Source organism: Caballeronia sp. Lep1P3, assembly GCF_022879595.1.
GTDB lineage: Bacteria > Pseudomonadota > Gammaproteobacteria > Burkholderiales > Burkholderiaceae > Caballeronia.
This window is the reverse complement of record NZ_CP084267.1, coordinates 286,559-514,455: the sequence shown is the minus strand read 5'-3', so window position 1 is coordinate 514,455 and position 227,897 is coordinate 286,559. Positions and strand designations below refer to the sequence as shown.

Genomic DNA, 227,897 nt, shown 5'->3' with positions numbered 1-227,897 from the left:
ACGCATGCCGCCAGACAATTGCGCCGGATAAGCCCGCGCAAACGATTTAAGTCCCATGAACGACAACGCATGGTCCACGCGCGCGCGCACTTCATTCTCCGGCACGCCCGCACGCCGCGCCGCAAACGCTGCATTGTCGAAGACATTCAGCCAGGGGAAGCTGGCGTCTTCCTGAAAGACGACGGCAACACCATCGGGCACTTCGCGCCCGACGCGCTGGCCCTCGAATTCAACCGTGCCCCCGCTAGCCGGATTCAGGCCGGCCAGAACGTCGAGCAAAGTGGATTTGCCGCATCCGGAAGGACCGACTACCGAAAAGAACTCGCCTGCACGAAGGTCGAGGCTAACAGGCCCTAGTGCGTGAAACGGCGGCTTGCCGGCGCTGCCGGGATAAATGCGCGTCACGTCGGTCAAGCGTGCCTGCACGCGATCCGCGCCTTGCGATGCATCGTCGCGGGATACGACGGATATCTTGGTGCGACGTGGCAAGACGCTCATCGCGGCCTCACTTCCTGGTTTGCAAATCGGCGGGCAGCAGTGACTCATCGATTATCTTCGACCACTCGAACGGTCCGTCCGGAATGGCCTTCACGAGAATCAAGCCCTTCAGCACCTCGTCCATGCCTTTGCGGTCGAAGCTTCCTTCGCTCCAGTATTTCGGGTCCGCATCGAGCACGTTGTTGATCGCGGACGCAGTGACTGCCGGGTCCAGCTTGTACTGCTTCGCAAGTATTTGGGCGGACTCCTCGCGATGCGCCGCGATGTACTGGACCGCCTTGCGTCGCGCATTGATGATGCCGCGAATCACTTCACGATGTGCTTTGAGATAGTCGGTGCGCACGATACCGACAGTCTGCGTTTCGTTCGGAACGATATCGAGCGAGCGGAACGCAATGCGCAATTGGTCTTTCTTCGTGCTATAGGCGGGCTCGTTCATGTAGGCGACATCCACTGCGCCTTGTTGCAGCGATGTCAGCATGCCGCTCGAACTGCCCACTGGCTTGCGCTGCACCTGACCTGCCAGACCCGCGCGATCGAGCGCAATGGTGACGATGGTGTCGGTCGTCGACTTCGGACTGCTGTAGCCGATCGTCTTGCCCTTCATTTGTTGAATGTTCGTGATCGTGCCGTTTTTCAGTTCGACCCAGACTAAGTCGGCAAGGCTTTGTACCCCGCCATGCACGATCGTCAGATCCACGCCTTGCTTCACCGCCGATATTGCGGCGGGAAGCGCCACTTCGCCGTAGGGAATTTCGGAAGCCATCGCGTTGCGCACGGTCGTGCCCCCGCCTTCCGACGTGATGAAACCCGTCACGTTCACACCCGCTTCCTTGAAGAAGCCCTTTTCCTGAGCCACCGCGAAAGGTACGCCATACATGCCGTCGCCCCAATGGGTGACGGTCAGCGGCGCCGCACGCGCGACCGTGCCGCAAGCGAATGCCGCGATCAACGACATTGCACCGATTCCGCGTGCCACGCTCCTCAGGCTTCGTTCACTAAACATGTAGGCGTCTCCATCCATGATCGGCGGTCTCGCACGGTGCCGAGGCGTATGCGGCCGCACTTGATTGTGTGCCTGTCTCTAGCTAGACGCCGGTAATCGCACGCTGCAGCGACACGCTGTAGTTCGAATAACTGTGCGAGTTAATGTATGCATTAAATTCGTTAAAGACAAGGCTTGCTTGGGGCGGGCATACCCGCGTATGCGCTGGCCCGGGTTTTGTCGCGGCCTTCTTATTGCGCTTCTCAGGCCTGTTGTATGCCGAATTGCTCGAGCACTTTGGTCTGATCGCGCCAGCCGCGTTCACGGTGCGCGCGGTACAACGCGCTTGCCTTCGAAGCGTCGCCGCGGCGAATGGCATCGATGATTGCGTAATGCTCCTGAATGGATGCACGCGGCTGAGGATGCGCCTTCACCATCTGCGTAAAGCGCCTGACGCGATGCACCTGGTCACGGCAATTCATCACCACGCTCTTGAGTCGCGCGTTTGCGCTTAGGGCAATGAGCGTCTCGTGGAAGACTTCGTCGGCCGCGGTCCAGGCAAGCAAGTCTGCGCGCTCCAGCGCAGCAGTCATCGTCTCGCATGCTTCGACGAGCGGAGTCAGATCGACGTCCTTGCGAGAAGCGACAAGCCCCGCCGCCGTCGATTCCAGACTGATCAGCACTTGATAGATGTTCTCGATGTCCGAAAGAGACGTCGGCACGATGCGTATGCCGTGACGGGGCACGATCTGCACGAGGCCCTCGCCCTGGAGGCGAATCGCAGCCTCGCGAATCGGCGTGCGGCTAAAGCCGAGCATGAGGGCGACTTCCTGTTCGAGCAGATAAGAGCCCGGCGTCAATTCGCTTTCGATGATGCGGCGGCGCAGTTCCGCATAGGCCAGCTCGGCGGTGTGCCGTTTTGCCGGCCTCGCCGCATGCTTTTCAAGGGGCGATGCCGCGTTCGGTACGATCTTTACGCGAGGGCCTTTCACGGCGATCTGCTTGCGGCTCATGATCGGAAGTCTCCATGCGTGCCTCTTGCGGCGATGTTAGCACCGTGCCTATGCCGGAGGCACGCTAGCGAGATGCTCGACAAGTCTCTTGCACGCTTCGGGAAGCGCAGCAAGCGAACGCACGCCGATGAGCAACTCGCGCGCAGCCCAGGCATCGGTCAATGCAACGATGCCCAGTCGCGACGACCGCGCATGTTGTTGCGCAACCGCTTGCGGCATGACGCCCACGCCTAACCCCGCTTCGATCATCAGACATTGCGCGTCATAGCCCGACACCTGAATTCGCACGCGCACTGCCCGCGCGAGCTCATTCGCGGCGCGCGTGAGGCACTGGCTAATCGCCGTGCTGGTGGGCAAGGCGACGAATTCATCATTGAGTGCGTCGGCAAGTGAAATGGATTGCCGCTGCGCGAGTGCATGGCCTTCAGGCGTAACCAGAACGAGATTATCGGTGCGATACGGCATGGTCTGGATCGAATAGCCATGCGGTATCGACGTGAATACGCCAATGTCCGCCGCGTTGTCCGCGACAGCGCGCACGACCTGGGCGCTAGGCCGCTCGTTCAGTTCTATACGTACGAGTGGATGAGCTTTGGCGAACGCCTGAATGTCTCGCGGCAGAAATTGAACGATGGACGAGATGTTCGCGGCAATGCGAACCATGCCGCTCGTTCCACTCCCGAAGTCGCGCATTTGCACGGCGATGTCATCGAGTTCATGCAAGGCTCTCAGCCCGAGCGCTGCAAGACGCTGCCCCGCTTCCGTCGGCGCGACGCCTTTGTTGGTGCGATGCAAGAGCGGCACGCCGAAAAGCGCCTCCATTTCGCTGACGCGTCGGCTAACGGCTGCTGCGGCAATGTGTTCGCGCTCCGCGGCGGCCGCGATGGTGCCTGCGTCGGCAACCGCAATAAAGAGTCTCAGAGACAAAGGATCGAGTGGCGGCATAGCGTGCTTTGTAAGAGGCTTCGACTCGAGTGTACTTAAACTCGCGCAGCCATCGTGCTTTGCGATGACGGCATGACAAGGCATTTCTTTGCACTCGCTGGCAGTTGACTCACTATCTGCTCAAACGCGCCGCCGCCAGAGAGGAAAGACGATGAATGCACCGATTGCCAATGAAGCGAGTCCTGCCGCGCGCATTCGCGTGTTCTGGCAGCCGGGTTGTTCGTCATGCTTGCGCACGAAAGAGTTCTTGACGCGCCAAGGCATAGAGTTCGAATCCATTGATGTACATAACGACCCCGAAGGCCGCGCTGCGCTTGCAGCGCTAGGCGCGCGAAGCGTTCCCGTTGTCGCTCTGGGAAAGAATTACACGCTCTGCCAGTCGATAAACGATGTCATTCGCTTTCTCGACTTAAAGACCGCACCCACGCCGCCGCTGCCGCCCGCTATGCTCGTGGCAAAGCTCGCGCATGTGCTGGAGGCGAACGCGCGCTACACCCGGCAATTCGGCGAGCAGCACTTTCGGGAGCCATTTCGGAACCGCAACCGCACGCCTGCGGGCCTGACTTTCCACGTATTTCGCGTCGCGGAAATGGGCGTGCAGGCGGCTCATCAAACGGAACTCCGTTTCGAGGGATTCGATGACGTGCCTCCTGACGAGTGGCAGGCCGAAGACATTGCGCGCTGGGGCGAAAGCGTGCGCGAGAAGCTCCTCGCGTGGTGGGAGCACGAAACCGACAGAACGCTGCTTTACGATGTACCGACCTACTACGGGCGCCGCGCGATGCACGAAGTCCTCGAACGCACCGCGTGGCACAGCGCGCAACACACACGCCAAGTCATGCTGATGCTCGAAAGCGAAGGCGTGAGCGTGGATCGGCCGCTTACCGCCGACGATCTCGCAGGCCTGCCGTTGCCGGAAGAAGTCTGGGATAAGTAAGACATTGAAGCCGGCGCTAACGTATACGCTGAGAAATGCGCTGGCGCTCTACTCTCATATAATCGAGGCATTCCATCCGCCAGACGACTGGCGGACATGCGTCCGTGCACCGACGCTAACGTTTCGGAATGCCCGCCATGGCAGATGCCAGAAATGCCGAAGCGCTCGGCAAGCCGCGCGAAAAATCGACCAACGCGGTCTACCAGAAGATTCGCGGCAAGATCCTGTGTAACGAATTCAGGCCGGGCATGCAGTTACTTGAACAGGACCTCGTCGCAATGTTCGGCGTCAGTCGCACGCCCATTCGCGAGGCGCTCATCCGCCTGCAGAATGAGCACCTCGTTCAGATCGTCCCTCGTCACGGCATGCGCGTGCGTAATGTGTCGATGGCGGACCTTCAGGAAGTGTTCGCAATTCAGACAAGCCTCGAAGCGACGGCTGCCGAAGCGCTCGCGGACCGCAAGCCGGGCGCAAGGGAGCTAAAAGCTCTGGACAAGGACTGCGATGAAATCGAACGTGCATTCGCTAAAGGCGATCGCGACGCTTGGGGGATCGCGTGCGAAGGCTTCTATCAGCGTCTTGTCGAGATGAGTGGGAATGCCCGGCTATTGCAAATCGTCAATGAGTGCAACGAGCAACTGCGCCGAGTACGGGAACTCACGTTAAGACTCATCGACCTCGACGCTTCTCATGCGCAATTGCTGCGGGCCGTCGTCGACGCTTTGAAGCGCGCCGATGGTGCGGCTGCCGAAGCACTCTGCCGCGAACATCGAGGCCTCATTCTTAAAAGCCGGATCGAGGCTTTGCAACGGTACAAGATTCTCGATGTCTGATGCGGCGGCTTGAGGGAGTGGGACAGAAAATCCCGCAGACGCCACTCGCAATTGGGGCTGCCGATAAATTAAACTGATGGCGCCTCTACCTCGCCACACATGGACAACCGCGAACTCCTCAATCTCGCCTATCTGCGCGCATTCCGGCTCGTCGCGCAAACCGGCAGCGCCACGCGCGCGGCTGCCGCGCTTTTCCGTGCCCAATCTGCCGTCACGCGGTCGCTTCAGGAGCTCGAGGCCGCGGTCGGCGAGACGCTGCTCGAGCGCCGTCCGTCCGGCATGCTGCCGACGCCATCCGGGCGAGCCGTGCTACTGCGCTGCGAACGCATCTTCGCCGAACTGGAAGCACTGGCGCAGTGGTGCGCGGCGCGGCAGTCGCGGCGCCGCTCGGCAAGCGGCAACGCATTGCCGGCGTTTTTGCTCAACACGCGGCGGCTGCAGTTGTTTTCCGCCTTGGCACGTCACCGCCATATGCCAAGCGCCGCGCAAACGCTCGGCTTGAGCCAGCCTGCGGTAAGCAGCGCAATTCGCATCATGGAAACAGGCGCGGGCATGCAGTTGTTTTATCGCAGTCCGCGCGGCTTATTGCTTACGAGCGAAGGTGAAACGTTCGTCCTTCATGTGCGCCGCGCACTCAATGAACTCCGCCATATTCCCGACGACATCGCCGCGTTGCGCGGCACCATTCAAGGCTATGTGACAGTCGGCGCATTGCCGCTTGGCAGAACCTTGATTCTTCCCGGCGCGATCGCACGCGTAGCGGCGAGATATCCCGGCGTGCGCGTTGCAACGGACGAAAGCGCGTATGAGCCGCTTGTAGCCGGATTGCGCGCTGGCGATATCGACTTCGTTCTCGGCGCGCTGAGGCCTAACGACGCATCGAGCGGATTGACGAACGAACGCCTGATGTCGGAGGACCTCGTCGTCATCGCGCGCAGCGATCATCCGTTAGCGCGGGCAAGCGGGCTGACGCTCAAGGAATTGCTCGCGGCTCAATGGATCTTGCCACGCAGCCATGCGCCCGCGCGGGGCATGTTCGAAGCCCAATTCAAGCGCGCGAAACTGAGACCGCCCATGCCGACGGTCGAAACGGCCGACCTTGCAGTGATTCGCGGCCTGCTGACGCACACCGATATGCTCGCGGCCGTATCGGCGCAGCAATTGCATTACGAGTGCGAGTCGGGTCAACTGGCGGTGCTTGACATCGCGATGCAAAACGCGCGGCGCGACATCGGACTGACTTTGCGCGCGGGCAGTACGCCGTCGCCCGCAGCTCGCGCCCTCATCGACGCGATTCGCCTGACGGTCGACGAACTCGGGCATGCATTGGGTGCCGCCAGACTGACGACGCACGTTGCATGATGTCCCAGTCATTGCCACTAACACGTCATTGCAAGGAGTTCGCATGGATCAGCAGAAATGGGATGCAATGGACGAGTACCTTTGCGCCAAGACGCACGCGGCCGACGACGCTCTCGATGCCGCTCTAAGCGCGAGCGCACACGCGGGCTTGCCTTCGATCAACGTCGCGCCGAATCAGGGCAAGCTGCTGCAGTTGCTCGCGCGCCTGCACGGTGCGCAACGCATTCTGGAGATCGGCACGCTGGGCGGATATAGCTCCATATGGCTCGCACGCGCATTGCCCGCCAACGGCAAGCTCGTCTCGCTCGAAGCCAACGCGGACTATGCCGAAGTCGCGCGAAGGAATGTCGAGCGCGCGGGGCTCTCGCGCGTGGTATCGATCGCAGTCGGGCAAGCCGCGCAAACGCTAGAGCATTTCATTCGCGACAACGAGCCGCCGTTCGACTTCGTCTTCATCGATGCGGACAAGAAGAGCTATCCGGATTACTTGCGGCTTTCGCTTCGCTTGAGCCGGCCCGGTACCCTCCTTGTCGCTGACAACGTGATTCGGGGTGGACGTCTCGCCGATGCGCACAGCAAAGATCCCGACGTCATCGGGCTCCACAGGTTCTTCGACATGCTTGCCTCGGAAAAGCAGCTATCGTCGACTGCCATTCAAACGGTCGGAAGCAAAGGCTGGGACGGATTTTCGCTAAGCATCGTATCCGAGTGAGCCAGAGACGAGCGCACATGCCAAGGCCGTCTTCGAGCGGTCTTGAGTGCGCCGTCTGTTACGCTTGAGCGCAGTGAATGCAATACGTCAATCTCATGAACGACCTCGTAACGCGCCTCGAGCCTTTGCAACACGCCCAGCTCGATTGCGGGCCTTATCCGCTAAGCATCGAATATCAATGGATCAACGCGGAGCTTAGAGACGCTCCTATTGCTGTCTTTCTTCACGAAGGCCTGGGCTCCATTGCGCTATGGAAAGACTGGCCCCGATCTTTGTGCATGCGTTTGAACTGCCGTGGACTTCTTTATTCGCGCCCCGGTTACGGGCGCTCCACGCCGCGCCGTGCAGGAGAGAAGTGGCCCGTAGACTTCCTGCATCGGCAAGCGCAGGAAGTGCTTCCCGCGCTTCTCGATGCAATCGGCGTCGATAGCGTGGAGCGCTCGCGCATGTGGGTGGTCGGACATAGCGACGGCGGCTCTATCGCCCTGCTGTATGCGAGCGCGTTCCCCGAAGCGCTCGCCGGTGTGGTGGTGCTTGCACCGCACGTGTTCGTCGAGCCGATGACGGTCGACGCTATCCGACAAGCGCGAATCGCCTACGAAAGCGGAGATTTGAAGTCGAGGTTGTCTCCGTATCACGCCAATGTCGATTCCGCGTTTTATGGATGGAACGACGTATGGCTCGATCCCGCGTTCCGCCATTGGAATATCACGGCGACGCTCGAGGCAATTCGTCGGCCGCTCATCGCAATTCAGGGCGTTGACGACGAATATGCGTCCATGCAGCAGATCGATGAGATCAAAGCGTCGGTTCGGCACGCCGAACTGGTCAAACTGCCTCATTGCCGCCATTCGCCACACCGCGATGCGGCTAATGCAGTCAACGAAGCCATTGCGAGTTTCGTCAAAACACACTGCGCTTCGTAGGTCATTTTTTCCTGTCGGTGTGCCATGCAATCGTTCGTCTACCGGGCAAGCAATTGGCTAATGAGCTAACGCTCGATCGATCCGTGTTTGAACGTCTTCAGGAGAATTGCCATGCTGCTTACCGATGAAGAACTGGCCCGCCTTCAAACCGTTGCGCCGTTTTTGCAAAGCGAGGCGCGCACGTCGCTCGAGGCAGAGGCGGATTATGAAATCGTGATGGAACTGGCGGAGCATCTTCAGCCTGGACTGCGCGTGCGTGCGCCCGAATCCGCCACGACGACGGCCAGTCCCGACGACCCGCCCTACGCGCTCAACCTGTTCGTCGGCTTGCCTCTGGCGGAACTCCGTGCTCTCGCTCATGCCGACGAAAGAGAACGCAATGCGGCGATCGCGCTATTCGGTGCGACGTTCTCGCCGCGCTTGTTGCGCGCAATCGCAACGATGACGCCCAACGAAATCGACCTCGACGCCGGCGTGCAAAGCCAGGCCGGCACCCTTTCGGTCATGCTCGAAGAGATCGGCAAAAGCGAGACTTAAAGCGCTCCGTATTTACCCGCGACGCGCAGACATGTCGTATTCGCGCGCGCCTTGCATTGTTATAATCCTTTCACTCCACGACTAAAAACTAACACTCCGGCGACGCGTTGCCAGCAGTGCAAAACGATGGCCAAGACCGACCGCCTTCGCACGCTTTCCAGCGCGCTCGGGAAACAAAACGTCATGCGTCTGCGCGATGCCGCCGCACTGCTTGGCGTTTCCGAAATGACTGTTCGCCGCGATATTGCGGCGAGTCCGGGGCAGTTCACTTATCTCGGCGGCTACATCGTCAATGCGGCGGATTTGCCCAATGTCGCGGGCTACACGATCGAAGAGGAAAAGGATCACTTCGCGCAAGCCAAAGCGATTGCGTCAGGCCATGCCGCGCGCTTGCTCGCGGACAGCGAAACGATCTTCATCGACTGCGGAACGACTTTGACCACGCTCGCGCGTCAGATCCCCGATGCAATGCATTTGACTGTCGTGTGCTATTCCCTCAACGTCGCGGAGATTCTCAAGCACAAGCCGAACGTGCGCCTGATTCTGCTAGGCGGCGTTTATGTGCCTTCGTCCGAATCCTTCGCCAGCGATGACAGCGTTGAGACGCTGCGGCGCATGGGAATCAACAAGGCGTTCATGTCGGCAGGCGGAGTGGACGAAGCGCGCGGCGTGACGTGCTGGAATTTTCATGAAGTCGCCATCAAGCAGGCGGCCATGGCAAGCGCCGTGGAGCGGCATCTGGTCGTCGATGCGAGCAAATTCGGCAAGGTCAAGGCGGTGCGATTCTCGCAGCTTTGCGAGTTCGATTCGATCATTACCGAAGAAGGGCAAAGGCAGCAGAAACGCGCATGATTCAAAGACCCGCGGTTAAGCGAGCGGGCCTTCGACGCATCTAAGCGGAATTCGGCTCGCGCTTGTTCACTGCCGGCGTCCCAATGCGAAAAGCGTTCCGGCAACCAGAATGAACGCGCCTATGATGACCTTTTGCCAGGTGCTCGGCACGCCGACCAGAATCAGCACGCTATTAATGAGCGTCACAAGCACGACTCCGAGCAGTGTGCCGATCACCGTTCCCGTACCACCTGTGATGCGCGCGCCTCCGAGGATCACGGCGGCGATCACATCGAGTTCCGTGCCGACGAGATCGAACGGATTAGCAAGGCGGTTGGTGGAAACGTGCAATATGCCGGCGACGCCCGCGAGCAGCCCCGTATAACCGAACACGAAAAGGTGAATCGTGCGGAGGTTATAGCCGAGACGTTCCGCAATCGCGAGACTGCCGCCCATCGCATAGACGCCGCGTCCCATCATCGTGCGATTGAGAAGCCACCAGGTGACGATTGCCGCTATTACGAGCGCCAGTACCGATACCGGCAATACCGCGCGCAGACCGTCTGCGGTGTGATAGAAAAACAGCGGCAAGCGGCCGAAGTCATCCATGCTGTGCGGAATGTTCATGAAGAACTGCGTGCCGACGAACGTCAGCAGCAAGCCGCGAAAAAGGTATTGCGTGCCGATGGTGACGATCAGCGAAGGCGCCTTGAGACGATGCACCAGCATGCCGTTGATTACGCCCAGGACCACGCCGCCTAGCGCGCCCGCAAGCAGGATCAGCGCAAAGGGACACTCGGGCCACCACGCAAAGACGGCCTTGGTGATGGAGTACATCGTCAAGGCGGCAATGGCCGTGAATGAAACGTCGATGCCGCCTGAAGCCAGCACGACGAGCGTACCGAGCGCAAAGAGCGATACGGTTGTCGCCGAATGCAGCATGTCGAACAGCGTCGCGAACTGAAAGAAGCGCGGGTTGAGACTCCCCACGATCAGACACGTCACGACGATGAGTCCGACCGTGAACCATTCCGGATTGCGCATCAATTGCGCGTACAGAGTGCCTTTGCGCACGCGCGGCGCGACTTCGGTTACGGCTTGCGGCATCGTCCCGCTTCGGCGAATGGATTCGCTCATGGTCATGCTGCCTCTGAAAGTAGCGCGTGATAGAGATCGGCCTCGCTCAGGCCATCCGCGCGATACTCGCTCGCCACGCGGCCTTTCTTCATCATGAGAATGCGGTCGCAGTTTTGCAGCAGTTCCGGCAAGTCGTCGCTGATGAGAATGATGCCGATACCCTCCTTCGAGAGCCGCTGCATGATGCGGTAAATGATGTCCTTCGATCCCACGTCGACGCCCACCGTAGGCCCATGCAGGATCAACACGCGTGGATTGATCGCAAGCCAGCGACCGATCAACACGCGTTGTTGATTACCGCCCGAGAGAGACTGTACGGGTTTGTCGATATCGGGCGTCGCGATCTGAAGGTCCTTGACGGTGCGCTCGGCGAGTTCCTGGGCGCGCTTGCGATCGATCTGACCAAAGCGGTCGCGCAGACTCGCGATCATCGCCGTAACGACGTTATCGCGAATAGGCTTGTCGAGGAATAGCCCTTCGTTAAGGCGATCTTCGGGCACATAGCCGATGCGCTGCGCTTTCGCATCCGCGGGCGATTGAAGGCGCACGCGCATGCCGTCGAGCGTGACCGAGCCGGTATCCGCAGGCGCCACGCCCGCGAGCGCGCGCGCGAGTTCATTTCGACCGGAATCGAGCAGCCCGGTGACGCCCAGTATCTCGCCTTCATGCAAGGCAAAACTCACGTCGGTGAACTGGCCTTTACGTCCTAATTCCTTAACGTCCAGCACGATTTTCGATGCATTCGCCTCGTCCTCTGCGCGATAGCGTTCCGTCGAAAGATGCTTGCCCGTCATGAGTTCGCTGATCTGTGCCTTCGTATAATTTTCGATCGGACCTTGCGCCATCTTCTGGCCATCGCGCAGCACGATGACTTCCCCGCCAATCGCATAGCACTCGTCCAACTTATGACTGACGAACAGCACCGCGACGCCTTCCGCGCGCAGCTTGCCGAGCACCGCGATGAGGTTATCCACTTCCTTCTGCGTCAGCGAAGTCGTGGGCTCATCCATGATGACGAATTTCGCCTCGCTTGCGATGGCGCGTGCAATGGCAACGAGTTGACGCGTCGCAAGCGGCAATTGCTCGACCAGGGTCTTCTGAAAATCCGCGTCGCCCGGCAAGCCAACGGCTTCTAGCGCACGCGCGGCGGTTTGCGCAAGCGCGCGCCGGTCGAAGGTGCGAGCGAGCTTGCCCGCGTGTTCCGCGAGCTCGGACGTGAGCGCCACGTTCTCTGCCACGCTCATGTTGGGCAGCAACGACAAGTCCTGATAGACCGTTTCGATGCCCGCCGAAAGCGCTTCCAGCGGCGAGAGCCGCGCATGCCGCGCGCCTTCGATCACGAGTTCGCCCTGGTCGGGCGGCTGCGCGCCCGAGATGATCTTGATGAGCGTGCTCTTGCCGCAGCCGTTCTCGCCAAGCAGGTGATAAATCTGCCCGCGCTCGAACGCGAGGCTCACGCCGCGCAGCGCATAGACGCCGGTAAAGCGCTTATGAATATCGACGACTTCCAGAAGCGGTGTGTCTTGGGTCATGGCGTATGGATCCGGGCGGCGCGCGCCTCGTGCCGCGCGCACCGCTAACGTCGCATCAGAACGGATATTGCTTGTAATTCGTCTTGTCGACATCGACCCAGCCGGTGCCGCGCACGATCACGCCCTTGCCCGGCCCTTTGCTCACCGTCACCTTGTTATAGCCGGTAATGCCGAGGTCGGCGCCATTCTGCACGGTCTTGCCATCGATAAGCATCTGCGCAACCTTGTTCATGGCGATACCCGCGAGTTTGGGATCCCAGAAAGCGATGCCATTGATGGCGCCGCTCTCGAGGAACTTACCGGCCTCTGTCGGCAAGCCCGTGCCGTACACACAAATCTTGCCGACCTTGCCAGCCTCTTCCACCGCGCGGCCAATGCCGATCACGTCGAGCGACGACGAACCCTGAAAGCCCGTCAGATCCGGATGCTTGCGCAGCACTTCCTTGGCGACCTGATAGGCGCGCTCGCCATCGTTATTCGTTTCGAGCTTGGGCTCCACGAGGTCCATCTTCGGATACTTGGCTTTTGCATTGCCAATGCCGCCATCGGCCCATTGCACCTGCGAGCGGCTGCCTAAAGAGCCGACGAGAACCGCCCACTTGCCCTGCTGCCCCATGCACTTTGCAAGGCGTTCGTTGAGACCGGCGCCATACGCCGTGTTGTCGAACGCCTCGATATCGACCATCGTGTTCTTGGCGTTGTCCGCTTCATGCGTGACCACTTTGATGCCGCGATCCATCGCTTTCTTGAGCGCGGGTTCGAGCGTCGGCGGATCGTAGGGCACGACCGCAATCGCCGTCACTTTCTTGGCGATCAGGTCCTCGATAATCTTGAGTTGCTGCGCGGCGTCGGCGCGGCCAGGGCCGGTCTGATAGACGGTGATGTTCGGGTTTTCCTTGCCGAACTCTTTCACGCCATCGTCCATGCGATTGAACCAGTTGATGCCCGTTACCTTGACGACGGTAACGATCGTCTCGTTGGTCGCGGCCTGAGCCGCTGCGATTGCGCCTGCGGCGAGCGCGATCGCCGTCAGTGCGGTGCCGAGTTTTCTGACCTTCATTGCGCTGTCTCCTTTATGTTTCGAATGTAATGCGATGGGTCTTTCTTGAGAATCACACGGCAGAAATCAACGTCCCGTCGATGCGGGCGGCGGGGGAATCTTCGTGGTCGGCCGGGCTCCGCCGATGCCGAAGATGGCGCGCACGCGCTCGCCACCCGCGAATGCGAGCGATGCAAGCAGCAAAAAGCCCCACGCGCAATCGCCGAAGAACTGAGACACGCCAAGCAGATTGAAAAGGCTCGACAGAAATTGCAGTACGGTCGCGGCAAGAAACACACACACGATGCGGCCATAGCCCCCCGCCGGATTCACGCCGCCCATCACCGCAATCAGAATTGCGATAAGCAGATAGGAATTGCCATAGTCCCATTTGGCGCTGGACGTATGCGTCGCGCTAATGAGACCGGCCAGCGATGCGAGCACGCCGCACATGCCATATGTCACAACGAGCATGCGCGCGCGCGGAATGCCCGCATAAAAGGCGGCCTTCGGATTCGTGCCCATGAGATAAAGCCGCAAGCCGAACGGCGTGCGCTTGAGTACCCAGCCAAGAACCAACACGGCTGCGATAAAAATCCAGAGCGAAATGGGGACTTGAAGGAAGGTGCCGTTGCCGATGTTCGACAACGGATCGACATATTCCACGCGCACCGACGCGCCGTTGCTCAAGACCACCGCAATGCCCGTGAAGAGCAACTGCGTGCCGAGCGTGCAAAGAATCGGCGTAAGCCTGAGCTTTGCAATGACAACGCCGTTGAGCAGCCCGCCGATCAGGCCCATTGCCACGACGATGCAAATGAACACCGCGGTATAGAGCGCGGGGGAATCGTCGCCGGATACGAGATGCGGCAGAACCATTGCCGCGACCATTCCGGAAAGGTTCGCAAGGCCAACGCCCGAAAGGTCGATGCCGCCATTGCCGGAGACCATCGAAAGCATGATGCCGAGCGCAAGCAAACCCAGTTCGGGCAATTGCCCGCCCATCGACTGAAGGTTGTCGATATCGAGGAACTGGCCGTGCGATAGCCACGTTGCCACGATGACCACGAGCAAGTTCACGCCGACTAGAAAATTGAATTGCCTGTCAGCGAGCCACTTGGACGCTCTCATTGCATCACGCTCCGTTCGCTTAGCAGCGCATTGATTTCATCGAGGCGTGGCATCGACGGCGCAGTGCCGGGCCGCGTGACCGAAATGCTCGCGAGCGCACAGCCGAAGCGCACGGCATCGAGCGGGCCTTCACCACGCGCGAGCGCCGCCGCAAAGCCGCCCGTGAAGCCATCGCCGGCGCCGGCCGTCTCGACCACGCGACCGCATTGGAACGCGGGCACGAGAATGGATTCATCCTTCGTATGCAGCAACGCGCCCGCTTCGCCCAGCGTGATGATCGCGGCGCGCGCACCTTTATTCAGGAGCGCGTCGGCGGCGCGGCGCGCATCATCGACGGATGCGACCGCGATGCCGGTCAATGCGGTCGCTTCCGTTTCATTCGGCGTGATGTAATCGCACAGCGGATAGATGTCATCGTCTAGCGGCAAGGCTGGCGCGGGATTGAGCACCGTCGTCACGCCATGCTTCCTCGCGAGTTCGAGGCCGCGCCTGGCTGCAGGCACAGGCTGCTCCAGTTGCGTGACGAATACGGCTGCACGCGCGATGTCCGCTTCGATTGCATCGACGTCCTGCGGTCCAAGCGTGCCTGCCGCGCCCGATGCAACGATGATCGCGTTGCCGCCCGTGTTCTCGTCGACATAGATATGCGCGGCGCCCGTCGCCACGTTATCCATGATGCTCGCGCGCGATGTGATCCCTTCAGCGGCCCACGTCGCTTGCGCGATATTGCCGAACGCATCGTTGCCGATGCGCGTGCAAAGGATCACGTCCGCGCCGGCGCGCGCCGCGGCCACCGCCTGATTCGAGCCCTTGCCGCCCGGCCCCATTGCGAATGCCGATCCTGCGACAGTCTCGCCAAGCAGCGGCATGCGTTGCGCACGAAACGCGAGGTCGGTCACATAGATGCCGAGAATGACGACGCTGCCCTTCATCATGCGTCCCCTTGCGGTGCATCGGGCGCGAGCTGCACGCCCTTCTTGAAGATGAAGCAGCCATAGCCGCGCGCTTCGCCTGTGCGGATGACGCAATACGCTTTCTTGGCGCGCTCATAGAATTCAAAGCGCTCGATGGGTGCAAAGGGCAACGTGCGGCCTTCTGCGCGATCCACTTCGCTTTGCGCTTCGCGTTGCACCGCGGGCAAGGCGGCAGCATCGCCGACCACTTCCATGCGGCCGGCGGGATCGTCGACGAAGCTATCGAGCGGCATCACCGAAAGCACGGCGCGCACGACGCGCGGCGCGCTTGCGCCATCGATGCGCAACAGTTTGCCTAGCACCGTCTGGCGCGCGACGGAATCGCCAGGGAAATTGGCATCGCAAATCACCACTTCGTCGCCGTGACCCATTGCGGCAAGCGCGTAAAGGATATCGGCGTTCAACAGCGGATCGATGTTCTTGAGCACAGCGTCTCCTCCATGCATAGGCGCGTTTCATTCGAAATCTGCGCCTTGAACTTTATTTAAGCGAGCGTTGCCGATCAGTCTCCATACGGCACCCAGATATTCTTGACTTGCACCGCTTGCCGCAAGAACGGCACGCCTTCGCTCGATGCATCGTGCCAGTCGAACGCGCGGCCCTGATCGACGAACGTGCGCTTGAGATTGCCGATCGACTCGCGCTCCGCCATGGCCGACAGCGCCGCGCCATGAAAGCACCAGAGCGCGTCGACGTCGTCGTGTCGTGCAAGCGTCTGAGCGAGCGCGCGTGCATCGCCCGTCACGATATTCAATGCGCCGCCCGGCACATCCGAGGTTTCCGCGACCTGATAGAAATCCGTCGCCATCAGCGGACAAGTTTCGCTCGGCACGGCCACCACGCGATTGCCAAGCGCAAGCGCAGGTGCGATCAAGGACACGAAGCCAAGCAACGGCGCTTCGTCAGGACACACGATACCGATCACGCCAAGCGGCTCATGCATCGCGAGCGCAACGCCGTGCAGCGGCGGCGCATGCACCGCGCCATCGAACTTGTCGGCCCACGCAGCATAGGTGAAGAAGCGCGCAATCGACGCATCGACTTCGCGCTTTGCATCGCGCTCGTTCGAACCCGCCCTAGCCACGAGATGCCGCGCGAATTCATCGGCGCGGGCACTCAAATTCTCTGCAAGGTAATACAACACCTGTGCGCGATTGTGTGCGCTCGCCGCAGCCCATTTCGTCATGCCGCGCGCAGCGGCCACAGCGTTTCGAATGTCCTTGCGGTTGCCCTCGGCCACTTCGCCGACAATTTCGCCCGATGGCGTGCGCACGAGCCGCGAATAGCCGCTATCCGGACGCGCCTGCTTGCCGCCGATAAAGAGTTTGGCGGTTCGGTCGATGGCGCTGACATTGCCAACATCGACGAGCGTATCCGGCTCGGGCGGCTGCGCTCTTGCTTGCGCAAGCACCGGAAGCTTGGCCCAAGCACGCGGCTTCAGATATTCGTAAATGCCCTCGCGTCCGCCTTCGCGTCCAAAGCCGGATTCGCGATAGCCGCCAAAGCCCACGGCCGCATCGAAGAGATTGGTCGCATTGATCCATACGACTCCGCATTGCAGGCGCGGCGCGACATCGAGCGCGCGGCTGATGTTCTCGCTCCACACACTCGCCGCGAGGCCGTAACGCGTATTGTTGGCAAGCGCGACGGCCTCCTCTGGCGTGCGAAAGCTCATTGCAACCAGCACGGGACCGAAGATTTCCTCTTGCGCGAGCGTAGATGCCGGCGCGACGTTCGTCACCAGCGTGGGCGCGAAGAACGCGCCGCCTTCGGGCAAGGAAACACGCGAAGGCTGATGAATCGCGCAGCCCTCGCTTTCGCCTTTGGCGACGAGCGCACGGATGCGTTCGAGCTGGACGTCATCGACGATTGCGCTCATATCGACGCCCTTGTCCAGCGACGGCCCAATGCGCAGTGTCTCCATGCGCCGCTTGAGCTTCTCGATGAAACGCGCCTCGATGCCTTCCTGCACGAGCAGACGGGAGCCCGCGCAGCACACTTGACCTTGATTGAACCAGATAGCATCGACCACGCCTTCGACCGCGGAATCGATATCGGCGTCGTCGAATACGATGAACGGCGACTTGCCGCCCAGTTCGAGCGTTAGCGATTTGCCAGAGCCGGCAGTCGTCGCGCGAATCTGGCGGCCCACTTCAGTCGAACCAGTGAAAGCAATCTTGGCAACGCGCGGATGCTCGACGATCGCCGCGCCCGTGCGTCCGTCGCCGGTAACGACATTCAGAACGCCCTTTGGCAGGCCTGCGCGATGCGCAAGTTCCGCAAAGAGCAGCGCCGTGAGCGACGTATATTCGGCGGGCTTGAGCACGACGCAATTGCCAAGCGCAAGCGCGGGCGCGATTTTCCACGCGAGCATCAATAGCGGAAAATTCCACGGAACGATTTGCCCAATGACGCCGAGCGGCGCCCATTCCGCGAACTCTCGGTCCTGCAGTTGCGCCCAACCGGCATGATGCAGAAAGTGCCTTGAAACAAGGGGGATATCGATATCGCGCGACTCGCGAATCGGCTTGCCGTTATCCAGCGATTCGAGCACCGCAAAGAGACGGCTATGCCTTTGAACCGTGCGGGACAGCGCATAGAGATGCCGCGCGCGCCCCGCGCCGCCGATGCCTTGCCAGGATTCGAGCGCGTCGTGCGCGGCTTGCACGGCGGCATCGACATCGGCTCCGGAACCTTGTGCGATCGATGCAAGCACGCGGCCGCTCGCGGGCTCGCGGGAATCGAAGCGTTCTTCTTGCGCGCTATCCCGCCAGGCACCGTTGATGAAGTGACCGAAGCGGCCAGCGTGCTGTTCGAGCCACGCACGCACGGCGCGATCGTCTTCCGGTGCGGGTCCGTATTCCATCGAAGAAAAGTATTCGGCTACGCTCATGAGGCTTTATGTGCGAATGCTGGGTTATGCGACCGGATGACGATTGAACGCCGAATAACGTCCGCTTACGTGGTGTTCGAGCTGCCGCTCGATATCGGCGAGCAGACTCGAGGCGCCGATGCGAAACAGGTCCGCTTCGAGCCATTCGCGTCCCAGTTCTTCCTTCATGAGAATCTGATATTGCAGCACCGACTTGGCGGTCGATACGCCGCCCGCCGGCTTGAAGCCGATTGCGACGCCCGTATGCGCGAGGTATTCGCGGATCATGCGGACCATCACGAGCGAAACATCCAGCGTCGCGTTCACGCCTTCCTTGCCCGTCGATGTCTTGATGAAATCGGCGCCGGCCATCATGCAAATCATCGATGCCTTGGCGACGTTCGAGAGCGTGCGTATGTCGCCCGTAGCGAGAATGGCCTTGACGTGCGCGTCGCCGCAAGCCGCGCGGAAGTCGCGCATTTCGTTGTAAAGCGCTTGCCAGTTTCCCGTCAGCACATGCTCGCGCGTCACGACGATATCGATTTCCTTAGCGCCGTCCTTGACCGACGCTTCGATCTCGCGCAGCTTGAGGGCATGCGGATTGAGGCCCGCCGGAAAACCGGTCGACACGGCCGCGACGGGAATGCCGCTGCCCGCGAGCGCATCGACGGCAGTCTTGACGAAGCGGTGATACACGCACACCGCGCCCGTTGTGACAGGGATATGAGACATGCCGAGTGCGTCGACCAGGTCCTCGCGCAGCGGACGGCGCGCCTTGGCGCAAAGACGCTGCACGCGCGCAGTGGTGTCGTCGCCACTAAGCGTCGTCAGGTCGATGCACGTAATAGCCTTAAGAAGCCACGCTGCCTGGGCGTCTTTCTTGACGGAACGGCGCGTTCCGAGCGTAGAGGCGCGTCGCGCGACAGCCGATTGATTGACGCGCAGTCCCTCTAGCCATGCAAGATCGAAAGGCACGCCCGGATTGCGCGCAACTGTGGCGGCGGCCGCTTTTCCCGGCCACGCGACGATTGAATTCGATGCGGTTTCCAGCATGAGATCGTTTGGCTGTGCCCTTGCGCGGCGCACAACAGCTCTTGATAGATTGATCTCAGTTTATAGCAGTGCTGTTAGGATCGTAACATAGGGAAAGTGCGGAGAAGAATGGTCGTTACGCTGTAAGCGGCTGGGCTAGAGATTCTTGCCAAGAGCGACAAAACGTTCTAGAGCGGCTCGGCTTCAATCGTCGCGTCGGGCGGTATTGGACGATGCGATTTCTTCGAAGGCATGCCCTCGCCCAGCTTTGTGCCGTTTGACTTGCGACGCGTCGCGTGTCGTTCGATGACGCGTTGAAGCAGGCAGAACGCGCAGAGCAGCGCGCCGATCACGATGCGCGTCCACCAGGAACTGAGTGTGCCGTCAAAAGTGATCAACGTCTGTATCGTGCCGAGAATGCCCACGCCGAAAACCGAACCGACGACATAACCCACGCCGCCCGTGAGAAGCGTACCGCCGATCACTGTTGCAGCGATTGCGTCGAGTTCCATGCCCTGCCCTTGCAGTCCATAGCCGGACAGCACATACAGCGTGAACACGACGCCGCCTAGCGCGGAACACAATCCGCTCAGCGCATAGACGCCGACTTTCGTGCGCGCAACGGGCAAGCCCATGAGAAGCGCGGACCGCTCGTTTCCGCCGACCGCATACACGTTGCGTCCGAAACGCGTGAAGTGCGCGACGAAGATCGCTACGAGCAGTGTGACGATGGCGAGAAGCGCGCCCGTCGTGATCGACGCCCCACCGACGTCGAGATGAAAGCCGGATAGCGCACGAAACGTCGGATCGGTGATGGTGATGGATTGCGTCGTAATGAGAAAGCACGCCCCGCGCGCGAGAAACATTCCGGCAAGCGTGACAATGAAAGGCTGAAGCCGAAAGTAATGAATGAGCGCGCCCATTGCGGCGCCATAGCATGCGCCTAAAGCCAGCACGAGCGGCAGGATGATCCATACGGGCCAATGCAGGCGTTCGGCGAATACGGCACAGAGAATCGTCGTAAGCGCGACAACCGATCCGACAGACAAATCGATTCCGCCCGACACGATAACGAACGTCATGCCGATGGCGACGATCAGTAGGAACGCGTTGTCGATGAGCAAGCCGAAGAGCACTTGCATCGAAAAGAAGCCGGTATACATGATCGAGCCGAAGCCGAACAGCGCCATAAACAAAGCGACTGTGACGACAATGGGCAGCACCCTCGGATCGGTTGCGCGGTCGATAAGGCTTTTCATTTGGATGCCTCCGCGAGCGGCTCTTTTGAAGCAAGCGGAACCATGCGCTTGAATGGGCGCAGCAATACAGTGCGCGCCGTCGACGATTGAATCACGCTCACGACCAGCACGACCGCCGCCTTCACGACGAGCGTCGCTTCGGGCGGCACACCAATGGAATACGTCGTGTAAGTGAGCGTCTGAATGATGAGTGCGCCAAGCACGGTGCCCGCGAGACTAAAGCGTCCACCGAGAAGTGACGTGCCGCCCAGCGTGACGGCAAGGATCGCGTCGAGTTCGAGCAGCAGGCCTGCATTGTTGCCGTCTGCGCTGCGCACGTTCGAGCTGGCGAGAATGCCGGCCATCGCCGCAGTGAGTCCGGAGAATGCATACACGCCGAACACAATCAGGCTCGAGCGCAGACCGACGAGCCGCGTCGCAACCGGATTGACGCCGATCGCGCGAATGAACAAACCAAGCGACGTCCGATTCACGAGCAACGCCGTAAGCAATAGCGCGCCAAGCGCCACCCACACCGAACACGGCACGCTCGCCAGATAACCGCCGCCGACGATCACGTACCCGCGCGCGCTGATCGGAATGATTTGTCCGCCTGTGAGCAACTGCGCGACGCCTCGTCCCGCGACCATCAGAATGAGCGTCGCGATGATCGGCTGCATGCCGACGAACGCCACGAGCAAGCCGTTCCACATGCCCGCAAGCAGGCCGACCGCCAATGCCGCCATGATCGCAAGTATGACGCGCGAAGAATCGTCGGCAAGAATGGTGGCGGCCGTTGCGCCGGCGATCGCGACAATCGCGCCGACAGAGATATCGATGCCGCGCGTTGCGATAACGAGCGTCATGCCCAAAGACACAAGGATGAGCGGCGTAACGCGATTCAGAATGTCGATGGGCGCACCGAATAGATGGCCATCGAGCATTCGGATGGAAAGGAAGTTCGGGTTGTGCGCGACATCAAGCAGACACAGCGCAACGAGCGTCAAGCAGGGCCACATGAGCGGATGCCGGGCCACTGTCTTCAGTCTATTCATTCCGATCCTCCGGCGATGAGGCGGTACACGTCATCCTCCGATGCCGTATGGCCCGCGACCTCGGCAACCTTGCGGCGATCGCGCAACACCGCGATGCGGTGACTCACGCGCACGACTTCACTCACTTCAGATGAAATGAAGAGAATCCCAAGCCCTTTTGCGCAGAGCGCAAGCACGCGGTCCATGATTTCGAACTTGGCCGCCACGTCGATGCCGCGCGTGGGTTCGTCGAGAACGAGCATGCTCGGCTCCGTCGCTAGCCAGCGGGCAAGCAGCACCTTCTGCTGATTGCCGCCCGATAGGAGGCCGATAGGCTGCTCGGCATCGCGCGCCTTGATGCCGAGATGCTGAATGTACTCGTCCGCCATCTCGCGCTGTTTCGCCTTGCCGATGCAACGCCAAACGCCTAGCCGCGCCTGAATGGCGAGAATGATGTTCTCGCGAATCGATAAGTCCGCGACGATGCCTTCCTTCTTGCGGTCCTCGGGGCAATAGGCGATGCCAAGACGCACCGCATCGCGCGGGGAATGCAGTTTCACCGGTTTTCCGCGCACCGTGATCGCGCCTGCATCCGGACGCTCCGCGCCGCACAGCAGGCGCGCGGTCTCGGTGCGGCCCGATCCGAGAAGACCGGCAAGCCCGAGTATCTGGCCGGGCCGCAACGCTATATCGACAGGATTCATCAAGCCTCGCCGTCCAACGCCGCGCATTTCGAGGAGCGGCGGCGCCGTGGCATGTTGCGTGAGCGGCTCGTTAGCCGCGCGCTTGAGACGTTCGGTCATGCGCTCGTGGCCGACCATCTTCGAGACGAGCACTTCGACCGGCAGATCCTTCGCAAGGTACTCGCCTTCGCGCTCGCCATTGCGCATGACCGTAATGCGGTCCGATATCGCGTAAGTCTGCTCCAGAAAATGCGTGACGAAGAGAATCGCCAAACCCGATTGACGCAGCTTGCGCAGCACGTCGAAGAGTCGCGACACTTCGCCGTCGTCGAGACTGGAAGTCGGTTCGTCCAGAATCAACACGCGCGCATCCACCGACAACGCACGCGCAATGGCGACCATTTGCTGCACTGCGATTGGATACGCATCGAGCGATTTGCTCACGTCCACCGAGACGTTGAGTTTCGCGAGCGCGGCTTGTGCGCGCGCATTGATCGTCTTCCAGTCGATGGCACCGCGTCGCTTGGGTTGACGCCCCGCGAACACGTTTTCCGCGACCGAAAGATTCGGACACAGATTCACTTCCTGATACAACGTCCGGATTCCCGCTGCCTCGGCTTCGAGCGGCGACGAGAATTTCACGGGACTGCCGCCAAGCCGTATTTCTCCGGCGTCGTGTTCGTGCACGCCGGTCAGCACATTGATGAGCGTCGATTTACCCGCGCCGTTCTGTCCCATCAGTGTATGAATCTCGCCGGGAAACAGGCGGAAATCGACGTTATGCAGCGCACGAACGCCAGGGAAAGACTTGCACAAGCCAATCGTTTCGACCACAGGAGTGTCGATCATGAGAGTCGCCGGGAAGAGGTCGCCCGTCCATCGCAATGGAGCGATGGACGCGATGATCGAGCACGACAGGCTCGACGCTTCAGTATTTGCGCTGCGGCAATGTCTGTGCGGCGACGCTCATCGGGAAGATGGTCTCTTCGGTCACGATGCGTTTCGGCAATGGCTTGCCTGCAACGACTTCCTTTACCGCCGTCATCAACTGAGGCCCGAGTAAAGGACTGCATTCCACGTCGACGTTTATCTTGCCGGCAGCCATCGCCTCGAAGCCACCTTTGGTCGCGTCGAACGAGACCACAGTGACGTCCTTGCCCGGCTTCATGCCGGCTTCTTCCATCGCCTGAATTGCGCCGAGCGCCATGTCGTCGTTATGCGCATACACGACGTTGATTTGCTTGCCATAGGTCTTGGCAAAAGCCTCCATGACCTGCTTGCCGCCAGCAAGCGTGAAGTCGCCGCTTTGCGATGCGATGACTTTGAACTTCGGATCGTTCTTTATGACTTCGAGCAAGCCCGCGCGCCGGTCGTTCGCGGGCGCCGATCCCACCGTGCCTTGCAATTCGACGATGTTGATCGGCCCCTTGTCGTTCTTATAGTGCTCTTCCAGCCACTTGCCGCCTCGACGCCCTTCCTCGAGAAAGTCCGATCCAATCATCGTCACATAGAGCGACTTGTCTTTCACATCGATGTTGCGGTCCGTGAGAATCACCGGAATCTTTGCATTTTTTGCTTCGGTGAGAATGGGTTCCCAACCGGACTCGACCACCGGAGAAAACGCAATGACATCGACGCGCTGCGCAATGTAGGAGCGAATGGCCTTGATCTGGTTTTCCTGTTTCTGCTGGGCATCGGAAAACTTCAGGTTGATGCCCGCGTCCTTTGCAGCGGATTTCACCGAAACGGTATTCGCGGTACGCCATGCGCTTTCCGCGCCGACTTGCGCAAAACCGAGCGTGATCTGCTTGTCGTCGGCGCGCGCATTCACGCCTGCAGCGATTAATACAACCGAACCAAGGATTGCACCAAGTACCGCACGACGGGTCTGTGTCATTGCTGTCTCCTGATGGATCGTGTCTGCCGCGGCTCGAGGTCCGAGGTCATGGGGTCCGGGTCGAACCCTCAGCAAGATTAGACGCGTCTCTCCATGCAGGTCCAATAACTTATTCGGCGACCGCGATAGCAAGCTTGATATACGGGAAAACGCGCGGATTCTTTTATTCTGGCGCGTGAAGGACGTTTAGACGCCGTGCGGAACATCGGGGAGCCGGCCGCGCCGGTCTTTACGGTGGCGCTCAGGCGCGGTCGGCTGGAATGGCGTGGCGAGATCCGAATTACTTTCCGGTCGGGCCTTCGCTTTCCTCGGAGATGCGTTCGCGCTCGCTGCGCGCTGCATCGGAAGTGCCGTTCGCATCCGCTTGCTGACTTCCCGTTCCTTGCGACGATTCCGTGTCCAGCGACTCGATCGCCCTTTGCCAGAACTCTTCGGCGCGTCCGTCCGGACTGCCCTCGCGCTCCCACAGTTCGTAGGCCCGGCGACGAATACGGTCTTGCTCTTTCTGGTCTTCCATGACTTCCTCCGAGGCGCAAAGGGTGACGTGAATGCGAGCGGGTTCGCGCTCGCCATCGCAGCAACCTTCGTACCCTCGGCGGATAGCGGCGCGTTTAATGCATTGCCCGGAAAGTGCGCAAAGCCCTTTAAGCTCAGACGAAATAAAATTGCCGAGTGCATTCCACAACGCTGGCGGGCGCGAAACTTGCGGACGTCTCGCATCTCCCACGATAAAGGATCGACATGAAACTGTGGAATTGCCTGACTCTTGCAACCGCTCTGGGACTCGCGAGCGTTGGCGCGCACGCGCAGGTCGCGGGCACGCAGCCGCTGAGCGTCACCGTTCAGCAATCGCAGGCATTGCTCGAAGGCTGGAGCGCGAAGAAAAGCATCATTGGAAAGGCGGTCTATAACGATCGCAACGAGAAGATCGGCTCCATCAAAGATCTGGTGATTTCTCCCGATACCACGGTTTCCGCCGCCATCATTTCGACCGGTGGTTTCCTGGGCGTCGCGACGCATGATGTCGCCGTACCGATCGCGTCGCTCGATATCCGCAACGGCAATTTCTATCTGGCCGGGGCCACGAAGCAAGCGTTGAAAGACACGCCTGAATTCCAATACAACAAGGTACAGGCCCCGCCCAAGCCGCGAAAGCTCAAGGCCGAATAAGACTGCGAGGCGCTCCATTTCATGCGGAGCGCCGTTTCTTTCGCAATCAGGAGCGCGACGGGCCGCTGAAATCGCTTAAGGCATCAACCAGTTCCATTAACGGAACGGGCTTGACGAAGTGACGCTCGAAGCCTGCATCCGATGACCGCCTGCGGTCATCCGCCTGCCCGTAACCGGTCAGCGCAAAAAGGCGCACTGGATTTTCAGACTGCTGCCGACGCAGTGCCTCGGCCAACTGATAACCGTCCATGTCCGGCAAGCCGATGTCGAGCACCGCGAATGCGGGCGAGAACTCCGCAGCCACCTTGAGCGCCGCCGCTGCATTGCTCGCCGCCGCAACGTCGAATCCGACTTCCAGCAGAAAAGCCTCCATAGAAAGCAGGCCGTCCTCGTTGTCGTCGACGAGCAGAACCCGCACGCCATGCCCTTCCGGAAGTAAGGGAGCCGGCGGCGGCAGCGTGGGCATCGCACTCGTCTGAGGCGCGATCGGAAGCGTGACCGTAAAGGTCGAACCTTTGCCCGAACCGCCGCTAGTCGCCGAGACCTTGCCGCCGTGCAATTCCACGAGATTCTTGACGAGCGCAAGACCGATCCCGAGCCCACCCCCGGCGCGATCTATGGTGGTGCGTCCCTGCTCAAAAATCTTGAAGAGGCGCGGCAATAATTCGGCGCTGATGCCCGCGCCGTTATCCGATACCCCGACCGATATGTGCGTGCCGCTTGCCGCCGCTTCGACATGAATGCGTCCGCCGACGTCGGTGTACTTGGCGGCGTTATTGAGCAGGTTCCCGAACACTTGCGTGAGACGCGTCAAATCCCCTGAAATAAGGGCTCCGTCGTCCGCGACGTTCATCGAGAGGCTCTGCTTGCGTTGCTCGACCAATGGACTGGCGGCTTCCATTGCGCGCGCGAGAACAGACCCGATACGCAGCGGCTCCACGGCGAGTTCGATAGAACCGCGTGTAATCCGGCTCACATCGAGAAGATCTTCTACGAGGCGCGAAAGGTGTGTGACTTGCCGCTCGATGATGTCGTGGTACGGGTCCGACGCCCCTCCGCGATGCTTGCGAATCAGCCCAAGCGCCGTGGTAATGGGCGCAAGCGGATTACGAAGCTCATGTCCAAGCATGGCGAGAAATTCGTCCTTGGCGCGGCTCGCCTCCTCTCGCTCGTGCATGGCCCTCGCTGCCTGCAAACCCGTGGCCGCAAGCGAGGTCGCCGCCCGAAGAAACGCCAGATCGGTCACCGATGGAAACTCCGCATCCGCCGCACCGAACCAGACGCTGCCCTGGCCCGCGCTATAACCAAGGCTAAGCCGAACCATTCTGTGCGGTCCCTTCGGCGTCTTGTGAACGACCGGGCGCATGCCAATTGCCATCGTCCGCCACGATGCAATCGCCGGTTCCCATTCGCGACGCAGATTCGGGGACGCTTCGACTTCGCGCAGCCGCAAGCTGTCGACGGGAAGCGTATCCGCAAGCACAGGCACATGCGCATAGCAAATGTCGAGGCGCACCACGCGTTCGACGGCTTGCAGCATGAGCTCGATGATGGTTCGGCCGTCGCGCCCCGCCCATAGTGCCGGCAAGGCGAGCAGGCCCATGAGGTCTCTCAGGCTTTGCTCCGCGACTTCCCGCGACGGCCGCTTTGGGCGTGACTCAGTGTCCATGCCTTGGCTGATGTTTCTTTATGCGTTGCTTTCGGAATGCGGGTTGAGAGGCGCATCGGGTGACTGGCGGCGCTTGAGTTCGCGCACCATTTCCGACGGTGCCGTGAAGAAGGGATTTTCCTGCACGACACCGTTGACGAGCGTAAGCGGGTGCGTTCGCAACAAGTCCATCAGCATGGCGCCGGAGAGCTTCGCCATGTCGTACACGCATATGGCTGGCTGCCGATTGCGCTCGAGCACCTCGTTCACTTCGGCTTCGTATTCAATGAGTCTTGGAACGGCATCGGAATCATCGAAAACCCAATCCATGTTGCCCATGATGCGGATGCGCGAGAAGCCCGCATCCCGGCCTGTGCCGGTCAGCCGGTCGACGACGGCCAACATGCGGTCCTTGTCGAATTCGCCTTTATCGTCGAGATAGGCTTCGCGCCAGGTGACGACTTCCAGTTGCCCGCATATCTCGCACTGCGGGGCGTCGATTCCCGAGGCGACCAGGCGGGCGCGATGGTCATCCACCAGTGCCGGGTTCACTATATGCATGTTCTTCTCGCCGTTGTCGATCGCCTCTTTGAAAAAGGGACTCAACGTCTCGTACTCTTCCTCGCGGCTATTGAAGAACGCGCAAACGTGAAACGCGTCTAGCGGCGTGCCTGCCAGGGTCGGCTGGTCCATGCGATGGTCTCCTTGGGGGATATTCAATGGCGGCCATCATACGCTAGGGTGGTAGTGCAGCGCTAAAAACGCAGAAAATACGCGTGCGTGAAGGCGTGCATGAGCATTGAATCCTTCCACGCATTGCTTTCTTAAGGAATGGATTGTCTTGGCAGACGAATAAGTCGGTTCCAAGCGTCGGGGCGATGCTCGAGTCGAGCTCCCACGCAAATACCCTTGAACCGCGCGACACCGCTTTCCGCACTGATCTCTCTGATGGAAGTCCGCAGACGCGAGCTCGCTCGCATTATTGCCGACTCAGTGCCATTTTCTGACTGCAGCGGGCCGCCGTGAATGCGTCATTACAGCGTCCCGCCTGCGGACTGCACCTGTGCAAAGGAAGGCTCGAGATCTAGCACGATGCTTCGTCCGCGAGCGCGCTTCCTTGTCGCGATTCTTACGCGCTCGCTTCGCTCGTCGAACGTTTCCTGGCCACCGTCTTCTTCGCCTTCGCCTGCTTGGCGCCGGGCTGCTTTCCTTCGGACGACGCGTCGAAGCCGTCGATCAGAAATGCCGTTCTATCTTTCGCACTCGCGAGCCACCCCGGTGCCTTGCCCCGGCCGCTCCATGTCGCGCCAGAGTCGGGATCACGATATTTGGCCGGCTGCGGGCCTCTCACGTAATTGCCGACAGCTTTACCTGTCTTCCTGGTAACCGCAGCGCTCTTCGCATTCTTGTCGATGAGAAAGCGATCGCGATTCTTGGCGCTCGCAATCCAGCCAGGCGCGCGGCCATGACCGCTCCATTCGGCTCCGGTTTTCGGATCGCGATACTTCGCCGCCGATTTGTGCGCTTTGCCGGAACCAGCCGAAAAGTCCGCTTTGCTTTTTCGTCTTCCGGTTTCATTGCCACCCGCCAGGTCGCCGATGCTCAAGCCGTGGTCATCCATTAACTGATGTATCTGCGCGATAACAGCGACAGATTGTTTCTTCTTCAGCGCTTCGGCTTGGGCTTGCAGCTTCGCGATCTTTGCGTTCAGAGTATCGATTGTTGCCATTACGGGTCTCCCGTTTAATGAAGATGTCGGGACTATGCCACAGGCTTAGCAAGCTGCGCGAATCTCTCGCGTCGTGCAAAGTGAATTAGCGCCCATTTGACGATGCAAATACGCCCGCTTGCCGCGATATTCGACAGATGCCCCGGCACGATCTCTGCGACAGAGTATGCCGGACAATGCTTTCACGTCACGCTGTTGTGCGCAATCGGCCAAACGGACTGAGTTTTTCTCTAGCCGTTAAGAAATTACATTGCCGCCGAGCAACCGTCATGACGCGCTATTCCGTCCTTTGTCCTATGCCGTCGACTGCCGGCAGATTTGACAGAAATTTTCAACGTTAAAGGAGTCTTAACATGATGAACCGGGACAATTCCGTCTGGCTGATCACCGGCTGTTCGACCGGCTTCGGCCGTGAGTTGGCAAAAGCGGTACTCGAGCGCGGCTGGCGCGCGGTCGTGACAGCCCGCGATGCGTCGAAGGTGGAGGACATCATTAAGGGACATGAAGAGCGCGCAATCGTATTGCCGCTCGATGTACAGAATCCCGCTCAGATTGCGGAAGCCGTGGAACGCACGACGCAGCGTTTCGGCCGCATCGACGCGCTCGTCAATAACGCGGGCTACGGCTACCTCGCCGCAATCGAGGAAGGCGAGGACGATGCCGTGCGCGACATGTTCGAGACGAACGTATTCGGCCTCGTCGATATGACCAAGGCCGTTCTGCCGATCATGCGTGCGCAGAAAAGCGGCATCGTCATTAATGTCTCGTCGATTGGCGGGCTGACCAGCTTTGCCGCTACCGGCTACTATCACGGCACGAAATACGCGGTGGAAGGCATATCGGAATCGCTCGCCGCCGAGGTCAAGCCGCTCGGCATCGACGTACTGCTCGTCGAGCCGGGGCCGTTTCGAACCAACTGGGCGGGGCCATCGATCAAACAATCGGCGACCGAGATCGCCGACTATGCGGCAACGGCCGGCGAGCGGCGCAAGCAAACCGCTGCGCGCAGCGGCAATCAGATCGGCGACCCAGTGCGGGCCGCGCACGCCATCATCGAAGCAGCGACTGCCGAAACCCCGCCGTTGCGTCTGCTGCTAGGCAAAGCCGCGCTGGAGCTTGCGCGCAAGAAACTCGATTCCCTCAAAGGTGATTTCGACGCATGGGAGAAGACGACAGTGGGAGCGGATTTCCCTGAAAACGAGGCGTGATTCCGCGCCGTCACGATTATTCGGTTAGCACGCGCCTAGAATCGCGCCGTGCTAACCGGCGCGGTTCGACAAAGAGACGGCATACGCCGTCGAAAAGCCTGCACTCAGTGTCTAAGGCTTGACGAACCTGAGCGTCATGCGATCCGATTCTCCGATTGCGGCGAAGCGTGCCCGGTCGATGTCCCCGCCTTTGTATGTCGGCGGCAGCGACCATACGCCGTTCGGATAATCCTTCGTGTCTTTCGAATTGGCATTGATCTCACTGCTCGCGCTCAACACGAATCCGGCCGCTCGTGCGTGCTCGATGACGAACGCTTCCGTGACATAGCCCGAATCGATCATTCGCTGCAAGCTCGTTCCCGGCCGTGCCCGATGCTCTTCGACCCCGAGTTCGCCGCCGTGCTTCAGCGCACCGAAGAAGGCGTGCATGTTCGCATCCAGTTGCCCGTCCTTGACCCAGTTATGAATGTTTCTGAACGTCAATACGCGATCGAATTTCCCGTTCGCGTCGAAGCCCTGAAATTCGCCCCGATGCAATGTGCCGACCACGACCTTGCCATAAACGGCCGGAGCGTTAGCGAGCTTTTGCCGATACTCCGAGTCGGTCGCGTTGTCCTCTCTGGCTAGATCGGGTGACGTGCTGATGTATTGCGCCTCGTACAACTGCCCTGAATCGCGCAGATAAGGCGCAAGGATGTCCGCGTACCAACCGCCTCCCGGTGCGATTTTCAGCACTGCCTGTGCCGGATTCAATTCGAAGAACTGCAAGGTTTCTCTTGGATGCCGATAGACATCGCGCGCACGCGCCCGACTTGCGCGCTGCGGCCCGTTGATGGCGGCATCCAGTGACGCAGCGCTATTGCTTTGCAAATCGCGTTCATGCGACGGCGATGCGCAGCCCGTTATTGCAAGCGTCAGCACAGTAGCGGCAATTGCGATTGCGCGTGCTGGGTCAAAGCGGTAAGCGTTCATGAGCCGATGCAGGAGTCGAGGTAGACGACACGATACTGGTTTCCTGCGCGATCTGCTTGGCGCAGATCACGGACATCACGCGCGCGCCTCGAGTGTGATGGGCATGCGGCTAGGCACCATCGTAAAGGCCGACACTTCTTTTATCGACTCGGAATCGACTGCAAGCCTTAACTTGAACCGCCTTGTCATCATCGATATGACCAGGCGCATTTCCACCGCGGCGAGATAACGCCCCGGACAGACTCGCGGCCCCGCGCCAAACGAAAGATACGCTTTCTGCTCATGCGGGCCGTTGTCTGCTTGCCGCGCATGCAGCCATCTGTCGGGAATGAACGCTTCAGGGCGAACGAAATTATTCGGATCCAGCATGCCAGGACGCGTCAAGTAGAACATGCGTGTGCCTGGCGGCAGAACCACGCCGCCGACGCTCACTTCCGTTAGCGGCTCGAACGTCTGTATCGCGGCGACTGGGCGCAAGCGAAGCGCCTCACTGCATACCGCTTCGCACAATTCGAGTTTCTTTAGCGCATCGAAGTCCGGGCATACGCTTCGATCGCCAAGCGTCTTTAGAGACTCCTCGAACAAACGAGACTGCAAACCCGCGTCGGCTGCGATATACATGAGCGCCCACGCGATAGCGTTCGCCGTCGTATCCTCGCCCGCGACCAGCAGCGTCAGGACGTTCGCCGCGACCTGCTCATCGGTGATCTTGGAGTCCGGCGCATTGCGCGCGAACAGCATCGCCTCCAGCAAATTGCCGGGAGCCGAGTCCGGGCATTCGGACATTCGGTTGCGCGCGCGCTCGATCATGCTGTCGATATAGCGATGCACTTCTTTCATTGCGCGCATGAGCCGTCTGTCGCGAGGAAGACTGACATAGCGCCAGTACGGAATCAAGGCAGAGACTCGCCTCATGAGTGCGGGAGGAATGAGCGCAAGCTGTTCCTGAATGATGCCCCGCTCGCGATCAAGCGTATGCGGGTCTTCACCGAACGCGAGCGTGCTCGTCACATCGACCGTGTACCGTTTCAGTTCGTCGGTCATTTCAAGCGTCTTGTGACGCTTCGCCGCCTCGCTGAGTCGCACCAGAAAGCGCTCGGTGATAGCCGCGAGCGTCGGAAAGAACGACCTGATGTTCGACGAGGACAACGCATGCATGACAAGCCGACGCTGCGGCTCCCATGCCGCGCCCTCCGCCGAGAAAACGCCGTTACCGCCAAGCTCCTTCAAGACGGCTTCCATTGGCGCGATGCGCCGATACGCGTGCGGGCGCTCGCGCATCACGGTCTGCATCAAGTCTGCCTGCGTCCACACCGTGATGGGAATCGGGCCTAACTGCACCCGATAAGGCGAGCCGAAGCGTCTCGCCCACGCCTCGAGTGTCAGATGGAGGCTCGCTGGTTGTAGCCGCAGCAGATTGCCGCAGAGCGGCAGCGCGGGCGGGCACGGAAGATCGGCAACCGTGCGCGGCGTTTCGCTCGTGGCAGTTCGAACGTAGGCCATCGCTCCCTCCGCTATCGAACGCGAATGACACTCGCGCGCAGCGAATGTCAATCACAGGATAGAGCATAGCTTTGAGGCGTGGAGCGCGGAAACGCTTGAGGCTGATGAAACAAAAGCTGAAAAACTCGGCTAAGTGAGCGGACGATCCGAGCTAGCCGCAGCTTTCTGGCTATAGAAGTCGCGGCTTTCCGCGCCAGGCGAAGCGCCGCAGCCAAGCATTCCGACAAGAAGTTGTTCCAGGTCTTCGTCGAGCTTCTGGCTGTTGAAATCGGCCTCGACCTTGCGGCGCGCATTGACTCGCATCGCTTCGATATCCGCCCTGTTTTCGACGATCGCGCAAAGCGCCTCGACAATGTCGCCCGACGACCGTTCTTCGACCAGAATGCCCGTCACGCCGTCCGTCACGAGTTCCGGAATGCCGCTATGCCGCGTCGCGACGACGACGACGCCGAGCGCCATCGCCTCCATGATCGACACCGGAATGCCTTCCATGTCGCCATTCGTCGCAACGACCGAGGGCAGCAAGAAAACGTCCGCATTCTGAAGTTCGTCGAAAACTTGCTCGTGCGTGCGCTTGCCGAGAAAGTTGATCTTGTTGGTGCTCGAAGAAGCGATTTGCCGCAAGTCGCTTTCGAGCGGTCCGTAGCCGATGATATTGAATTCGATAGGGTGCTCGCAGTCGCGCACGGCAGCGATGGCATAGGCGAGTCCCTTCTTCTCGGTGAATCGCGCGACGCTGAGCACCTTGAGCGGCCGGTGCACCGGGAGATTGCACGACTTGGCCGTCAACTGGTCGAGATCGACTCCGATATGGTGAACCTTCGTTCGCGAAGCAGGCGCTCCCCATTGAATCAGCCGCTCTCTCCAGAGATCGCTGATCGGCAGCAGAAGCGGGCTCACCTGAAAAAGCCGTCGATAATGCGGCAACCAATGATCGACGATCGCCTGTTCGCTCATGTCCGCGCCATGAAATACGGTGGCTATCGGTCCGGTCAGCAGGCCCGCTTCCTGCAGATACATCGCGCGCACGCCGATCGGCCCGAAATGAGCGATGACGACGTCGAAATCGACACCCGACGTTTCGGAACCCGACGCGATGTCTAGCAGTGCGGAGCGACAGCCGCGCACTGCCGCACGCAGCGCAACGAACAGGCGCTTGCGCCCCTGATCGTCCACTGCGGCAAGGGCGCCGAGTCTCACGAGCCTCATTAGGGTCCGCACAAGTCCGACGTCTTGCCGGAAGATCCGCAACTCGACGCGCCCTCGCAAAGGATCAGCCGCGGAATAGTCGTAGTTGGCTGCAAGAGCAAAGACTTGATGCCCACGCTCGGAGAACCCTTGCATCTGACGCAAGACGAATGTCTCCGAGGCTACGGGCAATTTGTCGACAATGAATGCGATTCGCATCGGCTACCTTTCAGTAATGTGGTCGGTGCAGTGATTTCCGTCTTGGTTCTCAAAAGCGCGCCAACGTCGAATCTATTCGTTCGTTCCTTAGTCTTCCTTTGCCTTTCGTTATTCCAGCTGCCGAAACCGCACGCACGATCGTCTTTACGCGCGTGCACCACTTTGAGGAAACGCCCTGATTCGGCAGTTTCGACCCGCATTAATCAGACGGAACGGATGCGTTGCTTATTGCAAACCGTGCGTTGTCATGATGCTATGGCTTTCCCGACGAGTGCTGCCATTATGATGCAGTGTGACGCATCCGCAGTCGAGAGGAGTGCCATTCGTCGATGCAAATCCGCAAGAAACAATCGGCTTTAGGGATCGATGTAGGTTGTTCGCAAGCCAAGTTCGGCTTTAGAACGGCAGATCGTCTTTGATAGAACGAATGAGACACTGAGTAAACGAGCCGCTTCGCGGTTTATTCAAATTTAGGTCTCTTCAACATTTCTTCGGATGTTAGCGCGTCGATACCGAGCTATTCGAAGGCAGCGCCATGTCAGGCTCGTGAAGAAACGAAATGGAGGGTGCAGCGCCCGCACGCGTTACGCACATGGCGGCAGCCGACTGCGCGGACGAAACAGCCGTGGCGTGTTCCGCGCCGGCAACGCGCGCCCCCGCGAATGCGTCCGTAAAGGTGTCTCCCGCGCGCGCCGAGCGTCACTAGCAGGTTGCGCGGCGCGGCTCGGACGTTACGACCGCCCAGCGATCGCCCGGCAGATCGCGCAACAGGCGCGCGGCGTCAGGCGCTTCCACGATGCCCTCGGCGTCCTCGTGTTCGCGACGCATGACCAACTGCGCATCCGCTTCGGCGTCCGCGCCTGCGGGCGCAAGCTGACGCAAGGTGTCGATGGTGCGGTGTCCCTGCGCTTCGCGTATGACGTGCGACGGGCCGAGCCGATAACGCGTGGCGCATTCGCCTTGAGCGAGATGCATCCGCGCGCGGGAGTCCAGCAGCGTCCCGTCCACGTCGAAGAGAACGCACTGGGAGCGCAGAGAATTGATTCGTGATGGCATCTGGAGAAAGGAAGAATCGGCCCTGGAGCGCAGAAGAACGAGCGCTGCCCGCGATGGCGGCGCGCGCTCGGGCGGCCGCATCGCGTGCCGATGCGGCCCGATTGCAAGGGCATTCCACGCGCCATTAGGATCACGAATTACTTTCTTATTTCTTCCGTTACACCTGGTCCGAACGCCCTTTCTTTCCGATACAAGCGCCAAACTCAAATTAAATTCACGACTAAAACGTTTGCTTTTCACGTCGATGTTTCGTTCATCTTCAGCCATCCGACTACGTGCCGTAGACGTGCCATCGGCGTCTATCGGGTGCGTGCCGGCGTCGACAACCCAACTCCGAACGACAAGGAAGAAGAACAATGAAAAGCAAACGGATGTCTGTCAGGACGAAGCTCGCCATCGGCTTCGGATTGCTCACCGGCGCGGTGCTGCTGGTAGCCGCGCTATCCATCGAATCGCTCGCTGACGCCAACGCGCGCTTCGTCACCTTCGTCTCGCAGATCAACGCGCGGGCGACGCTTGCCCAACGGGTTCGCACGGCGGTCGATCGGCGTGCGATTGCCGCGCGCAATCTCGTGCTCGTCACGAAGCAGTCGGACCTCGACCTGGAAAATGCAGCCGTCGTTCAGGCACACGAAGACGTGAAACGCGACCTCGCGAGACTCAACGAGATGACTGCGGCCGCGCCGGACGTCACCGCCGAGGCGCGCGCGAAGGTAGCGGAAATCGATCGCGTGGAGGCGCTGTACGGCCCGGTCGCGCTCGGCATCGTCGATCTCGCGCTCAAGGGTCAGCACGAAGCGGCCATCGTGAAGATGAACGACGAATGCCGGCCCCTGCTCGCCGCGCTCGTCAAGGCGACGCAAGACTTCGCCGACATGACCGACGCAAACGGCTTGCAACTCGTCTCCGAATCGGCCGAGCGTTATGCGGCGCGGCGCGCGTGGCTGATCGCACTGTGCGCGGCGGCGATCATCGCGGCGGCGGCAGCGGGCATCGTCATTACGCGCAGCCTCTTGCATGCGCTAGGCGCGGAGCCGGGCGAACTGAGCGACGTGGCCGAGCGCGTGGCAAGCGGCGATCTCGCGTCCGTCGCGCGCGTGCGCAATGCGCGCAGCGGCAGCGTGCTCGCATCGATGAATACGATGCAGACGAACCTCGTCGAACTCATCGCCAACGTGCGCGCGTGCGCGGACGGCATCGCGACGGGATCGAGCCAGATCGCGACCGGCAACGTCGACTTGTCGACGCGCACGGAACAGCAGGCGGCATCGCTCGAAGAAACGGCGTCGAGCGTCGAGGAACTGACGAGCACGGTGCGTCAGAACGCGGAGCACGCGCAGCAGGCCAATGCGCTCTCGGCCGATGCGTCCGCTGTCGCGCGGCAAGGCAATGCAGCGGTGGTGCGCATGGTCGAAACGATGTCCGAGATCAGCGCGCGCTCCGCCAAGATCGCGGACATCACCGGCATCATCGAAGGCATCGCGTTTCAGACGAACATACTCGCGCTGAACGCCGCCGTCGAAGCGGCGCGCGCGGGCGAGGAAGGACGCGGCTTTGCGGTGGTCGCATCGGAAGTGCGCAGCCTCGCACAACGCTCGTCGACGGCGGCGAAAGAAATCAAGGAGCTAATCGGCGCATCGGTCGAACGCGTGGCCGAAGGTTCGTCGCTCGCGCAGGAAGCCGGCTCGACGATGGCCGATGTGCTCGGCGCGGTGTCGAAGGTGAGCGGCATCATGAGTGAGATCGCAACGGCCTCGGGCGAGCAGAGCCGCGGCATAGAACAGTTGAGCCAGGCGATCGCGCAGATGGATCAGGTCACGCAGCAGAACGCGGCGCTCGTCGAGGAAGCGGCGGCAGCTTCGCAATCGCTCGATGAACAGGGACGTCAGTTGACGCAGGCGGTTTCGTTCTTCCGGCTAACGGCCGTGTGACCGATGCAGCGAGGCGCCGCCGCCCGTCGCACGACAGCGGCGCCCGTTACATCGGATGCGCCGCGATGAAGCTCTTCACCGCGCCATATGCGGGCTTTTGCGTGACGCCGTCGTTCATCAAAAGCCCGTAATTGCCTTCGCCGCCGATAGGGTCGTCATACAGCTCGTAGGCCTGAATCGATTGCAGGTTGTACCTCGATGCAACCGACACGAACTGCGCCATCATGCTGTCGCCGACCATGTAAGCGGCAATCTGCTGGTCGTTGCCAAGCCACGGACGCACGCCGAATTCAGTCAGCCAGATGGGTTTGCCGAAGGCTTGCAGCGCGCCGAGAACATCGTGGCAACCGGTGCCGCCGCACGCGTGCGTGATATCGCCCTGCTCCGAGTACCAGTGCCATGCGGTGATGTCCCACGTGAGCCTCGGGTGGCCGCTCGTGCCGTCCGGCTGCGTGCCGTCGAACAACATCTGATCGAAGCCGTAATGCAGCCGCGTATCGCCGCCCATGACGATCTTGCCGTTCGTATCGACCGACTTGATGCCATCGATCAGCCCGCGGATCGCGCCGCGCGCGAGCTGGAACTTGGCATTGACGAACTGTTGAGGATAGACGCCGTCGACGTTGCCCGTCAGCGCGCCGGAAGCGAGTTCGTTCGACACCTCGTAATACGGATACGGATAGGAAGTCGCGGTCTGTTGCCCGAGCGCATACGCCGCGTTGTACGCATCGGTTTCGTTCGCGAAGCTGCTCGCGTCGACGAGCAGTACCGGATAGACCGTCACGCCGCCGAGCGCCATCGTTGCTGCAATGCGAGCGAGCTTCGTCGCCGATGCCTGGCTGTACACCTCGTTGCGATAGAGCTTCATGCCGAGGTCCTGCAATTGCGCCAGTTGCAGTGCGGTGCTCGAGATATCGTAGGCGCCGCCTTCGTTGTTGTGACCGTTGACGCCATAGAAGAGGGAAGACGCCGGCAAGCCGGTGCCGACAGGCTTCGATGCTCCGTCCGAGCTTGCCGTCGTCGTGTTAGCCGGCGGCGATGCATCGCTCGCGTCCTGCGTCGGCTGCGTCGGCTGCGCCGTTGTCGCCGCGCTTGCCGATGCCGGAGCGGCCGCGCTTTTCATCGCACCGGATGCCGCGTCCGCGCCGCCGCCTCCGCCCCCGCCGCATGCCGCAAGCAACGCGCTTGCCGCCAGCACGGCGGCGCCTATCGCGGACTTTCGTGCCGTCAAAAATCGAGCGGGCGCGCCAAGCGCACCGACGAGGAAGTGGGTCATGTTCGTCATGCCGGTTGAGAGTGCCGATGGCGAGGGCTATCGACGATTCCGATGTGCGCGAGGCTCGATGTCCGGGAGACGGACGCAGTGGTATCCGCACGACGCCAAGGCGCGTGACTTCGTTAGGTATTCGAAATACCTGTCATGAAACGCTGAAGTCGTCGAGAAGATCACGCTCGTACTCTATTACGGCCTAGGGAGACGAAACTTTAGGGAGGCGTTGAAGCGGTGGGAGCTTTCTCGTTCGCGCGAGCGCGCGCAGCGGGGCCGCTGCGCGACTTCACTCAGGCGATTGCGGCGTTCAGTGATTGGCCGCAGCGGGGCGTTGTCGAAATACCGACATGCATACGATGATGAACAGCACGAGTGCAGTCGAAGCCCCATAGCGGCTCATGGCAAGACCGCCATCGACCACAGGCTTGTCGAGGAAGTCGCCCACTACCGCCCCGAGCGGGCGCGTCACGATGAACGCGGCCCAGAAGAGCACCGTCTTGGGAATGCGCGTGTAAAAGTGCGCGATGGCGAGCGCCAGCAGCACGCCGCCGAAGATGAGCGCTGCACCCGAATAGCCGAGGCCGGCGGTATCGGCGGTCCAGTCTCCGAGCGCTGTGCCCAGCGTCTGCGAGAACATGATCGTGAGCCAGTAAAACATCTCTGCTCTCGTCGATGAAACCGTTCGGACCGACACCGATCCCGTAGTGAGATACCAGGTGATCAGCGATGCAAGCAGCAGGAACAACAGAATCGCACTGCCGCCGGCATACCCTACGCCGAGTGACCGGTCGGTGAAATCGGCGAGTGTCGTGCCGACCGTGGTGGTCGCGATGATGGTGACCCAGTAAAGCACGGGATTGAAGCGCTCCGCGCGTATCTGCGCCGCGACCGCCACCAAAAATATCGCCGCGAAAATGATCGTGCTGAACAGATAGCCGAGATTCATCGACATCGACACGGCATCGCCGCCCGTTTCGCCGAGCGTCGTCGCCGCAATCTTGATGATCCAGAATGCAAGCGTGATCTCGGGGACCTTGGTTACGGTTGCGCTTAGTTTCTGCATCGCTCTTGGAGTGAAATCTGCTACGAAGGGTGAATGGGCCGCGCCTTCCCGGAGACGAGAATATCCGGCGATGCTCGAAGCCAAAGGCAAAAGGCTATCGCCAGTTTGCTTAAGGCCCGCTTAGCCAAGCGGCTGAAAAGTAGTCAGCCGCTCCCAAACATTCCAAACCGGTGCCAAGCCACCATACATCGAGGAGACAAAAGAATGTCCGTCACCCATCGTCGCCAATTTCTGAAAGCAAGCGCTGCGGGTGCGCTCGCGTCCGCGACCGCTTCGTCCAGCGCATTCGCTCAGTCATCGGGAGCGGCCAAAGCGGTGCCCGCGTCCGCGAATGCAAGCGCAGACGCACCGAAAGCGCGTCCGCCGAAAGTGACGCGCATCCTTGCCGAATTCATCGGCAAGACGCGTTATGAAGACTTGCCCGCGCCGGTTCGCAAGGAAGGCATTCGCACGCTCATGAACTGGGTCGGCGTTGCGGTGGGAGGCTCGCACGACGAGACGGTGGATCGCGCGGTCGCCGCATTGACGCCGTTTTCAGGGCCGCCGCAAGCGAATCTGCTTGGCCGCACGGAGCGCTTCGACATCATGAACGCGGCATTCGTCAATGGCGTCAGCAGCCATATCTTCGATTACGACGACACGCATCTGAAAACGATCATTCATCCGGCAGGTCCCGTGGTCTCCGCGATTCTCGCGTTCTCGCAATATCGGCCGATGTCGGGCAAGGACTTTCTCAATGCGCTCGTGCTTGGCGTCGAGACGGAGTTGCGCATTGGAAACGCGGTCTATCCCAATCATTACGATGTCGGCTGGCACATTACGGGTACGTGCGGCGTGTTCGGATCGGCGGCGGCGACGGGCAAGCTCATGGGACTCAGCGTTCAGCAGATGGTCTGGGCGCTCGGACTCGCCGCGTCGCAGCCGGTCGGCCTGCGCGAATCATTCGGCTCGATGAACAAGAGCTTCAATCCGGGACGCGCCGCCGCGAACGGCATCTTTGCGGCGCTTCTGGCGAGCAAGGATTACACGAGTTCGGACGGCATGATCGAGGCGAAGCGCGGCTGGGCCAACACGATCAGCACCAAGCAGGATTATCGCGAGATCACCGAAGGTCTCGGCACGCATTACGAATCGACGCTCAATACGTACAAGCCGTTCGCGTGCGGCATCGTCATTCATCCGGCCATCGATGCCGCGATCCAGCTTCGCAATGAAAATAATCTCAAGGCCGATCAGATCGAGCGGATCGACCTTCGCGTGCATCCGTTAGTCATCGAACTGACCGGGAAGAAGACGCCGCAGATCGGGCTGGAAGGAAAGTTCAGCATTTATCATGCGGTAGCCATTGCGATCATCGACGGCGCCGCAGGCGAGAAGCAGTTCAGCGACGCCAAAGTGCGCGACCCGAATACCGTTGCGTTGCGCGACAAGGTGAACGCCATTGTCGATCCCGCCATCAAGCCGGAACAGGTCGACATGACTATCACGCTAAAGGACGGCCGCAAGCTGCACAAATTTATTCAGCACGCGATAGGCAGCGTGGAAGTGCCGATGACCGATGCGCAACTGGAAAAGAAATTCTCCGATCTCGCCGACGGCATCTTGCCGCCCGGTCAGACGCGTGCGTTGATGGACAAGTGCTGGCATGTGGAGCAACTGGATAACGCGGGCGACATCGCACTGGCCGCCATCCCACGCTAGCGCACGCTTGCGTTCACGCGAACGTGACGCTCGCAACGGCCTCGCCCGCGACCACCAGCCGGTTGCCTCCCGCAGACTTGGCCGCATACAACGCGCGGTCGGCCGAGGCGAGCAACTCGGGAAGCGCTGCGCCATCGGCGTCCGAGAGCGCGAGGCCGATGCTCACCGTCGCGCGGATCTGCGCGGCGTCCGCATCGAACGACACCGCGTGCGCGAACCGCCCGACGATGGCGTCGCCGAGCGCGCGCGCACGCTGACCGTCGCGGTGCAAAAGCACCGCAGCGAACTCTTCGCCGCCGATCCGCGCAAGCACGGCGTCGCGCCCGAGCACGCTGCGCGCGACCCGCGCGAACGACTTCAACACCTCGTCGCCCGCGTGATGGCCGTGCCGGTCGTTGATCGTCTTGAACTGGTCGAGATCGATCGCAAGGACGCATGCCGCGCCCTCGCGAATCGCGCGCGCGCCTTCCTCGAAGAACCATCGGCGGTTGCCGAGTCCCGTCAGGTAATCCGTCGTCGATTCCCGCAGCAGTTCGGCATGCGCTTCGTCGCGCACGAGCCGCAGCAGCGTCATCGGCAAAATGACCGAATAAAGCACGCCTTCGTACATCGTGATCTTGCCGACGACCGGCAGCAGATGCGGCCCGAACGACGCCGCGACCCACGGCAGCACGCACGCCCGCGCCGCATAAAAAACGCCGTGAACGCCCGAGACGATCACGGCGATGCGCCGCGCCTGCCCCCAGTGGTTGCCGTCGCTTTTGGCGAGTTCGCGCGCGGTCATGCCCGAGGCGATGGCAATCGGAAGCGCGCTCGCGAAATTCCAAATTGCGTCCTGCCAGCGCGCGCCGCCGACGATCCAGACGAGCGCCAGCACGCCGCCCAGCCCGATGGAGAACCCGCGATAATGCCGCCCGCTCAGCGCCGCGACGCCGTGCAGGACGAGCAGATACCCCGCCTCGATGACGACATTGCTCAGCGCCGAGCCGAGCGCGCCGGGCAAATCGTGCCGAAAGGACGCCGCCGTGCAGCCGACGGCGAGCGTCAGATAACCCGCCGCCAGTATCTTGAGTTCGCGGCTGCGCCTTTGCTGCGTCCGATGCTCCCAGTACGTCAGGCCGCAACTGGCGAGCAACGTGCCTATCGCAAGGAAGTAAAAGGTAATGAGGTCCACATGAATGCTCTCGCTTGGTCGCCGCGGGCTCGCGGCCTCGCCGGCGCCCGGCTGGAATCGGCGACTCCATACGGGAGTTAACGACCACGGCGCCGATCTCTTGAGGGGCGGCGCGCGGTACTATCCTCGTCGGTCCCGTCCGGTTCACGCCTGTCACATGGAACTCAAGCAGATCCAGTATTTCATCGCGCTCTTCGAGGAAGGCACGGTCACGCGCGCCGCGAAGCGCCTCAACATCGCGCAGCCCGCGCTCAGCATGCAGGTCGCGAAGCTGGAGAGCGAAGTGCGTCAGACGCTTTTCGAGCGCGGGCCGCACGGCATGGCGCCGACGGAAGCGGCGCGCCTCATGTACCGGCTCTACACGCCGATCATGCGCGACATCGACAACGCGCGCGAGCATCTGTCCCGGCGCGATGTGATCGTGACCGGGCGCGTGTCGCTCGGCATGGTGTCGTCGGAGGCGCAAAGCGTGCTGCCCGAATCGCTCGCGCGCTTCGATGCGCTCTTTCCGCAAGTGGAAGTGTCGGTGGCCGACGGTTTCAGCGCGCAGCTCATCGACGCCGTCGAATCCGGCCGGCTCGACGCCGCGATCATCAACAAGCCGCGCGGACGGCTCACGCTCGACGTGGAGCCGCTGCTCGTCGAGGAAATGGTGCTCGTGACCAGCGCGACGCACGGCCCGGCGCTACCGGACGAAATCGATCTCGTCGGGCGGACGGACCTCGAACTCGTCTTGCCGACGCGCCGCAACGGTTTGCGCGGCGCGCTCGACGCCGCGCTCATGGCCGCCGACATCGTCATCAAGCCGAAGTTCGAGATCGATCTGCTCAGCACCATCGTGCAGTTCGTCGAGCAGAGCGCCACGGCGACGATTCTCCCGCGCGTCGTCGTGCAGGCGGAAGTGGACGATGGCCGTCTGCGCGCCCGCACCATCGTCTCGCCGCCGATCGTGCGTCACATCATCCAGGTCACGCATCCGAAGCGGCCGATCGGTCCCGCCGCGCAGGCGCTCATCGGCATCATCACCGAGGAAATCCGGCGCGTGACCAAGCGCGCGCCGGAAGCCTGATGTTCAGCCTGATGTTCAGCCGGCGCGCCGCGCGCCGTTTTCCAGCTTGCCGAGCGTCTCGGGCACGATAAACGCGCCGACCAGAAAGATCACGCTGATCGCGCCGACGAAGATCGCGAGCGTCGAGGGCAACTGGCTCGCATCCTTCGCGATGAGCGAGACGAAGGTCGGCATCATCCCGCCGATGGCAAAGCCGATGTTCCATGAAAGGCCGGTGCCGGTTGCGCGGATCGCGGTCGGGAAGCGTTCGTTCAGGAAGATGAGGATCGGCGCATAGCCCGCGCTTCCGAGCGCGGAGAGCAGCACCGCGTAGACGCCGATCATCGTGATGCTGTGCGCGGTCGGCAGCAGCAGGAAAAGCCCCGGCAGCGCGACGAGCCGGATCAGGCCGATCCACACGAACGCGCTCTTGCGCCCGATGAACGTGCTCAAGTGCCCCGCCGCAACCGACGCGGCGAGCACCGCCACGCTCGAGATCATCAGGATCGCGGCGGCGGCGCCGTTGGGCGCATGGCTCACGACCTTGAGGAACGTCGGCAGATAGCCGGACGTGAGGTAGTAGCCGCTGCCGCCCCCGATGGTCAGCAGCAGGTTCACGAACAGCACGCCGCGATAGTCGCGCGAAAAGAGCGTGCGCACCGGCGAGCGCACCACTTCGGCCGGCGCGGTCTGAACCTGCGCGGCGGCGGCCTTGGCTTTCGCGGCCTTCTCCGCGGCGAGCTTTTTCCAGAGCGGCGATTCCTCGAGACTGTTGAACACGAAGAGGCCGAGCACCGAACTCAGGATGCCGGTGAAGAACATGCAGCGCCAGCCCCACGTGTCGAAGAGATCGCCGGGAAAGATCGACGACATCGCGAGATACGTGAGCGATGCGAGCAGCGCGCCCAGCCCCGCGCCGCCGCCGCCGATCAGCCCCGACACCGCGCCGCGATACTTCGGCGCGACCGATTCCGTGCCGATCGTATGCGTCGATGCCACCACGCCGCCGACGAACACGCCCTGCACGAGCCGCAGCAGCAGAAAGAGAATCGGCGCGACGAGCCCCGCCTGCGCGACGGTCGGCAACACGCCGAAGGCCGCCGTCGAGACACCGACGCCGACCACCGCGATGATCATCGCGCCCTTGCGGCCGTGGCGGTCCGCGTAGGAGCCGAAGAGCGCGGAGCCGAGCGGACGCATGAGCAGCGTCACCGCGAAGGACGCATAGACCGCGGCGAGCGAGAGCATCGCGTGTTCGGACGGGAAGAAGAGACGCCCGACCACCGGCGCCACGTACAACAACACGAACAGATCGAACAGATCGAGCGCCCAGCCCATGCAGGAGGCGAGCACCGCTCCCATGATCTGCCGCTGGTTCACCGGAAGCGCGGCGGCCCCGTCTTGTGCAGCTACGGACATTTGCATCTCCTAGTTTGTCACCGGGCCGTCTTTCGATCGCCCCCGTGTCGCGGCACGTTTTGTTATATGCGTGCTCTTGTTGAGGTTGAAAAAATCAGTGCGCGGCGGCGAGCGGGGGCGTTCCCAACACGTTGGTAGCTTCGCTCGCGCGTCGTTGCGCGATCATCGCGTCGGCGATCTTCTCGGCGATCATGATGGTCGGTATGTTCGTATTGGCCGATGGCAGTCTCGGCATCAGCGATGCATCGACCACGCGCAAGCCCCGCGCGCCATGCACGCGGCCTTCGGTATCCGTGACGGCGTCGCGGTCGTGCGCGCCGCCCATTCGGCATGTTCCGCTCGCGTGCCACACGCCGAACACGTTCGCGCGGATGAAATCGGCGAGTGCGCGCTCGTCGGCGAGGAGCGCGGCCATATTCAGCCCGCGCGTGAAGAAGCGGTCGATCAGGAAGCGGCGCATCGGCGCGGGCGTATCGAGCAGCGCGCCGAGCGCCTTCGTGAGCAGCGCGTTGCCTTCGCCGACCTGGCTCATCGCCTTGACGCGCGGCGAGAACGCGGCGGGAAAGAAGTCGCGCCCATCGTCAGCATCGTGTCCGAGACCCGACGCCTGAACCACGCGCGCAAGCATCCGCACGCCGGCGGCAAGGCGCTGCACGTCGCGCTCGTCGTCGAGCAGGTTGAGATCGACGCGCGGCGCGGCGGCCGCATCGGACGATGCGAGCTGCACGCGGCCCCGCGAATACGGCCGGTTGCACCACAGAAAGAACAGGCCGAGCCGGTTGCCGAGTTCGTGCCACGCCGCGCGCGTCGCGCTCGACAAGTACAAATCGGACTCGTCGCAGCCCGCGACGCCGGAACTGAGGCGCGCGGCCATCATGCTGGCGCGGCGCCGCGCGAGCGGCATCCGGAAACGCGGTTCGAGAAAATGGCAGAACGTGAGCGACGGATGATCCTGGAGATTGCGCCCGACGCCCGGTAAATCGACCGCGCACGCGATGCCGAGCGCCGCGAGTTCGCGCGCATCGCCGATGCCCGCGCGCAAGAGCAGCGCCGGCGATTGCAACGCGCCCGCGCTCAGCACGACCTCGCCGGCATCGAAGCGCACGCGCTCGCCGCTCGCCGCCACCGCGATCACGCCACGCGCCGCCGCGCCTTCCATCACGATGCGCTCGACGCGCAGATTCGAAAACACCGCGAGAGTCGGACGCTTGCGCGTGGCTTCGTCCAGATAGGCGATGGCCGTGGACACGCGCTTGTCGTCGATATTCGAGAACGCGCCGGGAAAGAAGCCGTCGCCGAACTCGCCGTTCTGGTCCTGCAACTCGGCGACGCCGTTCGCGCGCAAGCCCTTCGCGAACGCATGGCAGAACGCGGGCCAGTCCTTCGGCATGATGCGGCGGATCGGCACAGGGCCGTCGCTGCCGTGCAACTCGCCGCCCGGAAAGTTCACGTCGCGCTCCAGCTTGCGGAAGTACGGCAGCACGTCGCGCCACGCCCAGCCGTGCGCGCCCGTCGCGGCCCATTCGTCGTAGTCGCGCGGCAGGCCGCGATTGGCCGACTGCACGTTGATGCTGGAGCCGCCGCCCATCACGCGGCCCTGCTCGTACACGCGCGGCGCGGCGTCCTTCGTGGCTTTCGCCTTCAGTTCGGGCCAGATGTAGGTGTCGCCGCAGAACACCGGCATCGGATAGCTGTCGAGAATGGCCGCGGGCACCGCGCCGGGCGGCGTGTCGGCGCCGGCTTCGATCAGCGCGACGCGCAGCGACGGCACCGCCGACAGCCGGTGCGCGAGCACGCATCCCGCCGAACCGCCGCCCACGATCACGTAATCGAAGCGTTCCATCGCGTGTCTCCTGTTCTTGTATGCGGCGCCGCCGATCAGCTTCCGCGGAACGCCGGCTTCCTCTTGCCGTGAAACGCTTCGACGCCCTCGCGGAAATCGTCGGACGAGCGCAGGCGGCTATAGCAATGGCCTTCCAGTTCGATCGCGATGGAAAGCGGCGCGTCCTCCGAATCGTTCAGGAGCTTCTTCGCGGTGCGCTGCGCGAGCGGCGAGAACGCGCGCAGTTCGTCGACGAGCGCATCGGTGGCGGCTTCCAGTTCGGTGTCCGGCACGCAGTCCACCGCGATGCCCCATTCGTAAGCCTGCTTGCCGGGAATGCGGCGCGAGCGCATCACGATGTCCTTCGTGCGGCCGATGCCGACCATCGCCTGAAGGCGCGCCGAGCCGCCCGAGCCGGGAATCTGGCCGAGCTTCTGCTCCGGCAGCGCGTAGAACGTCGTTTCGGTGACGATGCGGAAATCGCATGCGAGCGACAACTCGAAACCCACGCCGAAGCAGAAGCCGCGATTGGCCGCGATAACCGGCTTCGAGCAGCGCGCGGGCGCGGCGATGTTCCATGCGAGCTTCGACACATGCTCCGGCGACGCTTCGAGAAAGCCCTTGATGTCGCCGCCGCTCGAAAAGTGCTCGCCCTTCGCGCGCACGACGATCACGCGCACGCGCTCGTCGTCGTCCAGTGCTTCGAACACCGTGCGAAGCTGGTCGCGCGCGTGCATCGAAATGACGTTGAGCGGCGGACGATGCAGGATGATGTCGGCGCGCTCCCGGGCGGCGTCGATTTCGACCGAAAAGCCGTCGAGGTCTTGCAGCAGCGTCTGGCCGCGATGGTTCAAATCGCTCATGTGGAATTACTCCTTCGTAGTCTGTGTGGGTCGAGCGTTGGCGTCGCTCGCGTATTCGCCCGCCTGCAGCTTGCGGCGCAGTATCTTGCCGACCGGCGACTTCGGAATGTCGTCGACGAACACGTAGTCGCGCGGCCGCTTGAAATTGACGAGATCGGACTGGCGGCACCAGCCGTCGAGCGTTTCGGCGTCCACGTACTCGCGGCGCTTGATGAACGCGACGACGCGCTGGCCCCAGCGCTCGTCCTTCACGCCCGCGACCGCGACTTCATCGACAGCCGGATGCAGCGACAACACCGATTCGATGTCCACCGGCGAGATGTTCTCGCCGCCGCTGATGATCATGTCGTCGACGCGGCCCGTCACGTAGAGATCGCCGTCACGGTCGAAGTAGCCGGTGTCGCCGGTGAAGTACCAGCCGTCGCGCAGCGACTTCGCGTTCGCGTCCGGGCGGTTCCAGTAGCCTTCGAACGCTTCGTCGCCGAGCAGGTCCGCGATGATCTGGCCTTCCTCGCCCGTCGCGGCGATGTCGTCGGGCGAAACGGCGTCGAGCTTCGCCACGCGCAGCCGCGTATTGATGCCCGCGCGCCCCGCGCTGCCGGGCTTTTTCGTGGCGTCCTGATCGATGCTGAACGTGTAGACCTCGGACGAGCCGTAGTGATTCACGAAAAGGTCCGGCTCGAAGGCGGCCGAGAGGCGCTTGAGCAGGCCGTCGTTCATCGGCGCGCCCGCGAAGCCGAGCTTTCTGACCGACGACGTATCCGTGCTCGCGAATGCGCTGTCGGCGAGCAGATCGTGATAAAGCGTCGGCACGAGATAGAGGCACGTCAGCGCGTGGCCCGCGATGGAGTCGAGCGCGAGCTTCGCGTTCCAGCGCCGCACGCAGACGAACACGCCATCGACGAGCGCCATCGAAAGCAGCGAGCGCACGCCCATCGTGTGATAGAGCGGCATCACACCGAGCGTTCTTTCGCCGCGCCGATACAGGTTTTGCGCGACGTGCGCGAGCGCGCCCGCGCGTTCGTGCCGATGACGGCGCGGCACGCCCTTCGCCTTGCCGGTCGTGCCGGATGTATAGAGGATGAGCGAGATGTCGTCGGCGGTGGCGTGCACCGTCTCGCCGGTGCGTTCGCGCTCGCGTTCCGCCATGAGTGCGTCGAAGGTCATCGTACGGCCCGCGACATCGTCGAGACCGATGCGCGGCACGTTCTGCGCCGATGCGCTTTGCGCCACCGCATCGGCGCAAACGGGTTCGTAGACGATCGCCTTCACGCCCGCGTCCGTCACGCAGTATTCGAGTTCGTCGGGCTTCGCGCGCCAGTTGAGCGGCACGATCACGATGCCCGCGAACTGGCCGGCCCAGTGCAGCGTCGCCATTTCCCAGCGGTTCTGCAGCACGACGAGCAGCCGGTCGCCGCGTTGCAGGCCGAGTTCGCGCAGGCCATCGGCGACATTCAGAATCACGCGATGCCACGCGGCATATGTCAGTTGCACGTCGCCATCGACGAGCGCGAGCGCGTCCGGGCTGCGCTCGACGCTTTGCAGGAAGGTGCGGCCGAGATCAAGCATGTTCGGCCTCCTTCGCCTCGTTCCCCTCGCCCGCCTCGCCCGACTGACGGCGCGCGGCCGCGTCCAGCACGGCCGCGACGATCGGCGTGTAACCGGTGCAGCGGCAGATGTGCCCGGACAGCATCTCGCGCACTTGCTCCTCGGTGGGATTCGGTACGCGCTTCAGATAGTCCGCGCACGACATCAGAATGCCCGCCGTGCAGAAGCCGCACTGCAGCGCGTGATGCCGCTGGAACGCCTGCTGCAGATCGCCGAGCGTTTGCCCGGGCGCGAGGCCTTCGACCGTGTCGATGCGCCGTCCGTCGGCCTGCACGGCCAGCATCAGGCACGAGCGCGCCGCGATGCCATCCACGTGCACCGTGCATGCGCCACACACGCCATGCTCGCAGCCGACGTGCGTGCCGGTCGCGCCGAGTTCGTGCCGGATGAAATCCGACAGCAGTTCGCGCGGCTCGCAATGACCGCTTCTTTCGCGGCCGTTGAGCGTCAGCGTGATGCGCTGCTGCTCGCCGTGCCGCATGATGTTGTCCGCCGTGTTGCTCACTTCGCCTCCTCGATCACGCGCCATCCGAGTTGCCGGACCAGGTGCCGGCGATACTTCGCGCTGATGTGCGCGTCGTCCTGCGCGTTCAGTTTCCAACTCAAATCGTTCAGCGCGCCGCGCAGATCGTCGCCCGAGAGACGCGGCCACGTTTCCGCAACCGGCCTGTCCGCGACGCCGCCCACCGCGATGCGAATCGAATCGTCCGTGACGGCCGCCGCGCACGCGACCACCGCGAAATCGCCGTGGCGCGCGGAAAATTCGGTGAATGCGTAGCGCTCGCCCGGTCTTTTCAGCGGAAAGCGCACGGCTTCCACGAGTTCGTCCGGCTCGCGCGCGGTCATCAGCATTCCCTGAAAGAAGTCCTTCGCCGCGAGCGTGCGGCGCTTCTTCTTCGAGCGCAGCAGCACGTCGCCGCCGAGCGCGCTCAGCACGAGCGGCAGTTCGGCGCTCGGATCGGCATGCGCGATGGAACCGCACACCGTCCCGCGATTGCGGATCTGAAAATGCGAGATATTCGGGAACGCCATCGCGAGCATCGGCACTTCGTCTTGCAGCGTGCCGCGCCATTCGACGCTGCCTTGCGTCGCCGCCGCGCTCACGACGAGATGCCCCGCTCGGTCGTCGACGCGCACGGCATCGAGTTCGGCGGTGCGCGAGACATCGACGAGCACGCGCGGCTGGGCGAGCCGCATGTTGAGCACCGCCATCAGCGATTGCCCGCCCGCCAGAATGCGCGCGTCCTCGCCGTATTGCGCGAGCGCATCGAGCGCGTCCTGCGTCGTCTTGGCGCGCAGATAGTCGAACGATGCGGGCTTCATGCGTGCCTCCTGAAACGTGCAAGAAGTCTTGCGATCCACGAGCCGCGCGTCTGCACCGGCTTGCCCGCCGCCTGCCGCCCGAGGGATTCGAACAACTGCCGGAGCACGACCTTCGCCGCGCCTTCGAGCATGCGGCCGCCGACCGCCGCGACCTTGCCGGACACTTGCGCCTCGTAGTCATACGTGAGCCGCGTGCCGCCCGCGTGCGGCGTCAGTTCGACGAGACCGTTGCCGCGCGCGCTGCCGAGCGGCGACATGCCCGCGCCCGCGAGACGCAGGCGGCGCGGCGCGTCGATTTCCGACAAGCCGATGCGCGCCTCGAAACGCGCCTTGATCATGCCCACGCCCACCGTCACATCCGCGCGATACTGGTTCGGGGCGGTTTCTTCCAGCGCGTGACAGCCGGGAATGACATTGGCGAGCGCCTTCGGGTCGAGCAGCACGGCGAACACCGCTTCGGGCGTCGCGGGCAGATCGACCGTGCCTTGCGCCGTGAGCGCGCGGCCGCCGCCGGGCGCCGCGGGCTTCGTCGCGGGCGCTTCGCGATATTCGGGGCGCGACGGTTCGGGATCGTCGATGCCGATCATCGCCATCACCTTTTGCGGCGTGAGCGGAAGGCGAATGTCCGCGACGCCGAGCGCATCGGCCACCGCATTCGCGATGCACGGCGGCGTGCTCATGTTGTTGCCTTCGCCGAGTCCTTTCGCGCCGAGCGGCGTGAACGGCGACGGCGTTTCGAGATGCACGATCACCGGATCGGGGACTTCGCAGGTCGTCGGCATCAGATAGTCGGCGAGCGTGCCGGACTGGAAGCTGCCGTCCGCGCCATAGCGGAACTCTTCCATCAGCGCCGCGCCGAGCCCTTGCGCGAACGCGCCGCGAATCTGGCCGTCCGCGAGCGCGGGATTGAGGATCGTGCCCGCGTCGTGCACCGTCACGTACCGGTCGATACGCACGCGCCCCGTCGCGCGGTCCACTTCGACGCCGCACATGTCGAACGCGAAGCCATACGCCGCCGACGTGTTGATGCGGTCCGCTTCGTCGGGCGCGTCCATGTGCGGCGGCGACCAGAACACGGTTTCGCGCAGGCCCGGCTCGTCGCCCTCGGGCAGCAACGCCGGCGCCCAGTGCGGCGCGTTGCTCGCGGCGCGCGCGAACGGCAGCGCGCGGTCCCGCGCGTCCTTCGGATAAATGCGCGCGCCTTCGAAATGCACGTCGCCGGGCGCGCAGCCGAACTGCTTCGCGAGAATGCGGGCGAGCTTGTCGCGCACGCGCGTCGCCGCGAGATGCACCGTGCCGGCCACCGCGCCCGCGAAACGGCTCGAATAGTTGCCCGCCGCGACGGACCACGCGTCCTTGTGCGTGTCGAACTCGACGTTCACGACGATGTCCTTCGGGTCCAGCCCGAGCACGTCCGCGACGACTTGCGCGCACACCGTCATGTGGCCCTGTCCGGCCGGCGTCGATGCGATCGTGACGACGACGCCGCCCAGCAGATCGACGCTCACCGTCGCGCTCGCGATCGCGCCGTTCTTCGGCCCGGCCTTCTTGCGCGCCTCGGGCGGCATCACGGTCGTGATGTAGCCCATGTTCGACACCGACGGCTCCACGATCGCCGCGAAGCCGATGCCATAGAGACGCCCTTCCTTGCGGGCCGCATCGCGCCGCGCGGCGAGTTCGCCGTAGCCGCCTTCGCTGACCGAGCGCCGCAGCGCTTCCTGATAGTTGCCGGAATCGAGCAGCGCGCCGGCTGCCGCGCGATACGGAAACGCATCGGCGGGCACGAAGTTGCGGCGATAGACATCGAGCACGTCGAGCTTCAATTCGACGGCGATGCGCTGAACCAGCCGCTCCAGCGCGAAATAGACCTGCGGTCCGCCGAAGCCGCGCACGAGGCCGCTCGGCGTCTTGTTGGTGAGCACCACGCGATTGCGCACGATGAGATTGTCGATCGCATACGCGCCCGTCAGACAGCCGTGCATCCGGTAGAACGTCGCGGGCTCGGGTGCGCGCACGTAGCCGCCCACGTCTTCGAGTTGATCGTAGGAAAGCGCGACGATGCGCCCGTCGTCTTGCACCGCCGCTTCGATGGTCGAAAGGCGCGCAGTCGCCGAGGTCGCCGCGCTCAGGTGCTCGAGCCGGTCCTCGACCCACTTCACCGGCGCGCCCGCCTTGCGCGAAGCGAGGCACATCAGCACGACATACGGAAACACGGCCTGCTTCACGCCGAAGCTGCCGCCGGAATCGCGCGGCGCCTTGTGACGCAGACGGTTGGCGGACACGTTGAGCGCCATCGCCATGACGGCGTGCAGCGAGAACGGCCCCATGAAATTCGAGGTGACGTCGTAGCCTTCGTCGCCTGACAGATACTCCGCGATAACGACGCCGCATTCGATCGGCGCGCACGTGTTGCGCGGATAGTGCGTCGTGAGCTTCACGCGATGCGGCGCGCTCGCGAACGCCGCTTCGGGGTCGCCATAGCGGAAATGCCTGTCGCTGATGACGTTCGTTCCCACGCGCTCGTGCAGAACGGGCGCGTCGTCCTGCAAGCACTGCTCGATGGATGTAACCGGATCGCGCAGCGCGTATTCGACGCGAATGAGATCGAGCGCGTCTTCCGCGATCGCGCGCGATTCCGCCATGACGACGGCAACCGGCTCGCCGACATAACGCACGCGGTCCATCGCGAGCGCCCATTGCTCCATCGGCGACTTCACGCCGACGACGAAGGGCCGCGACCACGGCCGGAGATCGTCGCGCGTGAGAATCGCGCGCACGCCATGCAGCTTCGATGCCGCTTGCGTGTCGATGGCCACGATATCCGCGTGCGCGTGCGGCGAGCGCAGGATCGCGGCCTGCAACGTGCCGGGCTTGACCGCGAGATCGTCGCCGTAGCGCCCGCGCCCGGTGAGAATCGCGGGGTCTTCGAGACGCTGCATCGGCCGGCCGACGTGACGCGCGGGCTGGACTGCATCGCTGTCGGCGACGCGCGCGTTGATGTCGGCGAATCCGGTATCGCGCTGGTTCATGGCTTCACTCCTTGCCTTCGCCGCGGCTGCCGAATTCGTCGGCGAGACCGCTCCAGCGGCGCGCGATCTCGCCGTGCTCGATGCCGAACAGATCCAGGATGCGCCCGACCGTGTGATCGACGACATCGTCGATAGTCTTCGGATGCGCGTAGAACGCGGGCACGGGCGGCATGACGATGGCGCCCATTTCGGTCGCGAGCGTCATGTTGCGCAAGTGCGCGAGATTGAGCGGCGTTTCGCGCGCGACGAGCACGAGGCGGCGGCGCTCTTTGAGCATGACGTCGGCGGCGCGCGTGAGCAGGTTGTCCGCGAAGCCGTTCGCGACGCCCGCGAGCGTTTTCATGGAACACGGCGCAATCACCATGCCGTCGCTCAGGAACGAACCGCTTGCCACGGCCGCGCCGATATCGCGCACGTTATGCACGACGTCCGCGAGCGCGTCGATGTCGCCGCGCGTGAGGCCGAGTTCCTGCGCCGCCGTGACCGCGCCCGACTGCGACACGATCAGGTGCGTCTCGTGCGTGCCGAGCCGGCGCAGCGCGGCGAGCAGCCGCACGCCGATGACCGCGCCGCTCGCGCCCGAGATGCCGACGACGATGCGCTTTCCGCGTTCAGCCATGATCGGTTGCGAGATAGTCGTTCAGGGCGCTGCTGTCCGCCGCGACGAGCGCGTTCAGGTCGACCGTGTCCTGCCCCGGAATCCGCACGCGCGTGAAGACATGCGCGGGATACACGACGGGCCGCGTCGCGTCGAGCCCCATCTTCGCGCTCACGCCTTGCAGATGCGCGGGCGCGTCCTCGGGCTGGCCGACCGTCGTCGATGGATCGAGCGGCGAGCCTTGCGCGCCCGCCACCACGACGAGATCGCGGTCGGCCTGGAAGCGCGTCGCAATCGCCCATTCGATTTCGGCGGGATCGTGCACGTTCACGTCCGGATCGACGACGACCACTTGCTTGATGTCGTAATGCGCGCCGAACGCACAGAGAATCACGTTCTTGGCTTCGCCTTCGCGCTTCTTGTCGAACTGCACCCACAGGTGATAGCGGCAGACGCCGCCCACAGACAAATGCACGTCCTTCACGCTCGGATGGCTGCGCTGAAGATGCGCGAGCAGCGTCGCTTCGCGCGGGATCGCGCCGAGCAGCAGATGCTCCATTTCTGCGGGCACGATCGTATGAAAAATCGGGTTGCGCCGATGCGTGACCGCCGTGACTTCGATGACTTCGCGCGATTCCTTCGCGCTGTAGTACTTGGGGAATTCCCCGAACGGGCCTTCCGGCTCGCGCACGTTCGGCAGAATGCGCCCTTCGATCACGATCTCCGCGAGCGCGGGCACATGCACGCCGTTGGTCACGCATTGCGCGACCGGCAGCGGTGCGCCGTGCAGCGCGCCGGCGATTTCGAGTTCATCGTGATCGATCGGCGTGATGGCTTGCGATGCGAGCATCGTCAGCGGATCGACGCCGATGGCAACGGCCACGTCGAGCGCATCGCCCGCTTCTTCGGCGGCGCGCTGAAATGCGTACAGATGGCGCGGCAGCAGCAGGATCGCCATGCGATCGCGGCCATGCACCTGAATGCGGTTGATGGAGACGTTCTGCACGCCCGTGCGCGGATTGCGCGCGATCACGAGGCCCGCCGTGATGTACGGGCCGTTGTCATGCTCGCTGTGCGTGGGAATCGGCAAGAGCTTATGCAGGTCGATGTCTTGCGCATGCACGACTTGCTGGCACGGCGCGTTCTCGCGGGCAACGAGCTTCGACGGAAGCGGCGCCGATGCGGCAGCGGAAAAGCGCGCGAGCAGCCCGGCTTCCTCGACGCCCATCGCTTCCGCGATCCACGCGCGCTTCGCCATGAAGCCGCTGACGACAGGCATCGCGTGGCCGCCGGGATGCGTGAAGAACGCGGCCTGCGTCCCGTCGAGACGCTTCGCGATGGCGGCGAGTTCGTGCTTTAGCGAAACCGGCTTGTCGATGGTCGCGACGCGGCCGGTTTTCGCGAGATGCGCGAGCCAGTCGCGCAGCGACAGCGAAGCGGCATCGGCGCTGCTTTTATTCTGGGTGGCCCACGAAAAAGAGGGAACGCCGTTCGTTGCGGCATCGCGTGTATTCATCTGCGTCTCCATCTGATGCCTGCCCTGTCGGCGAAGAATGCCGCAGCAAGCGCATGGTTGAAGCGTAGCGAGATCACGCCATAACTTCTAATACTGTTTTCTGATGCGGCAAATCATTGGCTCTTATATCCGTATTAGCCCCGATGACAGGCGTCTTACAGTTCCGTATCAATAGATGCCTTCCTGAGCGCGCTGCGGCGTACCCGGGCACCGGCAACGCTTTCGCGGTACGAGGAATGCGGCAGTGATAACAAAGGCACAGGGTATTAGCAGCGCTGATGCCGAGGGACATGAATGGACCTGAAGCAAATCCAGTACTTCATCGCACTGTTCGAGGACGGCTCGGTGACGCGCGCGGCCAAGCGCCTGAACATCGTGCAGCCCGCGCTCAGCATGCAGATTGCGAAACTGGAGGACGAGCTGCATCAGCAGCTTTTCGAGCGCGGCGCGCACGGCATGGCGCCGACCGCTGCGGGACGTCTCATGTACCGGCTCTTTCTGCCGATCATGCGCGACCTCGCGCACGCGCGGCAGCAGCTCGTTCAGCGCGACGAAGTCGTGACCGGGCACGTCGGCATCGGGCTGATTGCATCGGTGACGGAAAGCGTGCTCGCCGATTCGCTCTCGCGCTTTCATGCGCGCTATCCCGATGTCGAAGTCACCGTCGCCGATGGCTACAGCGCGACGTTCATCGACTGGGTGGCGGGCGGCCAGCTCGATGCCGCGATCATCAACAAGCCGCGCGCGCGTCTTTCGCTCGATGCGCGCGCGTTGCTCGACGAAGAAATGGTCCTGGCAACGAGCGCCACGCATGGCCCGGACCTGCCGCACGCAATCGAGCTTGCGCAATTGCCGGAACTGGAACTCGTGCTGCCGACCAAGCGCCACGGTCTGCGCGGCGTGCTCGACAGCGCCGCGCAGCACGAAGACGTGCTGCTCGCGCCGCGCTTCGAGATCGACGTGCTTTCGACCATCCTCAAGCTCGTCGAGAGCACGCGTTTCGCGACGATCCTGCCGCGCATCGTCGTCGAGCGCGCGGCGCGGCATGGAACGTTGCGCGCCTGTCCGATACTCGCGCCGCGCATCGTGCGTCACATCGTCTGCGTGAGCCATCCGCGCCGTCCGTTGAGCGCGGCAGCCGAGGCGCTCATCGAGATCATCCGCGACGAACTGCATCGGGCATCGAATAGTTCGGTTTCCGAAATATCGTCCACATTGAAGGAACGCTCCGCATGAATGCACCACACCGCGCACCCCACCCCGCACCACACTGGATCGCCGGCGAATGGACCGGCACGCCCACGCTCGACAGCATCGACCCCGCGACGGGCGAAGCCATCGGCCAGTATGCCGACGGCGGCGCACGCGACGCGGACGCGGCAATTGCCGCCGCCCGCCATGTGTTCGACCGCACGACGTGGGCGCAGGACGCGCGTCTGCGCCAGGACGTGCTGCTCGCGTGGGCCGCGGCGCTGGAGGCGCAACGCGAAGCGCTCGCGACGCTGCTCACGCGCGAGAACGGCAAGACGATTGCGCAATCGCGCGGCGAGATTGCGGGCGCCATCTCCGAAGTGCGCTATTACGCGGGACTCGCGCGCCATATCGCCGGGCATGTGCTGGAACCGGAACCGGGCACCCTCTCGACGATGCTGCGCGAAGCCGCTGGCGTCGCCGCGATCATCGTGCCGTGGAATGCGCCTGCGGTGCTGCTCGTGCGCTCGCTTGCGCCGGCGCTCGCGGCGGGCTGCACGGCTGTCGTCAAGCCCGCCGCGCAGACGTCGCTTCTCACCGCCGCCATGCTGCGCTGCTTCGACGCAACGGCGCTGCCGAAGGGCGCGGTGAATCTCGTCAACGAGCAAGGCCACGCGGCGAGCGCGCGGCTTGCGGATTCGCATGATGTCGATGTCGTGAGCTTCACCGGTTCGACCGCGACCGGAAAGAAAATCATGGCCGCCGCCGCCGACAGCATGAAGAAGCTGTCGCTCGAACTCGGCGGCAAGTCGTGCTGCCTCGTATTCGACGATGCCGACATCGCGGCCATCGCGCCACGCCTTGCCCGCGCCGCGACGATCATCTCGGGTCAGCAATGCACGGCGGCGCGGCGCGTGCTGGTGCATGCGTCGCGCGCGGCGCAGATGCGCGAGCATCTTGCTGCGGCGCTTGCGTCGTTGAAAGTGGGACCGGGCATCGATCCGGCGACGGATATCGGCGCGCTCATCGATGCGCCGACGCGCGACAACGTGGACCGCACCATCGAGCGTGCATGCGATATGGCCGACCGCGTGCTTCTGCGCGGCGCGCGCTCGGGCCACGCGTTTCTCTCGCCGACGCTCGTCGAGCATGCCGATCCGAAGGCGTTCTTCTGTCAGGACGAAATCTTCGGGCCGTTCGTCACGCTCGAAGTTTTCGATAGCGAACAGGAAGCGCTCGCGAAGGCCAACGATACGGTCTTCGGGCTGTCAGCGAGCGTGTGGACGCACGACGGTCCGCGCGCCTTTCGCGTTGCACGCGCGCTGCGCAACGGGACCGTGTGGATCAACGATCACAACAAGCTCTTTGCTGAAGCCGAGACCGGCGGCTATCGGCAAAGCGGGCTCGGGCGTCTGCATGGCTACGACGCGCTCGCGGATTTCACCGAGATCAAGCACATCTGCATGCCGGCAGGCGTCGCCGAAGGCATCGCTCCGCTTCGCTGATCCGCGCTTTGCAACGGCGATCACGCCCGCCTGCCGACATGGGGCGCGAGCGCCGCAAGCCACACCGCGACGGCGACCGCGCCCGCATCCGATGAACCGACGGCGCGCGCGCCGAGATAGCTTGCGCGTCCGACGCGAGGCGTCATGCGCGCGGTATCGTCGGCACCTTGCTGCGCCGCCGATACCGCGCTCGCCCATGCATCGCCCGGCGGCGTGCCCGCGTTCAACGCCGCTTCGAACGTGGACGCTGCGGGCAGCAGCGCATCGAGCATCGTGCGATCGCCGGCCTTCGCGCCGCCGAGTTCGCCGATAGCCTGCACCGCTTCGTTGAAGGCCGTGGCCCAGTCTCTTGCCGCGCTTTCATTCGTGCGCGACAGCACGCGCGATGCGCGCATCAGCGCGGTTGCATAGAACGGACCGGAACTGCCGGCGATCGCTTTCTGCAAGGCTGCGCCGAGCGCCGCGAGCGCGCGGGACGGCGTGCCGAGCGCCGCTTGCGGCACGGCGCACAACGCGTGAGCCGCGCGCTTCATGCTTGCGCCGAGGTCGCCATCGCCCGCGAGGGAATCGAGTTCCGTGAGCCTCGCCTCGCTTGCGATGAGCGCATCGGCAACCGACTGCAACGCCGCCTCGATGCGCTCTGCGCAGGCGCGCTCCGACTCGCTCGCAAGCGCGGGCTGCGCTTCTTCCTCGACCGGCACGTCGATGCGAATGTCGCGATTGACCGCGCCGCCGCCTGGCCATGCGCGCGCTTCGGTGGGTGCATCGAGCAGATCGAGCATGGCGTCGTCGACACGCATGAGCGACACCGAGCAGCCCGGCATGTTCAGCGCCGAAAGCAGCGTGCCCGCCCACGCGCGCTCGACGTGCACGCCGCGTTGCGCGAGCGCGTCGTAGGCCGCGCGCAGCACGATATCCAGTTCCATCTGCGGCGTCGCGCCCAGTCCGTTGACGAGCAGCGCCACGCGCTCGCCGCGCTCGATGCCCATGTGCTCGACGATGTTCGCGACGAGCGTCTCGGTGAGCGGCGTGGCGGCTTGCGGCAACGTGCGCTCGACGCCCTTCTCGCCGTGAATGCCGAGGCCGAGTTCGATCTCGTCGTCGGCGAGCGTGAAGCTCGATGCAGCGACGCCCGGCAGCGTGCAGCCATCGAGCGCGACGCCCATCGTTCCGAGCTTCTCTGCCGCATTGCGCGCGATGGCCGCGACCTGCGCAAGCGCAAGCCCGCGCGCGGCGGCCGCGCCCGTGATCTTGTGAACCAGCACCGTGCCCGCGATGCCTCGCCGATGACCGCGGCCGGCGAGCTTGCGCAAGGCCACATCGTCCGCGACGACGACGACTTCCACCGGAATGCCTTCGGCGCGCGCGAGTTCGGCGGCAAGCCCGAAATTGAGGCGATCGCCCGTGTAGTTCTTCACGATGAGCACGGCGCCGCGCGCGCCGGCCGTTGCGCGGATCGCCGCGAGAACGGCATCGGTCGGCGGGGACGTGAACACCTCGCCGCATACCGCCGCGCTCAACATGCCCGCGCCGACATAGCCGCCGTGCGCGGGTTCGTGCCCGCTGCCGCCGCCCGAGATGACCGCGACCGCGCGATCATCGCTTGCCGCCTGCGCGCGTCGAACCAGTACGTTTTCGTCGCCGAGCAAGGCGACGTGCGGCGCCTGCCGCGCGAGTCCTTCGAGCATTTCGCGCACCACGCTGGCCGGATCGTTGATGAGTTTCTTCATGGCACTGTGCCTCCATCGCGTGTCGAAAGAGTAATCGATTTCGCCGCCTAGGAGCGCATGGCGCTTGCTACGCATCAGGGGAGACAACCGCGATGCGTGCGCGCGAGACCGCGCACGTCGAACCATAAGGAGCGAACGCGATGCTGACACAGCGAACGAAGGACATCGTCAAGGCCACGGCGCCCGTGCTTGCACAGCACGGTTATTCGATCATTCAGCGCTTCTATTCCCGGCTATTCGAGGCGCATCCGGAACTGAAGAACGTCTTCAACATGGCGCATCAGGAACAGGGCCAGCAGCAGCAGGCGCTCGCGCGCGCCGTGTATGCCTATGCCGAAAATATCGAAGACCCGGGCAGTCTCGCGGCCGTGCTCGCGAACATCGCGCACAAGCATGCGAGCCTCGATGTGCGGCCCGAGCACTATCCGATCGTCGGCGAACATCTGCTCGGCGCGATCAAGGACGTACTGGGCGATGCGGCCACCGACGACATCATCGCGGCATGGGCGCAGGCCTACGGCAATCTCGCCGATGCGTTGATGGGCATGGAGAGCGAACTGCGCGAGAAGTCGGCCGGGCAAGTGGGCGGCTGGACCGGCTGGCGCAGCTTCGTTGTCAAGGACAAACGCGCGGAAAGCAGCGTCATCACATCGTTCATTCTCGAACCGGCCGATGGCGAGCCGGTGATGAACTTCGAGCCGGGACAGTACATCGGCATCGCGGTGAACGTGCCTTCGCTGAACCTGCAGCAGATACGGCAGTACAGCCTGTCCGACATGCCGAACGGCCACAGCTATCGCATCTCGGTCAAGCGTGAGGAAGGCGACACCACGCGGCCGCCGGGCTACGTCTCGTCGCTCCTGCACGATCACGTTAATGTGGGCGACGAAGTGAAGCTCGCCGCGCCTTACGGCACGTTCCATATCGATGTCGATGCAACGACGCCTATCGTGCTCATCAGCGGCGGCGTGGGACTCACGCCGATGGTCAGCATGCTCAAGCGCGCGATTCAGAACCCGCAGCGGCAAGTGGTGTTCGTGCACGGCGCGCGCAACAGCGCGGTTCACGCGATGCGCGACCGGCTCAGGCAAACGGTCGCCACGCATGCGAACTTCAAGGCCATCGTCTACTACGATGCCCCGCTGCCCGGCGATATCGAAGGGAAAGACTACGACAGACGCGGGTTCATCGATCTGCGCGAACTCGGTCAGGCCGTGCTGCTTCCCGATGCCGACTACTACATCTGCGGGCCGATTCCGTTCATGCGCGCCCAGCACGATGCATTGAAAGCGCTCGATATTCAGGAATCGCGCATTCACTACGAAGTGTTCGGCCCCGACCTTTTTGCGGAATGACTACGAAAGTCATCTTGGCTTGCGATAGTGCGATGCAGGCATCGAAGCGCGGGCCGCAACCCGCGCCTACACCCCCCTTATGCGCTCACAGATACTCGACGTTGCCATCGACGCTGATGGCTTGCCCCGTGATGTTGCCGGCCGCAGGCGACGTCAGAAACAGCGTCATCGCGGCGATGTCCTCGACCGTCACCATGCGGCGCAGCGATATCTTCTCGAGATACTCGTCGCGCATGGTCTCGAAGCTCACGCCGACCGCCTCCGCGCGCGCCGCGATCACGCGATCCATGCGCTCGCCCTGAACCACGCCCGGAAGCACCGCGTTCACGCGAATATTGCTCGGCCCGAGTTCGATGGCAAGCGACTTCATGAGGCCGATAAGCGCCCACTTCGTCGCCGCATAGGGCGTGCGAAACGCATAACCGAGACGGCCCGCCACCGACGACATCGTGATGATGCTCGCGCGTTCCGAAGTCTCTTTCATGAGCGGCACGGCCTTGCGCAGAAAGTAGAACTGGCTCGTCAGATTGGTCGTGACGGTGCGCTCCCATTGCGCGGGATCGAGCGCTTCCACGGCACCGGTCGGTCCCGCGATGCCCGCGTTATTGATGAGCACGTCGAGGCCGCCCAACGCCGCGCGCGCTTCGTCGATCACGCGGTCCACTTGCTGTGCATCGCCTACATCGGCCACGCAGCCATGCAGCGACGCGTGACTCGCCGTGAAGCGCTCGACGGCGGAGGCATCGACATCGCAGATAAAGACGTTTGCCTGCACCTGCGAGAAGGCTTGCGCGATGCTCGCGCCGATGCCGGAAGCGGCGCCCGTTATCAGCACGCGCAATCCCGGCTGCGGTTTCAGTAATTCGAAAGTATCCATGTGTCGTCGTATCGAATGTTCAGTGGCGCGCGGCGCGTCAAAGCGTCATGCCGCCGGATGCTTCGATGACCGCGCCGTTGATATAGCTCGCCTCGTCGCTTGCAAGAAACGCATACACGTTGGCGATTTCCTCGGGCTTGCCGAGGCGTCCGAGCGGCACCTGTGCGCGCATCTTCCCGAGCACGTCGTCGGGAATCGTCGAAAGAATCGGCGTTTCCACGAAGCCGGGCGCCACCGCGTTCACGCGAATGCCCTTCGGCCCGAGTTCGCGGCTCCATGTCTTCGTGAAGCCGATCACGCCGAACCTCGATGCGGCGTAATTCGTCTGCCCAAAGTTGCCGTAGATGCCGACCACCGAGCTTGCGTTCAGGATCACGCCCGAGCCTTGCGCGATCATGCCGTCGACGACCGCCTGGCTCGCGTGAAAGACCGCGCGCAGATTCACGTCGATGACCGCGTCGAACTGTTCGATCGTCATCTTCTGCAGGCGCGCATCGCGCGTGATGCCCGCGTTGTTCACGAGCACGTCGATGCGTCCATGACGCTCGCGCACCGCGGCCACCATGTCGTCGACGCTGCGCCGATCCGCCATGTCGACCGCGAACGCGCTGCCTTGCGCGCCCGCTTCGTGACACTGCGCGATGACGTGCTTCACCGATGACTCGTTGATATCGCACGCGACGACGACCGCGCCTTCGCGCGCGAACTTCAATGCAGTGGCGGCTCCGATGCCCTGTCCCGCACCGGTGATGATCGCGACCTTTCCTTTGAGTCTCATGGTTCTTTCAGCCTTGTTATGTTCGATTTACGAGTGCATGCCGGCCGCCTTGCCATTGCCCGCGGTTCGTGCGCCGCCCGCTTCGCGCCGGATCGCTTTTGCAAACACCGGCACGAGCGCAAGCCCGAGCACCGACGCCACGACGATCACGAGAAAGCCCGAATCGCTGCGGCCCGTCACAGTCTCCGTCACGCCGAACAGATACGGTCCGACGAATCCGCCGATAAGCCCGATCGTGTTGATGAACGCCAGCCCCGCCGCTGCCTGGATGCCTTGCAGACGCTTCATCGCAATGGCCCAGTACGAGGGCAGCACCCCGCCGCCGAAGAATGCCGTGACTGCGAGCAATGTCATGCGCGCCGCCGGATTGGCCGTCGCGACGAACGCACAGGCGCCCGCGACGAGTCCAGCCGTCAGTATGCCCAGATACACGCAGTCGTTCCCATAACGTCGATGAATGCGCGGCAGAATCAGCACGCCGAGCAGAAAGCCCACACCGACGCTCGCCGACAACACGCCGACGATGAACGGCGTCCTGACGTGCATCTGCTGAATCATCGCGGGCGTGAAGAAGTAGAGCCCGACGAACGCCACCTGGTTCAGAAAGTAGATGAGGCCGATCAGCACGGTCGTCGGACGCTTGATCGCAGCGAGCCAGTCCGCCGAAGTGAGTTCGGGATGGCCATGCGTGTCGATGAGGGCACGCGCTTCGAGCGCCTGCGCTTCTTCGGCCGAGAGCCAGCGTGCATCGTGCGGACGCTCGGGCAGCTTGAAGAAGAGCACGATACCCGCGATCACGCTCGGGATGCCTTCGATCATGAACATCCACTGCCAGCCATGCAGGCCGCCTACGCCGCCCAGTTGCATCAACGCGCCTCCGATGGGATTGCCGAGCACGAGCGCAAGGGCGGGCGCCGTGTAGATCCAGCCGACGGCGATCGGACGGTCCGCGGGCGCGAACCACAACGTCACCATGTACATGAGCGCGGGAAAGAGCCCGGCTTCCGCGATGCCGAGCAGCACGCGCAGCACATAGAAAGACCACTCGCCGTGCACGAACATCATCGCCGTCGAGAGAATGCCCCAGCTCACCGCGATGCGCGCGATCCAGCGGCGTGGCCCCACGCGATGCGCCGCGAGATTGCTGGGCACTTCGAGCAGTGCATAGCCGATGAAGAAGATGCCCGAGCCGAGCCCGTAGGCGGCCGCGCTAATGCCGACATCGGCCGCGAGCTGAACCTTCGCGAGCGCGACGTTCGTGCGGTCGAGAAAGGACATGAAGTAGATTGCGCACATGAGCGGGATGAGCCGCAACATGGCTTTCCTCGTCGCGGCGCGATGCATCGCGTCGAGGCTGTCTTTGACGGCGCTGGTGTCCATCTTGTCTCCTGATGGGTGCGCTGCACGGGTCTAGCTTTTATGCAGCGTGGATCGAATGAATGAGCCGCGTCAGAGCGTGACGTGATCGCGTCCCTTGAGACCGAGCATCGCGCGCGCATCGGCGGGCGTGGCGATCTCGAACGAAAGCTCTTCCAGAATGCGGCGAATCTTGGTCACCTGCTGCGCGTTCGATTCGGCCTTCTTGCCCTTGGCGATATACACGCTGTCTTCCAGGCCCACGCGCACGTTGCCGCCGAGAATCGCGCTCATCGTGACGAGCGGCATTTGATGCCGGCCCGCGCCGAGTACGGAGAAGTGATAGTTCTCGCGTCCGAACAGGCGATCCGCCGTCGAGCGCATGACGGTCATGTTTTCGGGGTCCGCGCCCATGCCGCCCAGAATGCCGAACACGGACTGAATGAAGAACGGCGGCTTGACGAGCCCCTGATCCACGAAATGCGCGAGATTGTAGAGATGGCCGAGGTCGTAGCACTCGAACTCGAAGCGCGTGCCCATGCCGCCCAGTTCCAGAAGAATGTGCTTGATGTCCTTGAACGTGTTTCGAAAGATCATGTCTTCCATGCCTTCCACGTAGTCCTTCTCCCAGCCGTAACGCCACGACGAAATCTTCGCGGCGAGCGGATGAATGGAAAAGTTCATCGAGCCCATGTTGAGCGAGCACATCTCGGGCGCGGCGGCGAGCGGATAGGCAAGCCGCTCTTCGAGCGTCATGCGCGTGCTGCCGCCCGTCGTGATGTTGATGACCGCATCGGTGGCATCGGCAATCGCCGGCACGAATTGCCTGAAGACGTCCGGGCTCGGCGTGGGGCGTCCGTCGATCGGATCGCGCGCGTGCAGATGAATGATGGCGGCCCCTGCGCGCGCGGCGTCGATGGCCTGATCGCGGATATCGGCCGGCGTGAGCGGCAGATGTTCCGACATCGAAGGGACGTGCGTTGCGCCCGTGACGGCGCACGAAATGATGACCTTGCGGCCCGGCTGACTCATGTTGCGTTCCTCGTCTCCATGTCTTCGCCAATGCCGCCGCACTCTCGAACGGCGGCTTGTGACACGAATCTTATTGAGTTAGCATGCCGCCGAAAAGGTCATTTCCGGACACGCGGGAGTCCTGCGAGGACATCCCTCGAACTCGATGACGAAGCCATGCCGACGACCCGTCCCCCGCTGAACGAGCGCATGTATGCGCCTTACAAGATTGCCGCGCTCGTCGAGGTGCTCGCCGAACAGGGCATTGCGCCGGCGGACAGCTTGCGGGGCACCGAGCTGACGGTGGAAGCGCTCGACGATGCCTCGGTCCTCACTTCCATCGGACAATATGCGACCGTATGCAAGAACGCGATCTCGCTATCGCGCGATCCCGCGACGCCGTTCAAGGCTGGCCGCAGACTGCATCTGTCCGCTTATGGCATGTACGGCTACGCGCTGATGTCGTGCCTTTCCTTGCGCGACTACTTCAAGCTCGGCGTGAAATATCATCGGCTCGCGACGCCCACGGTCGCGATCGAATGGACCGAATATCCCGACAGAATGGTGTGGACGTTTCCGGATGCCTTCGTATCGAGTCCGTCGCGCGAATTGCGTGAGTTCGTCATCGAGCAGCAATACATGCAGCACGTCACGCATCTTCAGGATGTGGCGGGCAGTCTGTGTCCGCCGGTGAAGGCATGCTTCGCGTATCACGCGCCCGCGCACGCTGACATTTATTCCGAGTATCTCGGCTGTCCGTGCCACTTCGACGCGCCGCAGTGCGAACTCGTCTACGACAGCGCCATACTCGATCGCAAGCCGCAACTTGCGCATCAACTCACTGCATCGCTGTTGCAGGAAACGTGCGACAGGCTCATCGGTCAGGCGAAGACATCGAGCGGCGTATCGGGCGAGGTCTATCAGATACTCATGAGCACGCCGGGCGTGTTTCCCGGCATGGAAGCGACAGCCGAATCGATGCATATGACGACGCGCACGCTCAGGCGGCGTCTCGAGGCGGAAGGAACGTCGTTTCTCGGTATCGTCGACGATGTGCGGCGTTCGCTCGCGCTCGAATATCTGAAGACGACGAAGATGAGCACCGACGATGTCGCGATGCTGCTCGGCTTCAGCGACACCGCGAATTTCAGGCGCGCGCTCAAGCGCTGGACGGGCAAGGGACCGGGCGAGTTGCGACGATAACGTTCGCCATCCTGACTATTTTTCACGTCGCCATTTCAGTGGGAAAAGCCCGCGACCGTAGAGGTCGCGGTGATCCTTGCAATGGTGCGGCGATTGAAGATTAAACCGCCCGACGCACCAGCATTTCCCTGATCTTGCCAATCGCCTTCGTCGGGTTCAGCCCCTTCGGGCACACGTCGACGCAGTTCATGATCGTGTGGCAGCGGAACAGGCGATACGGGTCTTCGAGGTTATCCAGGCGCTCGCCAGTGGCCTGATCGCGGCTATCGGCGATAAAGCGATACGCCTGCAGCAAGCCGGCCGGCCCCACGAACTTGTCCGGATTCCACCAGAAGCTCGGGCACGATGTCGAGCAGCTCGCGCACAGAATGCACTCGTAAAGGCCGTCGAGTTCATCGCGCTCCACCGGCGACTGCAAACGCTCCTTCTCGGGCGGCGGCGTGTCGTTGATCAGATACGGCTTGATCGAGTGATACTGGTTGAAGAACTGCGTGAAGTCGCAGATGAGATCGCGCACCACCGGCAGCCCCGGCAGCGGACGCAGCACGATGCGCTGCGGCAACTCATTCAGATTCGTCAGGCACGCAAGCCCGTTCTTGCCGTTGATGTTCATCGCGTCCGAGCCGCACACGCCTTCGCGGCACGAGCGACGGAACGACAGCGTCTCATCCAGCGCCTTCAACTTCACCAGCGCGTCGAGCAGCATGCGTTCGTGCTGAATCTCCAGCTCATACGTCTGCATGCGCGGCGCGGCGTCCTTGTCCGGATCGTAGCGATAGACCTCAAAAATTCTCTTTGCCATTTCGATTCCCTTGCTTTGTGCCTTAGAAGGTACGCGCCTTCGGCGGCACCGATTCGACCGTCAGCGGCTTCATCTGCACCGGCTTGTAGTCGAGGCGATTGCCTTCGCTGAACCACAGCGTATGACGCATCCAGTTCTCGTCGTCGCGATGTTCGTAGTCGCTGTGCGCATGCGCGCCGCGGCTTTCCTTGCGCGCTTCGGCCGACACCATCGTCGCGCGCGCCACGTCGATCAGGTTCGCCAGTTCCAGCGCTTCGACCTTCGCCGTGTTGAACACCTTCGACTTGTCCTTCAGATGCACATGCTTCACGCGCTCGGCCAGTTCAGCGATCTTGCCGACGCCTTCTTCCAGCAGCTTCGCGGTGCGGAACACGCCCGCATGCGCCTGCATCGTCGCGCGGATGTCGTTGGCGATGTCCTGCGTGTATTCGCCCGACGTCGATTTCTCCAGCACCGCGAGACGTTCGAGCGCGAAGTCGGCGGCATCGGCCGGCAGCGGCTTGTGCTCCTTCATCTCGCTTGCATGCTTGACGATGTGATTGCCCGCCGCGCGCCCAAATACGACGAGATCGAGCAGCGAGTTCGTGCCCAGACGATTCGCGCCGTGCACCGAGACGCACGAGCATTCGCCCACTGCATAGAAGCCGTTGACCGGATCGTTGTAGCCGTTGGCGGTGCCGACCACTTGTCCGTGCATGTTGGTCGGAATACCGCCCATCTGATAGTGGATGGTCGGCACGACAGGGATCGGCTCCTTGATGCAGTCGACGTTGGCGAACTTCAGCGCGATCTCGCGAATCGACGGCAGACGCTTCATGATCGTCTCGGCGCCGATGTGCGACAAATCCAGCAGCACGTGATCCTTGTTCGGACCCACGCCGCGGCCTTCCTTGATCTCCTGGTCCATCGAGCGCGAAACGAAGTCGCGCGGCGCGAGGTCCTTGAGCGTCGGCGCATAACGTTCCATGAAGCGGTCGCCGTTGGCGTTGCGCAAAATGCCGCCTTCGCCGCGCACGCCTTCGGTGATCAGCACGCCCGCGCCCGCCACGCCCGTCGGATGAAACTGCCAGAACTCCATGTCCTGCAGCGCGATGCCGGAACGCGCGGCCATGCCGAGGCCATCGCCGGTATTGATGAACGCATTGGTCGAGGCCGCGAAGATGCGCCCCGCGCCGCCTGTTGCGAACAGCGTGGTCTTGCCTTCGAGGATGTACACGTCGCCCGTTTCCATCTCGAGCGCGGTCACGCCGAGCACGTCCCCATCGGCGTCGCGAATGAGATCGAGCGCCATCCATTCGACGAAGAAGTGCGTTTTAGCCGCGACGTTCTGCTGATACAGCGTATGTAGCAATGCGTGGCCGGTGCGGTCCGCTGCGGCGCATGCGCGTTGAACGGGCTTCTCGCCATAGTTCGCGGTATGGCCGCCGAACGGACGCTGATAGATGGTGCCGTCCGCATTGCGGTCGAACGGCATGCCCATGTGTTCGAGTTCATACACGGCATTGGGCGCTTCGCGGCACATGAACTCGATCGCGTCCTGGTCGCCGAGCCAGTCGGAGCCCTTGATCGTGTCGTAGAAGTGGTAGTGCCAGTTGTCCTCGCTCATGTTGCCAAGCGATGCGCCGATGCCGCCTTGCGCGGCCACCGTGTGCGAGCGCGTCGGAAACACCTTCGACAGCACCGCGACGGAGAGGCCCGCGCGCGCCAGTTGCAGCGATGCGCGCATGCCCGATCCGCCCGCGCCGACGATGACCACGTCAAAGCGACGACGCGGCAGGGAAGTCTTGATTGCAGCCATGTTCTTTAAACTCTCCAGAGAATCTGTGCAGCGTAGCCGGCGCATCCGATGAGCCACAGCACGGTCAGCACTTGCAGACCGAGGCGCAAGCCGACGGGCTTCACGTAGTCCATCCAGATGTCGCGCATGCCGACCCACGCGTGATAGAAGAGCGAGAGCAAGGCGACGAACGTGGCGAGCTTCATCCACTGCATCGCGAAGATGGAGGCCCAGCCTTCGTAGGAGAAGTTATGCGCGCCGAAGAAAAGCACGAGCAAGACGAGCGTATACACCGCGACGACGATAGCCGTCACGCGTTGCGCGAGCCATTCGCGCAGGCCGTAATGCGCGCCGACGACAAGACGCTTCGGACCGACTCTGTTCTGAGTTGCCATGTTAGAAGGCTCCGAAAAGTTTGAGCGCGACGGCGAGCGTCAGCACGAGCGAGACGACGAGCACCGCGATGGCGGTCTGACGCCCGCCTTCCTTGTTCACGGCGACGTGTGCATCGAGCGCGAGAAAGCGGATGCCCGCGCAGAAGTGATGCAGATACGCCCACGACAGCACGAGCGTGATGATCTTGACGACGGGGTGCGCGAGAAAGCCCTTGAAGGCGTCGAAGCTGATTTCCGAGGTGAGGCTCTGATCGAGCAGATACAGCAGGAATGGCAGCGCGATGAACAGCAGCAGGCCGCTGATGCGGTGCAGGATCGACACCTTCCCCGCCCACGGCAAGCGATACTTCGCGATCTGTCCAAGCCCGATGTTCCGGTACTCGGGCCTTGGTTTTTTTACGGCTTCAGCCATGCTAGACCCCTTCCTTTGTCTCTCTAAACGAATTCGACGAACGCAGTCCCGGCGCGACGCGTCGCGCGGGAAGCCAGGTCTGCGGGGAACGTTATAAGCGTCGTTGGTGTTTTGAATACGCCGACTGCGCGCGGACTTCGCGCGATAGCGCTATTTTGTCGCGGTATTGATATACTGTCCAATATCTATCTCGTCTTTCTGAAATAGCTTTTACAGATATCGCATGGAGCTGCGTCACATCCGTTATTTTCTGGCCGTGGCCGAAGAGCAAAACGTGACGCGCGCGGCGGAACGGCTCGGCATCGGCCAGCCGCCGCTTAGCCAGCAAATTCATGCACTCGAAGACGAACTCGGCGTGCGCCTCTTTCGGCGCACCGGGCACGGTGTCGTTTTGACGGAAGCGGGCGAAGCCTTCGCCGTCGACGCGAAACGCATGCTCGACGACGCGCGCGCCGCCGTCGAAAACGCGCAGAGCGCGGGGCGCGGCGAGATGGGGCAGCTCAACATCGGCTTCACGGGATCGGCGGCGTTCAATCCGGTCGTGTCGAAGCTGATACGCGCATATCGGCAGTCGTATCCGAACGTCGTGCTGACGCTCGCCGAAGGCAACACGGCGCAACTGCTCGCGTGGCTCGATGCGGGCAGCGTGGACGTCGCGTTCGTCAGAATCGGCAGTCAGTCGCCGGCGGGCGTCGAGTTTCATCACATCGCTATCGAACCGATGCGCGCCGTGCTGCCAACGACACATCCGCTCGCCAGAAGAAAGAAGATCGCGCTGTCCGCACTCGCGCAGGACCCGTTCGTCATGCTGCCGCGCGTGGCGAGCCCCACGTTGCACGATGTCATCGTCGGTGCGTGCCGCGAGGCGGGATTCGAGCCGATCGCGGGGCAACAGGCGCCGCAGTTATCGTCGGTGGTGAATCTGGTCGCGGCGGGGTTCGGCGTATCGCTCGTGCCCGCGTCGGTGTGTCAGATACAGGTCGAAGGCGTCGCGTATCGCGAGGTGGCCGGCAAGACCATATCGATACGGCTCGCGCTCGCGTCGCGCGTGGAGACGGGCAGCGCCAAGACCGCGAACTTCATCGAAACGGCGCGCGCGTTCGCATCGTCGATCGATTCGATGTGACGCGCCGCTTCGTCATGGCGCGCGTCATCGCACGAACTCCAGCACGAAATGCGCGACGATCGTGGCGGCGGTTGCAAGCGTCGCAAGCCAGCTCAACGCGCGCAGCGTCCAGTGCGCGACGAGATCGCCCACGACTTCACGCTTGGAACTGAGCAGCACGAGAAGCGCAAGCACGGGCGTCACCGTCATGCCGTTGACCACTGCGCTCCAGTAAAGCGCTTTCACCGGCTCGACATGGCGCATGGCGAGCACCACTGCGCCGACGATGCCCGCCACCATCACCGCAAGCAGCAGCCACGCGATGCGCCTGTCGCGCCGCTCGCCACGCGGCCAGTCGAACGAACTCGCGAGCGCCTGCGCAGCAGAGCCCGCGAGCGGCGGCAGCGCCAGCAATGCCGAGCCGATGAGCGCGACACCAAGCAGGCGGCCCGCGTAGCCGTGCGCGATGGGTTCGAGCACGCGCGCCATCTGCACCGTCTCGCCTGTGGGTGTGGCCTGCATCAGATGCAAGGTTGCAGCCGCCGCGATCATCATGCACAGCGCGCCTGCATTCGAGAGCGCGGTGCGCAGCAGTGTGTCGCGGCGAATCCTGCGCATATGGCGGTCGAACGGCTGCGCATGCGATGCAGTATCGCGTCCGCCCGCTGCGTTCTTTTCCTGCACTTCCTGCTCGGCTTGCGCAAACATCAGATAAGGGCTGACGGTGGTGCCGAGCACGGCAATGAGCATCGTCACGTACTCTTCGGACCACACGACGTGCGGCACGAACGCGCGCATCGCCACCGTCTGCCACGGTATCGCGACGACCATGATGACGCCCACGTAAGCAAACATGGCGAGCGTCGCCCACTTGAGCACCTGCGCATAGCGCGCATAGGGAACGAACCATTGCAGCGCGATGGACACGCCGCCTCCCATCAAGGCCCACCACATCAGCGAGCCGCCGAAAAAGGCGCGCAACGCCACGCCGATGGCGAGCACATCGACGGCGATGTTGCACGTATTGGCGATGAGAAAGCGCCCGACCGCGAAGTAGTAGAAGAGCGACGAGTAATGCGAGCGCATGTTCGCCGTCAGCCCGCGCCCGGTGATGGCCGCGACGCGCGCTGCGATGAGTTGCAGCGCGACGGTCGACGGATACGTGAGCACGCAGACCCACAACAGGTCGAAGCCGTACCATGCGCCCGCGAGCGTGTATGTCGCGATGCCGCCTGGATCGTTGTCGGATGCGATGCTCGCGAGGCCCGGCCCGACATCGGCGGCCCACGAACGCGCGGGCCGTGCGCTCGCGCGCGAGTCTTCGTCCGCCATCTGCTTGTTGACGCGTTCGCTCATTCGACGGTCCGCCGGCATGATGCGCAGGCAGACGCACGAAACGTTCCTCTTTCATCGACGATACGATGCTGCGGCGCAATGACTCCATGCCGCGAGGCATGCGTATTGCGCAAGACGGTGAGCTGCCGCATGCAGCGCGTTCAAAGGGAGAAGCAACATGAGTAAGTTATCCGGCGCACTCGTCACGGCGGCAATACTGTCGCTATCGAGCGGCGCGTTCGCAGCAGGCAGCGCAGGCGTTGGCGGTCTCGGCGATGCGAAGAAGACGGGCGGCGTGAGCGCCGGCGAGTCGACGGGCGGCAATGGCGGCACCTCGGCTGCCGCTACGGGCGCTACAGGCGGCCCCGGCGGAACGACGGGCGGCGCGGGCGGAACGGGCAACTCGGGCGGGACCGGCGGCGGCAGAACAGCGGCGACGCCGGGCAGCGGCAACGGCGGCACGCAGACGCATCGGGAAACATCCACCGGGTCCGCGCGAAACGGAAGCGCGGGGCAATGAGCGAAGTCGCACGCAGGAAAGGGCCGGCGCCCTCTCCTGCATTGCGTGAACCGAACGCGCCTAATCAGTCATACAGCACGGCCGAAATCTTCGGATCGTTCATGTTGCCCTTGTCGTACCAGTAGAAACCGGTATCGACCTTCTTCGGGAGCTTCTCGCCCTTCAGCGCCTTGACCGCCGAATCGACGACACACTTGCCGATCCCGATCGGGTTCTGCGTAATCGCGCCAAACATCAGCCCCGAATTGATGTCTTCCTTTTGCTCCTTGCCCGAGTCGTAGCCGATCAGCACGAGCTTCTTGCCCGACTCCTTCACGCCAATGGCCGCGCCTTCCGCCGAGCCTTCGTTCGCGCCGAATATGCCCTTGATGTTGGGGTTCGCCTGGATCATCGCCTTCGCGATTTCCGCGGACTTCAGGTGATCGCCGCCGCCGTACTGCACCGACACGATCTTGACGTTCGGATGCTTCGACTTCATTTCATTCAGAAAGCCATCGCGACGATCGATGCCCGTGCGGCTCGTCTGATCGTGCACGATCACGCCGACTTCGCCCGCATTGCCGATGGCACCGGCCATCTTGTCGGCGGCAAGCGCGGCGGCCGCCAGGTTGTCGGTTGCGCATGTCGTGAGCGGTATGTCGCTATCGACGCCCGAGTCGAATGCAATGATCGGAATCTTGTTGTTCTGCGCGCGCTTGAGAAGCGGAATGGCGGCCTTGCTGTCGAGCGCGGCGATGCCGATGGCCTGCGGCTTCTTCGCAAGCGCGGCGGACAGCATGTCGATCTGCTTGTCGACCATCGCTTCCGTTTCCGGTCCCTCGAACGTCATTCTGACCTTCTGCTCCTTCGCCGCCTGCTCGGCGCCCGACTTCACGGCTTGCCAGAATTGGTGCTGAAAGCCCTTGGAAATGAGCGGCACGTAAGGCTCGTCCGCGAAGGCCGCGCCCGATGCCACACCAAGCGCCGCGAAACTGATCAGGATACCGATGGTTCTTCTTTTGAACATGATGGTTCTCCTCCTAAGGTAGGCTATCCGTTTTTGATGTGCTATCTGGTCTTCCAGTGTTCCCCTCTCTCGATCAGCGCTTTCTGCGGCGCAAGATGTCCGCGTACACGGCGAGAATGATGATGAGGCCCGTCACGACGATCTGCCATTCCTGCGCAACGGACATGATGCGCAGCCCGTTCGTCAGCACGCTCATGATGAACGCGCCGATGATGGTGCCGAGAATCGTGCCCGAGCCGCCGCTCAACGAAGTGCCGCCGATCACGACGGCCGCGATCGCATCGAGTTCGTAGCCTTGCCCGAGCGCAGGCTGCGCGGAATTCAGACGCGAGGCAATGAGAAGGCCCGCGATGCCGCAGATCGCGCCGCCAAGCCCATAAATAGCGATCTTCCAGCGGTCCACGTTCACGCCCGAGAGCCGCACCGCTTCCTCGTTGCTGCCAAGCGCGAACGTATAGCGGCCAAGCGCCGTGCGATTCAGCGTGATGGAACTCGCGATGGCGAGGAAGAAGAGAATCAGAACGGCATTCGGGATCGGCACGCTTGGCAGGAAATAGCCGATGAGCGAATCCTGCGAGATCATGTAGAAGTTCTCGGTGTCGGTGAAATAGATCGGCTTATCCGCGGACACGACCAGCGAAAGCCCCTTCAACAGCATCATCATGCCGAGCGTGGCGATGAAAGGCGGAATCTTCATCTTTGCAGTGAGGGTGCCCGAAATGGTGCCGCAGAGCGCGCCCGCAGCGATGGCCGCGACGATGCCGAGCCACATCGGCAGATGCCAGTACGTGAGGAACACGCCGCAAATAACGGCTGTAAAGGTCATCAGCGTGCCGACCGACAAGTCGATGCCGCCCGTGATGATGACGAACGTCGAGGCGATGGCGAGCACGCCGTTGACCGCTGTCGCCTGCAGGATGCCGAGGATGTTGTCCATCTGCATGAATGCGGGCGACGCGAAACTAAAGAAAACCAGCAACAAAATGAGGCTTGCGAACGCGAGCAGCTTTTGCAGGGCGGTCGGTGAAAAGACGCGTGCGCGCAATCCGTTCGTGCGTTTTTCGCTTGCGAGCGCTGCAGTATCCGTTGGCTGTGTCATGGGCTAGGTCCTTCGCGGCTTCAGGCCGCTTGCAGAGTCGGGCGCCGCGTCGCGAGCTGCATGATGCGCTCTTGCGTCGCTTCGCTTGCGGAAAGTTCTCCCGTGATGCGCCCTTCGCACATCACGACGATGCGATCGCTCATGCGCAAGATCTCCGGCAACTCCGAAGAGATCATCACGATCGCCTTGCCTTGCTCGGCGAGCGAGCGCAGCAGCCTGTAGATTTCGCTCTTCGCGCCGACATCGATGCCGCGCGTCGGCTCGTCGAAGAAGAGCACGTCGCAGTCGCGCTCGAGCCACTTCGCGATCACGATCTTCTGCTGATTGCCACCCGAGAGCAGGCGCACCGGCTGCGTGGCGGAAGGCGTGCGTATGCCGAGGAGCCGGATGAAATGCGTCGCGGTCTTGCGTATCTTCGCGCGGCGCAGGAACACGCGCCCCGAGAGGAACTTGCCGAGATTGGACATGACGATGTTCGACTCCACATCCATACCCGTCGCAAGCCCGAAGCGCTTGCGGTCTTCGGACAGATAGCCGATGCCGCGCGCCACCGCATCGCTCGGCTTTTTGATGGACGCCTTCGCGCCCTTCACGATGATCTCCCCGGATTCCACCGGGTCCGCGCCGAACACCGCGCGCGCCACTTCGGTGCGGCCCGCGCCCATCAGTCCGGCGAATCCGAGTATCTCGCCTTTGCGCAGCGTGAAGCACACATCGCGCACGAGCGGACCCGCGTTGAGATGCTTCACTTCGAGCGCGACGTCTCCCTGATTCGCGCCGCCCAGGAACGAGGTCAGGTCAGTGAGCGTGCGCCCGACCATCATGCCGATGATCGTCTCGACACTCGTGTCGTGCACCGACACGGTTCCCACATATTCGCCGTCGCGCAGCACCGTGACGCGATCCGCAATCTGCTTCAATTCGTCCATCTTGTGCGAGATATAGACGATGCCCACGCCGCGATCCCTCAACTGCCGGATGATGCGAAAGAGCTCGGCAATCTCGGCATCGTTGAGCGCGGAAGTCGGCTCGTCCATGATGAGCACCCGCGACTCGAATGACAGCGCCTTCGCGATCTCGACCATCTGCTGGCTTGCCACTGTGAGCGCTTCCACCACCGCGCGCGGATCGAGCTTCACATGCATGTGCGCCAGGATGTCTTGCGCCTGCGCGTTCAGCTTTTCTTCGTCGAGCAGGAGGCCGAGCAGTTTGCGCGGCTCGCGCCCGATGAACATGTTCTGCGCAACGGTCAGATGATTCATCAGCTGCAACTCCTGATGAATGATGCCGATGCCCAGTTCTTGCGCTTCGCGCGGGCTCGTGAATTCGACGGGCTTGCCGTCGACTTGCATCTCGCCCGAGTCGCGGCTATAGACGCCCGCAAGAATCTTCATGAGCGTGGACTTGCCCGCGCCGTTCTCGCCCATCAGCGCGTGGACTTCGCCGGGCATGAGCTCGAACTGCACTTCATGCAGCGCACGCACACCGGGAAATCGCTTGCTTAGCTTGTCGACGGATATGAGCGGAGTCATGAGGTCTTTGAAGGTTGACGTTCGATACTGCGCTTGAGTGCGTATGACGTATCGCCTCCGCGTGTCACGGTTCGAAGAGATCGGGCCTATCCTGCGCCGAGCGATGCAGTTCCGCGACGACCTGATCGAGATGATCGTGCATCGCTTTGGCGGCGGCATCGCCGCGGCCCTTGCGAAGCGCCTCGAAGATGCGCTCGTGCTCGTCGAGCGTATGCACGAGGCGTTCTGGGCTTGCGAGCAGTTGCCTCGCGCGATCGAGCGCATTGCGCGACACCGCGACGATCTCCTTGACGCGGGGCAGCGCAATGGCATCGAGCAGGATTTCATGAAACGCGAGATCGAGCGCATGAAACGCGAGACGCTCGCCGTTTGCCACTGCGTCACGCTGTTGTGCGAGATTGGCGGCGAGCGCATCGAGCGTGGCGCTGCCGCGCGAGGACGCGACGCCGCGCGCGGTTTCGACTTCGAGCGCACTTCGGATGAACATATGCTGACGGATATCGCGCAACGCAATGGGCTTCACGCGCGTGCCGCGCTGCGGCAAAACTTCGACGAGCCCCGCGTGTTCCAGCCTTGCCAACGCGGCTGAAACGGGAAAGCGCGACACGCCCATTCGCTCGCAGACCGCTATCTTGTCGATCATGAGTCCCGGCTCCAGCGCGAGCGTGACGATGGCTTCGCGCAGCGCATGCTCGACGGCGTCCGTGAGGCTGCCGCGCTGAGCGCCACCGCCGCCGACCTTGTGCAGCGCATCATACGGACTACTCACGATGACCGCATCGGATGGAGGGCTCACGGCGTGCTTGATTTCCGTTGAAGATGCTAGCATGCTAGAAAGCAGATTCGATGTTGTCAACGCGTGCAAACGCTAAGGCAATTGAAGAACGGCTCAAGCGCCAAGCCGCATCGAAGCTCATCAGTGTTTTCCCGCAGACCGTAGTTGATCGACATTGCCCCGGAGGGCACACCAATGACCACGATCACCAAGCTGTCCGTTCGGGACATCCGCTTTCCTACTTCGCGTTCACTCGATGGCTCCGACGCCATGAACGCCGCCCCGGACTACTCCGCCACCTACGTCACGCTCGAAACCGATTCGCAAGCCTCGCTCACGGGCCACGGTCTCACGTTCACCATCGGACGCGGCAATGAGATCGTCGTCAGCGCGGTGCAAGCGCTCAGTCATCTCGTCGTCGGCAAGACGCTCGAAGACATTACCGCGAACATGGGCGCGTTCTGGCGCGCGGTTACGTCGGATAGCCAGCTGCGCTGGATCGGTCCGGACAAGGGCGCCATTCATCTCGCGACGGCCGCGGTTGTGAATGCGGTGTGGGACTTGTGGGCGAAAGCGCAAGGCAAGCCAGTCTGGAAGCTGCTCGTCGACATGACGCCCGAGGAACTCGTGCGCTGTCTCGACTTTCGCTATGTGACCGACGCCATCACGCCGCAAGAGGCGCTCGCGCTGCTGCATCGTCATGCGAAGACGCGAGGCGAGCGCGAGAAGGAAATGCACGCGCACGGCTATCCCGCTTATACGACGTCGGCTGGGTGGCTCGGTTACGACGACGACAAGATTCGCCGCCTCGCGCGCGAAGGCGTCGCGCAGGGTTGGACGCACTTCAAGCAAAAGGTCGGCGGCAGTCTTGAGGAAGACGTACGTCGCGCCCGCATTTTGCGCGAGGAAATCGGCGCGGACGCAAAACTGATGATGGACGCGAATCAGGTATGGGATGTCGATGAAGCCATCGCGAACATGCGGCGTCTCGCCGAGTTCGATCCGTGGTGGATCGAAGAGCCGACGAGTCCCGACGATATCCTCGGGCACGCCGCCATTCGGCGCAGGCTCGGTTCGATCGGCGTGGCGACGGGCGAACACTGCCAGAACCGCGTGATGTTCAAGCAGCTCTTGCAGGCGCAGGCCATCGACTTCTGTCAGATCGACAGTTGCCGGCTCGGCGGGCTGAACGAAGTGATCATCGTGTTGCTGATGGCGGCGAAGTTCGGCGTGCCGGTGTGTCCGCATGCGGGCGGTGTCGGTTTATGCGAATACGTGCAGCATATTTCGCTCTTCGATTACATCTGCGTGTCGGCGTCGCTGGACAATCGCGTGCTCGAATACGTCGATCATCTGCACGAGCATTTCGTCGATCCGGTGGTCATACGCAATGGACGCTATATGCCGCCCAAGTTGCCGGGCTATAGCATCGAAATGAAAGCCGAGTCGCTGCAAAAGCACGGCTTTCCGAACGGGGAAGCGTGGCGCACGTGATGCGTTGCATCGCGGCCGCTGGAACGGAATCTGCGGCGTTGCGTGAATCGCCAACTCACGGACATCTGCAATGAACACGCCCTCCAATTCCATTCGCTTCGCGTCGAAAGTCGTCATCGTGACAGGCGCGGGTTCGGGCATCGGCGAGGGTGCTGCGCGCCGCTTCGCAGCCGAAGGCGCATCGGTCGTGCTGGCCGGGCGCACGCAGGACAAGCTCGAACGCGTGGCGCGCGATCTCGATGCATCGCGCACGCTGGTCCACGCTTGCGACGTGTCGCGCCATGAAGACGCCGAGAAGCTGATCGATGCAGCCGTCGCGCGCTTCGGGCGCATCGATGTGCTCGTGAACAACGCGGGCGTCGCGCCGACGGGCCGCATCGACGAAGCATCGCTCGATGACTGGCGCGCGATCATGTCGACCGATCTCGATGGCGTCTTCTATTGCAGCCGCGCCGCGATACGTCATCTCATCGCGGCGAAGGGCTCGATCGTGAACGTGTCGTCCGTGTCGGGTCTCGGAGGCGACTGGGGCATGAGCTTCTATAACGCCGCCAAAGGCGCAGTGACGAACTTCACGCGTGCGCTCGCAATGGATCACGGACGCGACGGCGTGCGCGTGAACGCGGTCTGTCCGAGCCTCACCGCAACGGACCTGACCGAAGACATGCTGGGCGACGAAGCGCTCATGGCGAAGTTCCGCGAGCGCATTCCGCTTGGCCGTCCCGCGCAGCCCGACGACATCGCCGCAGTCATCGCGTTTCTCGCAAGCGATGATGCGCGCTTCGTCACCGGCGTGAATCTTCCGGTCGATGGCGGCCTCAGCGCGTCCAACGGACAGCCGCCGCAAGCGTGATCCGTCAGAAAGTCCTTTGAAACACCCGGATACTGCCCGGTATCCGCCGCATGCCGCACGATACGACGTGCGGCATGGATTCACGCATTCGCTCAATTTTTACCGCGCGGAACGTCGATTGCGTTACCGTGCAGGTCTGCATTCCCCGCAGTTGCCTCGCAGTTGCCTTCTACCCAAGGATTCTCCCGTCGATGGACGCACGCTTTTTCCGCCTGGCGCGCCTGCACTCGTTCATGCCTCTCGCAGGCGTCACGCTGATGCTGGGCGTCGCAATGTCTTTCACCGCGCCTTTTCTTTCCTTGTTCGGCGTGCAGCAGGCCGACATGACGCCGCTGCAACTCGGTCTCTTCATGACACTCATCGCGGCAAGCGGCGTGATCGCAAGCGCCTTTGCCGGCAAGTGGTCGGATAAGCACGGTCATCATCGCGCGCTTTTGATGGGCGCGTTGGTCGCCTCGTCGCTCGGCTTCATGCTGCTGTGCATACTGCGTAGCTATGGGTCGCTGCTCTTCGTCGGCATTGCTTTTCTCGGTGTCGGCAGTGCGGCGATGTCGCTCGTATTTTCGTTCGGCCGCGCGGCGCTTCCCGTTACGGATGCAGCCGAGCGCTCCTTTGCGCTCGCGACACTACGCACCGTGCTGTCGATGGCGTGGGTCTTCGGTCCGTCTGTCGGTGCGCTCGTGCTGGCCGCAGCGGGCTTTCACGGCCTCTTTCTCTTTGCGGCGGCATCGTTCGCGGCATGCGTCGCGATTGCATGGCGCATCAAGGACAAGGAGAAGATGAACGCTGAGCACGCGCCGTATGCGGGCGATCCTTCCTCATCGCTGGAAGTCACGAGGAAGACCGAGCACGAAGAAGCGCACGACCCTGCAAAACAAGAGTCCGGCACGCGCGCGCAGATCTGGCGCTCGACTGTCGCGCTGACGATTATCGGGCTCGCGGCAAACGCGACGATGATCGTATTGCCGCTCTATGTCGTGCAAGGATTGCACGGCACGCAAATAGAAGTGTCGATCATGCTCGGCCTCGGCGCGCTCCTCGAAATCCCGATGATGCTTGCGCTCGGCGCGCGCGGCTCGCGCCTCGACAAACAGCGCTGGCTCGCGGCCTGCGCCGCCGTGCACGTCGTCTATTTTGTCGCAGTGAGCGCGTCGCGCACCATACACTTTCTGATTCCGATGCAGGCGTTCAATGCGTTCGTCGTTGCCGTCACATCGTGTCTCGGCATGACGTACATCCAGGACTTGATGCCGCGCAATCCCGGCGCGGCGACGGCGCTTTTCTTCAACGCATCGCGCGTCGGGTCGATACTCTCAGGCGTTCTGTCGGGCGCACTCGTCGCCGCAATCGGCTATCGCGGAACGTTCCTCGTATGCGGGTGCCTTGCGCTTGGCGCATTCGTTCTCTTTGCGAATCCACCGTTCAGACTCATCCTGCTGCAATTGCGGGGCCGCTGGAATCAGTGGCGGCAACCCGTGCGCTGAGAGAGCACGCGCGTCGGTCAGCCATTGCTCGGACATGCAATCGAGGAGGGTTGCGCATGGACTCAGGCTCCGCTGCCTAAAGCGTTTGCGTCAGTTCGCGGAAGCGCCGACGGATGGCCGCCAGCGCGTGCTCTATTACGTGGATTTAGCGGACGAAGAGACGCAACTGGAGCGCGCCCGTCGTGTGTTTCCGCATGACGGGCGCGATGGCGGTCTCGTCGTGAAGCCGTTTCAGAGTTTCTCGGCCGCTGTTTCGATCAGGGCCTCGCCCTACGTGCACACGTAAAGCAATTACATTTGTTATTCGCCCTTTACGGATGTCGCGCCGCCTTCGTTGCTGGTCTTGTCGCGCTTCTCGACGCCGGCGCCTTCCGTCCCGCCGATTGCATCGTCCTCGCTCGACAACTCTATGAGTCCCTCTTCCTTCATGATGTCCGACGTTTCGACGGCTGTCGGCTTACCGGGACCCGATGGGCTGTTCGCGTGTCTGGCCATGACTGACTCCGTGGGTTGATCGTTCGGTGGTCAAGAGCGCTGCATTCGACGCGCGCCACGTTGCTGGTACGAGCGCATCGAAACAGGCAGACGATAAGCGCGCAATGCATATGCCCACATCGATGCGAGCGTTGGCATGACCCGTGCAGCATGGAGAGTCCTAACGAAGGAGCCTCGCATGAGCACGTCCGATCAGAACCCCCAGCCGCCCGAAAACGAACGCGAAAAAGCACGGCGCGAGCGCGAAATAACCGAAGTCCCCGGATCGTCGGACCGCAGCGGCAGCGGTAATTCCCTGGGCGATGGAAGTAGCAACGATCAGGGTAGAAAGTCGCAAGAGAGTTAGCGAAACGGTCGTTCGCGTATTTGCCTTACCGTTAATGTGTCCCGGCTTAGCACGCGAACGAAATCCCTTGCTCGCTCGGAGCGCGCTTTCGCAAGTCATACAAACGTCACGGCCCTCCCGTAAAAATGGGCGGCGCTCAACGCATCGACAAGCGCGTGCAGTGCGGACTTAGCGCCGTACATACCTCCGATCGAATACGCCGTCAAACACGACATCCTTCCCATGACCCAGCACGATTCGCACGACAGCGGACGCGTTGCATCGCGCCGTGGCTTCCTGAAACTCGCGGGCGCATCCGGACTCGCCACGGCCGCCAATGCGATCAGCGGCACCGCAGCGGCGTCGGCGCCCGATGGCACGCCCGAGCAGATTCATCTGACGTGGGGCGAAGACCCGACGCGCGAGGTGGTCGTCAGTTGGGCCTCGATGGCGCCAGCGGTCAAACCGCGTGTTCGTCTGAGCACGCACGAAGGCCATCCGAGGACGGTCCATGCCGTGCAGCGCACCTATACGGACGGTCTCAACGGCGAGATCGTCTGCACGTATCACGCGCGAATCGCCGATCTACGCCCGGACACGGCCTATCGCTACGAAGTCACCACGGATAACGACAGCAACGCGGCCCAGCCCTTTAGCGCGAGCTTTCGCACCGCGCCGCGCGGTAGAACGAAGTTCCGTTTCACGAGCTACGGCGACCTCGCCACGCCGAACACAGGATGGGTGTTGTCATCGCCGCAAAGCCGCTTCGCGGTGCAGGCCGTCGAGAGATTCGAGCCGCTTTTCCATTTGCTCAATGGCGATCTTTGCTACGCGAACCTGAACCCCACGCATCAGCCCGACGTATGGCGCGACTTCGGTAACAACGCGCAAATTTCGGCGTCGAACCGTCCGTGGATGCCCTGCCCCGGCAATCATGAAATCGAGTTCAACAATGGAAGCGAGGGCTTCAATTCCTACCTCACGCGCTATACGCTGCCCGACAACGGCACGCGTTTTCGCGGCCGCTGGTATAGCTTCCGCGTGAGCACAGTGCTCTTCGTCTCGCTCGATGCAGACGATGTCGTGTATCAGGACGCCGCCGCATTCGTCGCCGGACCCGCGCCGCTCGTGCCGGCCGCGAGCACGGGCAATCCGGCCATTGCACCGGGCACGTCTTTCTATGTTCGCGGATACAGCGCGGGCGAGCAGACTCGCTGGCTCGAAAAAACCTTGCGCGAGGCGTCGCGCGATGACGACATCGACTGGATCATCGTGCAGATGCATCAGGACGCGCTCAGTTCGTCGAAGACCGGCAACGGCTCCGATAAGGGCATTCGCGAAGCGTGGCTGCCGCTTTTCGACCGATACGGCGTCGACCTCGTGCTATGCGGCCACGATCACGACTACGAACGCAGCCATCCGGTGCGTGGCTGCAACCACCACGCGGGGCGCGATGCGCTGACGGGCGAGCGTGTCGATACGCTTCAGCCGCGCCCGGTGGCGAGCTCGCGCCGACCGGACGATCCCATCGACACCTCGCACGGCACTATTCATTTGATCCTCGGCGGCGGCGGAACGAGTGCACCGCTCGACGTGTATGGCACGGACGCGGGCACCGGCAATCCGCAGGCGCAGGTCTTCACGAAGCCGAACCGCCCCGTACCGGGAACCGCGGCCGGCACGTATGTGCGCCCGGTCGCCGATGCGCTCGAAGATGCGATATGGTCCGCGCAGCGCGACACGAGCACGGGCTACGGTATCGCCGTGTTCGATCACGATCCCGGCGAGCGCGGCGGCACGACGTCCATCACCATGCGCTATTACCATGCGCCCGGCGCGGACCAGGCGCCCACCGCCGAGTACGAGCTATTCGAAACCATCGTGCTCGAAAAGAAGTGCGGTCGATGACTCCGTGAAGGTTTTATGACATGCCCGATGATGGCGCCAAAAAAACAATACACTGCGTGCACCTTTGAGCGGAACGGTGCTTGCTCCGCGTTGAACATTGCCATCATCGGGGAACAGACATGAAGAAGGACGAAGCACGCGCCGACGACCGAGCCGCAAGCGCAGAGACGACCTTCACGGCTTACGCGGAACCGCTCGTCGGGGAAGCCATTGCGCAGGCGTCGGCGCTCGAAGGCGCGGGAGATGCGGAGCAACTCCACAAGCTGCGCGTCGCGCTCAGACGGCTGCGCACGCTTCTGTGGGCGTATCGGCCCATCCTCAATGAAGATTTCGACACGCAGCAACGCGCGGTCTACAAGTTTCTCGCGAATGCCGCCGGAAATACGCGCGACTGGGACATTCTGATCGGACTCGTGCAAGAAACCGGCGATTCCGCTCTGCTCGATGCGTTTCGCGCAAACCGCGCAGAGGCCTCGCGAAAGAGCCTGGAAACGCTTGCCCATGCGAGTGTGAAGCAGATCTTGCGCGAAGCGATGAGCGAGGCCAATCGCGAATTGAACACGGCGGCCCAGCGCACGCCGCTTAACCGCTTTGCGAAGCAACGCGTCGTCGCAGCGCAAAAACAACTGAAGAAGCGCATGCGGACCGCTGCCAAGGCAGGCCGTTCCGACTACGCGTCTTTCCACGAAGTTCGCAAGGCCGGAAAGAAAGTGCGCTATCTGCTGGAGTTTTTCGAGCCTCTGCTTGGAAAGAAGCAACGCAAGGGCTTGAAGAACCTCAAGCGCGTACAGAAACGTTTCGGCGCACTAAACGATGTCGTCGCGAGCCGGGAATTGCTGTTGCAGGAACGCGCGTCTCTGCCCGATGCGCAAGCCGCGGAACGAGCGCTGCGCGCGCTGCAAAAGGAACAGAAGCGCCGGTTGAAAGCGGCCGCCCGGCTGCTGTGATATGAGGCGCGAGCGCCTCGACTCAATTCAGCGCGACGGCAGCGGCGGCGCCTACGTGCGACCCTTCTATCGACACCGATGGCTTTCCATCGGGTCCAACGGGTACGTCGCCCACGAGCGTCGTGCGATATAGCTGCCGGTCGAAGTCGAGATCGAAGATATCGGTCGGCGCGAGATGCGCGGTCGTGCGGTTGTCCCAGAACGCGATGCTGCCCGGCTCCCACTTGAAGCGCACGGTGAATTCAGGCCGCGTGACGTGTTCCCACAGCAACTCCAGCAAGGCCTGACTCTCACGCGGCGTCAGTCCGATGACAGACTTGAGGAATCCAGGGCTCACATAGAGTGCGCGTTCGCCGGTTTCGGGATGCACGCGCACGAGCGGATGTTCGCTTACGAGCGTGTGATCGTCGACGGCTTTGGCGAACGCATCGGTGCCGCTCGCGCCTTGAGGCGGCGCAAAGCGATGCACGCCGCGCAAGCCATCGACGAATGCGCGCAGCGGCGCCGAGAGCTTGTCGTAGGCGATGACGAGGTTGGTCCATTGCGTATCGCCGCCGAAGGGCGGAATGGTCACGCCGCGCAGAATCGACGCGAAAGGCGGATTCACGGCCGCCGTGACGTCCGTATGCCAGCCGGTCCACGGACGCAGCAGCGCCTGCCCTTCGAAGCGCGTCGCCTTGCGAAACTTGGAGATCGAGTAGATTTGCGGATGCCCGTCTACATGACCGAACACCGGATGGCCGAGCGTGAGTTCGCCAAACTGCGCGGAGAACGCAACATGCTGCTCATGCGTCAGGAACTGCTCGCGGAAGAACAACACGCGCCACTTCAATAACGCAGCGCGAATCGCCTTGACCTGTGTGTCCGACAAGCGCCGCGTGAGGTCCACTCCGTTGATCTGCGCGCCGATATGCGCGGACAAAGGACTCACCTTCACTTCTGCTTCATGCGCTTGGTTAGCGATGACCGCTGCGTTCACTTGGCATCTCCTTTTGCTTCTGGTTGGAATGCATACTATTTTGTCATACTAATTACCTGCGAACGTCCGGTTACGCGACACATCGACTGTACAAGCGCGCCATGCGCCCGCCAACCAAGAATGGATGATAGCGATATCTGCGAGCAAGATAAGCGCCCTCGCGCCATTGCGACGTTGCGCTACGCACGAAAGAAAATGCCCGCCGAAGCGGGCATCGAAGCAAGGATGATAAACGCGTCAGACGTCAGGACCGCACAGGCTCGCCATCCTCGATGTCGTGTGCACCCGGGATCGTCTCGAGCGCCGCGTCATGATGCAGCAGCAACACTGCGGCAACGCCCACCATGCCCGCTCCCGCAAGGCACAGCAAACCCGCGCCGAATCCGCCCGTGCTGTCCTTGATCCAGCCCATCACATACGGACCGAAGAAGCCCGCGAGATTGCCGAGCGAGTTGATCGCCGCGATGCCGCCTGCCGCCGCCGCGCCCGAGAGGAACGCAGCCGGCAGCGTCCAGATTACCGGCAGGCAGCCGAAGATGCCGAAGCCCGCAATCGAGAGCGCCAGCATCTTAAGGACTGGATTGTCGAGACCCGCCGATGCCGCGATGCCTGCCGCCGCGACCATCAGTGCGATAGCCACGTGCCAGCGTCGTTCCAGCTTGCGGTCCGAACGTCGTCCCCACAGCACCATGCTGACGACGCCGACCGCATACGGCAGCGACGTGACGAAGCCGGTCTGCACGTTGGTCAGTCCGAACGCCTTGACGATCTGCGGAAGGAAGAAGCTCAAGCCATAGTTGGTCGAGTTCGCGCCGAAGTAGATGAGCGCGATGGCCAGCACGCGCGGATTGAAAAGCGCTTCCTTGACGCTGAACGAATGCACCGCTTCGCGATGCGCGCGCTCGTGCGCTTGCCGGTCCACGAGCCATTGACGTTCGTCGTCGGCGAGCCACGTCGCATTGGCGGGCTTGTCGGTGAGATAGAAGAAGACCACGAACGCAAGCAGCAGCGCGGGCACCGCTTCGATGAGATAGAGCCATTGCCATCCCGCGAGACCCTTGATGCCGTCCATCTGCAGCAGTGCGCCGGAAATGGGGCCGCCAATCACGGTGGACAGCGGAATCGCCGCCATGAAATAGCCGACCACACGACCGCGATATTTCGCCGGGAACCAGAGCGTCAACAGAAAGATGATGCCGGGAAAGAAGCCTGCTTCAGCGATGCCGAGCAGAATGCGCAGCCCGTAAAACACGTAAGCGTTCGACAAGCCGGTTGCGCGGGCGATATGCGGGATGTAAGCCATCGCGCCAGCGAGAATGCCCCATGTGAACATGATCCGCGCGATCCAGCGCCGTGCCCCGAAGCGCTCGAGCAGCAGGTTCGACGGAACCTCGAAGAAGAAGTACGCGATAAAGAAAATGCCGGCGCCGAAACCGAACGCGCTCGCGGAAAAGCCGAGCTCCTTGTTCATCTGCAGTGCAGCAAAGCCGACGTTGACGCGGTCCAGATACGCGACGAAGTAGCACAAGATCAGAAATGGCACGAGCCGAAGCATCACGCGCTTCATGGTGCGGGTTTCAAGGTCCATCAATGTCTCCTCCCATTGGGAAAGCGTCAGATCGTTAGTCGTTGATATAGATGCGACCTGTCGAGCCTACTCTGTAAGAGGAAACTAAAGAACTGGTGTTTAGCCTGTATTGTGAGCCTCGATCCCGATATGCGAAGCATCGGAGCGTGCGTTTCCGACATTTATGCGACCGGTAACACACCGCCGTACTCCGGCTCCGGTAATCCTTGCACGCCGGGACGAACGGCGAACACGCAGCCATCGTGTTCGGTCGCATTCGAAGCCGGGACGATCGATGTCACGTACAGCATCGAGAGGTCGTCGCCGCCGAACGCGCACATCGACGGCTTGCTCGCGGGCAGCTCGATCGCACGGTCGAGCTTGCCCTGCGGCGTGAAGCGCAACAGTCGCCCCGCATCGTTGGCGCACGTCCAGTAGCAGCCGTCCGCGTCGACAGCCGCGCCATCGGGACGTCCCGCGTAGTGGTGCAGATCCGCCAGCACGCGGCGGTCATGCGGCGTGGCCGTTTCGGTATCGAAGTCGAACGCCCAGACGAGGCGCCGCGTCGGATGCGAGTCGGAGAGATACATCGTTCGGCCATCCGGCGAGAAGGCGAGGCCGTTCTGCGTCACGAGTCCATCCACCACCGGTGCGGACAGCACGCCCCGCGCGTCGTACCGATACAACGCGCCCGCGGCACTCGCGAGCGACATGTCCTGCACCATCGTGCCGGCCCAGAAGCGGCCTTGCCGGTCGCATCGGCCATCGTTGAAGCGCATGCCGGGCGCGTCGAAAGGCGGCGCGGCGAGTTTCCCGAGGCGAGCCTCGCCAGCGTCATGCAGCGTCACGGCGTACAGGGCGGTGTCCATGCCTGCCACCAGTGTTCCGGCCGAATCGAATGCAAAGCACGCGACCTGCTCAGGAAGCGTCCATTCCGTACGCGTGCCGGCTTGCACGTCGCAGCGCACGATGCGTCGCGCCGGGATGTCCACAAAATACAGCGCGCGGTCTTTTGCGTGCCAGACAGGGCATTCACCGACGGCCGCACGCCCCGCCGCATCGATTCGCTCGGGCTTGATCGAGTCGCTCATCGGCTGCGCTCCATCGGCTCGCCGAGGACGAACGCGCCGCCCTGAAAACGCTGCGCCGGGTCGTCGAGATCGCTGCTGGGCGCGCTCGCCGGGAAACGGTTCCTGAACTCGTCGGAGCTGTCTTGCGCGTTGAAGCCGAGGAAGCCCGCCTTCGTGTTGTCCCACCACTTGAGCGGATTGTTCGACACCCCGTACACCACCGTATGCCCCACGCGATTCGTGAATAGCGAGCAGCGCACGAGCTCGATGAAGTCGCGATAGCTCAGATACGTGACGAGCATGCGCGGATTTTTTGGCTCCTCGAACGACGAGCCGATCCGCAGGCACACCGTCTCGATGCCGAAGCGGTCGAAGTAATAGCGGGAAAGCGATTCGCCGAAACACTTGGTGACGCCGTAGAGACTGTCCGGACGCTGGGCGGCGTCGGCGTCGAGCACCTCGGTCACCGGATGAAAGCCGATAGCGTGATTGGAACTCGCGAAGACGACGCGCTTCACGCCGTGACGGCGCGCGGCCTCGTACAGGTTGTAGGTGCCGCGAATATTGGCTTCGAGCAGATCGTCGAACGGCGCTTCGACGGAAATGCCCCCGAGATGCACGATCGCGTCGACGCCCTCGACGAGGCTCGTCACGGCGGCGCGGTCCGCGAGATCGACGGCGCGCAGCTCCTCATGCGCGGCGGCGTCGTCGAGCGGTGCGACATCGGATGCGCGCACGATTTGCGCCCACTGCGCGAGCGCTCCGCGCAATTGACGGCCGAGATTGCCGGCCGCGCCGGTCAGAAGCAGGCGCTTGAACGGCTTGCCCGCTGCGGTTGACTCATTCATTCAGACTCCCAGTGTGCGTTTAGGGCAAAAAGAAAGAAAACGTTTTCTTGACTATAACGGGGGCGCCAAGCCAGCGTCAATCTGCATTCTGTGCGCCGCATGCAGCATGCAAAAAACCATTCAGTTACCTGTTTTTCTGAGACAATCCGAAACATTGGAAAATTCGAAGAAAACGTTACCCTGACATGAAGAAGAACTCTCCGACGATTCGCGACGTCGCCGCCGCAGCCGGAGTGTCCGTTGCGACGGTGTCCAAGTACATCAACGGCGCACAGCGCTTCTCGGCTCCGGTGGAAGCGAGGCTCAAGGCCGCGATCGACTCGCTCGGTTATCGTTCGAACCCGCTCGCCCGCTCGATGATCACTGGCCGCACGCGCACCATCGGCCTCACGATTCTCGACATCAGCAATCCGCATTTCACCCACGTCGTGAAGGGCGCGAACCGCATCGCACTAAGACACGATTACACGCTGCTGCTTGTGGACATCGACGAGAACCAGGCGCGCGAGCGCCCGCTCATCGAAGCGCTCTCGCAGCGCGTGGACGGCCTGATCGTGAGTTCGCGTTTGCCCGACGACGAAGCGCGCTGGATGCTCGATCTCGACAAGCCCGTCGTCCTGCTGCGCAACGCGGAAGCGCTGCCGATACCGAGCGTGGGCATCGACAACCGGCTCGCCGCTCACATGCTCGCGCGGCATTTGCTGAACCTTGGGCATCGGCATATTGCATACCTTGGCTTTGGGCAGGCGCGCATCAACGACGAACGCATTCGCGGCGTGCGCGAATGCCTCGCGGAAGCGGGCCTCGAACTCGACGTACACGATGCACACGCTCCCACTTCGCTCGCCGGCGAACACGCATGCTCGCGCGTCATGCTCGGCCCGCGACGTCCGCAGGCCGTCATCTGCTACAACGATCTGATCGCGCTCGGCTTCATGAAGGAGGCCGCGACGCTCGGCATCCGCGTGCCGCAAGACGTGTCGGTGACCGGCATCGACAACGTGCCGTACGGCGCGTATGCCGCGCCCGGCCTCACCACCGTCGACATCCAGAGCGAGAAGATGGGCGAACTCGCGATGCAGAAGCTCATCGACGCGCTCGCCGGCCACCCCGATCCAGGCAATTCCATGTTCGAGCCGCGACTCATCGTGCGCGAATCGACTGCTGCCGCGACCGCGCCGGCCGGTGCCTGACGGCCGGTGACCGGTCCGACGTGCGCTGTGTCGCGTATCACGCGTCGAGCTTCGCGGGCGTCATCTTCGGCGTGAGTGCATGCATGATGCAAAATGCAATCAGATAGGCAAGCGCGCCGATCGCGAAGAGCACCCAGTACTGACCGGTGCGCTGCAAGACCTGGCCGATGACCTCGGAAAAGAGCACGCCGCCGATCGAACCCGCCATCCCGCCAATGCCGACCACGGCACCCACCGCGCGACGCGGGAACAGATCGGACGCAGTCGTGAAGAGATTGGCTGACCAGCCCTGATGGGCCGCCGCCGCGAGTCCGACGATCGCCACCGCGACCCAAAGGTCATGCGCCTGCGAAACGAATGCAATCGGCAAAACGCAGCATGCACAAATCAGCATCGCGGTCTTGCGTGCGGCATTCACGCTCCAGCCGTTGCGCAAGAGCGCCGACGAGATCCATCCTCCGCCGATGCTGCCGACCGTCGTGATCGCGTAAATCACGACGAGCGGCAGCCCGATGTGCTGCATGTCCATGCCGCGCGATTCGTTGAGCCACTTCGGCAGCCAGAACAGATAGAACCACCAGACCGGATCGGTGAGGAACTTGCCGACGATGAACGCCCACGTCTCGCGCTTTCTGATCAGCACCTTGAAGCCCGGCGCGCGTGCCTTGGCGTTGGCGCGATCGGCGGCTTCGGCTTCGTCGCTTTCGTGGGACAACTCGTCGTCGTGCGCGCTGGCGTCGGGCTGGCGATACATCGCGAACCAGACGACGAGCCATACGATACCGATCGCGCCGATGATGACGAACGCCGAGCGCCACCCGAAAGCAACGGCAAGCGCGGGAATGATGGCCGGCGCGAACACGGCGCCGATGTTTGCGCCTGAATTAAAAATGCCAGTGGCGAGCGCGCGCTCGCGACGCGGAAACCATTCGGCCGTCGTCTTGATGGCAGCCGGAAAATTGCCGCCCTCGCCGATGCCGAGCAGCGCGCGCACCATCGCGAAGCCCATGACCGAGCCGACTGCCGCGTGCAGGACCGCGGCAATGCTCCAGACGAACATCGCGAGCGCATACGAGATACGGGTGCCGAGCCAGTCGACGATTCGCCCGAAGCACAGCAGGCCGACCGCATAGAAAGCCGAGAACGCGATCACGATGCGCCCGTACTGAACCTGCGTCCAGCCGATGTCGTGCTGAAGCAGCGGCGCGAGCAGACCGAGAATCTGCCGGTCCATGTAGTTGATGACGGTCGCGAAGAAGAGTAACGCGCATACGGTCCAGCGATAGCGGCTCGCGGCACGCACGACACCGACGACGGCTGTTTGCATGAATGTCTCCGATACGCGGCGGCGCTCGTCGGCCCGCGTTGTCAGTTCATGGAGGGCGACGAGCGCCGCGCAGGGTGACGTCGAGCGCGTATGCGTCGCGTCGCCGTCAGACTTGGAAAACGTTTTTCTAGGATAAGGGCTTTGCGCACAGGTTGAACAGCTTTGGACTTACCCTACGGCGGCGTCTCTCGCTCAACACGGCAAATAGCTCGCGTTAATCGTTTTTCGAACCGTGCCTCAAATTGCGTATTGCATGTTGCGTGTTGCATACCGCATGCAATACGCAATTCGCGCCGCAAGACGTTTGAGCCGCCCAGAGCCGGCCGCAAGAAACTAAAGATCACCCCGCTCGCTGCCGATAAAACCGGGCTACCTTTCAATTACTCAACGCATCTCATGCTTCATATCCGTCTGGCCCGCACGAACGTCGGGACCAAATTCGCCGTCATCGCGTGCGCGCTCGCGGCCATCGTCGTCGCGAGTTTCACGCTCGCCGTCACGCACACGGCGGGCGAGCAGGTGAGCGCACATGCGCTGGCCCGCGTCGAAAGCGACAACCGCGCAATCGTCACGATGATCGGCCTCTACGACAGCGCAGTGAACGCCGAAGTCTCGCGCTTCATGACGATGTTCGCGCATCGCCTGCCGGACACGTACACGCTCGATGAAACGCATACCGTCGATATCGGCGGCGTCGCAACACCGACCTTGAGCGCCGGCGACAGGTCACTGAACGGCGACTATGCGATCCCCGACGCGTTTCTCGGCGAAAGCGGTGCGATCGCGACGATCTTCGCGCGCACCGGCGACGACTTCGTGCGCGTCACGACCTCGCTCAAGAAGCAGGACGGCACGCGGGCGGTCGGCACACTGCTCGATCGCAAGGGTCCGGCATACGGTCCGATCTTCGCGGGCAAGACATACATCGGCATCGCGGCATTGTTCGGCAAGCAGTACATCACCGAATACAAGCCGGTGACGGATGCGGCGGGCCGCGTCATCGGCGCGCTTTTCGTCGGTGTCGATGTCTCCGCCGAAATGGCCGCGCTGCAGGACGACATTCGCAAGCTCAGGATCGGTGCGAGCGGCTATCACTTCGTCGTCCGTGCCGCGAATGGCGCGAATGCCGCCAATGCGGCGACGCTGCTCGTGCATCCCGGCGGCGAGGGTCAAGTGGCAGACGAACGCGTCGCACCGTTCAGGCACATGCTGGAAACACGCGAAGGCCGGCTGACGTTCGAGGGCGCCGACATCCCCGGCGCCGATGCGCGCGTGCACGGCGGCACGAAAGAAATCATCTACACGTCAGTGCCGCAATGGAACTGGATGATCGGCGGCATCGCCTATCGCGACGAACTGCTCGCGGGCGTGCATGCGAGCCGCAATCGCTTTCTTGCGGTGGGCTTCGTCGTGATCGCGATGCTCGTCGGCGTGCTGCTCTTCGCGGTGAGAAAGCTCGTTAGCCGCCCTCTCGACGAAGTCACGCGCGCGTCCGAGCGCATCGCCGCGGGCGACTTGACCGTTCGCATCGATACCGCGCGCGACGACGATATCGGCCGGCTGATGCGTGCGATCGACGGCGTTTCGCAAGGGCTCGCGGGCATCGTGGCGCAAGTGCGCAGCGCGTCCGCCGACATGAACGACGGTGCCGCGCGCATCGCCTCGGGCAGCAGCGATATCGCCCTGCGGATCGCGACGCAGGCATCGAGCGTGGAAGAAACGGCGGCCAGCATGGAGCAGATCACGTCGACGGTCCAGCAGAACGCGGCCAATACCGCGCAGGCGGGAACGCTCGTCGCGTCCGCATCGGATGCTGCGCAGGCGGGCGGCGAAGCCGTGGGCCGCGTCGTCGAGACGATGAACGAGATCGATGCATCCGCACGGCGCATCGCGGACATCACCGCAACCATCGAAGGTATCGCCTTTCAGACGAACATTCTCGCGCTCAACGCCGCCGTCGAAGCCGCGCGCGCGGGCGAGCATGGCCGGGGCTTCGCGGTCGTTGCATCGGAAGTGCGCGCGCTTGCACAACGCAGCGCGAACGCAGTCAAGGAAATCGAAGCGCTGATCGCGGAATCCGCGGCCAAGGTCGCACACGGTTATTCGATCGCGGAGCAGGCAAGCGGCACGATGAGCGGGATCGTCGAGCGCGTCGCGCGCGTGAATGCGATCGTCGGCGACATCGGCGTGGCATCGCGCGAACAGGCTTGCGGCATCGAGCAAGTCAATGCCGCGGTAATGCAGATCGGCGAGGCGACGCAACAGAACGCGGCGCTCGTCGGCGAAGCCGAGCATTCGACGGCGGAACTCCGCGATCAGGCAGAGCGGCTTTCGCGCGCGGTCAGCATGTTCCGCGTGTGAGTGCAACGGGCTAATGAAGGCAACCAATCTTAGTGGCATCGCTCTTGCTAATGTTTGACCGCGATCTGTCGCATTAACGCTGTTGACACTGGCGCGCGGGACACTATGCTTCCCGGCGCTTGGAAGCAGCGGGCCTTTTCGAGCGTAGTCCGGCTCAGCGACGTTTCTGTATCCACGAGTCGCGGCACCGAACTTGCGCTTCTCGCTCGGGCGAAGGAAAGCGCAAACGGTGAGGAACCCGCCGCGACAAGTCCGATCTATTGCTTCTCCGATCGTTATCGCATGCATCGCATCGGGGCATGGGCCCGGTGTCCGGCACCATGTGGTTCGTCCACGGTCCTGCGAGACGTCGACCGGACCGGCCAGAGATTCCCATAACTAGATCGCGAAAATGTCCGCGCGCCGCGCTCAACGCAGGCGCGCAAGCATATTTCGGAGATCATCGACCAGAGATTTCACCGGGGAGCGCAGAACCTTCGCGCGCCATTGCGTCGCCACAATGGCGCACCAGCAACCGATTTGCGACGGAGCGTCCATATGTCGTTTGAGCGTGACTCTGTGCAAGACACAAGTCCGCTGCTCACCATCGTGGTGGCAGCCTATAACATCGAGGGTTACATCGAGGAAGCACTTGAGTCGTTGCTGAGCCAGCCTCATATCGACGCGATGAAGATCATCGTCGTCGATGACGGGTCTCATGACGAGACCTATGCCGCCGCACAAGCCGTCGTCGAACGAGACGGCGGCGCCCATATCGAACTCATTCGCCAGAAGAACGGCGGGCTTTCCGCCGCACGCAATACGGGACTCGCCGCCGTGCGAACGCCTTATGTCGGCTTTCTCGACGGAGACGACATCTATCTCAAAGGCTTTAGCGAAGCGGTCATTCCACGCCTGGCAGAACGCCAGTACGACCTCGTCGAATACAACGTGACGATCATCGACGATCACGGACGCGACCTCGACAAGCTCGAACTCGTGACGACACCCGAGAGCGGCGGCCATCCGATGAACCGCGCCGCGCTTCAACATTTCGCCGATACGTTTCATACGTTCGCGTGGGCGCGGGTCTATCGCACCGAACTATTCAAGAACATGCCCTTCCCCGTGGGCAGGCACTACGAGGACATCGCGGTCGTCCCATCGTTGTATCTGCGAGCGAAGCGCTTCTATCGTGTGGCCGAGCCGTTGATCGGTTATCGGCGGCGCTTCGGCAGCATCACGCAGAAGGCGACACTGCGCGACATGCAGGACTTGCACTTGAACGGCCGCGAAGCCCTCGCGCGCTGCGACGGCGGCGATCTCGACGATTTCTGGCTCACGGTGTTCGACAAGATCTTCAGCCGCGCTTGCCATGTCTGCGCAAGAGTCGATCGCGCATCGTTCAGGCAGGCCTCAGAAACGCTATCGGCGATGGCGGCGGACCATCGCAAGACACGCGCGAAACTCACGGAGCGCAGTGGGCGTCAAGTGATGGCGCTCAAGCCTTTCGATCTGAACGTGCGAGCGGACCGGTCGATTCATTTCCTCAAGGGGCTCGTCAAGAAAGTACTGAGGCGCAGCCTCGACCATCATCAGCGCGCGCGAAGGCCAGGCCCGCAAAATCAGTTAAGCAGCTAGGCGCTTTAGCGCGGGAGCGCACGCCCGCCGCCTGAGCCGCGGCGAGCGCAGCGCATTTCGCAGTAAACTGCTTGAATGGAGAAATGTCCTTACTGCGAGAGAATCCGCGACGAATGGGACTGCCACGGACCAGCGTGCCGCAGCGCCATCGCTCGCGCATTGCGCAGGCAGCGCATGGGCCTGCCGATGGTCGCTAAAGTCATACGCAACGAAATTCCGCCGGGCGCGACGACGGGCGAAGTCATCGTGCAATTGTCGCGTCAGCGTTTGCGTGCGCGCCGCGCGAACGAGGAACGCCGCGAGCGCAAGGCCGCGGACGACGCCGACATCGGCCCTGACGCATAGCCCTGACGCTTGGCCCTGATGCTTGGCCCGAACGCACCTTCAACACGCATCGAGCACCGCTCTGAAGCCGTCGGCCGTAAATGGCTTCAGGAAATAGCCGTCGAAGTGCTCGTGCAATTCGTTCTTGAGCCGGTCGTCGCCGCTTACCGCGACGACGCATGCAAGCTGGCTCGGGCCGGCCGCGCGCAAGCGCCGGCACAGATCGCGGCCATCGACATCCGGCAAGCCGATGTCGATGAAGATCGTGTCGTAGCGGTTTTCGGCGGCGAGCAGCATCGCCTGATGACCGTCATAGGCAACGTGTGCAACATGTCCCAGTGACACGGCCAAGTCTCTGAATGCATCGCAAAGGCGCGTGTCGTCTTCTACAAACAGGACGTACATGATCGGTCATCCCGAAGCGTGAATTTCGTGGATTTATTGTGCGCGCGGCTTATGGAGCCGCTTAGAGGCGGCCTATATAGCGGCTCAGGCTCGGCGCTTGTCTTTTGCATGACCGATGAACGCAATAAACGAGCCATTCTCAAGCGGCGAACAATGCTTCGTTGAGAACCGGGACTGCACCGAAAGCGGGCTTGGCAAAGAAATAGCCTTGCATCAGACGTACATCGTTGGCGAGAAAGAAATCGCGTTCGCCTTTAGTCTCGATGCCTTCCGCGATCACGCGAATGCCGAGATCGCGGCAGATTGCAAGCACACCCGCGACGATGCGTTGGCGCACCACGTCGCTGTCGATGCCTCGCACGAGTTCCATGTCGAGCTTGATGAGATCCGGCTGGAAATCCGCAAGCAACGTCAGGCCGGAATACCCCGCGCCGAAATCGTCGATGGCCGTCTGGAAACCAAAGCGCTTGTAAGCGCGAAAAATATCGACGAGATGCGGCCGGCTGATGATGTTCTCGCCTTCCACCGTCTCGAAGATGATGCGCTCGATCGGAAAGCCATGCTTCTCGGCCGCTTCGAAGGTGCTGCGTATGCAGGCTTCGGGCTTGTACACCGCGTTCGGCATGAAGTTGATGGACAGAAATCCTTCCAGCCCGAGTTGCGCGGCCTGTGCGATGGCGTGCGTGCGGCAACGCTGATCGAAGTGATAGCGATTGGCGTCGCTTACTTGCGATAGGACGGTGCCGGCGGGCTCCCCATTTGGGCCGCGCACGAGCGCTTCGTGCGCGTAAGCCTTGCCGGAGACCGCATCGACGATAGGCTGGAATGCGAACGCAAGCGCAAGCGCGGAATCGGGGTCCGTCTTGCAGCCCGCACATCCCGACGATGCGAGATGAATCGCAAAGCCGGTTGCAACGCCTCGTGCATCGTTCATGGAATCGATCCTGATTGAATGTGCATGTTTTCCCGGTGCGGCGCCGCGAACAACGTCAAGTTGACCGATCATTCGAGCGCCCATCAAGCCATCTAACGGCATGCACTGGCGCTTTCTTTAGCGCGTCTTTAGGCGTTCTTCACGCTTGCCGATGCATGACCGTGCACACGCCCGCGCATGGCCTCCAGCCGCACCGCATCGACGATGCCTTGCATGGCCAGCGCCTCGAGCGCAAGCAAGGCCGGCTGCGCGCCGCAGACTTGCGCGGCTTTCGCGTCGGCGTCGATTTCCATTGCGATGGCGCGCTTCGCCGCGTGCGGGCGCCATGCCGTCCATGAAACGGCCGCCAGCATCGCGAAGCCTGCGCCGGGAATAGAGACGCGCCAGAGATCGTCATCCGGCAAGAACACGAAGGCGACGCAAGGCACGGCGATTAGCAGCGCGACGGCGAGCATCGTCAACACAAGGTCCGCGAGCAATGCGAGGCGCTGCGTTGCGTGTCCGACTTCATGCGCGAGGACGAGGGATAGCAAAGGCTCAGGCAACGCGAGCGTGCGCTCATTCAGTTCGATGCGGTTGAAAAGCGCTTCGTAGCAGGGACTCCTGCTCGCTGTGACGAGCCGGACGGCAGGCGGCGCGATGCCCAGTGCCGCCGCATGGCGCGCGACCAGGTGCGAAGCATGAAGAAGGGCGGCGTCCATCTTGCACCGCGTTTTTTCGCGCGAGCATCACGCTATGGGGTTGTCGCTCCACGCGCTGCGCGCTTGCCATGCGTCGAGATCCGCAGTCAACTGCGCGAGCTTTCCGCGCACGAGCTCCATGCCTGCGTTGCCGAGCACGAGATGCGCGGGCGGATTGTCCGCTTCGACTGCCTCGATGATGACCTGCGCCGCGCGCGCAGGATCGCCGGGTTGCTGGCCGCTGCGCTCCGCGATGGCCGCGCGGCGGCGGCCCGCGACTTCGGCGTAGTCGTCGATTGGCTGACGTGTCTGCTTGAGCGAGCGCCCTGCCCAATCGGTGCGAAACGGGCCGGGTTCGACGGCGGTGACCTTGATGCCGAGTCCCTCTGTTTCGCGGGCCAGCGCTTCACCGAGGCCTTCGAGCGCGAACTTGGTCGCCGCGTAATAGCCGCTGCCCGGATTGCCGACGAGCCCGCCCACCGACGTGATGTTGACGATATGCCCCGCGCGCCGATCGCGCATGCGTGGCAGGACCGCGCGAATCATCGCGGCGGCGCCGAAGAAGTTGGTTTCGAACATCGCGCGCACTTCGTCGTCCTCGCCCTCCTCGACTGCCGCGAGATAGCCGAAGCCCGCGTTGTTCACGAGCACGTCGATGTGGCCGAACGAATCGTGCGCCGCCGCCACGGCTGCGGAGATTTCGTCGGGGCGCGTCACGTCGAGTCTCACGGCAATGGCTCGTCCTTGCGCACGCTCGACGAGATCGGCCACGCTGTCCGGATTGCGCGCGGCGACGACGGCGCGCCATCCGCGCTCGATGACTCGAGCGGCGATCTCCCGCCCGAAGCCGGTCGAGCAGCCGGTGATGAACCAGACAGGCGATTCGTTCGATGCAGCTGACATTGCAGTCCCCATGTGTCGTGATTACGGCGATTGCGGTCATTCTGAGCGCAACCGCACAAATGCGCTTGAGCCGCGATTAAGCATTTGATACGCCGAATTAGGCTTGAGACTGCTGGAAACGGAAATTAGAACCGACCGTTGATCGATGGCAGGTAAGTTTGAAAGAATGTGACGGCATCAAGAAGAATTGCTTAGCAAAAACGCTTATTGGACTGATCGCGCGCGGCGTGGTAAAAATCCATGTCGCTCGCAATTCGGGCGCATCTTCAACAAAATTCGTCTCATAGGGTTTGGAAAAATGGCAACAGGTACTGTCAAGTGGTTCAACGATGCAAAGGGTTTTGGTTTCATCACGCCGGACGACGGCGGTGAAGACCTGTTTGCACATTTCTCCGAAATCCAGTCCAAGGGTTTCAAGTCGCTCCAGGAGAATCAGAAGGTGAGCTTCGAAGTCAAGCAAGGCCCGAAGGGCAAGCAGGCTTCGACGATCCAGCCGCTGTAAGTCAGGCGGCAGCGCCCTCAAGCGCAAGACGGCCCTTCGGGGCCGTTTGTTTTGGCGGCGTCCGAAACGAGGCCGCGTTCGCCTCGATATATATCAGGACCGGCGTCATCGAACGGCGCGATAAGTCAGTAGAATTCACGCAACGCTAAAACGCTGCGAGCGTCCTGGCAACGCACTCTTCTCTCTCATCTGCGTGAATCCGCGAGGCAGTCAAGCAAAGCGCCGTTTGATGGCGCGGCATAAAGCGAGTGCATTGCTCGCCGTACTTTGGTGCGTGCTTGCAAGCGCGCATGCGCAATCGTTTGCGGCAAATGCGCGCGCTGTGCGTTTCGTCACCACGGTCGTCATGGATGACTTTCATACGGCGCAGGCAGGCGGCGGTTATGTCTTCTCTTACGACGTTCAAGAAAGCGAAGCGACGCTCAAAGCCAAAATCGAGCGTTGGTTTTCCGGCACCGATCCCGACGCGCTTCATATGGACCCTGCCGAAAAGCGAGCGCTGTTTCGCTTCTACTGGGCCGCGAGCATGATGTCCGCGAACTCGGCATGCTTCGACTCGATCGCGAATCCCGCCTGCAGCGACGAACTCGGCGGATGGATCGCACGCGAAGCCGCCAACGATCCGCGCTTCGTTCGCGCGTATGAATCGGCGGCGAGCGCGCTTGGCTTGCCTGCTCTTGCGCCGAATCCACGCAACGCGCAATGACGCGCAACTATCTTCTCCGACGCCTGCGCGTTCGCGCTGTATGGCGGCGCGCTGACTTCTCCTCGACGCTTTCGCGAGCCGCTTGATCGCGCAGCAGCGCGATCTTCGCCGCGACGCTCGCGAGCACTGAAAGCGCGCCGATCGTTTCGAGCAAGGCACCGATCATGATGGTCTCGCTAGCCGTGCCTCGAACGTCATCGATGCGAGAGCATCGGCCCATACGTCTTTACGAAGAACGCGATGGTGATGCCCGCGCTCACCATCAACGTGCCCGCGCGGATGATGACTGGCGGCGTGCGGCGGCCCAACTGCGCGCCGCCATATCCGCCAGCGATAGCCGCGACCAGCATGGCGATTGTCTCGGGCCAGCGCACCGCATGCGCCAGAGCGAACGTCAGCACGGCAACGGAATTGGCCGCGCTCACGAGCAAGGTGCGCGGCGCATTGAGGCTCTTCAGATCGCGCGTGTCGAGCAGGCCCCATACGGCCATCATCATGATGCCGACAGCGCCGCCGAAATAGCCGCCATAGACGCCAAGCGCGAGTTGAATGGCGAGTACTGCGGGCGCGCCGATGCGCCAGCGCCTTCGCAGCGCCTCGCCGAGCTTGCGGCCGAATGCAAGCGCGAGACTCGCGCATAACAAGAGCCAGGGCAAGAGAAACGAAAACGTCGACGACGAAGTGGACAGCAAAAGCGCCGCGCCGATGAGTCCGCCGATGACCGTCGTCAAGAGCATTGCGCGCATCGGTACGGACCCGACCGGGCCGAGTCCGTCGCGATACGCCCATGCGCTCACGACACCGCCGGGAAACAGCGCGACAGTCGACGATGCGTTCGCCTGTACCGGCGGCAAGCCCGCGGCGATGAGCGCGGGAAGGCTCACGAACGAACCGCCGCCGGCGAGCGCGTTCATGGCGCCCGCGAGAAAGCCCGCGCCGATCACAACGAGTTGAGGTTCCATGCGGCCCATCCTAGCGGGCGGCCTGCGCGCTTACAATCTGGCAATTCCAATGCGAGGCTTCGGCGCGGCCGAAGGCACGTCATGCGTTTCGATCTCATCGACATGAGGCTCTTTCTGACCGTGATCGAACGCGGCAGCATCACGTCGGGCGCGCAGGCGATGCATCTCGCGCTTGCATCCGCGAGCGAGCGCATTGCCGGCATGGAAGCCGCCCTCGGCGCACCGCTGCTGGAACGCAATCGACGCGGCGTTCAGCCTACGGCCGCAGGCGAAACCTTCGTGCGGCATGCGCGCACGATACTCGGACAAGTCGAGCAGATGCGCGGCGATCTGCGCGGCTATGCAACGGGCCTGAGAGGCCGCATCAGGCTGATGTCGAACACGGCGGCGCTCGCCGCCTTCCTGCCGGCGCGCCTTGCCCGCTTTCTCGCGATGCATCCCGACCTTTCCATCGACCTCGACGAGCGGCCGAGCGCCGATATCGTGCAAGCGGTGGCGGAAGGCCGCGCCGACCTCGGCATCGTCGCGGACATCACGGATCTCGCGAGCCTGCAGACGCGGCTGGTCGCCGAAGACCGGCTCATGGTCGTGGCGAGCCGCGCGCATCGCGTGGCACAGCAAAGCGCCGCGGCGTTCGCGGATATCGTCGGAGAAGCGTTCGTCGGACTCGCGGATGCCGCGCTGCAGATGCATCTTGGCGAGCGTGCATCGCGGCTTGGCCGACAGCTCCACTATCGCGTTCATATGCGCAGCATCGAGAATGTCGGCATGCTGGTCGAGGCGGGTATCGGCATTGCCATTCTTTCCGATGCGTCGGCGCAATTGCTGATTCGTCCAAGCCTCGCGATCGTTCCGCTATCCGAGCCTTGGGCGACGCGGCGCCTGCATCTCTGCGCGCGCGCCTTCGACGCGCTCACGCCTCACGCGCGCCTGCTTGCGCATCATCTGATGGACGATGCGGTCTGAATACGCCTCGTCGTTACGGACTGCATAGTATGTCTTACCGATACTATCGGACCCTGCGTCCAGCGATCCGCAAGTCAATCGACCGCCTAGGCACAAACCCTTGTGCACGGCGCTAGCCAGCCCGCGCACAATGATCTTCTGCTGGGCAAACAGCGAAAGTCTCGAGGAGCACACCATGAAACGGAATCGGATCGCAGCCATTGCTTTGACGATCGGCACGGCAGGCGCATGTCTCGCGAGCGCAGCGCACGCCGACGGCACCGCCGCGCGAAAGCTGGGCCAGATCGGCGTCATCAATCAGACGATGCAGCCGAAGGCGCCCCGGTCGTCACCCGGCGCTTATTCGAACTCGAACGCACCGACCAATAATTCGACGAATGCGGTCAATCCCGGATACCAGACCAATCCCGGCAACGCCGCGAACGCGAATGCCGCAACGAACGCGCGCGGCGGCACGGCCGGCCGAAACACGCGTTGACGTTTGAGGGCATCGCGCACGCGCGGGTAAAAGGTTCCGGGCGTGCGAGGCCCGCCCTGCGCCCGTTCCAGCCGAAAAGCACGCTTGTTCTCGACAGTTAGGAACGCGCGTTCCGAAAAATCTGCTCAATGCTTCTCAATCGGTTTCCTCTGGGCAATGCAAATATTCAAAGTCCGGTTATCGTTTGCGCGGCTTCATCCCCCGACGAATCCAAAGGCATACTGTGTCCACAAACAAATAGATTCCGAGAGAAGACATGTACGGGGATACAAGGACGCTCTATTACGTCGGGCGTAACGTGTCGGAGGATTTGGCCGAGCGTCTGCATGCGCGCGGGTGGACGATCGAACAGGTCGATCCTTCGAAGCCGCTCAAGCACGGCAAGCGCGCCGCCGCGGGCATCGTCGATATGACGAATCGCGGTTTCGCCAGGGACAGCGCGGCACTCGCCGGCCTGCTCGCGAGTCACAGAATCGGCTGGGTAGCGACCGTCGACGCCGACAGCGCGGACAAGCCCGAGCTGTGCCGACTCATTCTGGATTTCTGCTTCGATTATGTGACGGTGCCCTGCTCGGCCGATCGCGTCGTCGATGCCGTGGGCCATGCGTATGGCATGGTCGCCCTGCACGATGTGGCGAGCAACGATCCGCATAAGCCCGAAGGCAACGAAGGCGGCATGGTCGGCAATTGCGAGCCCATGCAGGCGCTTTATCGCTCGATTCGCAAAGTCGCGATGACCGATGCGCCCGTCTTCATTTCCGGCGAATCCGGAACGGGAAAGGAACTCACTGCGCTCGCCATCCATGAACGCTCCGGGCGGCGGCAGCAGCCGTTCGTCGCGATCAATTGCGGCGCCATTCCGCCACATCTATTGCAGTCCGAACTATTCGGCTACGAGCGCGGCGCGTTCACGGGCGCGAACCAGCGCAAGATCGGGCGCGTCGAAGCAGCCGATGGCGGCACACTCTTTCTCGATGAAATCGGCGATTTGCCGCTCGAAAGTCAGGCAAGCCTGCTGCGTTTTCTTCAGGAACGCAAGATAGAACGGCTGGGCGGTCAAACGTCCACTTCGGTCGATGTCCGCATCATCTCCGCGACGCACGTCGATATGCAGACGGCAATGCTCGAAGGCCGCTTCCGCGCGGACCTTTATCACCGCCTGTGCGTTCTTCAAATCGACGAGCCGCCGCTGCGCGTGCGCGGCAAGGACATCGAATTGCTCGCGAATCATATGCTGGAGCGCTTTCGTCGCGATGCGAGCCGGCGGCTGCGCGGCTTTGCGCCCTGCGCCATCGCGGCGCTTCACAACTACGCATGGCCCGGCAATGTGCGCGAACTCATCAATCGCGTGCGGCGTGCAATCGTCATGTCCGAAGGACGGCAGATTCTCGCGAGCGACCTCGAACTCGGCGAATACGTCGAAGCCGCGCCGATGACGCTTGCACAGGCGCGCGAGGCTGCGGAGCGGCACGCCATCGAAGTCGCGCTCCTGCGGCATCGCGGCCGGCTCGGCGAAGCGGCAGACGAACTCGGCATCTCGCGCGTGACGCTTTACCGGCTGCTAACGGCCTATGGATTGCGGGCGCGCGCGGACAGACCGTTGAAGGTATCGGGCGCCTGAGCGTGCATGTGACGCTTAGATGCCCGGCGCATCCTGCCTGAGAAAGCGGACAATGCGGCTCGCCACCGTCCTCGGCTGCTCCTGCTGCACCCAATGCCCTGCCCCTTCTATCAGATGCGCGGCGCGGAAGTTCGTGCACACGCGCTGACGCATTGCCTCGAAGTCGCCGGGACGCTGGCAATACCCCCAATCGCTGCTGCCCGCGATGAAGCATGACGGCACGTCGATCGTGCGTCCCGACCACAGACGCAGCGGCGCGCGGTAGCGTTCGTCGTTGCTGCATCGATACCAGTTGAGGCCGCCTTGAAAACCCGTGCGCTCGAATTCGCTTGCGAAGACTGCGAGTTCCTCGTCGGAAAGCCACGCGCACGATGCGATGTGCGCCGCGTCAGGCATGTATTCTTCGACCGTTTCGGGCATGGTCTTGTCCGCGGGCATCACGTAATACGCGGGCAATAGTGCAAGTTCTTCCGCGGCAGGCGCTGCGAGCGGATGCGGATGATTGCCTTGCCAGTCCGCGCTTTTCACATGAAAGTACGCCCGCAAGAATGAGCGCAGGCCTTGCGGCGCGTGCTGCATATCGTCGTGGGCTTGCGGCTCGCAGAAATAGCGCTGATAGTGCTTGCGCGGCGGATCGAGCGATGCGAGCGCGCTCATTGCATCGGTCATCGCCGATGGCGCGGCATCGTGGAACGCGGTGCCGAATGCAAAATCAGGCGGCCCGGCGAACGGCGCACTCATCATGACGACCGAGCGGAACACGTCTGGCCGGATCAGCGCGCACCACGCCGCGACGAAAGAGCCGAAGTCATGGCCCACCACCGCCGCCGTCTCGCGATAACCCAATGCGAAGACGAGGCCGAGCACGTCGCGCACGAGGTTCGGAAACGTGAATTCGGCAAGATCGGCGTCGAACCCCGCGTTGCCTCCGCGCGTCCTGCCATAGCCGCGCTGGTCCGGCGCGATGACGTGATAGCCCGCGTCTGCAAGCGTCGTAATGACCTTGCGCCAGCTAAAGGCGAGTTCGGGAAAGCCATGAAGCAGAACGATGCATGGTCTGCCGGGCGACTCGTACCCGGCCTCGAGCAGATGCATCACAAGGCCGTTTCCGTTGTCGACGAAGCGTGAGCGCACGCCTTCCGGCAAGGGCAAGTCCTGCAGTGTTTCGCTCATGCGCGGCTCCTTTGTCTGTTGTTCACGCTGCGATGCGCGGCTTCAAAGTCGGCTAAGACTCAAATGTACCCGACGCCCGCTCGTCAGGCACATCGGACTTGCGCTTAACGGGGAAGCGTTGCACGCTTTAAGATGGCTGGCCAAGGCATGCGTGCAACGCAATACAGGCCATCGCATGCTTCATGCCGACATCTCTTTCTTTCCGGAAACCCGAGCCATGACCACTTCTTCTTCCCGTCGCGCCGCCTTTCGCGAACTCGTCAATGCACGCCGCGGTCTGCTGTTGCCTGGCGCGTTCAACGCGATGAGCGCGCGCGTGGCCGCCGATCTCGGCTTCGAGGCGCTTTACATCACCGGCGCAGGCGTGACCAACATGTCGCTCGGCATGCCGGATCTCGGTTTCACGGGGCTTGCAGAGATCACCGAGCATACGTCGCGCATACGCGATGCAGTCGAATTGCCGCTCGTCGTCGATGCAGACACGGGCTTCGGCAATGCGCTCAACGTGCGTCATACCGTGCGCGCGCTCGAACGCGCGGGCGCCGATGCAATTCAGCTGGAAGATCAGGTGATGCCCAAGAAATGCGGGCACTTCGCTGGCAAGAGCGTCATTTCGACGAGCGAGATGCTTGGCAAGATACGCGCCGCCGCGGACGCGCGAGAGGACGAGAACTTTCAGATCATCGCGCGCACGGACGCTTGCGCGGTGGAAGGCTTCGACGCGGCCATCGAGCGTGCGAACAGATTCGTCGAAGCCGGCGCGGACATTCTCTTTATCGAAGCCATCGAGACGCAAGAGCAGATTGCGTCCTTGACGAAACAGGTCGAAGCGCCGCAACTCATCAATATCGTGATCGGCGGAAAGACGCCTGTCACGGGACGCGATGAATTGCAGCGCCTGGGCTTCAGCCTCGTGCTTTACGCGAACGCGGCTTTGCAAAGCGCGGTGCGCGGCATGCAGACGGCCTTGAGCGCGCTAAAGGAACAAGGCAGGCTCGACGAAGACCCCGCTATCGTCGCGCCTTTTTCCGAGCGTCAACGGCTTGTCAACAAGCCTTTCTACGACGAACTCGACCGCAAGTACGCCGCCGAATGAACGCTTAGCGCGTGTACATTGCATTCCAGTCGGCTTGCGAAACGCGATTGCCCGACTGGGTCGCGCCATTCGCTGCGCCACCGTAAGCGGTTTCGCCACGGCGCGCGGCGAGCTTCGCTTCGGCTTGCTGAATCGCGGCGGGATAATGCGCCTGGTCGCCGTCTCCGACGTGATAACCCACGCTTTGCAGCTCGGCCAGTTCGGCGCGAACCTGTGCGCGCGTGATCTGGCTGCCTTGTGCGAACGACAGGGCGGGAATGGTCAAAGCGGTGGCGACGACTGCTGCGCAAATCAAGGACTTCATTGCATGACTCCGGTGATTGGGTTGCTTGCCTGAGCCTTACGACTCAAGCAGTAGGCGAAGTCTAGGCGCATGAATCCCGAGGGTTAACCCCTAACCCAGGAAGGCACTGTTCATTGAAATGCGCGCAATGGCGGGCGCGAGCGACAAAGCGAATATTTGCTATGCTCGCTTCGCAACGAATGCATGACGTCGAAGGCGTCTTGCATTTCATTCAGCGCTAGGCGCTCAACGAAAATGGGAGATGCAGATGGCAAAGGGTTACTGGGTTAGCGCGTACCGTAAGATTGCCAAGCCGGATCAGGTGGCCGAATATTCGAAGCTCGCGACCGTCGCCATCAAGGAAGGCGGCGGTCGTGCGCTCGTGCGCGGTGTCGCTTCGGCAGTGCAAGGCGCGGGCATCGCGGAGCGCACGGTGCTCGTCGAGTTCGACTCGCTCGATCAGGCGCTCGCTACTTTCAACGGCGAGAAGTATCAGGAAGCGCTCAAAGTGCTAGGCGATGCATGCGAGCGCGATTTCCGTGTAGTGGAAGGCCTCGAATAAGAAATGCATGACGGCGATGGCGGCTCCATTAGCCGCCATCGCCGGTCGCTTATTGTCCCGGCGCGTAGAGATCCAGCAGACGTAACGTGACGCCGTTGGTCCATCCGAAGCCGTCCTGCAGCGGATATTCCCCGCCCCCTCCGCCGCCCGTCCCCGTGCCTTCCACGATGTATTTCTCGACGAGCTTCTGCTCGGTCGCATAGACGTGGTTCACGTCGGAGAGAAAACGCGTGCCTATCTGCTGCGCGAGATCGCCGCGCCCATAGCGTCGCAGGCTTTGCACGGCAATCCAGTGCAGCGGCGCCCAGCCGTTCGGCGCATCCCACTGTTGCGTCGTGTTGAACGTGGTTGTCGTGAGGCCGCCCGGCTTCAGCAGCAACGCTTCCACGGTGTTGGCAGTCGTATGCGCGCGCTCCGGCCACGCGGCGCCCGCAAACAAGGGATAAAGCATGGCGGCCGAGGGGTTGTTGCGCGGCTGCGCAAGCTGCCAGTCGTAGTCGCCGTAATAGCCGTTGTTATTCCAGAGATACTTGTTGATGCCGAGCGCGCGTTGCGCCGCCTTGCCGACGAACTGCGCCACGCATCCGAAGTCGCGCGACTCGCCGCATCCTCGCGCGATCGTCGTTTCCAGATGAAACATCAGGCTATTGAGATCGACGGGCACGATCGATGTCGTGCGGATAGTCGCAAGCGTCTGGTTATCGCCGAACCAGCGCGAGCTGAAATCCCAGCCGCTTTCCGCAGCGGCGCGCAAGTCGCGATACACCTCGTTGGCGGGACGACCCGGCACCGACGTCGCGGTCTGCACGTCTTCCAGATAGGACTCGTCGCGCGGCGTATCGCGCTCGTCCCAGTAGCGGTTGAGCACGGTGCGATCGGGCAGCATCACCACGTTGCGCACGGCCGCGCCCGGTTGCAGCGAATCCGCGCCCTGCATCCAGTAACCATATTCGTGGCGCATCTCAGGCAAGTACTTCTGATACACGCGCCCGCCTTCCTTGTGCGCGGCGAGCTCAACCATGTAAGAGAAGAACGGCGGTTGCGAGCGGCTCACGTAATACGTGCGATTGCCGTTGGGAATATGGCCGATGGTGTCGATGAGATACGCGAAGTTGTCGAGCATGTCGTCGACGAGATCTTCACGGCCCGCTTCCTGAAGGCCCAGCATCGTGAAATAGGTGTCCCAGTAGTAGCCTTCGCGAAAGCGCCCGCCCGGCACGACATAAGGCTTCGGCATGGGGATGAGCGTGCTGTACTGAGGCACGGTCGCGGTGTTGCGCGTGAGCGCGGGCCAGAGCCAGTCGATATGCTCTCTTAGCGTCTGGTTCGGCGGCGGCGTGATGACCTGATCGGTCGGCGGCGTGAAATATTGGGCGACGAAGGCGGAAAGGCTGAAGCCGGGAACCGCGCGCTGCTGCAAATAGAGCTGATTGATTTGCGCCGGGTCCATTTTCGGCGTCGCATCGACGAACGTCTTCTGATCCGGATAGATCTGCTGCGTTTGCACTGCAACGAACAAGTCGCCATAAAGCTCGCTTGGCGGCGGCGGCAAGACATAGGCGCTTGGCGAATCCGCATAGGCCGCGCTTGCTATTGCGCTTGCCGCGCCGGCGAGAAGCCATGCGCCAAACAGACGACGCGCCTTGAGCGGCATGTGTTGCGATGCGTCAGGTGTTCCGCGATACCGCGACAGTACGATCATATTCACTCCTTCAAAGGGTGATGAACCGGACTGGTCTCGTTCGTCCCGCGCTTGTTCGTTTTCGAATATGCAGCACGGCGAAGCATCGCACGGCTTCAAGGGCAGTGGCAACCGGTCGTTGGGAATTGCGCTTGAGTTGCGGCATTGGGCGTGGGCGTCAGGCGCGCGAATTCTTAGTCCACTCATTCGGTCATTCTTTGACCGTCGCCGCGAAAAATGCTATTACCACGGGGCTTTTGCGCCAAGGCCCCACACATCGAAGCCGCGAAAGCCTTCCGTAAAAAATCCACCGGCATCGGCATGGAAGCCGATGCGCGTCAGCTCAAGGTCACTGTGAATCCAACAACAACGCTCGCTCCGTGGGCCGCCCACGACACACAACTGTTGCTTGCCTGCGCGCTCGGGCTCGCCATCATCATCGTCTCCATCAGCGTGCTGAAGCTCGCACCGTTCTTGTCGATTCTCGTCGGCACGTTCGCCGCTGGCTTCACGGCGCATCAACCGCTCGAAGCCATCGCGCAAGCGTTCAGCAAAGGCGCGGGCGCGCTTCTGGGCGATGTCGGCATCATCATCGCGCTAGGTTCGATGCTCGGCGCGCTGATGGCCGAATCGGGCGCGGCGGACCGCCTCGTCACCACGCTGCTCGATCACTCCACACCGCGCCGGCTACCGTGGATGATGGCGTTCGTCGCGATCATCGTCGGCTTGCCGCTCTTCTTCGAAGTCGGCCTCGTGATGATGGTGCCGATCATCTTCGTCATGGCGCGCCGCGCGAAGCAGCCCATTTTGCGCATCGCGATTCCGGCGCTCGCGGGCATGACGACGCTGCATGCGCTTCTGCCGCCTCATCCCGGCCCGCTCATCGCGGTGAGCGCGCTGCATGCCGATCTCGGCCTCACGCTCGGCCTCGGTCTGATCGTGGCATTGCCGGCCGTCATACTCGCGGGTCCGCTCTACGGCATCTGGCTTGCGAAGCGCGTGCACATCGAAGAGCCGGATGCGATCGGCAAGCTCTTCACCGAACATGCCGACGCCGCATCGACGCCCGGTTTCGCCATCTCGCTCATCACGATTCTCTTGCCTGTCGCGATGATGCTCGGCCGCACCGTCGCCAAGCTCGCGCTTGCGAAAGACACGCTGTTGTACGACACGCTCGACTTCGTGGGCGAACCGCTCGTCGCGCTTGCGCTGACCGTGCTCTTCGCGATCGTCATGCTCGGCTGGTCGCGCGGCATGGCGCGCGAGCGCGTCGGCGGCATTCTGCGCAAGAGCCTGCCGCCCATCGCCGCGCTCCTGCTCACCATCGGCGCGGGCGGCGGTCTCAAGCAGACGCTCGTCGCCGCGGGCATCAGCGCGACCATCGGCAAGATTGCGGTCGGCGCGCACTTGCCGCTCCTCCTGCTCGCATGGCTCATTGCGGTCGCGCTCAGGCAGGCAACCGGCTCCGCGACGGTCGCGACCACGACGACAGCCGGCATCGTCGCGCCGGTCGTCGGCGCGCTTTCCGCGACGCATACCTCGCTGATGGCGCTGGCCATCGGCGCCGGCTCCGTCTTCTTCTGTCACGTCAACGACGCCGGCTTCTGGATGGTCCGCGAATACTTCGGTCTGAAGCTCAAGCAGACCGTCGCGGTATGGTCGGTGTTGCAGACCATCGTGTCGGTCGTGGGCCTCGTGCTGACGCTCGCGCTATGGAGCGTGCTCACCTGATGCGCGAGTCACGCATCTAGCGCACGCCGAACTTCCACACGGTCACTTCGTGATACTCGTCGCCGGGCCTGAGTTCGGTCGACGGGAACGAAGGATGATTCGGCGAATCCGGGAAATGCTCGGCTTCGAGCGCGAAGGCGTCTGTCTGCCGATAGGCGTTTCCCGATACGCCCACCGCGCTGCCGTCCAGCCCATTCGCGGTATAGAACTGCAAGCCTGGCTGCGTCGTATAGACATCGAGCACGCGGCCGCTTGCGGGATCGTAGGCGCGCGCGGCAAACGAAGGTTCACCGTCGCGCTGCGATGTCCTGTTCAGCTTGAAGTTATTGTCGTAGCCGCGCGCGTAACGCAACTGCGGGAAGCCGGAACGCAAGCGCGCACCGATCGGCGTAAGCGCCCTCAGATCGAGCGGCGTGCCTTCGACCGGCGCAATCTCGCCCGTGGGGATCGAGTCCGCGCGCGTCGGCGTATAGCTCGATGCAGCAATCATGATGAGCTGCCCTTCGACGCTTCCGCTGCCCTCGCCCGCCAGATTGAAGTAACTGTGATTCGTGAGATTGACGACGGTAGGCTTGTCGGTCTTCGCGCGATAGTCGATACGCACTTCGTTGTCGTCGGTGAGCGTGTAGGTCACGTCTACGGTGAGCGTGCCCGGAAAACCGTTCTCGTTGTCCGGGCTCACGTAACGCAATTGCACCCCCGCGCCGCCTGATTCTGAAATGTCCGCACGACCGTCCATACTTTTTCGTCGAAACCATGCGGGCCGCCATGCAACGTATTGGGCGGATCGTTGATCGGCAATTGATATGTGTGTCCGTCGATGGTGAAGCGTCCCGAAGCGATACGGTTCGCATAGCGGCCTATGAGACTGCCGAAATGAATGTTCCCGTTATAGCGCTCGTAATCGGCAAGGTTCGCAAAGCCTAGGACGATGTCCGCGCGCCGCCCGCGTCTGTCGGGCACATCGATGCGCGTGACGATGCCGCCATAGGTGATGCAGTTCATGGAAAGTCCGCGCGCGTTGGCAAGCGTGTACTGAACGACGGCCTGTCCCTGCTGGGTGGCGCCATAAGGCGCGGAAGCGACGGTTGCCGCATGCGTTGCCAAGGGGCCGAGCGCGGCACATAACGCGGCTGCGCTGCGAATAAACGAAGTCATATTCAATGGGTCGTTAAGCAATCGATGAATAAAGCAGTCGAGCATCGCGTATGCCCGCCTCGGGCGCAGGCCTTCGAATCAGGCACGCTCGATGCATCCGGTGCGTTGGCATGACGCTTTCTCTCAGGCCCAAGGAGTGCATATGACGCAGGAAACCGAACGTTCGACACCGCCGAAGCAAAACACTGACGATTCAACCGCAGCGGACCGCCGTCTGAGCGACGAGCAGAAGCAGAACATGACGCACGAACCCGCAGCGCCGACGAACAAGGGCGAGCCGCTGCCCGATCCGAACGCCGTCGGCGAAGACGGTTGAACGCACGATGCAATGCCTGGCGCGCAGCGGCTTTCACGCTGCGCGCGCCTCTTGCAGTAAGTGTAGGAACAATGTTAGAAGCACCGTTACGGGACCGGACAAGCCGCGCCCGGCGACATGCGTCGCCATTCAACTGCAGCAAGGACGCTCATGCACGATCCTGCTCACTTTCTTCCGTCGTTCGTGTGGCGCGCGGCGCGTGACGGGCTGATTCAATATGCAAATCCCTGGGCGTCGCGTTATCTCGGCATCGCGTCCGAAGAATTGATCGGCCGGCATTGGCAGGCTTTTGTCCATCCCGACGACGTCAAAGATATTCTCGATGCGTTGCGTCAAATGCGCGACGGAACGCTTCTGCGCAACGTGGATGTCCGCCTTCTGCGTGCCGATGGCGAATTCCGCTGGCATACGCTTCATTTGCAGGCGCGTCGCGACGAAGACGGGCAAATCGGCGATACGGTAGGCGTCGCCATCGACATTCACGAATGCCGGCATGCGTGGGCGCTTTACGAAGCAAGCGAGCGGCGCTTGCAAGCCGCGTTCGCGGGCGCGCGCATGGGTGCCTGGGAATGGGACATGAACACGCGCGTCGTTCGCATGACGGGGCAACTCGCGGCCATGTATTCGTTTGCGCCCGGCACCGAAACGGCAATGCTGTCGGAGATATGGGACCGCGTCGCGCCGGAATACCGCGACCTGTTTCAGCGCGAACTCGCCGATGCACTGCGCAATGGCGGGCCATTCGAGTTCGACTTCATGCTGGATGGCGAAGCGCACGACAAGTCGTCGCAAAAACGGTGGGTGCGCATGCGCGGCAATCCCGAGTTCGACGCGAATGGCCTTCTCACGCGCGTCTATGGCGTGAGCTTCGATATCAGCGCGCAACGCGCCGACGAAGAGCGCCTGAGTCTGAGCGAGCGGCGATATCGCGCGCTGGTGGAATCGACGGGCGCGCTCGTGTGGTCCGCAGACGCGAACGGCGAGATACGTCCTTCAGGTGGCGAATGGGAGATGTTCACCGGCGCGCGCCGCGACAGGCTATCGCGATGGGGCTGGCTCGACTTCATTCATCCGGACGACCGCGAACGCACGCATCGCGCGTGGCTCGAAGCGCTGCATCAGGGCGGCCCGCGCACGCTCACGTTTCGCATGTATCGTCGCGATGGCGTGTATCGCATGGTGCAGGCGCAGGCCGCGCCGCTCTACGACGAGAAGGGCGAGCTGCAGGAATGGTTCGGCACCACCACCGATGTCACGCCGCAATACGAAGCGCAAGCCGCGATCGAGGCGCGCAGCCTGCGCCTGACCGTCGCGATGCAGGCCGCGAAGCTCCATATCGTTTCGCTCGAACTCGCGACGTGGACGCTGCTTTTCGAAATGGGCGGCGACGATCGAACGGATCCTGCCGAACCGCTTACCTACGAAGCGGCGCTCGCGCGTCTTCATCCCGATGACGCGCCGAGACTCGACCGCTACGTGCGGCGTCTCGCAGCGGGTGACGATCCGCAGGAACAGTTCGAATTCCGCGTGCGCAACGTGAACGGCGAACAGTGGATGCAGGGCAGCGCGCTGCTCCAGCGCAGCAAGGACGGCAATCCGCTGCGCATCATCGGCAGCGTGCTCGACATCACCGAACGCAAGCACATGGAACTCGTGCTGCGCGAATCGGGCCGGCGCAAGGACGAATTTCTCGCGATGCTCGCGCATGAACTGCGCAATCCGCTTGCGCCGCTACGCACGGCCATTGCGCTTTTGCAAAAGGACGACGACGTCCCCTCGCATACGGGCGATCTGATCGAACTGATGCGCAGGCAAGTGGAGCACATGACGCGCATCGTCGATGACCTGCTGGAAGTCTCGCGCATCACGCAGGGGCGCATCGCGCTCAAGACCGAGCCGGTTCTCGTCGGCACCGCCGTGTACCACGCGGTCGAAGCGATTGCAGGCATGGTCGAAGCGCGCGGCCAGCGCATACAGGTCGATGTCCCGGATGCGACCACATGGGTTTGCGGCGATGTCACGCGGCTCTCGCAAATCCTCGTCAACGTCCTGAACAATGCGAGCAAGTACACGCCGGAAGAAGGCAACATTTCCGTGAGCGTGAAGGCGGATCAGGACTGGGTGTCCATCGTGATCGCGGACACCGGCACCGGCATTTCGGCAGACCTGTTGCCGAAGGTGTTCGAACTCTTCTCGCAGGGCGAACGCACGCTTGACCGCTCGAACGGTGGGCTCGGCATCGGGCTATCGCTCGTGAAGAAGCTCGTCGAGATGCATAACGGAACGATCACCGTGCAAAGCCCCGGACCGGGAATGGGCACGACCGTGACTGTGGGCCTGCCGCGCTTGCATCATCACGAACGGCATACGGCGCTGGCGCTTTCGGAGGCTGGCGGCATCGAGACGCACGCGGCGCTGCGCATTCTCGTCGTCGACGATAACCGCGATGCCGCCGATTCGCTCGCGATGCTCTGCGAATCCGAAGGGCACGTCACGCGCGTGGCGTATTCGTCCGAAGAAGCGCTCCGGGCCGTGCCGTTCGAAGCGGACGTCGCGTTGCTCGACATCGGCTTGCCCGATATCGACGGCTATGAACTTGCGCGGCGGCTGCGGCGCAAGGGCGACAGCGCGCCTTTGCTCATCGCGATCACAGGCTATGGACAAGCCGAGGACCGGCTGCGCGCCCAGTCCGCCGGCTTCGACTATCACTTCGTGAAACCCGTGAACGTGGAGAGCCTGCTGAAGCTGCTGTCGTCCCTGACTGTCGCGAGCCGCGCGGAACGATGATTGCTTCGAACGCGTCACCGAAACTTTCATGGAGGTGCGCATGGCCGAGCAACATAAACCCGGTGAGAAAGTGCAGACGTCGGGGATTTATCGCGTCGTCAAGGAAGGCGACGGCGGTTCCGCTTTCGAAGTGACGTGCGTGGAAGGCGAGCATTTTCCGCCAACGCGAAGCGGCAAGGGCGCGCATTACGAGCTGGTGCACGCCGCGACGCACTCACACAAGCATGCCGAGCTCGGCAGCGCGGACAAGTAATTCACGAAGGCGGCCAGCGTGCCGCCGTTTCGACATGAGGACGACGCAATGAATCCCGAACCATCCGATCCCGTCGAGCGCGCGGACAAGCGCCGCGAGGCAATCGGCGAAGGCGACGTGAAAGAGAAGGCCGACGGCACCATCGAGCAGCGCGAGCATGGAAGCATGGACGCATCGCTGGTTCCGAAGGGCAAGGATCATCCGGAACAAGGGCCTTATACGCCTGAGAACGATCACGTCGATCCCGATGTCGATCCCGCCGCGAGCAGCGATCATCCGCGCAGCAAGCCGGATTCGAAGGCATAGCGCGGACGTACCGTATGTGCCTCTGTGCCGTATGATGCGCGCTCTTGCTTAGCTCAGGACCGCATCATGCAAATCCTCGTCGATGCCGACGCGTGCCCCGCCGTCGTCAAGGACATCCTGTTTCGCGCGGCCCCGCGCGTCAAGGTTCACGTTACGCTCGTCGCCAACCAGTTTCTGCGCACGCCGCCCTCGCCTTTCATCAAGGCAGTGCAGGTTCCGTCGGGCTTCGATGTCGCCGATGCGCGCATCGTCGAACTTGCCGACGCGGGCGACCTCATCATCACCGCCGACATACCGCTCGCAGCCGCCGTGCTTGCGAAAGGCGCGCACGCGCTCGACCCGCGCGGCGAATGGTTCAGCGCGGAGAACATCGAGGAGCGTCTGACGATTCGCTCGATGATGGATCAGCTACGCAGCAGCGGAATCGATACGGGCGGGCCATCGCCTTATAGTCCACGCGATGGAAAAAATTTCGCTGCGCAACTGGACCGCTTTCTCGCCCGCAGAGAGGCCGTGAAGTGAACGGTTCGCGATTCAGGGTCGCGGGCCTTCGCTATCCGGTCCCGGCATGCGGCGATCGGCGTGCGGGCTGTCGCTGAAATGGTCGGGAAAGACCTTGCCGACAAGCGCGTCGTAATCACCCGATGGCGCGCTCACGATAGCGTGCAGCATCTTGATGAACGCGTTGCCGTCGGTCAGGTTATCGACGATGACGCGTGCCGTTCTAAGCGAGATGGACTCCGTCAGCGGCGGCGCATTGCCGTCCTCCAGTTTGAACCTGAACCGATGGATTTCGGCCGATGCGGTCTCCGGCGGCGCTTCGTGCGAGACGATGGTGGCTTTCATATTTCGTCGTTATTGATTCTGATTCACGCGCCCTTCCCTTAGCAAGGAACGATCCACGACGGCCGGGGCATGGCGTCTGCTTGCACGCCTGGCGAACGAAGATACGCACGGAGGCGCCATGCAAAGCGAACGCTTTTCTTTTGCAGGATACGACGTGACAGTGACGACCGAACAGGTCGAGACGGGCGACTGGACGCCGCTCATACAGGCCTTTCGCGATGGCAAGCCGGTTGCACTGCCACAAGTCGAAACCGTTGAGCCGAACTGGGCCACACGCGAGGAGGCGCTGCGCGCGGGCGTCGAACAGGCGCGCAGGTTGATCGATCGTTACGGCCGAGGGCATGACGATCAACATACCGACGGCGCAATCAAGCGGGATTTCTAGGCCTGGAACGCGGTATGCGCATTTGTCAGTCCCTAACCACTCAGGAAAGGAGCACGTAATGCCATCGTCCAAGCTCGGTAATTCGAACCCGACCAATCCGCGTAACGATCAAGGAAAGGCGCAGGGACAACAGCAGCAGAATCAGCAAAAGCAGCCGATGCATCAGGGCGGTCAACGGCAGCCGTGAACGCACTGGCGTGCGTGAATGAGTCCGGCCGCATGCATTGCTCGCGCGTGCGGCCGGATTCCCCTTGCACTGATTGCACTGATTGCACTCGCAGGAGAATGAACATGAACGCGCGCATACTGTGCGGGGCGCTCGCACTCGGTTTATCGAGCGTGGCATGGGCCGCGGGCAGCGGCACCGGAAGCACTGGCTCGGGTGCATCCGTGAACACATCGCCGGCGGGACGCAGCGGCGCGGCATCCGGACCGGGATCGGCTGGCGGCATGCAGCCTGTGACGCCCGGCGGCGGCACAGGCGGCGCGGGCGACGGCATGCGTTCGCCCGGCCAAGGCTCAGCCGGCGGAATGCAGCCGATGACACCGGGCGGCGCCACGGGCGGCACGACGCGTCAGCCGGGCAGCAAGTCCACCACCAACGGCGGCGCTCAGGGCCAGTGATCGGCGCGCCTGATGACGCCTGATGGCGCATGCTGCGGCATACTCGTGAAGCGAGCCCGCTTCGAGGCTTCGCTTTGCCGGTTATCACGGAGACGCCATGCCCGATCGAGCCATCAGTCGCTACCCCGTTCCCAATCCGCAAGACTGGCCCGACGATATTCGCGCCCGCATACTCGACGTGCAGGAGAAAGCGGGCTTCGTTCCGAATGTCTTTCTTGCGTTAGCGCACCGGCCCGATGAATTTCGCGCCTTCTTCGCCTACCACGATGCGCTGATGCTCAAGGAAGGCGGTCTCACGAAAGGCGAGCGGGAGATGATCGTGGTCGCGACGAGCGCGGTCAACGCTTGCCTCTACTGCGTCGTCGCGCATGGCGCCATTCTGCGCATCTATGAAAAGAACGCGCTCGTCGCGGATCAGGTCGCGGTCAATCATCGCAAGGCGGATATCACGCCGCGTCAACGGGCGATGCTCGACTTCGCGATCAAGGTCTGCCGCGATTCCGCGAGCATCGACGATGCGGACTTCATCGCGCTTCGATCACATGGGTTCAGCGATGAAGACGCGTGGGACATTGCTGCAATCACCGCCTTCTTCGGGCTCTCTAACCGCATGGCGAACGTCATGTCGATGCGGCCCAATGACGAGTTCTATCTGATGGGCCGCGTGCCGAAAGAACGCTGAATCGCTATTGCGGCTGTCTCTTGCGGCACTTGAAGTTGCCGCGCGAATCTGACCGTTAGTCGCGTCTTTGCAATCGCTCGGTATTTGGTTATCCGATGTATTGGAATCGCCAGCGTTAGCTCCGCTGACTCTGGTTAACCCCAATAACCCGCGCCCCCTCACCTGAAAATTTCTCAGCAATAGCTGAGACGAACCGCGTTGATCGTCAGGTCGAAGGCGGCGACACTGCCTCCACACCGAACAAACCATGGAGACGGCAATGTTGCTCGACAATCGTGTAGTGATCGTGACTGGCGCGGCCTCGGCGCGCGGCATCGGCAAGGCGACGGCGAAGGCGCTCGCGGCTCAAGGCGCGCGCGTCGTGATTCTCGATCTGCGCGAAGCCGACGCCCAAAGCGCCGCACGCGATATCGGCGAAGGCCACCTGGGTCTCGCATGCGATGTCACCGACAAGGCCGCGTGCGTCGCCGCCGCGAATGCGACCATCGAAAAGTATGGGCGCATCGATGCGCTCATCAACAACGCGGGCATCACGCAGCCCATCAAGACGCTGGAAATCAGCGCGAATAATTTCGATGCGGTCATCGACGTCAACTTGCGCGGCACGCTTTACATGTCGCAGGCGGTCATCGGCCAGATGAAGCAGCAGCAGAGCGGCAGCATCGTGTGCATGTCGTCGGTGTCGGCGCAACGCGGCGGCGGCATCTTCGGCGGACCGCATTACAGCGCGGCGAAAGCCGGCGTGCTGGGTCTCGCACGCGCGATGGCGCGCGAGTTCGGCGGCGACCATATCCGCGTGAATTCCATCACGCCCGGCCTCATTCAGACCGACATTACCGGCGACAAACTTACGCCCGAGATGCGCGCTGACATCATCAAGGGCATTCCGCTCGGGCGCCTCGGCGATGCCGCCGACATAGCCAACGCGTGCCTCTTCCTTGCAAGCGATCTGTCGAGCTATCTCACGGGCGTCACGCTCGACGTCAACGGCGGCATGTTGATCCACTGATCGCCGCAGCACCGACGCACCCGGACAACCGGGGCGTAACGCCCTTCATGGCAGGAGACATGCATGAAAACCCGCTTCAGCGCGCCGCCACTCACGGCGGATGTCGCGTTGTCTTCGGATAGCGCGACCTTCGAGGCCAGGACCTACGCAAAGGTCGGACGCCGCCTCATTCCCTTCTTGATGCTGTGCTATCTCGGCGCCTATCTGGACCGCGTCAACGTGGGCTTTGCGAAGCTGCAGATGCTCAACGATCTGCGCTTCTCGGAGACGATCTATGGCATTGGCGCGGGCATCTTCTTTCTGGGCTACTTCCTCTTCGAAGTGCCGAGCAACGTGGTCCTTCACAAGGTTGGCGCGCGCAACTGGCTCGCGCGCATCATGCTGACATGGGCCGTGATCTCGGCGAGCTTCGTGTTCGTCAAGTCGCCGACCATGTTCTACGTGCTGCGCTTCCTGCTGGGCGTTGCGGAAGCGGGGTTCGCGCCGGGCGTCATTCTTTATCTCACGTACTGGTTTCCGGCTGCGCGACGCGCCAAAGCCCTGTCGCTCTTCTTTATGGCGATACCGCTTGCGGGCATCGTAGGCGGCCCGCTCTCCGGTTACATCATGCATGCGTTTCAGGGCTTGCATGGGCTTGCAGGATGGAAGTGGCTCTTCATTCTCGAAGCGGTGCCTTCGCTCGTGCTCGGCATCGCGATCCTCTTCTATCTCGACAACGGCATCGCCGGCGCGAAGTGGCTCACCGATACGGAGAAGGCGCTGCTCGCACGCAATGTCGAAAAGGACAACGCGCAGAAGTCGGAACACGTATCGATTCGCGCCTTCATCGGCGACCGCCGTCTGTGGCTCATGGCCGCGATCTATTTCTGTGTCGTGCTGGGTCAGTACGGTCTGACTTTTTGGCTGCCGACGATCGTGCGCCGCGCCGGTGTCGCGGACCCGCTGTGGGTCGGCATCTTCACCGCGATCCCGTATCTCTGCGCCATCATTGCGCTGCCGCTCATCGGTGCAAGCGCCGACAAGCGCCGCGAACGCCGCCTGCATCTGGCCATTCCGATGCTCGTTTCCGCAGCCGGCTTCGCCACCTTGCCGATGCTCGGCAGCGTGGGCGCGTCGATCATTTGCGTGAGCGTGGCCGCAGCGGGCATCCTCGCATCGTCGTCGCAGTTCTGGTCCTTGCCGACAGCACTGCTCGGCGGAATGTCGGCGGCTGCGGGCATCGCGGCGGTCAACTGCTTCGCCAATCTCGCGGGCTTCTTCTCGCCCGCCATCGTCGGCTGGCTCAACGATCTCACGGGCAAGTCGACTGCGGGCCTGATCTTCATCTCGGCGTCGGTCGTAATCGGCGCGGCGCTGGTGTTCCTCGTGCCCGCCAAGACCGTCAACCGCTAGGCAAGCATCCATTCATTCAAGGAGACAATCATGAACAGTCCTATCATCGAGGAAACGACGCTTGCAGAGCGTGCCTATCGAATTCGCCGCAATGCGCTGCTGATGGGTGAGGTGCAGGGACAAGGCTATATCGGCCAGGCCCTCGATATCGCCGATGTGCTGGCCGTCGCCTACTTCGGCGCGATGAACTACCGCCCGCAAGACCCGGAGTGGGAAGACCGCGATCGCTTCCTGCTGTCCAACGGACACTATGCCATCGCGCTTTACGCAGCGCTTTTCGAAGCGGGCATCCTGCCGCAAGAGGAACTCGAAACCTACGGCAGCGACGACAGCCGTCTTCCCATGTCCGGCATGGCGAGCTATACGCCCGGCATGGAAATGTCCGGCGGCTCGCTCGGACAAGGGCTGACCATCGCTGTAGGCCGTTGCCTCGGCTTGAAGCGCAAGCAGTCGAAGTCCTTCGTCTACACGCTTTTCTCGGACGGCGAACTCGACGAAGGCGCGATCTGGGAAGGCCTGATGTCCGCGGCGCACTGGAAGCTCGACAATCTGATCGCGATGATCGACGTGAACAATCAGCAGGCGGACGGCCCCTCGACGCAGATCATGGCGTTCGAACCGCTCGTGCCGAAGCTCGAAGCGTTCGGATGGTACGTGCAGCGCGTGAACGGCAACGACATCGACGCCGTGAAGGAGGCCTTCGACAACGCGCGCAATCTCAAGGAAGCGAAGCCGCGCATCATCGTGTGCGATACGAAGATGGGCTGCGGCGTGCCGTTCCTCGAGCAACGCGAGAAAAATCACTTCATTCGCGTCGATGCGCACGAGTGGAAGCTCGCGCTCGAAGCACTCGAAGCATCCGACGCACGCCAATAAAGCCGCATTCACCTTGCACGAGACGAGAGCGTGCGCTGCACCTCAGCCCGCTCTCGTCGTCAGGAGACATTCATGAGCACCGTTGAAAAGAAGCCCCGTTTAAAGACCTCCGCGATGATCGCGTCGATTGCCGGCGAAGGCCAGCTTACGCACTCCGCGCCGTTCGGACACGCGCTCGTCGAACTCGCGCGTGAGAAGACCAACGTCATCGGCATGACCGCCGATCTCGGCAAGTACACCGACCTGCATATCTTTGCGAAGGAATTCCCCGAGCGCTACTACCAGATGGGCATGGCCGAGCAATTGCTCATGGGTGCGGCAGCGGGATTCGCGCACGAAGGCGCGCAGCCGTTCGTGACCACGTATGCGGTCTTCGCCACGCGCCGCGCTTACGACTTCATCCATCAGACGATCGCGGAAGACAATCTCGACGTGAAGATCGTCGCCGCGTTGCCCGGCCTCACGACGGGCTACGGCCCGAGCCATCAGGCAGCCGAAGACCTCGCGCTGATGCGCGCAATGCCGAACATGACGGTCATCGATCCGTGCGATGCGCTCGATATCGAGCAGATGGTCCCCGCTATCGCCGCGCACAAAGGCCCGGTCTATGCGCGACTCCTGCGCGGCAACGTGCCCGCAGTCCTCGACGAATACGACTACACGTTCGAGCTCGGCAAGGCGAAGCTGCTGCGCGACGGCGCGGATGTTCTAATCATTTCATCAGGCATCCTGACGATGCGCGCACTGGAAACCGCGAAAGCGTTGAAAGCGGATAACGTCGACGTGGCCGTGCTGCATGTGCCGACCATCAAGCCGCTCGATACGGAGACGATCATCCGCGAAGGGCGGCGCACCGGGCGGATGGTGGTGGTGGCGGAAAATCACACGGTCATCGGCGGATTGGGCGAAGCCGTTGCGACGACGCTCCTCGGCGCCGGCGTGACGCCGGCCTTCAGGCAGATCGCCTTGCCGGATGCTTTCCTCGATGCGGGCGCGCTGCCGACCTTGCACGACCGCTACGGCATCTCGACCAACGTGATGACGAGCACTATCAAAGGCTGGCTGGGCTAACGCGCGCCGCCCCGCGCGGGCTTCTTGCCGCGCGGCGCTTCTTTCACGACAGGCGCGGCTGCGCCTGTCGCTTCTTCCAGCCACGAAAGCGTATCCACATAAGCGAGAAAGTGCTGCAGATAGCCCGGCGATACTTCGCGCATCAGCGCAAGCGAACGGTGCACGAGGCTGCTCGAATTGAGTGGCCCCGCGTTTCTGGGCACTTTCTGCAGCGACTCGCGCAACTGCCGTTCCGCGCTAACCTTCGACCACACAGCGCGGAAATAGTCGAGCAATTGCGCATGAGAAGGATGCGAGGCCGCGTGCGTGGCCATATCGTCGAGCAAGGCTGACAGCGGGGAACGCCCCGCCTGGGCATCTTGCGCGGGCATCGCGCGAGCGTCGGACACATCGCGCTCGAATTCGTTCAGCAGCGCTAATAATCTCGCCTCGATGATGCGGCGCGCCTCGCCTTCATGCGCCAACGCGCGCCGCGCCATCGCTTCCATCATACGAAAGCGCGCCGCATTCACGCGGTCGTCGCCGTTCGCGCGCCATGCGTCGAGCTTCGCAATGGCTTCGTCGATGGTGTCAGCCACGAGGCTTCACCAGCGAATTCGTCGGGCGCGGCACCGCCGATATTTCCACGCGCCGGTTCTTCGCGCGGCCTTCGTCGTCGGCGTTCGTACTGACGGGTTGTTGGGAGCCGAATGCCGCCGCGAACACCGAAGAAGGCGCGACGCCCGCATCGATCAGCGCGCGCGTGACCGTCAACGCGCGCTTGGCCGACAACTCCCAGTTGTCCGCGAACCGTCGATTGCCTTCGCGCACTTGCTGATCGTCCGCGAAGCCGCTGATCATCAGGATTTCGTCATGCGATCCGAGATACGCGGACAGCGGCGCGACGAGGCTCTTCAGCACGTCGCGTCCCTGCGGTTGCAGTTGATCGGAATTGAGCGCGAAGAGCACGTTGCCCGCGATGCCGATACGCCCGTTCACGAGCGTCACGCGCCCCGACGCCAGCGGCCCCGCGAGCGCCTGTTCGAGCGTCTTGCGCCGCGCTGCTTCCTGCTGACGTTCCTTGACGGCCTGTTCGAGCTTCGTCGATAGCTGCAACTGCACGCCGATGACCGCGACGAGGATCAGCACGAACGCGCCGAGCAGCACCGACATCAGGTCCGCGAACGCGGCCCAAATGGGCGCGGCGGTCTCGATGCCGCCATCGAGTTCGTCGTTCATGCGCGCGCTCCGTCGAGCTCACGTTGCGCCGCGATGCGCTGCAAGTCCTCGACGATCTGCTTCTGCGACATCACGCTCAGGTCCACCACTTCACGCGCCTGCGCGACGTAGTACGCGAGCTGTTCGTCGCTGCGCGCAAGCGTCTTGTCGAGCGCCGCTTCGATGCGATGCAGTTGAGCGACGAGCGTCTCGTTCGATGCACCGAACGACTGAACCGCCGCGCCGAACGCTTCGCCGAGGCTCGCCACTTCGACCGCGCTGCCCGTGACTTGCGCCGCGACCGCGCCAATTCTTTCGCTCTCCGCGCGCACGTTGTCGGTGAACTGCGTGCCGGCGCGCGCGAGCACGTCCGCCGACGTCGCGACGAGCGCGTCTACCGCCGTGCGCTGTTCGGTCGATGCGTGATTGACGGCATCGAGCAAGGTTTCGAGCGTGGCCAGCAGACGGCTGCGCTCTTCGAGCATCGCGGTGTCGCGGACCATCGAGTCGGAGAGCTTCTGGCGCATTTCGGCGACGACTTCGGCGGCGGCCTTCGGCGCTTCTGCGGCGGACTGCATCACGCGCTCCACTTCGGCAATCACGCTTTGCGCGTGCGCGCGCGATGCCTCGGTCATCTCGCGCGCGGTGCCGGCGAGCGTCTCGCAGATGTCCTGCTGACGGCGCTCGACGAACGCGTTCGTTTTCTGCCATTGGTCGCGCAATGTCGCGGCCATCGCGCCGAGCGCATCGGTCCATGCGGTGAGCCGCGCGTCGTTGCGCGATGCAAGCTGCGCTTCAAGTTTCGAATGCGCTTCTTCGACGGAACGCAGAAGTGATACGGAATGCTGTTCCAATCGCTCGGTGGCCGCGTTCAGTGCTCGCCCGTGATGCGCGGCAAGCTGCTCGCCTGCGCGCTGTTGCTCGGACAACGCGCCGCGCCACGCATCGGCAAGGCTCGCCGATGTGCTTTCGAGCCGCGATGCCACGCCTTCGAGCAGGTTCGTGGAACGCGCTTCGATACGCTCTGCAAAGCCATCGAGCGATGCGATTGTCGCGGTGACGAGCGCCGCGCTCGCTTCCTCGTGTTTGTGCAGCGAGTCGCCGAGCTTGTCCGCGATCTTGTCGACGCAAATCCGCAACTCGTCGGAGACGCCGTTCATGCGCGCCGATACGTCCGCGACGAGACTCGACGACGACTGTTCGAAGGCTTGCGTGAAGCCCGCGAGCGATGCGCCCGTTTGCGTCACCACCGCTGCGCTCGCTTCTTCGTGCTTGAGAAGCGACTCGCTCAACGCATTCGATACGCCGTTCATCTGCTGCGACACGTTATCGACGAGCGTGCCTGCACGTTGTTCAAAGCCATCCGTGAAGCGCGCGAACGATGCATGCATCTGCTGGACCAGCGCCTCGTTCGACGTGCGATGCGCGTCGAGCGAGCGATCCCATATGTCCGAGACTTTTTCGGTGGCCGCCGCGAAGCCGCCCGACAAACCGTCGAGCTGCCGCGCGACCGCCTGTTCGATGCTGCCGTGGAGCACTTTGGTCTCGCGCGAGATGCCGTCCATCGCGGCCTGCATCACCGGCTGCAATGCGGCGCTCGCGGCACGCGCGCTGTCGGCGACGCTCTGCTTCAGCGACAACTCCACCGATGTCGCGAGCCGGCGATACGCGGTCTCGGTATTCGCATGAAACGCGCTCTGATTCGCGAGTTGCCGCTCGCTTGCCGCAGTGCTCTGGGCTTCGATCGCGGTCATCATCGCGTGGAGGCGGTCCACCAGCGCGGGCATTGTTTCGGCCTGGCGCTGCATGAGCCTGAACGTCTCCTCGCGTTGATGCGTCTGCGTGAAAGGCCGCAGCGTGGTCGCGGCCTTGATGTCGAGCGATTGCGCGACGTGTAGCCTTTCGCGACGGCACAACGCCGACAAGAGGCCGAGCATCGCCGACGTCGCGACGCCCGCGATCGACGTGCCGAACGCAAAGCCGAGGCCCGTCACCGGCGCGGCGAGCGATGCGCGTATCGCGGCGAGATCCGTGGAGCTTTCGAGCGCAGCGCCCGTGCCTCGCAGCGTCGCGACCATGCCGAGCAGCGTGCCGAGCATGCCGAGCAACACCAGCAAGCCGACGAGGTACGGCGCGAGCGCCGGCTGCGGCAACGCGACGCGCTCGCCTTCGATGCGCTGCCGCACCGCATTGCGCAGCGCGGCTGGCACCTGCTCGAGCCAGGTGACGAGGCTTTTCGGCGTCGTCTGCAATTGGCCGATGGCTTGCGCGAGCGCATGCGTCGTCTGCTGATAGCGCTGCAATTCATACGCGCCCGCCACATAGCACGCGCCGATGAGAAGCGTGACGGCGAGCGCGAGCGCATTCGAGCCGATATAACCAATGGCTATACCGCAGACGGCCAGGAGGCCGGCCACAAACACTGCTGCATTCAAGAGATTTCGGGGCATGGCGTTCAGTTAGCGGCTTTGACACGCCGCAAGCAAGGCTTCGACCGGTTGAAAACGGACTTCGAGTTCGGCGAGCATGACGCTTCGCATGTCCTCTTCGAACACACCAAGCCATGCGGCTGCATCGCCGCAAGACGATTCGTTCGCGCGCCGCAAGCGCTCGAAGTGCTTGCCGAGCAGCGCGGGCGCCTGCGCGAGCAGCGTGCGCTCGCGCGCGGCGAGCGCCTGTTCCATCACGGCATCGACGACAGCGAGACGCGCGGTGTGCGCCGATGCCGACGCGAGCGTCGCGCGCAGGCGGCTTCTCAGTGCGCCGATGTCCGATTCCATCGTCTGCTGCACGGACAGATAGCGCTGGCGATACACCGCGAAGTCCGTCGGCGGATCCGCAGCCGGCATGTGCGCCGGCGCGCGATGGCGCGGTGCGTGAGCCGGCTTGTCCCCGGCGATGGCGCGCACAAGGGAAGCACGCACGCGCGCACACGCTTCTTCGGGGCCGCCGGAAGCGGATCGCGCACCGGGGATGGCGGGCGGATCGCCGGCGAGCGCCGTGGAAAGCGCGATCGCGTCCGTCCAGCCGAGCCAGTGGCTCAGCCGGTCCGAGAGCGAGGCGGCGGGTGCGTGAACATCGAGATCGGCGATGCGCGCCAGCAGGCGGACGAGCGCCGGGCCGCTGATCGCCGTGCGCTTGGGGGCTTGCACGTTGAGACCGGTGGCGAAAACCCGCTAGTTTACACGGCGGCGGGCCGCTGCCTAGATTTGCGGCGTTTTTGTCACAGACTGCGCCGCGGCCGGCGGATGGCACGCGGCGCTTTTCGGAGTTAAGGAAACTCTGCGTAACCCTGTCATGGCATCGATTAGGAATGCTACTATTGACGTTACAGACATGGAGGCATTGTGATGACGCAACTTCATCTCGGTTTGAACCTTTCGACCAAGCGAACGCGTAAGCGGGAGTTTTTGGACGAGATGAGACGAGTGGTGCCATGGTCAAGATTGATCGAGTTGATCGAGCCGCACTATCCAAAGGGCAAAGCCGGACGTCCTCCTTTTCCAATCGCGACGATGTTGCATATTCACTTCCTGCAACAATGGTTTAGTCTGTCGGATCCAGCGATGGAAGAGGCCCTCTACGATGTGCCGCTGTATCGGGAGTTCGCGGGTCTCGACGGCGCGATGACCCGCCTCCCGGATGAAACGACCATCCTGCGGTTTAGGCACCTGCTCGAAGCACATGGGATCGCTGCGCAAATCCTGGCGGTGGTCAATGAGATATTGCGCGACAAGGGATTGATGCTCAAGGCGGGATCGGCCGTCGATGCCACGTTGGTCGCGGCGCCCAGCTCGACCAAGAACGGCTCGGGCACACGCGATCCCGAGATGCAGTCGACTCAGAAAGGCCGCAACTGGTACTTCGGCATGAAAGCCCACGTGGGCGTGGACGCAGAATCAGGCTTGGTTCACACGGTCATCGGCACGGCAGCTAACGTGCACGACATCAATGTGGCACATGCGTTGTTGCACGGGGAGGAGACGAGTGTTTATGCCGACGCCGCATACCAGGGCATCGAAAAGCGTGAGCAAGCGGGTTCGGCCCGATGGCACGTTGCAATGCGGCCCAGCAAGCGCAGGAAACTGAATCTAGACGACCCTGTCGACGCGATATACGACAAGATTGAAAGGCTGAAGGCTGGTATTCGGGCGAAGGTTGAGCATCCTTTCCGAATACTCAAACGACAATTTGGCTACACGAAGACGCGATACCGGGGGCTGGCGAAGAATACCGCTCAAATCACTACGTTGTTTGCGTTGGGCAATCTATGGATGATGCGCAACGCGCTACGCCACTCGTAGAGAGGCCGCCAGATGAACGTGGCCTTCATGTCCTTGCTAAAAGTCACAACCTCTTAACCGCATCGACGTGGTGACCTAATTCAGCAATCGACAGGCTTGCGCGAGGGAAAGTGGAGCTCCAACGCATACTGTTTACAACGAGTCTTCGTCCACGCCTGTCGCATGCGCCTCGAAACGCATTGTGCAGACGCTCCTTAACTGGTTCGTCCGCAAAATGACCGCGCGTAGACTTCGCCTGGGTCTTAAAGCACCCATGTCAGTGCCCTAGTCAAGCACTGATTTTCGCCCCGCCGCATGGCGGGGCATTTTTTTGTCCGGCGCCTGGCCGCTCGCTACACCACACGCTTGCTGCGGCGGAACTGGTCGAACAGCACCGCGAGCAGCAGAATGCCGCCGCGAATCAGGTACTGATAGAAAGTCGGCACGTTGAGCAGGCTCATCGCGTCCTGCACCGCGCCCATGATGAGCACGCCGACCAGCACGCCCGATATCGTCGCGACGCCGCCCGTCAGCGAGACGCCGCCCAGCACGCACGCGGAGATCACGCCGAGTTCCAGCCCGACCGACGTTTTCGGATCGCCGAGACTCATGCGCGATGCGAGCATTACGCCCGCGAAGCCCGTCACGAGCCCTTGCAGCACGAACACCGTGATCTTGATGCGCGTGACCGGCAAGCCCGCCAGCACCGCTGCCTCGCTATTGCCGCCCACCGCCAGCACGTTCTTGCCGAACACGGTCTTCTTCAGCAGGAAGCCGAACACGACGAAGCCGACGATGTTGCTCCAGATCGGATACGAGATGCCGAGAAACGAGCCGCCGCCGAGATCGAAGAAGCGCTCCTCCGAGATCATCACCGCGTCGCCGTTCGACGTGAGGAACGCGAGACCGCGCACCGCTTCCATCATCGCGAGCGTGGCGATCAGCGAGTTGATCCTGAAGCGCGCGATCAGCACGCCGTTCACGAGCCCGACCGCGCCGCCCGCCAGCACGCCGGCTGCGATGCCGAGCGTCACGCTATGCGTCGCGGTAATGACGGTCGATGCCATGACGCCCGCGAATGCGACGATGGACGCGACCGACAGATCGACTTCACCCAGCGCGAGCACGAACATCATCGTGACCGCGATCGAGCCGATCAGCGTGACCGATAGCAGCAGGCCCTGGATGTTGCGCGGCGTGAGAAAGCCCGGCACGCTCACGGACAGCGCCGCGAACAGCACCAGGAACACCACGACGATGCCCGACTTGTTGACGAGGTCCCACACGCGCGCCTGCGAAGGCGTGACCGGTGCGCCGGAATCGCTCGTTGAGGAAGTGCCTGGAGTTTGCATGGCTTGGCTCATAACATGTTTCGTCTTTCGCGCGCCGCCGCTTGTTGCGTCTGCAGTCAGCGGGGCAAGGCGAGCTTGATCAGTTCATCCGGCGACGCCTGCGCTTTCGGCAGCGCGCCGGCAATGCGTCCTTCCTTCATCACGATGATGCGGTCCGACACGCCGATGACTTCGGCGAGATCGCTCGATACGAGAATCACCGTGCGGCCCGCTTCGGCAAGCTCATACAGAAGGTTATAGATCTCGGCGCGCGCGCCGACATCGATGCCGCGCGTGGGCTCGTCCATCAGGAACACGTCGATGCGTTCCGCGAGCCAGCGCGAGAGAATCACCTTCTGCTGATTGCCGCCCGAGAGCGTGCCGATAGCCGTTTCGCCGCTGCGCGTCTTGATCGCGAGCTTCGCGATGTATTCCTGCGCGAGCGCGCGCTCGCGGCGTGCATCGAGCAGGAAGCGCGCGGGGCTGAAGTGCCGGCGTGCGCTGATGTTGAGGTTATCGGCCACCGACGCGATCGCCACGATGCCTTCCTGCTTGCGGTCTTCCGGACACAGCGCGATGCCGGCGCGCACGGCGTCGCGCGGGCTTTTGAACGCCACGCGCTTGCCCTTCAGCTCGACGTGGCCCGCGCTTGCCTTTGCCGCACCGTATAGCAGCTTCATCAACTCGGAGCGGCCCGCGCCGACGAGACCGAAGAAGCCGACGATCTCGCCGCGCCGCGCGCTGAACGACACCGGCTCGGAAAGTCCGGGACCGAGCAGGCCTTTCGCTTCGATCATCACTTCGCCGGCTTCGCGCGGGCGATAGCCGTACACGTCCGCGATCGAGCGCCCGACCATGCAGCCGATGAGCCGGTCGCGCGAAAGCCCCGCGACCGAGTCGAAGGTTTCGATGCGCCGGCCATCGCGGAACACGGTCACGCGGTCGCACAGTTCATACACTTCGTCCATGCGGTGCGTGACGTAGATGATCGCGCGGCCATCGGCGCGCAATGCATCGATGATGCGAAAAAGCTGCTTCGTTTCGCGTGCGGAAAGCGAACTCGTCGGTTCGTCGAAGGCGATCACGCGCGCATCGCGCATCAGCGCCTTGCCGATCTCGATCATCTGCCGCTGTCCGATGGACAGGTTCTTGACAGGCGTTCGCGGATCGATTCGTTCGCCTAAACGTTCCAGTTCGGCCACCGCGCGCTTCACGAGCGCGCGTTCGTCGAGCACGCCCGCGCGATTCGGCAACCGCCCGAGCATCAGATTCTCGGCAACCGTCAGCTCGGGAACGAGGTGCAGTTCCTGATAGATGATCGCGATGCCCGCCGCAATCGCCTCGCGCGTCGTCGTGAAACGCTGCGCCACGCCATCGAGCTTCAACGTGCCCGCCTGCGGCCTGTTGACGCCCGACAGCACCTTGAGCAACGTCGACTTGCCCGCGCCGTTCTCGCCCATCAGACCATGCACTTCGCCCGCGCGCACCGACAACGACACGCCGTCGAGCGCGCGCACGCCCGGAAAGCTCACCGTGATGTCATCGAGTTCGAGGTACGCTGCGCGCTCGTCGATCGCGTGCGCGCCGCTCACGCTGTCGGTCGTCGTGTCCATGCGCGTTCAGATACCGAGTTCCGTACGCACGGACTTCCAGTTCTCACGCGTCATCAGCTTGCCGGTGGTCTGCGTGTCGGCGGGCGGCTGCTTGCCCTTGCGAATCCATTCGACGAGATTCTCCGCACTCTGCTTGCCGTGGTTCGTCGAACTCACCGCAATCGTGCCGAAGAAACCCGTCTGCTCCTTCTTCTGGAATTCGGCGAACGCCTCGCCCGCACCGTTGATGCCGACGCCGATCACGTCCGCCGACGCAATATGCAGTTGCTCCGTCGCGCGCACGCCGCCGAGCACGGTCTCTTCGTTGATCGCGAAGATCACCCACTTCTTGATGTTCGGATGCTGCGCAAGTACCGGCGATGCCGCGTTGAAGCCGCCTTCGTCATCGGTCGTCTTCTGCGGCGCGTCGAAGATATTTTCCTTCTTGAAGCCGCTCGCGATCAGCGATTGCGTCGCGCCATCGGTGCGCAGCTTCGCCGTCGGCAATTCGTAATCGGTGATGCGCAAGGCGCCGACTTCCTCGGGCTTCCAGCCACGGCGCTTCATTTCACCGGCGATGGCGTCGCCGACCTGATTGCCGATCTTGAACGCCGACATGCCGAGATGCGGCACGTTCGAAAGCGGCTTGCCCGACGAATCGACGAGCTGGTCATCGACCGAAACGAACTTCATGTTGTAGCGCTTCGCGCGTGCGGCGATCGCCGGTCCGAGGCGCACGTCCGGCGCGCAGATCACGAAGCCCTGCGCGCCCTGTGCGCCGAGGTTGTCGATCGCGGCGAGCACTTTCTCGCCATCCGGCGTGCCGATGTTCACCGACGTGAAGTTCTCTTTCTGGCCGAGCGCGGTCGCGGCCTTCTGTTCGTTGATGAACCATGCCTGCTCGGGCATCTTCACGAGAAAGCCGATCTTGAGCGGCTCGTCGGCCTGCGCCGCGCCGTGCATGGCGAAAGGCGCGACGCACAGGGCGGCCGCGATGGCGCGCAAGGTCATGCGGCGAATTCGGTTGTTCATGACGTGTCTCCTTTTGGTATTGCTCTTGTGGTGAATGTCGTGTGTGTCGTGTGCTTCTAGTGGCCGAAGGGCTCGGTTTCTACGTGTCGTCCCAACAAAAAGGCATCCGCGACGAGGCGAAGCGGACGCACGTCCACATCGCCTTCGCGTCGTGCAATGAGTTCGTGAAAGCGCTCGTATAAGGTGGGATATTCGCGCTCCGCGCCAAGCGTCACCGTCTCGCCGGCGATGGACAAACGCTTGCCGCCTTCGCGGATCGAGAGGCGTCCCGCATCCGTGTCAACATCGATATCCCATTCCTCGACGGGACCGTGACGCCAGTCGAACATTGCACGCACCGGCGCGCCGTTCGTATCGACGCAATCGAGTTCGGCGGCAATCGGCGTCGATGTATCGCGTGGAATGGTGAGCGTGGCCGCGCGCAACGCGATCTCGCGCGGCAGAATGCGCGTGACGATGGAAAGCGCATTGATGCCCGGATCGAACACGCCGAGTCCGCCCGGCTCCCAGATCCATTGCTGGCCCGGATGCCAGCGCCGCACGTCTTCCTTCCAGCGCACTTCCACCGAACGCACCGCGCCCGCTTCCGCCGATGCAAGCCACGCGCGCGCCGGCTCGACAGCGCTTGCCGCGCGCGAATGCCAGCTTGCATAGAGCGTGACGCCATGCGAACGCGCGATGTCGTGAAGCGCTTCGACCTCGCTCACGCTCGCGCCGGGCGGCTTTTCGAGCATGACGTGCTTGCCCGCCTCGAGCGCGGCGCGCGCCTGCGCGAAGCGCACTTGAGGCGGCGCGCAAAGCGATACGGCATCGAGCGACGTTTCAACTGCGAGCAGCGCGTCGATGTCGGGATAGTTGCGCACGCCGTCCACGCTCGCGTTGCGGCTCGCGCACGCGACGAGTTCGAAGCCCGGTTGCGCGGCTATCGCGGGCAGATGCTGATCGCGCGCGATCTTGCCGATACCGACGACGGCGAGCGTGTAAGCCGATGTCATGCGAGTCCTTTTTCCGTGTCGCCGGGATCAGTGCGAATGACGCGGCACGGCCGCACCGCGCATGCCGACGAGGAAGTCGAGGTCGCAGCCCTCGTCCGCCTGCAGGACGTGATCGACGTAGAGCCGCTGATAACCGCCATCGCCATGCACGCGCGGCGCAGCGTGCTCGCTCATGCGGCGCGCGAGTTCCTCGTCGCTGATGTCGAGGTGCAGCGTGCCCGCATCGCAGTCGAGTTCGATGAAGTCGCCGTCGCGCACGGCCGCGAGCGGCCCGCCCGCCGCCGCTTCGGGCGCGACGTGCAGCACCACCGTTCCATACGCGGTGCCGCTCATGCGTGCATCGGAGATACGCACCATGTCCTTCACGCCTTGCCGCAAGAGCTTGGGCGGCAGGCCCATGTTGCCGACTTCCGCCATGCCGGGATAGCCCTTCGGACCGCAGTTCTTCATGACGAGCACGCAGTCCTTGTCGACATCGAGCGATTCGTCGACGATGCGCTCCTTGTAGTGTTCGAGGTTCTCAAACACGACCGCGCGCCCACGATGCTTCAACAACTCGGGACTCGCCGCCGAGGGCTTGAGCACCGCGCCGCGGGGCGCGAGATTGCCGCGCAGCACGCGAATGCCGCCGTCCGCGATGAGCGGATTGCTGAGTTCGCGAATGACTTCATCATTCGTATTGGGGGCGCTTTTCACGTTCTCCCAGAGCGTCTTGCCGTTCACCGTCAATGCATCCGGATGCGGCAGGAGCTTCGCTTCTCCCAGGCGTCTCAGCACGGCCGGCAAACCGCCCGCGTAATAAAACTCTTCCATCAGGAAGCGGCCCGACGGCATCAGATCGACGATGGTCGGCGTATCGCGCCCGATGCGCGTCCAGTCTTCCAGTTCGAGCGGCACGCCGATACGCCCGGCAATCGCCTTCAGGTGAATGACCGCGTTGGTCGAACCGCCGATGGCCGCGTTCGTGCGGATCGCGTTTTCGAACGCTTCGCGCGTGAGGATCTTCGAGAGCGTCAGCCCTTCGAGCGCCATCTCCACGATGCGGATGCCCGACATGTGCGCGAGCACGTAGCGGCGCGCGTCCACCGCCGGAATCGCCGCGTTATGCGGCAGCGACGTGCCGAGCGCTTCGGCCATGCACGCCATCGTCGATGCCGTGCCCATCGTGTTGCATGTGCCCGCCGAGCGCGACATGCCGCCTTCCGCCGACAGGAACTGATGCAAGTCGATCTCGCCCGCCTTCAACGACTCGTGCAATTGCCACACAGCCGTTCCCGAACCGATGTCCTTGCCGTTGAGCTTGCCGTTGAGCATCGGCCCGCCCGTCACGACGATGGCCGGCACGTCGCAGCTCGCCGCGCCCATCAGGAGCGCGGGCGTCGTCTTGTCGCAGCCGGTGAGCAGCACGACCGCATCGATGGGATTGCCGCGAATGGCTTCTTCCACGTCCATCGCCGCGAGATTGCGCGTAAGCATCGCGGTGGGACGCAAGTTCGATTCGCCATTGGAAAACACGGGGAACTCAACGGGAAAGCCGCCCGCTTCATACACGCCGCGCTTGACGTGCTCCGCGATCTTGCGAAAGTGCGCGTTGCATGGCGTGAGTTCCGACCACGTATTGCAGATGCCGATGACGGGCCTGCCATCGAATTCGTGATCGGGGATGCCCTGATTCTTCATCCAGCTTCGATACATGAAGCCGTTCTTGTCGGCGGTGCCGAACCATTGTTGAGAGCGCAGTTTGGGCTTCGATGCCGACATGTGATTCGTCCTGGTTCATAACGCAATTGCGGCGAAGTCTATGAGGCCGCGTGATAATCTACTAATGAATTGTTGGACCTCACCGATATTCAAATCAGCATTCGTACAAACCCTAGATGTTGCTGAACTCGAGCCCCTGGTATATCCGCAACCGGCTGAAGACGCGCCAGTTGATGCTCGTCGTCGCGCTCGCGGAAGAAGGCAACATTCATCGCGCGTCGGCCGTGCTTCACATGACGCAGCCCGCTGCATCGAAGCTCTTGCGCGAACTCGAAGAGACGCTCGGCGTAACGCTCTTCGAGCGCGAGCCGCGCGGCATGCGCCCCACGTTGTACGGCGAGGCCATCGTGCGTCATGCGCGCGCGGTGCTCGGCACGCTCGATCAGGCGCAGGAAGAACTCGTCGCGCTGAGGTCGGGCCGGCTCGGGCATGTGGCGCTCGGCGCGATCACGTCGCCGGGCGTGCGGCTCTTGCCTGCCGCCGTCGCGGCGGTCAAGCGCATGCACGCGGATATCCGCATCTCCGTCGAAATCGATACGAGCAACGTGCTGCTCGAACGCCTCGCGCAAGAAAAGCTCGATGTGGTCATCGGCAGGCTGTCGGTGGAACACGACAAGCTGCGTCTCCGTTACGAACCGCTGACGGGCGAGCCGGTGCGCGCGCTCGTGCGCTCGGGGCATCCGTTGCTGCAAGGCGCGGCGCTCACGCTCGCGGACGTGCAGTCCTATGCGTGGCTCGTGCCGCCCGCGGGAAGCGTGCTGCGGCATCGCTTCGAACTCATGTTTCAGCGCGCGAGCCTCGCGCCGCCGTCGAACGTCGTGGAGACCGCGGCGATTCTTTTCATCACGCGGCTTCTGGAACAGAGCGACATGATCGCGGTGCTGGCCGAGGACGTCGCGCTCTACTATGCGCGGCATGGCATCGCCGCGATGCTGCCCTTGCCGATGGATTGCCAGATGGACGACTTCGGCATCGTCACGCGCGCGGATCGGCTCTTCACGCCCGCCACGAGCGTCATGGTCGATGCGTTGCGCGCAACGGCGCTCGATGTCTATCGAAGCGAGCCGCGCTAGCGGCGTGGCTCTCGCGTAAGCGCCGTCAGGATCGCGAACGCGGCCTTCACGCGCTCCGCATTCGGGTAGTTCTTGTTGGCGAGCATCACGATGCCCGCATGCTTCGCCGGGACGAAAGCCACATACGCGCCGAAGCCGTTCGTCGATCCTGTCTTGTTGATCCACACGTCATCGCGCGGCGCTTGCGGCGGATTCATGCGCGTGACGGGATTCGCGTCGAGGATCATCGGCGGCGCGTTGCCGTCGAGCAATGACTGCAACGGCGCGGGCCACGCGTATTGCTCCCAGATGAGGTCCTGCGTCATCGGTCCCGTCGCGAAGTAACCCGTATGCGTGGCGATGACCGCGCGTTGCAGCGTGGCGTCCACATGCGCGCCCTCGTTCATGTTGATCTGCACGAAGCGCGTCATGTCCGCTGCCGTGGCTCTCACGCCATACGCCTCGGACGACAGCACGCCCGGCTTCATCCGGATCGGCGCGCCGTCCTTCGTATAGCCTTGCGCATAGTCTTTCGTGCGCGCGGCCGGCACCTGGACATAACTGTTCGTTAGACCCAGCGCGGGAAACAGGCGCTCCTGCATGAGCCCGTCGAAGCCGCGTCCCATGCTTTTCGCGGCGATGACGCCGAGCATGCCGATGCCGGGATTCGCATACGTGCGATGCGTGCCGGGCGCATAACGCGGCTGCCATGTCTTGAAGTACTGCATCAGTTGCGCGTTGTCGTGAATGTCGTCGGGAACTTGCAGCGGCAATCCGCCCGGCGTGTGCGTGCCGAGTTCGAGAAGCGTCACGTCGTCGCCGAACGCGGTGCCGCGCAATTCGGGAAGATGCCGGCTCACGGAATCGGCGAGCGAAAGACGCCCCTCTTCTTGCGCATACGCTGAAAGCGTCGCCGTGAACGTCTTGCTGACCGAGCCGAGTTCGAAAAGCGTGTCGCGCGTGACGGGCTTGCCGCTTTCCTTCGACGCCACGCCATAGTCGAAGACATACGGCTCGCCCCCGACGATAACGCCGACCGCCATGCCCGCAATGCCTTCGCGCGCCATCAGCGGCTCGATGCTTCGATCGACGATTCGCGCGATGTCGTCGCGAGCGAGCTTCGTCTGACTGAAGAGGGATAGCGGACAGGCAGAGATAACCGCCGCAATGAGCAGCGTGATGAGCTTCATTATTCGAGTCCTTGTTATGCGCGCAAACGCGAATGCGCGGAGGCGAGGCGATGCACGCTTCGCGTGCGCATCATAAACGCCGAGTTCGCGGCGCTCGCCTGGCAATGCGCTTGCGGCGAGCCGAAAGATCGACCATCAGCGGCGCCGATGAAAACAGCAGCAGCACGAGCGCGCACGCTGCCCAGCACGACATTGTCCGCGATCGACGAGACGAGGCCCGACCTATGCAACGTGTACCGGCCGACCGCGAGAAAGCCGCGCGCACAGCCGAGCCGCCGGTTGGCGCATTTCGTGCGGCTCGGGGAGGTCAAGCCTCGCAGATAGGCGATCGGCATGGCGCGCCTGCTCGATGAAGAAGCACAGAAGATAGCACGACGTTTTCGCCGTGCGCGTGACCGCCGGCAGCGCCGGCAACGCCACGTGACAAGGCTCGCGGGCCATCTGGCGCGTCGATGCTTAGCACGCTAACGAATGGAACTGCCGCTATAATCCCGCCCCATGACTTCCATCGATCTCCTGCGCCGCTCGGTCAGCAGCACGCTCGTGCTGGCAGCGCGCCGCTGGCGCCGCACGACCCACGGCGTGCTCGCGTCCTATGGCGTATCCGAGGCATGCGCCATGCCGCTGCTCACGGCGAACCGGCTCGGCGAGGCGGTGCGGCAAGTCACGCTCGCGGAGCATGTCGGCATCGAAGGGCCGTCGCTCGTCCGATTGCTCGATCAGTTGTGCGCGGCAGGACTCGTTCGCCGCGACGAAGATCCCGAGGACAAGCGCGCCAAAACCATCACGCTGACGGACGAGGGCCGCGCCGTCACCACGCACATGGAAGAGCGGCTCATGTCGCTGCGCGCGTCCGTGCTCAAGGACGTGAGCCGCCAGGATCTCGAAACCACGCTGCGCGTGCTGAACGTGTTCAATGCGTCGCTCGATGCGTCGCCGCCGAACGCCAGGAACAGGGGCCGGGCACAGACGCCATGAGTTTCCCGTCCGCACGCGAGTGGCTTTTTTCCGGCAAGACCTTCGCCGCCGCGATGATCGCGCTCTACCTCGCGCTCGCGCTCGAACTGCCGCGTCCGTATTGGGCGATGGCCACGGTCTACATCGTCTCCAATCCGTTCGTCGGCGCGACGCGTTCGAAGGCGCTGTATCGCGCGCTCGGGACCGCGATCGGCGCGGCGGGCGCGGTCGTCATCGTGCCGCCCTTCGTCGAGTCGCCGTTTCTCTTCAGTGTGATCGTCGCGTTATGGACGGGCACGCTGCTCTTCCTCTCGATGTTCGACCGCACCGCGCGCAGCTACGTCTTTCTGCTCGCGGGCTATACGCTGCCGCTCATCGCGCTGCCCGCCGTGACCAATCCCACGGTCGTCTTCGATCTCGCTATTTCGCGCACCGAGGAAATTCTGCTCGGCATCGTGGTCGCGAGCATCGTCGGATCAGTGGTGCTGCCGAGCCGTCTCGCGCCCACGCTCGTCGAGCGCACGGACGCGTGGTTTCGCGACGCCGCGTTCTACGCGAGCGAAGCGCTCTCCGGACGGCTCGCGGGCGCGTCGATTTCGGCGGCGCGCCAGCGTCTCGCGGCCACGGTCAACGGCCTCGAAATGCTCGTGAGCCAGCTCACTTACGATCACGCGCGCCCCGACATCGTGCGCCGCGCGCGCGCGTTGCAGGGCCGCATGCAGATTTTCCTGCCGCTGATTTCGTCGCTCGCCGATCCGCTCGTCGAGCTGATCGAGAAGCGCGGCACGCATCCCGAAGGACTCGAAGCGCTGCTCGCGGATGTCGCGAAGTGGGTCGCGCTGCCCGCGCCGCAAGCGCACGACGCGCGCGAGTCCGAACGCGAGCCTGACGCGTTTCGCGCGCGCATCGCGGCGATGCGGCCCTCGGCGCAGGCGCTCGCGAGCGAAGACGGCGCGCTGCTGTCGAGCGCGCTATGGCGTCTGTCGCAAGTCATCGACGTCTGGCAGGACATTCGCGCGCTGCGCGCCGCGCTTCTGCACGACGAACACGACTGGCGCCCGCACTTTCGCCACTGGCGGCTCGGCGGCACCGAGCGTTTCTTCGACCGCGGCATGATGCTCTTTTCGACGGGCGTCGCGGTGAGCGCGATCATCGTCGCGTGCGCGTTGTGGATCGAATCCGGCTGGGCCGATGGCGCCGGCGCGGTGGCGCTCGCCGCCGTCGCGTGCTGCTTTTTCGCCTCGCTCGACGAACCCGCGCCGCAAGTGTTCAAGTTCTTCCTCGCGACGTGCATGAGCGTCGTGCTGGCGGGTCTCTACGTGTTCGCCGTGCTGCCGCACGTCCATGACTTTCCGATGCTCGTCATCATCTTCGCGGGGCCGTTTCTCGTCATCGGCACGCTGATTCCGCAGCCGCGCTTCACGCTCGTCACGATGCTCGTCGCGGTGAACACGGCCACGTTCATCAGCATTCAGAGCGCCTACGAAGCGGACTTCTTCGTGTTTCTCAACAGCAATCTCGCGGGCGTGGCGGGCCTGCTCTTCGCGTTCGTGTGGACGCGCGTCACGCGCCCGTTCGGTGCGGAGATGGCCGTGGCGCGTCTCACGCGCTCGGCGTGGCGCGATATCGTTTCGTGTTCGTCCACGGCCACGCTCGAAGATCAGCGCAATCTGTACTCGCGCATGCTCGACCGGCTGATGCAGCTCCTGCCGCGGCACGCGGCGACGGATTCGCACCGGCATCCTTCCATCGAAAGTTTCCGCGATTTTCGCGTCGCGCTGAATTCGCTCGATCTGCGGCGCGCGCGCCGCAAGCTCGCCGCCGACGTCCAGACATCCATCGACGACGTGCTCGCGGGCGTCGGCGGCTATTTCCAGCAATGCATCGACCGGCGCGAGCGTCAGCCCGTGCCTTCCGCGCTCGTGCACAGCATCGACCGCGCGGTCGCGCAAGTCGCCGCGCATACGATCGCCGAAGCGCAAAGGCATCCGCAGGCGACGCTGCCGGGGGAACGGTTGTTGCGCGACACGCTGCACGCGCTCATCGGCGTGCGCCTCTCGCTGCATCCGCCCGCGAAAGAGGCGCAAGAACCCGATGCGCGCGGCGGCGACGCGCCACGGAAAGAACCCGCGTGATGCTCAAACCCTCTTCCTTACCGGACCCGCTCGCATGATCGGCGAAATCGACATTCTCGGCGTCTTCGTGCCGGCCGTGCTCGTGCTCATGTTCATCGCCTATCTGCTGAATCTGGCGATCCGCAGCGTGCTTGCGCGCGTGGGCTTTTACCGCTTCGTGTGGCACCGCTCCGTTTTCGATCTCGGCATCTACATTGTGGTGCTGGGGCTTGTCGTCGTTGTTTCGCATCGGCTCATAACGTGAAAAAAACCTGGTTCTCCATCGGGCAGATTCTGCTTACGCTCATCGTCGTCGCGATTGCAGCCGTCGTGCTGTGGAAGCTGATCGATTACTACATGTTCGCGCCGTGGACGCGCGACGGCCACGTCCGCGCCGATGTCATTCAGGTCGCGCCCGATGTCTCCGGGCTCATCACCGACGTGCGCGTGGCGGACAACCAGCAGGTGAAGCGCGGCGACGTGCTGTTCATCATCGATCAGGCGCGCTACACGCTCGCGCTGCGCAACGCGCAAGCCGCCGCGCAGCAGCGCCGCGCGACGCTCGATCAGGCGCGCCGCGAAGACGCGCGCAATCGCTCGCTCGGCAATTTGGTCGCGCGCGAAGTGGTCGAGGAAACGCATTCGCGCGTCGAACAGGCGACGGCCGCGCTCGCCGATGCGGAAGTCGCCATCGACACCGCGCGGCTCAATCTGCAGCGCACGGAAATCGTGAGTCCGGTCGACGGCTATCTGAACGATCGCGCGCCGCGCGTCGGCGAATTCGTGCCGGCGGGACGCGCGGTGTTGTCGGTGGTGGACATGAACTCGTTTCGCGTCGACGGCTACTTCGAGGAGACGAAGCTGCATGGCATCGACATCGGCCAGAGCGTCGATATCAAGGTGATGGGCGAGCCGAATCTGTTGCGCGGGCATGTTCAGAGCATCGTCGCGGCCATCGAGGACCGCGACCGCCAGCAGAGCGCGAGCCTCCTGCCGAACGTGAATCCCGCGTTCAGCTGGGTGCGTCTCGCGCAGCGCATTCCGGTGCGCGTCGCGCTCGACGAGATTCCCGCCGATTTCCGCATGATCGCGGGCCGCACCGCGACGGTGTCCGTGCGCGGCACAGGGCCGACGATCGGACGACGCAACGCATCGGGCGGCGTGCCCGCATCGGCGACCGCGCCGGCATCGGCGGTTCCCGCGCACGTCGCGCCGGCTTCGGGCGCATCGCAATGAGAAGCATCGCGCGCATGAAGACGCAACGCCTTCGCCTGACTCTGCTTGCGTCGATGCTCGCGCTCGGCGGCTGCATGACCGTCGGGCCGGACTACAAGCTGCCGGAAGGCGCCGTGGCCAACGCGCCGTTCGCGAACGCGCCCATCGACGGCGTGGACGAAGCGCCCGTCGCGCGCGGCACGGCGCCGTCGAAATGGTGGCGTCTCTACGACGATCCCGCGCTCGACGCACTCGTGAGCGAAGCGCTGATTTCGAACGCGGACATTCGCGTGGCCGCGGCCAATCTCGCCCGCTCGCGCGCCGAAGTCGAGTTTGCGAACCGGCAAGGCGGCTTCTCCAGCCGAAGCTCGGTTGCGTTCCAGCGCGCGCAGGAATCGGCGGAGCAGTATCTATTGACGGAGAAACTGCCGGTGGTGAACGAAGGCGCGCTCGAACTGAGCGTGTCGTATGAATTCGATCTCTTCGGCAAGCTCAAGCGCGGCATCGAAGCCGCGCAAGCGGACGACGAAGCGGTCGAAGCCGCCGCCGATCTCGCGCGCATCACGGTCGTGGCGGATGTCGTGCGCGCGTATGTCGAATCCTGTTCGGCGACGGAAGAGCTGAATATCGCGCGCAAGTCGCTCGCGCTTCAGCGGCAACGCGTGAGCCTCACGCAGCGTCTGCGCGAAGCGGGCCGCGGCAACCAGTCCGAAGTCACGCGCGGGCAGACGCAATCCGAAACGCTCGCCGCCGATATTCCGCGCTTCGTCGCGCGCCGCCGCGTGGCGCAGTATCGGCTCGCGATGCTGCTCGCGCGCGCGCCGTCCGCGCTGCCGCCCGCCGCGCTTTCGTGCAGCAAGGTGCCGACGCTGCGCCAGCCGATTCCCGTCGGCGACGGCGCGGCGCTGCTCAAGCGCCGTCCCGATGTGCGTCAGGCCGAGCGGCAACTCGCGGCATCGACCGCGCGCATCGGCGTGGCGACGGCGGCGCTGTATCCGTCGGTGAGCTTCGGGGCGTCGGTGGGATCGGTGGGCGTCGCCGAGGATCTCTTCGGCGCGACGACGAACCGCTGGGCGTTCGGGCCGCTCATCAACTGGAGCTTTCCGATCAACGGCCAGCGCGCGCGCGTGCGGCAGGCGGAAGCGGCATCGGGCGGCGCGCTCGCTCACTTCGACGGCGTGGTGCTCAACGCGTTGCGCGAAACGGAGAGCAATCTCGCGACCTACGCGTCGGACAGCACGCGCGCCGGCACGCTGCAGACGGCGTACCGGTCGGCGGCGCAATCGGCGGACGAAACGCATCGGCTCTATTCGGCCGGGCGCGAATCCTTCTTGGCCGATCTCGACGCCACGCGCACGCTCACGAGCGTCGCCGCGCAAGTGGCGGCGGCGCAGGGACAAGTCGCGATCGATCAGGTAAATCTGTTCCTCGCGCTCGGCGGCGGCTGGGAACGCGACGACGCGCAAGACGCAACGAACGCGACCAACGCGACCAACCCAAGCGGCAAGTAAATGCCACCGTCAGCCCGCCAAGCCATGCGCGGGCTGCTTCGGCAAGCGCACGCGGAAGATCGCGAGCTTTCCTTCGCGCGGATATCCGTTCGAGAAATTGAGTTCGTGCAGGTGCGAATCCGCGATATACAGATACCCGCTTGAAATCGCGAAGCCGTCCGCCCATGAAAGCTGCGGATGCTTGCCGACGAACGTCTTCTGCACGATTGCCGGCTTGCCGTCGCGCTCCACGATGTCGAACGCAACCACCGTGCGGTTTTCCAGATCGCCGCCATACAGCACGCCCGCCGCGCTCATGATGAGGCCGCCGGTTTCCGCGCCATCGCCGAGAAATTGCACGCGCTTCGATAACTCGTCCACGCTCAGCGTGGCGTCGATCAGCGCGGCCGTCGGCACGCGCCAATAGTGATGGTCCGTCAGGGGCCGGTAGTAGAGCCATTCGCGATCCGGCGACAGCGCGATGCCATCCGTTTGCAGCACGAGCACGCCGCCATCGAGCTTGCGTGCGATGCGATCGCCGAACATCAGATGCTGCTCCGGGTCCGCGACGCTCGACCGGTCGCCCGCCAGCACGAGCCGCGACTGCCCGCTTTGCAGGTTCGTCACCACGACGCCGCCCTGATTCCCCGCATTGCTGATGTACACGTAACCGTGTTTCAGGTCGACGCGGATATCGTTGAGCGAATCCTTCGGCGTGACGATGTCGCCGTAATCGAACTGGCGCACGATCTCGCGCGTAGCCAGATCGAACTCGATGAGCTTCGGCGGCTGGCGCGTCTGATCGACGGACGCGAGCGACGAATCCAGCGCCCAGAGATGATCGCGCTCATCGACCCAGAGCGCCTGCACCGAGATCCATTGGCGCGCGCCGTCCTCGTCGGGCTTATAGACGTTCCAGCTTTCGTCGGGAAACGGCGCAAGCGCGTGCGTCTTCGTGTCAACTTCGACCATGCTGTAGCGCGAGCGCTTCACCGACGCAGGCGCCGTCGCGAAGACGCGCCCTTGCCGCGACACGCCGATGCCGACGAGCCGGAAGTCGTCGTCGAAGGCCGCGACGGTTTCGAGCCGCGGCTCATGCTGCGTCGCGGCGCCGGCCGACATGGGAAAGCCCATCGCGCCGAGCCATCCCGCGCCCATCGATGCAAGAACGTGCCGCCGCATACGCTGGCGCTCGATGCCGTGTTTCATCGCGTTTCCTCGGGTGTCCACGTTGCGCCTGTCGTTCCGTAAGTGATTAATCAACGTTTGGTTCAACGATGCTAGGTAACGCGACCACGGCATGTCAAGGCGAGACGCTCATTCACCTCGGGCGACGAGCCTGCGAATGACCGACGCCAGCGCGACTTCGCCCTTCACGATATCCGCGTCGCGGCCTTCGAAGCGGATCCATCCTTCGTTGAAGCCGTCGAGCATGCGGATGCGCGGCTCCGGGTTTAGCATGCCCTGCGCGTCGAACAGCGCGCGCCAGTTCTCGCGCGGCACCGCTTGTGCGCCCACCGGCTTGCCGAGCACGGAGGCGAACGTCGCGGCGATGTCGTTCGGGCTGACGCGCCGCGGTCCTTCGAGTTCGACGACGCGCGCGCCGTGCCGCTCGTCGTCATGGTCGTCGTCATCGAGCAGCTTCGCAGCCGTTCTGCCGACGTCCTCGGTCGCGACCATCGGAATCGCGCGATCGAGCGGCTGGAGAAACGAATGGATCACGCCTTCTTCGCGCGCGGATCGCACGTCCCACGCGCAGTTTTCCATGAACCAGCCGGGGCGCAGAAACGTGACCGGCATCGGCTGATCGCCGAGCGCGCGCTGAAGCAGCGTGTGCTGCGTCAGAAGATTGGTTTCGCTCGCCTGCGCGCCGATGGTCGAAAGGCACACGATCTTGCGCGGCCTGGCGCGTGCGAGCGCAGCGACGATGGCACCGATGGCTTCGCGTGCCTCGGGAAAGCCGGGCATCGGATCGAACACCGGAGGCAGAAGAAGGAATACGCCTTGCGCGCCTTCGAATGCGCGCGCGAGCGCATCGGCGTCCGTCATACGCGCTTGCGCGACTTCGCAGCCGCGCGCGGCCCACGGCTCGCCTTTCTTCGCGTCGCGAACGATCGCGCGAAGCGGCCGGCCTCTTTCCAGCAATGCGTGCGCGAGCGCGCCGCCGACTTGCCCGCTGATTCCCGTAATGGCGTACATGTTCGATGCTCCCTTTGCGTATCGGTCGATGTGACTGTCTGAACGATTCGCATGGTAGGGCGCGCTTCACGCCGAAGAAATGCCGCGCGCGTCATGACATCCATGACGCGCGGTCATGAATCGCGCTGCTGTTCCCACGTATCACGCATGCATTGCGCGAAGCATGTCAGCCGCCGCGCGCGCCGCCACTTCGCAGCCGAGCACGATATGGGCTTCCGCCGTATCTTCGATGAAGTCGTGGCTCACGCCGCCGATGCTCGGCACGAACAGCATGCTCGCCGGCACGCGATGCGCGATCACCTGCGCATCATGCGACGCGCCGCTCGGCATGCGTTCCCATTGCCCCGGCGCGAGCGCTTCGGCGGCGTTCGCGAGATGCGCCTGCAACGCGGCGTCCATCACGACGGGCTGCTCCGGCGGCTCGCTCGACGCAATCTCGACGCACACGCCGTCGCGCGCGTTGAAGTCGTCGATCAGCGCGGCGAGCGCGCGTTCCATTGCATCGAGACGCGCGGCGCTCGCATCGCGGAATTGCAGAGACATCTCCGCGCGGCCCGGCACGACGCTGAACGAACCCGGATCGAGCTCGATGCGCCCGACCGTCCAAACCGTATCCGCGTCCGCGAGCTGGCCGAACGCATCGTTCATGCGCGCGATGAACGCGACGAGACCCGCGCCGGCGTCGCGGCGAATGGACATCGGCGTCGTGCCCGCGTGATTGCGCTGGCCGGTGAAGCGCAGCGTGAGTTCGCGTATGCCGACGATCGTCGTCACCACGCCGAGCGACTTGCCGCGCGCTTCGAGCCGCCCGCCCTGTTCGATGTGCGGTTCGAGATACGCCTTGTGCCGCGACGCGTCGATGCGAACGCGCGGCACGTCCGCGAGGCCCGCGCTTTTGAGCGCGTCGGCGAGCAACACGCCCTCGCGGCTGCGCGCGGTGCGGATCGACGCATCGACGGAAGCATCGCCGGCGTTGGCGACGAAACTGCGGCTGCCGAGAAAGCCCGCGAACGTGCCTTCTTCGTCGATCCACGATGCGACATCGAGCGCGAAGTGCTTCGTCTCGTCACACTCGGCGAACGCGCGCGCAATCTCGATACCGTAAATCACGCCGAGCGCGCCGTCGAGCCAGCCGCCCGTGGGCTGCGTATCCGTGTGTGAGCCGATGAGCAGCGCCGGACCCGCGTTGCGCGAGCGGCCGAGCACGGTGCCGACGCCGTCGATCGACGCATCGAGGCCCGCGTCCGTCATGCGTTCAACGAGCCAGCGCCGCGCCTCCATATCGACGGGCGAGAGCGAGAGCCGCACGACGCCCGGTCCCGTCGCGCCGAAGCTGCGCAGTGTCCTCAAGTCGCCGAGCAGGCGGGACGAATCGATCTTCAGCATGACAAGTCTCTTCTCGAATGCAGATGAAAAAACCCCGCTCACGGCATCGGCCATGAACGGGGCTGGCGTCGGAATGAACGGCGCTTCAGGTCACCGGCGCGGGGTTGAACAGCACGAGCGCGTTACGCAGCTTGAGCTTCTCGGCGCGCGTCTCTTTGCGCCCGCTCGCCACGTCGAGCATCAGACGAAACAACTCCCAGCCGACATCCGCGATCGTCGCCTCGCCCGTGGCGATGGTGCCCGCGTTCACGTCCATCAGATCGTGCCAGCGGCGCGCGAGGTCCGAGCGCGTCGCCACCTTGATGACCGGCACTTCGGCAAGGCTGTACGGCGTGCCGCGCCCGGTCGTGAAGACGTGCAGGTTGATGCCCGCCGCCAGTTGCAGCGTGCCGCAGATGAAATCGCTCGCGGGCGTCGCGGCGTAGATGAGGCCCTTTTGCTTGACCTTTTCGCCCGGCGACAGCACGCCCGAAATCGTCGATGAACCCGACTTGACGATGGAACCCATCGCCTTCTCGACGATGTTCGAGAGCCCGCCCTTCTTGTTGCCCGGCGTCGTGTTCGCGCTGCGGTCCGCACCGCCGCGTTTCAGGTAATCGTCGTACCACTGCATCTCGCGGATGATCGCCTGCGCCACTTCGCCGTTCGCCGCGCGTGCCGTCAGTTGCGCGACGCCGTCGCGGACTTCCGTCACTTCCGAGAACATGACGGTCGCGCCCGCGCGCACGAGCAGGTCGGTTGCGAAGCCGACCGCCGGATTCGCGGTGAGACCCGAAAACGCATCGCTGCCGCCGCACTGCACACCGACGACAAGATCGGACGCCGGACACGTCTCGCGACGCCGGTTGTTGAGGCGCTTCAGATGCGTCTCGGCCATGAGCATGATGGAATCGATCATCGACTCGAAGCCGACGTGTCCCTCGTCCTGCAGCACGACCGCGCCGCCGTTCGCTTCGAGTTCCATTTCGCCGATGTCCGCGATGGCGTCATCGACGGCGGCCGCCGCGATCGGAATGGTGCCGGGCGGCATCAGGCGCTCGGGTTGGAGCTTCTCGCAGCCGAGGCTCACCATCATCACTTCGCCGCCGAAGTTCGGATTCAGCGCGATGTTGCGCACCGTGCGGATCGGCACCATCGCGTCGGGCGCTTCGATCGCCACGCCGCAGCCGTAGCTGTGGCCGAGGCTCACGACGTCATCGACATTCGGGTAGCGCGGCAGCAGTTCCTTCTTGATGCGGTCGACCGCGTGCTGAACGACGTCGGCCACGCATTGCACGGTGGTCGTGATCGCGAGGATGTTGCGCGTGCCGACCGAGCCGTCCGCGTTGCGATAGCCCTCGAACGTGAAGCCTTCGAGCGGCGACGTGTCGGGCGCCTTGATCGTCGCGATCGGCAGGTCGTCCAGTTCGGGCGGCGTCGGCATGCGCAGGACGTGCTCGTTGATCCAGCTGCCTTTGGGCAGTTCCTTCAACGCATAGCCGATGACGACGTTGTAGCGGATGACCGCTTCGCCTTCGGCCAGGTCCTTCAGCGCGACCTTGTGGCCCTGCGGCACGCGCTCGCGCAAGACGAGGCCATCGGAAAAAGTGGCGCCTTCCCCGAGGCCGCCGTCGTTCACGACGATCGCGACGTTGTCTTCGGGGTGAACGCGAATATAGAGCGGGGGCTGATTCATTCTCGACGATCCTTCGCACAAACGTGCTGCGTGCTCCTAGAGTTATGTCATCCTACAACATGTCGACGGCCGTGTGTTCGGGGTTTTCCCGTAATTATAGCGAGGAGTCGTTGAATCGGTTGTGCGCCCGCTAACCATGTTGTACGATGACGTATAAGCGCTGCATCCGCCGGACGCTGCTCAACCGAGACACACATCATGACGACACCGCAAGAACTCAAGCAAATCGTTTCCGAAGGCCTGCTTTCGTTCCCCGTGACCGACTTCGACAGTCAGGGCAACTTCCGCGCGGATACCTACGCCGAGCGCCTCGAATGGCTCGCGCCCTACGGCGCGTCGGCGCTCTTCGTCGCGGGCGGCACGGGCGAGTTCTTCTCGCTGACGCAACCCGAATATTCGCAGATCGTGCGCACGGCGACCGAAGTCTGCAAGGGCAAGGTGCCGATTCTGGCGGGCGCGGGCGGCCCGACGCGCACGGCCATCGCGTTTGCGCAGGAAGCCGAGAAGAACGGCGCGCAAGGCATTCTGCTGATGCCGCACTATCTGACCGAAGCCTCGCAGGAAGGCATCGCGGCGCACGCCGAGCAAGTGTGCAAGGCAGTGCCGAACCTGGGCGTCATCATCTATAACCGCGCGAATTCGAAGCTGAACGCGGACATGCTCGAGCGCCTCGCGGACCGCTGCCCGAACCTGATCGGCTTCAAGGACGGCGTGGGCGAGATCGAAGCGATGGTGACGATCCGCCGCCGCCTCGGCGACCGCTTCTCGTACCTCGGCGGCCTGCCGACCGCGGAAGTCTACGCGGCTGCGTATAAGGCGCTGGGCGTGCCGGTGTACTCGTCGGCGGTGTTCAACTTCATTCCGAAGACCGCGATGGACTTCTACCGCGCAATCGCGGCAAACGATCACGAAACGACGGGCCGGCTCATCGACGAGTTCTTCCTGCCGTATCTCGCCATCCGCAACCGTCGCGCGGGCTACGCGGTGAGCATCGTGAAGGCGGGCGCGAAGCTCGTCGGCCACGATGCCGGTCCGGTGCGCGCGCCGCTGACGGATCTGACCGACGAAGAAATGTCGCAGCTCGACGCGCTCATCAAGAAGGTCGGCGCGCAATAACGCTGCTCGAGGTCGCCGCGCGTCGCGTCGTTCAGCTCGCGCGCACGATAGCGACATCGAGCCCTTCCCCGCCCGCCGCGATCGCGGCGAGGCGATCGACATTCGGATGCGCGCCCGGACGATTGCGCGCATCGGCGGTATGTTCGGCGAATACGGCGAGACCATGTTCGGCGGCTTTCGCATCGATCTTGCCGAACGTCTCCTTGAGATAGTGATACACCGCGAGCGAGCCTTGCTTGCCCGGCTTGTTCTCGATGCTGTCCACCGTCTGCCCTTTCGCATCGACGAGATCGATGCGCTCGATGCCTTCGATCGAAGGCAATCGAGCGAGGTTGTCCTTGAATGCGTTGCCTGGCTGAATCACGAAAGATGCTCCGTCATGGGTCGTTGATGAATCGCTGGAATAAAGGCGGCGTATCTTAAACGATCAAAAGAGATGCATCACGCCGACATACGCGCCCGTCTGCGATTCGCCCGCTAACGGGCTCGTGCTCACGTCGGCATTGCGCGGTGTCGCGAACACCGAGAAGGTGCCGTTCGCGCTGTTGCGCACATAGGCGGCCGTGCCGTAGAAGAACGTGCGCTTCGTGACGTTGTACGTCGTGCCGAGCGCATAGAGCGTGGCGTGACTCGCCGGATCGTGCGCGGCATCGCCCGAGCCTTGCCCGACGTGAATATAGAAGCCGGCCGCGGTCACGGCCCATTGCGGCGTCGCCTGATATGTTGCGCCGAGCCAGTAGTGGTCCGCGCTGTCGGCCATGCCCGCGGGCGTATCCGGCGCGGCGTAGTGCGTATAGGCGGCCTGCACCTTGAACTTGTCGATCTTCACGTTCGCGCCGACGAAGTACTCGCGGGATGCCGCGAAGATGTTGTCGAGGCGCCCGTCCTGACTACGCAGCTCGTCGTAGATGCCGCGCACGTCGAGAAGCGGCGAGTGATACGTGAGCATGATGCCTTCGGAGCGGCCGAATTCGCCCGGCGCGCCGCGGTTGAACGCGCCCGGCTGATTGCCGAATGCGTACTGTCCCTGCACGTCGAGGCCATGAAACACGGGGCTGTGATATTCGACGTTGTTGCTCGTCTGCTGCCAGTTGCGTCCCCGCACGAGCGATGCCGACGACATCGCTTCCTGCACGAACGGATCGAATTCCCAGACGCCGTCGCTATCGATGAAGAGGTTGCGGCCGGCCTGAATCTGCCCCCACGTCTTCGAGCTGATGCCCACGTAGGCGCGGCGCGAAAAGAGACGGTCGCCGCCCGTTCTGCCGTTCATGATCTGCAGCGCGGTCTCGAGATCGAAGAGCGCGGTCAAACCGCCGCCCAGGTCTTCGGTTCCCTTGAGCCCCCACATGCTCGTGCCCCAGTCGCCGCCCTCGGCGCTCCAGCGCGATGCGTTGCCGCCCGCACCGTTGGAAACATGGTTCAGATATTCGATGCCGCCGTCGAGCCGGCCGTACATCGTGACGCTCGACTGCGCCCACGCGTTCGATGCGAACAGCACCAGGCCCGCTGCCTGAAAGAGGCCGACTGTCGTCGCTTTCATCGTGTGTCGCTCCATGTCCGTGCTTGCGATGGGGCTGCGGCCATCGTTCTGGCTCGCATGAACGTAGCATTATCTCGGGGAGCTGGCAGGAGTGAGGGAAGTGCGGCTTCGCGTTGTCGCGGGGCATCGCCCGAAATAAAAAACAGGCGACAAACAGCCCGAAAGCCGCCTGCCGCCCGCTCTGAATAAAACCGCGTCTGTCGTCGCTTAGTGCTGCGCGATGGTCGCCGAGTTCTTCGTGCCCGATTGCGCGATCGTTGCCGAGTTGCCGTAGCCCGCTTGCGTGATCGAACCGACGTTCGAATAGCCGAGCTGCGTGATCGCGGCCGCGTTGCCCGCGCCCGATTGCGAAGCCGTCGCGCTGTTGCCGAGACCGTTCTGCGACAGCAGCATCTCTTCGTTGTTGCCCGACTGCGTGCCGGTCGCAACGTTGAGGTCGCCGATCTGCGAGGACAGCAGCGTCGATTCCACGGCGGCTTGCTGCGTCAGGTTCGCGGTGTTCTTGTAGCCGAGCTGCAACGAACCGATCGCGTTGTTGTGGCCATCCTTTTGCGTGGTGGTCGCTTCGTTGTTGCTGCCGAGCTGCACGACCGACGCCAGATCGTTCGACTCGTTGTACTGGTTCACATACGTCTTGTTGTACTGCGGACCGCTTTGCACGATGGTCGTCGTTTCGTTGACCGCGTTGCCCTGATTCACTTGCGCGAAGTTCGGGGCCGTTGCGCCGCTCTGGTCGATGGTGGTCTTGTTGCCGCCGCCGTTCGACGAGAAGACCTTGGCGATCGCCGAGCCGTTCTCGTTGATCGTGACCGTGTCGCCCAGTTCGTTTGTCTGTCCGACATACGCGTCCGTGCCGCCGCCCGTCTGCGTGATGGTCGTCTTGTTCAGGCCGCCGCCGATCGTTTCGACGTTCGCGATGCCGTGGTCGTTGTCTTGCGAAATCTGCACGTTGTTGCCGAAGGTCGTCGTTTGCGTGACGTTTGCGGTGCCGCCGCTGAACTTGCCGGAGGCGGTGTTCTGGCCTTGATCGATGTTCACCGTGTTGCCTGCGGCGCTCGTCTGCGTGATCGTCGCCGAGTTATTCGTGCCGTTCTGGCGCACGGTGTCCTTGTCGCCCGACGAGGTCGTCTGCGCGACGTTCGCGCTCGAGTTGCTGCCGACCTGCGTGATGTTCGTGCGCTCGCCGACCGCGCGGTCCTGCGTGACGTTCGCGACGAGGTTCGAATCGATCGACGAGCTGGTCTGGGCGATGTCGGTGCGGTTCAGGCCGCCATTGATCGACTTGACGGCGGCGTTCGCGCCGGCTGCATTCTGCTGCACGTTCACGCTGTCGCCGATGGACGATTGCTGATCGACCGTCGCCGTGTTGCCATAGCCGAACTGCGAAACGGTAGCGGATTCGTCCGCCGAAAAACCGGCTGCGAATGCGGTGCTCGAAGCGAGCGCTGCCAGACCCATGGCGATGATAGATGCCTTGACTTTCATTTTTATAGCCTCGTGGTTTGAGTTTTGAGTGACTTCTTTGCTTCCCGACGGCTGGCAGCCCCTGCTGCCCTCCGGACCGACCGAACTGCACCCGCTTTGAACCGAAAGCACTGCCTTACTGCGGTCTCCTCGCACCGTGACGTCGCCGCCAAGGTCGAAAATCCAATTACTTCATGAGCACCGACGCCCTTGCGCCATTGCCGTTTTGCATCACCTGTAGCCCGGCGCCGTTGCGGCTTTGCAGGATCGACACTTCGTTGTTGATGCCGAGTTGCGTCACTTGCGACGACATCGACGAGCCGATCTGCGTCACCGTGGCCGCGTTGCCGCTGCCGTTTTGCACCGCGACGGAGCGATTGCCCGTACCGGCCTGCACGCCGGCAAACTGATTGCCGTTGCCGCTCTGCGCAAGCGCGCTCCAGTTGTCGTTGCCGGACTGCGCGATAGCCGCCGCGTTCGCGATGCCCGCCTGATTCGCCATCAGCGCGTTCTGTCCCGACTGCACGCCGCTGAACCGGTTGCCCGATCCCGCCTGCGATACGCGGGCCACTTGCGCGCCGCCGCCGAATCCCGGTTCCGATGGACCGAGGTCCGACACTGGCGACAGGTCCGCCGCGAAGACCGCAAGCGAGAGACTCACGACCGCGAATACCGTCGCGCAGAGCGCGATCTTCGAAGCGCGCCAGGGCGCGAGTGGTGGAATCATTTCGTCGTCCTTATTCATTGAATCAGCCACCGAAGGTTTTGGGCGGATCGACCTTCACCGCGCTATACGGCGGATTGACCGCTTCCATCGTCGCGGCGTAGCCCTGGTTTTCCAGCAGATAGCGCTGCATCGTCGGGTCGTACCAGTCCTTCATGTCCTTGAGCGCCCACGTCTGGTTCGCGACGCCCTGCACGATCAGATGCACGAGCGCCGATTCGATCGCCTCGTTCACGCACAATTGCTGCGGCTCGTTGCGCGTCATGCCGAGTTCGGCCTGCAGCAAGTCTTTGAAGCCGATGAAGCGGTACACGCCCGTATCGACCTGAACCGAATAGATGGTTTTCGTAGTCGAGACGCTGTTGAGAATGGTGCCGTTGCGGATATCCACCGCGCGCAGGTTCACCGTCACCTGATCCACGCGATACTGCTGCGACGCCGAAATGCCGAGATATGCAACGCCCGCGCCGCCCGTGCGGATGTTCGAGTCATAGCCGACGATGCCGCCTTCGAGCACGATGCTCGCCGGCGCGAGCGCACCGATCTGCGCGATGTTCGATCCCGCGCGGTTCTTGTCGTCCGGCGTTTCGAGGGCGCGCATGATCTTGCGCTCGGTCAGCAGGTCCTGAAGGTTCTCGCGCTCCACCGGCGTGAACCAGCCGGAATCGCGCATCGCCTTCACGAGAAACGACGCGCCGCCCTGCGTCACTTGCGACGAAAACGAGCTGTCCGGCGACGGCTTGTACTGCCCGGTGAGATCCCGAAAGCCGTACACGGCCGCGACGATCCTGCCCTTGGGCGGCGGCAGATGCGTGAGATCGCGCGTGATCCGCGTGGGCGGCGTGAGCGTCGCGTTCCCGGCCGAAGGCATCGGCGCGGTGACGCAGCCGGCGAGCAGCATGGAACCGATGACGGCGGCCGCAAGCGCCGCGCGCGTGGCCGTGGTCCTGAGTGCGTTCTTGTTCATTCTTTTGGCTCTCGCTTTACTGTCCGTTGCCGACGATGAACGTGGTCGATGCGCCCGTCGTCTTGTCGGTCGTCGTCACTTGCAGGTTGCCGCCCGTCACCGATGTGATCGCAATCGAGAAATTTCCCGTGTTGATGGTGCCGGGATGCAGCGTGCCGTCGGTGCCGACGATCGAGCTGGAGATCGACGACGCCACGCGCGAGAGAATCGCCTGCTGCAATTGCGAGTTGAACTGATCGAGCGTGGACTGGCTGCCGGTGCCGTAGTCGGTCGCCGACGGGTCCTTGTACTTGTTCTGCGCGTTCGCTTCGTTGAGCAGATTCGCGCCGTTGAGCGGATTGCCGCCGAAGTTCGGATTCACCGGTTCGTACACGAGCGACGTTGCATGAGCAGCGGTGGACGGCATCAGAAGCGGCATCGAGAGCGCGCAGGCGAGCATGGCGCTGCGGGCAAGCGCATTGGTTTTCATGGTGATCCCCGTAATTGGCCGTGTTGCTTTTTATTGGAGTTCGTCGTTCGCCATGTCGGCGTCGCGAAAGAGCAGGCGCGTGAGGTCCGCCTGCATGACGTTCTGGAACGCCACCTGTGCCGCGCCTTCCGCGACGGGCCGCACGTTCGCGCGCGCAATCGGCAGGAATGCCTGAAAGACGCGGCGCTGGCGGAATTCCACCCACACGAGGCTGCCGTAGCGTGCCGACGGGCGCTCGTGAACCGACACGATGTAGCGCTGCGCGAGCGGAATGGCGCCCCACGCCTGCGCAAAGCCGTTATAGAAGTCCTGGCCCGCGAGCGTGACGGTGTCGGTGGTGACCACGCCGCCGAGCGCGTCGTCGAGCGGCTCCTGACCGTTGACGTCGGCGGTCCGGGCGCGCGGCGTCCCGGCGAGCGTCGCGCTCTTTTCGAGCGATTCCGATGCGTTCACCGTGCCACGCGATGAAAGCGGCGCGGCGTTCGCGGCGGGCAACGGCGTGGTCTTGCCAACGGGACTCGGCGTCGGCGTCGTCGGCAGCGAAATGAGCGCGCGCGCCTGGCCGCTGGCATCGGCATGTACGGCGGTATTTCCTTCGGCATCCTGAGCGAACGCATGGCTCGACATGGCCGATGAAGCAATGATGCACACTGCGATGGCGCGCGCTTGGGCGGGCACTTTCTTCTCTCGCTGCATGACTTCCCCGTATGCCCCTGGCCGCTATGGTGCGGCCTTCGGGCGTTTGTTTTTATTCATTAGACGGAACGGATTGTGCGCAAGAACGGAGAGGCGATATGTGGGAAACGCCACACTGAGCTGACGAAAATTGCAGCGCGCGAAACGCTTCTGAAATGCGGTTTGAAAGCGGAATCAATGCTGGCGGGAAGGCGAACGTTTGCGCCTACATTCGATCCGCTGCGATGACGGCATCGGCGAAAGCCCTGGGCGCTTCCTGCGGCAAGTTGTGTCCGACGCCGCCCGTCACGTCCACATGACGATACGGGCCGGAGAACTTCTTAGCATAGGCGGCGGGCGCGGGATGCGGCGCGCCGTTCGCGTCGCCTTCCATCGTGATCGTCGGGATGCCGATCGACGGCGCGGCAGCAAGGCGCTTTTCGAGCGCGTCGTACTGCGGCTCGCCTTCCGCGAGACTCAGCCGCCAGCGATAGTTGTGAATCACGACCGCCACGTGATCGGGATTGTCGAACGCTTGCGCGGAGCGTTCGAACGTCGCATCGTCGAAATGCCATTGCGGCGACGCCGTCTGCCAGATGAGCTTCGAGAACCCGCGGCGATTCGCTGCATACCCTGCGCGGCCGCGTTCCGTCGCGAAGTAGAACTGATACCACCACGCAAGCTCGGCCTTGGGCGGCAACGGCGCGCGATTCGCCTCCTGGCTGCCGATCAGATAGCCGCTCACCGATACGAGCGCCTTGCAGCGTTCCGGCCAGAGCGCCGCCATGATGTTCGCGGTGCGCGCGCCCCAGTCGAAGCCCGCGACGAGCGCGCGTTCAATGCGCAGCGCATCCATGAGCGCGATGATGTCCACCGCCACGACCGCCTGCTGCCCGTTGCGCGGTGTATCGGCGGAAAGGAAACGCGTCGACCCGTAGCCGCGCAGATAAGGCACGATCACGCGGTAGCCCGCCGCCGCGAGCATCGGCGCGACTTCGGCGAAGCTGTGGATGTCGTAGGGCCAGCCGTGCAACAGGATCACGGGCGCACCGTTCTCGGGGCCTGCCTGCGCATAGCCGATATCGAGCGTGCCCGCGTTGATCTGCCTGATATCGCCGAATGAAGTCGCACTCGCCGCACTCGTCGCACTCGACGCCTGCGCGCGCACGACGCCGCTGAATCCCGGTTGCATCGCGCCGACGCCCGCGATTGCCGCGCCAAGAAGACGGCGGCGCGATCCGTTGATGTGTTCGGTCATGATCTCTCTCCTCGATGTGCGTTCGCGTGATGCAATGTTGGGCGCATGACGCCGTGTGAGCAACCGCAACAAAGTTCACGTATCGTTGCCCTGAGAGCAACGCACTTTGAGGAGACCGGGACCATGCGCGAGATCAATCAGCAGCGTCTGCGCTATTTCAACGAAGTGCTGGCGCACGGCACGATCCGCGGCGCAGCCGATCATCTGAACACGTCGCCATCGGTCATCGCGCGGCAGATCAGGCTGCTGGAAACGGAACTGGACACGACGCTTTTCGAGCGGCAGGCGCGCGGCGTGCGGCCGACCGAAGCCGCGTTTCATCTGCTCGAATTCTGGCGCGGGCATCGCTCGCAGCAGGAGAAGCTGGAAGATCAGCTTCATGCGCTAAAGGGCCTGAAACAAGGGCATATCAGACTGGCCGTGAGCGAAGGCTATGTCGATACGCTCGTCGACAATGTGCTTGCGCCGTTCAGCGCGCGGTATCCGGGCCTCGACATCGGCGTGGACACGCTGCCCGTCGACGACGTGATCGAAGAAGTCGCGCAAAGCCGCGCGCATATCGGACTCGCGTACAACGCACCGCCGCATCCGCGCATCGAGGTTCGCGCGAGTTCGCCGCAGCCCGTCGTGCTGCTCGCGCGGCGCGATCATTCGCTCGTCGCGCGGGGCGGGGCAGCGCGCGTCGCCGATCTGCTCGACTATCCGTTAGCCGTCATGCCGCCTTCGTTCGGCATCGGCCATGTGTTGAAGATGCTCGCGACGACCGACAACATCGCCGTGCGCGCGACGCTCACGACGAATTCGCTGACGGCGTTGAAGCGCATCGTGAGCGCGGGAGCGTTCGTCACGCCGATCGGCGCATTCGCCGCATATCGCGAGATAGCAAGCGGTGAAATGAAGACCGTGCCCATTGCGCATCCGCTCTTCGAAGGCACGCATGCGCGCGTGCTCGTGAAGGCGGACAGACCGCTCGCGGCGGGACCGCAGGAACTGCTCGACTGGATTCTCGAGAGAATGCCGATATTCGCGCCGCGCGCTCGTTCCGGCCGGTCTGCGCGAACGCTTCGTGCATAGGCGCGGCTATCCGGCGAGTCGTTGCGACGACGATGCCGCCGCTACATCTCCGCGACGGCAACCTGCTCCAGAAGCGCTTCCAACGGCACCGGCGGGGAACGCAGGAAGCCCTGCATCTTGTCGCAGCCCGCATGCTTCAGGCGTTCCAGTTGCTCCGCCGTCTCCACGCCCTCCGCGATCACGGCCACGCCGAGCTTGTGCGCCAGATCGATCACGCCTTCGACGACCGTGAGCATCATCGCGTCGGTGGCGATGTTGTCGACGAACGACTTGTCGAGCTTCAGCACATCGGGGCGAAAACGCGCCAGATAGCTGAGGCTCGAATAGCCGGTGCCGAAATCGTCGATGGCGATGCGCACCCCCATCGCGCGCACGTTCGACAGCACTTCCTGCGCATCGTCGACGTTTTCGATCAGCGCCGACTCCGTGATTTCGAGCGTGATGCAGTGCGAGTCGATGCCGCATCGCCTGATCGCGTGCTGAAGCACGGAGACGAGACGCGGATCGCGGAACTGCTTCGGCGACACATTGACCGCAACGGAGCGCACCTCGGGCACGGCCGCGGCAAGCCGGGCCGCCGCCTGCACCGCATCGCGGATGATCCAGTGTCCCGCCTCGACGATGAGGCCGCTCTCCTCCAGCACCGGCACGAACGCGCCCGGCGATAGCAGCCCCAGTTGCGGATGATTCCAGCGCACGAGCGCTTCCACGCCGGCAAGCGCGCCCGTATCGATACGATACTGCGGCTGATAATGCAGCACGAACTGATTGTCGCGGATCGCGCCATGCAGCTCTGTTTCGAGATGCGCGCGCGCGAGATCGTCTTTCTCGCGCTCGCCGAACACGCGAAACGCGTTGCGCCCGGCGCGCTTGGCGGCATACATCGCCATGTCCGCGCTGATGAACAGATCCTCCGGCGTGCGGCCATGTTCGGGATAGAGCGCGACGCCGATGGAGCATGTCATCGTCACGGTCTTGCAGCCGACCTTGATCGGCCTGCGGCACGCGAGCGCAAGCCGCCTGCATGCGCGTTCCATGCGCTCCTGATCGAAGGTGCCCGGCAGGATCACGGTGAACTCGTCGCCGCCCGCGCGCGCGGCCACGGCGCCCGGCGGCATCGTTTCGCCGATGCGCTGCGCGATCGCCTTGAGCACCGCATCGCCCGCGCTGTGGCCGGCCGTATCGTTGATCGACTTGAAGCGGTCCACGTCGATGAAGAAGTACGCGAACGGCTCGCCGGATGCGCAGCGTTCCGTCAGCGCATTCATCATCGCGTTGCGGTTGTGCAGGCCGGTGAGACTGTCCGTGTTCACGAGGCGGTGCAGTTCCTGAAGATGCATGCGCTCCTCGGTTGCATCGACGCATACGCTCACCACGCGCGACACCGCGCCGTCTTCGCTCACCGGATAGATATCGGCGCGCACCCAGCGCGTGCGGTCGTCGGCAAGACACAGGCGGAAATAGCTCTGCGAAGGCGCGCTCAGGCTCACCGCTTCGCGCATCTTGCCGCGCAGTCCCGGCATGTCGTCCGGATGCACGCGCTCCATCCATGCCGTCTTGTCCGCCTTGAGCGCCGCCACGGGCATCTCCCACATGCGCTCGAACGCGGAACTCACATGCAGCAGATCGCTGAAGTCATGACTCGCGGTCCAGAACACGGCATCGACGTGGTCTTCCATGTCCTTCTGCACGCGCGCATTGCCGCGCAGCTCGTCGATGAGACTCACTTCCGCCGTGATGTCGCGCGACTTGCACAGGACCGCCGCGACGCGGCCTTCCTCGCCGTAGACGGGCGCGAATGTGGACGTCCACCATTTGCGCGCGCCGGTCATCGTCGGGCAAGTGCCGGAGAACGAGACCGACTCGCCCGCCTTCGCGCGTTCGAACGCATCGCGCGCATCCGGCCCGTCCCACAGCGCGAGCCAGTCCACGCCGACGATGTCCTGTGCGCGCGGCGCTTCGATCAGGCGGCGGCCGACATCGGAGATGCAGACGACGCGGCCATCCAGGTCGAGCAGCTTGAGACAGTCCTCGGCGATGGAAAGCAGTCCGTTGGAAAGCTGCTGCGCGACGAAGATGTGCCGTCTCCATTCGAGCATCTGATGAATGACGGTCATGGCGCCGGCAGCCGCCGCGCCGAGCAGCACGTTCCACGGCAGCGGCACGAACGGCGTCATGCACGCGACGAGCGCGACGCTCAGCACCGCGAGCGCGAAGGCGTCGATGCGGCGCGCGCATTCGATGTACGGAAGCCGCCGTGCGACCGCGTCGCCGATGGTTCCAAGAAAATCGCTGGCTCTTTCCTGCACCGCTCGAATCCTTTCTGCCGTGATGGCCGTGAATGCCTCGCTGCTTAACGGCGCGATCGGCAAACACTTTAGATGAGCGATGGATTCGATCGGTCCCGGTAAATCTTGCCTTCAGCGCGTATTCGCCGCGCCCTCGAGAGCCGCCGCGATTTCCTTGGCGAGCGCTTCGGCGCGATACGGCTTGCCAAGAAGCGTGACGTTGGGCCGCAGCGCGCCGTCGCGCGAGATCACGTCGCGCGTATAGCCGGACACGTAAATGACGGGCACGGGCCGCGCCTGCGCCGAGGCCCATTGCGCGAGATCCTCGCATTTGACCTTGCCCGGCATCACCACATCCGTGACGATCAGGTCGACGCCCACGCCGCTTTGCAGCACGCTCATCGCGGCATCGCCGTTCGCGGCCTTGAGCACGATGTAGCGCATCGCTTCGAGAATCGCGACGGTCGACGAAAGCACGGCGGCATCGTCGTCGACGACGAGCACGGTCGCACCGCCCGTCTGCGGCGTGAGCGCGCCGTTCGCCGTGACCACCGTTTCCGCGTCGTAGCTGCGCGGAAAGAAGAGATCGACGGTCGTGCCCGCGCCCTCCGCGCTCGACATGTCGATGTGTCCGCCCGACTGCTTCACGAAGCCGAACACCATGCTGAGCCCGAGCCCGGTGCCGTGTCCTTCGGCCTTGGTCGTGAAAAACGGCTCGAACGCGCGCTCCAGCACGTCGGCGGCCATGCCGCTGCCGTCGTCGCGCACGGAGAGCCGCACGTATTCGCCGGGACGCAAGTCGCGGCCCTCGCACGCGGCTTCGTCGAGCACTTCGTTCGTGCACGCGAGTGTGAAGCTGCCGTCGCCGCGAATCGCATCGCGTGCGTTGATCGCGAGATTGAGCAGCGCGTTTTCGAGCTGATTGCGATCGACGCAGAAGTTCCAGGGATGATCCGGCAAGTGCGTGCCGATGACGACGGACGCGCCCACCGCATGCTGCAAGAGCTCGCGCATTTCATCGAGCAGGCGGCGCGGATTGATGACCACCGGCGACTGCGGCTGCCGCCGCGCGAACGAGAGCAATTGCGACGCGAGCTTCGCGCCGCGCTGCACCGCTTCCATGGCCGCCTGCACGCGTTCGGGCACGCGCGGGTCCGTCGGCGGAAGATATTGCAGCAGTTGCAGATTGCCGCTGATCGCCTGCAGCGTGTTGTTGAAGTCGTGCGCGACGCCGCCCGTCATCGCGCCGAGCGCCTCCATCTTGAGGCTTTGCCGCAACTGCGCTTCCACCGCGATGCGCGCCGCGACCGCTTCCGAAATCTTGTCCTCCAGGCTGCGCGTCAGTTCCTTCAGGCTTTCTTCGGCGATCCGGCGATCGTGTATGTCGACGATCACGCCCGGAAAGCGCGCGGGACGGCCGTGGCCGTCGTAGTCGCAGCGGCCGGTCGCGAGAATCCACATCCATCCGTCGCCGGGCGTGCGAATGCGATATTCCGCGCGATACGGCACGCCGTCGCGCACGGTGCGCTCGATCAGCGCCTGAACGTGCTCGCGGTCCCCGGGATGCATGATGTCCAGCACGGCTTCGAGCGGCCAGCCTTCGGCGATTTGCTCGAACGGAACGGAGAAGGTGCGCGCGAAGCGCTCATCGCCTTTCACGCGATTCTTCGGGATGTCCCATACGAACACGCCGAGCACCGCGCCCGAATTGATCGCGAGATGCAGGCGCTCGTTGGCCTCGCTCACCGCGGCTTCCGCGAGCGCGCGGTCGTGTTCGAGCAGCACGCGCCCGGTCGTTTCGACGACGATCGCGAGGACGCCCGCGGGCAGGCCGTCGTCGCCGGTCAAGGGGCTGTAGTGCAGATCGAGCCAGACTTGCGCGGGCTTGCCGCTTCTCGACAGCACGAAGCCGATGTCGCGATACGACAGCGATTCCCCGCGCAGGCCCGAGTCCACCACATTGCGATTGAACTCCGATGCCTCCGGCCACGCCCGCTCGATGGGCAAGCCGAGAATGCCGGGATGCCGCACGCCCGAGAATTTCGCGTAGGCGTCGTTGTAGAGGAGCGTGCCTTCTTCGCCCCAGAGAACGGCCATCGGCAGCGCGCTGCGCAGCATGGCCTGCACGACGGCGCGCAGCATTTGCGGCCAGGTGTCGATGCCGCCGAGCGGCGTCTTGCTCCAGTCGAAGTCGCGAATGGCGCGCGCGGTCTCGCCGATCCATGAATCGAAGCGAATGGGGTCGGGGATATTCGAAGTCAAGCGACGGCTCTTTGTCCAGGTTTCGTCGGGCGTTCTTATGCGGGTGCTGCGCGCCGATGCGACAGCATAAAGGCTAACGCGCCGGCATGCGAGGCGGGGCTTCACGCCCAAGCGCAAATGCTCACGCGTTTCGCTCACCGCGATTTCGGCTTGCGCACCGCGCGCACCGTACGCGCGCGTCCGCCCCCGCAAAAGAAGGTATCGGCGCCATCCGATTCCAGTCCCGACACGCCGATGCCTTCGGGCATATCGAGCCGCTCGACGACATCGCCCGTGCGCGCATCGATGTGCCGGAGTTCGCTGGCGTCGCCTTCCCAGGTCGCGTGCCACAGTTCGCCGTCCACCCACGTGACGCCGGTCACGAAGCGGTCCGATTCGATCGTGCGCAGAATCGCGCCGCTCGCCGGATCGATCTGATGGATCTTGCGCTCGCGATACTGCCCGACCCAGAGCGTGCCCTCGCCCCACGCGAGCCCCGAGTCCGCGCCGCCGCCCGGCGCGGGAATGGTCGCGATGACGCGGCCGCTTTGCGGATCGATCTTCTGGATGCGGTCTTCGGCGATCTGGTACAGATGCGTGCCATCGAAGGCGGTGCCCGCATGCGCCGGCACGTCGATGCTGCGTTCACGCTCGCCGCTCGCGGGATCGAACGCATTGAGCGAGTCGCCGCCCGCGAACCACACCGCGTGGCCGTCCCAACTCACGCCGTGGACGCCGTCCACATCCACAAAAGGCCCGTATTCACGCAGTATTTCCGCTTTCGCGCGCTTCATCGTCTGTCTCCCTGAGATGCGTTCATGCTAGGCGCCTGCGAGATCGGCGGGGAGTAACAAGGCCGTCGTGAATGCGGGCGACGGCGGCGCGATCCAGCGTCGCGCGCGTCCGCGTCCGAGCGACTGCACCTTGCCCGCCGATGCCAGCGCGTCGAGCGAGCGTTGCACCGTGCGCTGGCTCGCGTCGAGCGCGAGTGCGAGCGCGGAACTCGACCACGCTTGCCCATCCGCGAGCAGCGCGAGCAGCGGCGCGTGATCGTCTTCGACAGGGCGCGCGAGCACCGCGACGTCCGGCGCATCGCGTGGCGCAAGCGCGTAGCCATGCGGCGTCGCGCGCACGTTCGCGAGCGGCCGCAGCAGCGTGCGCAACCGTCCCATTTCGACACGCAGCCGCACGCGATGCGTTTCGTCCGCATGCCGGATGCGAAACGCGCCCGCGATGAGCGCATCGCGCGGCACGTCCGCCGGCCACGCCTCGCCCAGCATGCGAACCAGCGCGAAGAGCACCGGGCGCGTGGCGAGCGACACCGACGCATGCGCATCGCGCACGCCGTTGCGAAACGCGTCCACGATGAGCGCATCCGATGCGAAAAGCGCTTCGACGTCATCGAGCAGCAGCATGCGCGACGTGCCTCGCGCGACGTGCCTCGCCGCCGGCGTATGCAACGGCTCGCACGCGCGCTCGACTTCCGCCGCGAGCGCGGGAATGCCGGCATCGTTCGCGGCGCGCTGCGCTCGCGATAGCGCGTCGCGCGCGGCTTTCGTGCGAAGGCGCCGCATCGCGATACCCGCCGCCATCAGTTCGTGCGTCGCGCGCGCGGCGGGCGGCAGCGCGGCGGGATCGAGCGTGCCGAGCAACTGTTCAGCATCGTCGATACGTCCGATCAACAGCGCGCGCCGCACTTCGAGCGTGCGCGCATGAGCCGCGTTGAGGTGATCGCCGTGCGCGTGAAGCGTCGCGCGCGCGTGTTCGAGCGCCTTCGCGGGCCACGCAAGTTCGCGCGACGCCAGCGCGATCTCCGCTTCTGCGACGATGCATCGCGCACGCGCCACCGCTTCCTTCGCGCCGAACGCGCGGGCCGCGCGCTTCACGAGCGACTTCGCGCGCACGAAGTCGCCGAGTTGCGCCAAGGCGATGCCGCGAAGCGCGAGCGCGGGGGCGTCGTCGCGCAGCGCGACACGATTGAGCGCGCCGAGCGCATCGCCCGATGCGAGCGCGCGCGCCGCCGCCGTGATCAACGAATCCATGCGAATCCCGACACGTTTGTCACTCCCACGCCCGTCGTTGCCCGCATTAATCTAACACCGTGCTTTACGACGACGACCCCAACCGGAGGCAACCCTATGACGACTCATCTCACCGGAACGCGCGACGAATGGCTCGCCGCGCGCATCGCCCTGCTAGATGCGGAAAAAACGCACACGCGTCGCGGCGATGAACTCGCGCGGCAACGTCAGGCCTTGCCGTGGGTTCGCATCGACAAGACGTATCGCTTCGATACCGAAGCCGGCAGCGCGACGCTCGCGGACCTCTTCGGCGGCCGCTCGCAACTGCTCGTGTATCACTTCATGTTCGGGCCGGACTGGAGCGCGGGGTGTCCGTCGTGTTCGTCGATCGCGGACGGCTTCGATGGCTTCGCCATTCATCTCGCGCATCACGATGTCGCGCTATGGGCGGTATCGCGCGCGCCCCTCGCGAAGCTCGCCGCATACAGAAAGCGGATGGGCTGGCGCTTTCCCTGGGCGTGCGCGCGCGACGGCGAGTTCAACTACGACTTCAACGTGTCGTTCACCGAAGCCCAGCAGCGCGAGGGCGAAATCGAATACAACTACGCGCGCGACGCTCACGCGATGGACATGAAAGACGCGCCCGAGCCGGTCAAGGCATTCGCCGCCGACTGCGGCACCGATGCGCCGACCTTCACACGCGATCGTCCTGGCATGAGCGCATTCGCGATGGAAGACGGCGTCGCGTATCACACTTACTCGGCGTATGCGCGCGGCCTCGATGCGCTGTGGGGCATGTACCAGTGGCTCGACCGCGCGCCCAAAGGCCGGAACGAAACGGCAAACTGGTGGAAGCGCCATGACGAATACGCCGGTTGAGTCTCTCGTCAAAACGACCGTTCGTTCGTGTTTCGCGTGGAGCATATGCAGGTAATCCCTCCCCTAAAGCGTCCTGCACGCCTGTCGATATACAGGAGGTCGAGGCAATCCCTCGGCCGCGCAGCCGGCGCAGCATCGCAGCCCGCGCGCACGTCAGACGCGGTGCAGCCACTTCGGGGAAGACATGTTTTCGACTATCAAGGGCCGCCTGGCATTGGCCATGGCGCTGTTGAGCGCGCTCCTTATCGCAATCGGCGCAGTGGGGCTCGTCGGCATGACGCGGTCCAATGCGGTGACGCATGCGCTCTACGCGAACGAAATGCCGAGCGCGGTATCGCTCGGCAATGCCGAGATGTTCATTGCGCGCGAACGTCTGAGCTTCGACCGCGCCGCGCTCAATGTCGGCACGAGCGCGGCTGAAGACGCCATCGGGCGCGGCGCGCTGATGCGCAAGACCTCCGACGACGCGTGGGCGAAGTACGCCGCCCTGCCGCACGGCGCCGAGGAGAAGCAGATCGCCGACAAGTTCAACGAGCAGCGCCTCACCATGCAGAAGCTGATCGACGAAGGCTATGCCGACGTGCGCGCGAAGGATCAGGACAAGATCACGGCCGACGCGAGCGCGATGCAGGCCGCCTTCAACGAGTTCGCCAAGACGGGCGTCACGCTGCGCAAGCTGCAGTTCGAAGCGGCGCAGACGGCCTTCGACGCGGGGCAATCCGAATATCAGACGTTCCGCACGCTCTCCGTCGCCGCGATTCTTTTCGGCGTCGCTGCTGCCGTGTATTCGTGGATCTCGCTGCGCCGCCGCATCGCGCGTCCGCTCGATGCCGCGCTCACGCAGTTCACCGCGATCGCGTCAGGCGACCTGCGCCGCGAAGTGACGGTCACGTCCAACGACGAAATGGGCCAGTTGCTGCGCGGTCTTTCGACGATGCAGGCGAGCCTCATCGAAACGGTGCGCTCGGTTCGTTCGGGAAGCGAATCCATCGCGTCCGCGACGAAGCAGATTGCGGCCGGCAATATCGATCTGTCCTCGCGCACGGAGCAGCAGGCTTCGGCGCTTCAGGAAACGGCGTCGAGCATGGACGAGCTGACCGGCACGGTCAAGCAGAACGCCGACAACGCGCGCCAGGCGAGCACGCTTGCGGCGAACGCATCGGAGATTGCGACCAAGGGCAGCCATGTCGTCTCGCAGGTCGTCACGACGATGGGCGAGATCAATCAAAGCTCGGCGAAGATCGCGGACATCATCACGATCATCGAAGGCATCGCGTTCCAGACCAACATTCTCGCGTTGAACGCGGCGGTGGAAGCGGCGCGCGCGGGCGAAGAAGGACGCGGCTTCGCGGTGGTCGCGGGCGAAGTGCGTTCGCTCGCGCAACGCTCGTCGGCGGCGGCCAAGGAGATCAAGGAACTGATCGATACGTCGGTGGAACGCGTGCAATCGGGTAGCGCGCTCGTCGACGAAGCGGGCCGCACGATGACCGAAATCAGCGGCGCGGTGCAGCGCGTGACGGACATCATGGGCGAGATCGCGGCGGCATCGGAAGAACAGAGCAGCGGCATCGATCAGGTGGCGCGCGCCGTCACGCAGATGGATGAAGTCACGCAGCAGAACGCGGCGCTCGTGGAAGAAGCGGCGGCGGCGGCGCAATCGCTGGAGGATCAGGCGGCCGCGCTGCGCACGGCGGTGGAGACGTTCAGACTGCATGCGTGAGGCATGCGCGGCTGATCGAGAAGTGCAAAGGCCTGCGCCGATTGTCGAGCGCAGGCCTTTTTTGTTGGCGATGGAACGGTCGCCTTCAGCTCACCGGCTCCATTCCGAACCGGCGCTTCGTTTCATCGCATTCCGACGAACCCATGAAGGCAAGCACGGCCATCGCGGCAGACGCATCACGCGCATTGCCGCACACCGCGCCCTCAAACACGGTCAGCGCCTGAATCTCACGCTGCAAAGAGCCAATGACATCCACGCCATCCACGCCGATCAGCTCGCTCGTCTGCTGAAAGCCGAGCGCCACTTCGCCTCGCGCGATCAACGTGCCGACGCCCACGCCGGGCGGCGCCTGAACGATGCGCGATGCGATCGCATCGGCGATGCCCCAGCGCTCGAAGAGACGCATGAGATGCGCGCCGCTCGGCCCCGTCGAATAACCGATGCTGCGCGCGGACAGCACCGCCTCGCGCACGGCGGCTTCGTCGTCGATCACGGGACGCGCCGCGCCCGCCGCGACCGCCACCGAAATGCCGGAACGCGCGATTCCGACGCGGCTTTCCGCATCGACGAAACCGGCTGTCGCGAGCTTGCCGATCACATCGGCCGCGAGCACGACGATATCGAATGCTTCGCCATCCTGAACACGTTGCGCCGCCGTCACGCCGCCCACCGATTCGACGCGCACGCGCCGCGACGAACGCTGCGTGTACGCATCGGCGAGATGGTCGAGAACATGGCGCGTCGCCATCGACGAGATGATCGTGACCGCGTTCGATGTGTCGTTCATCGCTCGCGCCTGCATCAGTCGATATACCGCAGGCCCGCGCGCTGCAGCGGCTCGCGCATGTTGTACATGTCGAGCCCGAGCACGCCGCTCGCGAGCTTCGCGCGCTTCTCTTCTTCGAGCGCCTCGCGCGCCGTGGCCTTCTCCAATACCTTCTGCGCCGATGCCGCCGGCACGACGACGACGCCGTCATCGTCCGCGACGATCACATCGCCGGGCGTGACGATCGCGCCCGCGCACACCACCGGAATGTTCACCGAGCCGAGCGTCGCTTTCACGGTGCCCTTCGCCGAGACCGCGCGGCTCCACACGGGAAAGCCCATTTCGGTGAGCACGCGCACGTCGCGCACGCCGCCATCGATCACGAGCGCCCGCGCGCCGCGCGCCTTGAAGCTCGTCGCGAGCAGGTCGCCGAAGAAGCCGTCGGTGTTGTCGGTCGTGCACGCGGCCACGACGATATCGCCCGGCTGAATCTGCTCGGCCGCGACGTGCAGCATCCAGTTGTCGCCCGGCTGCAGAAGCACCGTCACCGCCGTGCCGCTCGCCTGCGCGCCGGCATAAATGGGCCGCATATGAGTTTTCATCAACCCCACGCGGCCCATGGCTTCGTGGACCGTAGCCGAGCCTAGCGCGCCGAGTTTCGCCGCGGCATCGCCATCGGCGCGATCGATGTTGCGATACACCACTCCGAGTTCGTACATGTCTATCTTCCCTGTGCCTTGAGCGCCGCATCGAGCCGCGGATACACGCGGCGCGCGTTGCCCTCGTAAATCTTGTCGCGTGCTTCGGGCTGCATCGATGCAGCTTCGACATAGCGCTTCGTATCGTCGAAATAGTGGCCCGTTTCGGGATCGATGCCACGCACTGCGCCGATCATCTCGCTTGCAAAGAGAATGTTGTCGACGGGAATCACGCGCGTGAGCAAATCGATGCCCGGCTGATGATAGACGCACGTATCGAAGAACACGTTGTTGAGCAAATGATCCTTCAGCAAGGGCTTTTTAAGCTCTTGCGCGAGGCCGCGGAAGCGTCCCCAGTGATACGGCACCGCGCCGCCGCCATGCGGAATCACGAACTTGAGCGACGGGAAATCGCGGAACAGATCGGACGTGAGGCACTGCATGAACGCGGTCGTATCGGCGTTGAGATAGTGCGCGCCGGTCGTATGGAAACACGCGTTGCAACTGGTGCTCACGTGAATCATCGCGGGGATGTCGTACTCGACCATCTTCTCGTAGATCGGATACCAGTAGCGGTCCGATAGCGGCGGACTCGTCCAGTGACCGCCGGACGGGTCCGGGTTCAGGTTGATCGCGACGTTGCCGTACTGCTCCACGCACTTCACGAGTTCGGGAATGCACGTCGAGACATCGACGCCGGGGCTTTGCGGCAGCATCGCCGCGGGAATGAAGTTTTCGGGGAACAACTGGCTCACGCGATAGCACAGCTCGTTGCAGATCGCGGCCCACGTACTCGACACGTCGAAGTCGCCGATGTGATGCGCCATGAAGCTCGCGCGCGGGCTGAACACCGTGAGATCGAGGCCGCGTTCGCGCATGAGACGCAACTGATTGCTTTCGATGGACTCGCGCAGTTCGTCGTCGCCGATGTGCAGCTCCGACGGACGCGGCATCTCCGAAGGATTCGCGATACCGGCGATCTGCCGGTTGCGCCACGCCTCCAGCGCCTTGGGCGCCGTGGTGTAGTGGCCGTGAATGTCGATGATCATCGTGACTCCAAGTACTAATGTGCAGCGGTGGTCTGCGGCGCGGCGTCGGCCGTGCGGCCGCGCTGCGCCACGAGAATGGCGATGGCCGCGAGCGTCGCGGGAACGGCGAGCATCGCGAGGATCGCGCCGAACTGCCAGCCGAGGCCGAGCAGCGCGCCGCCGAACGCCGAACCGAAGATGCTGCCGAAGCGGCCCATGCCGAGCATCCAGCTCACGCCGGTGGCGCGCGCAACCGTCGGGTAGCGGCCCGGCGCAAACGCGTTCAGGCCCGTTTGCGCGCCGCTCATGCAGAAGCCCGCGGCAAACACGAGCACCGCGAGCGACGACGACAACGCGCCGATCCACGCCAGCCCGAGCACACAGATCGCGCCGCCGAGATACGCCGCGCTAATCACAGGCGCGGGGCGCACGCGGTCCATGATCCAGCCGACGATGATCGCGCCGATCGTGCCGCCGATCTGGAACATCGCCGTGATGTTCGCCGCCGCCGATACGGTGAGACCCGCGTCCTTCATCAACGTGGGCAGCCAGCCGGTCAGCAGATAGATGACGAGCAGGCCCATGAAATACGTGACCCACAGCGCGGCCGTGAGCAGGCCAAAGCCATGCGAGAAGAGCACGCCGATAGGCTTCTTGGTCGGCAGCGGAGGTTCCGCCGAGACGAAGGTTTCGTCGCCTTTGAAGCGCACGCCGCACACGCGGCCGAGCACCTTGCCGACCTTCTGCGGCGTCGCGCCGCGCACCGCGAGCAGACGCGCCGATTCGGGCAGCAGCCAGATTTGCAGCGGAATCAGGACGAGCGGAAGCCCGCCGCCGAAGACGAGCACCGAGCGCCAGCCGTGCGTCGGAATCAGCCAGCCCGCCACGAAGCCGATCAGCGCCGAGCCCAGGTTGAAGCCCGTGAACATGATCGTGATGAGCAGCGCGCGCTTGCGTTGCGGCGCGTATTCGGAGAGCAGCGTCGTCGTGTTCGGCATGGCGGCGCCCAGGCCGATGCCCGTCAGCACGCGCAGTAACGCCATGCTCGCCGGCGAATTCGTGAACGCGGTCGCGATCGTGAAGACGCCGAAGAAGAAGACCGACGCGATCAACACGCCTTTGCGTCCGATGCGGTCCGACGCCGGTCCCGCCGCCAGCGCGCCGATGACGAGGCCGATGGGCGCGGCGCTCATCACGAGGCCGAACGCGGGCCGCGAGATGTGCCAGTCCGCGATGATCGAAGGCGCGACGAAGCCCATGATGGCCACGTCCATGCCGTCGGCGGTGACGACGAGAAAGCACAACGCCACCAGCAGCCACTGGTAGGCGGAAATGGGCCGCTCGTCGATGAAGCTCTTGATATCGATGGTTTTACCGCTAGTCATTTGGTGTCTCCGTGCATCGCTGTAGTTTTATTGCTTGCCCTGCTCGGCCTTGTCCCAGTCGAGCTTGCCGCCGCTCTTGCCCGCCACCGAATACAGCGCGCCGGGCGCATTGCGGGTCTTCTGGAATTCTTCGAGCGTCTCGCCGCGCATCGCCGCATAGATATGCAGGTTCGATACGCCCGTCACCGCGCCGAGCTTCTCCAGCATGAAGAAGATGACGCCGTAATGCAGCAGCGCGCGCCAGTCGCGGCGGCGGATCATGTCGCGCTCTTCATCGGAAAGACCGGCCGCTTCGAAGCTCGCTTCGGGATCGCGCTGAAAGGCTTCGCGATGCCCGGGCTCGATCATGCGATGCAGATAATCGTTGATGCGATACGCGCGCACGGCCATCTCGATACTGAACGGATACGTGCCCTGCAGCTTGTCGACATCGGTGAGTTCGGCGGCCATGCGCGCGCGATGCCGCTCGATGATCGCGGGCTTCGTCTCGCTGCCCTCGCCTTCGTAGATCGCGGTCGCGATGCCGGCCATCGAAGGCAGGTAGTAGCTGCGATGCTTGCACACGACATTCGACGACAGCGCGCCGCGCATCGTGAGCCACATGACGACTTCCGCGCCTTCGTAGCCGCCGAGTTCCGCGTATTCGGCGATGGTCATGTCGGCGAGTTGCTGCGGATCGCGCTCGAAGAGATCGAGGAAGCGCTGATCCCATTCCGTGTTGTTGAAGCCCGCGCGCTCGCCGTGCACCTGATGCGAAAGACCGCCCGTCGCGAGAATCGCGACCTTGATGTCCTCGGGATAGCTCTCGATGGCGCGGCGCAGCGCCTGCCCGAGCTTGTAGAAGCGCCGCGCGCTCGGCACCGGCAACTGCAGCACGCCCATTTGCAGCGGCACGAGCTTCACGGGCCACTCGGGTTTGTGCGGGCACAGCATCGACAGCGGCGAGAAGCAGCCGTGATCGAGCGGCTTGTTCTGGAAGAACGACATGTCGAACTCGTCGGTCATCAGCGAGTTGCCGATGTGCGCCGCGAGCGCCGGATGGCCTTTGATCGGCGGAAGATCGCGTGCACCGCCGCCTTCGTCCGCGACGCGCCATTCGGGGCCGACGCCCAGCGCGAATGCCGAATAGTGATCGAAGAAGAACGACGTGACGTGATCGTTATAGATGGTCACGATGACGTCCGGGCGTTTCTCTTCGAGCCAGTTCGCGAGCGGCGCGAAGTTCTCGAAGATCGGCGCCCAGACCGGATCGTCGCGCTTGTTCTTGTCGAATGCGAAACCGATGGTCGGCGTGTGCGAGGCGGCAATGCCGCCGATGATGCGAGCCATGATGAGGGTGCTCCGTGAGGTGCCGGGCAATCAGGCGCTCGTCGAATGCACGCGGCCCGGTATGTTGCGAAAACTGAAGGGAAAGATACGGCCCGGCGCTATCGCGCGGAACTGGGCGTAAACCATGACCGGCATTGACGGCGCTTGCGATGACGCGTGCCGGAGGGCCAGCCCGGGCGGGTTCGCGGGCGCGGCGCGCGGCTTGCTCGCGCATGCGCCCGATAAATAAAACTGATGGCAACGTAAAAAGGACGCAAGCGGGCGGGCTTCCGGCGGCGCACGCCCGGACGATCGCCGGCAGATGCGAATGTCAGCGGTGGCCGCCCGCGCGCAATGTGCGCTACCGCACGCATCGCGCTCATGCATGCGCCAGCTCGCGTAAGGCAACCGTAACGCGGCGGCTTGAAAGCCCGGCGCGTTCGCGATGTGCGTCAACCGCCTGTGCGAAGCATCGACCGGCGAATCCGCAACGCCCATCGGCCCGGAGGAAACCGAAACGCGTTTCGTAACTTGCTAACGGACTCGCGATTGCCTATACCTAAATCGATCCGCGCAACGATTAGCACCAGCAACGACCGGAATGACACGAATCGCGGTTCACCCCCGACGAGGCGGCACGATCCGAATTCCTGTTAGCTATCCTTTGCATCGCCATGCCCGCGCGAACGGCTCTTGCCGTCACGCCGGGTTAGGCATCCTGATGTTTACCGGCACTTGCTACTGGCCAACCGAGAACCGCTCGCCCGTCCTCTTCGGAGCATCTGCACATGTCCAACCCAGTGGGTTTCTGGAGCTATGCCCGCAGCGACGACGCGCATAGCGACGGGCATCTGAGCCAGCTGCGCACGATCGTGGGAAAGGCCATCGCGTTGCAGTACGGCGCGGACATCACCATCTGGCAGGACATTCAGGCGATTCCGCCCGGCGCGGACTGGGCCAATTCCATCGAACGAACGATTGGGCAGACCGTCTTCTTCATGCCGATCGTCAGCCCGCGTTACCTGAAAAGCCCGAACTGCCTCGCGGAGTTCCGGTCGTTTCGGCAACGCATGATCGATCTGGGCCGCGACGATCTCATCTTTCCGATTCTCTACGTCGGCGTCGATCAGTTCAGCGCCGACGAAACCGCCTTCGGCGCGGACCTCGACGCGCTGCGCCGTCATCAGTGGATCGACTTCAGGCCGCTGCGTCACGCGGACGTGCGTTCGCACGAAGTCTGGACATGGGTCGATGGACTCGCGGAGAACATCCTCAAGGTCGCCGTGGCGGTTTCGAAGGCGGAGCATGCGGCCGGAATCGGAAGCGCAAGCGGAAGCTCGAGCGGAACCGGCCCCGCACGCGACGCGATAGCGGCGGCTGCGGAGGAAGGCCGTCAGCGGGAAGCGGCGGCGCGCGAAGCGGAGAAAGCGCGGCAACGCGACGCGGCTCAGGCGGCGCAAGCAGCGCAAGCCCGGGCGGCGGCGGAAACAGCGCGGCAGCGCGAAGCGGCGGCGCGAGCGGCCGAAGAAGCCCGGCGCAGGGAAACGGCCCAAAAGCCGGTCGAGCATCTCGAACACCCCGAAGTGCTCGACGCAGAGGCGGAGCCGTTCGCGCCCGCGACGGGCCGCGGCACCGCCGTCATGCCCGGCTATATGGCGCAGCGCAACGTCGCGCCCGCGCGCGGAAGGCGCGTCGGCGTGCTGATGGTATCGGCGGCTGGGGCGGTCGTGGTGGCGGGCACGCTCGTCGCGGTCTTCATGCGGCACGAGACGCCTCAGGCGTCGTCGATCGCTCCGGCGTCGGCGCCGCTGGCCACGCCTCCCGCGCCTGCCGTCGCCGCGCCTGTGCCCGCGCCGTCTCCTTCAGCGACACGAACGCCGACGCCGACGCCAACGCCAACGCCGCCGACGGACAACGCCACGGCGCGTGCCCCCGCGCCGGACCTCGAGGGCAGCGTCGACCAGATTCTCGACTCGGGCGCACTCATCGTCGCGGGGAAGATCGTCAATCTGTACGGCATTCGCGGAGAGGATGGACGGCCGGCGCGCGCGATGCAGCGCTATCTCCAGAGCGAAGGCAACATCGTCCGATGCTTCGCGCACGACGACGCGTACCAGTGCTTTGCGAACGGACACGACGTCGCGGCGCACGCCGTGCGCCTCGGATGGGCGCGCATCCGCGATAACTCGCCCGCGCAGTATGGCGCCGCGCAGGACGAGGCAAGGCGCTCGCGCGCCGGCGTCTGGAGCAAATAGCCGCCGCGAGCCCGCACCGGCTGATCCAGGAGACAAGCGATGAACAGATACCTCCCGGCAATGATCCTCACGCTCGCGGCGAGCCTCCTCGCATCCGGATGCGCGGAAGACCAGTCGAACGGAATGAACAAGACGACTTCGGGCGCACTGCTCGGCGCGGGCGCGGGCGCGGCGCTCGGCGGCCTCTTCGGACACGGCAAGGCGAGCGCGATCGTCGCGGGCGGTCTCGCGGGCGGACTGCTCGGCGGCGTGATCGGGCATGAAATGGACGAGCGCGATCGCGAAGCGCGCGACCGGGCGCTGCAGGAGGCGCTGCAAAGCTCGAAGAACAGCCAGCCGAAGCACTGGCGCAACACCAAGACCGGCAACTCCGGCACGATCAAGCCACTGAATGGCTACACGGCATCGGCGAACGCGCAGACGTGCCGGGATTTCACCGAGTCGTATGTAAAAGAAGGAAAGACCTATGAGCAGAATGCGCACGCGTGCCGCAATTCGAAGGGAGAGTGGCAACTGGCCCAGCAGTGATGCCGCCGCTCGGGGCCCGGCCAGGCACCGCGGTCCATCGCCGGTTCTGTGCGCGATCCTCGCGGCGGGCATGCTCCGCACCGATGCGCTCGCGGCATCGCGCGAGCGCATCGACGTATCGCGCGTGGGAAGTTCCGTCGAGGAATCCGCGCCGCTTGCGCAGCGGCCGGGGCTTCGTCGAAGCGGGACCGCGTTTTTCGTCGCGCGCGACGGCGACCTGCTCACGACGGCGCATACGTTGCGAGGCTGCAAGCGCATCGAGGTCTGGCCCGACGACGACTCGCGGCTCGTCGCCTCGCTGGTGTCGGTGGATACCGCGCTCGACGTCGCCGTGCTCGCGACGCATCGAAGCGTGAGCCGCATCGCGGTTGCGCGCGCGGGGCCGGCCGGCGCGCGTGTCGCGGCGTGGACCATCGCCTTCGGTCTGACACCTTCGACGCCGCTGCTGCCCGTGTTCACGCGCGGTTCCGTGGATGGCACCGTGGACATCGACGCGCGCCGTCTCCTTGCGATTCACGCGCGGCTCTATGAAGGCAACAGCGGCGGGCCGGTCATCGACGATCAGGGTTTTTTGCTCGGCATGATCGTCGGACGTTATCAGGCACGACCCGATATGGCCGTCGCGGTGCGCGCGAGCGACCTCGCCGGATTCTTGCGCACGCGCGCCGGCGCGGAGCGAGATGAGCCGAAGCGTTCGAGTCCGGACCCGCAGCGCACACTGCGCGCGATCTCCGCGCTCGTGCAATGCGTTCAATAGCGGCGGCAACCGGCTCTCGGGTTGAAAGGACATCCTGCACGCTCGCCCACGACGACCATGCCCATCGACACGCCGCAAGCCTTTCCGCTTCTTCCGCGAACCATATCGCTGCTGGTTTCCGGGCATCGCAAGGAACGGCTGGAAGCGGGCGGCAGGAATCCGGGGCCGGCGTTGAAGCGGCTGGACGCCGTGCTGGGCGCGTTTGCCGAGCTTCATCGGTCGGATCTCGGTCTCGACGACCTCTTCCCCGCTTCGCTTTATGCGGCCGAAAGCACGACCATACGCGTGCTGACGGGACAGGCGAGCGGCGTCGACCAGCACGCGATAAAGACGGCGAACGCGCTCCGATTGCCGGTCGACGTCATCGTGCCGGATCATCTCGGCGCTGCGCGCGACAAGGCCGACCGGTCAGTGGCGTTCGGATGCACGGAGGAGGACGCCGCGCGCGATGACGACGCCGTCTACGAAATGCGCGACGAACTGGCGCTCGCGTATGCCGACATGCTGATCGCGGTCTGGGACGGCGAGCGGCCGCAAGGCAAGGCGGGCGGCGTCGTGCGGCTCGTCGAGCGGGCCGTCAAGGGCGGAATGCCCGTGCTGTGGATCGACATGCACGGCGCACTGCATACGATCGCGGGCGATCGCGTCACCGAATACTGCATTTATCAGTTCTCGCGGCCTATCCCGCCGGAAGGACTGCTGTGCTCGCTTTTCGAAAAGCGAGGCCCACACGACGACGTGCTCATCGATACATTGCGTGGGCGGCTCAATCCGCTCGACGAGAAGTACGTCAAGCCGAGCAAGGCCACGGAAGTGCTGAAGTCGTATGCAAGCGAGCGGCATCCGCCGTCGTGGATCGAACGGCGCGTGGGCTGGTTCGACGAACTCATGCGGGGCGTGCTCATGTTCAACCCGCGCGGCATCGCGAACGGCATATCGAGAGCGATACGCGGCGCGGCGGCGTCCCACGCATCGGACGAAGCGGACGCGGTGGCATCGACGGAACATCTGCGCATGCGCTACCGCTGGAGCGACGAACGCGCGAACATCGCAAGCCGCAGGCACGCCAGCAGCATCTGGCTGCTGTACATGCTTTCGTCGGCGGCGGTGTTCGCGTCGGTGGCCGGCATCGTGAGCTCGGACGCCGGGTGGTCGCTGCTTTCGCGTCGCTCGGACATCGAGTGGGACGCCTGGTGGAGCGCCGCCGAGGGCGTCTTCGTCGTCATCATTCTCGTCTCGTTCTGGCGAGCGCACCGCGCCGACTGGCATCGCTTCTGGCTCGGCCACCGCTTCATCGCGGAACAGATACGCTATCTGGGAATTCTCGCGCCGTTTCTCGGCATTCCGCCGCCGTTCAACGAGCCGCTTTTCGTCCTGACGAAAGGGCATCTCAGGCTGCGCAACGCGGAACTCTGGCTCTTGCAGCGCTCGGCCAGCGCCGGCGGACTTCCGTCGCGATACTGTTCGTATGACCTGGAAGCCGAATCGCTCGTGAGACTGGCTACCCCGCTCGAAGAAAGCGTAAAGCAACAATTGGGCTTCCATGACAAGAAGTGCGGCTCCATGCGCGGCTTGCGCGAACGAATGGAGCACCTGGCAATACGCATCTTCGAAGTGGCCGCCTTCATCACGGCGGTGCATGTGCTGATTCTGGTCGCTCGAATCTGCGGCATCGAAGCGCCCTTCCCGCACGTCCCGCGCATTCTCGAGAAGCTCGAACACCTGCTGCCGCTCGTCAGCGCCGCCACGCCCGCGCTCGGCGCCGCGTTGCACGGCGTGATGACGAAGCTCGAATACGGGCGCGTCGCGCAGCAATCGAAAAAGGCGCACGCACGCCTCGTCACCTATCTCCAGGCGGTGCAGGATGCGCTGAAGACGCCGCAAGCGAACGGCTGGCGGGCGGCGGCCAACCTGCGCTTCGATGCGCTCAACGTCGTGAATCTGCTCGCGGGCGAAAACGTCCAGTGGCGCGACCTGATCCACTATCAGAAGACCGAGATTCCATGACGGACTCCCCCGACATGCCCGACCTCAGGCACGCGCCCGACGCATGGCGCGTGGTGAAGCGCCCCGTTGCGCTCGACGTGCGCTTCGCCGAAGCCGACGGAACGTGCGACACGCTCGAAGGCCCGGTGCGCTTTCGCGCGGGCGACGCCATCTTGACGGGAACGCTCGGCGAAAACTGGCCAGTGAGCCGCGAGCGGTTCGACGAGACGTATGAACTCGTCAGCGATGGCCGATACCGCAAGCGCCCGCTGCTCGCCTACGCCATTCGCCTGACGGCTCCGATGAAGGTGCGCGTCGGCGGACAAGGCGATGTCGTCGAAGGTCATCCCGGCGACTGGCTCGTGCAGTACGACGAGTCCGACTACGGGCTCGTCGATGCCGAAGTATTCGCGCAAGCCTACGAAAGAGCGGACGCGCCGGGTTAGCCCCGGCCCTTCGCCGCTTCTACGCCTTCGAGGTGCCGCAAGAGCTTGCCCACCATCCACACGACGGTCAGCCCCACCGCCACGAAAAACGCGGCCAGCGGCGCGAGAATCTGCACGGAGACGAATCCGGCGAGGCCCATCATCGCGGACGAAACGAGCAGCAACGCGCATCCGAGGATCGCGCTCGTCAATCCCGCGATATGCGGGAACAGCGAATTGCCCTTCGCCATTAGCGTCGGATACATCGCGCCGGCGCAAAAGCCCATCACGAGAACGGGCATCGCGAGCGTCCAGACTCTCAGCCCGACCGTCAGCGCCAGCAGCAGCATGACGACCGCTGACGCCGCCATCGCCCACGATCCGATTCGCAGCCGCGCTTCCGCGCTCGGCAGGCGCGGCCCATGCACGCGGTTCGAGAGGCCGCCGAGGAAGTACATCATGCCGATTTCGAGCGCGAGATAGCCGAAGAACGTTGGCGGCTTGTGCAGCGTGTTCTGCACCATGAACGGCCCGACGATGTTGAACACGAGCAGGATGCTGTAGCAAAGCCCTTGCGCGAGAAAGCAGCTCTGAAACACCGGACTGGAGAGCACCTTGCCCGCATTCGAAATCAGCGTGCGCGGCTCGAGACGCACCGGCCGTGGCAAGGTTTCGCGATAACGCCAGACGAGCGCCCACATGACGATCGAATAAAGCAGCAGAAAGACGAGACACGCCTTCCAGCCGAAAGCCGTCTGCAGATGCGCGCCGATCACCGGCGCGACGATCGGCGCGAGACCCCATGCAATCGACATGTACGTGAACGCGTGAACCAGCGCCATCCCCTTGAAGGAATCGGTGATGATCGCCTTGGCGAGCAGGTTCGTCGCCGCGATGCCGAAGCCCTGCATGCAGCGCGCGAGCAGGAAGGTTTCGAGGTTCGTCGCGGCGAGCGAGAGCAGGCATCCGAGCGTGAAGACGACGAGGCCGAAGGCCAGAACGCGCTTGCGTCCATACGCATCCGCGACGGGTCCGAGCGTCAGTTGCCCGAGCGCGTAGGCGGCCATATAGCCCGACACGCTCGATTGAATGGCTTGCGGCGAAGTCGCGAAGTAACGCGCCATCGCGGGCAGCGCCGGCACGTAGATATCGATCGCGAGCTGGCCCGCCGAAGCGAAAAAGCACACGATAAACAGCAGGAAGCGCGGCGAATTCGCGGCGCGCGCGGCAATGAGCGTGCCGTCGGGATGGGCAGGGTTCATGGAAGCAGTGATTGAGCGGATGCCGTGACGAGGCATCCGCCGGTACGAAGAACGAATGGAGCACGGCCAGGCGGCGTCAGCGCGTATTGTGCCTGTCATCGCGCGACGCCGCCCGACTGCGCTAGCCGCGGATTCCCTCGGCGCCGCGGGCGTCCGCATCGCGCGTGGAACCCTTCGCCGGGCGGCCCGCCCAATGGCCCGCGAGCATCGAGCCGGACAGGTTGTGCCACACCGAGAAGAGCGCGCCGGGCAGCGCCGCGATCGGCGTGAAGTACAGCTTGCCGAGCGTCGCGGCAAGCCCCGAATTCTGCATGCCGACTTCGATGGCGAGCGTGCGGCACACGGCTTCGTCGAAGCCGAGCAGACGCCCGCCCCAATAGCCGCCGAGCAAGCCGATGCCGTTGTGCAGCACCACGCCGAGCGCAACCACGAGCCCGACCGACGCAATGCTCTTCTGCGTGCCGCCGACGACGGCCGCGATGATGAGCAGGATCGAGACCATCGAGATAAGCGGAAGCACCCACTCGATCTTGCGCACGAACTTGCCGAACAGATGATTCACAATCAGGCCGACCACGATCGGCAGCGCCACGATCTGAAGAATGCTCATGAGCATGCCGTGTACATCGACGGCGATGGAGGCATCCACGTAAAGCCGCGTGAGCAGCGGTGTCGCGAACACGCCGACGAGCGTGGAGAGCGCGCTGATCGTCACCGAGAGCGCCACGTCGCCGCGCGCGAGATAGATCATCACGTTGGACGCGGTGCCGCTCGCGACGCTGCCGACGAGCACCATGCCCGCCGTCAGATCGGGCGGCATGCGCAGCGCCTTCGCAATCGCCCAGGCCGCGAGCGGCATCACGAGGTAATGCAGCACGATGCCCGCGACCACGGGCGCGGGGCGTGTGAACACGCGCCGGAAATCGTCGATGGAAAGCGTGACGCCCATCGACAGCATGATGATGGTGAGCAGCGTCGTCACATGCGGCGCGATGCCGGTGACGGACGACGGAGACAGGTAAGCGGCGACGGAAACGAGTACGGCCCAAAGCGGAAAGAGACGGGTGACGCGGGCAAGCATGTGCAGCAATCCTCGGATGTCGTGGCCTGGCCTAGCGTATGGGAGCGGACGCGGCGCGCTCGGGCGGCGCGATGCCGGTCGGGGCGCGCGGGGCGTCGGCGGGAAAGGCGCGCGGCAGGATCGAACGACCGCGTGTGAGACGAAAGGCGTGCCTTCGTGGGGCGAATGCCCGAATCGCGGCGCCGCCCGCGCGGGTGACGCGCGGCGGCCAGATGGCGGGCAAGCCTCGCATTTTACCGGCGTTGCCCTCGATGAGCGAACGAAAAGGCGGCGCCGCACGGACGCCGCACAGTCCGCAAGTGCGGGAGAGTCAGTGCGTCGACTCGATCGCCGCCGCGCTGAGATCGGTGGGGAAGCAATGCGGGTGTTCGAAGCCGGTCGGCGACGGACCCGTCGAATAGATGATGTTGTCGGTATTGTTCGGCCCTTGTCCCGCCGGCACGCTGCCGAGCCCGGCGAGCTTGCGCATGCGGTAAGCGATCGCGTGATCGGCGCATGCGCTGTCGCCGCTCACGCCGAGCCCGCCGATCACCTTGCCGCCCGCATAGAGCGCGACGCCGCCGCCGAACGTGATGACGCCGCCGAGCGTGCGGCCGATGCCGCTGCCCTGTTCGAGAAAGCGCGCATCGAACGGATTCGAGTTGTTCAGACCGTAGAGCGAGCCGCCCGGCTGCGTGGCGGCATAGAGGTTCGCGGTGGAAAGCGCGAGCGCGTCGTTGCTGAAGCCGTTGGCGGTGTACGCCTTGGCGATTGCGATTGCGCGGCTGCCGGGCCACGCGTCGCCGGTCTTCACCACCGAACAGAGATGGCCCTGGCGATCCACGACCGCCGCCCACATGCGATTCGGCTTGAAGATGCCGCCGTTGCCGTCGCTTGCATTGACGACCGAATAGAGCTGTTTCTCGACGAGCGATACGGTGCCCTGCGGCAGCGTGCAGTGGCCGGCGGGATAGTCGTCGTTGTCATAGGCATGGGCGAGCGGCGAAGCGAGGGCGATGCAGAGTCCGGCAAAGACCGGGTAAGACGCGATCATACGCATGGCGATTCTCCCGACGTATAGGCGATTTAACGGCACGAGTGAAGCACTTGAACTGATCGCTGCCTAACAAGATAGGATGCCTTAACGAATAGGACGAACGTTGTTTTAGATGCGCGCTCGCGCTCTTGAACACCGCTCTGAAAACGTTTTGAAAGCCGGCGTCACTCCGCGACGGACGCTTCGACCGCCGCGAGATACGCGGCCAGTGCGCGCTTCACTTCGCGCAGGTAGCGCCTCGCGAGTTGCACGTCGCCCATGGAGGGACGCAGCTTGATGGCCAGCGAGCCGCTCGCGAGCGCGCGCAGCATTTCGACGTAGAGCGCGCGGTCGGCGGGCTTGACGCTTGCCATGCGCGCGTCGATCACCTTGCGCAGCGTGCCCGGCTCGCGCTTGCGCTCGTCGTGCGGCATCACGGACATGAGAATGAGGCAGTCCGGCTTCTGCTCCAGATACGTGATGTACGGCGTCATGATGCGGTCGATCACCGCCTCGGACGACAGCGCGCGCCACGTTTCGATGTCGATCTGGCCCAGCTCGTCGTCGATCTCGCCCATCGCGGCGACGTGACGGTCCCACAACGCGGTGAGCAGGCTCTCGCGGTCCGGAAAGAAGTGATACATCGAACCAATGGGCGTCTGCGCGCGCCGCGCGACGCCGTGCATCGTCACGCCCGCGAGACCCTTTTCGACGATCAGTTCCGCCGTTGCGTCGAGCACGCTCTCGATGCGCGCGCGGCCGCGCGCCTGCAGCCGCGGCGCGGCGCTCTCTTGTTCGTCGCGGGGCTTGGTCATCGTTCTTCCTCGTGTCTCCATTAGTCGAATGAAACTAGACGCTCGCGTCTACAATCGTGCATACTAGACGACACCGTCTAGTTTTGCGAGCGTCGCGAAAACGCTCACGCCGCACTGGACGCGCATTTTCTACCGCTGCCGCTACTCGCGCGGCGGCGCCAAAAAGTCGGAGAAATTCATGGCAGTTGCAGCGCCTGCGCAAGGCGGCGATTCTAATCAGGCCACGCGACGCAAACCGTCGCGTCGGCGCGTGCTCATCGCCATCGGCGTCGTCGCGGTCGTCGTCGGCATCGTGTGGGGGCTGCGCTGGTGGACGGTCGGCCGCTTCATCGAAAGCACGGACGACGCCTACCTCAAGGCCGACAGCGTAACCATCGCGCCCAAGGTGAGCGGCTATGTGACCGAAGTGCTGGTCGGCGACAACGAATCCGTCGCGGCCGGCGCGCCGCTCGCGCGGCTCGACACGCGGCAGTATCAGGCATCGCTCGATCAGGGCAAGGCCACGCTCGATGCGCGCGCCGCCGACATTTCACGCGCCGAAGCCGAACTCAAGCAGCAGCGCGCCAACGCGGATCAGGCGAAAGCGCAGGCGGAAGTCTCGCGCGTGAGCCTCGAGCACGCGGAAGACGACGTGCGCCGCTATCGTCCGCTGGTTGCGACCGGCGCGGAATCCGCCGAGCGCCTGGCGAGCCTCGTGAGCACGCGCGATCAGGCGCGCGCCACGCTCGCCGCCAGTCTCGCCGCCGCGCGCGGCGCCGCCACGCAGATCGGCGGCACCGAAGCGCAGATCGCGCAGGCGCGCGCGCAACTCGAAGCGGCGCAGGCGCAACTGAACCAGTCGAAGCTCGATCTCAACGACACCACGCTCTACAGCCCGCTCGCGGGCCGCGTCGGGGACCGCACCGTGCGCGTCGGCCAGTACGTGCAGCCGGGCACGCGCCTCATGACGGTCGTGCCGGTGCAGACCGTCTATCTCGAAGCGAACTTCAAGGAAACGCAGGTGGGCCGCATGCGTATCGGCCAGCCGGCGACGCTGCACGTCGACGCGCTCAAGGGCACGGACCTGCACGGCGTCGTCGAGAGCTTCTCGCCCGGCACCGGCGCGCAGTTCGCGCTCTTGCCGCCCGAGAATGCCACCGGCAATTTCACGAAGATCGTGCAGCGCGTGCCGGTGCGCATTCGGATCGACACCGGCCCGCAGACGCGCAAGGTGCTGCTGCCGGGACTCTCCGTGACCGTCGATGTCGATACGAAATCCGCCACCGACGAAAGCAGGCGCATCGCCGCCGAGAATCGCCATGAGTGACGCGCAGGCGCACGCGCGGGCCAGCGCGACCGACTGGATCGCGGTCACGGCGGGCGCGCTCGGCGCGCTGATGGCCACGCTCGACATCTCCATCACGAACTCCGCGCTGCCGCAGATTCAGGGCGAAATCGGCGCGACCGGAACCGAGGGCACCTGGATTTCGACCGGCTACCTGATGTCGGAAATCGTGATGATCCCGCTCGCCGCCTGGCTCACGCGCGTGTTCGGGCTGCGCAACTTCCTGCTCGGCAACGCGGTCCTGTTCACGCTGTTCTCGGTCATGTGCGGCCTGTCCACCTCGCTGCCGATGATGGTCGTGGGCCGCATCGGTCAGGGCTTCACCGGCGGCGCGATGATCCCGACCGCGCAGACCATCATCCGCACGCGGCTGCCGCGCGAGCAGATGCCCGTCGGCATGACGATTTTCGGGCTGATCGTGCTGCTCGGCCCGTTGCTCGGGCCGGTGCTCGGCGGCTGGCTCGCGGAGAACATCGCGTGGTCGTGGTGCTTCTTCATCAACCTGCCGGTGGGCGTCGCGCTCGTGACGCTGCTGCTCTCCGGCCTGCCCGCCGAAAAGCCGCAGTGGGAAGCTTTCCTCAAGGCGGACTGGACCGGCATTGCGGGGCTCGCCATCGGCCTGAGCTCGCTCACGGTCGTGCTCGAAGAAGGCCAGCGCAACCAGTGGTTCGAATCCAGCGAAATCGTGATGCTCACCTGCGTCGCCACGTTCGGGATGCTGCTGATCGCGCTGTCGCAGTTCGTCGCGAAGCAGCCCATCGTGCGGCTCTCGCTGCTGCGCAACCTGCGCTACGCAAGCGTGATTCTGATCGTGTTCGCCGTCGGCGCGGGCCTCTACTGCGTGTCGTTTCTCCTGCCGCAGTTCTTGAGCATCGTCGCGGGCTACAACGCGCTGCAATCCGGCTCGATCATGCTCATCTCGGGCGTGCCCGCGTTTCTCATCATGCCGATCTTGCCGCGCCTGCTCGGCAAGGTGGATTTCCGCGTGATGGTCATAGCGGGCTTGCTGTGCTTCGCGACGAGTTGCCTGCTCGACATTTCGCTCACCGCGCAAAGCGTCGGGCACGACTTCTTCTGGTCGCAGATCCTGCGCGGCTTCGGCCAAATGCTCGCGATGATGCCCCTCAACCAGGCGTCGATGGCCGCGGTGTCGCGCGAAGAATCCGGCGATGCGGCGGGCCTCTACAACATGGCGCGCAATCTCGGCGGCTCGGTCGGGCTCGCGATTCTCGGCACGGTCATCGACCGGCGCAACGACTTTCACGCCGCCGCCATTCGCGAGTCGGTGAGCGCGAACTCGGTGATCGCTCAGGAACGCATCGCCGGGAGCGCCGCAAGCTTCCTCGCGCAAGGCGGCGACATGGCGCACGCGAAGCTGCAGGCGCTCGGCCAATTGTCGATGCAGATCGGGCAGCAAGCCGTCGTCATGACGTACTCCGAAACATTCTATGTGCTGGCGATTGCACTCATCGCGTGCCTGCCGCTCGCCATGCTGCTCAAGACGCCCAAGCACGCCCCCGGCGAGACGCCGTCCGCCGGACACTGACGCAATGATTTCTTCCACGATGTTCCCTCGCCGCTTCCGCTTCTCTTTCCTCCTCTTGCCCCTCACCGCGATCGCGCTCGCCGCGTGCACGGTCGGCCCCGACTATCGCGGCGCGCCCGATATTGCTGGCGACGCCGTGAAGAGCGGCGCCTTCGTACGCGCGCCGCAGGAAGGCATCGCCGCGACGCACGCGCCCGCTGCATGGTGGCGCGCGCTGAACGACTCGCAGCTGAACGCGCTCGTCGACGCGGCGCTCGCGCACAATCCCGACCTCAGAATGGCGCAGGCGCGCTTGCGCGAGGCGCGCTCGCAGTTGCGCGGCCAGCAGGCCAACGAATTGCCGAAGGCATCGGCGTCGGCGGCGGCCTTGCGCATGCGCTCGCCGGATACGTCGATACTCGGTCCATCGGACGCTTCGGGCGGCGGGCGCGGCCCGGTCGATTTCTACACCGTGGGCTTCGATGCGTCGTGGGAAATCGATCTTTTCGGCGGCACGCGCCGCGCGATAGAAGCGGCATCGGACGAAGCGCAAGCCGTGCACGCCGATCTCTCCGATGCGCAGGTCTCGCTCGCGGCGGAAGTGGCATCCGCGTATATCGACCTGCGCGACGAGCAGGAACGCCTCGCGCTCGCCGAGCGCACCGCCGAATATCAGCAGCAGATGCTCACGCTCACCGAGCAGCGCCGCGCGCGCGGCACGGCGGCGCAAGTCGATGTCGAGCGCCTTACGACGCAAGTGGACACCACGCGCGCGACGCTCGTGCCGCTGCAAGTGCAGATCACCGATTCGCTCGATCAGCTCGCCGTGCTGACGGGCCGCGCGCCCGGCGCGCTCGATGCCGAACTCGCGCAGCCCGCGCCGCTGCCCGCGCTCCCCGCGTCGGTGCCGATCGGCGATCCGGCGACGCTGCTTCAGCAACGCCCCGATATCCGCGCGGCCGAAAGGCGTCTCGCATCGAGCAATGCGCAAATCGGCGAGCATATTTCCGATTACTTCCCGAAGGTGTCGCTGCTCGGCGACATCGGCTTCTCGGCGTCGAACCCCGGACATTTGTTGCGCAAGCAGAACTTCTCGTGGCTCGGCGTGCCGTATCTGCAATGGAGCTTTCTCGATTTCGGCCGCACGGCGGCAAGCGTGAATGCAGCGAAGGCATCGCGCGACGAAGCCGAGGCGCGCTACGAGAAGACCGTGCTCGCCGCGCTGAAGGACGCGAATTCCGCGCTCTCGCGCTATGGCAATCAGCGTGAGCATGTCGTGCGGTTGAGAGACGTGCAGGCGTCGTCGGAAAGGTCGGCCACGCTCGTGCGGCAACGCTATACGGCGGGCGTATCCACGCTCATCGATCTGCTCGACGCGCAGCGCACGCAGTTCGCCGCGCAACAGGACGTCGTCGCGGCGCAGGCCGAATTGCTCAAGGACTTCGTGTCGCTGCAAAAGAGCCTCGGGCTCGGCTGGCAGACGACTGACGCAAAGTCGTAACGAACGGCGAGATTGCTCGGCGGAATGCATCTTGCGACAGCGCGTGGTCGGCATCAGCGCCACGCGGAGAAACGAATGCATCGAGCGACGTACCCTACAGCCACCTTCAACGCGCTTGCACGCGCATTGCTCGCCGTCGCAAGCGCGGCGGCCTTTTCCACCGTCCACGCAGCGCAGGCGGCAGAGCCTGCACAGGCCGCTTCCGCCGCCGTCACCGCGAGCGCGCCCGCCGCCTCGCCACTGCCGCCGTCCGAACTCTACGGCGATCTTTATCGCGAGGTTCAGCTCGCGCGTCTTTATCCGGACAGCAAGACATTCGCGGACATGCAGCCCAATGTCTCGCCGAAGCAGGTCATGACCGACTATGCGAACCGGACGCAGCCCTTCGATCTTGCGCGCTTCGTCGGCTCGCACTTCACGCTGCCGCAACGGGAAACCAAGGGCTACGCGTCGGACCCGAACGAAAGCGTCACGCAGCATATCGATACCTTGTGGACCGTCCTGCGCCGCAATCCCGATGCGAACGCGAGCCCGTGGTCATCACTGTTGCCGCTGCCTTACGCGTATGTCGTGCCGGGCGACCGCTTCGACGAGATTTACTACTGGGACTCGTATTTCATCATGCTGGGCCTGCTGCAAAGCGGCCAACGCGAACTGATGAAGAACGAACTCGACAACTTCGCGACGCTCATCGACCGATACGGCCATATCCCGAACGGCAATCGCAGCTACTATCTGAGCCGCTCGCAGCCGCCGTTTTTCGCGCAGATGGTGCAGCTCGCCGCCGAGACGGACGGCGATGCCGCGTACCTCCGCTATCTGCCCGAACTCGCGCGCGAATACGCGTACTGGATGGATGGCGAGGACAAGGTCGAGCCGGGGAAAGCGTATCGGCATGTCGTGCGCCTCGCTGACGGCTCGCTTCTGAACCGCTATTGGGACGACCGCGCCACGCCGCGCGACGAGTCGTATCGCGAGGACGTGGAAACGGCGAAGCAGATGCCCCAGCGCAATGCCGAAGACCTGTGGCGCAATCTTCGCGCGGGCGGCGAAACCGGCTGGGACTTCAGTTCGCGATGGTTTTCGGACGGCAAGTCGCTCGCGACCGTCGAAGTGACGTCGCTCGTGCCCGCCGATCTCAACGCGCTGCTCTACGACCTCGAACGCACGCTTGCCCGCGCGTATCGCGTAAAAGGCGATGCCGCGCACGCCGAAGCCTTCGAACAACGCGCGCGCGTGCGGGCGCAGGCCATTCGCGGCCACTTGTGGGACCCGCAACTGCACGCATTCGGCGATTACGACTTCGAGGCGCACGCGCTCACGCATCGGCTGAGCGCGGCGACGGTGTATCCGCTTTACATGGGCATCGCGACGAAGGCGCAGGCGAGCGCGGTGGCCTCGACGCTTCGCGCGCGGCTCGTGCGCCCGGGCGGGCTCGCGACGACGACCGTGCGCTCGGGCCAGCAATGGGACGAGCCGAACGGCTGGGCGCCGCTGCAATATCTCGCGGTGATGGGCCTTCGCCGTTACGGTCAATCGGCGCTCGCCAAAGAGATCGCCGAGCGCTGGATTCAGACGAACGTCGCGTATTACCAGCACACCGGCAAGCTCGTCGAGAAATACGATGTCGATGCGAAAGCCGGATCGACGGCGGCGGGCGGCGGCGAATATCCGCTGCAGGACGGCTTCGGCTGGACCAACGGCGTGCTGCGCACGTTGATGGCGATGTATCCGTCGGCGGCGGGCGCGACGACGCGTCCTGTCGATGTGCCATCGGGTGCGGCGGGCGTCGCGGACGCGGCGGCATCGGCGGCGAAGGCGTCGAAGAATACGCATCGGCTGAGTCCGGCGGAGCCGTCGCAATAGCGGCACGGGAAGCGGCACAACGGCGCTCATCGGGCATAACGCGCGGCGCTATACTCTCGCGCTTTCGAACAGCAATACCGAAGGATTCCCGATGAGCGCACTCCCGCCCTGCCCGCAATGCCATTCCGAATTCACCTACGAAGATGGCGGCGTCTTCATTTGCCCCGAATGCGCGCATGAATGGAGCGCGCAATCAGGTACACAGGCGGGCGCGTCCGCCGAACCTGCCGCGAAGGTGTATCGCGATAGCGCGGGCAACATTCTTCAGGACGGCGACACGGTCACCGTCATCAAAGACTTGAAACTGAAAGGCTCGGGCGGCGTCATCAAGATGGGCACGAAGGTCAAGAACATCCGCCTCGTGGACAGCGATCACGATATCGACTGCAAAGTCGACGGCTTCGGCGCAATGAGCCTGAAATCCGAATTCGTGAAGAAGGCATGAAGGAACGCGCCGAATGCGCGCGGCGGGAGGCACGGCAAGCGCACTGTAAAGATGCGTTACGATGCAGGCTTTCCACGCCTCTGCCTGCCGTTTCGTCTTGACCGCGCCCGAATTCAAAGCCATCGCGCACGCGATGCTCGTCCGTCTCGCGGCCCGGCTGCGTCCGCATGTCCGGCCCCGCACGCTGCTGCTCGTGCCAGCGCTGTTCGTGCTGTATGTGCTGGCGCTGATCCCGTTCACGCCCGGCATCAGTGATATCCGCAAGGCCAAGGTCGATCAACCCGCGCAGATCTATTCCGCCGACGGCAAGCTCCTCGCCGAGTTCAGGCCGACGCATCGTGAATGGGTGAGCCTGCGGCAAATCTCGCCGCAAGTGATCGATGCGCTGATCGCGACAGAAGACCGGCGCTTTTACGCGCATCACGGCATCGACTGGCGGCGCACGGCATCGGCGGCGCTGCATACATTCTCGGGCGACCGTCAGGGCGGCTCCACGCTCACGCAGCAACTCGCGCGCAATCTGTATCCCGATGAAATCGGCCGCTCGCAGACGCTCACGCGCAAACTGAAGGAAGCGATCACCGCGTTCAAGATCGAAGCGGTCTATTCGAAGGACGAGATTCTCGAAACGTATCTGAACACGGTGCCGTTCCTGTACAACGCGTATGGCATCGAAATGGCCGCGCGCACGTATTTCGACACGTCCGCGGACCAGCTCGACGTGCTGCAAAGCGCTACGCTCATCGGCATGCTGAAGGGCAACAGCTACTACAACCCGGTCATCAATCCGGAGCGCGCGCTCGACAGACGCAACATCGTGCTCGGGCAAATGGTGCGCTTCGGCCATCTCGCGCCGAACAAGCTCGACGCGCTGAAGAAGCGCCCGCTTCGCATCGACTTCGAGCGGCAGACCGAAGAGCCGGGACGCGCGCCGCATTTCGCGCAGCAATTGCGCAAGTGGCTCATTTCATGGGCCGACGACAACGACTTCAACATCTATTCCGATGGCCTCGTCGTGCGCACGACCATCGACTCGCGTCTTCAGGCGATGGCCGCGCAAGCGCTCGCGTTGCAGGGCAATCAGTTGCAGTCGATCGCGAACGCCGCATGGGGCGGACGAGGCGGCTGCGCGAGCGCGAACGCGGAGCTTGCGCGCGCGTTCATCCGCGAGACGGGCGACTATCGCGCGGCGCGCGATGCGGGCGCGAACGACGCCGATGCGCTCGCGCATCTCGCCGCGAACCGCGATTTCATGCGGGCGCTCTGCGAGAACAAGACGCGCGTGCAGGCGGGCTTTGTCGCGCTCGATCCGCGCAATGGCCAGATCAAGGCGTGGGTCGGCAGCCGCGACTTCACGCAGGACCCGTTCGATCACGTCGCGCAGGCGCGCCGTCAGCCCGGCTCGACTTTCAAACCGTTCGTGTATGGCGCGGCCTTCGAGCGCGGCGCGATGCCGTCGGACACGTTCATCGATCAGGACGTGACGATTGCCGTGAGCGGCAACGAGACGTGGCGCCCGACCGACGAAACGCCGCCGAGCGGCCGCGCCGTCAGCCTGCGCGACGGCATCGCGTTCTCGAAGAACCGCATCACCGCGCAACTGATGCAGACGGTCGGCCCCGCGCGCGTCGCGCGGCTCGCGCGCGACATGGGCGTGCGGGAAAGTCATCTGGACGCGGTGCCGTCGCTCGCGCTCGGCACGAGTCCCGTCACGCTCAAGGAAATGGTGTCGGCCTACGGCACGATCGCCAACGATGGCAACTACATGGAGCCGTTGCTCGTCACGCGCATCGAGAACAGGAAGGGCGACGTGCTCGCGCAGTTCGAGAGCACGCCGCAGCGCGCGCTCTCCGCCGATGCGACGCACAAGCTCATCGACGTGATGCGCGATGTCGTGAATCGCGGCACGGGCACGGCCATTCGCACGCGCTTCGGCATTCGCGGCGATGTCGCGGGCAAGACCGGCACGACGCAGGACAACGCGGACGGCTGGTTCATCCTGATGCATCCGCAGCTCGTGGCGGGCGCATGGGTCGGCTTCAACGATAGCCGCGTCACGCTGCGCAGCGACTACTGGGGACAAGGCGCGCACAGCGCGTTGCCGATGGTCGGCGATTTCACGCAGCGCGCGTTGCGCTCGCATCTGATCGACGCGCGTGCGCGTTTCGATACGCAACCGCTGCCGAGCGCCTGGCAGACGATGGTCGCGCGCCTGCGCACATGGATCGATGAAACCTTCCGCAAGACGCAGCCGAAGCCGGCGCAAACGGCCCCGCAAAAGCGCGTTCATGTGAAGCGCGCGCCCGCTTCGTCGGAGCCCGAAGCGGAAGCGGTCGTGACCGAGGATGCGCCGAGACCGCCGGTATTCTCGACGATGCCGCCGCTCTTGCCGTCCTCGGCGAGCGAAGCGCCCGCGCCCGCATCGTCCGCGGAATAAGTCACGCCTCGGAGAAAAACTCCGCGACGATCTCGTCTTTCACCCGCGCGATTCGCGCATCGGTGCGCGCGCGTGGCCTCGGCAGATCGACATCGATCACATCGGCGATCCGGCCCGGACGCGCCTGCATCACGACGACGCGGTCCGCGAGCAGCACCGCTTCCTCGACATCGTGCGTGACGAGCACCATCGTGATGCGCTCGGCGGCCCAGATGCGCTGCAATTCGTCCTGCATGCGCGCGCGCGTCAACGCATCGAGGGCGCCGAACGGTTCGTCGAGCAAAAGCAGACGCGGACGATTCACGAGGCCGCGCGCGATGGCCACGCGCTGCGCCATGCCGCCCGACAACTGATGCGGATAGTGCCGCTCGTAGCCGCGCAGCCCGACGAGCGCGACATGCTCCGCCACGGCGCGCGCCTTCTCCTGCCGCGATAACGGCGCATTGCGCAGCGCGACCGCGATGTTTTGCGCGACATCGAGCCACGGAAAGAGCCGATGATCCTGAAACACGATGCCGCGCGACAGGTCCGTCGATATGACGCGCGCGCCGCCGAAGTCGATCTCGCCGTCGAATGCGCCGTCCAGTCCCGCGACGAGCCGCAGCAGCGTCGATTTCCCGCAACCGCTCGCCCCGACGATGCTCACGAACTCGCCGCTCGCCACGTCGAGATCGATGTGATCGAGCACGGGCGCGGCGTCATCGGCGGAAAAGCGCTTGGTGACGTGGCGCAATGCGAGGCTGCCGTCCTGCGTGAGTGTTGCCATTCCGTAGGTTTCCTTATATGAAGCGCGATGCGTCGAACCAGCGGCGCTGCACCGCGCGCGCCAGCGCATTGAGCGCCCAGCCCGTCACGCCGACCACGATCACGCCGAACACGACGAGATCCATCCGGAACTGCTCGCTGCCATCCACGAGCGTATTGCCGATGCCGCTGCCAGCGACGAGCAGATACTCCGCGCCGAGCGTCGCGAGCCACGAATAAATGAGCGCGAGATAGACGCCCGTGAAGATGGAAGGCAACGCGGCGGGCAGCACCACGTGCCATAGCGTTTGCAGCCTGCCGTAGCCGAACGTGCGCGCCACTTCGATCCATTTTTCAGGCACCGCGCGCATGCCGTCGCTCGTATGCACGACGACCGGCACCAGCGCCGCGAGCGACAGGAACACGACCTTCGCGGCATCTCCAAGACCGAACCAGACGGAGATCAGCGGAATCCACGCGAAGAGCGAGACCTGCTTGAACGTGTTGAAGCTCGGCGCAATCGCGCGATTCGCGAGCTTCGACATGCCGAGCAGCGCGCCGAGCGCGAGACCGAGCGCCGTGCCGATGGCGAAGCCTGTCAATTCGCGCGCAAGCGATGCTTCGAGCGCGCGCGCAAGCGCACCGCTTCGTGCCTGCTCGATGGCCGTATGCAGCACTTGCGCGGGCGAGACCATCACGCCATGCTCGCTTTGTGCGTGACGCGTGACGAACCACCACAGCGCGAGCGCGGCAAGCGGCAGTACGGCGCCCCGCCAGCGTCGCGGTCCGCGCGCGCGGCGCGCATCGACATTGCCTGCTTCCAGTTCCAGTGTGGACATGGCGTCTCCCTTATCGAGCGTGCGCGCGATCGAGCTTGCGTTCGAGCGCATTGAGCGACCGGTCCGCGACATAACCGATGGCCCCGACGATCAACACCGCAGCCAGCACGAGGTCGAGCTGAAAGAGCTGTCGCCCGTAGACGATGAGATACCCGAGCCCTTCCGACGACGCCACCAGTTCCACGACGACGAGCGTAAGCCATGCCTTCGTGAACGCGAGGCGCACGCCGGTGCCGATCATCGGAAGCGCGGCGGGCAGCGTCACATGCAAGATGGTCTGCCAGCGCGTATGGCGATACACCGACGCCACTTCGCGCAGCGCGGGCGGCGTGCCGCGAAAGCCCTGCAGCGTGCTCAACGTCACCGGCACGAGCGCCGCGTGACCGATCAGCAGATACTTCAGCGGCTCGCCGATGCCGACGACGATCATCAGAAACGGCAGCCAGCCCAGCACCGGCACCTGAACGATCGCGTTGAAGCTCGGCAGCACATACGCTTCGAGCGAGCGCGAAAGACCGAGCAACGCGCCCAGCACGACGCCGAGCGCCACGCCGCCGATGAACCCCACCGCCACGCGCGACACGCTCGCGCCGAGATGCGTCCACAGTTCGCCGCTTCTGACAAGCGCGCCGAGCGTATCGAAGACGAGCGCGGGCGGTGGCAGAACCTGCGCGGAAATCCATCCGTTGCGCGAGCCGAGCACCCACAGCAGCGCGCACGCAACGGGCACGAGCCAGGGAAGCGCGGTCCACGCGATCGCGCGCGCCGTATCGGCGAAAGAGTGGCGGGCGCGTTCGCGGCCCGTAAAAAGCTGCACGCGCGAGAGTGCGTTCGCCATGTGCGGAAATCTCCTAGCGAAATGGATGAGCGTTACGCGAGCGGGTTGCCCGACGCATCGAAGCGCGGCCAGTAGCCGTCGAGATTGAGCGTTTTGATCGCCTGATTCAGATACTTCGGCTCGAACCAGCCATCCACGCTGACGGGCTGACGAATCAGGTTCAGGCGCAGCGCATCGTTGGCGACGGCTTGGTATCGCGCGACGAGAAACGGATCGATGAGCGGCGAGCTGCGGTCCTTGAGCGACTGATTCGCGTACTCGTCCTGCCACGATTCGGCCGGCACGCCGGACTTCGCCCACAGCGTGAAGAGCGCGCTGCGGTTCGCTTCGTTCGACTGCCATTGCGCCGCCTGGACGACCGCGGTCACGACCTTCTGCACCGTATCGGCATGCCCGCGCTCGTAGTCGTCGAGAACCAGCAGATGCGCCTGCCGCGTGAGCTGCAAACCGCCGTCGCGCGACGCATAGACGATCTTCGCGAGCCCCTGCCGTTGCAGCTTGAAGAGCGAATAGTCGAGGAACACCGCATCCACGCCCTTCGATGCGAGCGCCGCTTGCGCCGCCGCCGTATCCAGATTGATGACGCGAAGGTCGCGCTCGGTGAGACCGTTCTCCTTCAGCACGTTGTCCGTGACCAACTGAAGGTTGGTTCCCCGGAAGATGCCGACGCGCTTGCCCTTGAGGTCCTTCACGCTCTTGATGTCGGAGCCGGGCGGCACGGCGAGATAGACGCCCGCGCGCACGTTCGACGCGAGCAGCAAGTGCGTCTTGAGTCCGTTCGCGCGTCCGAGCACCGAAGGCAGATCGCCCTGATAAGCGAAGTCGATCTGCTTGTTCGCGAGGGCTTCGTTCACGGCCGGTCCCGCGCCCTTGAAGAAGATCCATTGCACGTCGACGTGTTCGGGCTTGAGCGCATCTTCCACGCGATGCTGTAGAAGTGCGGTCGCGGCGGGCGACCCGCCAAAGACGGGCGGATCGCCCGAGCCTTGCTGCGCGACGCCGATGCGTACCACGGCGGGTTCGGCGGCATGGGCGGCCGAGGCCGAGAGCAGCGCCGCGCCGAGCAAGGCAACGAGATGGCGCGTGAAGCGGCTAAGGATCGGGCTTGGTGTCATCGGGCGATATCGAAGTGGGCGTGGGCGGTGCGCTCAGTGCGTGCGCGTCTCGCGTCTGACGATGCGGCTCGTGCGTCCGTCGATGCCGATGGGTACGTCGCCATGCACGGTCGCGCGTCGCACCACGCGATGCGCGTCGCCGTAATCCGCGACGGCATAGTGCTGCGTCGCGCGGTTGTCCCAGATCGCGACGTCGCCTTGCGTCCAGCGCCAGCGCACGGTGTTTTCGAGGCGCGTGACGTGATCGTGGAAGATGGCCGCGAGCCGGTCCGAATCGCGCTGCGAAAGGCCCAGGAAGCGCTGCACGAAGTGGCCGAGGACGAGCGTGCGCTCGCCGGTTTCCGGATGCACGCGCACGACCGGATGCTCGGTCTCGTAAAGCGTCGAGGTGAACTGCTGACGATACTCGCGGTCCGCTTCGGTATCGGGCGTGCTGCGCGTCGCGGCGTAGTCGTAAGTGTTCGAATGCAGCGCCCACAAGCCGTCCGCCAGATCGCGCAGGGCTTGCGGCAGGTTCGCATACGCGGCGGCGGTATTGGCCCACACGGTGTCGCCGCCTGCGGGCGGAATCACCACGCCGCGAAGGATCGAGATTTTCGGGTAGGCATCGACGAAAGTCACGTCCGTATGCCAGGAATTGGCGCGCGTGCCGTGCTTCGAATCGAGTTCCAGCAGACGGCTGCCGCCCGCAAGCGAAGGCACCGTCGGATGCGCGACCGTCTCGCCGAAGCGCGCGGCGAAGGCTTCCTGCGCGGCGTCGTCGAGATGCGACTGGCCGCGGAAAAACAGCACCTTATGCCGAAGCAGCGCCGCATTGATCGCGCCGATGGCGGCATCGTCGAGATCGGCCGAGAGCGTGAGCCCACGCACTTCGGCACCGATGCGCCCGCCTATCGGGCGGACCTGGAACGGCTCGTGGAATTCGGCGGGCTGACGTGCGGCGTCGCTGGAAGAGGCGTTGGCGAGCGAGACGGTATCGGACATCGATGGCTCCGTTGTTGGCGGGTTCGCGTTGAGTCGCTTGGGGAGAAGACATTGAAGCACTCCACGCGAACGCATCCAACGAAGCGTTTCGACTTAGCTTTACAGCGCCGGCCTGATGCCGATAGCAGCGCGATTACTCGCTTTCGGCCGCATAGTGGTGCAAGCCCGCGATGCTCTCGCGCAACTCAGTGACGAGCCGCGCGACCAGTTCCGCCGCGGGCAATTCGCGCGCGAGCGCCGCGGCCTGCCCCGCCCATTGCGCGCCGTAGCCGAACTCGCCTTGCGCTTTGGCCGCCGCGTGCAGCGCCTTGCCCGCGTCGTAGGTCATCGGATACGCGGCATTGCGCGGCGCATCGGCGCGTGCGCCCAGTTCGGTGAACCTGTTGACGATGCTGCGCGCGGGACGCCCGGAAATCGCAGCGGTAAGGATCGTGCGCTGCGCCGCATCGCTCAGGATCGCGCGGCGATAACCCTCGTCGATCGATGTCTCCGTGCACGGCACGAACGCCGTTCCCAGTTGCGCGGCCTGTGCGCCGAGCGCGAGCGCGGCCGCAATTCCCGCGCCATCCATGATGCCGCCCGCCGCGATCACCGGCACGTCGAACCGGCTTGCGATGAGGCGCGTGAGCGCGAACGTGCCGAGCGCGTCGTCGTTTGCGTCGTCGTGTGCGTCCGTATCGAAGACGCCGCGATGCCCGCCCGCTTCGATGCCCTGCGCGACGATCGCATCGATGCCCGCGTCGGCGAGTTGTTGCGCTTCACGCAGATTCGTCGCCGATGCGATCAGCGTGATGCCGGCGCGGCGCAATGCCTCGAGCGTGTCGTCTGACGGAAGTCCGAAATGAAAGCTGACGATCGGCGGCCTCTCTTCGAGGAACATGTCGAGCATCGCGTCATCGACGATAAAGCTCGTATAGATCTCGCTCAGCTTTTGCGGCGGCTTCGCGCCGTATTGCGCGAAGACCGGCGCGAGCCAGTCGATCCACGCTTTCTCGATGGCTTCGTTCGCCTGCGCGGGCCGATGGCAAAACACGTTGACGTTGAACGGCTTGTCCGTCAGCGCGCGCGTCTCGCGAATCACTTTGCGCGCGCCGTCCGCGTTCATCGCGCCGACGCCGAGCGAGCCGAGTCCGCCCGCGTTCGATACCGCCGCCGCAAGCGCCGGCGTGCTCACGCCCGCCATCGGCGCCTGAATGATGGGCTTCGTGATGCCGAGCAAGGGCATCAGCGTGTTCTGCTTGCTGCGTTCGTCATGGAAACATCCCTCCAGAATGGCTTTGCCCGGCAAAGCAAAACGCCCGCTTCTCCGGGGAGAAAGCGGGCGGCATGCGCATGCGTGCGACCGTTACTTCGCGGTCGGCATCACGAATTCCGCGCCCTTTTCGGTGCTTTCGGGCCAGCGCTGCATGATGGATTTCTGCTTCGTATAAAAGCGCACGCCTTCCTCGCCGTAAGCGTGCGTATCGCCGAAGAGCGAGCGCTTCCAGCCGCCGAAGCCGTGCCATGCCATCGGCACCGGAATCGGCACGTTGATGCCGACCATGCCCACTTCGATGCGGCGCCCGAACTCACGCGCGACGTGGCCATCGCGCGTATAGCACGCGACGCCGTTGCCGAACTCGTGCGCATTCACGAGATCGACGGCTTCGCCGAAATCCTTCGCACGCACGCACGCGAGCACCGGGCCGAAGATTTCTTCCTTGTAGATGCGCATGTTCGGCGTGACGTGATCGAACAGCGTGCCGCCCGTGAAGAAGCCGTCTTCGTGGCCTTCGACCTTGAGGCCGCGTCCATCGACGACGAGTTGCGCGCCTTCGTCGACGCCCATCGCGATATAGCCTTCGATGCGTTCCAGCGCGGCGCGCGTGACGATCGGGCCCATTTCCGCATCCGGCTCCATACCGTTCTTCACGACGAGCTGGCGCGCGCGCTCGGCAAGACGCGGCACGATCTTGTCCGCCACATCGCCCACGAGCACGGCAACCGAGATCGCCATGCAGCGCTCGCCCGCCGAACCGTAGGCCGCGCCGATGAGCGCATCGACCGCCTGTTCGATGTCGGCGTCCGGCATCACGACCATGTGATTCTTCGCGCCGCCGAGCGCCTGCACGCGCTTGCCGTGCTTCGCGCCCGTTTCGTAGATGTAGTTGGCAATCGGCGTCGAGCCGACGAAGCTGATCGCGCGCACATCGGGATGTTCGAGCAGCGCATCGACGACGATCTTGTCGCCCTGCACGACGTTGAAAATGCCATCGGGCAAGCCGGCTTTCTTCAGAAGTTGCGCCATGAAAAGCGAGGCGGACGGGTCGCGCTCGCTCGGCTTCAGGATGAACGCGTTGCCCGTTGCGATGGCGACCGGGAACATCCAGCACGGCACCATGCACGGAAAGTTGAACGGCGTGATGCCCGCGACGACGCCGAGCGGCTGACGCAGCGTCCAGTTGTCCATGCCGGTCGAAACCTGCTCCGTGAAATCGCCCTTGAGCAATTGCGGAATGCCGCACGCGAATTCGATCACCTCGATGCCGCGCGTCACTTCGCCTTGCGCATCGGAGAAAACCTTGCCGTGCTCGGCGGTGATGATCGCGGCGAGTTCATCGCGATGCTGATTCATCAGTTCCAGAAAGCGCAGCATGACGCGCGCGCGGCGAATGGGCGGCGTATCGCGCCAGGCGGGAAACGCGGCCTTCGCGCTCGCGACGGCGGCGTCGACATCGGCGGCTTCGCCGAGCACGAGCTTGCGCGGACGCTCGCCGGTCGCGGGGTTGAAGACCGGCTGCGAGCGCGTGGCCGCGCCGCTTACGCGCGCGCCGTGAATGTAGTGGACGACATCGGCGGTATCGTTGAAGGCTTGCATTTCGTCTCCCTGTCTCGCGAAAGTGTGCTGATGCCGTCAGTTTAGGAAGCGATTGCCGCCGCGCAAAGGCGTTAACATTGAACTCGTTGTTCACTACGGCAAACAATCCGCGAATGGACGAGCAAAAGATCGAAGCGCTCTGGACGCATCTGCACTGGCTCACGGTGCTCGCCGAACAGGGCAGTTACACGGCGGCGGCGGCGCGGCTCGGCGTGAGCAAGGCGGCGATGAGCCAGCGCATCGCGGAACTGGAGCGCGCGGCGGGCGTGCCGCTCGTCACGCGCACGACGCGCAGCGTGCGCTTCACCGAGGCGGGCCGCCGGCTCGTCGACGACACCCGCGCGCAATACGAGCAGATCGCCGCGAGTTTTTCGAGCGTGCGGGAAATGGCGGGCGTCGCGCGCGGGCTGATTCGTCTGACCGCGCCGGTCGCGTTCGCGCGTCAGCAACTGGTGCCGCGGCTCGCGGGTTTCTTGCACGCGCATCCGGAAGTGCGCGTGCAACTGGAGGCGTCGGACCGGCTCACGTCGATTGCGACGGAAGGCTTCGATCTCGCCATCCGGCACAGCGCGCAGGCGCCCGAGACGCACGTCGCATGGAAGCTGTGCGATACACATTCGGTCATCGTCGCGACGCGCGCGTATCTCCGGCGGCGCGGCACGCCCGCGACGCCCGCCGATCTCGCGCTGCACGACTGCCTGTTCTATCCGCGCACGCAGGCGGCGAGCATCTGGTCGTTCGCGCGCAAGGGCGCGCGCAAGACGACGGCGGCGCCGGTCACGCTTGCGGTGAACGGCGCGTTTTCGGCGAACAACAGCGAAGTGCTGCGCGATGCCGCCCTCGACGATCTCGGCATCGCGCTGCTTCCCGACTTCAGCGCGCAGGCGGCGGTCCAGGGGGGCAAGCTCGTCGTGCTGCTGCCGGACTGGAGGCCGATCGGCGCGTTCGCGGATCAGCTCTATGTGGTGAGGCCGTATGCGCCGCATGTGCCGCGCGCGGTGGCGCTTTTCATCGGCTATCTGCGCGAAGCGTTCGCGGGCGGCTTTCCGCTCTGAAGCGGCGAATCTGGCGTGAAAGCCTTACGTCGCGTAGACGAGCGCGCCGACGGACGCGAAACACGCGCCCGCGTTCAGATAGAAGAACCAGTTGGCGCGCAGAAGACGGAACCGCGTCGGTTCGCGATAGCGCCAGCCGAGATCGTGAAATCGCCAGAGTTCGAGGTAGGTGGCGATCGTGCACGACAGCATGGCGACCGCCGTTACGGAGGACACCGAAAAAAGCACGTTCCAGGCAAGGTCGGTCATGATGGGCGTCGATGATGGTTCCGGCAGGCGTGCCGTGACAAGTGACGACCGCGAGGGCTGAAACGCTTATCGCCGCGCCGCCGTTCGTTTCCCTTACTTGAGTACAGGAATCGGGCGGAGCGCGACCCAAGCGTGACGAACCCCAGTCAACAATCGAACGGACTAATGATCGCGATGGCGCGTCCGTAGCACGCCATGCAAGACGTGCTACGCAAGGCGCGCTGCGATCAGTGATGCGCGAACGTCGGCAACGGATTCGCCTGGCTCTGGCTCGTGACGCGCGCGCCCGATTGCGCCGTGACGTCCGATGCGCCGCCATAGGCGCGCTGCTTTGCCGCGATGCGCGCTTCGGCGGCCTGAAGATCGGCGGGATAGCTGGGATCGTTGCGAACGGACGGGGTGTAGCCCGCCTGTTCCAGCTCGACGAGTTCGGCGCGAACCTGCGCGCGCGTGACTGGCTGATTCGATTGCGCAAAGGACGCAACCGGCGTGGAGAGTGCAACGGCAAGCGCCGCAATACCAAACAGCTTCTTCATGATTCATCCCTCGCGTGCGTTCTGTCGGCGATCGCTCACGGCTTGAGTCGCGCGCGACCGATGACGAAAGTGTAAAAACCACGCGCCTGAGGGTAAATACCTAAACCACGAAGTCACTGTTGGTGAAACCGCGCTGAATCGAAAGCGCCGGGGCGCGCGTCCCCGGCGCACTGCGCGATATCAGACCTTTTCGACGGAGGCCTGATAAATCTCGTCGATCGATTGGCCGAGCGTCGTGTTGAACTCGTCGTCGCTCATGGACTTCTTCAACTCGTTGATGAGCGCGCGCGAAAAGCTCGCGATCATGCCGTGGTTCTCGGCAAGCCGCTTGCACGCGTCGCTGCGCGAGTAGCCGCCCGAAAGCGCCACCACGCGCACGACACGCGGATGCTCGATCAGCGGACGATAGAAATCCGCTTCGTCGGGAATCGTCAGCTTGATCATCACGCGGCTCGATTCCGGCAGCGCATCGAGGCCCTTCAGCAACTCGTCGCGCAGAATCTTCTCCGCGCCCTTCTTGTCCGGGCTTTTGATCGACACTTCGGGTTCGAGAATCGGCACGAGACCCTGCGCGATGATCTGCGCGCCCACTTCGAACTGCTGCTTCGCGACCGCCGCGATGCCCTTCTCGGACGCCTGATGAATCACCGAGCGCATCTTGGTGCCAAAGACGCCGAGCTTCGCCGCGCGTTGGAGCAGCGCGTCGAGGCCGGGAATCGGCTTCATGACCTGCACGCCGTCGGCTTCGGCTTCGAGACCCTTGTCCACTTTCAGGAACGGCACGACGCCGCGGTCTTCCCACAGGAACGTCGGCACCGGCTTGCCTTGCGCTTCGCCGTCCATCGTGCGTTCGAAGAGAATCGCGCCGATGACCTTGTCGCCCGTGAAAGACGGCGCGGTCATGATGCGAACGCGCATTTCGTGCATCAGCTTGAACATGTCGTCGTCGCCGTTATAGGCGTCGTCCGCAATGCCGTATTGGCGCAGCGCGCCGGGCGTCGAACCACCGCTTTGATCCAGCGCGGCGATGAAACCCTGCTTTTCCGCCATCTGCGCCAGCATTTTTTCGTTAGCCACGAACATTTCCTCCTCAAAGTTCAAACGCCGGACACGCGCGCGAGCACGGTCCGGGCTTCTGGTTCAACTTTCTCAAGTTTAAAGGTTTTGGCACGCGCCATTCTCGTGCAAATCCGCCATTTCCCCGGCGATGCCTTCCGTTCGGGGCCGAAAAGCGTGCGGATTACGACGCGGCGGAATTCAGGTCGGGCGACTCGATGGAGTCGGCTTTCGCGGCGCGGGCGGCCGAACGCCACAGCGCGGAGGCGGTGCGGCGCAGCGTCGAAGGTTCGGGCTTCGCTGCGGCGTCGGTTTGCGGGAGAGTCTCAGGTTCGGGCGGTTCGGGCGGTTCGGGCGATTCGGCCGGCTCGGGCAGCAGCGCGTCGCGCGCGTTGGCGCAACGCTCGTTGAGCCGACGGCGCATGTCGGCGTCGTCGATGAGCGCCTGCGCCGACGCGAGGCCGTGCTCGAATTGGAGCGCGTAGGCGATGTCGCCGATATGCTCGCAACGGCCGCTATCGGCCAGTTCGAACGCCAGTGCGACGGTGCGCTGGCGCTTCCAAGCGTCGAGATCGTCGTGGCCCGTACTCACGGATGCCTCTTTTGGACGATGAGGTGCCGACGATGTTAGCCCGGGCGTCCCGCGTTTTCGGTTGTGCCGTCACAACAGTGCGCGAAATGTCGGAGGAAAAGCGCGCTAGGCGCATGACCGTTCGATCGTTTGCGTCACCACGCGAGCGCGAAAGCCAGCACTGCGCGATTGAATGCCGCCGGACTCGCGACATTCATTCCGTGCGATGCCCCCGCGATGGTCTGCCGCTCCGCGAACTCGATCCACTCGACGAGCTTCTCCACGTTGTTGCGGAACATGCGCGGGCTTTTTTGCCCGTCGATGAGCAGCGTGCGGCATTTGATGTCGCGCGCGGCGTCGCGTGTGTAGGCGGGCAGCGGATCGCCGAACTGCTTGGGCAGCGTGAGCGCGTTGTCGAGCGCCATGCGCCGGAAGCCCGCCGTGCTTTTGCGCCAGAAGCCGGGCATGCTGACCGAATCGACGAACAGTTCGAGACCGGTGTCGAAGTCGCCCTCTTCGATCAACTCGGCTACGCGCGCGCGCAACGCGTTCGTCGCGGGCGGCAGCGCGGCGGGCGTTGTTTGCGCGGATTGAGGCGCGGATTGCAGCGGACCGCCGGGGTCGGCGAGCGTCAGCGTCTTGACGAGCCGCGGATATTCGCGCGCGAGATGAAACGCGATGCAGCCGCCGCGCGAATGCCCGACGAGATGCACCGGCGCGAGATCCATCGCCACGATGAACTCCGCCATCTCCGCGACGTGCGCCTGCCAGCCGAATTCGCCTTGCACGAAGGCATCGACGGCGGGCCAGTAATGACTCAGGCTCGGCGCGATGCAGCGAAAGTGCTCGCCGAGCGGCGCGAGTTGCGCGGTCCAGTAGCGGAAGTCGCAGAGCGAACCGTGCACGAAGAGAAGCGGCTCGCCCTCGCCGCATTCGACGTAAGGCACGGAAATGCCCGAGGCGATCGTCGCGAACGACGGTTCCGGCAAGGTTTGCACTGCGGCCAGCACGGCGGGATCGGTACGCGCGTTCATCGGTTTTCTCTCCTTGGCGTCACTATGCGCCGCGTCGAGGCAAAAGAAAAACGCATAATATTGATAGAATCGTTCAGTTTTTCTGATACCGAATCACCCGTGCCCCACGCCAGCAAAACGCTCGACCTCGACGTCCTTTCGATGATCGTCGCCGTTGCCGACACCGGCAACATCAGCCGCGCGGCGGAGCTCGTGCATCGCTCGCAATCGGCGGTCAGCATGCAAATCAAGACGCTCGAAACGGCGCTCGGCAAGGCGCTGTTCGTGCGCAAGCCGCGCAGCGTGGTGCCGACGCAGGACGGCGAAGTGCTGCTCACCTACGCGCGCCGCATGATCGCGCTGCGCGACGAGGCGTGGGCCGCCGTCGTGCGCCCCGACGTGACCGGGCGCGTGGTGATCGGCGTGCCGGACGACTACGCGTCGTCGCTCTTTCCGCCCATTCTCAAGAAATTCTCGGCGACGTATCCGAAGGTCGAGATACAGGTCGTCGGACTGCCGAGCGCCGCGCTCGCGCCGATGCTCAAAGACGGCGCCGTCGATCTCGTCTGCGCCACGCGCGTAAAGGGCATCACCGGCGAATTCCTGCGTCACGAGCCGATGGTCTGGGCCGCCGCGCCGGGCGCGAACGAAATCTGGCGCGAACGGCCGTTGCCGATCGCGGTGTTTCTGCCCGGCAGCGTCGCGCGCGAAAACGCGATCCGAAGTCTCGAGCGCGCGCGCATCGGCTATCGCACGTCTTACGAGAGTCCGAGCCTGCTCGGTCTTTTGACGATGGCCGAAGCGGGCCTCGCCGTCGCGCCGCTCGCGAAGTGCGCGGTGCCGTCGCATTTCACGCTACTCGGACAGGCGCAGGGTTTGCCGGAAATCGCCGCGCTCGAAGTGGTGCTTGCGCGCAGCGCGGCGTCGCGGCGCCCGCCGTGCGATTTCCTTGCGGAACGCATCATCGCGGAATTGCGGCGTTAAAGCTCGGCTTCGATTGCGCGCACGCGGCGCGCGGCCCATGCGCGCACCATCGCGTTCGATGCGACGAGCGGCAGCGACACCGCCATGATCCGATAAACGTCGTTGCGGCGAACCTTCGAGGGCTGCGCCGGGTCGAGCCACGCGCGGTTGCGCGCGAGCAGGACGAGCGTGTCGAGGCCGATCATGATCGGCCACAGGCACGCGAGGCGCAGACGGACGGCGCCCGGCGGAATGGCGAGCGTGTAATCGATCGCGTCCTGAAACAGCGAAAGCGTCGTGCGCAACAGATCGGCGAGCACCGGCTGCGCACGCGACGACGCATCGGGCGCGAGCAGATCGTGCGGCGCGAGCCCGCGACGCGCGAGCATCGCGGCGGGCAGATAGCATCGGCCAATGCGCAGATCGCGCGGGCAATCGCGCAGCACATTGGTCATCTGCAAGGCTTTGCCGAAGCGCACGCCGCGCGCGAGCATCGCGTCGGGCGCGGCTTTCAGGGCGCCCGGCATGTGCGCGTAAGTCATCTTCGTCCAGAATTCGCCGACGCATCCCGCCACGAGATACGTGTAGCGGTCGAGCTCGTCGAAGCGTTCGAGCGCGGCGATCTGGCCCGACGTTTCATCGGGGAACGTGCGCAGATCGAACTCCATGCCGGTGGTGAGCGTCGTCACGATGTCGCGCACGGCGTCGCGGTCGGCGGCGTTCAGGTCGCGCAGAATCGCAAACGCGGCGCCGAGCGATTCGAGCAGCACGCGCTCGTCCTGCTGCGTCTGCTGGCCGGCGACATCATCGGCGATGCGCGCGAGCGCGGCATCGTCGGGCGCGCCGTTCACTTGTGCGCGCAGCGAGAGCAGCAGATCGAGGCGGCGTTCGGGCGAGACGAGCGATGTATCCGCGATGGTGTCGGCGGCGCGCGCGAGCAAATACGCGAGACCGATGGGATCGCGCATCGCGGGCGGCAGGATGCGCAGCGTCAGATAGAAAGACCGCGAGACGCGCTTCAGAAGCGGGCCGAGGAGAAAGGCCCGGGACGTTGGATTCATGTGTCGGATCGGATGACTCGGCGGGACGCGCGATGCTGCGCGCCGCCGCATTGTATCCGCCCCGCCGCGCGAACTAGTGCTTGTGCCGCGCCGTGCGGTGACGCGCGTGCGCGGTGTGGGTCGCGTGCGTTGGGTGCGTTGCATGCGCCGCGTGCGCTGCACGCCTTCCGTGCGATATATGCAGCGTCACCGGCTTGACCGATGCGCTCGTCGCGAGCGCGGACGCCGGTTGCCGGAGTTGCAGCGAGACAGGCCGGATGGACCCGACGGACTCCGCAGGCTCGACGGACTCGGCCGAGCGGACAGGCTCCACGACGACTTGCGCCCGCCCGGCGTGCTGCAAGCCGATGAGACTCGCCGCCGCGAACGACAAATCGATCACGCGCGATTTCGTGAATGGACCGCGATCGTTGATTCGCACGATGACGGACTTGGTCCCCGACAGGTTGCTCACGCGCACGTACGACCCGAGCGGCAACGTGCGATGCGCCGCCGTGAGCGCGTGCATGTCGTAGCGTTCGCCGCTTGCCGTGCGACGGCCCTGAAACCGGCTGCTGTAATACGACGCCTCGCCGACCTCGTGGAATCCCGCTCGGGCGTCGTCCGCGAGCGGCGTGCGAGCTTGCCGCGCGTCTTGAGCATCCACGGAATTCGACGCTTGCGGCGCGGACGCGACCGGCTCGCGCTCGTTTTGAGGCGGCGCGATGTCCTGCGGCGCGGTGTCAGCAACGGGCCGATGCGCCGCGCAGCCTGAAACCAGCGCCCACGCGCCGAGCGATGCGAGACCGGCCACGCGCGAGTGAATAATGAATGCTTTTGCGACCATCTGCGACCAACTCCGGGAAAACCGGTTCAACTGCGAACCGGCTCCTCATAACGCCGACAGCAAACGCCCGTTGACCGCTCACTCGCAGATATGACACAAATTGACGAAAGCGTTCGCGGTGTCAGTAGTCGAGTTTCGGATACCAGTTCGTGCCGCGTCCTTCCGGCGTCATGTCGAGGACAGTCCAAAGCGGCATGGGATCGGGTGCGCCGCGCGGGTCTTCGCCCGGATCGGCGGTCGCGAAATCCATCTCGCCGCTCCAGAAATGGCGGTTCACGCCGTCGCGCCGTGTGAAGACGTTCAGCGCCGGCTCGTCGCCGCTTTCCGCCGAAATCGCGTGATAGCCGCGGGAAAACGCGCCGTCGATATCGCTGTAAAGCCGCAAATGCCGCCAGCCGCGTTCGTTCTTGAACGCGACGAGCCTTTCCAGCGGCGAGCGCGCGATGACCGCGAGCGCCACGCGTTGCCCGATATCGCGCGCTTCGCCTTCCCAGGCCGACAGGAGCGACGTGCACATCGGGCATGGCCGCTCGCGCTGCGGACCGAACATGTAGCTGTAGGTGACGAGCGTGTCCTTGTCGCCGAAAAGACCGGCGAAATCGAGCGCGCCCTGTTCGCCTTCGAAGCGATAGTCGCCCGTTACTTCGCCGCCGGGCGGCAAGGCGCGGCGCATGCGCGCGACGCGCTCGATATGCCGGCGCAATTCGATTTCCTCTGCAAGCAGCGCGATGCGCGCGCGCCGGTAATCCGCGCTTTCGTTGGGAAACGTCATCGTGGCGCGTCGCGCAAGTTCCGCGGCGGGAACGAGGTCGGATGTTGGTGCGGATGTCGATGTCATGCGATGTCTCCTGTCGAATGCCGTCGTTCGGTTAGTCGCGATCGGGCGCGCCGAGTGGAAAGAGCCGCCGATACGGTCGCGCCTCGTCCACCGCGCGCGCGAAAGAGGGCCGCGCGAGCAGTCGCTCGCGATACGCGATGACGTTGGTGAACGCATCGCCGATGCGGTGCGTCCAGTCCGCGTAGAACAGAAACGGCGCGGCGGCGCAATCGGCGAGGGTGAACGCGTCGCCGGCGGCCCATTCGCGCGAGGCCATCACGCGGTCGAGATACGCATACGACGTAGCGAGCATGGCACCCGCATCCGCGACGCCGCGCGGATCGCGTTCGTTTTCCGCGCGCATGGCGTCGAAAACGATCTTTTGCTGCGGCGTGGACACATAGTTGTCGAAGAAGCGGTCCATCCAGCGCGCCTCCAGCGCGGCGCGCGGATCGACCGGAATGAGCAAAACCGGCCCCGGATGAAACAGGCTCAGATATTCGATGATGATCGTCGATTCGATCACCGGCCTGCCGTGGTCGAGCAGCACCGGGAAGCGCTTCATCGGCCATAGTTCGGCGAGTTCCTGCATCGGCTCGGGCGTCTCGAACGTGAGCGGCCGCAAGGTGAACGGCGTCGCGTTCTCGTAGAGCGCGGTCAGCACCTTCTGGCAGTACGAGGAAAAGGGATGCGCGTACAGGATGAGGCTCATCGGACAACCTCCGTCGTGGGAACGATTTGGCGCGTTGTTTCGCCGGCTGTATCGACGACGAACGGCGCCGCGCCGGATCGACACATTGCGACAGCCGGCGAGCGATTTTTTTTCGATGCCGCGCGGCTGCCTTCTCGTGCAAGGGATGAACGCGCCGCCCGCCGCGCGCTTCACCTCAACGCGCTGACGACGCGCCCTCCTTCGCGCTCTCCGGCCGGTTCTTTCGCGGATAGCCGACATCCTTGCCGTCGTCGAAACCCTTCTCGTAGGCGTGCTGGTCGACCGCGCGAAAAAGCGGCTCCAGCTCGTCGATGTGCGCGCGGATCAGCTCCAGCAGCGGCTTGGCGAGCGTCGACGAAACCGGGCAAGCGTGGTCGGCGGCCGCGCCGTGCTTGCCCGCGCTCACGAGCTCGACCATCGCGCGCAGCGTCTGTGCGCGCTTCACGCAGTAATCGACGAGCGGCATCGCATGCGTGATGACCGCCTGGCCCTTTTCGTTCACCGATACCATCATTTTCGCCTCCATGAGTCGCTCCTCTGTGCAAATTGGGGAATGAGACTCTAGAAGCCGCGCAACGATGCCCGCCACGGGAGAATTCCTAAAGCGACGCGGCGCGCCGCCCGCCTTCCGTCGACAATGCCCGCGACGAGCCCGCCAGCAAGGATGCGTCAACTTGGCTACGATGCTCGCTTGACATCGACCCTCCGGGCGCGCGCCGCCGCCCTCTTCGGAACATCATGCCCACGCCGCCCCACGCCATCGGTTTCACGCTCGATCCGCTCGACCGCATCTCCGAAAAACGCGACGACGAAGCGTTCGTCGCCCGCCTGCGCGACGATGCTTCCACGCGCTTTCTGCTTTTCGCGAACACCGTGCCGCTTTTCCGTCGCGCCGACGGGCACGATCCGCTCTTCGCCGCAGACGAAGCCGCGAAGCTGGGCGCGCCGCGGGAGAGCGTGCTGCTCGGCCGCGACGCCGGCGAGCGCGCGCTTTTTGCGTGCACGTTCGACACGAGCGCCGAAGCCGCCGCCGACGCGCTCGGCGGCGTGCCCGTCGAAGGCATCGAATTGCGGCCGGTCGCGATGCAGGGCCTCGTCGCGCCGCTTCTCGTCAGCGCGCTCGGCGAGGCGCGCTCGATGCTCGACTGGCATCGGCGGCATCGCTTCTGCGCGAACTGCGCTCACGCGACCGACAGCGCGGGCGCCGGCTGGCGGCGCATCTGCGGCAATTGCGGCGCGCAGCATTTTCCGCGCGTCGATCCGGTCGTCATCATGCTCGTCACGGACGGCGAGCGCTGTCTGCTCGGCCGCCAGCCGCAGTTCGCGCCGGGCATGTATTCGACGCTCGCGGGCTTTATCGAGCCGGGCGAGACGTTCGAGCATGCGGTGTATCGGGAAGTGCTGGAGGAAGCGGGCATCCGCTGCACCGACGTGCGCTATTTCGCGTCGCAGCCGTGGCCGTTTCCGTCCTCGCTGATGATCGGCTGCCTCGCGCGCGCGACGGAAGCCGAAATCGTCGTCGATGAAAAGGAACTGGAAGACGCGCGCTGGTTCACGCGCGAGGAAGTCGTCGCGATGCTCGACGGCACGCACCCGCAGGGGCTTTCGGCGCCGAAGCCGTTCGCCATCGCGCATCACTTGCTGAAGGCGTTCGCGCAGGGCGGCGCGCTCTAGAGCGTCTCGCGCCCGACGATCTCGAAGCCGACATCCACCGGCGGCACCGACGCCGCGCCGGAAAGCCGCTCGATCAGACAGCGCGCCGCCGTCGCGCCGATGCGCTTGCCGTCGACGCGAACCGTGGTGAGCGCGGGCGTCGTGTCGGCGGCGAATTCGAGGTCGCCGAAGCCGCAGACCGCGAGTTCGCGCCCGATCTCGATGCCGAGCCGACGCGCCTCGGAGACCACGCCGAGCGCGAGCAGATCGGAGCTGCAAAAGACGGCATCGGCTCGCGGCTTCTTACCGACGATGCGCCGCAGCGCGTCCTTGCCGAGCGCGACGGACGTGGGCGGCGGCATCAGCACATCGGCGACGTCGCGCATGCCGTGCTGCGCGAGGGTATCGACGAAGCCGCGCCGCCGCGCGAGCGCGCGCTCGTCGTTCGCGGAGACGAGCGCCGGACGCCGCGCGCCGCGCGCGATGAAGCGCTCGGCCACCGCCACGCCGATCCTGTAGTGCGAGAAGCCGACCAGCATGTCGATGGGATCGTCGGTCATGTCCCACGTTTCGACAATCGGAATGCCGATCTTGCGCAGCCGTTCGCGCAGCGTCGGCGCATGCGCGACGCCCGTGAGCAGCACGCCTTCCGGACGGCGGCTCAGCACGGCGTCGAGAAGCTGGTCCTCGTTTTCGTCGCTGTAGCCGGAAAGACCGAGCAGGACCTGGTAGCCGGCGCGCGACATCGTATCGCTGAAAACCTGCACCGTTTCGGAGAAGAGCGAATGCGCGACAGTCGGCACGATGGCCGCGATCAGCCGCGATTTCGCCGACGACAATCCGCCCGCCAGCCGGTTCGGCACGTAGCCGAGTTCGCTGACGGCCTGCCGCACGCGCGCGAGCGTTTCCGGCGCGACGGTATCGGGCGCATTGAAGACGCGCGACACCGTGATCGGCGACACGCCCGCCGACGCCGCCACGTCCGTGATGCGCACGCCCTTCGGCGCGCCGCGCGTGCGCCTTGCGGCGGACGGCGGTGCGTCCGGTGCGTCGATGGCGGCGTGTTCAGCGGGCTTGGTCATGCGTTGGCTGTCGCTCGAAGGGCGGTCCGGAAAAAACGCGCCATTCTAGGCCTTCGCGGGCGCATCGGCGGGTGCGTCGCCGCGCGCCTTCGCGCGGCGCATCAGCAGCATCGTCACGATGGCGAAGATCAGGAGGCACGCGGCCGGAATCAGCATCGGCGCCTTTACGCTGCCGCTCGTCTGCCGCACCCACGGCACGAGATTCTGCGCGATGAATCCGCCCACGTTGCCGAGCGAATTGATCGCGGCGATGCCCGCCGCCGCGCGCGCGCCGGTCAGGAACTTCGGCGGGATCGTCCAGAAGCACGGCAGCAGCAGATACATGCAGGGCGCGCCGCAACAGAGCGCGACAAAGCGCATCGTGTTGGTCGGCAAAAAGACGCTCGCGAGGAAGAACACGACGCCGAGCAGCGCGGCGGTCAGCATCGCGACGCTCGTGCGCCTGTCCGATCCGTTCGACGCGCGCAACTTCGCAGGCAGCCACGCGAGCACGACGGTTGCCGCGAGCCACGGCACGATGTTGAGCAGGCCGTTGGTCGTGTTCGACACGCCGAAGCCCTTGACAAGCGTCGGCAGCCAGTAGCTCACGCCGTAGACGGACATCGACAGCATCATGTAATAGAGCGCCATGCCGATCACGCGCGGCTCGGCCAGCACGCGCAGAATGCCCGCGTGACTCGTTTCGGCCTTTCTCGCCTGCTGACGCTCGGCGTCGAGCGTGGCGTCGAGCCAGATTTTTTCCTGGTCGGAGAGGAACGCCGCTTTTTTCGGCGATGCCGGCAGCCACAGCAGCACGACCGCCGTGAGCAGCACCGAAGGCACGCCGGTCACGATGAATACGAGCTGCCAGCCTTGCAGATGGAACCAGTCCTTGTCGAGCAGATAGCCGCAGATCGGCGCGCCGACCATGTTGCCGATGCTGCTGCCGAGCGTGAAATACCCGAGCATGCGCACGCGATGCCGTTGCGGAAACCACAGCGTCAGGTAATAGATGACGCCCGGATAAAGCCCCGCCTCGGACGCGCCGAGCAGAAAGCGCAGGATGTAGAACATCGTCGCGCTCTTGGTGAACGCGAGCAGGATCGTGACGATGCCCCACGTCAGCATGATCCGCGCGATCCAGCGCGGCGCGCCGTACTTGTGCAGCAGCACGTTGCTCGGAATCTCGAAAATCAGATAGCCGATAAAAAAGAGCGACGCGCCGAGCCCGTAAGCGACTTCCGAAATGCCGAGACTGCCGAGCATCTGCAGCTTGGCGAAGCCGATGTTCGAGCGGTCGATATACGCGACGAGATACAAGAGGCCGACGAGCGGCATCAGACGCCACGCGAGACGGTTGATGAGGCGCGGCTCGTCGATGGCGGGCGTCGCGTTCGGGGAAAGCGTTCGAGGGGAATTCACTGTGTCTCCTGTTGGCCGCCCTTTGCGTCTCACGCGCTCGCCGCGGCCTCATCAACGTCCGCCCGCATCGCGCGAGCGGGTTTCCGACGTTTCACCCGCGCGCCTTGCGCCATTCGGCGTAAGCGGCAAGCGTCTCCTCGTTCGGCGGATACGTGCCGCGCAGCATCGCGCCGGCTTCCACACGCGCCGTCAGGAACTCTTCCATCCGTTCCTGCTCGGTCGCGTCCTTCGCGACCTGCTCCGCCATATGACGCGGCACGATCACGACGCCATCCGCGTCGCCGACGACGATATCGCCCGGATACACCGCCACGCCGCCGCACGCGATCGGCACGTTCATGTCCACCGCGTGATGCTTCGCCAGATTGAGCGGCGCGCTCGCGCCCGCGCAAAAGAGCGGCAACCCGATTTCGCCGATGGTGCCGCTGTCGCGCACGCAGCCGTCCGACACCATGCCCGCGACGCCGCGCACTTTCAGGCGCGTCGTGAGGATCGAGCCGGTCGATGCCACCGTGCGGTCGCCGCGGCAATCCTGCACGAGCACGCTGCCCGGCGGCGCGCTCTCGACGGCCTTGCGCTGCGGATGATCGGGGTCCTGAAACACGCCGACGTGATCGATGTCCTCGCGCGCCGGAATGTTGCGCAGCGTAAAAGCCGGGCCGACGAGATTCGGCGCGCCCTTCGCGGGCTTCACGAGCGGCGCGATGCCTTGCAGGAACACGTTGCGCAGGCCGCGCTTGAAAAGCTGCGTCGTGAGCGTGGCGGTGCTGACGTGGCGCAGCAGTTCAAGCGTTTCGTCGGAGATGGCGATGTCTTGTGTCGTCATGATGATGTCGTCTTGTTCAGTGGATTTCCGGCTCGCCGCCGTGTTGAGCGGTCTTCTCTTCGAGGAAATCGAAGTCGCAGCCCTTGTTCGCCTGCGTGACGTGCAGTTGATGCATCACGCCGAAGCCGCGTTCGAACGGGCGCTTCGGCGGCGTCCACGCAGCCTTGCGCGCGGCGAGTTCCTCGTCGCTGACTTCGAGATGCAGGCGCCGCGCGGGCACGTCGAGTTCGACCATATCGCCGTCTTTCACGAGCGCGAGCGGCCCGCCGACGAACGATTCCGGCGCGACGTGCAGCACGCACGCGCCGTAGCTCGTGCCGCTCATGCGCGCATCGGAGATGCGGACCATGTCGCGCACGCCTTCCTTGAGCAGCTTCTGCGGGATCGGCAACTGGCCCCACTCCGGCATGCCCGGCGCGCCGACCGGACCGGCGTGCTGGAGCACGATCACGGAATCGGCGGTGATGTCGAGCGCTTCGTCGTCGATGCGCGCGGCCATGTCGCCGTAATCCTTGAACACGACCGCCGGCCCGCGATGCTTCAGCAGATGCGCTTCCATCGCCGCGGGCTTGATGACGGCGCCATCGGGCGCGAGGTTGCCCGTCAGCACGGCGAGGCCGTCGTTGGGCACGAGCGGATTGCTGCGCCGGCGAATCACGTCGTCGTTGAAGATTTCCGCGCCCGCGATGTTCTCGCCGAGCGTCGCGCCGTTGATGGTGAGCTGCGAGCCGTCGATCAGGTCGCCGAGTTCGGCGAGCAGCGCGCGCAGGCCGCCCGCGTAGAAAAAGTCTTCCATCAGGTACTTGCCCGCCGGACGCAGATTGCCGATGACCGGCGTCACGCGCGACAGTTCGTCGAAGCGCGCGGTCGTGAGCGGCACGCCCGCCCGGCGCGCGACCGCGACCAGATGCACGATCGCGTTGGTCGAGCCGGACATCGCGAGCACGGTGGTGACCGCGTTATCGAAGGACTTCGCCGTGAGAATGTCGGACGGCTTCAAGTCGGTCCACACCATGTCGACGATGCGCTGGCCCGTCAGCGACGCGTACTGCGCGTGACGCGAATCCACCGCCGGAATCGACGCGAAGCCGGGCAGCGTGAGGCCGAGCGCTTCGGTTGCGCTCGTCATCGTGGACGCGGTGCCCATCGTCATGCAATGGCCGGGCGAGCGCGCGATGCCGCTTTCGACGCCCTTCCACTCGTCCTCGGTGATCTTGCCCGCGCGAAGGTCGGCCCAGTACTTCCAGGTGTCCGACCCGCTGCCGAGCGTGCGGCCGTTCCAGTCGCCGCGCAGCATCGGGCCGGCGGGCAGATAGATGGCGGGCAGATCCATGCTGATCGCGCCCATCAGCAAGCCGGGCGTGGTCTTGTCGCAGCCGCCCATCAGCACGCAGCCATCGAACGGATAGGAGCGCAGCAGTTCCTCGACTTCCATCGCGAGAAAGTTGCGGTAGAGCATCGTCGTGGGCTTCTGGAACGGCTCGGCGAGCGTCATCACCGGCATTTCGACAGGAAAACCGCCCGCCTGCCAGATGCCGCGCTTCACTTCCTCCACGCGCTGCTTGAAGTGCGTGTGGCACGAGTTGATCTCGCTCCACGTATTCACCACGGCAATGACCGGCTTGCCCATGTAATCGGACGAGTGATAGCCCATCTGCGCCGTGCGCGAGCGATGGCCGAATGAGCGCAGATCGTTCACGCCATACCAGCGATGGCTGCGCAACTCTTCCGGCGTCTTGCGTTTCGTGGGGTCGTAGGTCAAGCGATGCCTCCTTGATGGTAGCGTTACCATGTCGATGACGGCGATGGTAGCGTTATCATCGACGAGCGTCGCTTGGGGTTTCTACGAAGGAAACGCGGTTACTTGATGCTGAGATGGACGGAGGCGATCAGCTCGGAAAGCCCGAGCCAGAGAATCTGCACGCCGATGCAGAAAATGACGAACGCGAAGAGCCGGATGGCGACCTGCGTGCCGACCGTGCCGAGCAGCCGCTCCAGATGCCCGGCGAAGCGCACGCACACGTAGATGCTCGCGCACACCAGCAGGAGACCGACGCCCACGCCGGCGAGATGCACCGGCTGCGCGCCGTGCCGCGGCGAGCCGGTTCCGAGCGCGATGGCGACGGCGATCGCGCCGGGACCGACGGTGATCGGCAGCGTCAGCGGGTAGAACGCCTTCGCTCGCAACGATGCGCCGCTGCGCGGCTTCGGCGCGGGTTCGGCGGAATCGTCGTCGGGCGCCTGAAGCAGCCCCCAGCCCGCCATCGCAACCACGATGCCGCCCGCGACGCGCAGCACGGCAATCGAAATGCCGAAGAACTCGAGCACATAAGCGCCGACCGACAGCGAAGCCAGAAGAATCACGAAGCTGTTGACGGAGATGCGCCGGGCGAGCTCGCGGCGTTCGGCATCGCTGATATGCGGCAGCACGCTCAGCACGACGAGCGCAACCGCGGGCGGATTCAGGATCGGAAAAAGCCCGGCGACGATGACGAGAACGGTCTTGGCGAATTCGTTGAGCATGCGCGGGTGTCCGTGTCGTCGTCTCGGGGAGCGTGCGTCAGCCGGAAATCAGCGGCGCGGCGAGAATCAGCGCGCACTCGGTCAGGAACGAGCCGAGTCCCACGCCGATGAGCACGCGCGCCACATACGTCCAGACGCGGCGGTCGACGTTGCCCGAGCAGCGCCACGCGGCCGCGCACCACGCGAGATAAAGCGCGGCGCACGCCGCGAACAGGCCCAGCGTGCCGGGCCAGAACCATACGGTCATGAGGAGGAACGATTCGGGAGCGACGCCGCTGGCCACGAGGTACAGATACACCGCCCACCATGCCAGATGCAACGGCAGGCCCAGCAGCCACCATACTTTCCAGAAGCGTTCTTCTCCGCGCCAGGCCTTGCGCAACATGCGTCGCCATAAAGGGGGAAGGAGGCCGCATTCTACTTCACGCCGCTCGAGTGCCCGGCGTTGCGTCACGGTGGCAGCTTCGGGCGCGGCAGAACGCGCAGGTCTGAACCGGCAACACGCCGCGCGCCGCCGGTAACGACTAGGTTCTCGTGGCTTTTCAGCGTATTGCGCTGCGGCAAACGCGCTTTCTTTCTATTTGCTTTCGGTTTTGCCGTTAAGCAAACGCGTCGAATTCCGAGACAAGCGTGCGGCGCCTGATCGGTGCGAGCGCGGCGCCGAGCCGCTCGGCCTGACGCTCGCTGACCACGCGCATCAGAATCTCGCCGAAGCGCGGCTCGTCCACGCCCGACACGATGTACTGCGAACGATACGCGTCGATCAATCCGGCGTGCACGCGCGCTTCCTCGTCGCTCGACAGCGCGCGGTCGAGTTGCGTGACGAAGCAATGCGCGTCAGCGGCGGCCTGCGCCTGCAGCATGCCGTCGATGGCCGCAATGAGATCGATCAGATCGCCGACGGCCGCATCGCGCGCGGTCTCGTCGATGCGCGTGTCTTCACGCATCCATTCGAGTTCGTCGATGATCGCGTGCTGCGACTCTTCCTTCCAGTGGAACAGGAAAATGTCCTTGAAGAGCGGCGACATGCTGCTGTCGCTCTCCATGCTGTGCCGGTAGTGCACTTGCGTGACGATCTCGATGCAGCACGTCAGCGCGAGAATCGACCACGTCGATTTTCCCAGCACGAAGCTCGCGACTTCATCGGCGTCGGGCACGAAGCGGTAGCCGTGAGGAAGCGCTTGCGCGGCGAGCGCCTCGACACGCCGAAAGAGTTCCTGATGCTTCAGTTCCTCGTCGGTGAAGCGGACGATCGCCTCCATCGCGGTCTGGTCGGCAAGCGCGTGGCCACGCCCGACTTCCATCATCTTCGCGCCGACGAAGCGCTCGATCAGCCCGAACATGTTGGCGTAAGTGCGGCCCTGAATCTGCGACATCAAACGCCGTTCGTGCGCGTCCAGAAACGGCAGGCGGTGCACCTGCGTCAGTCCGTCGGGGAGGAACGTGTGCGCGGGATCGAAATGGCGGCCGCGCAGCACGTCGCGATCGATGTCCCAGCGGATGCGGCGGGACACTTCGATGCACTTCGCATAGCGTTGCTGCGTGGATTCGTGACTGGCGGCTTTCATGAGGCGGGCTCCGGGATGACGTCGTATCGGCGAAGACGGCGCGTTCGTCGCCGTCGGAAGTCATTCTCGGGAGCGCGGCGCGCTCGCACATGAGGCGCACGTCCCGCTCGCGGCGGGGACTGCGCGATCACGACGGCGGAAGGCAGGACATGTGTCCCGAAGCGGGCGGTCGATCAGGCGGCGGGCGCGTCGAAACCCGCGCGGCGCGCAAGGACGATGGCCTGCGCGCGGTTCTCCACTTCCAGCTTCGCGAAGATGCTCGTGATGTGATTGCGCACCGTCTTCTCGGACAGCGCGAGGCGCGCGGCGATCTGCGCGTTGTCGCGCCCGCCTGCGAGCAATTCGACGACATCGCGCTCGCGCGGCGTCAGCGTCGCGAAAACGGGATTGCCCGCCGACGAAGCCGGCAGGAACGCGCGCACTTCCTCGCACCAGCGCTGCCATGCGGCATCGGTTTCGAGCACCAGATGGTTCTCGCTTTCGAGCGGCACGAAGCGCGCGCCGGGAATCTTGCCGGCGAGCAGGCGGCTTTCGTCGAAGGGCACGCGCGCGTCGCCGCTCGCGTGCAGCACGAGCGTCGGACACTGCACCTGTGGCAGAAGATCGACGACGTCGATCTCGTTGAACACCCGCATGATGCGCGCGGCGTTGCGCGGCGTGGTCGTCATGCGTTCGAGTTCGTTGAACCAGTGATGCTGCTCGGGCGTGCCGCCGGGAATGAATTGCGTCGTGAAAAACTGGCGAAACGCCGGATTCTGCTTGCCCCAGCCGAGTTCCGCGAGCCTTACGAGCATTTCGGCTTCCTCGTGCAGCGCGGGGTCGTTCGCGCGCTTGAGCCGCCCGCGCGCATAGCCGCCATGAAGCACCAGATGACTCACGCGTTCCGGATGCGCGACCGCGTAAGCCACCGCGATCGACGCGCCTTGCGAAATGCCGACGAGCGCGAAGCGTTCGACGCCGCTTGCATCGACGACGGTTTCGAGATCGCGCAGCCACGACGCGAACGAAATCTCCGCGACATCGCGGTCCGACAGCCCGCAGCCGCGTTGATCGTAGCGAATGAGCGTGTGGCGGCTGCATAGCTCGATCATCAGATGGCTCCAGACCGGGCTTGCAAAGTCCAGCTCCAGATGACTCAACCAGTTCGCCGCCTTGACGACAGGCGCGCCCGAGCCGCAGGTGGCGTAAGCGATTCGCACGCCATCGCTCGCCGTGCAGAGGCGGATGTGCTGCCGGGGAGAGGACGGGCGCGTCGCCATTGCAGCGGAAGTAAGTAGGGAGTGCGTAGAAAAACGGCACACGCGCGGGCGGCGCGCGACTCTTCATGCTCGCGCGTAATCGAACCGAAAGTCAAGAAACTGAAATGCGAATCTAAGGGCGCCGCGCGCTCAGAAGCTGGCTGGCGCGCGCTCGCGATGCATCGCGAGCGCGCGCAACGACGGCCACATATGCATGTAGTGAACCATGAAACTGTCGGGGCGCTGCAATTGATACGGCGTATTGAGCGTGGTGCAGTCGACGAGTTCGGCATCGCTTGCCATGCCGTGCCGCGTCAGCACGCGGATGAACGCGTCCTGATCGCCGCCGCTTGCGTAAGTGGACGACTTGTCCGCGACTTCGCCGATGGCGCGTTCCACTTCGCCCAGCACGTCGATGTTCGCCTGCGTCCGCCGAAAGCCCATGATGCCGGAGTTGAACTGCCAGCTCATGTCGTTGGCAATGAGGCGGTCGCGGTTCGTCAACAAGGGTTCGAGCGGCACGGACTGATCGATTACGAGGACATCGGCGTCGATCCAGAACATCCACTCGTGCGCCGGCAAATGGCGGCGCAGCACCCAAGGCTTCAGCCAGTTGCCGCTCGCGTTTTGCCCTGCTTCTTGAGGCACGTCGCGATAAAGATGCAGCGCGTAGCCGTGGCGCGCGCAATAGCGGCGCAGATTGCGCTCGGCGATCTCGCCATAAGCGGCGATATTCGGCGTGTAGAGCATGGCGAGCGCGATGGGCGCGTCGGGGCGAATCGCCTCGTAGGCATCAGCGGCCGTTTCGCGGGCGCCGAACGCGAGATACGGCTCGCCTTTCGCCTGACATTCGTTGATGTGCTGCGCGAACAGATCGCGCATATCGGCGTGGACCGGCTGGTTCGGCGGCGCGGCGGGAAGATCGGCAAGCGCGATGGCGAACGCGGGCCACTGCGTCCACATCGGATCGATATGCCACGCCGCCGGCACGACGGGATGCACGCCATGCACGCTCGCCGTATAGACGAGCGGCGCGGTCATGCGCAGCAGGTCCGACTCGCTTGCGAGCGCGCCGCCGAATCTCGCGCCCGCGCAGAGCCGCTGCGCCATCTCGCGCGATGCCGCCGTGTTGCGCCAGAGTTGGAATCCGGCGAGCAGGCGATGCGCGTCGGCATCGGCCATCGACACGGTCAGCTGATCGCGGCCTGCGTCGGCCAAGAGCGCCTCGCACGCGATGTCGCGCACGATCAGGCAGTCCTGCGTCACGAGCAGCACGAGATCGCCTTCGGCCGCAGCACGCAGCGCATGCAGAAGCGTCTGATACTTCAGCAGCGTGCGCAAATGCGCCCAGCCGATGCCGCTTGCATCGACGAATTCGTGCGCGTAATGGCGGCGCTCGCAATAGCGCCGATGATTCTCGAAGGACGCGTGCGCGCCCTGAGTCGTGAAAAAGCTGATGACCTTGGTCGTCATGGAAAGCTCGATGAACACCGCATGGGCATTCATCGATTCTCCATGCGCTTGCGCCCGACGCGCAAGCCGCCCGACACTTTGTTTCACGGCGGGCGGCGGCCGCGCGCACCGTTTCGCACGGCGCGTCGGCGCGCGGACGACTTAACGCTCGATCGTCGCCATGTCGATCACGAAGCGATACTTCACGTCGCTCTTGAGCATGCGCTCGTAGGCGGTGTTGATCTCGTCCATGCGGATCATTTCGATATCGGACGTAATGCCGTGCTTGCCGCAGAAGTCGAGCATTTCCTGCGTTTCCGCGATGCCGCCGATGAGCGAACCCGCGAGCGACCGGCGCTTGAAGATCATGTTCATCACAGACGGCGACGGATGCGGATGCTCCGGTGCGCCGACGAGCGTCATCGTGCCGTCACGCTTGAGCAGTGAAATGAACTGGTCGAGATTGTGCGACGCCGCCACCGTGTTGAGGATGTAATCGAAGTTGTTGGCGTGCGCGGCCATCTGGTCCGGATCCTTCGAGACGACCACTTCGTGCGCGCCGAGGCGCTTCGCGTCTTCCGTCTTGCTCGGCGACGTGGTGAACAGCACGACATGCGCGCCCATCGCCGCCGCAATCTTGACGCCCATGTGCCCGAGGCCGCCCAGACCGACGATGCCGACCTTGTCGCCCGGCTTCACGTTCCAGTGGCGCAGCGGCGAGTACGTCGTGATGCCCGCGCAGAGCAGCGGCGCGACCGCGGCCAGCTCCAGGTTTTCGGGAATCCGCAGGGAATAGGCTTCATCGACGACGATCGACGTGGAATAGCCGCCGTAGGTGACGCCGCCCGACTTCTTGTCCGGCGAGTTGTACGTCTGCACGAAACTTTCCGGGCCTTCGCAATATTGCTCGAGGCCTTCCTTGCAGGCTTCGCACACGCGGCAGGAATCCACCATGCAGCCGACGCCCGCGAGATCGCCCGCCTTGAACTTCGTCACCTCGGCGCCGACCTCGGCCACGCGACCGACGATTTCGTGTCCCGGCACGACGGGGTAGTTCGTGCCGCCCCATTCGTTGCGCGCCATGTGCAGGTCGGAGTGGCACACGCCGCAAAAAAGAATGTCGATGCGAACGTCGTTCGGACCGACGTCGCGGCGCTGGATTTCGAGCGGTCCGAGCGGCTTGTCGGCTGCGGACGCGGCATAGGAATAGGCTTTCAACATGGTCGGTTTCCTCTTGAATGGTGAAGCTCTTGGACATGAAGCCGGCGTCTTCGCGCGCTGGGAAGACGCGGCCGAATCAGGCGTATGCGCGCTCGACGCGCGGCATTTTATGTGCGGCAGCGAACCTTCGCCAGCATGCTGCGCACCCGTTGCATCCTTCTTGCCGATCCTGCCGATACTTCGGCGTCAGCGCGCAACCTCGTTACTGTATGCCTATCGCTATATCTCTGCTGAAGCGGCCGGGGGCGGGAACGGATGCGCGTTCCGTGCATCGCGTCGCTCGTTTCAGCGGGACCGATGGCGGATTCACGTCGCCTTCCGCGCAGGGAGACGACGCATTCGCAATGACGACACGAAAGATGCCGCGCCGGACACACGCGACCGGCGGCGCGCACGACAACGAGAGCCAAGACGATGATAGCGAACGCAATCAAGGTAAGCATCGACCTGCCGGAAGGCGCGGTCAGCGCGGAGTTTTATCCGGATACGGGGCGGCTGCGCGTTCTCGAACGCGAGGTGCTGCGCGTCGAGCTTTTTCCGCCGCAATCGTGGTTCACGGTGGCATCGGTGGCGGGCAACAGTCGATGGGGCACGCGGCCACGCGAGTCCGATCTGCATCGGGTGCTGGAGAGCTTCATCATGCAGCGCTTCGGCATGTCGGCACTCGCGAAGGCCGTGTCGGTCGCGCAATGAGATTCGCGCCGTTAGATTCGCACACGCTCAAGGCTTGCGCGCCGAGCGCCGCGTGCGTTGATAAAAGCCGTTCGGCTTCGTCCTGACCCACTCGACGAAGCCGCGCACCGCCTCGTGCGCGAGCAGCGCGTCGACGGTGGAATACTGATGCGCCAGTTCCTTTTCGCTGAAGAGCGCATGCAGTTGCCGATGACAGATGCGATGCAGCACCGCCGTCTGCCTTCCGCCCTGCGACTTGGGCACGAGATGATGCAAGTCGCGCTCCGACGGCGGCACAGGACGCCCGCACAATGCGCAGATTTCTTCCTGCGGCGGGCGGTACCACGGTTCGGGCGTGCGCTTGGCCATCGTCCTTCTCGCGTGCGGCGTGATCGACGGTTCAGTTTACCGCGCGTCACGCGAGGCGTTCGCGCGGACCGCCGGGCGAGGACGTGGCATCATGAGGACACGGTCCACGCATGCCAACGCATACCCACGCCGGAGAAGCCATGGAAGTGACCATCAACGAATTGACCGGGCTGCTTGCGGAACTCGAACGGGAAGACCCCGTCGATTACGGCGACTTGCCGTTCGGCGAGCCCGAGTTGCGCAGTCTCGTGCTGACATCGCTGCTGGAAAAACATCGCGCGCTGCAGGCAAGCGGCCTCAATGCCGGCGATGTGAACCTCACTTACATGCTCACGACCGCGCTGCTTCTGATCGAGAACCTCGTGCTGCACGCGCGGCTGCTTCTGCTGCAGGGACAGCGCATCGACGTGAATGCGCTGTTGCGCAAGTATTCGGGTGGCTGACGCTCAGCGACGCGCTCAGTAACCAGGACGCGGTGGCGGGGAATATCCCGGAATCTGGTTCAGCGCGTGATGGCATGCCGCCGATAGCGCAGCGAGACGCTCGACGCTTCGACGCATCTGCGCGTGCGTTTGCGCGATGCTCTCGCGCAGGACGTCGAGCCGCGGCGTGATCGTGTCTTCCATCGTCTCGCCGATCGCGCCGCACGCGAGAAGTGTTTGCGCATCGTCGCGCGCTTCGCGCAATTCGAGGATGTGGACCTTGTTCTGCGCGAGCAGCCGCGCGTGCGTCTCGGCGATTTCGCCGAGCCCCATCGCACGCATGCGGCACACGAACTGCGGCATCGAACGCAGGGCGACTTCGCCGGCGTCGTAGGCCATGAACTGGACGTCGTCGATCGGCAGCGACAGACGGCCTTCCGGGGTTTCGAATTCGAGCTTGGTGAGCATGAAAGCAGCGCCTTTTGAAGTTGCCGGAATTCTAGGCAACCGGGCTGCATCGACCTTTAGGAGAAGGCTCAATCCCACGTCCGGATTTGCGTTCGGTGTGTTTCGCGCCGAAGCCTTGCCGCACACGACGCGCTTTTCCGCTCAACGCCGGCCTTGCGCCGGTTCCGTCGACGTCGCGTTTTCGGGGACATCGAGGTTCCAATCGCCGAACGTGTACCAGTCATCGCCGAGAAGTTCGGCGGGATGTTGCGTGCGGCTCGATCCGTTGCCGCAACGCAGCGCGTCGGAGGCGCAATAGTGATCGCAGCCCCAGCAGTTGCGCTCCGGGTGTTTCGGATGAAGAGGGAATCGCTTGGCCATGCTTCGTTGCCTTCGTCGAGTCGTTGCGTCCGCACGCAGAATACGGCGCGTTCAGCGTGCGGCCCATAGGACGACTTCACATGCGCGGCGCATCACGCGAAACAGCGCGTTTCGTTGATGCGCCGTGCTCTAGGCGATGCGCGCGTTCAGCAAGCCGCAACCGTCGGCTTTGTCGTTCCCGTGAGCAGCAGTTCGATGAGGTCGCGCACGCTGCGGATCGCCGCGCCGAAGGGCAGCTTCTCTCGTCCGCGAAAGAAGAGGCCATTGCCCACGTCCCCGCGCAGCGCCGCCGCCAGCCGCGTATCGATGCAGAAGTGGCCGAACTTCTCGATGCCATCGCGCAAGCCGCATGCACTGAGACATTCGAGCGCGGTCGGGCAGGTCTGCTTGCGCGCGCCGATTTTCGTGCGGATGCGCTCTTCGTTGCGCAGATAGCGCATGAGCCACGGCGTCTTGACGGCCCGCGCCGGCAAGCCCGTCACGCTGACGAACTCGACGATGTCCTCGGGCGTCGCCTCCACGAGCACGCGCTTGAACTCGGGATGCGCGTCCCCTTCCTCGGTGACGGCGAAGGGTGTGCCGATCTGCACGCCGTTCGCGCCCGCCGCGAGCCACGCGCGCACCGCCTCATGACTGTTGATGCCGCCCGCGACGATCACCGGCACGTCGGCGCGCGTGAGGCCGAGGGACGCGAACACCGTCTCAAGCTCTTCGAGCACGCGCGCGAATCCGAAGCGCTCGTTGTTCATGTCGGAGACGTCGTTCACGCCGAGATGCCCGCCCGCGTGCGCCGGATGCTCGATCACGACGGCGTCCGGCAAACGGCCCTTCTTCATCCACTTCTTGAGGACGAGCGCGACGCCGCGGCTGTCGGAAAGGATCGGAATGAGCGCGATGTCGCAGCCTTGCGTCAGGTCGGGCAAGTCGAGCGGCAGGCCCGCGCCCATGACGATTGCATCGGCGCGCTCTTCGCAGGCCACGCGCACATAGTCGGCGTGCGCGCTCACCGCCTTCATCACGTTCACGGCGATCATGCCGCGTCCTTCGGCAAGCGCCCGCGCGCCGCGGATCTCGCGTTGAAGCGCGGTCAGGTTCGCGCGTTCCAGCGATTCGCGCGATGGATCGGCGCGGCAGGTTTCGAGCAGATCGGGATGATGATGGCGCAAGTCGATGCTCGCGATCGTGCCGACCGCGCCTTCCCGCGCGACGCTCCCCGCGAGACGATGTGCCGATATGCCGACGCCCATGCCGCCCTGCACGATCGGCAACACGGTGCGCGCGCGAATGGTGAGCGGCGCGAAGCCTTGCAGCGGCAGCGTCGAGGAGAGCGGAGCTTGAGCCTGGTTTGAAATCATGATCTGACTGAATGAAGGAAACGTCGATGACGCCGGGGGCGACGCGCGACGTTCATGTGGATTCGGAAACGACGGACGCCGTAAATGCGTCGCCGCGTTCGCCGTCATGGCCGGCCGCATAGAGCGCGACCTGCAGGCGGCTCGTGAAGTTGAGCTTGCGCAGGATGTTGCGCACATGAATCTTCACCGTGCTTTCCGCGACCGAAAGCGAGCGCGCGATTTCCTTGTTGCTCGCGCCGCGCGACAGTTCACGCATGATGTCGCGTTCGCGCAACGTGAGCGGATCGGGTGCGATGACGGGCGCGCAACTGCGGGCGGCCTCCACCTGCACCGGCGGCCGCCGCATGCTCGCGACGAGCCTCGTGGTCATGTCGTCCGCAATGACCGGCTGCCCCGCGGCCGCCTTGCGAATGGCTTCCGAGAGCGTATCGGCCTCGATGTTCTTGAGCAGATAGCCGCACGCGCCGTCGCGAAGCGCAGCGGTCATTTCGTCGACATCTTCCGACACAGTGAGCATCACCACCGCGATTCCCGGCAAGTCCTGAACGAGAAGCCGCAATGTTTCGAGCCCGGACAGTCCCGGCATGTTGATGTCGAGCAGAATCACGTCGGGACAATGCTGCTTGGCCCGCTTGATGCCCTCCAGACCATCGGCCGCTTCGCCGACCACGTCGAAATCCGGCTGGCGCTGCAACAACGCGCGTACGCCGGAGCGAAACAGCGTGTGGTCGTCGATAAGCAGGATGCGAATGGTCATGATGGAATGCGTCGGACGACGAGCGGTTTCCGCATATCACACCGCCTGGCGCGCGTGAGTGGGCAGCACGAGTTCGACGCGCGCCCCGCGCCCCGGCGATCCAGTCAGCTCGAGCGAGCCCGAGAGCCTGTCCGCGCGCTCGCGCATGATGTGAAAACCTACGTGTCTTTCGTCGAGGAAACCCATATCTCGGGGATCGTATCCTTGACCGTCATCCTCGACCAAGAGCCTGAATTCGCTTTCGTTGACGATCGTCACATACACACGACTCGCTTGCGCGTGCTTGCGGATGTTGGATAGCGCCTCCTGCAAGATGAACAGAATCTGCAATTGATGATCCGGCGGCAGCGGCAATCCTCCGGCCTCCCGATAGTCGAGCGTAATCGGCAGGCCGGACTGCGCCCGGAAGCGCTCGACAGTGCTTTCAACCGCATACTTGAGTTTGCCCTTGCCGAGCTTCGAGCGAAAGTTGATGAGCAGCTCGCGGACGTCCTCGTAACTTTCAGCCACGCCGCCCGCGAGCAGCGGCACGATCTCGCGCACTTCATCCATGCGCCCGTCGCGCGCGGCAGTATCGAGCAGATGCACCTGCATTCGCAGAAAGTTGAGGCTCTGCGCGATGCTGTCGTGCAGACCCTGCGCGACGAGATTGCGCTCCTCGGACACGGCAAGCTGCCGCTCCAGCGCGGCGAGCCGCCGATTCTTCACTGCGGTGCCGAGATGATGGCCGAGCGTTTCGAGCAGTTGCATCTCCGAAGGAGGAATGCGCCGCCGACGGTCGAAGTGGAGCGAGAACGAGCCGAGGCTTTCGCCTTGCGAAGCGATCTCGAAGGCAATCACGCCCGAAAAGATGTGCGGCTGGCAGGGCCGCATCATCATGGTCGCGGGATCCTGAATCACGGGCGCACCGTTCTTGGCAGCCATGCCGCAAAGACAGGCGCCGGCGGGCATGCGACGCTCGGCGTCGAGCAGGCGCGCCGGAAGCCCGTCTGCTGCGACGAGATGCAGATGCTCGTCTTCGTCCGACATGAGCCGCACCGTCGCGCCGGTGGCGTTGAACTGACGCGTCAATCGCGCGACGAACCCGCGGCAAAGCGTGCTCACGTCGTTGGGCAGATTCAGGAATGCCGTCATCTCGTATAGTGCGATCAACTCGCGATTCTGCGCGGCGAGTTCCGCGGTCTTTGCCTCGACACGGCTCGCCAGGTCGCCGTAGAAAACCTGCAATTCCGCCGCCATGCGGTTGAAGCCCGCCGCGAGCTGCCCGAACTCGTCCAGCGTTTCAATGGGCAAGCGGGCGTCGAACTCGCGCCTTTCTATCTGCGCGAGGCCTTCCTGCAGGCGCTGAACGGGCGCGACGAACCACACGTACAGCAGATAGACGATGGCGATCGTCCCAAGACACGACAGCGCCGCGAGCGCAACCTGCGACATGCGCAGCCACGTGGTCTTGCGGGCGTTCTCGCGCTCGATGAGGCTCACGAGCGCATCCGCTCCCGCGACGAAAGGCGGCAATTCGTTTAGATAGTCCGGCGCCCTGAAGGCGTTCCGCGCGAACGGTTCGAGCCGCGTGTGCCACATTCCGTTGACGCGATCGAACTGCGCGCGAATCGGCGCATCGGCGGGCAGAAAGAGCGGCCGTGCGGGGTCGCCCCATCGAAGACGGTCGAGGGTCGCGTTCATCTGACGGACCTGCGCCGCGAGCGCGGCCTCGTCAGTCTTGTACCGTGCAGTGAGCATTGCGATGCCCACGGCGTTCGCGCGCATGCGCAAGCTGCCTGCGTCGTTGATGGCCGCGCCCGCCCCCTGCAATTGCCAGGACAATCGCAGCGTGACGCCGATCATCGCAAGGACGAGCAGCAGCGCCACGGCCGACAGCGTGACAATGCGTCGCGCGAGCCGTTTGCGCGTCTCTGGACGAAGCGCGCGCGCGTTCATGTCAGCGGCTGCGAACGAGTTGCCACGCCCGCGCGACATAGGTCACTGACGCGAAACCGCTCCACACGTGCACGAGCCGGGTGAACGGGAAGATCACGAAGAGACTCAAGCCCATGAAGAGATGCGCGCGAAAGACGAGCGGCGCCCCCGCGACATAGCTCGCCGCGTCGCCGCGAAAGGTGACGATGTGCTGCGCCCAGGTCATCAGGCGCACCATCATCGCGCCATCCATGTGACTCGCGGACTCGCCGATGGTCGAAAGCCCGAGCGCGAGGGTGACGAGAATCCAGAGCAGCAGGACACGGTCGCCGTTTTTCGTGACTGCCGAAAGGCGCGTGCTCGTCAGGCGGCGATGCAGCAGGATGGCAAGACCGATGAGACACAGGCTTCCCATCACGCCGCCAGCGATCATCGCGACTGCCTGCTTGACGCTGTGCTCGACGCCGAGCCAGTCCCACACCGCTACCGGCGTCAGAAGACCTAACAGGTGCCCGAAGAAGAGTCCGAGTATGCCGACATGAAAAAGGATATTGCCGAGTCTCAGATTGCCGCGATCGATCAGTTGCGTGCTATCCGCTTTCCAGCTGTACTGCTCGCGCTCGAAGCGCATCAGACTGCCGAATAGAAAGATGCAGGCCGCGATGTACGGATAGATTCCGAACAAGAATGTGTTCATCGAGCGTCCTTTGTGGTCGGTGCGCCTTGCCCGCCAAGCGACGCGGGGCTGCGCGGGTGAAAGCGAATGGTCTTCATGGCCGATGCCTGCGAGGGCGCGAGCAGCGGTTCGACGCCGTCCGCGCCTGGACCGAAGATTTCGAGAGCCTCGTCCATGTCCCGCACGGGCGGCTGCGTCAGCGGCCGCGGCTCGACCGACGCAAGTCCGCGCAGGACCTCGAAGACGCCCGCGTACTCGCTCCCGCTGTTCGCGAGCCGCTGACCGATGGCGTGGAGCACATGGATGGCCTCGTCGAGGAGCGACTGGGCTTTAGCCGGCGGCACGAGACCGAGCACCTCGAGGAACAGCGGCACATAGTCCGGCAACTCGTTGCTCGCGACTTCGAGTCCGAGCGCACGATATTCGTCGAGGAGATCGACCATTGCCGGACCGCGGTCACGGCTTTCGCCGTGCACATGCTCGAAAAGATGCAGCGAATGCGACGGCGTGCGGTCGAAGGTCGCGACGTACACCTCTTGTGACTCGATCAGGGAGCGGCCCTTCAACGCCGAAATGAGCGGCACGAGGCACTGGCGCGCCTCTTCCGAGGGGGCGAGCGCGGCATCGATCTCGGGCAACGCATCGAGAAGCGCTGCATCGGGATAGTCCAGCAAAGCGGAAAGAACAGAATAGAGCGACATGATGGTTTTCCGTTCAGATGGCTTTCTTGCGCGACTTCGGCAAGTCCGCGAACGCGACTTCACCGTGCGGCCGCGCGCCGAAGAGCGAGCCTTTCGATACGCCCGTCGAGCAACCGTTGCCGAAGGAAAAGCCGCAACTGCCTTTCTCGTCGAAGCTGTCTTCGGTCATCTCCTTATGTGATGACGGTACAACGAAGCGGTCTTCGTAATTCGCGATTGCCATGAGCCGATACATCGCTTCGACCTGCGTCGCAGTGAGGCCGGCGTCGCGCAAGACAGCGTCGTCGGTTTTTCCGTCCACCGTCTGTGCGCGCTTGTACGCGCGCATGGCCAGCATGCGGCCAAGCGCGGATACGATGGGCGCCTCGTCGCCCGCTGTTAGAAGGTTGGCGAGATAGCGCATGGGAATGCGCAAGCTCTTCACGTCTGGGATGACGCCGTTCATGCCGATGTGCCCGGCATCGGCCGCGGACTGAATCGGTGAAAGCGGCGGCACATACCAGACCATCGGCAGCGTCCGGTACTCGGGATG

The 227,897-nt window shown here is 63.9% G+C and carries 213 protein-coding genes and 1 pseudogene (2 of these 214 running past the window's edge); 77 read left to right on the top strand and 137 right to left on the bottom strand.

Annotation, left to right across the window (positions count from 1 at the left end; genetic code table 11):
• From LDZ27_RS22915 to LDZ27_RS22900, 4 genes are all read right to left on the bottom strand, one after another.
• A protein-coding gene (locus LDZ27_RS22915; protein WP_244817413.1) for an ABC transporter ATP-binding protein crosses the window boundary here: on the bottom strand, positions 1-498 show its 5' portion. The gene continues 363 nt to the left of window position 1, outside the view; the window shows 498 of its 861 coding nt (coding positions 1-498); it begins with the start codon at positions 496-498; its stop codon lies off the left edge, out of view.
• Positions 499-505: 7 nt separating this feature from the next.
• Complete coding sequence (locus tag LDZ27_RS22910; RefSeq protein ID WP_244817412.1) at positions 506-1,456, bottom strand: ABC transporter substrate-binding protein; 951 nt, start codon at positions 1,454-1,456, stop codon at positions 506-508.
• Between the two features lie 290 nt (positions 1,457-1,746).
• Complete coding sequence (locus LDZ27_RS22905) at positions 1,747-2,496, bottom strand: GntR family transcriptional regulator (protein WP_244817411.1); 750 nt, start codon at positions 2,494-2,496, stop codon at positions 1,747-1,749.
• A gap of 48 nt (positions 2,497-2,544) precedes the next feature.
• Positions 2,545-3,525 carry a LysR family transcriptional regulator gene (locus LDZ27_RS22900; protein ID WP_244817410.1) on the bottom strand — a complete coding sequence of 327 codons (981 nt, stop codon included), beginning with the start codon at positions 3,523-3,525 and terminating at the stop codon, positions 2,545-2,547.
• A gap of 67 nt (positions 3,526-3,592) precedes the next feature.
• Here LDZ27_RS22900 and LDZ27_RS22895 point away from each other — a divergent pair, with 67 nt between their 5' ends.
• The 7 genes from LDZ27_RS22895 (at position 3,593) to LDZ27_RS22865 (ending at position 9,600) form a co-directional block, all read left to right on the top strand.
• A complete protein-coding gene (locus LDZ27_RS22895; RefSeq protein ID WP_244817409.1) occupies positions 3,593-4,378 on the top strand; it encodes a glutaredoxin domain-containing protein in 786 nt (261 codons plus the stop codon).
• Between the two features lie 128 nt (positions 4,379-4,506).
• Entirely contained in the window at positions 4,507-5,211 is a 705-nt protein-coding gene (locus LDZ27_RS22890; protein ID WP_244817408.1) for a GntR family transcriptional regulator, read from the top strand.
• Between the two features lie 99 nt (positions 5,212-5,310).
• Positions 5,311-6,573 (top strand): LysR family transcriptional regulator, encoded by a 1,263-nt coding sequence (locus LDZ27_RS22885; RefSeq protein ID WP_244817407.1) that lies wholly within the window; start codon positions 5,311-5,313, stop codon positions 6,571-6,573.
• A gap of 43 nt (positions 6,574-6,616) precedes the next feature.
• A complete protein-coding gene (locus LDZ27_RS22880; RefSeq protein ID WP_244817406.1) occupies positions 6,617-7,285 on the top strand; it encodes an O-methyltransferase in 669 nt (222 codons plus the stop codon).
• Positions 7,286-7,362: 77 nt separating this feature from the next.
• Positions 7,363-8,211, top strand: coding sequence for an alpha/beta fold hydrolase (locus tag LDZ27_RS22875; protein ID WP_244817405.1), 849 nt, complete (start codon positions 7,363-7,365; stop codon positions 8,209-8,211).
• 111 nt (positions 8,212-8,322) lie between these two features.
• Complete coding sequence (locus LDZ27_RS22870) at positions 8,323-8,748, top strand: hypothetical protein (RefSeq protein ID WP_244817404.1); 426 nt, start codon at positions 8,323-8,325, stop codon at positions 8,746-8,748.
• A 126-nt stretch (positions 8,749-8,874) separates the two neighbouring features.
• Positions 8,875-9,600 carry a DeoR family transcriptional regulator gene (locus tag LDZ27_RS22865; protein WP_244817403.1) on the top strand — a complete coding sequence of 242 codons (726 nt, stop codon included), beginning with the start codon at positions 8,875-8,877 and terminating at the stop codon, positions 9,598-9,600.
• A gap of 66 nt (positions 9,601-9,666) precedes the next feature.
• Here LDZ27_RS22865 and LDZ27_RS22860 read toward each other — a convergent pair whose 3' ends face one another.
• From LDZ27_RS22860 to LDZ27_RS22800, 13 genes are all read right to left on the bottom strand, one after another.
• Positions 9,667-10,722 carry an ABC transporter permease gene (locus LDZ27_RS22860; RefSeq protein ID WP_244817402.1) on the bottom strand — a complete coding sequence of 352 codons (1,056 nt, stop codon included), beginning with the start codon at positions 10,720-10,722 and terminating at the stop codon, positions 9,667-9,669.
• Complete coding sequence (locus LDZ27_RS22855; protein ID WP_244817401.1) at positions 10,719-12,248, bottom strand: sugar ABC transporter ATP-binding protein; 1,530 nt, start codon at positions 12,246-12,248, stop codon at positions 10,719-10,721. Before LDZ27_RS22855 ends, LDZ27_RS22860 begins: the two co-directional genes overlap by 4 nt.
• 55 nt (positions 12,249-12,303) lie before the next feature.
• Complete coding sequence (locus LDZ27_RS22850; protein WP_244817400.1) at positions 12,304-13,308, bottom strand: autoinducer 2 ABC transporter substrate-binding protein; 1,005 nt, start codon at positions 13,306-13,308, stop codon at positions 12,304-12,306.
• A gap of 66 nt (positions 13,309-13,374) precedes the next feature.
• Positions 13,375-14,418 (bottom strand): ABC transporter permease, encoded by a 1,044-nt coding sequence (locus tag LDZ27_RS22845; RefSeq protein ID WP_244817399.1) that lies wholly within the window; start codon positions 14,416-14,418, stop codon positions 13,375-13,377.
• Entirely contained in the window at positions 14,415-15,350 is a 936-nt protein-coding gene (rbsK, locus tag LDZ27_RS22840) for a ribokinase (protein WP_244818018.1), read from the bottom strand. Before rbsK ends, LDZ27_RS22845 begins: the two co-directional genes overlap by 4 nt.
• Positions 15,350-15,820, bottom strand: a complete 471-nt coding sequence (locus tag LDZ27_RS22835) for an RbsD/FucU family protein (protein WP_244817398.1) — start codon at positions 15,818-15,820, stop codon at positions 15,350-15,352. Before LDZ27_RS22835 ends, rbsK begins: the two co-directional genes overlap by 1 nt.
• A 74-nt stretch (positions 15,821-15,894) precedes the next feature.
• On the bottom strand, positions 15,895-18,285 hold the full coding sequence (locus LDZ27_RS22830) for an aldehyde dehydrogenase family protein (protein ID WP_244817397.1): 2,391 nt from the start codon (positions 18,283-18,285) through the stop codon (positions 15,895-15,897).
• Positions 18,286-18,309: 24 nt separating this feature from the next.
• Complete coding sequence (gene deoC, locus LDZ27_RS22825) at positions 18,310-19,317, bottom strand: deoxyribose-phosphate aldolase (protein ID WP_244817396.1); 1,008 nt, start codon at positions 19,315-19,317, stop codon at positions 18,310-18,312.
• A 167-nt stretch (positions 19,318-19,484) separates the two neighbouring features.
• Positions 19,485-20,555, bottom strand: a complete 1,071-nt coding sequence (yjfF, locus tag LDZ27_RS22820) for a galactofuranose ABC transporter, permease protein YjfF (RefSeq protein WP_244817395.1) — start codon at positions 20,553-20,555, stop codon at positions 19,485-19,487.
• On the bottom strand, positions 20,552-21,589 hold the full coding sequence (locus LDZ27_RS22815; RefSeq protein WP_244817394.1) for an ABC transporter permease: 1,038 nt from the start codon (positions 21,587-21,589) through the stop codon (positions 20,552-20,554). The genes yjfF and LDZ27_RS22815 overlap by 4 nt, the downstream gene beginning before the upstream one ends.
• A complete protein-coding gene (locus LDZ27_RS22810) occupies positions 21,586-23,100 on the bottom strand; it encodes a sugar ABC transporter ATP-binding protein (RefSeq protein WP_244817393.1) in 1,515 nt (504 codons plus the stop codon). Before LDZ27_RS22810 ends, LDZ27_RS22815 begins: the two co-directional genes overlap by 4 nt.
• A gap of 79 nt (positions 23,101-23,179) precedes the next feature.
• Positions 23,180-24,148 (bottom strand): ABC transporter substrate-binding protein, encoded by a 969-nt coding sequence (locus LDZ27_RS22805; RefSeq protein WP_244818017.1) that lies wholly within the window; start codon positions 24,146-24,148, stop codon positions 23,180-23,182.
• Positions 24,149-24,428: 280 nt separating this feature from the next.
• A complete protein-coding gene (locus LDZ27_RS22800) occupies positions 24,429-24,665 on the bottom strand; it encodes a DUF2934 domain-containing protein (RefSeq protein ID WP_244817392.1) in 237 nt (78 codons plus the stop codon).
• Between the two features lie 224 nt (positions 24,666-24,889).
• Between LDZ27_RS22800 and LDZ27_RS22795 the strand changes: the two genes are divergently transcribed.
• Entirely contained in the window at positions 24,890-25,318 is a 429-nt protein-coding gene (locus tag LDZ27_RS22795) for a PRC-barrel domain-containing protein (protein WP_244817391.1), read from the top strand.
• A gap of 46 nt (positions 25,319-25,364) precedes the next feature.
• Here LDZ27_RS22795 and LDZ27_RS22790 read toward each other — a convergent pair whose 3' ends face one another.
• The 3 genes from LDZ27_RS22790 to LDZ27_RS22780 form a co-directional block, all read right to left on the bottom strand.
• Positions 25,365-26,696 carry a hybrid sensor histidine kinase/response regulator gene (locus LDZ27_RS22790; RefSeq protein WP_244817390.1) on the bottom strand — a complete coding sequence of 444 codons (1,332 nt, stop codon included), beginning with the start codon at positions 26,694-26,696 and terminating at the stop codon, positions 25,365-25,367.
• Between the two features lie 309 nt (positions 26,697-27,005).
• Positions 27,006-27,659: an MEDS domain-containing protein gene (locus LDZ27_RS22785; protein WP_244817389.1), complete on the bottom strand. Its 654-nt coding sequence runs from the start codon at positions 27,657-27,659 to the stop codon at positions 27,006-27,008.
• Positions 27,660-28,095: 436 nt separating this feature from the next.
• Positions 28,096-28,695, bottom strand: coding sequence for an H-NS family nucleoid-associated regulatory protein (locus LDZ27_RS22780; RefSeq protein ID WP_244817388.1), 600 nt, complete (start codon positions 28,693-28,695; stop codon positions 28,096-28,098).
• 353 nt (positions 28,696-29,048) lie between these two features.
• On the opposite strand from LDZ27_RS22780, the gene LDZ27_RS22775 reads away from it, so the two are divergent.
• Positions 29,049-29,903 (top strand): oxidoreductase, encoded by an 855-nt coding sequence (locus tag LDZ27_RS22775; protein ID WP_244817387.1) that lies wholly within the window; start codon positions 29,049-29,051, stop codon positions 29,901-29,903.
• A 111-nt stretch (positions 29,904-30,014) separates the two neighbouring features.
• Here LDZ27_RS22775 and LDZ27_RS22770 read toward each other — a convergent pair whose 3' ends face one another.
• The 4 genes from LDZ27_RS22770 to LDZ27_RS22755 form a co-directional block, all read right to left on the bottom strand.
• The gene (locus tag LDZ27_RS22770; protein WP_244817386.1) at positions 30,015-30,875 is read right to left on the bottom strand and encodes a class I SAM-dependent methyltransferase; all 861 of its coding nucleotides are present in this window, start codon (positions 30,873-30,875) and stop codon (positions 30,015-30,017) included.
• Positions 30,876-30,950: 75 nt separating this feature from the next.
• A complete protein-coding gene (locus LDZ27_RS22765; RefSeq protein WP_244817385.1) occupies positions 30,951-32,378 on the bottom strand; it encodes a cytochrome P450 in 1,428 nt (475 codons plus the stop codon).
• Between the two features lie 129 nt (positions 32,379-32,507).
• Positions 32,508-33,722: a glycosyltransferase gene (locus LDZ27_RS22760; RefSeq protein WP_244818016.1), complete on the bottom strand. Its 1,215-nt coding sequence runs from the start codon at positions 33,720-33,722 to the stop codon at positions 32,508-32,510.
• A gap of 765 nt (positions 33,723-34,487) precedes the next feature.
• Positions 34,488-34,760, bottom strand: a complete 273-nt coding sequence (locus LDZ27_RS22755; RefSeq protein ID WP_244817384.1) for a hypothetical protein — start codon at positions 34,758-34,760, stop codon at positions 34,488-34,490.
• Positions 34,761-35,197: 437 nt separating this feature from the next.
• Between LDZ27_RS22755 and LDZ27_RS22750 the strand changes: the two genes are divergently transcribed.
• Positions 35,198-36,772: a methyl-accepting chemotaxis protein gene (locus tag LDZ27_RS22750; RefSeq protein WP_244817383.1), complete on the top strand. Its 1,575-nt coding sequence runs from the start codon at positions 35,198-35,200 to the stop codon at positions 36,770-36,772.
• A 46-nt stretch (positions 36,773-36,818) separates the two neighbouring features.
• Here LDZ27_RS22750 and LDZ27_RS22745 read toward each other — a convergent pair whose 3' ends face one another.
• Both LDZ27_RS22745 and LDZ27_RS22740 read right to left on the bottom strand, forming a co-directional pair.
• Positions 36,819-38,048, bottom strand: coding sequence for a glycosyl hydrolase (locus tag LDZ27_RS22745; RefSeq protein WP_244817382.1), 1,230 nt, complete (start codon positions 38,046-38,048; stop codon positions 36,819-36,821).
• A 301-nt stretch (positions 38,049-38,349) separates the two neighbouring features.
• Positions 38,350-39,105 carry a hypothetical protein gene (locus LDZ27_RS22740; protein WP_244817381.1) on the bottom strand — a complete coding sequence of 252 codons (756 nt, stop codon included), beginning with the start codon at positions 39,103-39,105 and terminating at the stop codon, positions 38,350-38,352.
• A gap of 204 nt (positions 39,106-39,309) precedes the next feature.
• On the opposite strand from LDZ27_RS22740, the gene LDZ27_RS22735 reads away from it, so the two are divergent.
• Positions 39,310-40,806 (top strand): MmgE/PrpD family protein, encoded by a 1,497-nt coding sequence (locus LDZ27_RS22735; protein ID WP_244817380.1) that lies wholly within the window; start codon positions 39,310-39,312, stop codon positions 40,804-40,806.
• Positions 40,807-40,819: 13 nt separating this feature from the next.
• On the opposite strand, the gene LDZ27_RS22730 is transcribed toward LDZ27_RS22735, so the two are convergent.
• A complete protein-coding gene (locus tag LDZ27_RS22730) occupies positions 40,820-41,986 on the bottom strand; it encodes a diguanylate cyclase (RefSeq protein ID WP_244818015.1) in 1,167 nt (388 codons plus the stop codon).
• 151 nt (positions 41,987-42,137) lie between these two features.
• Between LDZ27_RS22730 and LDZ27_RS22725 the strand changes: the two genes are divergently transcribed.
• Positions 42,138-43,049, top strand: a complete 912-nt coding sequence (locus LDZ27_RS22725; RefSeq protein ID WP_244817379.1) for a LysR family transcriptional regulator — start codon at positions 42,138-42,140, stop codon at positions 43,047-43,049.
• Between the two features lie 15 nt (positions 43,050-43,064).
• Here the strand turns inward: LDZ27_RS22725 and LDZ27_RS22720 are convergent, their stop codons facing one another.
• The 9 genes from LDZ27_RS22720 to LDZ27_RS22680 form a co-directional block, all read right to left on the bottom strand.
• Positions 43,065-44,447: an MFS transporter gene (locus LDZ27_RS22720; protein ID WP_244817378.1), complete on the bottom strand. Its 1,383-nt coding sequence runs from the start codon at positions 44,445-44,447 to the stop codon at positions 43,065-43,067.
• Between the two features lie 94 nt (positions 44,448-44,541).
• Positions 44,542-46,290 (bottom strand): GMC family oxidoreductase, encoded by a 1,749-nt coding sequence (locus tag LDZ27_RS22715; RefSeq protein ID WP_244817377.1) that lies wholly within the window; start codon positions 46,288-46,290, stop codon positions 44,542-44,544.
• 35 nt (positions 46,291-46,325) lie between these two features.
• A complete protein-coding gene (locus LDZ27_RS22710) occupies positions 46,326-47,132 on the bottom strand; it encodes an enoyl-CoA hydratase/isomerase family protein (protein WP_244817376.1) in 807 nt (268 codons plus the stop codon).
• 6 nt (positions 47,133-47,138) lie between these two features.
• Positions 47,139-48,701 (bottom strand): AMP-binding protein, encoded by a 1,563-nt coding sequence (locus LDZ27_RS22705; protein WP_244817375.1) that lies wholly within the window; start codon positions 48,699-48,701, stop codon positions 47,139-47,141.
• Positions 48,694-49,245 carry a (2Fe-2S)-binding protein gene (locus tag LDZ27_RS22700; RefSeq protein ID WP_244817374.1) on the bottom strand — a complete coding sequence of 184 codons (552 nt, stop codon included), beginning with the start codon at positions 49,243-49,245 and terminating at the stop codon, positions 48,694-48,696. Before LDZ27_RS22700 ends, LDZ27_RS22705 begins: the two co-directional genes overlap by 8 nt.
• Positions 49,242-50,063: a xanthine dehydrogenase family protein subunit M gene (locus LDZ27_RS22695; RefSeq protein ID WP_244817373.1), complete on the bottom strand. Its 822-nt coding sequence runs from the start codon at positions 50,061-50,063 to the stop codon at positions 49,242-49,244. Before LDZ27_RS22695 ends, LDZ27_RS22700 begins: the two co-directional genes overlap by 4 nt.
• Positions 50,060-53,092 carry a molybdopterin cofactor-binding domain-containing protein gene (locus tag LDZ27_RS22690; RefSeq protein WP_244817372.1) on the bottom strand — a complete coding sequence of 1,011 codons (3,033 nt, stop codon included), beginning with the start codon at positions 53,090-53,092 and terminating at the stop codon, positions 50,060-50,062. The genes LDZ27_RS22695 and LDZ27_RS22690 overlap by 4 nt, the downstream gene beginning before the upstream one ends.
• Before the next feature lie 4 nt (positions 53,093-53,096).
• Entirely contained in the window at positions 53,097-53,711 is a 615-nt protein-coding gene (locus LDZ27_RS22685; RefSeq protein ID WP_244817371.1) for a UbiX family flavin prenyltransferase, read from the bottom strand.
• On the bottom strand, positions 53,704-55,206 hold the full coding sequence (locus LDZ27_RS22680) for a UbiD family decarboxylase (protein WP_244817370.1): 1,503 nt from the start codon (positions 55,204-55,206) through the stop codon (positions 53,704-53,706). The genes LDZ27_RS22685 and LDZ27_RS22680 overlap by 8 nt, the downstream gene beginning before the upstream one ends.
• Positions 55,207-55,500: 294 nt before the next feature.
• Between LDZ27_RS22680 and LDZ27_RS22675 the strand changes: the two genes are divergently transcribed.
• Together LDZ27_RS22675 and LDZ27_RS22670 are read left to right on the top strand one after the other, a co-directional pair.
• Positions 55,501-56,442, top strand: coding sequence for a LysR family transcriptional regulator (locus LDZ27_RS22675; protein WP_244817369.1), 942 nt, complete (start codon positions 55,501-55,503; stop codon positions 56,440-56,442).
• Positions 56,439-57,902 (top strand): aldehyde dehydrogenase family protein, encoded by a 1,464-nt coding sequence (locus LDZ27_RS22670; protein ID WP_244817368.1) that lies wholly within the window; start codon positions 56,439-56,441, stop codon positions 57,900-57,902. The genes LDZ27_RS22675 and LDZ27_RS22670 overlap by 4 nt, the downstream gene beginning before the upstream one ends.
• 20 nt (positions 57,903-57,922) lie before the next feature.
• On the opposite strand, the gene LDZ27_RS22665 is transcribed toward LDZ27_RS22670, so the two are convergent.
• Positions 57,923-59,632 (bottom strand): dihydroxyacetone kinase family protein, encoded by a 1,710-nt coding sequence (locus tag LDZ27_RS22665; RefSeq protein ID WP_244817367.1) that lies wholly within the window; start codon positions 59,630-59,632, stop codon positions 57,923-57,925.
• A gap of 140 nt (positions 59,633-59,772) precedes the next feature.
• Between LDZ27_RS22665 and hmpA the strand changes: the two genes are divergently transcribed.
• Positions 59,773-60,987 (top strand): NO-inducible flavohemoprotein, encoded by a 1,215-nt coding sequence (gene hmpA / locus LDZ27_RS22660; protein WP_244817366.1) that lies wholly within the window; start codon positions 59,773-59,775, stop codon positions 60,985-60,987.
• Between the two features lie 85 nt (positions 60,988-61,072).
• Here the strand turns inward: hmpA and LDZ27_RS22655 are convergent, their stop codons facing one another.
• From LDZ27_RS22655 to LDZ27_RS22640, 4 genes are all read right to left on the bottom strand, one after another.
• Positions 61,073-61,864: an SDR family oxidoreductase gene (locus LDZ27_RS22655; RefSeq protein ID WP_244817365.1), complete on the bottom strand. Its 792-nt coding sequence runs from the start codon at positions 61,862-61,864 to the stop codon at positions 61,073-61,075.
• Between the two features lie 37 nt (positions 61,865-61,901).
• Positions 61,902-62,642 carry a beta-ketoacyl-ACP reductase gene (locus LDZ27_RS22650; RefSeq protein ID WP_244817364.1) on the bottom strand — a complete coding sequence of 247 codons (741 nt, stop codon included), beginning with the start codon at positions 62,640-62,642 and terminating at the stop codon, positions 61,902-61,904.
• A gap of 27 nt (positions 62,643-62,669) precedes the next feature.
• On the bottom strand, positions 62,670-64,022 hold the full coding sequence (locus tag LDZ27_RS22645) for an MFS transporter (RefSeq protein ID WP_244817363.1): 1,353 nt from the start codon (positions 64,020-64,022) through the stop codon (positions 62,670-62,672).
• 69 nt (positions 64,023-64,091) lie between these two features.
• Complete coding sequence (locus tag LDZ27_RS22640) at positions 64,092-65,030, bottom strand: 3-keto-5-aminohexanoate cleavage protein (protein ID WP_244817362.1); 939 nt, start codon at positions 65,028-65,030, stop codon at positions 64,092-64,094.
• Positions 65,031-65,186: 156 nt separating this feature from the next.
• Between LDZ27_RS22640 and LDZ27_RS22635 the strand changes: the two genes are divergently transcribed.
• Positions 65,187-66,212, top strand: a complete 1,026-nt coding sequence (locus LDZ27_RS22635; protein WP_244817361.1) for an AraC family transcriptional regulator — start codon at positions 65,187-65,189, stop codon at positions 66,210-66,212.
• Positions 66,213-66,312: 100 nt separating this feature from the next.
• Here the strand turns inward: LDZ27_RS22635 and LDZ27_RS22630 are convergent, their stop codons facing one another.
• From LDZ27_RS22630 to sdhC, 4 genes are read right to left on the bottom strand one after another with little or no spacing between them, the layout of a single operon-like run.
• Positions 66,313-67,014, bottom strand: coding sequence for a succinate dehydrogenase iron-sulfur subunit (locus tag LDZ27_RS22630; RefSeq protein WP_244817360.1), 702 nt, complete (start codon positions 67,012-67,014; stop codon positions 66,313-66,315).
• 22 nt (positions 67,015-67,036) lie between these two features.
• The gene (sdhA, locus tag LDZ27_RS22625) at positions 67,037-68,812 is read right to left on the bottom strand and encodes a succinate dehydrogenase flavoprotein subunit (RefSeq protein WP_244817359.1); all 1,776 of its coding nucleotides are present in this window, start codon (positions 68,810-68,812) and stop codon (positions 67,037-67,039) included.
• Between the two features lie 5 nt (positions 68,813-68,817).
• Entirely contained in the window at positions 68,818-69,186 is a 369-nt protein-coding gene (sdhD, locus tag LDZ27_RS22620; protein ID WP_244816786.1) for a succinate dehydrogenase, hydrophobic membrane anchor protein, read from the bottom strand.
• A gap of 1 nt (position 69,187) precedes the next feature.
• Complete coding sequence (gene sdhC / locus LDZ27_RS22615) at positions 69,188-69,598, bottom strand: succinate dehydrogenase, cytochrome b556 subunit (protein WP_244816785.1); 411 nt, start codon at positions 69,596-69,598, stop codon at positions 69,188-69,190.
• A gap of 223 nt (positions 69,599-69,821) precedes the next feature.
• Here sdhC and LDZ27_RS22610 point away from each other — a divergent pair, with 223 nt between their 5' ends.
• Entirely contained in the window at positions 69,822-70,724 is a 903-nt protein-coding gene (locus LDZ27_RS22610; protein WP_244817358.1) for a LysR family transcriptional regulator, read from the top strand.
• A 24-nt stretch (positions 70,725-70,748) separates the two neighbouring features.
• Here LDZ27_RS22610 and LDZ27_RS22605 read toward each other — a convergent pair whose 3' ends face one another.
• Entirely contained in the window at positions 70,749-72,059 is a 1,311-nt protein-coding gene (locus LDZ27_RS22605; RefSeq protein WP_244817357.1) for an NRAMP family divalent metal transporter, read from the bottom strand.
• A gap of 157 nt (positions 72,060-72,216) precedes the next feature.
• Between LDZ27_RS22605 and LDZ27_RS22600 the strand changes: the two genes are divergently transcribed.
• Positions 72,217-72,558 (top strand): hypothetical protein, encoded by a 342-nt coding sequence (locus LDZ27_RS22600; RefSeq protein ID WP_244817356.1) that lies wholly within the window; start codon positions 72,217-72,219, stop codon positions 72,556-72,558.
• A gap of 64 nt (positions 72,559-72,622) precedes the next feature.
• Here LDZ27_RS22600 and LDZ27_RS22595 read toward each other — a convergent pair whose 3' ends face one another.
• The 4 genes from LDZ27_RS22595 to LDZ27_RS22580 form a co-directional block, all read right to left on the bottom strand.
• Complete coding sequence (locus LDZ27_RS22595) at positions 72,623-73,564, bottom strand: ABC transporter substrate-binding protein (protein WP_244817355.1); 942 nt, start codon at positions 73,562-73,564, stop codon at positions 72,623-72,625.
• Positions 73,565-73,637: 73 nt separating this feature from the next.
• Positions 73,638-74,663 carry an ABC transporter permease gene (locus tag LDZ27_RS22590; protein WP_244817354.1) on the bottom strand — a complete coding sequence of 342 codons (1,026 nt, stop codon included), beginning with the start codon at positions 74,661-74,663 and terminating at the stop codon, positions 73,638-73,640.
• A 20-nt stretch (positions 74,664-74,683) separates the two neighbouring features.
• A complete protein-coding gene (locus tag LDZ27_RS22585) occupies positions 74,684-76,195 on the bottom strand; it encodes a sugar ABC transporter ATP-binding protein (RefSeq protein WP_244817353.1) in 1,512 nt (503 codons plus the stop codon).
• Positions 76,196-76,259: 64 nt separating this feature from the next.
• A complete protein-coding gene (locus LDZ27_RS22580; RefSeq protein ID WP_244817352.1) occupies positions 76,260-77,024 on the bottom strand; it encodes a GntR family transcriptional regulator in 765 nt (254 codons plus the stop codon).
• A 141-nt stretch (positions 77,025-77,165) separates the two neighbouring features.
• Between LDZ27_RS22580 and LDZ27_RS22575 the strand changes: the two genes are divergently transcribed.
• The 4 genes from LDZ27_RS22575 (at position 77,166) to LDZ27_RS22560 (ending at position 81,087) form a co-directional block, all read left to right on the top strand.
• Positions 77,166-78,464, top strand: a complete 1,299-nt coding sequence (locus LDZ27_RS22575; protein ID WP_244817351.1) for an L-fuconate dehydratase — start codon at positions 77,166-77,168, stop codon at positions 78,462-78,464.
• A gap of 70 nt (positions 78,465-78,534) precedes the next feature.
• On the top strand, positions 78,535-79,317 hold the full coding sequence (locus LDZ27_RS22570) for an SDR family NAD(P)-dependent oxidoreductase (protein WP_244817350.1): 783 nt from the start codon (positions 78,535-78,537) through the stop codon (positions 79,315-79,317).
• A gap of 191 nt (positions 79,318-79,508) precedes the next feature.
• On the top strand, positions 79,509-80,801 hold the full coding sequence (locus LDZ27_RS22565; RefSeq protein WP_244817349.1) for a sugar efflux transporter: 1,293 nt from the start codon (positions 79,509-79,511) through the stop codon (positions 80,799-80,801).
• Positions 80,802-80,886: 85 nt separating this feature from the next.
• The gene (locus tag LDZ27_RS22560; RefSeq protein WP_244817348.1) at positions 80,887-81,087 is read left to right on the top strand and encodes a hypothetical protein; all 201 of its coding nucleotides are present in this window, start codon (positions 80,887-80,889) and stop codon (positions 81,085-81,087) included.
• A 14-nt stretch (positions 81,088-81,101) separates the two neighbouring features.
• Here the strand turns inward: LDZ27_RS22560 and LDZ27_RS22555 are convergent, their stop codons facing one another.
• Positions 81,102-81,296 carry a hypothetical protein gene (locus tag LDZ27_RS22555; protein WP_244817347.1) on the bottom strand — a complete coding sequence of 65 codons (195 nt, stop codon included), beginning with the start codon at positions 81,294-81,296 and terminating at the stop codon, positions 81,102-81,104.
• Positions 81,297-81,474: 178 nt separating this feature from the next.
• Between LDZ27_RS22555 and LDZ27_RS22550 the strand changes: the two genes are divergently transcribed.
• The 3 genes from LDZ27_RS22550 (at position 81,475) to LDZ27_RS22540 (ending at position 84,476) form a co-directional block, all read left to right on the top strand.
• Positions 81,475-81,642 (top strand): hypothetical protein, encoded by a 168-nt coding sequence (locus LDZ27_RS22550; protein WP_244817346.1) that lies wholly within the window; start codon positions 81,475-81,477, stop codon positions 81,640-81,642.
• A 222-nt stretch (positions 81,643-81,864) separates the two neighbouring features.
• Positions 81,865-83,529 (top strand): metallophosphoesterase family protein, encoded by a 1,665-nt coding sequence (locus LDZ27_RS22545; RefSeq protein ID WP_244817345.1) that lies wholly within the window; start codon positions 81,865-81,867, stop codon positions 83,527-83,529.
• Between the two features lie 119 nt (positions 83,530-83,648).
• A complete protein-coding gene (locus LDZ27_RS22540) occupies positions 83,649-84,476 on the top strand; it encodes a CHAD domain-containing protein (RefSeq protein ID WP_244817344.1) in 828 nt (275 codons plus the stop codon).
• Between the two features lie 22 nt (positions 84,477-84,498).
• On the opposite strand, the gene LDZ27_RS22535 is transcribed toward LDZ27_RS22540, so the two are convergent.
• The 4 genes from LDZ27_RS22535 to LDZ27_RS22520 all read right to left on the bottom strand — a co-directional run bounded on the left by LDZ27_RS22535 (position 84,499) and on the right by LDZ27_RS22520 (position 88,940).
• Entirely contained in the window at positions 84,499-85,455 is a 957-nt protein-coding gene (locus LDZ27_RS22535; RefSeq protein WP_244817343.1) for a TauD/TfdA family dioxygenase, read from the bottom strand.
• A gap of 244 nt (positions 85,456-85,699) precedes the next feature.
• Positions 85,700-87,043, bottom strand: a complete 1,344-nt coding sequence (locus LDZ27_RS22530; RefSeq protein WP_244817342.1) for an MFS transporter — start codon at positions 87,041-87,043, stop codon at positions 85,700-85,702.
• Positions 87,044-87,204: 161 nt separating this feature from the next.
• Positions 87,205-88,113, bottom strand: coding sequence for an SMP-30/gluconolactonase/LRE family protein (locus LDZ27_RS22525; protein WP_244817341.1), 909 nt, complete (start codon positions 88,111-88,113; stop codon positions 87,205-87,207).
• Positions 88,110-88,940 (bottom strand): NAD(P)-dependent oxidoreductase, encoded by an 831-nt coding sequence (locus LDZ27_RS22520; RefSeq protein ID WP_244817340.1) that lies wholly within the window; start codon positions 88,938-88,940, stop codon positions 88,110-88,112. The genes LDZ27_RS22525 and LDZ27_RS22520 overlap by 4 nt, the downstream gene beginning before the upstream one ends.
• 185 nt (positions 88,941-89,125) lie before the next feature.
• On the opposite strand from LDZ27_RS22520, the gene LDZ27_RS22515 reads away from it, so the two are divergent.
• On the top strand, positions 89,126-90,133 hold the full coding sequence (locus LDZ27_RS22515; RefSeq protein ID WP_244817339.1) for a LacI family DNA-binding transcriptional regulator: 1,008 nt from the start codon (positions 89,126-89,128) through the stop codon (positions 90,131-90,133).
• A gap of 37 nt (positions 90,134-90,170) precedes the next feature.
• Here the strand turns inward: LDZ27_RS22515 and LDZ27_RS22510 are convergent, their stop codons facing one another.
• A complete protein-coding gene (locus LDZ27_RS22510; protein WP_244817338.1) occupies positions 90,171-91,460 on the bottom strand; it encodes an MFS transporter in 1,290 nt (429 codons plus the stop codon).
• A 396-nt stretch (positions 91,461-91,856) separates the two neighbouring features.
• On the opposite strand from LDZ27_RS22510, the gene LDZ27_RS22505 reads away from it, so the two are divergent.
• From LDZ27_RS22505 to LDZ27_RS22495, 3 genes are all read left to right on the top strand, one after another.
• A complete protein-coding gene (locus tag LDZ27_RS22505; RefSeq protein WP_244817337.1) occupies positions 91,857-93,821 on the top strand; it encodes a methyl-accepting chemotaxis protein in 1,965 nt (654 codons plus the stop codon).
• A 558-nt stretch (positions 93,822-94,379) separates the two neighbouring features.
• Positions 94,380-95,441 (top strand): glycosyltransferase family 2 protein, encoded by a 1,062-nt coding sequence (locus LDZ27_RS22500; RefSeq protein WP_244817336.1) that lies wholly within the window; start codon positions 94,380-94,382, stop codon positions 95,439-95,441.
• 75 nt (positions 95,442-95,516) lie between these two features.
• On the top strand, positions 95,517-95,786 hold the full coding sequence (locus LDZ27_RS22495; RefSeq protein ID WP_244817335.1) for a hypothetical protein: 270 nt from the start codon (positions 95,517-95,519) through the stop codon (positions 95,784-95,786).
• A gap of 39 nt (positions 95,787-95,825) precedes the next feature.
• On the opposite strand, the gene LDZ27_RS22490 is transcribed toward LDZ27_RS22495, so the two are convergent.
• From LDZ27_RS22490 to LDZ27_RS22475, 4 genes are all read right to left on the bottom strand, one after another.
• Entirely contained in the window at positions 95,826-96,110 is a 285-nt protein-coding gene (locus tag LDZ27_RS22490; protein ID WP_244817334.1) for a response regulator, read from the bottom strand.
• Between the two features lie 199 nt (positions 96,111-96,309).
• Positions 96,310-97,104 (bottom strand): EAL domain-containing protein, encoded by a 795-nt coding sequence (locus LDZ27_RS22485; protein ID WP_244817333.1) that lies wholly within the window; start codon positions 97,102-97,104, stop codon positions 96,310-96,312.
• Between the two features lie 128 nt (positions 97,105-97,232).
• Complete coding sequence (locus LDZ27_RS22480) at positions 97,233-97,805, bottom strand: M48 family metallopeptidase (RefSeq protein ID WP_244817332.1); 573 nt, start codon at positions 97,803-97,805, stop codon at positions 97,233-97,235.
• Positions 97,806-97,832: 27 nt separating this feature from the next.
• Positions 97,833-98,687 carry an oxidoreductase gene (locus LDZ27_RS22475; protein WP_244817331.1) on the bottom strand — a complete coding sequence of 285 codons (855 nt, stop codon included), beginning with the start codon at positions 98,685-98,687 and terminating at the stop codon, positions 97,833-97,835.
• Between the two features lie 298 nt (positions 98,688-98,985).
• Here LDZ27_RS22475 and LDZ27_RS22470 point away from each other — a divergent pair, with 298 nt between their 5' ends.
• Positions 98,986-99,189 (top strand): cold-shock protein, encoded by a 204-nt coding sequence (locus LDZ27_RS22470; RefSeq protein WP_008347993.1) that lies wholly within the window; start codon positions 98,986-98,988, stop codon positions 99,187-99,189.
• Between the two features lie 322 nt (positions 99,190-99,511).
• Entirely contained in the window at positions 99,512-99,895 is a 384-nt protein-coding gene (locus LDZ27_RS22465; protein ID WP_244817330.1) for a hypothetical protein, read from the top strand.
• Between the two features lie 194 nt (positions 99,896-100,089).
• Here the strand turns inward: LDZ27_RS22465 and LDZ27_RS22460 are convergent, their stop codons facing one another.
• A complete protein-coding gene (locus LDZ27_RS22460; RefSeq protein ID WP_244817329.1) occupies positions 100,090-100,857 on the bottom strand; it encodes a sulfite exporter TauE/SafE family protein in 768 nt (255 codons plus the stop codon).
• Positions 100,858-100,938: 81 nt separating this feature from the next.
• On the opposite strand from LDZ27_RS22460, the gene LDZ27_RS22455 reads away from it, so the two are divergent.
• The 3 genes from LDZ27_RS22455 to LDZ27_RS22445 all read left to right on the top strand — a co-directional run bounded on the left by LDZ27_RS22455 (position 100,939) and on the right by LDZ27_RS22445 (position 103,922).
• Positions 100,939-101,823, top strand: coding sequence for a LysR substrate-binding domain-containing protein (locus tag LDZ27_RS22455; protein ID WP_244817328.1), 885 nt, complete (start codon positions 100,939-100,941; stop codon positions 101,821-101,823).
• 175 nt (positions 101,824-101,998) lie between these two features.
• Positions 101,999-102,301, top strand: coding sequence for a hypothetical protein (locus LDZ27_RS22450; RefSeq protein ID WP_244817327.1), 303 nt, complete (start codon positions 101,999-102,001; stop codon positions 102,299-102,301).
• Positions 102,302-102,557: 256 nt separating this feature from the next.
• Positions 102,558-103,922: a sigma-54 dependent transcriptional regulator gene (locus tag LDZ27_RS22445; protein WP_244817326.1), complete on the top strand. Its 1,365-nt coding sequence runs from the start codon at positions 102,558-102,560 to the stop codon at positions 103,920-103,922.
• A 15-nt stretch (positions 103,923-103,937) separates the two neighbouring features.
• Here the strand turns inward: LDZ27_RS22445 and LDZ27_RS22440 are convergent, their stop codons facing one another.
• Positions 103,938-105,017 (bottom strand): alpha/beta hydrolase, encoded by a 1,080-nt coding sequence (locus tag LDZ27_RS22440; protein ID WP_244818014.1) that lies wholly within the window; start codon positions 105,015-105,017, stop codon positions 103,938-103,940.
• A 295-nt stretch (positions 105,018-105,312) separates the two neighbouring features.
• Here LDZ27_RS22440 and LDZ27_RS22435 point away from each other — a divergent pair, with 295 nt between their 5' ends.
• The gene (locus tag LDZ27_RS22435; protein WP_244817987.1) at positions 105,313-106,191 is read left to right on the top strand and encodes an oxaloacetate decarboxylase; all 879 of its coding nucleotides are present in this window, start codon (positions 105,313-105,315) and stop codon (positions 106,189-106,191) included.
• Between the two features lie 4 nt (positions 106,192-106,195).
• Here the strand turns inward: LDZ27_RS22435 and LDZ27_RS22430 are convergent, their stop codons facing one another.
• On the bottom strand, positions 106,196-106,495 hold the full coding sequence (locus LDZ27_RS22430; protein WP_244817986.1) for a DUF4148 domain-containing protein: 300 nt from the start codon (positions 106,493-106,495) through the stop codon (positions 106,196-106,198).
• Positions 106,496-106,742: 247 nt separating this feature from the next.
• Between LDZ27_RS22430 and LDZ27_RS22425 the strand changes: the two genes are divergently transcribed.
• Positions 106,743-107,036, top strand: coding sequence for a DUF1330 domain-containing protein (locus LDZ27_RS22425; protein WP_244818013.1), 294 nt, complete (start codon positions 106,743-106,745; stop codon positions 107,034-107,036).
• A gap of 49 nt (positions 107,037-107,085) precedes the next feature.
• On the opposite strand, the gene treA is transcribed toward LDZ27_RS22425, so the two are convergent.
• On the bottom strand, positions 107,086-108,690 hold the full coding sequence (gene treA / locus LDZ27_RS22420; RefSeq protein WP_370653482.1) for an alpha,alpha-trehalase TreA: 1,605 nt from the start codon (positions 108,688-108,690) through the stop codon (positions 107,086-107,088).
• Between the two features lie 381 nt (positions 108,691-109,071).
• Between treA and LDZ27_RS22415 the strand changes: the two genes are divergently transcribed.
• Complete coding sequence (locus LDZ27_RS22415) at positions 109,072-110,448, top strand: gluconate:H+ symporter (protein WP_244818012.1); 1,377 nt, start codon at positions 109,072-109,074, stop codon at positions 110,446-110,448.
• A 16-nt stretch (positions 110,449-110,464) separates the two neighbouring features.
• On the opposite strand, the pseudogene LDZ27_RS22410 reads toward LDZ27_RS22415, so the two are convergent.
• Positions 110,465-111,606: pseudogene (locus tag LDZ27_RS22410) on the bottom strand (aldose epimerase family protein).
• A 142-nt stretch (positions 111,607-111,748) separates the two neighbouring features.
• On the opposite strand from LDZ27_RS22410, the gene LDZ27_RS22405 reads away from it, so the two are divergent.
• The 5 genes from LDZ27_RS22405 (at position 111,749) to LDZ27_RS22385 (ending at position 115,790) form a co-directional block, all read left to right on the top strand.
• Positions 111,749-111,922, top strand: coding sequence for a hypothetical protein (locus LDZ27_RS22405; RefSeq protein WP_244817984.1), 174 nt, complete (start codon positions 111,749-111,751; stop codon positions 111,920-111,922).
• A 150-nt stretch (positions 111,923-112,072) separates the two neighbouring features.
• Positions 112,073-114,709 (top strand): PAS domain-containing protein, encoded by a 2,637-nt coding sequence (locus tag LDZ27_RS22400; RefSeq protein ID WP_244817983.1) that lies wholly within the window; start codon positions 112,073-112,075, stop codon positions 114,707-114,709.
• Positions 114,710-114,749: 40 nt separating this feature from the next.
• The gene (locus LDZ27_RS22395) at positions 114,750-114,962 is read left to right on the top strand and encodes a YjzC family protein (protein ID WP_244817982.1); all 213 of its coding nucleotides are present in this window, start codon (positions 114,750-114,752) and stop codon (positions 114,960-114,962) included.
• A 48-nt stretch (positions 114,963-115,010) separates the two neighbouring features.
• Positions 115,011-115,268: a hypothetical protein gene (locus LDZ27_RS22390; RefSeq protein WP_244817981.1), complete on the top strand. Its 258-nt coding sequence runs from the start codon at positions 115,011-115,013 to the stop codon at positions 115,266-115,268.
• A 66-nt stretch (positions 115,269-115,334) separates the two neighbouring features.
• The gene (locus LDZ27_RS22385) at positions 115,335-115,790 is read left to right on the top strand and encodes a YaiI/YqxD family protein (protein WP_244817980.1); all 456 of its coding nucleotides are present in this window, start codon (positions 115,335-115,337) and stop codon (positions 115,788-115,790) included.
• 12 nt (positions 115,791-115,802) lie between these two features.
• Here LDZ27_RS22385 and LDZ27_RS22380 read toward each other — a convergent pair whose 3' ends face one another.
• On the bottom strand, positions 115,803-116,114 hold the full coding sequence (locus tag LDZ27_RS22380; RefSeq protein ID WP_244817979.1) for a hypothetical protein: 312 nt from the start codon (positions 116,112-116,114) through the stop codon (positions 115,803-115,805).
• 118 nt (positions 116,115-116,232) lie between these two features.
• On the opposite strand from LDZ27_RS22380, the gene LDZ27_RS22375 reads away from it, so the two are divergent.
• The 8 genes from LDZ27_RS22375 to LDZ27_RS22345 all read left to right on the top strand — a co-directional run bounded on the left by LDZ27_RS22375 (position 116,233) and on the right by LDZ27_RS22345 (position 122,153).
• A complete protein-coding gene (locus LDZ27_RS22375) occupies positions 116,233-116,499 on the top strand; it encodes a DUF6566 family protein (RefSeq protein ID WP_244817978.1) in 267 nt (88 codons plus the stop codon).
• Positions 116,500-116,557: 58 nt separating this feature from the next.
• Positions 116,558-116,686 (top strand): hypothetical protein, encoded by a 129-nt coding sequence (locus LDZ27_RS28885; protein WP_255751465.1) that lies wholly within the window; start codon positions 116,558-116,560, stop codon positions 116,684-116,686.
• Between the two features lie 104 nt (positions 116,687-116,790).
• Positions 116,791-117,123 carry a hypothetical protein gene (locus tag LDZ27_RS22370; protein WP_244817977.1) on the top strand — a complete coding sequence of 111 codons (333 nt, stop codon included), beginning with the start codon at positions 116,791-116,793 and terminating at the stop codon, positions 117,121-117,123.
• A 97-nt stretch (positions 117,124-117,220) separates the two neighbouring features.
• Complete coding sequence (locus LDZ27_RS22365; RefSeq protein WP_244817976.1) at positions 117,221-117,805, top strand: peroxidase-related enzyme; 585 nt, start codon at positions 117,221-117,223, stop codon at positions 117,803-117,805.
• Positions 117,806-118,064: 259 nt separating this feature from the next.
• Positions 118,065-118,814, top strand: a complete 750-nt coding sequence (locus LDZ27_RS22360) for an SDR family NAD(P)-dependent oxidoreductase (protein ID WP_244817975.1) — start codon at positions 118,065-118,067, stop codon at positions 118,812-118,814.
• Between the two features lie 63 nt (positions 118,815-118,877).
• Positions 118,878-120,206 carry an MFS transporter gene (locus tag LDZ27_RS22355; RefSeq protein WP_244817974.1) on the top strand — a complete coding sequence of 443 codons (1,329 nt, stop codon included), beginning with the start codon at positions 118,878-118,880 and terminating at the stop codon, positions 120,204-120,206.
• A 30-nt stretch (positions 120,207-120,236) separates the two neighbouring features.
• Positions 120,237-121,082 (top strand): transketolase, encoded by an 846-nt coding sequence (locus LDZ27_RS22350; RefSeq protein ID WP_244817973.1) that lies wholly within the window; start codon positions 120,237-120,239, stop codon positions 121,080-121,082.
• Between the two features lie 72 nt (positions 121,083-121,154).
• On the top strand, positions 121,155-122,153 hold the full coding sequence (locus tag LDZ27_RS22345; protein ID WP_244817972.1) for a transketolase family protein: 999 nt from the start codon (positions 121,155-121,157) through the stop codon (positions 122,151-122,153).
• Here LDZ27_RS22345 and LDZ27_RS22340 read toward each other — a convergent pair.
• The 4 genes from LDZ27_RS22340 to LDZ27_RS22325 are packed head-to-tail and all read right to left on the bottom strand — an operon-like array spanning position 122,150 to position 126,502.
• A complete protein-coding gene (locus LDZ27_RS22340; RefSeq protein WP_244817971.1) occupies positions 122,150-122,731 on the bottom strand; it encodes a DUF2894 domain-containing protein in 582 nt (193 codons plus the stop codon). The genes LDZ27_RS22345 and LDZ27_RS22340 overlap by 4 nt on opposite strands.
• Positions 122,724-123,371, bottom strand: a complete 648-nt coding sequence (locus tag LDZ27_RS22335; protein WP_244817970.1) for an OmpA family protein — start codon at positions 123,369-123,371, stop codon at positions 122,724-122,726. The genes LDZ27_RS22340 and LDZ27_RS22335 overlap by 8 nt, the downstream gene beginning before the upstream one ends.
• The gene (locus LDZ27_RS22330; protein ID WP_244817969.1) at positions 123,368-125,800 is read right to left on the bottom strand and encodes a DUF802 domain-containing protein; all 2,433 of its coding nucleotides are present in this window, start codon (positions 125,798-125,800) and stop codon (positions 123,368-123,370) included. The genes LDZ27_RS22335 and LDZ27_RS22330 overlap by 4 nt, the downstream gene beginning before the upstream one ends.
• Before the next feature lie 9 nt (positions 125,801-125,809).
• Positions 125,810-126,502 carry a DUF3348 domain-containing protein gene (locus tag LDZ27_RS22325; RefSeq protein WP_244817968.1) on the bottom strand — a complete coding sequence of 231 codons (693 nt, stop codon included), beginning with the start codon at positions 126,500-126,502 and terminating at the stop codon, positions 125,810-125,812.
• 198 nt (positions 126,503-126,700) lie between these two features.
• Between LDZ27_RS22325 and LDZ27_RS22320 the strand changes: the two genes are divergently transcribed.
• The gene (locus LDZ27_RS22320) at positions 126,701-127,654 is read left to right on the top strand and encodes an IS5 family transposase (RefSeq protein WP_244816423.1); all 954 of its coding nucleotides are present in this window, start codon (positions 126,701-126,703) and stop codon (positions 127,652-127,654) included.
• A gap of 332 nt (positions 127,655-127,986) precedes the next feature.
• On the opposite strand, the gene araH is transcribed toward LDZ27_RS22320, so the two are convergent.
• The 5 genes from araH to LDZ27_RS22295 are packed head-to-tail and all read right to left on the bottom strand — an operon-like array spanning position 127,987 to position 134,344.
• Positions 127,987-128,997 carry an L-arabinose ABC transporter permease AraH gene (gene araH / locus LDZ27_RS22315; RefSeq protein ID WP_244817967.1) on the bottom strand — a complete coding sequence of 337 codons (1,011 nt, stop codon included), beginning with the start codon at positions 128,995-128,997 and terminating at the stop codon, positions 127,987-127,989.
• A 44-nt stretch (positions 128,998-129,041) separates the two neighbouring features.
• Complete coding sequence (araG, locus tag LDZ27_RS22310) at positions 129,042-130,577, bottom strand: L-arabinose ABC transporter ATP-binding protein AraG (protein WP_244817966.1); 1,536 nt, start codon at positions 130,575-130,577, stop codon at positions 129,042-129,044.
• A 6-nt stretch (positions 130,578-130,583) separates the two neighbouring features.
• Positions 130,584-131,588 (bottom strand): arabinose ABC transporter substrate-binding protein, encoded by a 1,005-nt coding sequence (locus tag LDZ27_RS22305; protein WP_244817965.1) that lies wholly within the window; start codon positions 131,586-131,588, stop codon positions 130,584-130,586.
• 56 nt (positions 131,589-131,644) lie between these two features.
• Positions 131,645-132,583, bottom strand: a complete 939-nt coding sequence (locus LDZ27_RS22300) for a Gfo/Idh/MocA family protein (RefSeq protein ID WP_244817964.1) — start codon at positions 132,581-132,583, stop codon at positions 131,645-131,647.
• 27 nt (positions 132,584-132,610) lie between these two features.
• The gene (locus LDZ27_RS22295; RefSeq protein ID WP_244817963.1) at positions 132,611-134,344 is read right to left on the bottom strand and encodes an IlvD/Edd family dehydratase; all 1,734 of its coding nucleotides are present in this window, start codon (positions 134,342-134,344) and stop codon (positions 132,611-132,613) included.
• A 116-nt stretch (positions 134,345-134,460) separates the two neighbouring features.
• Between LDZ27_RS22295 and LDZ27_RS22290 the strand changes: the two genes are divergently transcribed.
• Entirely contained in the window at positions 134,461-135,417 is a 957-nt protein-coding gene (locus LDZ27_RS22290; protein ID WP_244817962.1) for a LysR substrate-binding domain-containing protein, read from the top strand.
• Here the strand turns inward: LDZ27_RS22290 and ampC are convergent.
• The gene (gene ampC, locus LDZ27_RS22285; protein WP_244817961.1) at positions 135,414-136,586 is read right to left on the bottom strand and encodes a class C beta-lactamase; all 1,173 of its coding nucleotides are present in this window, start codon (positions 136,584-136,586) and stop codon (positions 135,414-135,416) included. The two genes, LDZ27_RS22290 and ampC, sit on opposite strands and share 4 nt — an antisense overlap.
• A gap of 498 nt (positions 136,587-137,084) precedes the next feature.
• On the opposite strand from ampC, the gene LDZ27_RS22275 reads away from it, so the two are divergent.
• The 5 genes from LDZ27_RS22275 to LDZ27_RS22255 are packed head-to-tail and all read left to right on the top strand — an operon-like array spanning position 137,085 to position 142,383.
• The gene (locus tag LDZ27_RS22275) at positions 137,085-137,564 is read left to right on the top strand and encodes a MarR family winged helix-turn-helix transcriptional regulator (protein ID WP_244817960.1); all 480 of its coding nucleotides are present in this window, start codon (positions 137,085-137,087) and stop codon (positions 137,562-137,564) included.
• Entirely contained in the window at positions 137,561-139,678 is a 2,118-nt protein-coding gene (locus LDZ27_RS22270; protein WP_244817959.1) for an FUSC family protein, read from the top strand. The genes LDZ27_RS22275 and LDZ27_RS22270 overlap by 4 nt, the downstream gene beginning before the upstream one ends.
• A 34-nt stretch (positions 139,679-139,712) precedes the next feature.
• Positions 139,713-139,922 carry a DUF1656 domain-containing protein gene (locus LDZ27_RS22265; RefSeq protein WP_244817958.1) on the top strand — a complete coding sequence of 70 codons (210 nt, stop codon included), beginning with the start codon at positions 139,713-139,715 and terminating at the stop codon, positions 139,920-139,922.
• Positions 139,919-140,893, top strand: coding sequence for an HlyD family secretion protein (locus LDZ27_RS22260; RefSeq protein ID WP_244817957.1), 975 nt, complete (start codon positions 139,919-139,921; stop codon positions 140,891-140,893). Before LDZ27_RS22265 ends, LDZ27_RS22260 begins: the two co-directional genes overlap by 4 nt.
• Positions 140,894-140,907: 14 nt before the next feature.
• A complete protein-coding gene (locus LDZ27_RS22255; protein WP_244817956.1) occupies positions 140,908-142,383 on the top strand; it encodes an efflux transporter outer membrane subunit in 1,476 nt (491 codons plus the stop codon).
• A gap of 9 nt (positions 142,384-142,392) precedes the next feature.
• Here the strand turns inward: LDZ27_RS22255 and LDZ27_RS22250 are convergent, their stop codons facing one another.
• From LDZ27_RS22250 to garD, 4 genes are all read right to left on the bottom strand, one after another.
• Positions 142,393-143,571: a major royal jelly family protein gene (locus LDZ27_RS22250; protein WP_244817955.1), complete on the bottom strand. Its 1,179-nt coding sequence runs from the start codon at positions 143,569-143,571 to the stop codon at positions 142,393-142,395.
• Between the two features lie 108 nt (positions 143,572-143,679).
• Positions 143,680-144,561: an NAD(P)H-binding protein gene (locus LDZ27_RS22245; protein WP_244817954.1), complete on the bottom strand. Its 882-nt coding sequence runs from the start codon at positions 144,559-144,561 to the stop codon at positions 143,680-143,682.
• 141 nt (positions 144,562-144,702) lie between these two features.
• Positions 144,703-145,947, bottom strand: coding sequence for a Zn-dependent hydrolase (locus LDZ27_RS22240; protein ID WP_244817953.1), 1,245 nt, complete (start codon positions 145,945-145,947; stop codon positions 144,703-144,705).
• Between the two features lie 85 nt (positions 145,948-146,032).
• Positions 146,033-147,622, bottom strand: a complete 1,590-nt coding sequence (gene garD, locus LDZ27_RS22235; RefSeq protein ID WP_244817952.1) for a galactarate dehydratase — start codon at positions 147,620-147,622, stop codon at positions 146,033-146,035.
• 198 nt (positions 147,623-147,820) lie between these two features.
• Between garD and kdgD the strand changes: the two genes are divergently transcribed.
• Positions 147,821-148,738, top strand: coding sequence for a 5-dehydro-4-deoxyglucarate dehydratase (kdgD, locus tag LDZ27_RS22230; protein WP_244817951.1), 918 nt, complete (start codon positions 147,821-147,823; stop codon positions 148,736-148,738).
• A 31-nt stretch (positions 148,739-148,769) separates the two neighbouring features.
• Here the strand turns inward: kdgD and LDZ27_RS22225 are convergent, their stop codons facing one another.
• From LDZ27_RS22225 to LDZ27_RS22190, 8 genes are all read right to left on the bottom strand, one after another.
• Positions 148,770-149,102, bottom strand: coding sequence for a DUF2322 family protein (locus LDZ27_RS22225; RefSeq protein ID WP_244817950.1), 333 nt, complete (start codon positions 149,100-149,102; stop codon positions 148,770-148,772).
• Positions 149,103-149,165: 63 nt separating this feature from the next.
• On the bottom strand, positions 149,166-150,281 hold the full coding sequence (locus tag LDZ27_RS22220) for a porin (protein WP_370653479.1): 1,116 nt from the start codon (positions 150,279-150,281) through the stop codon (positions 149,166-149,168).
• Positions 150,282-150,488: 207 nt separating this feature from the next.
• The gene (locus LDZ27_RS22215; protein WP_244817949.1) at positions 150,489-151,766 is read right to left on the bottom strand and encodes a hypothetical protein; all 1,278 of its coding nucleotides are present in this window, start codon (positions 151,764-151,766) and stop codon (positions 150,489-150,491) included.
• A 166-nt stretch (positions 151,767-151,932) separates the two neighbouring features.
• Positions 151,933-152,472 (bottom strand): hypothetical protein, encoded by a 540-nt coding sequence (locus LDZ27_RS22210; protein WP_244817948.1) that lies wholly within the window; start codon positions 152,470-152,472, stop codon positions 151,933-151,935.
• Between the two features lie 22 nt (positions 152,473-152,494).
• Positions 152,495-153,436: a CsgG/HfaB family protein gene (locus LDZ27_RS22205; protein ID WP_244817947.1), complete on the bottom strand. Its 942-nt coding sequence runs from the start codon at positions 153,434-153,436 to the stop codon at positions 152,495-152,497.
• 16 nt (positions 153,437-153,452) lie between these two features.
• Positions 153,453-153,905, bottom strand: coding sequence for a curli assembly protein CsgF (locus LDZ27_RS22200; RefSeq protein WP_244817946.1), 453 nt, complete (start codon positions 153,903-153,905; stop codon positions 153,453-153,455).
• A 30-nt stretch (positions 153,906-153,935) separates the two neighbouring features.
• Positions 153,936-154,601 carry a curli production assembly/transport protein CsgE gene (locus LDZ27_RS22195; protein ID WP_244817945.1) on the bottom strand — a complete coding sequence of 222 codons (666 nt, stop codon included), beginning with the start codon at positions 154,599-154,601 and terminating at the stop codon, positions 153,936-153,938.
• 205 nt (positions 154,602-154,806) lie between these two features.
• Positions 154,807-155,838 carry an alpha/beta fold hydrolase gene (locus tag LDZ27_RS22190; protein WP_244817944.1) on the bottom strand — a complete coding sequence of 344 codons (1,032 nt, stop codon included), beginning with the start codon at positions 155,836-155,838 and terminating at the stop codon, positions 154,807-154,809.
• A 123-nt stretch (positions 155,839-155,961) separates the two neighbouring features.
• On the opposite strand from LDZ27_RS22190, the gene LDZ27_RS22185 reads away from it, so the two are divergent.
• Positions 155,962-156,912, top strand: a complete 951-nt coding sequence (locus tag LDZ27_RS22185) for a LysR family transcriptional regulator (protein ID WP_244817943.1) — start codon at positions 155,962-155,964, stop codon at positions 156,910-156,912.
• A gap of 41 nt (positions 156,913-156,953) precedes the next feature.
• Here the strand turns inward: LDZ27_RS22185 and LDZ27_RS22180 are convergent, their stop codons facing one another.
• From LDZ27_RS22180 to LDZ27_RS22165, 4 genes are all read right to left on the bottom strand, one after another.
• Positions 156,954-159,221: a bifunctional diguanylate cyclase/phosphodiesterase gene (locus LDZ27_RS22180; protein ID WP_244817942.1), complete on the bottom strand. Its 2,268-nt coding sequence runs from the start codon at positions 159,219-159,221 to the stop codon at positions 156,954-156,956.
• A gap of 111 nt (positions 159,222-159,332) precedes the next feature.
• The gene (locus LDZ27_RS22175; protein WP_244817941.1) at positions 159,333-161,462 is read right to left on the bottom strand and encodes a PAS domain-containing sensor histidine kinase; all 2,130 of its coding nucleotides are present in this window, start codon (positions 161,460-161,462) and stop codon (positions 159,333-159,335) included.
• Positions 161,463-161,596: 134 nt separating this feature from the next.
• Positions 161,597-162,235, bottom strand: coding sequence for a glutamine cyclotransferase (locus LDZ27_RS22170; RefSeq protein ID WP_244817940.1), 639 nt, complete (start codon positions 162,233-162,235; stop codon positions 161,597-161,599).
• A 27-nt stretch (positions 162,236-162,262) separates the two neighbouring features.
• Positions 162,263-163,483 carry a helix-turn-helix domain-containing protein gene (locus tag LDZ27_RS22165; RefSeq protein ID WP_244817939.1) on the bottom strand — a complete coding sequence of 407 codons (1,221 nt, stop codon included), beginning with the start codon at positions 163,481-163,483 and terminating at the stop codon, positions 162,263-162,265.
• A 96-nt stretch (positions 163,484-163,579) separates the two neighbouring features.
• Here LDZ27_RS22165 and LDZ27_RS22160 point away from each other — a divergent pair, with 96 nt between their 5' ends.
• Positions 163,580-164,341, top strand: coding sequence for a DUF899 domain-containing protein (locus tag LDZ27_RS22160; RefSeq protein ID WP_244817938.1), 762 nt, complete (start codon positions 163,580-163,582; stop codon positions 164,339-164,341).
• Positions 164,342-164,525: 184 nt separating this feature from the next.
• Positions 164,526-166,061, top strand: coding sequence for a methyl-accepting chemotaxis protein (locus LDZ27_RS22155; RefSeq protein ID WP_244817937.1), 1,536 nt, complete (start codon positions 164,526-164,528; stop codon positions 166,059-166,061).
• A gap of 85 nt (positions 166,062-166,146) precedes the next feature.
• On the opposite strand, the gene LDZ27_RS22150 is transcribed toward LDZ27_RS22155, so the two are convergent.
• Genes LDZ27_RS22150 through LDZ27_RS22130 form a run of 5 tightly spaced genes read right to left on the bottom strand, consistent with a single transcriptional unit; the run spans position 166,147 to position 171,267 of the window.
• Positions 166,147-166,848 (bottom strand): substrate-binding domain-containing protein, encoded by a 702-nt coding sequence (locus LDZ27_RS22150; protein ID WP_244817936.1) that lies wholly within the window; start codon positions 166,846-166,848, stop codon positions 166,147-166,149.
• A 14-nt stretch (positions 166,849-166,862) separates the two neighbouring features.
• Positions 166,863-167,546, bottom strand: a complete 684-nt coding sequence (ligK, locus tag LDZ27_RS22145) for a 4-carboxy-4-hydroxy-2-oxoadipate aldolase/oxaloacetate decarboxylase (RefSeq protein ID WP_244817935.1) — start codon at positions 167,544-167,546, stop codon at positions 166,863-166,865.
• 2 nt (positions 167,547-167,548) lie between these two features.
• Positions 167,549-168,574, bottom strand: coding sequence for an amidohydrolase family protein (locus tag LDZ27_RS22140; RefSeq protein WP_244817934.1), 1,026 nt, complete (start codon positions 168,572-168,574; stop codon positions 167,549-167,551).
• 14 nt (positions 168,575-168,588) lie between these two features.
• Positions 168,589-169,938, bottom strand: a complete 1,350-nt coding sequence (locus LDZ27_RS22135; RefSeq protein ID WP_244817933.1) for an aromatic acid/H+ symport family MFS transporter — start codon at positions 169,936-169,938, stop codon at positions 168,589-168,591.
• Between the two features lie 27 nt (positions 169,939-169,965).
• The gene (locus tag LDZ27_RS22130) at positions 169,966-171,267 is read right to left on the bottom strand and encodes a gallate dioxygenase (RefSeq protein WP_244817932.1); all 1,302 of its coding nucleotides are present in this window, start codon (positions 171,265-171,267) and stop codon (positions 169,966-169,968) included.
• Between the two features lie 767 nt (positions 171,268-172,034).
• Between LDZ27_RS22130 and LDZ27_RS22125 the strand changes: the two genes are divergently transcribed.
• The 5 genes from LDZ27_RS22125 to LDZ27_RS22105 all read left to right on the top strand — a co-directional run bounded on the left by LDZ27_RS22125 (position 172,035) and on the right by LDZ27_RS22105 (position 177,218).
• Complete coding sequence (locus LDZ27_RS22125) at positions 172,035-173,501, top strand: TIR domain-containing protein (RefSeq protein ID WP_244817931.1); 1,467 nt, start codon at positions 172,035-172,037, stop codon at positions 173,499-173,501.
• Positions 173,502-173,540: 39 nt separating this feature from the next.
• On the top strand, positions 173,541-174,029 hold the full coding sequence (locus LDZ27_RS22120) for an RT0821/Lpp0805 family surface protein (RefSeq protein ID WP_244817930.1): 489 nt from the start codon (positions 173,541-173,543) through the stop codon (positions 174,027-174,029).
• A gap of 70 nt (positions 174,030-174,099) precedes the next feature.
• Positions 174,100-174,786: a serine protease gene (locus LDZ27_RS22115; RefSeq protein WP_244817929.1), complete on the top strand. Its 687-nt coding sequence runs from the start codon at positions 174,100-174,102 to the stop codon at positions 174,784-174,786.
• Between the two features lie 57 nt (positions 174,787-174,843).
• Positions 174,844-176,793 carry a DUF4231 domain-containing protein gene (locus LDZ27_RS22110; protein ID WP_244817928.1) on the top strand — a complete coding sequence of 650 codons (1,950 nt, stop codon included), beginning with the start codon at positions 174,844-174,846 and terminating at the stop codon, positions 176,791-176,793.
• A complete protein-coding gene (locus LDZ27_RS22105; protein ID WP_244817927.1) occupies positions 176,790-177,218 on the top strand; it encodes a PGDYG domain-containing protein in 429 nt (142 codons plus the stop codon). The genes LDZ27_RS22110 and LDZ27_RS22105 overlap by 4 nt, the downstream gene beginning before the upstream one ends.
• Here LDZ27_RS22105 and LDZ27_RS22100 read toward each other — a convergent pair.
• The 4 genes from LDZ27_RS22100 to LDZ27_RS22085 all read right to left on the bottom strand — a co-directional run bounded on the left by LDZ27_RS22100 (position 177,215) and on the right by LDZ27_RS22085 (position 181,370).
• Positions 177,215-178,459 carry a multidrug effflux MFS transporter gene (locus LDZ27_RS22100; protein WP_244817926.1) on the bottom strand — a complete coding sequence of 415 codons (1,245 nt, stop codon included), beginning with the start codon at positions 178,457-178,459 and terminating at the stop codon, positions 177,215-177,217. The genes LDZ27_RS22105 and LDZ27_RS22100 overlap by 4 nt on opposite strands.
• A 121-nt stretch (positions 178,460-178,580) precedes the next feature.
• On the bottom strand, positions 178,581-179,540 hold the full coding sequence (locus tag LDZ27_RS22095) for a bile acid:sodium symporter family protein (protein ID WP_244817925.1): 960 nt from the start codon (positions 179,538-179,540) through the stop codon (positions 178,581-178,583).
• 310 nt (positions 179,541-179,850) lie between these two features.
• On the bottom strand, positions 179,851-180,579 hold the full coding sequence (locus LDZ27_RS22090; protein ID WP_244817924.1) for a heme-binding protein: 729 nt from the start codon (positions 180,577-180,579) through the stop codon (positions 179,851-179,853).
• A gap of 161 nt (positions 180,580-180,740) precedes the next feature.
• Entirely contained in the window at positions 180,741-181,370 is a 630-nt protein-coding gene (locus tag LDZ27_RS22085) for a TetR/AcrR family transcriptional regulator (protein ID WP_244817923.1), read from the bottom strand.
• 178 nt (positions 181,371-181,548) lie between these two features.
• Here LDZ27_RS22085 and LDZ27_RS22080 point away from each other — a divergent pair, with 178 nt between their 5' ends.
• From LDZ27_RS22080 to LDZ27_RS22055, 6 genes are all read left to right on the top strand, one after another.
• Positions 181,549-182,676 carry an HlyD family secretion protein gene (locus tag LDZ27_RS22080; RefSeq protein WP_244817922.1) on the top strand — a complete coding sequence of 376 codons (1,128 nt, stop codon included), beginning with the start codon at positions 181,549-181,551 and terminating at the stop codon, positions 182,674-182,676.
• Positions 182,669-184,240: an MDR family MFS transporter gene (locus LDZ27_RS22075; protein ID WP_244817921.1), complete on the top strand. Its 1,572-nt coding sequence runs from the start codon at positions 182,669-182,671 to the stop codon at positions 184,238-184,240. Before LDZ27_RS22080 ends, LDZ27_RS22075 begins: the two co-directional genes overlap by 8 nt.
• Before the next feature lie 19 nt (positions 184,241-184,259).
• Positions 184,260-185,720 carry an efflux transporter outer membrane subunit gene (locus LDZ27_RS22070; RefSeq protein WP_244818010.1) on the top strand — a complete coding sequence of 487 codons (1,461 nt, stop codon included), beginning with the start codon at positions 184,260-184,262 and terminating at the stop codon, positions 185,718-185,720.
• A gap of 75 nt (positions 185,721-185,795) precedes the next feature.
• Positions 185,796-187,586 carry an alpha,alpha-trehalase TreF gene (gene treF / locus LDZ27_RS22065; protein ID WP_244817920.1) on the top strand — a complete coding sequence of 597 codons (1,791 nt, stop codon included), beginning with the start codon at positions 185,796-185,798 and terminating at the stop codon, positions 187,584-187,586.
• A gap of 91 nt (positions 187,587-187,677) precedes the next feature.
• Entirely contained in the window at positions 187,678-188,031 is a 354-nt protein-coding gene (locus tag LDZ27_RS22060) for a zinc ribbon domain-containing protein YjdM (protein WP_244817919.1), read from the top strand.
• Between the two features lie 61 nt (positions 188,032-188,092).
• Complete coding sequence (locus tag LDZ27_RS22055; RefSeq protein WP_370653478.1) at positions 188,093-190,468, top strand: penicillin-binding protein 1A; 2,376 nt, start codon at positions 188,093-188,095, stop codon at positions 190,466-190,468.
• 1 nt (position 190,469) lies between these two features.
• Here LDZ27_RS22055 and LDZ27_RS22050 read toward each other — a convergent pair whose 3' ends face one another.
• The 7 genes from LDZ27_RS22050 to LDZ27_RS22020 all read right to left on the bottom strand — a co-directional run bounded on the left by LDZ27_RS22050 (position 190,470) and on the right by LDZ27_RS22020 (position 197,845).
• Positions 190,470-191,234, bottom strand: coding sequence for an ABC transporter ATP-binding protein (locus LDZ27_RS22050; protein ID WP_244817918.1), 765 nt, complete (start codon positions 191,232-191,234; stop codon positions 190,470-190,472).
• A 13-nt stretch (positions 191,235-191,247) separates the two neighbouring features.
• Positions 191,248-192,051 (bottom strand): ABC transporter permease, encoded by an 804-nt coding sequence (locus LDZ27_RS22045; RefSeq protein WP_244817917.1) that lies wholly within the window; start codon positions 192,049-192,051, stop codon positions 191,248-191,250.
• A gap of 10 nt (positions 192,052-192,061) precedes the next feature.
• The gene (locus tag LDZ27_RS22040; protein ID WP_244817916.1) at positions 192,062-192,889 is read right to left on the bottom strand and encodes an ABC transporter permease; all 828 of its coding nucleotides are present in this window, start codon (positions 192,887-192,889) and stop codon (positions 192,062-192,064) included.
• Between the two features lie 32 nt (positions 192,890-192,921).
• On the bottom strand, positions 192,922-194,004 hold the full coding sequence (locus LDZ27_RS22035) for an ABC transporter substrate-binding protein (RefSeq protein WP_244817915.1): 1,083 nt from the start codon (positions 194,002-194,004) through the stop codon (positions 192,922-192,924).
• 33 nt (positions 194,005-194,037) lie between these two features.
• On the bottom strand, positions 194,038-194,988 hold the full coding sequence (locus tag LDZ27_RS22030) for a TauD/TfdA family dioxygenase (protein ID WP_244817914.1): 951 nt from the start codon (positions 194,986-194,988) through the stop codon (positions 194,038-194,040).
• Between the two features lie 133 nt (positions 194,989-195,121).
• Complete coding sequence (locus tag LDZ27_RS22025) at positions 195,122-196,213, bottom strand: nitronate monooxygenase family protein (protein ID WP_244818008.1); 1,092 nt, start codon at positions 196,211-196,213, stop codon at positions 195,122-195,124.
• A 120-nt stretch (positions 196,214-196,333) separates the two neighbouring features.
• Complete coding sequence (locus LDZ27_RS22020; protein WP_244817913.1) at positions 196,334-197,845, bottom strand: CoA-acylating methylmalonate-semialdehyde dehydrogenase; 1,512 nt, start codon at positions 197,843-197,845, stop codon at positions 196,334-196,336.
• 113 nt (positions 197,846-197,958) lie between these two features.
• Here LDZ27_RS22020 and LDZ27_RS22015 point away from each other — a divergent pair, with 113 nt between their 5' ends.
• Positions 197,959-198,900, top strand: a complete 942-nt coding sequence (locus LDZ27_RS22015; RefSeq protein WP_244817912.1) for a LysR family transcriptional regulator — start codon at positions 197,959-197,961, stop codon at positions 198,898-198,900.
• Between the two features lie 24 nt (positions 198,901-198,924).
• On the opposite strand, the gene LDZ27_RS22010 is transcribed toward LDZ27_RS22015, so the two are convergent.
• The 5 genes from LDZ27_RS22010 to LDZ27_RS21990 form a co-directional block, all read right to left on the bottom strand.
• Positions 198,925-199,149, bottom strand: a complete 225-nt coding sequence (locus LDZ27_RS22010; protein ID WP_244817911.1) for a hypothetical protein — start codon at positions 199,147-199,149, stop codon at positions 198,925-198,927.
• A 227-nt stretch (positions 199,150-199,376) separates the two neighbouring features.
• Complete coding sequence (locus LDZ27_RS22005; protein ID WP_244817910.1) at positions 199,377-199,685, bottom strand: DUF4148 domain-containing protein; 309 nt, start codon at positions 199,683-199,685, stop codon at positions 199,377-199,379.
• A gap of 180 nt (positions 199,686-199,865) precedes the next feature.
• Positions 199,866-200,762 (bottom strand): fructose bisphosphate aldolase, encoded by an 897-nt coding sequence (locus tag LDZ27_RS22000; RefSeq protein ID WP_244817909.1) that lies wholly within the window; start codon positions 200,760-200,762, stop codon positions 199,866-199,868.
• A gap of 163 nt (positions 200,763-200,925) precedes the next feature.
• Complete coding sequence (locus tag LDZ27_RS21995) at positions 200,926-201,333, bottom strand: hypothetical protein (protein WP_244817908.1); 408 nt, start codon at positions 201,331-201,333, stop codon at positions 200,926-200,928.
• A gap of 134 nt (positions 201,334-201,467) precedes the next feature.
• Positions 201,468-202,346, bottom strand: a complete 879-nt coding sequence (locus LDZ27_RS21990) for an alpha/beta fold hydrolase (protein WP_244817907.1) — start codon at positions 202,344-202,346, stop codon at positions 201,468-201,470.
• 141 nt (positions 202,347-202,487) lie between these two features.
• On the opposite strand from LDZ27_RS21990, the gene LDZ27_RS21985 reads away from it, so the two are divergent.
• The gene (locus LDZ27_RS21985; RefSeq protein WP_244818007.1) at positions 202,488-203,309 is read left to right on the top strand and encodes a LysR substrate-binding domain-containing protein; all 822 of its coding nucleotides are present in this window, start codon (positions 202,488-202,490) and stop codon (positions 203,307-203,309) included.
• Here LDZ27_RS21985 and LDZ27_RS21980 read toward each other — a convergent pair.
• The 5 genes from LDZ27_RS21980 to LDZ27_RS21960 all read right to left on the bottom strand — a co-directional run bounded on the left by LDZ27_RS21980 (position 203,306) and on the right by LDZ27_RS21960 (position 207,230).
• Entirely contained in the window at positions 203,306-204,349 is a 1,044-nt protein-coding gene (locus LDZ27_RS21980) for a phytoene/squalene synthase family protein (protein ID WP_244817906.1), read from the bottom strand. The genes LDZ27_RS21985 and LDZ27_RS21980 overlap by 4 nt on opposite strands.
• Before the next feature lie 73 nt (positions 204,350-204,422).
• Entirely contained in the window at positions 204,423-205,175 is a 753-nt protein-coding gene (locus LDZ27_RS21975; protein ID WP_244817905.1) for a septal ring lytic transglycosylase RlpA family protein, read from the bottom strand.
• Positions 205,176-205,296: 121 nt separating this feature from the next.
• A complete protein-coding gene (locus LDZ27_RS21970) occupies positions 205,297-206,013 on the bottom strand; it encodes a DUF899 family protein (RefSeq protein ID WP_244817904.1) in 717 nt (238 codons plus the stop codon).
• 31 nt (positions 206,014-206,044) lie between these two features.
• Positions 206,045-206,704 (bottom strand): glutathione S-transferase family protein, encoded by a 660-nt coding sequence (locus LDZ27_RS21965; RefSeq protein ID WP_244817903.1) that lies wholly within the window; start codon positions 206,702-206,704, stop codon positions 206,045-206,047.
• 175 nt (positions 206,705-206,879) lie between these two features.
• Positions 206,880-207,230: a hypothetical protein gene (locus tag LDZ27_RS21960; protein WP_244817902.1), complete on the bottom strand. Its 351-nt coding sequence runs from the start codon at positions 207,228-207,230 to the stop codon at positions 206,880-206,882.
• A 212-nt stretch (positions 207,231-207,442) separates the two neighbouring features.
• Between LDZ27_RS21960 and nudC the strand changes: the two genes are divergently transcribed.
• Positions 207,443-208,378 (top strand): NAD(+) diphosphatase, encoded by a 936-nt coding sequence (nudC, locus tag LDZ27_RS21955; protein ID WP_244817901.1) that lies wholly within the window; start codon positions 207,443-207,445, stop codon positions 208,376-208,378.
• On the opposite strand, the gene LDZ27_RS21950 is transcribed toward nudC, so the two are convergent.
• The 10 genes from LDZ27_RS21950 to LDZ27_RS21905 form a co-directional block, all read right to left on the bottom strand.
• Complete coding sequence (locus LDZ27_RS21950; protein ID WP_244817900.1) at positions 208,375-209,439, bottom strand: LacI family DNA-binding transcriptional regulator; 1,065 nt, start codon at positions 209,437-209,439, stop codon at positions 208,375-208,377. The genes nudC and LDZ27_RS21950 overlap by 4 nt on opposite strands.
• A 45-nt stretch (positions 209,440-209,484) precedes the next feature.
• Positions 209,485-210,756 (bottom strand): MFS transporter, encoded by a 1,272-nt coding sequence (locus LDZ27_RS21945; RefSeq protein WP_244818006.1) that lies wholly within the window; start codon positions 210,754-210,756, stop codon positions 209,485-209,487.
• 175 nt (positions 210,757-210,931) lie between these two features.
• Positions 210,932-211,666, bottom strand: a complete 735-nt coding sequence (locus LDZ27_RS21940; RefSeq protein WP_244817899.1) for a ribonuclease activity regulator RraA — start codon at positions 211,664-211,666, stop codon at positions 210,932-210,934.
• A gap of 16 nt (positions 211,667-211,682) precedes the next feature.
• The gene (gene araD, locus LDZ27_RS21935) at positions 211,683-213,428 is read right to left on the bottom strand and encodes an L-arabinonate dehydratase (RefSeq protein ID WP_244817898.1); all 1,746 of its coding nucleotides are present in this window, start codon (positions 213,426-213,428) and stop codon (positions 211,683-211,685) included.
• A gap of 98 nt (positions 213,429-213,526) precedes the next feature.
• Positions 213,527-214,189, bottom strand: a complete 663-nt coding sequence (locus LDZ27_RS21930) for a MarC family protein (protein WP_244817897.1) — start codon at positions 214,187-214,189, stop codon at positions 213,527-213,529.
• 37 nt (positions 214,190-214,226) lie between these two features.
• Positions 214,227-214,574: a hypothetical protein gene (locus LDZ27_RS21925; protein WP_244817896.1), complete on the bottom strand. Its 348-nt coding sequence runs from the start codon at positions 214,572-214,574 to the stop codon at positions 214,227-214,229.
• Between the two features lie 214 nt (positions 214,575-214,788).
• Complete coding sequence (locus tag LDZ27_RS21920; RefSeq protein WP_244817895.1) at positions 214,789-215,757, bottom strand: hypothetical protein; 969 nt, start codon at positions 215,755-215,757, stop codon at positions 214,789-214,791.
• Between the two features lie 173 nt (positions 215,758-215,930).
• Entirely contained in the window at positions 215,931-217,016 is a 1,086-nt protein-coding gene (locus LDZ27_RS21915; protein WP_244817894.1) for an alpha/beta fold hydrolase, read from the bottom strand.
• Positions 217,017-217,145: 129 nt separating this feature from the next.
• Positions 217,146-218,501, bottom strand: coding sequence for a hypothetical protein (locus tag LDZ27_RS21910; protein WP_244817893.1), 1,356 nt, complete (start codon positions 218,499-218,501; stop codon positions 217,146-217,148).
• Positions 218,502-218,609: 108 nt separating this feature from the next.
• The gene (locus LDZ27_RS21905; RefSeq protein WP_244817892.1) at positions 218,610-219,668 is read right to left on the bottom strand and encodes an NAD(P)-dependent alcohol dehydrogenase; all 1,059 of its coding nucleotides are present in this window, start codon (positions 219,666-219,668) and stop codon (positions 218,610-218,612) included.
• Between the two features lie 414 nt (positions 219,669-220,082).
• Between LDZ27_RS21905 and LDZ27_RS21900 the strand changes: the two genes are divergently transcribed.
• The gene (locus LDZ27_RS21900; protein ID WP_244817891.1) at positions 220,083-220,361 is read left to right on the top strand and encodes a hypothetical protein; all 279 of its coding nucleotides are present in this window, start codon (positions 220,083-220,085) and stop codon (positions 220,359-220,361) included.
• A 27-nt stretch (positions 220,362-220,388) separates the two neighbouring features.
• Here LDZ27_RS21900 and LDZ27_RS21895 read toward each other — a convergent pair whose 3' ends face one another.
• Positions 220,389-220,709 (bottom strand): HNH endonuclease, encoded by a 321-nt coding sequence (locus LDZ27_RS21895; RefSeq protein ID WP_244817890.1) that lies wholly within the window; start codon positions 220,707-220,709, stop codon positions 220,389-220,391.
• A 140-nt stretch (positions 220,710-220,849) separates the two neighbouring features.
• Between LDZ27_RS21895 and LDZ27_RS21890 the strand changes: the two genes are divergently transcribed.
• The gene (locus LDZ27_RS21890; RefSeq protein ID WP_244817889.1) at positions 220,850-221,152 is read left to right on the top strand and encodes a hypothetical protein; all 303 of its coding nucleotides are present in this window, start codon (positions 220,850-220,852) and stop codon (positions 221,150-221,152) included.
• A 15-nt stretch (positions 221,153-221,167) separates the two neighbouring features.
• Here LDZ27_RS21890 and LDZ27_RS21885 read toward each other — a convergent pair whose 3' ends face one another.
• The 8 genes from LDZ27_RS21885 to narH form a co-directional block, all read right to left on the bottom strand.
• Entirely contained in the window at positions 221,168-221,599 is a 432-nt protein-coding gene (locus tag LDZ27_RS21885) for a hypothetical protein (protein ID WP_244817888.1), read from the bottom strand.
• A 141-nt stretch (positions 221,600-221,740) separates the two neighbouring features.
• A complete protein-coding gene (locus LDZ27_RS21880; RefSeq protein ID WP_244817887.1) occupies positions 221,741-221,959 on the bottom strand; it encodes a DUF3079 domain-containing protein in 219 nt (72 codons plus the stop codon).
• Positions 221,960-222,105: 146 nt separating this feature from the next.
• Positions 222,106-223,314, bottom strand: a complete 1,209-nt coding sequence (locus LDZ27_RS21875) for a nitronate monooxygenase family protein (RefSeq protein WP_244817886.1) — start codon at positions 223,312-223,314, stop codon at positions 222,106-222,108.
• A gap of 52 nt (positions 223,315-223,366) precedes the next feature.
• Complete coding sequence (locus tag LDZ27_RS21870) at positions 223,367-224,071, bottom strand: response regulator (protein ID WP_244817885.1); 705 nt, start codon at positions 224,069-224,071, stop codon at positions 223,367-223,369.
• A 36-nt stretch (positions 224,072-224,107) separates the two neighbouring features.
• Positions 224,108-226,009, bottom strand: a complete 1,902-nt coding sequence (locus LDZ27_RS21865; protein ID WP_244817884.1) for a type IV pili methyl-accepting chemotaxis transducer N-terminal domain-containing protein — start codon at positions 226,007-226,009, stop codon at positions 224,108-224,110.
• A 1-nt stretch (position 226,010) separates the two neighbouring features.
• Positions 226,011-226,685, bottom strand: a complete 675-nt coding sequence (narI, locus tag LDZ27_RS21860) for a respiratory nitrate reductase subunit gamma (RefSeq protein WP_244817883.1) — start codon at positions 226,683-226,685, stop codon at positions 226,011-226,013.
• On the bottom strand, positions 226,682-227,365 hold the full coding sequence (gene narJ / locus LDZ27_RS21855; protein WP_244817882.1) for a nitrate reductase molybdenum cofactor assembly chaperone: 684 nt from the start codon (positions 227,363-227,365) through the stop codon (positions 226,682-226,684). The genes narI and narJ overlap by 4 nt, the downstream gene beginning before the upstream one ends.
• Before the next feature lie 13 nt (positions 227,366-227,378).
• Positions 227,379-227,897: the end of a nitrate reductase subunit beta gene (narH, locus tag LDZ27_RS21850; protein WP_244817881.1), read on the bottom strand. 1,026 nt of this gene lie beyond the right edge of the window; the window shows 519 of its 1,545 coding nt (coding positions 1,027-1,545); its start codon lies beyond the right edge, outside the window; the stop codon is at positions 227,379-227,381.

Bases quoted from the DNA above. Each gene is read 5' to 3' on its own strand.
- LDZ27_RS22910 (WP_244817412.1), bottom strand. From the start codon at position 1,456: ATGTCGTTGATCGCGGCATTCGCTTGCGGCACGGTCGCGCGTGCGGCG.
- LDZ27_RS22905 (WP_244817411.1), bottom strand. From the start codon at position 2,496: ATGAGCCGCAAGCAGATCGCCGTGAAAGGCCCTCGCGTAAAGATCGTA.
- LDZ27_RS22900 (WP_244817410.1), bottom strand. From the start codon at position 3,525: ATGCCTTGTCATGCCGTCATCGCAAAGCACGATGGCTGCGCGAGTTTA.
- LDZ27_RS22895 (WP_244817409.1), top strand. From the start codon at position 3,593: ATGAATGCACCGATTGCCAATGAAGCGAGTCCTGCCGCGCGCATTCGC.
- LDZ27_RS22890 (WP_244817408.1), top strand. From the start codon at position 4,507: ATGCCCGCCATGGCAGATGCCAGAAATGCCGAAGCGCTCGGCAAGCCG.
- LDZ27_RS22885 (WP_244817407.1), top strand. From the start codon at position 5,311: ATGGACAACCGCGAACTCCTCAATCTCGCCTATCTGCGCGCATTCCGG.
- LDZ27_RS22880 (WP_244817406.1), top strand. From the start codon at position 6,617: ATGGATCAGCAGAAATGGGATGCAATGGACGAGTACCTTTGCGCCAAG.
- LDZ27_RS22875 (WP_244817405.1), top strand. From the start codon at position 7,363: ATGCAATACGTCAATCTCATGAACGACCTCGTAACGCGCCTCGAGCCT.
- LDZ27_RS22870 (WP_244817404.1), top strand. From the start codon at position 8,323: ATGCTGCTTACCGATGAAGAACTGGCCCGCCTTCAAACCGTTGCGCCG.
- LDZ27_RS22865 (WP_244817403.1), top strand. From the start codon at position 8,875: ATGGCCAAGACCGACCGCCTTCGCACGCTTTCCAGCGCGCTCGGGAAA.
- LDZ27_RS22860 (WP_244817402.1), bottom strand. From the start codon at position 10,722: ATGACCATGAGCGAATCCATTCGCCGAAGCGGGACGATGCCGCAAGCC.
- LDZ27_RS22855 (WP_244817401.1), bottom strand. From the start codon at position 12,248: ATGACCCAAGACACACCGCTTCTGGAAGTCGTCGATATTCATAAGCGC.
- LDZ27_RS22850 (WP_244817400.1), bottom strand. From the start codon at position 13,308: ATGAAGGTCAGAAAACTCGGCACCGCACTGACGGCGATCGCGCTCGCC.
- LDZ27_RS22845 (WP_244817399.1), bottom strand. From the start codon at position 14,418: ATGAGAGCGTCCAAGTGGCTCGCTGACAGGCAATTCAATTTTCTAGTC.
- rbsK (WP_244818018.1), bottom strand. From the start codon at position 15,350: ATGAAGGGCAGCGTCGTCATTCTCGGCATCTATGTGACCGACCTCGCG.
- LDZ27_RS22830 (WP_244817397.1), bottom strand. From the start codon at position 18,285: ATGAGCGTAGCCGAATACTTTTCTTCGATGGAATACGGACCCGCACCG.
- deoC (WP_244817396.1), bottom strand. From the start codon at position 19,317: ATGCTGGAAACCGCATCGAATTCAATCGTCGCGTGGCCGGGAAAAGCG.
- yjfF (WP_244817395.1), bottom strand. From the start codon at position 20,555: ATGAAAAGCCTTATCGACCGCGCAACCGATCCGAGGGTGCTGCCCATT.
- LDZ27_RS22815 (WP_244817394.1), bottom strand. From the start codon at position 21,589: ATGAATAGACTGAAGACAGTGGCCCGGCATCCGCTCATGTGGCCCTGC.
- LDZ27_RS22810 (WP_244817393.1), bottom strand. From the start codon at position 23,100: ATGATCGACACTCCTGTGGTCGAAACGATTGGCTTGTGCAAGTCTTTC.
- LDZ27_RS22805 (WP_244818017.1), bottom strand. From the start codon at position 24,148: ATGACACAGACCCGTCGTGCGGTACTTGGTGCAATCCTTGGTTCGGTT.
- LDZ27_RS22800 (WP_244817392.1), bottom strand. From the start codon at position 24,665: ATGGAAGACCAGAAAGAGCAAGACCGTATTCGTCGCCGGGCCTACGAA.
- LDZ27_RS22795 (WP_244817391.1), top strand. From the start codon at position 24,890: ATGAAACTGTGGAATTGCCTGACTCTTGCAACCGCTCTGGGACTCGCG.
- LDZ27_RS22790 (WP_244817390.1), bottom strand. From the start codon at position 26,696: ATGGCAATTGGCATGCGCCCGGTCGTTCACAAGACGCCGAAGGGACCG.
- LDZ27_RS22785 (WP_244817389.1), bottom strand. From the start codon at position 27,659: ATGGACCAGCCGACCCTGGCAGGCACGCCGCTAGACGCGTTTCACGTT.
- LDZ27_RS22780 (WP_244817388.1), bottom strand. From the start codon at position 28,695: ATGGCAACAATCGATACTCTGAACGCAAAGATCGCGAAGCTGCAAGCC.
- LDZ27_RS22775 (WP_244817387.1), top strand. From the start codon at position 29,049: ATGATGAACCGGGACAATTCCGTCTGGCTGATCACCGGCTGTTCGACC.
- LDZ27_RS22770 (WP_244817386.1), bottom strand. From the start codon at position 30,875: ATGAACGCTTACCGCTTTGACCCAGCACGCGCAATCGCAATTGCCGCT.
- LDZ27_RS22765 (WP_244817385.1), bottom strand. From the start codon at position 32,378: ATGGCCTACGTTCGAACTGCCACGAGCGAAACGCCGCGCACGGTTGCC.
- LDZ27_RS22760 (WP_244818016.1), bottom strand. From the start codon at position 33,722: ATGCAAGGGTTCTCCGAGCGTGGGCATCAAGTCTTTGCTCTTGCAGCC.
- LDZ27_RS22755 (WP_244817384.1), bottom strand. From the start codon at position 34,760: ATGCATCTCGCTCAAGGCGAATGCGCCACGCGTTATCGGCTCGGCCCG.
- LDZ27_RS22750 (WP_244817383.1), top strand. From the start codon at position 35,198: ATGAAAAGCAAACGGATGTCTGTCAGGACGAAGCTCGCCATCGGCTTC.
- LDZ27_RS22745 (WP_244817382.1), bottom strand. From the start codon at position 38,048: ATGACCCACTTCCTCGTCGGTGCGCTTGGCGCGCCCGCTCGATTTTTG.
- LDZ27_RS22740 (WP_244817381.1), bottom strand. From the start codon at position 39,105: ATGCAGAAACTAAGCGCAACCGTAACCAAGGTCCCCGAGATCACGCTT.
- LDZ27_RS22735 (WP_244817380.1), top strand. From the start codon at position 39,310: ATGTCCGTCACCCATCGTCGCCAATTTCTGAAAGCAAGCGCTGCGGGT.
- LDZ27_RS22725 (WP_244817379.1), top strand. From the start codon at position 42,138: ATGGAACTCAAGCAGATCCAGTATTTCATCGCGCTCTTCGAGGAAGGC.
- LDZ27_RS22720 (WP_244817378.1), bottom strand. From the start codon at position 44,447: ATGTCCGTAGCTGCACAAGACGGGGCCGCCGCGCTTCCGGTGAACCAG.
- LDZ27_RS22715 (WP_244817377.1), bottom strand. From the start codon at position 46,290: ATGGAACGCTTCGATTACGTGATCGTGGGCGGCGGTTCGGCGGGATGC.
- LDZ27_RS22710 (WP_244817376.1), bottom strand. From the start codon at position 47,132: ATGAGCGATTTGAACCATCGCGGCCAGACGCTGCTGCAAGACCTCGAC.
- LDZ27_RS22705 (WP_244817375.1), bottom strand. From the start codon at position 48,701: ATGCTTGATCTCGGCCGCACCTTCCTGCAAAGCGTCGAGCGCAGCCCG.
- LDZ27_RS22695 (WP_244817373.1), bottom strand. From the start codon at position 50,063: ATGAAGCCCGCATCGTTCGACTATCTGCGCGCCAAGACGACGCAGGAC.
- LDZ27_RS22690 (WP_244817372.1), bottom strand. From the start codon at position 53,092: ATGAACCAGCGCGATACCGGATTCGCCGACATCAACGCGCGCGTCGCC.
- LDZ27_RS22685 (WP_244817371.1), bottom strand. From the start codon at position 53,711: ATGGCTGAACGCGGAAAGCGCATCGTCGTCGGCATCTCGGGCGCGAGC.
- LDZ27_RS22680 (WP_244817370.1), bottom strand. From the start codon at position 55,206: ATGAATACACGCGATGCCGCAACGAACGGCGTTCCCTCTTTTTCGTGG.
- LDZ27_RS22675 (WP_244817369.1), top strand. From the start codon at position 55,501: ATGGACCTGAAGCAAATCCAGTACTTCATCGCACTGTTCGAGGACGGC.
- LDZ27_RS22670 (WP_244817368.1), top strand. From the start codon at position 56,439: ATGAATGCACCACACCGCGCACCCCACCCCGCACCACACTGGATCGCC.
- LDZ27_RS22665 (WP_244817367.1), bottom strand. From the start codon at position 59,632: ATGAAGAAACTCATCAACGATCCGGCCAGCGTGGTGCGCGAAATGCTC.
- hmpA (WP_244817366.1), top strand. From the start codon at position 59,773: ATGCTGACACAGCGAACGAAGGACATCGTCAAGGCCACGGCGCCCGTG.
- LDZ27_RS22655 (WP_244817365.1), bottom strand. From the start codon at position 61,864: ATGGATACTTTCGAATTACTGAAACCGCAGCCGGGATTGCGCGTGCTG.
- LDZ27_RS22650 (WP_244817364.1), bottom strand. From the start codon at position 62,642: ATGAGACTCAAAGGAAAGGTCGCGATCATCACCGGTGCGGGACAGGGC.
- LDZ27_RS22645 (WP_244817363.1), bottom strand. From the start codon at position 64,022: ATGGACACCAGCGCCGTCAAAGACAGCCTCGACGCGATGCATCGCGCC.
- LDZ27_RS22640 (WP_244817362.1), bottom strand. From the start codon at position 65,030: ATGAGTCAGCCGGGCCGCAAGGTCATCATTTCGTGCGCCGTCACGGGC.
- LDZ27_RS22635 (WP_244817361.1), top strand. From the start codon at position 65,187: ATGCCGACGACCCGTCCCCCGCTGAACGAGCGCATGTATGCGCCTTAC.
- LDZ27_RS22630 (WP_244817360.1), bottom strand. From the start codon at position 67,014: ATGGCAAAGAGAATTTTTGAGGTCTATCGCTACGATCCGGACAAGGAC.
- sdhA (WP_244817359.1), bottom strand. From the start codon at position 68,812: ATGGCTGCAATCAAGACTTCCCTGCCGCGTCGTCGCTTTGACGTGGTC.
- sdhD (WP_244816786.1), bottom strand. From the start codon at position 69,186: ATGGCAACTCAGAACAGAGTCGGTCCGAAGCGTCTTGTCGTCGGCGCG.
- sdhC (WP_244816785.1), bottom strand. From the start codon at position 69,598: ATGGCTGAAGCCGTAAAAAAACCAAGGCCCGAGTACCGGAACATCGGG.
- LDZ27_RS22610 (WP_244817358.1), top strand. From the start codon at position 69,822: ATGGAGCTGCGTCACATCCGTTATTTTCTGGCCGTGGCCGAAGAGCAA.
- LDZ27_RS22605 (WP_244817357.1), bottom strand. From the start codon at position 72,059: ATGAGCGAACGCGTCAACAAGCAGATGGCGGACGAAGACTCGCGCGCG.
- LDZ27_RS22600 (WP_244817356.1), top strand. From the start codon at position 72,217: ATGAGTAAGTTATCCGGCGCACTCGTCACGGCGGCAATACTGTCGCTA.
- LDZ27_RS22595 (WP_244817355.1), bottom strand. From the start codon at position 73,564: ATGTTCAAAAGAAGAACCATCGGTATCCTGATCAGTTTCGCGGCGCTT.
- LDZ27_RS22590 (WP_244817354.1), bottom strand. From the start codon at position 74,663: ATGACACAGCCAACGGATACTGCAGCGCTCGCAAGCGAAAAACGCACG.
- LDZ27_RS22585 (WP_244817353.1), bottom strand. From the start codon at position 76,195: ATGACTCCGCTCATATCCGTCGACAAGCTAAGCAAGCGATTTCCCGGT.
- LDZ27_RS22580 (WP_244817352.1), bottom strand. From the start codon at position 77,024: ATGCTAGCATCTTCAACGGAAATCAAGCACGCCGTGAGCCCTCCATCC.
- LDZ27_RS22575 (WP_244817351.1), top strand. From the start codon at position 77,166: ATGACCACGATCACCAAGCTGTCCGTTCGGGACATCCGCTTTCCTACT.
- LDZ27_RS22570 (WP_244817350.1), top strand. From the start codon at position 78,535: ATGAACACGCCCTCCAATTCCATTCGCTTCGCGTCGAAAGTCGTCATC.
- LDZ27_RS22565 (WP_244817349.1), top strand. From the start codon at position 79,509: ATGGACGCACGCTTTTTCCGCCTGGCGCGCCTGCACTCGTTCATGCCT.
- LDZ27_RS22555 (WP_244817347.1), bottom strand. From the start codon at position 81,296: ATGGCCAGACACGCGAACAGCCCATCGGGTCCCGGTAAGCCGACAGCC.
- LDZ27_RS22550 (WP_244817346.1), top strand. From the start codon at position 81,475: ATGAGCACGTCCGATCAGAACCCCCAGCCGCCCGAAAACGAACGCGAA.
- LDZ27_RS22545 (WP_244817345.1), top strand. From the start codon at position 81,865: ATGACCCAGCACGATTCGCACGACAGCGGACGCGTTGCATCGCGCCGT.
- LDZ27_RS22540 (WP_244817344.1), top strand. From the start codon at position 83,649: ATGAAGAAGGACGAAGCACGCGCCGACGACCGAGCCGCAAGCGCAGAG.
- LDZ27_RS22530 (WP_244817342.1), bottom strand. From the start codon at position 87,043: ATGGACCTTGAAACCCGCACCATGAAGCGCGTGATGCTTCGGCTCGTG.
- LDZ27_RS22525 (WP_244817341.1), bottom strand. From the start codon at position 88,113: ATGAGCGACTCGATCAAGCCCGAGCGAATCGATGCGGCGGGGCGTGCG.
- LDZ27_RS22520 (WP_244817340.1), bottom strand. From the start codon at position 88,940: ATGAATGAGTCAACCGCAGCGGGCAAGCCGTTCAAGCGCCTGCTTCTG.
- LDZ27_RS22515 (WP_244817339.1), top strand. From the start codon at position 89,126: ATGAAGAAGAACTCTCCGACGATTCGCGACGTCGCCGCCGCAGCCGGA.
- LDZ27_RS22510 (WP_244817338.1), bottom strand. From the start codon at position 91,460: ATGCAAACAGCCGTCGTCGGTGTCGTGCGTGCCGCGAGCCGCTATCGC.
- LDZ27_RS22505 (WP_244817337.1), top strand. From the start codon at position 91,857: ATGCTTCATATCCGTCTGGCCCGCACGAACGTCGGGACCAAATTCGCC.
- LDZ27_RS22495 (WP_244817335.1), top strand. From the start codon at position 95,517: ATGGAGAAATGTCCTTACTGCGAGAGAATCCGCGACGAATGGGACTGC.
- LDZ27_RS22485 (WP_244817333.1), bottom strand. From the start codon at position 97,104: ATGAACGATGCACGAGGCGTTGCAACCGGCTTTGCGATTCATCTCGCA.
- LDZ27_RS22480 (WP_244817332.1), bottom strand. From the start codon at position 97,805: ATGGACGCCGCCCTTCTTCATGCTTCGCACCTGGTCGCGCGCCATGCG.
- LDZ27_RS22475 (WP_244817331.1), bottom strand. From the start codon at position 98,687: ATGTCAGCTGCATCGAACGAATCGCCTGTCTGGTTCATCACCGGCTGC.
- LDZ27_RS22470 (WP_008347993.1), top strand. From the start codon at position 98,986: ATGGCAACAGGTACTGTCAAGTGGTTCAACGATGCAAAGGGTTTTGGT.
- LDZ27_RS22460 (WP_244817329.1), bottom strand. From the start codon at position 100,857: ATGGAACCTCAACTCGTTGTGATCGGCGCGGGCTTTCTCGCGGGCGCC.
- LDZ27_RS22455 (WP_244817328.1), top strand. From the start codon at position 100,939: ATGCGTTTCGATCTCATCGACATGAGGCTCTTTCTGACCGTGATCGAA.
- LDZ27_RS22450 (WP_244817327.1), top strand. From the start codon at position 101,999: ATGAAACGGAATCGGATCGCAGCCATTGCTTTGACGATCGGCACGGCA.
- LDZ27_RS22445 (WP_244817326.1), top strand. From the start codon at position 102,558: ATGTACGGGGATACAAGGACGCTCTATTACGTCGGGCGTAACGTGTCG.
- LDZ27_RS22440 (WP_244818014.1), bottom strand. From the start codon at position 105,017: ATGCATCTGCTCGAGGCCGGGTACGAGTCGCCCGGCAGACCATGCATC.
- LDZ27_RS22435 (WP_244817987.1), top strand. From the start codon at position 105,313: ATGACCACTTCTTCTTCCCGTCGCGCCGCCTTTCGCGAACTCGTCAAT.
- LDZ27_RS22430 (WP_244817986.1), bottom strand. From the start codon at position 106,495: ATGAAGTCCTTGATTTGCGCAGCAGTCGTCGCCACCGCTTTGACCATT.
- LDZ27_RS22425 (WP_244818013.1), top strand. From the start codon at position 106,743: ATGGCAAAGGGTTACTGGGTTAGCGCGTACCGTAAGATTGCCAAGCCG.
- treA (WP_370653482.1), bottom strand. From the start codon at position 108,690: ATGCCGCTCAAGGCGCGTCGTCTGTTTGGCGCATGGCTTCTCGCCGGC.
- LDZ27_RS22405 (WP_244817984.1), top strand. From the start codon at position 111,749: ATGACGCAGGAAACCGAACGTTCGACACCGCCGAAGCAAAACACTGAC.
- LDZ27_RS22400 (WP_244817983.1), top strand. From the start codon at position 112,073: ATGCACGATCCTGCTCACTTTCTTCCGTCGTTCGTGTGGCGCGCGGCG.
- LDZ27_RS22395 (WP_244817982.1), top strand. From the start codon at position 114,750: ATGGCCGAGCAACATAAACCCGGTGAGAAAGTGCAGACGTCGGGGATT.
- LDZ27_RS22390 (WP_244817981.1), top strand. From the start codon at position 115,011: ATGAATCCCGAACCATCCGATCCCGTCGAGCGCGCGGACAAGCGCCGC.
- LDZ27_RS22385 (WP_244817980.1), top strand. From the start codon at position 115,335: ATGCAAATCCTCGTCGATGCCGACGCGTGCCCCGCCGTCGTCAAGGAC.
- LDZ27_RS22380 (WP_244817979.1), bottom strand. From the start codon at position 116,114: ATGAAAGCCACCATCGTCTCGCACGAAGCGCCGCCGGAGACCGCATCG.
- LDZ27_RS22375 (WP_244817978.1), top strand. From the start codon at position 116,233: ATGCAAAGCGAACGCTTTTCTTTTGCAGGATACGACGTGACAGTGACG.
- LDZ27_RS28885 (WP_255751465.1), top strand. From the start codon at position 116,558: ATGCCATCGTCCAAGCTCGGTAATTCGAACCCGACCAATCCGCGTAAC.
- LDZ27_RS22370 (WP_244817977.1), top strand. From the start codon at position 116,791: ATGAACGCGCGCATACTGTGCGGGGCGCTCGCACTCGGTTTATCGAGC.
- LDZ27_RS22365 (WP_244817976.1), top strand. From the start codon at position 117,221: ATGCCCGATCGAGCCATCAGTCGCTACCCCGTTCCCAATCCGCAAGAC.
- LDZ27_RS22360 (WP_244817975.1), top strand. From the start codon at position 118,065: ATGTTGCTCGACAATCGTGTAGTGATCGTGACTGGCGCGGCCTCGGCG.
- LDZ27_RS22355 (WP_244817974.1), top strand. From the start codon at position 118,878: ATGAAAACCCGCTTCAGCGCGCCGCCACTCACGGCGGATGTCGCGTTG.
- LDZ27_RS22350 (WP_244817973.1), top strand. From the start codon at position 120,237: ATGAACAGTCCTATCATCGAGGAAACGACGCTTGCAGAGCGTGCCTAT.
- LDZ27_RS22345 (WP_244817972.1), top strand. From the start codon at position 121,155: ATGAGCACCGTTGAAAAGAAGCCCCGTTTAAAGACCTCCGCGATGATC.
- LDZ27_RS22335 (WP_244817970.1), bottom strand. From the start codon at position 123,371: ATGAACGACGAACTCGATGGCGGCATCGAGACCGCCGCGCCCATTTGG.
- LDZ27_RS22330 (WP_244817969.1), bottom strand. From the start codon at position 125,800: ATGCCCCGAAATCTCTTGAATGCAGCAGTGTTTGTGGCCGGCCTCCTG.
- LDZ27_RS22320 (WP_244816423.1), top strand. From the start codon at position 126,701: ATGACGCAACTTCATCTCGGTTTGAACCTTTCGACCAAGCGAACGCGT.
- araH (WP_244817967.1), bottom strand. From the start codon at position 128,997: ATGAGCCAAGCCATGCAAACTCCAGGCACTTCCTCAACGAGCGATTCC.
- araG (WP_244817966.1), bottom strand. From the start codon at position 130,577: ATGGACACGACGACCGACAGCGTGAGCGGCGCGCACGCGATCGACGAG.
- LDZ27_RS22305 (WP_244817965.1), bottom strand. From the start codon at position 131,588: ATGAACAACCGAATTCGCCGCATGACCTTGCGCGCCATCGCGGCCGCC.
- LDZ27_RS22300 (WP_244817964.1), bottom strand. From the start codon at position 132,583: ATGACATCGGCTTACACGCTCGCCGTCGTCGGTATCGGCAAGATCGCG.
- LDZ27_RS22295 (WP_244817963.1), bottom strand. From the start codon at position 134,344: ATGTCGGCATCGAAGCCCAAACTGCGCTCTCAACAATGGTTCGGCACC.
- LDZ27_RS22290 (WP_244817962.1), top strand. From the start codon at position 134,461: ATGTTGCTGAACTCGAGCCCCTGGTATATCCGCAACCGGCTGAAGACG.
- ampC (WP_244817961.1), bottom strand. From the start codon at position 136,586: ATGAAGCTCATCACGCTGCTCATTGCGGCGGTTATCTCTGCCTGTCCG.
- LDZ27_RS22275 (WP_244817960.1), top strand. From the start codon at position 137,085: ATGACTTCCATCGATCTCCTGCGCCGCTCGGTCAGCAGCACGCTCGTG.
- LDZ27_RS22270 (WP_244817959.1), top strand. From the start codon at position 137,561: ATGAGTTTCCCGTCCGCACGCGAGTGGCTTTTTTCCGGCAAGACCTTC.
- LDZ27_RS22265 (WP_244817958.1), top strand. From the start codon at position 139,713: ATGATCGGCGAAATCGACATTCTCGGCGTCTTCGTGCCGGCCGTGCTC.
- LDZ27_RS22255 (WP_244817956.1), top strand. From the start codon at position 140,908: ATGAAGACGCAACGCCTTCGCCTGACTCTGCTTGCGTCGATGCTCGCG.
- LDZ27_RS22250 (WP_244817955.1), bottom strand. From the start codon at position 143,571: ATGAAACACGGCATCGAGCGCCAGCGTATGCGGCGGCACGTTCTTGCA.
- LDZ27_RS22245 (WP_244817954.1), bottom strand. From the start codon at position 144,561: ATGTACGCCATTACGGGAATCAGCGGGCAAGTCGGCGGCGCGCTCGCG.
- LDZ27_RS22240 (WP_244817953.1), bottom strand. From the start codon at position 145,947: ATGCTGAAGATCGATTCGTCCCGCCTGCTCGGCGACTTGAGGACACTG.
- garD (WP_244817952.1), bottom strand. From the start codon at position 147,622: ATGAATCAGCCCCCGCTCTATATTCGCGTTCACCCCGAAGACAACGTC.
- kdgD (WP_244817951.1), top strand. From the start codon at position 147,821: ATGACGACACCGCAAGAACTCAAGCAAATCGTTTCCGAAGGCCTGCTT.
- LDZ27_RS22220 (WP_370653479.1), bottom strand. From the start codon at position 150,281: ATGAAAGCGACGACAGTCGGCCTCTTTCAGGCAGCGGGCCTGGTGCTG.
- LDZ27_RS22215 (WP_244817949.1), bottom strand. From the start codon at position 151,766: ATGAAAGTCAAGGCATCTATCATCGCCATGGGTCTGGCAGCGCTCGCT.
- LDZ27_RS22210 (WP_244817948.1), bottom strand. From the start codon at position 152,472: ATGATTCCACCACTCGCGCCCTGGCGCGCTTCGAAGATCGCGCTCTGC.
- LDZ27_RS22205 (WP_244817947.1), bottom strand. From the start codon at position 153,436: ATGAACAAGAACGCACTCAGGACCACGGCCACGCGCGCGGCGCTTGCG.
- LDZ27_RS22200 (WP_244817946.1), bottom strand. From the start codon at position 153,905: ATGAAAACCAATGCGCTTGCCCGCAGCGCCATGCTCGCCTGCGCGCTC.
- LDZ27_RS22195 (WP_244817945.1), bottom strand. From the start codon at position 154,601: ATGCAGCGAGAGAAGAAAGTGCCCGCCCAAGCGCGCGCCATCGCAGTG.
- LDZ27_RS22190 (WP_244817944.1), bottom strand. From the start codon at position 155,838: ATGACCGAACACATCAACGGATCGCGCCGCCGTCTTCTTGGCGCGGCA.
- LDZ27_RS22185 (WP_244817943.1), top strand. From the start codon at position 155,962: ATGCGCGAGATCAATCAGCAGCGTCTGCGCTATTTCAACGAAGTGCTG.
- LDZ27_RS22170 (WP_244817940.1), bottom strand. From the start codon at position 162,235: ATGAAGCGCGCGAAAGCGGAAATACTGCGTGAATACGGGCCTTTTGTG.
- LDZ27_RS22165 (WP_244817939.1), bottom strand. From the start codon at position 163,483: ATGGATTCGTTGATCACGGCGGCGGCGCGCGCGCTCGCATCGGGCGAT.
- LDZ27_RS22160 (WP_244817938.1), top strand. From the start codon at position 163,580: ATGACGACTCATCTCACCGGAACGCGCGACGAATGGCTCGCCGCGCGC.
- LDZ27_RS22155 (WP_244817937.1), top strand. From the start codon at position 164,526: ATGTTTTCGACTATCAAGGGCCGCCTGGCATTGGCCATGGCGCTGTTG.
- LDZ27_RS22150 (WP_244817936.1), bottom strand. From the start codon at position 166,848: ATGAACGACACATCGAACGCGGTCACGATCATCTCGTCGATGGCGACG.
- ligK (WP_244817935.1), bottom strand. From the start codon at position 167,546: ATGTACGAACTCGGAGTGGTGTATCGCAACATCGATCGCGCCGATGGC.
- LDZ27_RS22140 (WP_244817934.1), bottom strand. From the start codon at position 168,574: ATGATCATCGACATTCACGGCCACTACACCACGGCGCCCAAGGCGCTG.
- LDZ27_RS22135 (WP_244817933.1), bottom strand. From the start codon at position 169,938: ATGACTAGCGGTAAAACCATCGATATCAAGAGCTTCATCGACGAGCGG.
- LDZ27_RS22130 (WP_244817932.1), bottom strand. From the start codon at position 171,267: ATGGCTCGCATCATCGGCGGCATTGCCGCCTCGCACACGCCGACCATC.
- LDZ27_RS22125 (WP_244817931.1), top strand. From the start codon at position 172,035: ATGTCCAACCCAGTGGGTTTCTGGAGCTATGCCCGCAGCGACGACGCG.
- LDZ27_RS22120 (WP_244817930.1), top strand. From the start codon at position 173,541: ATGAACAGATACCTCCCGGCAATGATCCTCACGCTCGCGGCGAGCCTC.
- LDZ27_RS22115 (WP_244817929.1), top strand. From the start codon at position 174,100: ATGCTCCGCACCGATGCGCTCGCGGCATCGCGCGAGCGCATCGACGTA.
- LDZ27_RS22110 (WP_244817928.1), top strand. From the start codon at position 174,844: ATGCCCATCGACACGCCGCAAGCCTTTCCGCTTCTTCCGCGAACCATA.
- LDZ27_RS22105 (WP_244817927.1), top strand. From the start codon at position 176,790: ATGACGGACTCCCCCGACATGCCCGACCTCAGGCACGCGCCCGACGCA.
- LDZ27_RS22100 (WP_244817926.1), bottom strand. From the start codon at position 178,459: ATGAACCCTGCCCATCCCGACGGCACGCTCATTGCCGCGCGCGCCGCG.
- LDZ27_RS22095 (WP_244817925.1), bottom strand. From the start codon at position 179,540: ATGCTTGCCCGCGTCACCCGTCTCTTTCCGCTTTGGGCCGTACTCGTT.
- LDZ27_RS22090 (WP_244817924.1), bottom strand. From the start codon at position 180,579: ATGCGTATGATCGCGTCTTACCCGGTCTTTGCCGGACTCTGCATCGCC.
- LDZ27_RS22085 (WP_244817923.1), bottom strand. From the start codon at position 181,370: ATGACCAAGCCCCGCGACGAACAAGAGAGCGCCGCGCCGCGGCTGCAG.
- LDZ27_RS22080 (WP_244817922.1), top strand. From the start codon at position 181,549: ATGGCAGTTGCAGCGCCTGCGCAAGGCGGCGATTCTAATCAGGCCACG.
- LDZ27_RS22075 (WP_244817921.1), top strand. From the start codon at position 182,669: ATGAGTGACGCGCAGGCGCACGCGCGGGCCAGCGCGACCGACTGGATC.
- LDZ27_RS22070 (WP_244818010.1), top strand. From the start codon at position 184,260: ATGTTCCCTCGCCGCTTCCGCTTCTCTTTCCTCCTCTTGCCCCTCACC.
- treF (WP_244817920.1), top strand. From the start codon at position 185,796: ATGCATCGAGCGACGTACCCTACAGCCACCTTCAACGCGCTTGCACGC.
- LDZ27_RS22060 (WP_244817919.1), top strand. From the start codon at position 187,678: ATGAGCGCACTCCCGCCCTGCCCGCAATGCCATTCCGAATTCACCTAC.
- LDZ27_RS22055 (WP_370653478.1), top strand. From the start codon at position 188,093: ATGCAGGCTTTCCACGCCTCTGCCTGCCGTTTCGTCTTGACCGCGCCC.
- LDZ27_RS22050 (WP_244817918.1), bottom strand. From the start codon at position 191,234: ATGGCAACACTCACGCAGGACGGCAGCCTCGCATTGCGCCACGTCACC.
- LDZ27_RS22045 (WP_244817917.1), bottom strand. From the start codon at position 192,051: ATGTCCACACTGGAACTGGAAGCAGGCAATGTCGATGCGCGCCGCGCG.
- LDZ27_RS22040 (WP_244817916.1), bottom strand. From the start codon at position 192,889: ATGGCGAACGCACTCTCGCGCGTGCAGCTTTTTACGGGCCGCGAACGC.
- LDZ27_RS22035 (WP_244817915.1), bottom strand. From the start codon at position 194,004: ATGACACCAAGCCCGATCCTTAGCCGCTTCACGCGCCATCTCGTTGCC.
- LDZ27_RS22030 (WP_244817914.1), bottom strand. From the start codon at position 194,988: ATGTCCGATACCGTCTCGCTCGCCAACGCCTCTTCCAGCGACGCCGCA.
- LDZ27_RS22025 (WP_244818008.1), bottom strand. From the start codon at position 196,213: ATGCCCTTGCTCGGCATCACGAAGCCCATCATTCAGGCGCCGATGGCG.
- LDZ27_RS22020 (WP_244817913.1), bottom strand. From the start codon at position 197,845: ATGCAAGCCTTCAACGATACCGCCGATGTCGTCCACTACATTCACGGC.
- LDZ27_RS22015 (WP_244817912.1), top strand. From the start codon at position 197,959: ATGGACGAGCAAAAGATCGAAGCGCTCTGGACGCATCTGCACTGGCTC.
- LDZ27_RS22010 (WP_244817911.1), bottom strand. From the start codon at position 199,149: ATGACCGACCTTGCCTGGAACGTGCTTTTTTCGGTGTCCTCCGTAACG.
- LDZ27_RS22005 (WP_244817910.1), bottom strand. From the start codon at position 199,685: ATGAAGAAGCTGTTTGGTATTGCGGCGCTTGCCGTTGCACTCTCCACG.
- LDZ27_RS21990 (WP_244817907.1), bottom strand. From the start codon at position 202,346: ATGAACGCGCGTACCGATCCCGCCGTGCTGGCCGCAGTGCAAACCTTG.
- LDZ27_RS21985 (WP_244818007.1), top strand. From the start codon at position 202,488: ATGATCGTCGCCGTTGCCGACACCGGCAACATCAGCCGCGCGGCGGAG.
- LDZ27_RS21980 (WP_244817906.1), bottom strand. From the start codon at position 204,349: ATGAATCCAACGTCCCGGGCCTTTCTCCTCGGCCCGCTTCTGAAGCGC.
- LDZ27_RS21975 (WP_244817905.1), bottom strand. From the start codon at position 205,175: ATGGTCGCAAAAGCATTCATTATTCACTCGCGCGTGGCCGGTCTCGCA.
- LDZ27_RS21970 (WP_244817904.1), bottom strand. From the start codon at position 206,013: ATGACATCGACATCCGCACCAACATCCGACCTCGTTCCCGCCGCGGAA.
- LDZ27_RS21965 (WP_244817903.1), bottom strand. From the start codon at position 206,704: ATGAGCCTCATCCTGTACGCGCATCCCTTTTCCTCGTACTGCCAGAAG.
- LDZ27_RS21960 (WP_244817902.1), bottom strand. From the start codon at position 207,230: ATGGAGGCGAAAATGATGGTATCGGTGAACGAAAAGGGCCAGGCGGTC.
- nudC (WP_244817901.1), top strand. From the start codon at position 207,443: ATGCCCACGCCGCCCCACGCCATCGGTTTCACGCTCGATCCGCTCGAC.
- LDZ27_RS21950 (WP_244817900.1), bottom strand. From the start codon at position 209,439: ATGACCAAGCCCGCTGAACACGCCGCCATCGACGCACCGGACGCACCG.
- LDZ27_RS21945 (WP_244818006.1), bottom strand. From the start codon at position 210,756: ATGCCGCTCGTCGGCCTCTTGTATCTCGTCGCGTATATCGACCGCTCG.
- LDZ27_RS21940 (WP_244817899.1), bottom strand. From the start codon at position 211,666: ATGACGACACAAGACATCGCCATCTCCGACGAAACGCTTGAACTGCTG.
- LDZ27_RS21930 (WP_244817897.1), bottom strand. From the start codon at position 214,189: ATGCTCAACGAATTCGCCAAGACCGTTCTCGTCATCGTCGCCGGGCTT.
- LDZ27_RS21925 (WP_244817896.1), bottom strand. From the start codon at position 214,574: ATGTTGCGCAAGGCCTGGCGCGGAGAAGAACGCTTCTGGAAAGTATGG.
- LDZ27_RS21920 (WP_244817895.1), bottom strand. From the start codon at position 215,757: ATGAAAGCCGCCAGTCACGAATCCACGCAGCAACGCTATGCGAAGTGC.
- LDZ27_RS21915 (WP_244817894.1), bottom strand. From the start codon at position 217,016: ATGGCGACGCGCCCGTCCTCTCCCCGGCAGCACATCCGCCTCTGCACG.
- LDZ27_RS21910 (WP_244817893.1), bottom strand. From the start codon at position 218,501: ATGAATGCCCATGCGGTGTTCATCGAGCTTTCCATGACGACCAAGGTC.
- LDZ27_RS21905 (WP_244817892.1), bottom strand. From the start codon at position 219,668: ATGTTGAAAGCCTATTCCTATGCCGCGTCCGCAGCCGACAAGCCGCTC.
- LDZ27_RS21900 (WP_244817891.1), top strand. From the start codon at position 220,083: ATGATAGCGAACGCAATCAAGGTAAGCATCGACCTGCCGGAAGGCGCG.
- LDZ27_RS21895 (WP_244817890.1), bottom strand. From the start codon at position 220,709: ATGGCCAAGCGCACGCCCGAACCGTGGTACCGCCCGCCGCAGGAAGAA.
- LDZ27_RS21890 (WP_244817889.1), top strand. From the start codon at position 220,850: ATGGAAGTGACCATCAACGAATTGACCGGGCTGCTTGCGGAACTCGAA.
- LDZ27_RS21885 (WP_244817888.1), bottom strand. From the start codon at position 221,599: ATGCTCACCAAGCTCGAATTCGAAACCCCGGAAGGCCGTCTGTCGCTG.
- LDZ27_RS21880 (WP_244817887.1), bottom strand. From the start codon at position 221,959: ATGGCCAAGCGATTCCCTCTTCATCCGAAACACCCGGAGCGCAACTGC.
- LDZ27_RS21875 (WP_244817886.1), bottom strand. From the start codon at position 223,314: ATGATTTCAAACCAGGCTCAAGCTCCGCTCTCCTCGACGCTGCCGCTG.
- LDZ27_RS21870 (WP_244817885.1), bottom strand. From the start codon at position 224,071: ATGACCATTCGCATCCTGCTTATCGACGACCACACGCTGTTTCGCTCC.
- LDZ27_RS21865 (WP_244817884.1), bottom strand. From the start codon at position 226,009: ATGAACGCGCGCGCGCTTCGTCCAGAGACGCGCAAACGGCTCGCGCGA.
- narI (WP_244817883.1), bottom strand. From the start codon at position 226,685: ATGAACACATTCTTGTTCGGAATCTATCCGTACATCGCGGCCTGCATC.
- narJ (WP_244817882.1), bottom strand. From the start codon at position 227,365: ATGTCGCTCTATTCTGTTCTTTCCGCTTTGCTGGACTATCCCGATGCA.